The sequence below is a fragment of the Streptomyces sp. NPDC039465 genome, from assembly GCF_055639315.1.
The window spans coordinates 284991-513148 of record NZ_JBVKAP010000003.1 but is presented as its reverse complement, the minus strand read 5'-3'; the positions used below and the strand labels follow the sequence as shown (position 1 = coordinate 513148).

Below are 228158 nucleotides of genomic sequence, written 5' to 3'. Positions count from 1 at the left end.
AGCACACAGCAAAGGCAAACCCGTACGACAGTCAGTTCCGGCTCCACGAGTCCTTGGACGGGGTAAGCCCGCCGGAAGGCGAGCTGCCGGATGGCCTGTTGAACGCTTTGCTGCACGGGAGCAGCGCGGACGAACGGGCCCGCATCGGACGGGTCCTGCGAGAGAGTGGAGATCTGGGCCGGGCCGCGGAGTTCGATCGATCGGCATCCACGACCCGGGCTCCAACAGATTCGTCCTCCCTGGACGACGCCGTCGTGCTCGTTACGACCAATGGAGTGCGGGGAAGCGGCGTGCTGGTGGCGAGGGGGGTGCTGACCGCCCTGCGCCTGGTGAGCGACGCGCGTCAGATCACCGTAACCCTGAGGGGCAGGGATTACGCGGCCGAGGTCCACTCCTCACAAAGGGATGTCGCCCTGCTGAAGATCCTGGATCCGAACTGGCTGGATGGGACGGCCGGAGCGATGGACAGGTCCTCACAGAAGATCCGTGCCGGGCAATGGGTTCAGGTACAGGGCTTCACGGGTAACGGGGGCAGACTCCAGCTGCGATGCAAGGTGGCGAATCTGGCCGGGTCGCGTATGGCACCACTGATCCTTGATCCTGTGACGGATGCCCTGAGAGCGCTCACCGGCCTTCTGGGGCTGAACGGCGCCCCGATCATGGATGAGGAGGGGCAGCTGATCGGCCTGGTGACAGACATGACCGAAGCAGCGATGCAGCCCGGCGCACCGCTGGTCGGGATCCACGTATCGTCCCTCGACCGGCTTCTCGGCACCACCGGGAAGTCTGCTTCCAAGCGCCATCCTCACCTGCCGAGTCTGCGCGGATCCCGGGCAGTGCTGGTGGCCTCAGAGAGTGCGTCATCGCCGGGCCTTCCCGCAATCCCTTCCGTCGTCCCTGGAGCGGAGCGCCTTCACACCCTGCTCACGCAAGAGGGCCCTACCCCCGTCTTCGCCCCTCAGAACGTGACAACCCTGCTCGAGCCAGCCACGCCGTCGGACGTCCTGGATCCGTTGCGCGAAGCCGCTTCCGAGACCCGTGACGTCCTCCTCTTCTACTTTGCAGGTCACTCCATTCTTGACAGCAAGGGCGAGCTCCATCTCGTCTGCTCCTCCTCCGACCAGCAAGATCCGGCCGGAACGGCCATCAGTACCCAGACGATCACCGACATTCTGTTGTCCAGCCCCGCGCGGCGGCGCCTTGTGATCGCGGACTGTGACTACAGCGGGCGCTGGCCATCGAGCGGCGGTGTTTGGATGCTGGGAGCGACGGACGACCAGACTCCCGCCCGCGCTCCGTTCGATAGCCGATACACCACGTTCACAGGTGCTCTCACCGAGGTGCTCCACGACGGAACCCCTCACAGCACGTCACCAGTGCTAGACCTACAACTGATCTACGATGAGCTCGTCCTCGCACTACATACGCAGGGCGGCCTGCCTGCTCCGTTGTTCAGGAGAACGCAGCCCACAGAGCTGGCTCTTGGCTTGAACCGTGCACTAACAAAACCGGTCAGGCAGCGGGGTACCGTAAAGTGGTTCAACACCGAGAAGGGATACGGCTTCATCGCGGTCGACGACGGTCCGGACGTCTTCGTCCACTACTCACAGCTCCAGATGCCGGGCTTCCGAACTCTCGAGGAAGGGCAGCGGGTGGTCTTCCGCATGGCCCAAGGTGCGCAGGGGCCTCAAGCGTCGGACGTCCATGTGCTCGCGACGCAGTAGCCTGCCGTCTCTCACCATGACCCCTGGAGAGATTCTCGGCATGATGCCGAAGTAAGGGCTCGTGTCTTGCCTGGCCTACGGCTTACCTGAGCTGCACCCCCGTGCCAGGAAGCATCTGAGGCCCTTCGATGCGCTGCTGGAGTTCGGCGATCTGGCCGGTGATGCAGCGGGCATAGGCAGCGGGCATAGCTGGAGAGCAAGACCGGAACGCTGTTGCCGGCCCATTCGGCGACCTGGGCGGGCGGGATGCCGTTGTTGAGCCAGGTCGTCAGGTGTGCCGGAGGTCGTACACGCGCTTCCCGACAGGCGACTTGACCTCGTGGTCAGGCAGGACGGCCTTGCGGGCCTTGCCCCAGATCCGCCGGTAGACCGAGCCCGACAGGAAGCCACCCTTCTCTCCGGGGAAGAGTAGGTCGCCCGGCTTGAGCTGATCGCGCGCGATCAGGCCCCGAAGGCTCCCGACCAGGTCGGGGTGTACGGGGACGGTGCGGGAGTCGCCGGATGCCCGGCCCTTGAGGTCGCGGGTCTCGTGGACTTCGCCGTCGTCGGTCCAGTGGCTGCCGACCTCGGGTTCTGCCGTGTGGACACGGAGCTCGCCCCAGCCGGTCGCTGGGAGGACGGCGTCCTCGACTCGCAGGGCGACCGCTTCCTCCGGGCGCAGGCCGGCGTAGTACAGGGTCGCGAAGAACACGGTGAGCCGATGGCCGGTGCGAGGCCGGGCGGCGATCCAGGTAAGCAGGGCGGCCACCTGGTGGGGGTTGAGGAGGGATAGCTTGTCGACGGCGCCGGAGGTCTTCGGGGCACCGTTCTCCTCCTTTCCTTTGGGCATGGGGTTGGCCCGGAGGATGTTCTGGCGGACGGCATAGCGCAGGGCCACGTTGAGGATGCGGCGGTAGCGCTTGGCGGAGCTGGCGGCAGCCGGCGTGCCATCGAGGACGGTGTCGAGCGCGTGAAGGACGGCGTCGACGTACTTGGTGTCCTCCCAGGCGCTCATGGGCAGCGAGTTGCGCCGGATCCACGCCAGGATCGCGCGGTACTCGGACGGGGCCTCGTCCCGGCGGTTCTTGTTGAAGGCGTACTCGCGCAGCGCCTTGCGGACGTCGACTCCCTCGTACTGGACGGGTTCGGCCTGGAGGAGGGCGAGCGTGGCCTTGGTCAGGGCCTTGGCGGTGCTGATGCGGTTGTTCGCCGAGATCCGGGGCCACTTCATGTCGACATACTGGAGGGCGAAGTCGTACCAGGTGATCGCGGCGGACGACGCGGCGTGGGAGACAGGCCGGCCGGTGTCCTGGTCGAAGGGCTCGCCGTTGTTGGCGGGGACGAGCAGGGTGGCGCGGAAGGATTCGGCGAGTGCGCTCTTCTTGAACGTCTCGCCGTGCCGCCGACCGTTGACCGACCAGCGGACGGTGTAGGTGATGCCGCGCTTCCCCTCGTAGACCTCCGTCTTGTAGAAGCGGACCTTGTAGGACCGGTTGGTCACGCGGCCGCCTCACAGTCGGAGAGCCAGTTCTCCAGGTCGCTGCGGCGGATGCGCAGGCTGCCGTTCGGCAGTTTCACGCACCGGGGTGCGCGCCCTTTCTGGCGCCAGTCGTAGAAGGTGGACCGGGAAATTCGGAGCTCTCCGCAGAGCTCATCGACGGTGAGCTTTTATTCGGAGCGGCGTGTGACGGGTATCGGGGATCGGGGATCGGCGCAAGATTTCTCTCTCGGGAAATGGACATACCTCTGGCAGGAACCGGGACGGCTAGGCGTTCCGGGACCACAATGATCCGGAGAATCCCCGGTTTGGCTAACCGGCGATCGTCGGCTATGTTGCGCCCGCTCCGATCGGCTCCAGTCGCGTGCGAGGGTCGGCGAGGAGTACGTGGGGCGGGGTTCCGAGGGCGGCGGCGATGGCGACGAGGTCGTCGATGTCGCAGCGTCGGACGGTGCGTTCGATGCGGGAGAGCGCGGTGAAGGTCATGGGCCGGCCGAGGGCGGTGACGCGGGCGGCGAGCTGGCGCTGGGAGTAGCCGCGGGCGGTGCGGGTGCGTTCGATGGCGTGAGCGGTGGCCCGTCCGGCGGGTCCGATTTCGAGGGGGCGTGGCGGCATTGGTGTGTTGTAGCTTGCGTACCGGCCGCTTGGGAACACTTTCCTGTCTGCCGTGAGCAATGCCCCGACCACCGGCATATTTCCGGGGTTGATTTCGCCAACTGCGTTTTCCGGTCTACAGTCACCGGACCGCCGAAGCGAGTTGTGGCGGATTCCAGAACCAAGTCTGGACTTTCACGCACCGGGTGTGGCTGTGTTGTCCACGCACCCCGGCCTCGCCGGTTTCCCTGCCCTCGTTTTCGAAAGGTGGTCGATCGGCATCGCCCGTATCCGCACGATCAAGCCCGAGGCGTTCGCGTCCGAGTCCCTCGCGGCCGTGTCCCTCTCTGCCGCTACGAGGGCGACGACGACAAGCGGTACCTGCACATCGTCTCCTTCGCCAAGCACCAGAAGATCAACCGTCCCAGCGGCGTCCGGAACCCCGCCTGCCCGCACCACGACCTCGGTGTCACGCGTGAGCCCTCACCGCCGATGCACGGAGCATTCACGGAGCCCTCCGTGAAGGGGCAGGGAGGAAGCACGGAGGCTGCCGTGAATGGCGAATCCGCAGGTCAGGTGCGATTCAGCGAGCCCTCACCGCAGGTGCGTGGAGGACTCACGGAGCCTGCGGTGAGCCCTCACGGTCCGGATCTAGGACCTAGGAACAGGGATCTAGGAACTACCCCGTTGGGGGGCGTGAGCGCCCCCGCACCCCAGACCGTCTCGGCGAAGGACCTCATCGGCGAGTACGCCGCCGCGTGCGCCCACCGACCGCCCCGAGACGTCCTCAGCCATCTCGGCGGGCAGGTGCGCAAGCTCCTCGACGAGGGCATCGACCCCGCCCACGTCCGGGCAGGTCTCGCACGGCACCGGACCAAGGGCCTGCACCCGAGCACCCTGCCCAGCCTCGTCCACGAGGCCATGAACGCCTCCGCGCCCGCGTCCGCCGCCGCCCACCGGCCGTGGACCAACCCCGCCGACGTCGCCGCAGCCTACGGAGGTGACCTGTGACCGCCACCCTCACCCGGGAGCCGCACCAGGTCGGCCGGATCGCCGACCGCCTCGGCGCCATCCTGACCCAGCGAGGAATCGGCTCCGAGGCCATCGCGCACGAGCCTCCGCCGGAGCGCGTCACCGCGCTGGAGCTGGCCGACGCCCGCATCCCGGCCCGCTACCGGCACGCCCTGACCGACCACCCCCAAGTCACAGCCTGGGTGGACGAGATCGCCCGCGCCAGCCGCCCCGGACCGGCAGGCGCACCGGGCATCTCGGAGGGCTCGTCCCTGCTGATCGCCGGCCCCACCGGCACCGGCAAGACCCACCAGGCGTACGGCGCCATCCGCGCCCTACTCGCCGCCGGAGTCCGCCTGCGCTGGGAGGCCGTCACCGCCGCCGACCTGTACGCCCGCCTGCGTCCCCGCTCCGGCTTCGACAGCGAGCGCGAGCTGCAGGTCCTCGCCAAGTGCCCGCTGCTGCTCCTGGACGACCTCGGAGCGGCCAAGACCAGCGAGTGGACCGAAGAACTCACCTACCGGCTGATCAACCACCAGTACGAACACCTGCGCCCCACCCTGATCACCACGAACCTCCCCACCGCCGACCTACGCACCGCCCTCGGAGACCGCGTCGCCTCCCGCCTCGCCGAGATGACCGAGCGCGTCATCCTCGACGGCCCCGACCGCCGCCGCACTCGCCCCTCCGCCTGACGGGTCCCCGCACTCCTGCCGTTGCCTCATCCCCTGGGAGAGGCCAGTGCCGCACCCGGCAGCCGGCGATCGAGTGGAACTGCAGCTGGGGAACCTGTCGTTGAAGACCAGGCCAGGTGCGGAACCAGCCGAACCGGGCCATCCGAGTCGGCTTGCGAGTCCCCCGAGGACCACGACCGGCGGACCGGGGACCGGTCCCTCAACCGTCGGGGACTGAGTGGGGACCGTCCGGGGACCGGGGACCACCGAGCTGCAAGACCCGGGGACCGCAAGGCGCTTGGGGACGGGGGACCGGGGACCGGGGACCGGGGACCGGCTCCAGCATCTCGACCGTCGCAGGGGACCGTGCAAAGGGGACGTCGACTGTCGACGTCCCGTCCCGTCCCGGCAACCCGAATCCGCCCCCGGCCGGCAAACGGCCAGGTCACACCGGATATCGCAGTAGCCACCCATCCAGATTCCAACCATGGGACCGGGGACCGGTCCCTAAGCGATCGGGAAGCCAAGCAGGTACCGACTCGGGACCGCGACCCATCAAGCACAGCGCCTCGGGACCGAAGGACGCCCACGGGGACCGGGACCTGTCCCCACCGGATCGGCGCAGATCAGGCTGTCACGGTCCCCTCCACCATCAATCTCAGGAGACACCTCCCATGCACGACACGCACCCCACCCACAGCAGGCGATCGCCGCCGTCCCAGCCCCGGGCGGAGCAAGGTATGACGTTGGACCGTCCAAGGGCCGGTCCAACGCGGAAGCCTCCGCCCCGGGGGTGGCGGAGGCAAGGCCCCGGCGCGAGGGCGCACCGGGAGCTGGGATTGTCGTGCGTGCCGCCGACGAGGCCGCGCTGCACCGCGTCGCCCGCCGCCGCGCCCGCCAGGACGTACAGCGCAAGGAGCGCGTCGACGTCCGCTACAGCGTCGACGAGAAGACCGACATCCTCGCCGAGGCCCGTCGGCTCGGCCTGGCCGGCGCCCACCTCGTCGGTGCCATCGTCATGTCCCACCTGAACGGCGACCTCGCCCTGCCCGAGCAGCGCACCACGACCGATGACCTGATCGACGAGTTGGCGGCCTTGCGCACGCAGGTCGCCAGGATCGGCACGAACGTGAACCAGATCGCTCACCGCCTCAACGCCGGGGGCGATCCACGCCCTGGGGACACGGCCCTGTTGGCCGAGGCCGGACGGACAGTGGCCCTGGTCAGGGAGGCGGTCGCCGTGATCGACAGCACCGCCGATGTGGCCGCCACGAACCGCCGGGCGGCCTGATTGATCGCGCACATCGTCAAGCCCGGCCACAAGACCAGGGGCGTCCTCAACTACCTGTACGAGCCTGGCCGGGCCAACGAGCACACCGACCCGCACCTCGTCGCCTCGTGGGACGGCTTCGCCCCAGACCCCGGCCGCGACCCCGACGCCTGCCGCTGGGTCGCCGTCCGCCACGCCGACGACCACATCCACATCGTCGCCACCAAGGTCCGAGGCGACCTCCGCCCACCCCGCAACTGGAACGACTACCTGCGCGCCGACAACGAACTCGTCGCCATCGAGAAGGATTACGGCCTGCGCCAGGTTCCTCGCGGCGACCGGACCGCCGCCAAGCGGCCCACCCGCGCCGAACAGGAGAAGGCCCACCGCACCGGAAACGCCCGGACCGCTCGCGAGCGCCTGCGCACAGTGGTCCGAACCGCCGTCTTGGCTGCCACCGGCACGGAGGAGTTCTTCCGCGTCCTCGAAGGTGCCGGGGTCCTCGTGGACATCCAGCGCTTCCCCTCCGGCGACATCGGCGGATACAAGGTCGCCCTCGACGGCGACACCAACTCCCAGGGCCAGCCCGTGTGGTTCTCCGGCTCCACCCTCGCCCCCGACCCTTCCTACCCCAAGGTCAAGGAACGCCTCACCACCACCAGCAACACCAGCCCGGCGGCACCGCCCGAGTCCACTGCCTGGCGTCGGCTCACCCAGGCAGTCGACCAGCTCCCCGATCACCTCGCCCACGGCGAGGACGCAGCCGGGCAAGCCCACATCGGCGCCCTCGCCGAGGCCCTCGACGCCCTGCCCATCGTCGCGCCGACCGACTTCCGGCCCCAGCTCGTCCAGGTAGCCGCCGCGTTCGAGCGAGCCAGCCGCTCCCGCGTCCGCGCCCGCCACCAGCAGGCCCAGGCTACGCGGCGGGCAGTGAAGGCGATCCTGCGTGAACCCGCCCCCAAGGACGGAGCCCTCTTCGCGATGCTCCTCGACGCCGTCCTGCTGGCGGTCGTCGCTGCCCAGCACTGGCACGGCACCCGTGACCACAGCCAGCAGGCCGAGGCCGCCCGACAGGCGGCCGAGCACCTACGAACCGCCTACCACGTCGCAGCAGCCGAGCCGCTGGCCGTGCTCCACCAGCGCGGAACCCGGCTGCCCGAGTCGCTGCGCCGCCACCAGGCCAGCACCCTGCGTCAAGCGCTCCCGGATCTGGCCGAGCAGATCCTCGCGGAGCCCGGCTGGCCCGCACTCGCAGCCACCCTCGTCGCAGCGCCATCAGCCGGGCACAACCCCGGCACCCTTCTCGCCGACGCCGCCACGCAGCGAGAACTCGATACCGCCACCAGCCTCAGCGAAGTCCTCACCTGGCGCATGGCCCGCCTCAACGATCTTGCCTTGGACCCCCCCAGCCGTACCAACTCGACGGGCGGCGCAGCGTCTGCTGCCGCTATGGCTGCGCCGAGAAGCTCTCGGACCAAGTCCCGGCGAAGGGGGTTGTGAGGCGAAGACATTGCAGAGCGACGCCGCCTGGCATGTTCACGGAGTGAACAGCAGGAACGTTCACCCGGTGACCGATCGAACTGTCCACTGAATGGACAGGGGCGGGCTGTGCGACCGGCCGGCGGTCGTGCCCCAGGGGGCAGGCTCTCCAATTGGGGAGTCCGCCCGGGGTCCACGTCCGAGGCGTCACGCGCCCCTGCGCACTTGCGTGCGCCGAGCTCCCTCTTCGTACGGTCCGGCGGATGGTCAATCGCTCGCGCAAGCCACGAGGGGGAACTCTGTGAAGCCGACCGAGGAAGTGCTCGAGTACCTGACCCACTCGTCGAACGTCGCCGTCCACTCCGGCGACGCACTCGTCGGCAAGGTGGAAGCCGCCGTCGCGGCGGACGACAAGAAGAGAAAGGAGAACGACGACGAGCCCCTCCGCCGTAAGCCTCGCCTCGTCCCCATCCCGCGGGCAGAGCTGCCCCGGCAGTTCGCAGTGACCGTCTGGGACGTGCTGCACACGCTCGGCCGAGCCACTGCCCTGTCGTGGCGAGGCGCGGGCCGGGGTCTGGCAGAGCACTGGGGCGCTCTGAAGTACACGCAGGCCCTGGCGGGCGGCGGGGACTCGTTCCTCGGTCTCACCGACGAGGGCCGCCACATCGCGGACCACTACAAGTCGCTGCAGTCCGGCGAGCTCGGCATCGGCTTCGCGCTCACGCTCGCCGAGCATCTGCTGAGCCGCCGGTTCCCCGAACATTCGGTCGCGATCGTTCCCGCCGACACGGCGTTACGCGCGGGCTGGGCTCTGACCAGCAGGGACAAGGGCGAGAAGGTGCGGTACCGCTACCGCCCCCAATACTTCGCGGAGGTCTGGCGGCCGGGCGAGCCGTCGCTCGTCATCCCCATCGCCTGCAAGGGCAACCACAGCAACGCCGCCACGTCCGCCGACCAGCTGGCCTCCGCTTCCGCCCATGCCGAAGCGGTCCACATCGGAGCGTGGAACGAGACCCCCAGCCTGCTGTTCAGCACGGAGCTGCCGACGGACGGCACGGTGACCGTGCACGCCCTTCAGGCGCCGGGCCGGGGAGGACGGCTATCCGCGGCGCGAGTCCGGAAGGCGAACCTCGATGCGAAGCCGGCGGAGGAGAACGTCATGCCGGGCATCCAGCCGCCGGTCGAGGGTGTCGTGGCTCCGGAGCCCGTGCCCGGCTGCCACGTAACGCCCACGTACTACCCATGGTTCCAGGAGACCCTCGCACACACGACGGCAGCCGGACTCATGGCATTCACGGGCTCCGGCAAGGCAACGGCCCGTCACCTGACCGAGCGGCAGGGAAACAAGCGCTTCACCGGCTTCGAACACGCGGCCAGCACGAGCGTGCAGGACATCAGCCACGAGCTGCTCGGGACCGAGTTCGCCGGCACGGACCACGTCTTCCGGCTGAACGGCCCCCGTGTCGAAGCGTTCTCTGGTGTGGACAAAAGACTCTTCCGTCTCCTTGCCGAGGGGCACGTCGAGGAGTACCGCGCCACCGTCCACGCGGCCCGTCACACTCGCCCCCAGTTAACGTTCGACGAGGACTGGGGCGGCCCCGTCTCGGTGCACGCCGACGGTTCGGTCTTCGCCCTCCGGCTGCTGCCTGGCCAGGACAAGGCGTCTTGACAGTGCTCCGGTCCGTGACGGTCTGACGTTCCCCTGATCGACGGTCCGTCCGGACAGCTCCGGGCGGATCGTCTCCCGCTGACCGGGCGACGTCGATAGGGCTGCAGCGCCGTGGACCGCCGCGCTCACTGCACTCCGCCCGTTCCCCAAGGGAACAATGATCCTGTTCCGTTGGGGAGCACCCGCGTTGTTCCCCAAGGGAACACTCTGGACAGGTCGCCGCGTGGGCGTGCGGGCCGCAGCGGGCCGCGCCGTGACGAAGACGCCGATCACCTTCCAGCGGAGCGGGGGATCTTACCGTCGAGCAGTTCCAGCGCCTCCTCCCACCGGAAGCGGTCCGCTCCTCCGCCCGCCTTCGGCCGGTGCGGCTCGTACGACCCGACCAGCACGCCCATGTCCCGAAGTTGGTCCAAACTCCGGCCGTAGGCCGGGTGTGCGGCCATGGCGGCGTTCACGTACGGCAGTACGGCGGTCGGGATGCCCATCCCGTACGACTCGCAGAGGATGCCCAGGGCGAGGGTGTCGGCGATGCCGGCCGCCCACTTGTTGACCGTGTTGAACGTGGCAGGGGCGACGGCGATGGCGTCGGCGGGCGGGAGCGGGCGCGGGGCGCCGGGGCTGCGCCAGGCCGAGCGGATCGGGTAGCCGGTCTGGGCCTCGATCGCGTCGGTGTCGAGGAAGCCGAGCCCTTGGGGTGTGGCTATGACGCCGACGCCCCAGCCCTGCTCCTGCGCGGCGCTGATCAGCTTGTGGGCATCGCCCGCGATGCCGGCTGCGCAGACGACGACGTACAAGAACGGCTGTGCAGTCACGCGGGAACTCCCAGTCGGCGGCTGAAGTGGTGGAGCTCGGGCAGCGTACGTCGCCGGTCGCGGGCGGCCATTTCGGCGACCAGGTCGCGGACGGCGGGTCGGCGTACGTCCTGAGCGGCGCAGGTCTCAGCGATGCGAAGGGCCTGGTAGCCCTCGGCGAGGCGGCCCTGCTGGTTGTAGGCGCGGGCTGCTTCGACCCACAGGGCCGCTCGGCGTTCGGGGACGGGGATGTGGCGGCGCATGAGGGGTGCGGCGGTGTTGAGGGCGATGCCGGCGTCACCGAAGGCGACCGCGGCGCTCACCGCATGTAGGGCGACGTTGGTCGGGCTGAAGTTCGCCCAGGCGTCCGGCCGGTCGAGTGCGACGTAGCGGGCGACGTCCCGGGCTTCGTCGAGGAATTCGCGGGTGGCGGCGCGGTCGCCGGCGGTGCTGGCGGCCGTCATGCCCCGCAGGGGGAGCAGGCCCACGGCGGCGAGATAGCGCGGGGAACGCTGGTCGTAGGAACCGGCGAGCTGTCCCGCCGTGTGGCGGACGAGAGTGACGGCTTGGGTGGTGTGCTTCTCGCGGGTCAGGACGTGGGCGTGGACGCGGACGCTGGAAGCGAGGACGACGGGGTCGCCGGAGCGCTCGGCTTCGGCCAGGGCGCGGCCCACCGCGAGCCAGGCGTTGCCGTGGTCCCCTTGCTTGAGCAGCAGGCTGGTCGAGGTCTGGTACGCGGTGGCCAGGAGTCCGGCCATCTCGGCCTCGTTGCGGTGGTCGCCTGCGGCTTCCCGCAAGTCGGCCAGGAGGTCAGGCAGGGTGGCCTCCAGCTCCGCGTAGTCGCAGGTGCAGAACAGACGCCGGGCTGAGGCCACGCGGGATTCCAGGGAGCCCGTATCTGCGGCGCCTCCCCGGCCGGAGACCGTCCGCGGACTGGGGAGGAGAGCGCGGACGAGGTCGTCGTGGGCAGCCGTGGCAGGCGCGGTGGGAGCCGTGAGGGAGGCGATGCTCGCGGCGAGGAAGGTGCGGCGGCGCATGTCTTCTGTCTCGGGATCGTCGGTCGTTTCTACGGACGGGCCGGGGTCGCTCAGGCCGAGGATGCGGAGCGGGATGCCGAGTTCGGCAGCGACAGCACGTAAGACACGGGTGTCCTCCGTGCCCCGTCCGCTCTCCAGACGGCTGAGCTTCGACTGGTGGTAGCCCAGCGCGGTGGCAACCTCCGCCTGCGAGCGGCCGGTGCGCTGGCGGGCGTGCTTGATCGTCTCGCCGATCTCCTCGGCCTCGGTCTTCACGTCTGCCATCCATGCCCTTCCGTCCGCGTCGAGCATGCCCCTGCGAAGGAGCGTAGGCGAGCGATACAGGGGCGTCATGCAGCTTCTGCATAGACGATGCGGTACGGGCACAGGGCGTCGCGAACAGAGCGTCCAGGGCGGTTCCTTGGGGTGGTCGATCCGACTCCTGGAGGCCGCTCGTGGAAGCGCACCAGCTCACCTTCACTCTCCCGCCAACACCGGTCGCCGTGCCCACGGCACGACACCAGGTGCGGAAGGCCATAGCCGCCTGGCCGACGGTGACAGCAGCGTCGGAAGCCATCCAGACGGCCGAGCTGGTCGTCAGCGAACTCGTCACGAACGCAGTCCGATACGCCGGCCACCAGCCGATCAGCGTCGCCGTCCAACTCTGCGCCGCGACCCTGCGCGTGGAGGTCAGCAACGCGATCCGCACCCTGCCCAAGCCGGCGCTGCCGGACGAGGACAGCGAGGGCGGACGGGTCTCTTCCTCGTCGGCGTCCTCGCAGACCGCTCCGGCACGGCGCCGACGGACTCCGGCAAGTGCTGCTGGGCCGAGATCGACATGGCTGTCCCGACTCCGGCCGGGGCTGCTGCCCCCTTGTCCCTTCCTACGCAGAGGAGTTGTACGTGAGTACCCGCGTCCCCGCCGTCACGTCTCAGGTCATCGCGATCCGGCCCAGCCGACCCCGCGCCGGTGCCGTGACGGTCGACGGCTCGAAGAACGCCGCGCTCCCGCTCGTAGCCGCAGCGGCAGCCCTCCTTCGCCCCGTCCGACTCGACAACGTGCCCGCCAGCTCGGACGTCCAGACCCTGCTGGACCTGCTGCGCCAGGCGGGCTGGAACACCGCCCCTCCGGTCGGCCACGACCACACCGTCCTCGTCCTTCCCCGCGAGGCGGCCCCGACGCCCGACGGCATGGGCGAGGCCGCGTCCAGCATCCGGGCCCCGTACTACCTCGTCCCGGCTCTGATCGCTCTGTGCGGCCGTGCCCGTCTCCCCTGGCCGGGCGGATGCCGGATCGGCGACCGCGGGATGGAGCAGCACTTCAAGGTGTACGAAGCCTTCGGCGACCGCGTCCGCGTGGACGACCGCGGGTACGTGGTCGAAGTCGGCAAGGCGGTACGTGGCACGGTGTCGCTGGTCCTGCCGTTCCGGTCGCGCGGGGCGACGATCGCCGCAGTCTTGCGCGCCGTGGTCGCAGGTACGCCGCTTCGGCTTGGACAGCCGAACCTCTCACCGGAGGTCCTCGGCGTCCTGAGCGCGCTGACGGCCGTGGGTTACAAGTGCCGTGCCGGCGAGCGCGTCCTCACCCTCGTGCCGCCGTCTTCCCTCTCGGAAGAAGACGTACCCGCCTGGAAGGTGCCGGGAGACAAGATCGAGGCCGGAACCCTGGCATGTGCCGTGGCCGCAACCGGCGGCACCGCGCGGATCAAGGGCGTCCGCAGCCCGATGTCGCGCCTCTGGTCACCGCCCTCCACCGGATGGGCATCCCCACGACCAACAAACCGGAGACCCTGGTCGTCCACGGACGGGACACCCAGCCGACCGGCCGCCCCCTGCGGGCCATGGCCACACTGGCCCCAGGCGGCCTCGACGCCGACTTCGAGCCGCCGCTCCTCGGCCTGGCCCTGGGCTTCCCCGGCACCCACCTGTTCTCGGACCCGATCAACCCCGGCCGCCACAGCAACCTCATCCCACAGCTCGTCCGCATGGGCGGCGAGATCACCGAACTGTCCTCCACCGAATGCCGGTTCACCGGTCCCCAGCGACTGACCGGTGCCGGAGTAGAGGCAACCGACATCCGCACGGGTTCGGCGCTGATGGTCACCGGCCTCACCGCCCGCGGCGTCACGACACTCGGCGGGGTCGACCAGATCCGCCGCGGCCACGCCGACCTGCCCGGAAAGCTCCTCGCCCTCGGAGCCGACATCTGCGAGGTCACCCCATGACCGCAGCCAGGCACTTCCAACGGATCACCGCCACCACTGACTTCCACTCGGCCTTCGACGACGCCGTACCGATGCTCGCGCACCTGCACGCCGCGAGGCACGACAGCTTCGTCGTCGACTGCGGGGACTTCTTCAAGGGCACGGGCTACTACCGGCTCGGTCAGGGCCGGATCGAACAGGACGCCCTCGTCCGTCTCTACGACGCTGTCGCCCCGGGCAATCACGGCTGGGACCACCACTTCGAACCCGACCTGTACGACATCACCGTGGCCGCGAACGCCATCGACGACGAGACCTGTGAGTTGCTCTTCCACCCAGTCCGCCTGGTGCGCGTCGGCACCCGGCGTGTCACCGTCACAGGCATCATGGGCCCGCAGGCGTTCAACGCCATCCCAGCCCACCAGCGCGCCGGCCACCGTGTCATCGAGCCCGTACGTGCACTGCGCGAGCTGATGCTGGCCCATCACCACCAGGCCGACTCCTGGGTGGTGCTGAGCCACTCCGGGTTCGACGAGGACCTCAAGCTGGCCGAGTCCTGCCCGTTCCTGGACGTCGTCTTCGCCGGGCACTGCCACAGCGACCGACCGGAGCCGGTGCGCGCCGGCGACACACTCATCGTCAAGGGGCGCGAGCTGGCGGCGGGATACGCGCTAGCACAGCCTCTGGGCTCCGGCTGGACCGCTCAGGTGGCCGCCTTCCCACCAGCGGCCGAACTCCCTGGCGAGCTCACGTCAGTACGAGAGGCCATCGACGCCATCCGCGATCAGCTGCGTACACCGCTCGGGCCGGTCCGGCCCCTGTACCGGAACGGCCCACTTGATCGAGCGCTTCTCCGCCGACCCGACGGCCCTCCTCACTCACCTCGCCGAGCAAGCCGGCCCGATCGTGTCGGCGCCCGATCCCCTGCCCGACCGCCTGCCGACCGTGCTGACCACCGGCTATCTCGCCGACACCTACCTCGGAGGCCGTACCCGGCAGGCCGGCATCCGTCTCAGTCAGGCCGTGCAGCACACGCTCATCGATGGAGACTCCCGATGATCCTCACCGGTCCCGAGATCACCCAGGCGGCGGCCGACGGCCGCATCCGCATCTCCCCGTTCGAGCCGACGCAGGTCAACCCGAACAGCTACAACGTCCGGCTCGGCGGGACCATGCTCACGTATGCAGCCGACACGCTGGACGCCCACCGGCCGAACTCCACCGTGCCGATCGAGATCGGACCGGACGGCTTCGAGCTCCGGCCGGCCAGCTCTACCTCGGGCACACCATCGAGGAGGTCGGCTCCGACACGTTCGTGCCGCTGCTCTTCGGCCGCTCCTCGGTCGGCCGCCTCGGCCTGTTCGTCGAGATCACCGCGCCCATCGGAGACATCGGCTTCCACGGCCAGTGGACTCTCATGCTCTCCCCAATCCGGCCGCTGCGCGTCTACGCGGGCATGCGCATCGGCCAGATCATGTTCTTCGTGTCCGTCGGCCCGGTGGCGCTCTACGCGGGCAAGTACCAATCCTCCGCCGGCCCCCAGCCCTCCGCGTACTGGCGGGACCTCCCCGCCCTCGGGGCGGTGGCCTCATGATCCTCACCGGCCCCGCCATCGCCGCCGCCAGGGCCGCCGGCGAGATCACCATCGAACCGTACGAGCCGCGGAGGATCTCCCCCAACGCCTACGACTGGCGTCTCGGCGACACCCTGCGCTTCCACGACGGCTCCCTGGACGCGGCGAGGCCGACCGAGTTCCAGGAGGCGCCGATCCCCGCCACCGGGTACGTGCTGAGGCCCGAGGTCCTCTACCTGGGGACGACGTACGAGCGGACCGGCTCGGAGGCTTACGCGCAGTTCCTCAACGGCGACCGGACGATCGGCGCGCTCGGCATCTGGGTCCACGTGTCCGCTCCCCTCGGGCACCAGGGCCACGCAATCCGCTGGACGCTGGAGATCCGCGCCAACCAGCCGGTTCGGGTCTATCCGCGCATGACCTTCGGGAAGCTGGTCTTCCTCCAGGCCCTCGGCGCCACGGCCAGCTACCAGAACCACGGCCTGAAGTACCGGGCCAGCCAGGGCATCGAGACCTCCCGCCTCTACGAGGAGAACCCGGGAGGCCCCGCATGAACCCCACCGTCGTCACCGCCCTCGACCTGCCGTTCCCGAGCCCCGGCGGAAGCGTCGAACTCTTCCTCGACCTGTACACCGGCCGCAGCCCCCTCCTGCCCGCACGGGCCTTCATGCTCGCCCCAGAGCACAGGGGCCTGCGGCCGACCGCACCAGCGGGACTGACCTAGTGCAGGCGCCGGGGAAGTGCCTGACCGGATACGCGTTCCGCCGTTACGTCGCCACACTCCAGCGAGCCCTCGTAGACGCCGTCGACCCAGACGAGGTCGGGGTTCGCCACCTGCAGCACCTCGCCTTCTGCGCCACACCGGCCCTGCTCCGCGCCTTCCCGAAACGCCCCCGGATCGCCCTCGTCCATGGCACCGACCTCCTCTTCGCGGAAGCACACCCCGAACAGCTCGCCACCCTGCGCGGGGCAGCCTGGGCGGCAGACGTCGTCGTGGTACCGACCGGCGCGATGGCCGACCGCCTGCTTCTGCTCGCCCCCGACACCCGCCGTCGCAAGGTGGAGAAGATCCCCTGGGGCATCCAGGACCGCCTCCTCGCCAGCCCTCCACCACGACGCCAGAACCAGCCCTCCAGCCACCTGCGGATCCTGTACGCCGGCCGCCTCACCCCCGAGAAGGGCTTCGACACCCTGCTGGCAGCTCTTCCCCTCACCCGTCCGTGGAGCTGTCCATCGCCGCACCCCGAGCTGAATTCCACGCCCTCCGCCCCCGCCTCCACCAACGCGGAGTACACGTGCACTACCTCGGCTGGCTACGCCGCCCACAGCTCTGGAGGACGTTCGCCGACCACGACGTCCTCGTCATGCCCTCCACGACACTGGAGGCCATGGGCCTCGTCGCGCTCGAAGCCCAGGCATGCGGCCTCCCCGTCCTCTACCAACCCGTTCCCGGCCTCACCGAGTCCCTGGGCGGCACCGGCCTCGCCACCGACTTCGCCGACCCGCACGCCGTCGCCCGCGAACTCGACCGCCTCCGCACCAGCCCCGGCCTCCTGCCGGCGCTCCGCGCCGCCGGCGTCACCAACGCGGCCCGCTTCCCCCTGAGCACCACCGCCACGGCCCTCGCCGAGCTCGGCAGGCGACTCGACTGATCACCCGTGGCGCGCCCGCACCAGGGCCGGCCGTCTCACTACGATCGGAGCACCATGACGCTCGACATCCCGCGCATTGAGCAGCTCCTCCAGGACGGCGTCCGCGACCGGGTGTACCCGGGAGCCGTCTGGGCCGTCGGCGACGCCGAGGGCACGACGGCGAGCGGAGCCGTCGGCCTCCTCGACCCGACCCGTCCCGACGAGCCGATGCGGCTCGACACGGTCTTCGACATCGCCAGCCTGACGGAGATCGTGGCCGTGTGGGCGGTCGTCGGCACCCTCGTCGAGGAGGGAAAGCTCCAGCTCCACACCCCGCTCGGCACCTTCTGGCCCGAGGTCACCGGCCACCCGCACGCCCAGGTCACCACTCACGAGCTTCTGACCCACACGGCCGGCCTGCCTCTCCGCGCCAACCTCAGGAACCTCTACGGCACCGACCCCCAGGACATCCGCGACGGCGTCCTCCACTAAGCTCTCCACCGCGCCCCCAGCGAAGCCGTCGAGTACACCGACCGCGCCGCCCTCATCCTCGGCTACCTGGCCGAGTACCTCGCCGGCCAGCCCCTCGACCTCCTCGCCACAAGCCGGATCTGGGAGCCCCTCGGCATGACCGAGACCCGCTTCGATCCCCTGCCCGCGGACACGATCGTGCGCTGCGCCCCCACCGAACTCGACGAGGAGACCGGAACGCACCTCAAAGGCACCGCCCACGGCTTCTCCGCCCGCCTGCGGCATCGCCGGCACCTTCTCCACCCTCACCGACCTCAGCCGCTTCCTCCAGCACATGCTCCACCCGGCGCAGGCCGCCTTCGGCCCGGCCTGGATCGCCGACTCCCTCCGCATCCGCACCGGCGAACTCACCCCCACCCGCGGCCTCTTCTGGCACCCCGCCCCCGGCACCGATCAACGCGAGGACGTGTGGGTCCACTACGGCTTCACCGGCACCGGCATGTGGATCAACCCGAAGCAGCAGCGCTGGGCCGCCCTCCTCACCAACAAGCTCTACTTCACCCGCAGCCGCGAACGTCTCACCGTGCTTCGTAACTCCTTTTGCAGGGCTGCGTTTTCGGACAGTCACCAAGCTTGAAGCGCTATGCGAGGTGCCCGTCGTCCGTGAATGATGGGCGCATCGCGTGCCAGTTCGGCACGCCGCTCGTTGTGCAAGTCATCGAAGCGCACGTTGCGCACGTAAGGTGCCGCTCGCCGCTTGGGTCTGCCGCACGATCGGGTGACATGTAAGTGGCTTGCCCTGTCGGGCAGGTGGGAAGGATGTCGCTGTGCCCAAGCCCCATCCGGAAGAGTTCCGCCAGGACGTCGTGCGGGTCGCGAGAAACCGCCCCAGGCTTCTGGCCAGGCAGACACCCTCACTCTCTTCTGAGACTGGTCATCCCCAGGCGGTCGCGTCGTACACGGCGCCGTATTGAGTGGCATCGCTGTCGGGGATACACATGGCCTCAGGGCATGCCGGTGTGTCGCCCTCAAGCGACCCACCCACCTCACCGCGTAGGACACGGTCATAGCCCAAGGCCGACGCTGGTAGGCAGGGCTGTCCGCATGTTCGTCGAAGTTGGTCGGAACCAGATCCGTCAGCCACTCGCAGCGATTCACGCAAGACAGCCTCTGCGAGGATCAGCCGTCGATGTGATCACACTGACGGCGTGCAAAGAATGGGACAGCCTCTCTGCCCTGCTGCGCAGCATCCGGGCCGACCTGGGTCGGCCCGGACGTATGGTGTTTTCGGGGTTGGGGTTGGAGCTGGCACGCGATAGGTGGACGGCACCCCTCCTCTGGTCAGTCCTTCACAGCCGCCCAGAAGCCTTGGATCTGCGGGATGTCGGAGTCCTCATCGAGGATGTTGGCGGCGCCGAACTGCAACCTCAGTTTGATCTTCCTAGAGCCCTTCGCAGAGAACTTCTCGCGTCGGGCGAGGCTGGCGTGGGTCAGCCTGTCCACGAAGGGCTTCCACTCGCCTGGGTACTCCTGAGTCCACCTCAGCCGGTTGTCGTCTGGTTGATGGTTGTCCTTGAGGATCAGTGTCGAGGAGGCGTACTCGACAAGGTTCTTCAAGTAGTGGCGAGCAGCTTCCACAGGTACCGGTACGACTGTGCCGGACGTCTCTGGTGCATCGGTGATCCCTACGCCCCGCCTGTTCAGCGCCTCGAGAATGTCCGGACGGCGGTAGAAGAAGAGGCTGGGCCGGAATAGAAGTTCCATCAGGTCCCCGTGCCGTACGCCCCGCAGTCCTGAAAGGTCCGCCTGATCCGCGCCCGCCGTGATCTTCTTGACCCTCGTCTGGTCGAGCTGGATCTTCCATCCGGTACCAGCAGGAAGGGTCAATGACTCCAGCTGGCAGTTGACCAGGGAGGCATTACCCACCTTGGTGTGAGTGAGATCGAGCGGGCCGGCAAACGCGGCATCGACAATTGGCCGGTCAGGCATCTCGGCAGTCTTGCGGAGGAGCTCGGCCCACATGGCACCCAGATTGGTGGCGGTTGTGTCACGGGAAGCGGCGCTGGACTGAACGGCGGGCAGCCGTACGCCTGCCAGGGCGCCCACGAGCAGCTCAGCATCCACTGCTGCTACCACGCCACTCACCGTGCCCGTGCGCCATTCCGATCTGCCCAACAGCCGTTGGAAGGCGGAGAAGCGGCCCGCACGAAGATGCCGTCCGACAATGCCGGCCAAGAAGTTGTCGAAGAACACCTCGTGCTGGAATCTAAACCTGCTGGGCCCGCGCGTCGCCGCATCTGTGGCAAGACCGCACAACACCTGGAGGCGCTCCCGAAGGCCCTCTCGGTCGTCCAGGTCATCGATGTCCAAGGCCGTGGCAGCAGCGAACTCCAGGTCGGTGGAGTCAATCTCCCTTTCACGACCGTCCACCATGATCTCGGCTACGTGCTCGAAGGTGCGTCGCAGTTCGTCTCGGTTCATGAGCCCCGACGCGCCATTCGCCTGATAGGACAGCTTCCGTTCCTCCCGCACCAGGTAGTGGTTCAAGAGCTTCTCGGTGAACGAAGGGCCTTCCGTGTCCGATTTTTCATAGTCGCCCGACAGGCACATCTCGGCGAAGGCCCGCGCGAAGAAAGGGAGCCCCAGTAGCTCTTGGTCTCGGGACGGCAAGCCCTCGAAGCGGGCGGCAGATACACCGTAGTCGTCCAGGAACGACACGATCTCCGCCGGAGTCCACCGCAGCACCTCGGCGATACTGTGGCGCACCGAGGCACTTATCGCCCTACTTGCCCGTTGCACGCTCGATCGATACTGATTCATGTAGTAGGAAGAGCGGGCTGAGACGACGAGCACCCCCCGCCCGCCCAAAGCGTTAAGCCAGTCCTGCAGCGAGTCGATCGCGTCGCTGTATGCTGCTCCGCCCAGGAGTTCATCGAAGCCGTCGATGAGAAGTGCAATGAGTCCTTTTCCACAGAGGACCTTGACACGTTCCGCGGTGAGGTTCTGTGTGAGCGCAACTGCATGGTTGACAGCCGCGTCCAAGTCGTCAAGAACACGCCCTGTTGACTTGACGTAGAGGAACAGCGGCTTGTCTTCCTGACGCTGCTCTACTTCCCGCGACCGATCCAGAGCAGCCTTGACCATTGCCCGGGTCTTACCGATGCCGGCTTCTCCATTGACAAAGAAGACCTGGGTCTGGCCTGTCTCGACCCCGAGATCCGCGTCGACGTCGTCGATCAGTTGAGAGAACGTCTTCTTCTGCGGGTTACCCCCGTCGTATTCCGTAACCTCGACATGGGCCTCCCGGTGGCTACCCACGTCCGGTTTCCAGCCGAGCTGCTCGGCTTCCTCCCGGGCAAGTTGCCGCTCTACCTCCTCCAGCTTGTATCGCAGACGGCTAGCCACGATGGGCCAGTTGGACAGTTTGCGCAGGTACACCCGATACGGCACCCAGTCATGCTCGTCCCGCCACTCGTATCCATCAGGACCGACGCGAAAGTAGTCCCTGCGCAGCTGGGTGCCCTCGCTGACGGACTTACCCCACTCGTAGCCGAAGCCCTGGAGGTGATCGAAGTACTGGGGAGGTGTGCCGACAACATCCGCGAAAGCCTTGAGATCGTCCGCCACCTCGGCCCGGAAAATCTCAGGGAGATCGTCCGGCTTCCTCTTCGGTTTCAACAGCAAGTCCAAAGAGGCGACAAGTTCCTTATTTCTGGGGCGAGAGCGGTAGTTCGCCGCTCCGAAGGCAAGGTAATCAGGCTGATTTCCGGTGTACCGGGCATACACGTACCAGCTGCCATCTGGCCTCGCGTACATGAACGGCCACAGAGAAACACTGGCGCCTTCCCAGGCCACCACGGGTCGCAGCTCCTGGCTCCCGTCGTCCGCGAGAGTGAGCGCGGCTTCGGACAGGCACTCCGCAATGACGTCGGAGATCGCTCGCACGAGGGCGTCCACGACGGGGGACAGCCCCTCCGGGATGGCACCACCATGACTGAGGTGGTCACGGAGGTTCTTTGTCGCCCGGAGCTCCGGAGGAGCCTCGGGGATTCCCTCGTCGTACAGGGCCAGCGCCTCGGTGATTGCCTGGACGACGCGCTGTCCCGGGGAGCCGGGATCGGTGCCACGCAGACGAGCCCGCAGATCCCGGAGTAGCGAGGTCCACTCTCCGAGCCCGGGTGACCTGCCGATATTGACGTGGGGGAGTCCGGACGCCCGCACTGTTGAAAGAGCCAAGAGGGCTAGGAAGCGTGCTTCGAAGTCGAGAGCAGAGAGGCTCTCCTGCACGCTCCGGGACACCTCTGGCGATCTCGGTGCGTATGCGCCTTCCATCCGACGGAAAGCTTCGACAGCCGTGCGATTCACCGATCACCTCGAAACTGGGAAGTAGCAGCGTCGTGCTCCCACGGGAGTTGTGCAGGCAAACTAGCACCAACTGGTCCCATGAACGGGCCTTGTGCTTTGCGGAACGGGCTTCGAGGAGCCCTTTGCCGTTCCGGGCCGAGCCTGTCGCGCCGGCACCCGATCGGCGTCGTCGCTCTCGACGTGCCACCGGAGGTGGACCTCGCGAAGGTCCAGCGGATCCTCGATCACGGCGTGGCGCAGAAGTGGTGGGACACGAAGAGGGCTGTATCACCGATGCCTGGCAGGCAGCGCGGCTGAAATGAAGGGCGTGCGCGCCCGTTACCCACCGACGGCTTCGCTCCAGCTCCCGTCCGGGCCGAGGTGGAGACTCCTGCGTTGCATCCGCCGGCCTGCTTCTTCGAGTGCTGCCCGTTTGTGGGCTCGCCGGGACGTATCCGGGTCCGTGAGGTCGAAACCGAGCAGCGGGACCTCGTCCGGGTCAACGTCCTCGGGCAAGGGCCGGCCTTCCAGGAGGAAGCCGAAGAGGGCTCGAAGGGCTTCGTTGCCCAGTTCCAGAGGGTGGAACGGCAGCGCGTAAGACTCTTCATCCCACTCCGGGTCAGACTCCACGGGCCGGTCACCGGCCCAGTAGGGCATCTCGAAGGGGAATGGTCGCCGATGTTCTCCACGATGCCGCCGTCTGGCGAGAGGCTCAGCGAGCGGCGGAGGCGGCCCTCCTCCCAGACCGCGAAGGCAAGCCAATCCGAGACGCTGTGCAGCGAGTGCAAGATCACGCGACGGCCCGCCGCGGCCTCCAGGAGGTGCGCCGGGAGCTCCGACGGGCGGTCGAACATCAGACGCCGATCGCAGACCAGGTCCACGCCCGGGAAGCTTGCTGCGTACGTGAGTCCCTCCGGCGGGTACGTCGATTCCCCCAGGACCTCTCCCTCCGACGACTCCATCCCCCAGCCCGGGAAGACCTTGGCGATCAACGCCGCCGTTCTCTCAGCCGCCGGCTCGCCAGCCTCCCGCAGCGCGGAGGCCACGTCTCCGTCCGCGTACGCCAGTAGTGCCGTCTTCGCTCCCATGCGACGCACGCTAGCCCCCACCACTGACAGCCCCGCCATCCCGAAAACGCCCGAAGTTCTCGGGAGCGGCCAGCAACTGAGTACGTTCGCACAGGCCAGAGCAAACCCACTCCCCCATCCACCAAGTGCCTTCTAAGCACTGGCCCGGCGCGCTTCCTCGTCCACGACATGGACGTTGACGATCCTCGGCCGGACGGGCCACGGAACGCACGCCAGGGCGAGCCGCATTGCGGTGGACTTGACCGACGACATCGCCCGGGACGGCACGTGGTGCGACGCAGCCGAAGAGGGAGCGCTGGGTGCGCGTCGCCATCCCAGCCAGCTGGCCCTTTCATACGATGCGTAGCCGCCGCACCGGGCCTGGAATCGCTCTCAGCCAGGGGCGATGCCTCTCCGGAAGCGGCGCGCGCCAGCACCACTGCTCCCACCTCCCTTACCGCCTCATCCGCCCGTACAGCGGGTCCGTCTGGCGTCGATGGTGCACAGCTCCACCGCGCCCGATGCCGTGTGCAGCACGGGATCAGCCCGAATGTGGTACGCAGCGGCGCAGCAGAACTCCGCTGGAGATGGACGACGCTCTGTGCTATCGAGTACCGCCCGTGAAGGCTCACCTACCGTGTCGGTGGTGTAGGCCATCGCGGCTGGGTGGAGAGGCTTGCTCAGCGCTGCGTGCCGCTGAAGCTGGCTGGATCTCACCGGACGGTCGGCTCACGACCATGTTGAGCCTTCCTACCATCGACCATTCACTGTATGTGACAACCACCAGGTGGATAGGGTGCGGCACAGCAGCGGGCAGGCGACCAGACCGGACGGATCGGGGGACGGTAGGTGGGATGGCGCGAGGAGATCGCCTCGGCACTCGGCGAGTGGATCGCCATCGAGGGAGGCGCGGGCAAGGAGCCACGCTGGCAACTCGTCGGACGCGCGGCCCGGAGCGGTGATCCGGGCCGGTATGTGGTCGATCTACGGGGCTCCGACATCGGACCGGAACAGCTGGACTCCCTGAGGCTGGCCGGACCGGACAATGACGGCATCGAGACCAAGGGCTTCGCTGTCTCCGAAGCGGTACAGAACGGCTCCCTGCTCACACTGCTGGTACCGGAGTTCGCCGAGATCGCCGACCCTCACCTGTGGATGCTCAAGCAGCCGCCCACCTTCCTGATCGAGGCCCTGCGTGACGGCATCGCGGGGCTGGGTGAACATCCCCTCGCCACTGCTCTCGCGACCGCGACGATCGGCGGCTCCTCGGTGGACGCCGTCGACCCGCCGGGCTTCCATCCTGCCCAGGCGGACGCCTACCGAGCGTGCCTCGGCGAAGGCGTCCACCTGGTGTGGGGGCCGCCGGGCACAGGGAAGACCACCGTCCTCAAGCGGGCCATCGGCGACCTGATCGCCCAGGGTCAGCGTGTGCTGCTGGTGTCGGCGACGAACATCGCCGTGGACAACGCCCTGCTGGGGGTGGTGCGGGAGAAGCGCCACGAGTTCGGTGACATCGTCCGGGTGGGGCCGCCACACCTGCGCGAGGTGGCCGAGGACCCTTCCGTGTCCCTGCCTCTGATGGTCCGGGCCCGCCTGACGGAGGCAGCTGCCCGGCGTGCGGAACTCGAGGCCGAACTCGTCGCCTTCAGGGACCGGGCCCAGCAGTTGACGGTGTTGGAAAGCAACCTTGCAGGATTCGACGCCCCGTCGTACTTCGCGGCGCTGAAGCTCATACGGACGCCCGGACAGGACGTGGCGGCGACGCAAGCCCGGGTGATCGAGGTGGAAGGGCGGCTCAGTCAAGCGGTCCAACGCCTGCACCACCTCGGGGAGGCCATCGGGACAGCACAAGCACGTCAGAGGGCCGCCGAGGCAGTGAAGGACCGCTGGCGCGAAGTCGACGACCTCTCGGAGGAGATCACCCGCGTGCGGGAAGCGGCGGGGAACAGCGAGGCCGACGCCCTGCTCGCGGACGACTACCGCCGCTCCCTGGAGCTGAGGCTGAAGGAACTTGAGGCGAAGGGCGCCGTCGGCAGATGGCGACAGCGCGACACGATCACAGGTCTTCAGGGCGAGCTGGCGAACGCCCGGCGGGCAGCCACCGACGCCCGTGTAGCAGCACAGGAGGCCCGCGCCACCGCGACCGCGCACATCGCCCGTATCGGTGCTCGAGTCAACGCACTAGTCGAGACGATCCCGCTCACCCGGGACCAGATCTCCCGGCTCGAAGCCGACGTCATGTCGCTCGTGGCCGAAAGCAAGCAGGCTGAGCAGCAGGCGCTCGCCCTCGAGCAAGAGGCGATCCGGGCCTCCGAGACCGCCGCCCGCGCCCAACAGGCCCATGATCTGGCCGAACAGGCTGCCAAACGAGGCTGGCCAGCCCAGCATGATCGGGCCGAACGGCTGCGTCCCACCGTGGCCGCCGACCGCACCCGCCGCCCGGAGCTGGAGAAGCAGTACCAGCTGGCTCAGGAAGGATACGAGCGACTCGCCCGCAACGCCCAGGGCGAGATCATCAAGTCCGCCAAGCTGGTCGCCACGACCCTGGCCCGGTTTCGCACCAACCGGACGGTCCTCGAGGGGCCGTACGACGTAGTCCTCGTCGACGAGGCGGGTGCCGCAACCCTCCCCGAGGTCCTGCTCGCCACTGGCAAAGCAGACCGGGCGGCCGTCCTGCTCGGGGACTTCATGCAGCTCGGGCCGGTGATCCCGCCGGCCCTCGGCAACAGCGACCGTCCCGACATCAAGCGGTGGTTGCATCCAGACGTCTTCCAGCACTGCGGCATCCACGAACCGTCGGACGCCGAGGCGCACCCGTCGTGCGTCACGCTCACCGAACAGCACCGTTTCGGCCCCGCCGTCATGCGCCTGGCCAACGATCTCGCGTACGGCGGTGTCCTCATGGGCCGCCCCCAGGTGCTGCGGGAAAGACCGGACAACGACCCCGAGATCGTCCTCATCGACACCGACGGCCTGGACGGGCTGGCTCGCGCCCACCTGACCGGCAGCCGCAAAGGATGGTGGCCCGCCGGGTCGCTCATCGCTCGGGCTCTGGTGGAACTCCATCGCGAGCAGGGCGAGGAGGCCGGCATCGTCACGCCGTACGGCATCCAGGCCGAGGCGACCCTGGAGGCATTGCGCGACGTCGAAGACGCGGGGCGCCCGCTCGCGGAGGTCGGTACAGCCCACCGGTTCCAGGGCCGGGAATTCGACGTCGTCGTCTTCGACACGGTGGAAGGCAGCGGCGACAGCCGCGAGCTGTGGATGGCCCTCGCTCACCGGCAGCCGGGGGCCGACGCCTGGCACCGCAACGGCATCCGCCTGTTCAATGTGGCAGTGACCCGGACGAAGACCCGGCTGTACGTCCTCGCCGGCGGAGCCCGCGTCAGGAACGCCAAGCCCGGAACGGCCCTGGCCCGGCTCGCCGCACTGATCGGGTCCCCGGGCGTTCGCGTCCTGAAGGCCAAGCACCTCATCGCTCCGCCGACGGCCCCGGTCCCGCTCCGCGGCGAGTTCGGCACAGCTCTGGCGGAAGTGCTGGGTCGGCACGTGGAGGTGACCGACGTCCACGACGAGACGACCTTCTACGACACCTTCACCGAGGAGATCAACCGAGCAGAGCGCTCTCTGTGGCTCTGGGCGCCGTGGGTCGCAAAACGGCTCCGCTCCCTGTTGCCCGCCCTCGCGGCCGCCGCCGACCGGGGCGTACGGATCACCGTCTTCATCCGCGACGACACAGACCAGTTGCAGCGCAAGTCTGCGAACCAGGCACTGATCACGGATCTCCGCGCCGTGGCCCACACAGTGATCCCGATGAACGTCATGCACCAGAAGATCGCGGTCTTCGACGAGCAGACTGTACTGCTCGGCAGCCTGAACGCTCTGTCCCAGAGCTGGACGCGGGAGGTGATGGTCGCGATGCGCGGCGCGTACTTCGCCCGCAAGCTGCTCGCGCACGAGCACGCAGAGACCTTCGCCCGCCCACCGAAGTGCGGCCGGTGCCAGGGCACAGAGATCGAGATCCGGCGACGGAAGAACGGCAAATGGTTCTGGCGCTGCTACGCCACCGCGTGCAAGACGACCCCTTCCGGGCGTTTCAATGCCTGGACTCAGGACATACGCCTACGGGGCAGCCGCTAAAGCTCCTCCGGCGGTCGTCCTCCGGGACGGCCGAGAATCGCAACGACGCCGGCGGCGAGTGAGTCGTGCCGGCCTTTCGCGGTGTGCGTCAGTCTGTAAGTCATCTTCAAGAAGCGCGACTGGCTCTAGCAGGCCCGCTCCCGGGCGGTGGTGAGCATCAGCGGCACAGGGCGGTGTCCACGGCGCGTTCGAGAGTCATCCGGGCCGCCTTGTCGGTGAGCTGTATGGTGACCGCGAGATTGGTGGCGCGACCGTCGTCGGTGGCGCCGCCCCGGGTCTCGTACCCCGGGAAGCTGCCGCCGTGGCCCCAGGAGAGGCCGCCGCACGGCAGCGGCCTGCTGACGAGGCCGAGTCCGTAGCGGGCGCCGGGGCCGAAGGTCGCTTCGGCCGGGACGGTGGAGCGCATCTCGGCGAGCTGGGGCGCGGGAAGGAGGCGGCCGGCCAGGAGCGCGGTGAAGAAGCGGTTGAGGTCGGAGCTGGTGGAGACCATCTGGCCTGCCGCCCAGCTCCAGGAGGGTCGATCTCCGTGATGTCGCGCAGCGGCGCGTCCGCCGATTCCCGGTGGTAGCCATGGGGGTGGGGCTCCCGGATGCGCGCGTCACCGGGGCGGGGAAATAGGTGTGGCGCAGCCCAGCACGTCGGACGACGCGCCGGTCTATCTGCTCGGCCAGGGGGCGGCCGGTGACCTTCTGGATGATCAAGCCGACGAGTACGTAGTTGGTGTTGCTGTACTTCCAACTCGTCCCGGGGGCGAAGTCCGCCGGGTGCCGGAGGGCTGTGGCGAGCAGTTCGCGGGGGGTAGTACCGAACGTCGTCCCCGAGGTGGTTGCTGTAGTTGGGAAGTCCACTGGTCTGCTGGAGGAGTTGGCGGACGGTGATGCGCCGTCCGTCGATCCGCTCGCCGCGGACGAGGCCGGGCAGGTAGGTGTCGACGGTGGCGTCCAGGTCCATCATGCGCTCGGCGACGAGCTGGAGGACGACGACCGCGACGAAGGTCTTGGTGTTGCTGCCGATCCGCACCTGCCCGTCGACGGGTACCGGTGCGCCGGCGGCCAGGTCGCCGAGCCCCGCGGTGTACGTCCGCGTGCGGCCGTTCCGGTCCTGGACGCTCGCCAGCGCGGCGGGCATCCCGTCGTCGCGCACCAGCGTGTTCAGGGCCCGCTGAACGGCGTCCGGCCTGGCGGCGGAGGCCTGGGGGCGGCGCCGACAGGACGCCCGGTGTCATGACGCCGCTGGTCAGCGCGGCCGCGGCCGACAGGGCCCGTCGCAGCTGAGGTCCTCGCCGTGTCGGTCCACGCATGAGTCAACTCCTGGGGAATCGTAGGGGCTTCGTTCAGGCCGCCCGGGCCCCGCGAGCCGGGACCGGGCGGGGTGGCGTGCCTCAGCTACACAAAGCCCTGTCCACGGCGTCCTTCACATGCCGCGTGGCCGCCTCGTCCGTCGGGATGCTGGTGACCGCGACGTTGGCGGCGCGGCCGTCGTCGGTGGCGCCGCCGCGGGTCTCGTACCCCGGAATGTCGCCGCCGTGGCCCCAGTAGACGCCGCCGCACGACAGCGGCCTGCTCGTGAGCCCCAGCCCGTAGCGGAGGCCGGAGGTCCCGGCGGGGACCGTCGTGCGCATCTCGGCGAGCTGGGCCGCCGGGAGGAGGCGGCCGCCGAGGAGCGCGCCGAAGAACCGGTTGAGGTCGGAGTTGGTGGAGATCATCTGGCCTGCGGCCCATCCCCACGAGGGGTCCATCTCCGTGTACTCGCGCAGCGGGCTGTCCGTCGGGTTGCGGTGGTAGCCCTTGGGGTGCGGCTCCCGGATGGTCATGTCACCGGGGGCGGGGAAGTACGTGTGGCGCAGCCCGACCGGTTGGATGATGCGCCGGTCGATCTCCTCGGCGAGGGGGCGGCCCGTGACCTTCTGGACGATCAGGCCGGCCAGGATGTAGTTCGTGTTGCTGTACCCCCAGGTCTTCCCGGGAGCCGCGTCGGCCGGGTACCTGAGGGCGATGTCGAGCAGGTCGCGGGGCTCGACGTACCGGTACCTGAACTCGTCGTCGTCGATGTGGCTGCCGTACTCGGGGAGTCCGCTGGTGTGCTGGAGGAGCTGGCGGACGGTGATGCGCCGTCCGTCGATCCCTTCCCCGCGGACGAGGCCGGGCAGGTAGGTGTCGACGGTGGCGTCGAGGCCGATCTTCCCTTCGCCGACCAGCTGCAGGACCACGACCGCCGTGAACGCCTTGGTGTTGCTGCCGATCCGTACCTGGCCGTCCCTGGGCACCTTCGAGCCGGCGGTCACGTCGCCGACTCCTGCGGTGTACGTGCGGGTGCGGCCGTTCCGGTCCTGGACGCTGGCCAGGGCGGCGGGCATGCCGTCGTCGCGCACCAGCGTGTTCAGGGCCCGCTGAACGGCGTCCGGCCTGGCGGCAGCAGAGGGGGCGGAATCGGAGACAGAGGCGGCGGGCGGGGCGAGGACGCCCAGCGTCATGACGCCGATGGCCACCGCAACCGCGGCCGACACGGCTCGTCGCCGCCTGCCGCCCTGCTTCCGGTTCGAGGAAGGAAGGCCCTGCTGGGTGTGAGTACGCATGAGTCAACTCCTGGGAATCGTTTGGTCGGGGCACGATCCTGGTTTCCAGGGCCCTGTGACCGCATCGCGGGAAGGCGGGAGAAATCGCTCCCCCGATCGAGGGAGGCTGCCTGCGGGCTGCCCGGCGATACTGGCGACCATGATCAGGGGAATTCGGCCGCTGCTGCGCGGCTCCACGTATTCCGGTGTGCTGTTCGCCTACGGCGGCGCGCTGGCGAGCCTTCCGCTGCTGCCTCTCGCCCTGTTGCCGGCGCTGTCGTGGCGATCCGCACCTGAGAGCGTGCAGATCGCCCTGGTCCTGCTGGTCTGGGCGGTACTGGTCGGCGTGGTCGGACTGGCGGGCCCCGTACGGCGGGCGCTGGTCGTGTCCGCCCGCCGGATGCTGTGGGTGGCGCTGCCGGATCCGGTGGCCGGTCGCCGGACCTCCGGCTCCCTCGGCCTCGACCGCTGGCGGACCCCGCTCTGGCTGGTGCTCCACATGGCCGTCGGGTGGACCGGGGCGCTGGCGAGCGGGGTGCTGTTCATCATGGGCCTGTCCCTGCCGGGGAACTGGCTCGGCGGCGAGGCGCGGGCGAGTCTGTTCGGCACGTCGGTCCGGGTGTCGGGCGGGTGGAGCTGGGTGATGGCCGCCGTGTGCATCCTGCTGGCGGTGGCCGTGTGCGTACTGGTGACGATGGCCCTGCGGTGGTCGGCGCCGCGGCTGCTGGGGCCGTCGGCGGCCGAACGGCTCGCGCGAGCTGCCGAGCGGGAACTGCTGCTGGCCGAACGCAACCGGATCGCCCACGAGTTGCACGACTCGATCGGGCACACACTGACGGCGGCCACCATCCAGGCGGCGGTGGCGGGCGAGATGCTCTCCGCCGACCCGGCGGCGGCGCGGGCCGCCATGCGCAGCATCGAGGAGTCGACCCGGGCCGCACTGGAGGACCTGGATTACGTACTGGGCGTGCTGCGCGAGGAGCAGTCGGGAACGGCTCCGACCCGGACCCTGGCCGACCTCCCCGAGCTGCTGGACCGCCTGCGGCACGCGGGGGCGGTGGTGGAACCGGAGCTGTCGGGCGAGCTGGCGCAGGTGCAGGGGACGTTCTCCCGGGCGGCGTACCGGATCCTCCAGGAGGGGCTGACGAACGCACTGCGCCACGGGGCGGGCGGCCCGATCGAGGTCCGGGTGGCGGCGGGGCCGGACGGACTGGATCTCACGGTGGTCAACCGGACCGGGGCACGGACGGGTCCGGGCCCGGGCCCGGGGGTCTTCCCGACCTCCGGCCACGGTCTGCCCGGACTGGCCGAGCGCGTCCGGCTGCTGCACGGTGAGTTCCAGGCCGGCCCGCACGGGACGCAGCACTGGCGGCTGGCCGTGCGGCTGCCGGTACGGGCGGCGGCGTGAGTCGATCCGACGGAGGCGAAGGCATGGCTCTCCCCTCCGTCACCAACCTCGACCTCACCAGCCCCGCCGTCACCCTCCTGATCGCGGACGACGACGAGGTGACCCGCAGCGGCCTGCGCATGCTGCTCGCCGCACAGCCGGGGATCACGGTGGTCGGCGAAGCCGTTGACGGCGTCGAGGCGGTCGAACGGGCGCGGAGCCTGCGGCCGGACGTGGTCCTGATGGACGTCCGGATGCCGCGTCGCAACGGGATCGAGGCCACCCGCCAACTGTTGGCCGAAGCGGCCGACCCGCCGAAGGTGGTGGTGATCACCACCTTCGAGAACGACGGCTACGTCACCGCCGCCCTCAGCGCGGGCGCCAGCGGCTTCGTCCTCAAGCGCCTCCCCGTCCGTCAGATCGCCGAGGCGGTCCGGGTGGTGGCGGCGGGCGAAGCGGTCCTCTTCCCGGCCGCGCTGGGCCGCATGGTCGCGCCCCGCCCGCTGGGCTCCGCGGAGGCCCTGCCGCGAGCCGCCCTCACCGGCCGGGAGGAGGAGGTGCTGCGCCTGATGGCCACCGGGCTCTCCAATCCGGAGATCGCGGAGTCCCTCACGGTGAGCCTGGAGACGGTCAAGACCCACGTCGGAAACGTGCTGACCAAGCTCGGCGCCCAGAACCGGACTCATGCGGTGGTGATCGCGTATGAGTCCGGCCTGGTGGTCCCGGGCTTCGCCGGCTGACCGGCTTCCGTTACGGCGTGAACCTGCCCGTCCCGGGGATGTCGCGCCGCCGTGCTGACGTCTCAGCTGTTGGCGGTGACCGAGGCTCCGGTCACCGGCCGCTTCGGGCCGGCAGTTGGCCGCAGTCGCCGCCGGCGCACTTGCTCAGCCAGTCGGCGAAGTCGGCGTCGTACTTGGTGCCGATGGTGTCGCGGAGCAGCTTGTGGGCCGCGTCGTACTCGCCTGCGCGGTAGTGGCCGAGCAGGGTGGTCACGTCCTCGGGGTGCGACTGGAGCATGTAACGGACGCCCAGGTAGCCCCACTGGTAGATACGGGTGGTGTCGGCGTTGTCGTAGGTGGTGCCGAAGAGCTGGCTGAGCTTGTAGGTCTTCTTGCCCGCCTCCTCGATCGCCCTGTCGTAGGTGACGCCGCGGTACGAGTAGGAGACGTACTCGGCGAAACCTTCGATCCACATCACGGTCGGGGTGGTCTGCCCGGCGGCGAAGTCGCCGTACATGTTGAAGCGGCCGTCGAGGTAGTGGGTGTACTCGTGGTTGAGGTTCCAGATCTGGAAGGCGCCGTCCTGGGCCGGCTGCTCGTAGGCGATGAAGCGCGGCTGGTTGCCCTCGGCGGCCGGGTCGCCCTCCAGGTACATGCCGCCGTTGTTGGTGTCGATCCCGAAGACGACACCGGCGTAGGTCTTGTAGTCGGTGCTGGAGTTGAAGGCGACGATCTCGATGTTGGTGTTGTTGTCGTCCTTGACCGGGCCGTTGTCCTTGACGATGCCGTGGAAGACCGGGTCCTGCTTGAGGACGCTGTCGCACGTGGCCGAGAGTTCGGACGCGGTCAGCTCCTGCGCGAGGATCTTCGCGCTCGGACCGCATGTGTGCTCGACCGTCAGAACGGCGTCGCGCACGCGCTTCTGCAGGTCACAGGTCTCGTACTCGGCGCAGTTCTCCTTGTCGAACTCGTCCGTCATCTCGGCGAGGCCGACCCAGAGCGGGGCGGTGCGCCCCGTGATCTCGCTACGGCCGAGCAGCTCCTTGACCAACGGCTTGACGGTGTCCTTGAGCTCGGCGTGCCGCAGGAACCGGCCGAGTTCGCGTCCGGCGTTGCTGGCCAGGTAGGACTTGTCGGTGCCGAGCAGATCGTCGTGGGCGACGGCGAAGTCGCGCATTCCGGTGAGGACGCTGGGGTCCGCCTTCACGGCTTCCACGAACTCGGGCAGCTGGTGGCCGCGGAAGAGCACGGTGTAGGTGTTGTTGACGGCCGCGACCATCCCGTAGAACGGGTCGTACGACGCGTTGTAGTCCTTCTGCAGACGCTTGACCACCCCGAGATAGCGGGCGTTCTCCTCGGAGCTGTCGATCAGGGTGACCGTCTCGGCCAGGGTCTCGCCGTTGGCCTCGGTGACGTCGAAGGCGTGGGACGAACCGAAGAAGCCGTCCAGGGCGCCCTGAATGGCGCTCTTCAGCGTCGGGCCGTATTCGCCGACGTTGTCCGGCTGGTTGTACTGGATGTAGTAGCCGGCGCGCAGGTACAGCACCACCTGGGATGCGGAAGTGCTGTTGTTCCCCGGGTAGTTGGTCGCGACGTCCTTGAGTGCGTTCGCCACCGTGACCATCTGTTCCTCGCGGAAGAGGGCCCTGGAGTCGTTACCGGTCACGCTGAACAGCGTGTTGATGCAGGTGGTTTCCGACTGCTTGATCTGCTCGACCAGGGCAGCGCCGGTCTTCGAGGTGAAGTCGCTGACGTTGCACTCCGCCGCGGCCTTCGCCGCGGAGCGGGCCTGCTTGCGCTCCGCGGCGTTCTGGGCTGCGGGGAGCGGAGGGCGTTGCGCGGAGTGCGACGTCTTCGCGGCCGATCGCGCGGGGTCGGCGGCGTGTCCGGGTGCGAGATCGGCGGCAAGCACGGTGGCGGAGGCGGGCTGCGGGGCGGTGGCCGACCTCGGTACGGGCTTGGGCGCCCCAGCGTCGGCCGGGGTCGCCGCGCCATTGGGAGCGAGCATGGTGAGCCCCAGGCCGGCGGCGGCCGCGGTGGATATCAGCAGTTGGGCGAGTTTCCAGCGGGTGGGGGGTTTGCGCATAACGATGGCCTCCAGGCCGGTCGGCAGCCGTGCGTGGGGGCACGGCGGTGGGGGGTGCGGACCGTGATGGCAACGGAAGTTGAGCTCTCCGCAGCTGTCATGCCCACGGAAAGTGTGACCGTACAATTTCACACTTCACATGGCAGCGAAAGAGGGCCACGGGCAAAAAGAAGAGGCCTCCACGGGTGGTTCCACCCGTGGAGGTCGGCGCCGTGAGGCTCTGATTCGATATGTGTCAACATAGACAGGAATCGATATTCTGACCCCGGCGTGTCAACATAGACGCATGTCGAATACCGAGGTTCTGCCGCTTCTGGAGCCCGAGGCCGTCGCGCCCTGCTGCCCGCCGCTGGCCGAGCGCCCGATGTCCGCCGACGAGGCCGTGGTCGCGGCGAAGATGTTCAAGGCCCTCGGGGACCCCGTTCGCCTGCGCCTGTTCTCCGCCGTCGCCTCCCACGAGGGCGGCGAGGCGTGCGTGTGCGACATCTCCGACGTGGGCGTGTCCCAGCCGACCGTCTCCCACCACCTGAAGAAGCTGAAGGACGCCGGGCTGCTCTCCTCGGAGCGGCGGGGCACGTGGGTGTACTACCGGGTCGAGCCCGCCGTGCTCGCCGCGATGGGCGCGCTGCTGGCCGGCGCCGCGGAAGCGGCGTGAGCGCGGTGCGGACGGGACCGCGGATCGAACCGCGGATCGAGCCGCTGCTGCCCGAGCACGCCGATCAGGTCCTGGCGATCTACCAGGCCGGGATCTACGAGGGCGACGCCACCTTCGAGACCCGGGCGCCCGAGTGGGCGGTCTTCGACAAGGGAAGGCTTGCCGAGCACCGTTTCGTCGCGCTGGACGAGCCCGGGGCCGTGCTGGGCTGGGTGGCGGCGAGCCTGGTCTCGGAGCGGTGCGCGTACGCGGGCGTAGTCGAGCACTCCGTGTACGTTCACCCGGGCGCGCGCGGCCGGGGGGTCGCCCGCGCTCTGCTGGACGCGCTGATCGCCTCCACCGAAGCGGCCGGGATCTGGACGATCCAGTCCGGGATCTTCCCCGAGAACACCGCCAGCCTCGCTCTGCACGCGCGCGCGGGCTTCCGGGTCGTCGGCACACGCGAGCGCATCGGCCGGCATCAGGGGGTATGGCGGGACGTGGTCCTGCTGGAGCGCAGGAGCACGCTGATCACCTGACGGCGCTCCCTTCGTCCGCGTCCACAACGCCGGCCGCTCCCAGATGGCCGCCGGATTCCTGCGCGCCGTAATAGAGCGTCGCGCTCGGGTCCTTGGCATGACGCGCGGGATACTGGATACACGCAGTTCAGCGGCGGAGGACGGGACCACCATGCTCTCCCCCTGTCCCGCCCTCCGCCCACCCAGGCGATCAGGGGCACATCGGTGGTTCAGATGCGATGGCAGGCTTTTCTCGACGCGGTCCGCGAGCGCGGTGAATACCCCTCGGACCATGAGGCCGAACGCGCGGCCCGCACCGTCCTCGCCCTGCTGGGCGCACATCTGGTGGGTGAGGAGCGGGCGGAGCTGGCCGGTCGGCTTCCCGACACCTTCGCGTTGATCCTGCTCAATCCGCTCCAGGCCGCGGAACCGCTCGATCCGGACCGGTTCGTGCGGGCGACGGCGGCCTGGATCGAGGGGGCCAGCGAGGAGACCGCGAAGTGGGACGTGAGCGCGGTCCTGAGTGTGGTGGCCGACGCTGCGGGCGAGGATCTCATGAGTCGCGTACTGCTCCAGCTGCCGCCCGGCTACGAGCTGCTCTTCGGCCGACCCCGGCCCACCTGACCAAGCCCCGGCCGGCCTGAGCAGGCCCCGGCCTGGCTGTCACCGGGCACGACTGTCGACCGTGGGTGTACACCCCAGGTCCGACGACGGCCGATGATCACATCGTTACGATCATCGACATGCAGGCGACGCCCCTTCTTCCTCCGCTCACGCGCGTATCGGCCGGCGCGTGGACGGCGGCGGCCTGGGCCGCGGGTGTCGCGTTCACCTTTCTCATCCGGGTACGGCTGCCGGGCGAGACGGGTCCGACGGTCCTGCCCGGGGTCATCTTCTTCCGCTGGGAGGGCGTGACGGCGCTGGTGGTGTCGACCGCCATGGCTCTGTACGCCGCCCGGCTCCTCGACCGGCGGCCGCTGGGCGCCCTGCCTCTGCTGCTGGCCGCGTCCGCGGTCGCGACGGTTCCGCTGGGGGTGGGCGGCATCCCGTTGGCGCAGTTCCTCGCGGTCGATGTCACGCTGTACTTCGTCGCCGCCGCCCGTGCGCGCCGGAGCGCGCTCGCCGCCCTCGCGACGGCGCTCGGCACGCTGGTCGGCTACCTCGCCATCCGCGTGCTGATGGGCTGGAACGTCGACACCGCGGCGCAGCTGACGGTGGCTCTGATCGCCGTGATCGCCTGGCTGTTGGGCAGGTCGGCGCACCAGGCCCGGGTCCACGCCGAACAGGCGCGCGCCCAGGCGGCCGCGCGGGCGGTCACCGCCGAACGGCTGCGGATAGCACGCGAGTTGCACGACATGGTCGCGCACAGCATCGGCATCATCGCCCTGCAGGCGGGTGCGGCGCGCCGAGTCGTGGAGGCCCGGCCGGCGGCGGCCGAGGAGGCTCTGGCGGCGATCGAGACCGCCGGACGCGAGACGCTGTCGGGGCTGCGCGGGATGCTCGGGGCGCTGCGCCAGGCCGAGCCGGGCGGGGAGGCGGGCGAGGAGGCCGGGCCGGCGCCGCTGGAACCGGCCCAGGGCCTGGCCGACCTGGAGCGCCTGGCGGAGGCGACGACGGGCGCCGGGGTCCGGGTCGAGGTGGAGTGGCGGGGCGAGCGGGGCGAGCTGCCCCCGGAGATCGACCTGTCCGCGTACCGGATCGTGCAGGAGGCGGTCACCAATGTCGTACGGCACGCGGGCGCGGACTCGTGCCGGGTGATCGTCGACCGGCGCGAGGGCGAGCTGTCGCTGGAGATCCTCGACCGGGGCCACGGCCACGGTCTCGGCCGTACGACGGGCTCCGGGCAGGACTGCGGCTGGGGGCTGGCCGGCATGCGTGAGCGGGTCGCCCTGCTGCACGGCGAGTTCTCCGCCGCACCCCGTCCCGACGGCGGCTTCCGGGTGACCGCCCGGCTGCCCGTACCCGCACCGACCACCGAAGCGCCGCCCACCACAGGACCGACCACCACAGGAGTGTCATGACCGTCCGTGTACTGCTCGCCGACGACCAGGAGCTGATACGCGCCGCCCTGCGGATGGTCATCACGGAGGCCGAGGATCTGGAGGTCGTCGGGGAGGCGGCGAACGGCGCCGAGGCGGTCCGGCTCACCGAGGAGCTGCGCCCGGACGTCGTCGTGATGGACATCCGGATGCCGGGGATGGACGGGATCGAGGCGACCCGGCGGATCACCGCGGGGCCGGCCGACGCGCATGTGATCGTCCTGACGACCTTCGACGACGACGAGTACGTCTACGGCTCCCTGCGTTCCGGGGCGTCCGGGTTCCTCGTCAAGGACATGGCGCTGGACGACATCCTGGCGGCCATCCGGGTGGTGGCCGCGGGGGACGGTCTCATCGCGCCGAGCGTCACCCGCCGCCTGATCAGGGAGTTCGCCGGCCGCGCCGAGTCCGTACGGCCGCACCGCGAGGTCGAGGGGGTCACCGAGCGGGAGCGTGAGGTGCTGACGCTGGTCGGCGGTGGGCTGTCCAACACGGAGATCGCGGAGCGGCTGTTCATCAGCGTCGCGACCGCCAAGACGTATGTGACCCGGCTGCTGGCAAAGCTCGGCGCCCGGGACCGGGTGCAGCTGGTCATCATCGCCTACGAGGCGGGGCTGGTCTCCCCGACCCGGTGACGGCGGATCGCGCCCTCGGCCGGGCCGCGAGGACGCACGGTCACACCCACGCCGTCCCGAGCTTGTCCCGGTGCCCGGCCAGCCAGGTCGCGAAGGACTGCAGGGCCGGGTTCAGGGCGCGTACGGCGTCCAGGTCGCGGGCGCCGATGAACCGGGCCTCGCAGTCGGCGTAGAACTGGAACATGTTGCCGGCCTCTTCGGCGCCCGGGAAGCCCTGGGCCCGGAACGCGTCCGGCTCCAGGGGCTGGTAGACGACCGGCAGATCGGTCGACTCCGCGATGGCGTGGGCCATCTCGGTGACGGTCAGATGCTCACCGGCGATACTGACCGTGCTGCCGATCAGGTCGGTGCCGCGCTTCAAGATTCCCAGGGCGGTCCGGCCGACGTCGTCGACGGCGAGCCCGGAGAGCCGCTTGTCCCCCATGGGGAAGGAGATCCGGTAGGTGCCATCGTCGGCGCGCTGGGGAGCGAACATCCTGAGCAGGTTCTCCCAGAAGAACGTGAGCCGCAGACAGGTGGTCGGCACGCCGCCTTCGGTGAAGAAGGCGTCGGCCTCCGCCTTGGCGTCGAAGTGGGGGACGTTGTAGTGGCCCTGGAGGACGGGCATGCGCGGATCGTCGAGCGGGATGCACTCACGGGTGTCCTCCAGGGTGGACCAGACGGCGTGCTGTACGCCCACATGGGCACAGGCCTGGGCCATCGCCGCGGCCTGGGCCTTCTCCCGTTCCCCGGACATGTGTTCCCAGAAGTTGGTCATCAGGAAGGCGCCGTACGAGCCCTCGATGGCGGGTGCGAGGGTCGGCTCGTCGTCGGAGTCGGCCTGGACCACCTCGACGCCGAGCCGGTCCAGCTCACGGGCGGCGTCCGACTCGGGGTGCCGGGTGACGGCCCGTACGGCGAACTCTCCGTCGTCGAGAATGGCGCGGGCGAGTCCGCCGCCCTGCGCGCCGGTCGCGCCGAACACCGTGATGATCTTCTTCTCCGGCATGAGATCTCCATCGTTACGCTCCGTACGCTCCGTGTCCGGACGGACCTCCGCTTTTGGCACGATATGCCGGAGAATATGACCGCACAGCGCACACACCTCCGCATGGGTGCGGGGGGCGTCCCGAAGGGGTGTACGTCATGGGTGCAACCGAGCCTTTCGAAGGCCGCGCAGAAGACGACGTCGAAGGCCGCGTCGAGGGCCGCGTCAAGACAGTCGATCTGACGCCGGAGATCTACGGCTATCTGGTGGCGCAGGCCGAACCGGCCACCGAGGTCCAGCGCGAGCTGGCCGCCCGTACGGAACGGCTCGGCCGGTTGGCCCGGATGCGGGTCCCGCACGAACAGGCCGTGTTCCTGACCCTGCTCGTACGGCTGCTCGGCGCCCGCCGGATCGTGGAGGTGGGAACCTTCACCGGCTACTCGACGCTCGCGCTCGCCCAGGGCCTAGCCCCCGGCGGCACGGTCCTGACCTGCGACCTGTCGAAGGAATGGACCCAGATCGCCGAGGAGGCCTGGCACCAGGCGGGCGTCGCCGACCGCATCGAGCTGCGGCTCGGACCGGCCGCCGAGACCCTCCGGGCCCTGCCCACCGAGGCGGAGGTCGATCTGGTCTTCCTGGACGCCGACAAGGCCGGCTACATCGACTACTGGGAGCAGCTCGTGCCGCGGGTACGGTCCGGCGGACTGCTGCTCGCGGACAACGCCCTCTTCGGCGGTGCGGCGGCGGACCCGCAGGCCGGCGGTGACGCGGCCGCGATCCGGGCGTTCAACGCACACGTGCGCGCCGACGCCCGGGTCGAGTCGGTGCTGCTGCCGGTGGCCGACGGCCTGACGTTCGCCCGGCGCCTGTGAATCTCCGGCCCGCCGGGCCCCTCGGGCCTGTGCCCACGTCTGATGGGCCGTCACATGAGTGGCGCAAAGTGCACCTGGACGCCCCTACTGGCCAGTCCTACTCTCAAGTCACTTTGCACCTCCTCGCACCCCCACCTTCAACCGCCGTTCGAGGAGTCCCCCATGGCCCTACGTCCCATACCCACGCGCGCCCTGCTGGCGTCGGCCGCCGGTCTCGCGACCACAGCGGCGCTCACGCTCGGTGGCGCGGCCGTCGCCAACGCCCTTGAGGCGCAGGCCGGTTCGACCACGGTCTCGCCCGCCGGGCATTCCTTCGCCGCGAAGCTCACCGGCAAGGCGACCTTCACCGCCGGTTCGACGACGATGACCTGTACGGTCTCGTCCTCGCTGCCCACGACCGGCGCCAACAACAAGATCCCGGCCGCCCCCGGGAACCACAACGCCGCCGGACCGGTCGGCGCGACCATCAACCCGCCCACGTTCAGCGGCTGTACGACCAGCATCGGCGGTGTGAGCGTCACCGTCACCAGCAACGCCACCAACGGCCCCTGGTCGCTGACCGCGCAGCACGGCACCCCCATCGGCGCCGGTCTGACCATGCCCAAGGGCGGTGTCGTCCTGAAGACCAGCGGCCTCGCGAACTGCACCATCACCGCCTCGCCCACCGGCCCGACCACCGCCTCCGGGACCTGGACCAACGGCGCCCCCTCGTCGCTGGCCATCTCCAACGCCCCGGTCCCGGCCACGGTCACCGGCGGGTTCCTCTGCCCGACGGGCAACCAGTCGGCGACCTTCACGGCGACGTACCAGGTCACCGACACGACCGACCCGGCGCAGCAGATCACCGTCACCAGCTGACCGGGGCACCGCATCTCAGGGGCGGGCGCGGCGCCGCCGCGGCCCGCCCCACTGCTTGAGCCCGTACACCGCGCCTCCGGCGAGCAGCCCCCAGAACGCGCCGCTGATGCCGAAGAACCCGACCCCGGAGACGGTCACCACCAGGGTGACGACCGCCGCTTCCCGGTCGTCGGGGCCGGCGACCGCGCCCATCAGCGCGCTGCCGAGGGCGCCGAGCAGGGCGAGCCCGGCGACCGCCTGGATCAGAGTGGGCGGTGCGGCGCCGACGAAGGCGACCGCGGCGCCCGCGCCCAGGCCGAGCAGGATGTACGCGACCCCCGAGACGGCAGCGGCGCGGTACCGCTTGCGGGGGTCGGGGCCCGCGCCCTCGTCGGCGCAGAGCGCCGCGGTGATCGCGGCCAGGTTGACGGCGTGGCCGCCGAAGGGCGCCGCGAGCATGCTGAAGGCGCCGGACCCGCTGAACAGCGGGCCCGGGCGCGGCTCGTAGCCGTTGACGTTCAGGACGGCGATGCCGGGGATGTTCTGCGAGGCCATCGTCACGACGTACAGCGGCAGGGCGATGCCGACCAGGGCGGCGGCCGGGAACTGCGGTGTCACGAAGACGGGTCCGGCCCACAGCGGCCCCAGGTCGGCGGCGGAGATGTCGGTGGTGGTGGCGATGAGGACGGCGGTGACGAGGACGGCCGCCGGGACGGCGTACAGCTTCTTCACCACGCCGACCAGCGCCCAGGTGAGCACGATCGCGAGGCCGAGGGCCGGCTCCGCCTTGACCGCCTTGGCGGGGGCGAGGCACAGCGGCAGCAGAATGCCCGCGAGCATCGCGTTGGCCAGCGGCTTGGGGATCGCGGAGACCCAGCGGCCGAGCGGTTGCCACAGTCCGGTGACCACGATCAGGGCACCGGTGACAAGGAACGCCCCGACGGCGGCGGCGAATCCGCCGTCGGGTGCGGCGGACGCGGCGAGCAGGGCCGCGCCGGGTGTCGACCAGGCGATGCTGACCGGCATGCGGGTGCGCAGGCTGAGGAAGACCGCGCAGGCGCCCATCGCGACGCAGAGCGCCATCAGTCCGGACGCGGCTTGCGCGCGGGTCGCACCGACCTTGTGCAGGCCTTCGAGGACGACGGCGAAGGAGCTGGAGAAGCCGACGAACGCGGCTATCAGACCGGCGGTGACGGCCCGTACGAGCTCGGGGCCGCCGCCCTCGCGGGTCGCGGCGCCGCTGCCGGGCGCCTGGGTGGTGGTCAAGGGGACTCCTCACTTTCCGGCCGCCTCGCGCGGGCCGGTCCGGCGGACTTCAGTGTGATCAAAAGGCGTCGGCGGCGGACGGGGTGTCCGGTATCCGGTCGGAAGGGGCCCGATCCAGCCGCCCCCGGCCGAAGCCTCCTCACGCTCAGACGTTGATCGATTACGCTGTGCCGCGCATATGGCGGGTCATCGACGCACAGGGAGATCTCCACGTGGAGCGAAGCCGTACCGACCTCAGGAGTCCTGCCGACCTCGGGAGCCGTACCGACCTCAGGATCCGTGCCGTTCTCGCCGCTCTCGGCGTCACGGCCGTGATGGCGGCCGCACCGGCGGCGCACGCCGCCGAGCCGGCCGGGCGGCAGGCCCCGGCCGCCGCCGTCGCGGCCCGGCCGGTCCCGCCCGAGCCGTGCACCGGCGAGTTCAAGGGCGACAAGCGGCTCGGCCCCAAGTGGCTGCCGAAGAAGTGGGACCGGCCGGTGGGGCCACTGCTCAACGGCTACCACCGCACCGGCTCGCTCTCCCCGCAGGACTTCCTGAAGAAGTACTGGGAGGGCCCGGCCGACACCGGCGGCTGGAAGTACCCGCCGAACGACGGCTTCGCCGAGGTCAACGGCCAGGTCGACAAGCACCCGGAGGTGCTGGAGCCGGGTGAGCGGCTCGACCGGTTCGGCTCCGAGTACGGCGCCTATCTCGCGCCGGCCGGTGACCCGTACGCGGCCCGCGCGCTGCCGCCGCAGAACCTCGGTACACGGGACGCCGCCCACCCCTGCGACTACCGCGTCTACCGGGTCCTGAAGGCGTTCACCGTCTGGGAGGGCTCCATCGCCCCGTGGTTCGAGCAGCCGGGCGGCGGGCAGCAGATCAAGCTGGACCCGGTGTTCCTCGACCCCGGCCAGGGCGCGCGGCTCAATGTGAAGTGGCTTCTGGACCATGGCTATCTCCAGTCCGTTGCCCCCTGATCCGTTGGACCGGAGGGCACTGGCCCGGGCACTGCGGGAGGCCGCGGTGCCCGGGGAGTACTACTGGATCGAGGGCGCCCATGAACCAGCGCCCACTCCCCCGGACTTCCTGTATCTGCGCCGCGCGCCGGACGGAGGCTGGGAGACCGGGGCGTACGAGCGTGGTGCGTACGAACCGATCGCGGTGCACCCGACGGAGGCGGCGGCCTGCGCGCACCTCCTCGCGCTGCTGACCTGACCGCCCGGCCTCGCGCCCGCCCGGTTCCTCAGAACTCGTCGTTGATGTGCGGGAGTTGGTCGGTGCGCAGTGCCGCGTCCAGGGCGGCGGCCGCGCCGGGGGTGTGTTCGTCGATCAGGCCCGCGCGGACGAGGCGTACCGCTTCGGTGCCGCCGAGGTAGCAGGCGGCGAGTTCCCGTACGTCGAGGGTGAGGTCCGCCGGGTCCGTTGCGGGGGCGCAGCGGGCCGTGCCGGAGGTGACGGTCAGCCGCAGCCGTCCGGCGTTGGACGGGAGCCGGTCGTCCCGCAGGTCCAGGACGAGGTCGGTGTCCGCGGCCCAGAAGCGGGCGGTGAGCGCGGCGGTGACGTCCACGAGGCGCAGCCAAAGGGCGGGGAACTGGCCGGTGACCCTGACCTGGTCGCGGTCGACGGCGAAGAGCAGCAGCGGATCGTCGAGGGGGCGGCCCCAGGCGCGGACGGTGCCGGTGAGGTCGATGGAGGCGAGGTACCTCCACAGGGCGGCCGCGGCCCGCGGGGTGTCGGCCTCCAGTTCGTCGAGGCGGACGAGGCCGGGGGTGTGGGTGTCGTCGTTCTCGGGGCGGGTGCGGTAGACGGCGTATCCGGCGAGCGGGTTGCCGAGGGCGACAATCCGCGGCGGGGAGAGCTCGTCGTCCTCCTCGTCCTTGTCGACGAGCCATTCGCCGTGCCAGCGGGCCGCGTCGCGGGCGAGCCGGCCGGGGCGCCGGGCGCGGGTCGCGTCGTAGTACGGGCCGAGGAGTGCGGGCGCGTCGGCCGGGTCGATCAGCCGCAGGGGGCGTTCGTCGGGGGTGATGCGCAGGGCGAGCGGCCGGCGGGAGTCGATTTCGACGGTGAGTCCTTCGGTGGCGGCGCCGAAGCCGAAGCGGCCGTAGATGGCGTCCTCGGAGGCCCACAGTGCGGCGAGCGGCCATCCCTCGGCGGCGCAGCGGCGGTGGACCTCGCCGATCATGGCGGAGAGCACGCCGCGGCGCCGGTGGGTGGGGGCGACGCAGACGTAGGTGAGGCCGGGGCAGGGCAGTTCGCCGCCGGGGACGGAGAGGGTGAAGCGGTGGAGCGCGACGAAGCCGACCAAGGTGTCCCCGTCGTAGGCGCCGATGCGCTCGCACTCCCGCATCAGCTCCTGCTGGTGCTTGTGGAGCTCGTCCTCCGGACGCTCGTGGAAGACGAGGTACGCGAGCGCGAGCGCACGGTCGATGTGGGCCTCGGGTACGTCGCGGATGTCCATGCTTCGGACCCTAACGCGAGGGTTTCGGACCGGCATCCGTGTTTCCGGGCGCGCCGGGCCGGACCGTCGTGATCAGGCCAGTCGCACCGGCAGGGTGGCCCAGCCGTGGGCGATGAAGGACTCGCTCTGCCGGGCCGGTCCGGCCTCCTCGTCCGCGCGGAGCTTGGGGAAGCGGGCGAAGAGCGCGGGCAGGGCGATGGCGGCCTCCAGGCGGGCGAGCGGGGCGCCGACGCAGTAGTGCACGCCGTGGCCGAAGGCGAGGTGTTCCTTGTCGACACGGGTCAGGTCGAAGGCGCCGGCGGTGGGGCCGTGGCGGAGCGGGTCGCGTCCGGCGGCGGCGTACGCGGCGAGGATCGCGTCGCCGCGGGCGATGACCGTGCCGTCGGGCAGGTCGATGTCCTCGACGGCGTAGCGCAGCGGGAGGTTGGCGATGGAGGGGGCCCAGCGCAGGGTCTCCTCGATGACGTCGTTCCAGGGGATCTCGCCGTCCAGGACGCGGGCGAGCTGGTCCGGGTGGGCGAGCAGGGCGTGGACGGCGTTACCGATGAGGTTGACGGTGGTCTCGTGGCCGGCGCCGACGACCAGGAGGAGGGTGGAGATCAGCTCCTCCTCGGTGAGGCTGGAGCCCTCCTCGTCGCGGGCGGCGATCAGGGCGCTGGTCATGTCGTCGCCCGGCATGGCGCGCTTGTCGGCGACGAGTCCGGCGAGCAGCGCGAGGATCTCCTGGAGGGTGGCGGTGGCCTGGGCGGGCGTCGCGGTGGTGTCGAAGATCTCCTCGACCAGGCGGGCGGTGTCCGCCCTGCGGTCCTCGGGGAGGCCGAAGAGTTCACAGATGACCTGCATGGGCAGCGGATGGGCGAAGGCGGTGCGCAGTTCGGCCCGGCCGTCGGGGGCTTCGGCCATCGCGTCGAGGAGGGTGGTGGTGATCTCCTCGATGCGCGGGGCGAGGGCGTCGGTGCGGCGCTTGGTGAAGGCTGGGGAGACGAGCTTGCGCAGCCGCCGGTGGTTGGCTCCGTAGGCGGTGAACATGTTTGTCACGCCGACCCAGGTGTTGACCCAGCTCTCGCGGTACCGGCCGTCGATCCACTCCGGCCAGTGGAGGTTGGGGTCCTTCGACACCCGCTCGTCGGCGAGGAGTTGTTTGAGCAGGGCGTGTCCGGTCGGCGCCCAGGCCCTGATGCCACCGGGGAGTTCGACGAGCGCGGCCGAGCCGCGCTCGCGCAGCCGCTCGGCCTCCGCGTGGATGTCGGCGCCCGCGGGGTCGAGGGCGATGGGCTGCTGGCCCATGGGTACTCCTGCCTGTGGGGGACACGTCAGCCAACCGATCCTAGAAGACGGGGCGTTGACGCACAGGTCGGAATACGGTCGGTGATCGCGCCGCCAACCCATGTCGGCCCAGCGGGAGTTCAGCCGGACGTGAGTGCCGGGCGGGCGAGGCGTACGAGTTCGAGGGCCTGGGCGGGGAACCACTGGCCGGCCGGCGGGTCGACGGCCGCGGCGGGCGTAGGGAGCAGCAGGGCGGCCAGGGCGAGGGCGAGGAAGGTCAGTGGAGCCGGTCTTCTGGGCATGGGCAGCAGGCTCGCCGACCGTGCGTCGTTGATCAAGATCTTCCGTACGGCGCGCCCGGCGACGAGAATACGAACCGGGCCGGATTCGAACGGGGCGGCCCAGCCGAACGGGAGGGTGTCACATGCTGCGCGTCAAGGACTTCGACCACCTGGTGCTCAATGTGCAGGACGTCGAGAAGTCGCTGGAGTTCTACACCGGGCCGCTGGGTCTGGAAGCGGTGCGGGTGGAGGAGTGGCGCGAGGGGAAGGTGCCGTTCCCCTCGGTGCGGATAAACGAGCACACGATCATCGATCTGTTCAGCCGTCCGCGCGCCGAGTCCAATGTCGACCACATCTGTCTGGTCGTCGATCCGCTGGACTGGCAGGAAGTGATCGACTCGGGGACCTTCACCGTCCTGGAGGGGCCGGTCCCCCGCTTCGGCGCGCGGGGTTCGGCCCAGTCGATCTACGTCCAGGACCCGGACGGCAACACCGTCGAGCTGCGCTGGTACCCGCAGGACGCCGCCTAGGCCGGAGTGCGCGGGCGCCCGACGAGCTGTCAGGCCACGGACCCTATCCGGCCGTTCGGTGCGTGGCCGCCCTCGTGGTGGATCGGGGTGTGGGCGCCGGTGAGGGAGATTCCGCTGCCGCCGCGCCGGTTGGCGACGATCTCGGCGCCGATCGACAGCGCGGTCTCCTCCGGCGTCCGCGCGCCGAGGTCGAGTCCGATCGGCGAGCGCAGCCGGGCCAGCTCGAGCTCGGTGACGCCGACCTCGCGCAGCCGCTTGTTGCGGTCCTCGTGGGTGCGGCGGGAGCCCATCGCGCCGATGTAGGCGACGGGAAGCTTCAGGGCCAGTTCGAGCAGCGGGACGTCGAACTTGGCGTCATGGGTGAGCACGCACAGGACGGTTCGGCCGTCCACCTCGGTGCGCTCGAGGTAGGTGTGGGGCCACTCGACGACGATCTCGTCGGCGTCGGGGAAGCGCGCCGGGGTCGCGAAGACGGGCCGGGCGTCGCACACGGTCACGTGGTACCCGAGGAACTTGCCGACCCGTACGAGCGCCGAGGCGAAGTCGATGGCGCCGAAGACGATCATCCGGGGCGGCGGCACGCTGGACTCGACGAGCAGTGTCAGGGGCTGTCCGCAGCGCGAGCCGTCCTCACCGATGACGACGGTGCCGGTGCGGCCGGCGTCCAGCATGGCGCCCGCCTCGCCGGCGGCCGTGCGGTCCAGGACGGGATGCCCGCCAAGGCCTCCTTCGTACGAGCCGTCGGGGCGCACCACCAGGGCGCGGCCCTTCAGCTCGGCGGGGCCCTCGGTGATCCGCGCGACCGCCGCCGCCTCCCCACGGGCGGCGGCGGACAGCGCGGCCGCGAACACTTCCCTGGCGGGAGAGTCCGCGCGGACCGGTGTGACGAGGATGTCGATGATGCCGCCGCATGTGAGACCGACCGCGAATGCGTCCTCGTCGCTGTACCCGAACTGTTCGAGCACGGTCTCGCCGTCGTCGAGTGCCTGCCGGCAGAGCTCGTAGACGGCGCCCTCCACACATCCACCGGAGACGGAACCGATCGCCGTGCCGTCGCTGTCGACGGCGAGTGCGGCGCCCGGCTGCCGGGGGGCGCTGCCGCCGACCGCCACCACGGTGGCGACGGCGAAGTCACGTCCCTGCTCGACCCACCGGTGCAACTCGTCGGCGATGTCCAGCATGTCGGCCTCCTTGAAAGCTCTGAGGATGTGTGGAGGGCAGGGCGTCAGCCGACGCCGAGCCAGCTCTCGATGGGGTGGATCGCGAAGTACACCACGAAGATCGCGCTGAGGCCCCACATGAAGCCGCCCACCTCGCGGGCCTTGCCCTGCGCCACCTTGATGACGGCGTAGGAGAGGACACCGGCCGCGACACCCGTGGTGATGGTGTACGTGAACGGCATCAGGACCACCGTGAGGAACACCGGGATCGCCACGGAGCGGTCGCTCCAGTCGACGTGCTTGGCGTTCTGCATCATCATCGCGCCGATGACGACCAGGGCCGCTGCGGCGACCTCCTGCGGCACGATCGCGGTGAGGGGGGTGAAGAAGAGGCACAGCGCGAAGAATCCACCGGTGACCACGGAGGCGAGGCCCGTGCGGGCGCCCTCGCCGACGCCGGTCGCGGACTCGACGAAGACGGTCTGGCCGGAGCCGCCGACGCCGCCGCCGATGACACCACCGGCACCGTCGATGAACAGCGCCTTGGACAGGCCCGGCATGCGGCCCTTGTCGTCGGCGAGCTTGGCCTCGGTGCCGACACCGAGGATGGTGGCCATGGCGTCGAAGAAGCCGGCCAGCACCAGGGTGAAGACGATCATGGTGATCGTGATGTAGCCGACGTCGCCCCAGCCGGTGAAGGACACGTCGCCGATGAGCGAGAAGTCCGGTGCTGAGACCGCGCTGCCGTTCAGCTCCGGCGCGCCGGAGAACCAGGCCTTGGCCGGGATGTCGGCGATCGCGTTGACGATCGCGGCGATGACGGTGCCGGCGACGATTCCGATCAGGATGGCGCCGGGGACGTTGCGGGCCTGCAGGGCGAAGATCAGCAGCAGGGTGACCGCGAAGATCAGGACGGGCCAGCCGGCGAGTTCACCGGCCGGGCCGAGGGTGACGGGGCCGCCGCCGGGGGCGGGGTTCTCGTGGACGAAGCCGGCCTTCACGAAACCGATGATCGCGATGAAGAGACCGATGCCGATGGTGATGGCGTGCTTCAGGGCGAGCGGGATCGCGTTCATGATCATCTCGCGGAGGCCGGTGACCACCAGGAGACAGATGACGGCGCCGTACGCGACACACATGCCCATCGCCTGCGGCCAGGTCATCACCGGGACGACCTGGGAGGCCAGGACACCGGAGACGGACAGACCGGCCGCGAGGGCGAGCGGGACCTTGCCCCAGAAGCCCATGAGCAGGGTGGTCGCGGCGGCGGCGAGCGCAGTCGCAGTGATGAGCGCGGGCTGGCTGAGGACGTTGCCGTCCACATCCTTGCCGCCGAGGATCAGGGGGTTGAGCAGAAGGATGTACGCCATCGCCATGAAGGTGGTGACGCCGCCACGCACCTCGGTCGCGACGGTTGATCCTCTTTCGGAGATGTGAAAGTAACGGTCGAGCCAAGACCGGCCCGCGGGGACGTTCGAGCCGGAGCCCGCGTCCTCTGCGGCGGTCTTCGGCTCCACTGACGACTGGGTCATGGTGCCTACTCCCAAGGTTCAAAGGGGCACCCGCATAAGACTTGGAGATGTCAGACAAGCTGCGGGATTTGGGATACTGCGTGGGCTGCACGACCCGGGGGACGGCCCGAGACGAACGGTTCGCCGAAACGTCGGATGACGCCGGTGAGACGGGGTGATGCTGTTCCTGCTGTTCTTGCTGTTCTTGCTGTGTACCGCGTTGCTGCGGCTTGTCTCCGGACGGTGCGGGCGAAGGGACTTGTGACGTTCCAGGGAGGCGCGCACCGTCCGGAGAGTTCTGGGACTCCAGCCGTGGCTAGAGGGTGCCGGTGAGGTGCTCGGGGCGCACCGGCGTCTTGTTCAGCTCCAGGCCCGTCGCGTTCCGGATCGCCGCGAGGACGGCCGGGGTGGACGACAGGGTCGGGGCCTCGCCGAGACCGCGCAGGCCGTACGGCGCGTTCGGGTCGGCGAGCTCCAGGACGTCGACCGGGATGGTCGGGGTGTCGAGGATGGTGGGGATCAGGTAGTCCGTGAAGGAGGGGTTGCGCACCTTCGCGGTCTTCGGGTCGACGATGATCTCTTCCATCACGGCGACGCCGAGGCCCTGGGTGGTACCACCCTGGATCTGGCCGACGACGGAGAGCATGTTCAGTGCCTTGCCGACGTCCTGAGCGGTGGCCAGCTCGACGACCTTGACGAGGCCGAGCTCGGTGTCGACCTCGACCACGGCGCGGTGCGCGGCGAAGGTGTACTGGACGTGACCGTCGCCCTGACCGGTGACCAGGTCGAACGCCTGGGTCGGGCGGTGGCGGAACTCCAGCTCGAGGTCGATGGACTCGTCCTCGAGCAGCTCGCCGAGGTCCGCGAGGACCTCGCCGCCGTCGGTGACGACCTTGCCGCCTTCGAGCAGCAGCTCGGCGGTGGCCCAGGCCGGGTGGTACGAACCGTACTTGCGGCGGCCGATCTCCAGGACCTTCTCGCGGACGGCCTCGCAGGTGTTCTTCACCGCGCCGCCGGTCATGTACGTCTGCCGGGAGGCGGACGTCGAACCGGCGGAGCCGACCTGGGTGTCGGCCGGGTGGATGGTCACCTGCGTGACACCCAGCTCCGTGCGGGCGATCTGGGCGTGGACGGTGACACCGCCCTGGCCGACCTCGGCCATGGCCGTGTGGACCATCGCGACCGGCTCGCCGTTGATGACCTCCAGGCGCACCCGGGCGGTGGAGTAGTCGTCGAAGCCCTCGGAGAAGCCGACGTTCTTGATGCCGACGGCGTAGCCGACACCGCGCACGACGCCCTCGCCGTGGGTGGTGTTGGACAGACCACCGGGCAGCGCGCGGACGTCCGCGCCCTCGCCGGCGCTCTCCCACTGGCGCTCCGGCGGCATCGGGCGGGCCTTGACCCGGCGCAGCAGCTCGGCGACCGGGGCCGGCGAGTCCACGACCTGGCCAGTCGGCATGATCGTGCCCTGCTCCATGGCGTTGAGCTGGCGGAATTCGACCGGGTCCATGCCCAGCTTCGCCGCGAGCTTGTCCATCTGGGCCTCGTACGCGAAGCAGGCCTGGACGGCGCCGAAGCCGCGCATCGCGCCGCAGGGCGGGTTGTTCGTGTAGAGGGCGATCGCCTCGATGTCGACGTTGTCGATGACGTACGGGCCGACGGAGAGGGACGAGGCGTTGCCGACGACGGCCGGGGAGGCCGAGGCGTAGGCACCGCCGTCGAGCACGATCCGGCACTTCATGTGCGTGATCTTGCCGTCCTTGGTGGCGCCGTGCTCGTACCAGAGCTTCGCCGGGTGGCGGTGCACGTGGCCGAAGAAGGACTCGAAGCGGTTGTAGACCATCTTGACCGGCTTGCCGGTGCGCAGCGCCAGCAGGCAGGCGTGGATCTGCATCGAGATGTCCTCGCGGCCGCCGAAGGCGCCGCCGACGCCGGAGAGCGTCATACGGACCTTCTCCTCGGGCAGGCCGAGGACGGGGGCGATCTGCTTGAGGTCCGAGTGCAGCCACTGGGTGGCGACGTACAGGTCCACACCGCCGTCCTCGGACGGCACGGCGAGGCCGGACTCCGGGCCGAGGAAGGCCTGGTCCTGCATGCCGAAGACGTACTCGCCGGTGACGATGACGTCGGCCTGCTTGGCGGCCTCGGCCGCGTCGCCGCGGATGATCGGCTGGCGGTGGACGATGTTGGGGTGCGGGACGTGACCGGAGTGGTGGTCGTCGCGGCCCGGGTGGAGCAGCGGGGCGTCCTCGGCGAGGGCGGAGGCCTCGTCCGTGACGACCGGCAGTTCCCTGTAGTCGATCTTGATCTTGGCGGCCGCGCGGCGGGCGGTCTCCGGGTGGTCGGCGGCGATCAGGGCCACCGGCTCGCCGTGGTGGCGTACCCGGCCGTGGGCGAGGGTCGGCGTGTCCTGGATCTCCAGGCCGTAGTTCTTCACCTTCGCCGGCAGGTCGTCGTAGGTCAGCACGGCGTAGACGCCGGACGTCGCCAGCGCCTCGGAGATGTCGATGCTCGCGATCTCGGCGTGGGCGACCGTGGAGCGCAGCGTGTGGCCCCAGAGCATGTCCTCGTGCCACATGTCCGAGGAGTACGCGAACTCACCGGTGACCTTGAGGGTGCCGTCCGGGCGGAGCGTGGACTCGCCGATGCCGCCCTTGGCGTGCTTCTGGGTGACGTTGGTGGGCGTACCGGCAGGAGTGGTGCGGGTGTTCTGAGCCATGGTCAGACCGTCTCTCCCTGACGGGCGGCCGCCAGGCGGACCGCGTCCAGGATCTTCTCGTAGCCCGTGCAGCGGCAGAGGTTGCCGGACAGGGCCTCGCGGATGTCCTGGTCGGACGGGTCGGCGTTGCGCTCGAGGAGCTCGTCGGCGGCGACAAGGAGACCCGGGGTACAGAAGCCGCACTGGACGGCGCCGGCGTCGATGAACGCCTTCTGGATCGGGGAGAGCTCCACGCCCTCGCCGGTCTGCGAGTCGGCCGGCTTGGCCTCCCACTGCTTCGCCTGGTCCAGGCTGGTGCCACAGGCACCGGTGGCGCAGCCGCCACCCTGGTGGCCTTCGGCGCGCTGCTGCGCGTACTCCGCCAGGCCCTCGACGGTGACGACCTCGCGGCCCTCGACCTGACCGGCGGCGACGAGGCAGGAGCAGACCGGCACGCCGTCGAGGCGGACCGTGCACGAGCCGCACTCGCCCTGCTCACAGGCGTTCTTGGAGCCGGGCAGGCCCATCCGCTCGCGCAGGACGTAGAGGAGGGACTCGCCCTCCCAGACGTCGTCGGCTTCCTGGGGACGGCCGTTGACCGTGAAATTCACGCGCATGCTTATGCAGCTCCTTCAAGCGTGGCGCCGGTGGAGCGGTACTGCTCCCAGGTCCAGCCGAGCGTGCGGCGGGCCATGATGCCCACCGCGTGACGGCGGTACTTGGCCGTGCCTCGAACGTCGTCGATCGGGTTGCAGGCGGCGGACGCGAGGTCCGCGAACTGCTTGGCGATCGAAGGGGTGATGATCTTGCCGTTGTCCCAGAAGCCGCCCTCCTCGAGCGCCGCGTTCAGGAACTCCTCGGCCTCCTTGGCGCGCACCGGGGTGGGCGCGGCGGAGCCGATGCCGGTCCGGACCGTACGGGTCTCGGGGTGCAGGGCCAGGCCGAAGGCGCACACCGCGATGACCATCGCGTTGCGGGTGCCGACCTTGGAGTACTGCTGGGGGCCGTCCGCCTTCTTGATGTGGACGGTCTTGATGAGCTCGTCGGGCTGGAGCGCGTTGCGCTTGACGCCCGTGTAGAACTCGTCGATCGGGATGAAGCGGCTGCCGCGGACCGACTCGACCTCGACCTCGGCGCCCGCCGCGAGCAGCGCGGGGTGGGCGTCACCGGCCGGGGACGCGGTGCCGAGGTTGCCGCCGACGCCGCCGCGGTTACGGATCTGCGGGGACGCGACCGTGTGCGAGGCGAGCGCCAGGCCGGGCAGCTCGGTGCGGAGCTGCTCCATGATCTGGGTGTACGGAACGGAGGCGCCGAGCCGGACGTTCTCTTCGCCGACCTCCCACTCCCGCAGCAGCTCGATGCGGTTCAGGTCCAGCAAGTACTCCGGCCGCCGGTGGTCGAAATTGATCTCGACCATGACATCGGTGCCACCCGCAATGGGCACAGCCGTGGGGTGCTCGGCCTTGGCGGCGAGCGCCTCCTCCCAGCTGGCGGGGCGAAGGAAGTCCATGAGTGGCTCTCTTCTACGTGGATCGGGGTAGTTCGCTCGGGCCCGGGGGGGACGGCCGGCCGGCCCTCGACTTCTTATTCATGTGCTGTTAACGCGGTGTGTGGCCCAGTACACAAGCCGGGCTCCCCCGAGTGCAGTCACCGAAACCATGAAGGAGTTGGCTGGTGACCATCATCGTCTTGTAGATTCGAACGAAAGGCGGGGCTCATTCACCTCGCCGTTTCCCCCCGGAAACGGTGGCCACAGGTCACCGGCAACAACGAGACAGATCGGCGGCAACGAGATGCGGCTGCGCGCACTGCTGGAAACCGACGCGCTGGGGCTGCGCCTGCTCGGTGGTGAGGACGAGCTGGATCGCACGGTCCGTGGCGTGATGACCACCGACCTCAGGGACCCGAGCCGCTATCTGTCCGGCGGCGAGCTGGTCCTCACCGGGCTCGCGTGGTGGCGTGACGCCTCCGACGCCGAGCCGTTCGTCCGGATCCTGGCGTCGGCCGGGGTGGCGGGCCTGGCGGCGGGCGAAGCGGAACTCGGGGACATTCCCGATGATCTGGTCGAGGCGTGTTTGCGCCACCGGCTGCCTTTGTTCGCAGTGAACGAGTCCGTTGCGTTCGCAACGATTACCGAGCATGTCGTTCGACAGGTGTCCGGCGAACGGGCCGGAGACCTGGCGGCTGTTGTGGACCGCCACAGGAGGCTGATGACCTCTGGTCCGGCCGGCGGCGGACCGGAGGTCGTCCTCGATCTCCTCGGCTCCGATCTCGACCTCCGGGCCTGGGTGCTCTCGCCCACCGGTCGGCAGATCGCGGGGGCGGGCGAGCCCCTGGAGCCGGCACTGAGCGCCCAGCTCGCCGGGGAGCACCTGGCGGCGACCCGGACCGGCCGGCGTGGTCCGCACCGCCTCGCCGTCGGCGGTACGACGTACTCCCTCTTCCCGATCCGTAACACCGGGCGCGGCGCGGCCCCCGCCTCGCGCGACGTCCGCGAGACGGTGCTGTCGGACTGGCTGCTCGCCGTCGAGGCCGACGCGAGCGACTGGCCGGCCGCGCGCCTGGACCTGTTGCAGGGCGTCACGCAGCTGATCGCCGTCGAGCGCGATCGGCGCGAGGCGGCGCGTACGGTACGGCGCCGGCTGGCCCAGGAAGTCCTGGAACTGGTCCAGACCGGGGCCGCGCCGGCCGAGATCGCGGCGCGTCTGCGGGTCGCGGCGCCGGTGCTGCTGCCGGGCCTCGGCACGGCGCCGCACTGGCAGGTCGTGGTCGCCCGGGTCGAGTGGGACCAGGAGGGCGCGGCGGGCCCGGCCGTGGACAGCGGGCCGGTCGCGCAGGCGCTCCTTGAGGAGATCCTCGTCGACCCGGCGACCGTGGGCTCCGAGTCGGCGGACCGGATCGCGGTGGCGCACAACGGCGAGGAGGCGATCGCGCTGGTGCCGCTGCCGTCGGTGACGCCGACGGAGACGCAGGAGGGCGAGACGATAGCGCTCGGGCTGCACGCGGACGTGCTGCTGGCGGCGGTCCGTGAGCCGCTGTCGGCGGGCCTCGACGGCGATGGCCGGCTCACGCTCGGCGTCTCGGCGGCCGTGCACTCCGCGGAGGGCCTGCGGGGCGCCCTGGAGGAGGCCCGCCACGCCCGCCGCGTGGCCGCCGCCCGCCCCGGCCGCGTCTGCGCCGCGGGCCACCACGAGCTGGCCTCCCACGTCCTGCTGCTCCCCTTCGTCCCGGACGACGTCCGCCGCGCCTTCACGGCCCGCCTCCTGGACCCCCTGCGCGACTACGACCGCCGCCACCGCGCGGAACTCATCCCCACGCTGGAGGCCTTCCTCGACTGCGACGGCTCCTGGACCCGCTGCGCGACACGTCTTCACCTGCACGTGAACACCCTGCGCTACCGGGTGGGCCGAATCGAGCAACTGACGGGGCGCGACCTGTCGCGCCTGGAGGACAAGCTGGACTTCTTCCTGGCGCTGCGGATGAGCTGAGGGGTGCCCCTGGGCGGCCGAGGGGCGGCCCAGGGTCTCCCGTCGGCCATGGGCCTGGGGACGCGCTCAGCCGGACGGCGTGGCCAGCCCCATTTCGTAGGCGGTGATCACCAGCTGGACCCGGTCCCGGGCGCCCAGTTTGGTGAGCAGCCGTGACACGTGCGACTTGGCGGTGGCCACCGAGATGAAGAGGTCCTGCGCGATCTCGGTGTTCGACCGACCGCGCCCGATCAGGGTCAGCACTTCCCGTTCCCGCTCGGTGATGCCGTCGGCGGCCCGTGGGGAGCGCTCCGGGGCGGCCACGGGGCGCTCCACGAAGTCCGCGATCAGGCGGCGCGTGACACCCGGCGCGATCAGTGCGTCGCCGGCGGCGACCACGCGGATCGCCGCCAGGATGTCGTCCAGCGCCATGTCCTTGACGACGAAGCCGCTCGCGCCGGCCCGGAGTGCGCCGTAGACGTGGTCGTCCTCGTCGAAGGTGGTGAGGATCAGCACGCGGGCCGGCACCGGACCGGCGGTGATCCGGCGGGTGGCCTCGATCCCGTCCATGCCGGGCATCCGGATGTCCATCACCACGACGTCGGGGACGATGTCCCCGACCATCCGGACCGCCGCGGCGCCGGTGGCGGCCTCGCCCACGACCTCCAGGTCGGGGTGGTCGGCCATGATCACGCGCAGACCGGAGCGCACCAGCGGCTGGTCGTCGGCGACCAGGACACGTACGGGACCGTCGGTCATCGGGCCTCCACCGAAATGCCGGCGGGGACGGGCAGCGGCAGCCGCGCCGCCACCCGGAAGCCGCCCTCGGGCCGCGGACCGGCGCTGAGGTGGCCGTGCAGAAGGCCCACCCGCTCCCGCATACCGACGAGGCCGAAGCCGTGGTCCGAGCCGTCCCCGCTCGCGCCGCGCCCGTCGTCGACGACCTCCACGCACAGCTCCTCGTCCCCGTGGTCGATGGCCACCCGGCACCGCTCGGTGTCCGCGTGGCGGACCACGTTGGTCAAAGCCTCCTGCACGATGCGGTAGGCGGCCAGGTCGATCTCGGCCGGCAGAGGGCGCTGCTCCCCACTGCGACGCAGATCGACACGTACACCTGCCTCCGCGGTGGCCGCGGCCAGCCGTTCGATCTCCGCCAGGCCCGGCGAGGGCGTGAGCGGTGCCTGCTCCCAGGCCCCGGCGACCCGGTCTGTCTGACGGAGCGCCATCAGCGTGCGCCGCAGGCCCGAGAGGGTCTCTCTGCTGGTGACCTCGATGGCGCGCAGGGCCTCGCGGGCCTCCGCGGGCTGCGTCTGGATGACGCGGCTTCCCATCCCGGCCTGGATCGCGATGATGCCGATGCTGTGCGCGACCATGTCGTGCAACTCCCTTGCGATCCTCAGCCGTTCGGCGGTCACGGCCTCGGCCACCTCTTGCGCGCGCAGCGCCACGGCGTGTTCCCGGCGCTCGCGAGTCAGCAGACCGACCGTGCAGGAGGCGGCCATGGCCAGGAGCGCGATCACGCCGTTGACGGTCAGGTTCTCCCCGTGCGCGAAGCCACCGATCACGACGAGCTGTACGGCGAAGGACACGGCGACGGCGACGATCGAGGCTCGCCGCGTGCAGGTGGCGACGGTGAAGCCCAGGACGAGATCCACCGCCAGAAACGACAGGAACTGGCCCTGGTACGACACCGCCAGGCCCGCGTGGATGGAGTCGGGCGTGCCCACCACGACGGCGGTGGATCCGCACAGCGTCATGGCCAGCGCCAGCAGCGGCCTCCGTCGCAGCACGCCGACGAGCAGGGTGACGGCGAGCAGCGACCCGACGGCGTGGACCGTGCCCGGCGCCCGCGTCGCGAGACCCACGAGCAGCCCCAGCATGAAGAGGTACCCCACACCCCCCGCCCAGGCCATGACCTTCGTTCTCGCCGTCGGCGGTGTGCCCTTGCGGGGCCGGTCGCGCTGAGCGACCCGCGCAGGGACCAGGGGGGTCGGTGTGGCGTGCATCCCGCGACCCTAACCACCGGCCGCCGACGCGGCATCGGCCCGGGGACGTACGCCCACGGGCGAACCCGACCTGCGATCGAAGTCGACAACCTCACCAAGCGCTACGGCGACAAGACCGCCGTCCAGCACCTGTCCTTCTCCGTACGGCCGGGCCGGGTCACCGGATTCCTCGGCCTGGACGCGGCGCCGCAGGTCGGAGCCGCCCGCTCAGCGGGTCACCACCCGGGTGAACGCGCCGCCCCGGGCCAGCAAGGTCTCCCACGTGCCCTCCTCCACGACCCGGCCCGCCTCCAGGACCGCGATGCGGTCCGCGCGGCGGATCGTGGAGGGGCGGTGGGCGATCAGGAGGGTGGTGCGGGAGCGGGAGGCCGCGGCGAGGGCGGTCGAGAGGGTCGCGTCGCCCGCCGTGTCGAGGTTCGCGGTCGTCTCGTCGAGGACGAGGATCCTGGGGTCCGTCAGCAGGGCCCGGGCGAGGGCCACGCGGGCCCGCTGGCCGCCCGACAGTGTCGTGCCGCGCTCCCCGACCGGTGTGTCGTAGCCGTCCGGCAGCCCCGCCGCGATCGCGTCCACCCCGCACAGACGGGCCACCGCGGTGAAGTCCGCGGTCGGTTCGGCCAGTCGCAGGTTCTCCGCGAGGGTGCCGTGGAACAGCGGCGCGTCCTGGCCCACCACGGAGACCGTGCGCCGCATGTCCGCCTCGGACACCTGCCGCAGATCGACCGCGTCGCCCTCCTCGGGCAGGAGTTCCACCGTCCCGTCCGACGGGTCCCAGAAGCGGGCCACCAGGTGCGCGCAGGTCGACTTCCCGGCCCCGGACACCCCGACCAGCGCCACCGTCTCGCCCGGTCGCACGGTCAGGTCGAGGCCGTTCAGCACCTCCGTGCCGCCGTAGTCGAAGCGCACCCCGCGCAGCCGCAGGCCGAGCGGCCCGGCCGGCACGGCGCGGGGCGCGGCCGGTGGCGGCGCGCCCGCCGGGGCGCGGACCGCCGTGCCGACCCGGGCGGCGGCCGCTCGCAGCCCGCCCGCCTGTCCGAGGGCGGCGGCGGAGTCGGCGACCGGCGCGAGGCAGCCCAGCGCGAGCGCCATCGCGGCCGGGGCCCATGCCCCCTCCAGCGTCCGCGACGCCACCCAGACGACTCCGACGACGGCCACCACGACGAGCAGTTCGCGTGTCGAGGCCGCCCACGCCTCCCAGGAGTGCTCGGCCCGCTGGGCGTCGCCGAGCCGCCGCCCGTACGCCCGCAGCCGCTCGCGGCGCCGCTCCAGCGCCCCGAAGGTGAGCAGTTCGCGCAGCCCGTCGACGCTTTCGACGGCCTCGGCGGAGAGATCGGCCGCGGCGGCCCGGGTCCGGGCGCCGCGTACCGCCCGTCCCCGCCCGTCGAGCAGCGGCGCGAGGACGAGCAGCCCGGCGGTGGGCAGGACCGCGGCGAGCAGCCAGGGGTCGACGACCGCGAGGGCGACGGCCCCGGCGCCGAACACCGTGCCGGACGCGATGAGTTGGGCGACGGCGTGCGCGTAGAAGAATTCGAGCGCCTCGACGTCGCCGAGGGCGGCCGAGGCGAGGTCGCCGCTGCGCCGCCCGGCGATCCGGGCGGGCGCGCTGCGGGCGAGCCCGTCGAAGACGCGGACGCGCAGCTCGGCGAGAACGCGGTAGGCGAGGTCGTGGGAGAGGTCCATCTCGCGCCAGGTCGCGAGGGCCCGTACGAGGACGAGGGCGACGAGCACGGCGACCGTACCGGCCGAGGGGGCGGCGGAGTCGATGACGGCGGTGCCGACGGTGTGCGCGGCGAGGGTGACCAGGGCGACCAGTGCGGCCTGGTCGACGAGGGCGGCGCCCAGCGTCCGTACCGTCATCGCGCGGTGCGTGCCCAGCACGGGCAGCAGCGCCCGCAGAGCTCCCCTGTCGGGGCGGACGGCGCCCGGGGCGTCCGGGCGTATGGCGTCGGTGGTCACGCGGCTTCTCCTTCGGCGATCAGGTGGGCGTACAGCCCGCCGCGGCCCAGCAGCGCCGCGTGGTCGCCGACAGCGTCGACCCGGCCCCGGTCGAGGACGACGATCCGGTCGGCGTGGCGTACGGAGGCGAGCCGGTGGGCGACGACCAGGCAGGTGCGGCCCCGGGCCGCGGTGAGCAGTTCGCGCCCGATGCGGGCCTCGCGCCGTTCGTCGACGGCGCTGGTCGCCTCGTCGAGGACGAGGACGGGCGCGTCGGCGAGGAGGGCCCGGGCGAGGGCGAGGCGCTGGCGCTGGCCGCCGGAGAGGGTGGCGCCGCGTTCGCCGATGACGGTGTCGTAGCCGTCCGGCAGCGCCTCGATCTCGTCGTGGACGCCGGCCGCGTGGGTCGCGGCGCGCAGTTCGGCGTCGGTGGCGCCCGGCCGGGCCAGGCGCAGGTTGTCGGCGACGGAGGCGTGGAAGAGGTACGTCTCCTGGGAGACGACCGCGATGCCGCGGCGCAGCGAGTCGAGGGTGTACGCGGCCCGGTCCCGGCCGTCGACGGTGATCCGGCCGCCGTCGGGGTCCCACTGACGCAGCAGCAGCCCGAGGAGGGTGGACTTGCCCGCGCCGGAGGGGCCGACGACGGCGGTGGTGCGGCCGGCTTCGGCGGTGAAGGTGATCCCGTCGACGGCGGGTGTGCTTGCCCCCTCGTGCTGGAAGCGGACGTCCTCGAAGCGGATTTCGGGTGCGCGGGTCCAGGTGGCGACGGTGGTGCCGGTGTCGGGGACGCCGCCGGTGGCGGTGCGCAGTTCGGCGATGCCGTCGGCGGCGGAGACGCCGAGGTAGCCGGAGTGCCATTCGCGGGAGAGGTCGCGGATGGGGCGGAAGCACTCGGAGGCCAGCATCAGGACGAGGTAGGTGCCGGTGGCGGTGGTCCGGCCGGAGGCGGCGGACGCGCAGGCGACCAGGGCGGCGGCGACGGTTCCGCCCTGGACCGCGAGGTCGGTGATGCCGGTGTCGACGAGGGAGACGCGGAGTTTGGCGACGGTGGCGCGGTGCAGGGCGGCGGACCGCTCTTCGAGGCGGGCGCGGGTGCGGGCGACCGCGCCGCTCGCCCGGAGGGCCGCCATGCCCTGGAGGGCCTCCAGATAGTCGGCGGAGAGCGCCTCGTACGCGCCCCAGTGCTCCTCTCCGCGCCGCGCGAGGAGCCGGTCCCACCAGCGCGGGGCGAAGAGGGCGAGGATCAGGGCGGGGGCGAGGGCGAGCAGCGCGTATGGCTCGACGAGGGCGACGGCGAGCAGGAGCAGCGGCGGTACGGCGCAGGTGAGGAGGGCTTGGGGGAGGTAGCGGGAGACGTACGCGTCGACGCCTTCGACGCCGTCGACGAGGGTGGCGCGGACGGCTCCCGCGCGGTCGTCGGCGCGGCGCGGCGGGCCGAGGGTGCCGAGCCGAGCGAGGAGGGTGTCGCGCAGTTCGGTGCGGACGCTCGCGCCGGCCCGGACCGCGACGCCCCGCTGCCACCGTACGAGCCCGGCGCGCAGGGCGACGGCGGCCAGGACTCCGCCGAGCGGCGCGGTGAGCCCTTCCGTGTCGCCGCGGGCGATCCGCGCGAGGGCGAGGGCGAGGAGGACGGCCTGCGCGAGATGGGTGAGCGTGACGGCGGCGAGGAGCCCGGTCGCCGCGAGCAGCGGGCGGTGGGCGGCACGGGCGGCGCGCATCAGCTCCGGGTGGAGCATCATGGGCGGTCTTCTCCTTCGGTACGGGGCTGGTGGCGCCCGAGGGCGAGCCCGTGGACGACGGGCGCGCGGCCGGGGGCGCCGCCGAGCGCGGCTCCGAGGTCGGCGCGCTGCCAGGCTCCGACCGGCCGGGAGGCGAGGCCCAGTTCCCCGGCGAGGGCCTGGGTGATCCCGACGGCGTAGCCGGCGCCGAGGTGGGCGCGCCGGATGTCGGATGCGGGGGCGTCGTCCGGGCATCCGTAGGCGAGCAGGACGGCCCCCGCGGTGGCGAGCCAGCCCTGCCCGGCGGCCCAGCGGGCGAGCGCGGGCCGCGCGTCGCCGGTGGCGAGGACGGTGAGGGGGGCGCGCGGCGGCCGCGGCTCGCGCCGTGCGGTGGCCGTGGTCGCGGGCAGTGCGGGCCCGCGCGGAGCGGTGTCGCCCTTGGCCAGGGCGAGGACGGCGGGTGTGGTGCCGCCGACGGCAACGCACCAGGGGACCTCGTCGGGTCCGGTGGCCCGGGCCGTGGCGAGCAGCCGCGCGAGGGTGGCGTACGGAGGGGTGCCGGTGAACCCGGGGGGTGCGCTGCGGCGTGATGTCACCGTGTACGTCACCTCTCCGGTGGCGCACGGCGACCAGCCGCCGGGGCCGGCGCCGCCTTCGGTGAGCCGGTCCAGGAGCGCCCAGGTGTCCGCGAGGACGGCCGGGACGCCGTGGTGTTCCGGTACGGGGGGTGTGCCGGGCCCGTACGCCGCCCAGCGCGACAGCGCGTCCGCCGGGGAGGGCGTCAACTGCACGGCGGCCAGGGCGTGTTCGGGCTCGCCGTCGGGGGTGAGCCCGGCCGCGGCGGCCAGCAGCCCGCCGTCCGCGTCCAGGTGCAGGGCGGTCGCGCCCGCGAGGGCCAGTGCCGCGGCGGCGTGGCCGGTGTCCAGCAGGACGAGGGGCCAGGCCCGGTGGCCGTAGTGGGAGACGGTTCGGCGGGCGGTGGCGGTGAGGACGGCGAGCGCTCCGGGCGGGGCGTCCGCCGGGACGCGTCCGCGCGGGCGGACCTGGTGGGCGACCGGGTCGTAGGCGTAGCGGCCGGGGGGCAGCGTGCCGCCGGGTCCGAGCAGCAGGTGCGTGTTGACGGGGTGCAGGGCCCCGGCCGACGCGGCCGGCCGCAGCCGGCCGCCCGCGAGGGAGTCGCGCAGCAGCCGGTCCAGCTCGGGCGGTACGGGCAGGGGCGCGCCGGGCCAGCGGGTGACCGCCCGCCCGGCGGGGATGTCCGGCCCGGGCACTTCGGCGGACCGGGCGCGGGTCAGTGCGTCGCGTACGTGCGATGTCATGCCACGCCCTCGGGGATGTGCGATGTCATGCCACGGCCTCATGGTTGTGCGATGTCATGCCACGGCCTCACATGTGCGGCGGCGGCGCGAGGGTGTAGTCGCCGGGTCCGGCCGGTGCGGTCTCCCGCCAGCCGCGGGTGCGGGCCGCGTCGGCGAAGCGGGGGCAGCCGAAGTAGCCGAAGGCGGCGGGGGCGTTGGGGACGAGGCCGGAGACGAGGACCCGGGCGACCCTGAGCGGCGTCTCGGCGACGTCCTCGGTCGTCAGGTCGAGGGTGATGACGCGGTGCCCGCCCGCGGCGAGCCGGGCGTCCAGGGCGGCACGGCTTCCGGGGGCGATCTCGCCGACGGGCACGGTGCCGAGGGCGGGGTCGGTGAAGCGCCGCGCGTACGGCGTCATGCGCGGGTCCAGCCACACCTGCACATGGGCGCCCAGGTCCCGGACGGCGGCGAAGTCCTCGCCGCAGTCGTCGAGGTAGCGGCGGTCGTGGCGATGGTCGAGGTAGAGGCCGCGGGCGAGCATCCCGGCGTCGATGGCCCGGAAGACCCAGCCGTCGGCGTCGACCGCGCCCTGGGTGAACACCCAGGTGTGGACGGCTTCCAGGACGGCCTTGCGGGCGGCTTCGGCGGGGTCGTACCGACAGGCGAATCCGGCGGCGTGGATGCCGCGCACGGGGTCGTGGACGAGCGCGGCCACGCAGGGTGCGAACTCGGAGGGCATCTCGACGATGTGCACGTCGAGCCCGCAGCCTTCGAGGTCGCGGTCGAGGCCGGGGACGGAGTGCGGGTCGATGCCGCGGGTGGGCCCGTCGAGGTGCCACCACAGTTCGAGGGCGTCGCGTTCGACGATTTCGAGGAGGCCGCGCTCGACGGCGTCGTCGAGGCCCTGCCCGGTGGCGATCCCGGCGTAGTTGAGGTGGTGGGTGCGGGGCAGCTCACGCAGGTCGCCCTGGCGCCAGTTGAGGTGGCTGAGGGCGACCGGCACCCAGCATTCCCGGCCGTCCTCGGTGGCGCGGGCCCACAGAGCGGGGGTGTCCGCCGTCAGCCGCCGGTAGGGGAAGCGCGGCCGCTCGTACTGCCAGTCGGCGTACGAGGGCAGGTCCCCGGGGCCGTACAACCGCGCTCCCTCGGCGAGGAGTTCGGCGGCGGTCGCGCGGCGCGGGGCGTCGGGGTGGCCGGGCGGGGGGAGCCGGTTGCCGCAGTACCGTTCGACGGCCTCGGCGATCGCGGCAATCCGGGCGCCCTCGGGGTCGCCGAAGGTGGTGCCGAGGGAGACGCGGTCGGCGGGCCAGGCGCCCAGCCGGCGGGCGTCGGAGACGTCGGCGGTCATGGCGGTGTAGCGCGGCGGGGCGCCGGTGGGGTGCGGGACGGGCTCGACGCCCCGTATCAGCCCGCAGACGGGGTCCACGAGCGCGTCGAGGGGCAGGACGCTGGTCAACTGAGGGTCTCCTGTACGGGATCGACGGACGGGACGCGGTGGACGACGGGGAGCAGCAGCGCGCTGCCGGCCGTCCGTACGGCCCGGCGCGAGGTGATCAGCCGGGTGGCGGCCACCGGGTCCTCGCCGGTGTGCGGGTTGCGGGCGTGCGCGGGGAAGTGGTGTCCGGCGACTTCGAGGCGCAGTCGGACCCCGGCGGTCAGCCGCCGCGCGAGGGTGCCGAGGGGGACGGTGAAGGGTCCGCCGTCGGCGGCCGTGCGGCGGACGACGCCCAGGGCGAGCGGCTCGGCCCGGCCGTCGGGGGTGAGGGCGACGAGCCGGGCGGCCCAGTCGGCGGACGGGGTGTCCGCGGTGGCGTCGAGGCGGAGTTCGGCGGGGCCGAGCAGGTCGAGCGGCCGGGGCAGGGGCGGGGTGACGAGCAGGCAGCGGTCCGGTTCGCCGTCCTCGGGCACGTCCAGCCGGTCGGAGCGTACGGGCCGCGCGGGGTCGGCGGTGAACTGGGCGCCGCGCACCAGCCGCAGCCCGGCACGGTCGCCGAACCGGTGGACGGTGGGCCGGTGGTGCCGCTCCTCCCCCACCGCGCACCAGTGGGCGCTGCCGCCGAGGGCGATCGCGGCCCGGGCGCCGGTGAGGGTGCCGGCGAGGGCGGCGCGCGCCCAGCGGGCGTACAGGTCACCCAGGTTGAGGTGGTGGGCGGGGTGGGCCTCGGGGGCGGGGGCCGCGGTGAGGGCGTGGCCCCAGGGGCCGAGGAGGAGACGGGCGGGGGCGGGCCAGTGCCGCCAGAGGGCGATGGTCTCCTCGCGGAACGGGTCGCGGCTGCCGCCGACCGCGAGCAGTGGGACGCGGGCCGCCGCGGTGGAGCGCAGCAGGCTGTCGGTGCGGGGCGCGGTCCAGAGGTCGGGCCAGGAGGGGAGGTCCAGGAGGTGGGCGACGGGGAGGCGTTCGTAGAGCCGCGGGTCCTCGGCGAGGGCCTTGGCGAGCGCGGTGCCGTCGGAGTCGGGCCGGTCGCCGTGGGTGGTCCACCAGCCGACGCGGGCGAGGAGCCGTTCGGGGCCGGTGGCCTCGCGGGCGGTCTCGGCGAGTCCGAGCGCGGGTACGGCGGCGATGACGGCGTCGGGGCCCGCGCCGCGGGTGCCGTCGGTGCTGTCGGTGTCGTCGGTGTCGTCGAGCGCGGTGACGAGTGCGCAGTACGCCGCGTACGAGGAGCCTACGGCGACGACACGTCCGTCGCTCCACTCCTGTGCGCGCACCCAGTGCAATGTGACCGTACCGTCGGCGGTTTCACCGTGGTACGGCTGCCAGGTCCCCTCGGAGCCGTGGCGTCCGCGGACGTCCTGGGCGAGGGCGGCGAAGCCGCGGGCGGCCCAGCCGCGCAGCTCGGAGCGGTGGTGACGGCGGTCGTACGGGGTGCGGATCACCACGGCCGGGTGCGGCCCGGGTCCGGCGGGCAGGCAGAGGTCGGTGGCGAGGCCGTCGATCCGTACGGTGCCGACCGCGTTCACCGGCGGGCCTGCGGCAGTGGTGCGACGCGGGGGACGGGCAGCACGGAGTGCACGGTGACGATGAGGTCGCGCAGGTCGATCCGGCGCAGCCGGCGCCGTACGGCGAGGTCGTCACCGGCGGCCCAGGCGAGGAGGTCCCCGGTCAGCAGGGCGGCGGTGAGCGCGGCGGACGCCGTGGTGTGGGCGGGGCCGGAGTCGGGGGTGCGGTGGCCGTCCCAGTAGGCGGCGAGTTCGCGGTGGGCGGGGGTGGCGGCGAGGCGGCGCAGCCGGACGTGGGCGGAGGTGACGTCGCCCGGCGCCAGAGACAGCGGTTCCAGCCAGGCGTGGCCGCCTTCGCGGTGGCAGCGCAGCCAGGCGGTGCCCTGGGCGGGCAGCCGGTCGGCGTCGTCCCAGAGCCCGTCCGGTACGGGCCCGTCGAGGCACCAGACCACCGCTGCCGGGGTTTCGGCGTCGTGGGTCGGCCACCCGGTCCGTACGTCGGCGCCGGCGTCGGCGGCGCACCGGGCGAGCGGCTCGGTGAGCACGGCGTCGCCGAGCAGGTGCACGGTCCGGCCGGCCAGGGGCGGTGCCGGTGTGTCCCGTACGGCGTATCCGGCGTCCTCGAACGCCCTGGCGAGTACGTCCAGTTCGGGGTCGGAGCCGGGGGGCGTGCCGCCGGTCAGCCGCGCGGCCAAGGCGTCCTCGGCCACGGCGCCGGTGTCCACCCGGAGGAACTCGCCCTCGGGCGTGCGGACGGCGCATCCCCCGCCGGGGACGGTGACGAGGGCGACGCCGGGGGCAAGACGGACGGTGGCCACGGGGCTCTCCTGAGGCGGTCGGGGCGGGGGAAGGGCTGGGGTGGGGGCTCGGGGGGAAGACGCAGCGGGCCCGCCCGGGAAGGCGATCCGGGCGGGCCCTCGGTCCGGTGGTGTCACCGGACCGGCTGGCGCCGGGGCTTACTTGGCGGCGTCGGCCTCGGGGGCCTCGACCGCGTCGTCGAAGGGGTTCTCGACGAGGGCGTTGGAGTGCGTCGCCGACAGGTGGGCGAGCTGGCCCTGCTCGGCGATCGGGCTGAACACCTTGTGCTGCTCCATGAGTTGCTCCATTCGTTTCGATGGATCGCGCCACCCGGCGGGCGGTGCACCACAGACATTAATGAATATGATTTTCATTTCGCAAGCCCTCGCCCACCCCCAGGGGGTGATCTGGGTAACACACCGGCCAGCCGCCCACCGGATCACGCCCCACCCGCCCCGCCACGCCGAGGACTTCGGCGAGCAGCGCGGGAGTGACCACCTCGACCGGCGGGCCGTCGGCGGCGATCTCACCGGCGCGCAGGGCGACGATGCGGTCGGCGAAGCGGGCGGCGTGACCGAGGTCGTGCAGGACCATCACGACGGTCAGACCGCGTTCCTCGCGCAGCCGCACCACGGTCTGCATCACTTCCAGCTGGTGTCGCAGGTCGAGATAGGTGGTCGGCTCGTCGAGCAGCAGGACGCGGGTGTCCTGGGCGAGCGCCATCGCGAGCCGTACCCGCTGGCGTTCACCGCCCGACAGCGCGTCCACCGGTCGGTCGACCCACTCCCCGACCCCCACGTCGGCCATGGCCCGCGCGCACACCCCGTCCTCGCCGTCCCGGGCCAGCCCGAGCATGCCGAGCGGGCCACGGGCCGCGTACCTTCCCTGCCGGACCAGTTGACGGACCGTCATGCCGGGCACGGCGGGCGCGGACTGGTGGAGGAGGGCCACTTTGCGGGCCGCGGCCCGGCGCGAGAGGCGCCCGAGGTCGTCGCCGTCGAGCAGGACCCGCCCGGCGGCCGGTTCGAGCAGCCCCGCGCAGAGCCGCAGCAAGGTGCTCTTGCCGCAGCCGTTGAGCCCGACGAGGGCGACCAGCTCCCCCGCCCCGATGCTCAGATCGATGCCCGTGAGAACGTCACGGCCCGGGTAGCCGAACCTGAGCCCTTCGGTACGGATCGTCCCCGCGGCGCGCTCCGCACCGGCGCCGGTACCCGCGCCGGTGTCCGTGTCCGTGTCCGTCTCCGTGCCGGCGCTGGTGTCCGCGTCCGCGCCGGTCGCCTCGCCCGTCCCGTCCGTCCCATCCGTCTCGGCTGTCTCGGCCGTCCTGCCCGACGCCACTGTCGTCTCCTTCATCGCTCTCGTCGCTCCCTCGAACTCGCCGCCTCTGTCGGCCTCATCGGTCGTCCGTCCTGCGCCGGGCCACGATCAGCAGCAGCGCCGCGCCCACGCAGGTGGTCAGCGCGCCGACCGGCACGCTCAGCCGGTCCATGTCCAGCGCCTCGGCCAGGACGCGCGAGGCCCACTGGGCCCCCGCGTCCGCCCCGCCGACCACGACCGCGCCGAGCAGGGCCGCGCCGGGCAGCGCCCCGCGCAGGTCCGCGCCGAACAGCGCGAGCGCCAGGTGCGGGACGAGCAGCCCGACGAAGCCGAGGGCGCCGACGGCCGACACGGCGCCGGCGGTGAGCGCCACCGCGCACACGAGCGCGGCCAGCCGGGCCCGCGTGGTGTGCAGTCCGGCCGCGGCGGCCTGTTCGTCGCCGCAGCGCAGCAGGGTCAGCGGCGCGGCCAGCAGGCAGGAGGCGACGGACCACACCGCCGCCCAGGGCCAGAGCAGATGCCAGTGCTCCCAGACCCGGCCCTCGGTGGAGCCGACGAGCCACTGCACGACACTGCCGAGTTCGCCGGGGGCGACGAGCAGCACCATCGCGGTGAGCCCGGAGAGCACCGCCGAGACGAGGACGCCGTGTACGGCGACATGTGACGGGTCACCCTGCTGCCGGCCGGTGAGCAGCCAGAGCAGTCCGGCCCCGGCGAAGCCGCCGAGGCAGGCGGCGGTCACCACGGCGGCCGGGGACTCCCAGCCCGCGAGCCCCAGTCCGGTCGCGGTCACCGCGCCGAGGACGGCGCCGGGGGTGACTCCGGTGACCTCGGGTCCGGCGAGCGGGTTGCGCAGCGCGGACTGCAGGACGGCACCGGCCAGGCCCAGACAGGCACCCGCCACGAGGGCCACCAGCGTGCGGGGCAGCCGGAGTTGGAGGACCACATGTCGAGCGGTCGCGTCGCCGCCACCGCGCAGGACCTCCCAGACGTCCGCCGCGTCCAGCGCGCGCCCGGCGACCAGCCCGGCGCACGCGATGAGCGGCACGGCCACCACGAGGAGGGCGAAGGCACCGCGTCGTACGGTCGCGTTCATCGCCTGGCCCCCGTCCGCAGCAGCGCCACTCCGGCCGGTACACCGAGCAGCGCCGTCCAGGCGCCGACCGGGGTCTCGACCGGGGCGAGGGCGAGTCTGGCCGGCAGATCGGCGAGGAGGACGATCAGCGCGCCCCACGCGGCCGACCAGGGCAGCCAGCCCACGGCGTCGGAGCCGGGCCGCAGCTTGCGCGCCAGGTGCGGGGCGAGGAAGCCGACCCAGGCGACCGGCCCGCAGACGGCGACGACCGGGGCGATGAGGACGACGGCGAGCGCCAGCGCGGCGAGCCGGGCGCGGTGCACCCGTACCCCCAGGGCCCGCGCGTCGTCGTCGCCGAGCCGCAGGACGCCGAGCACCGGCGCGCACAGCACCAGCGCCGGCAGCGCCGCCACCAGCCAGGGCCACAGTCCGGTGACGTCGTCCCACGTACGGGCGGAGAGACTGCCCAGGAGGTAGCGGTAGATGAGCTGGAGGTCGAGCTGGTCGGCGAGGACCATCAGGACGAGCAGCGCGGCCTGCAGGGCGGCGGCGACGGCGGCGCCGGTGAGCAGGACGGCGGAGGGGCTGCGGCCGAATCCGGCGGCGAGCAGCGTGAGGAGGCCGCCGAGCGCCGCTCCGGCCAGGGCGAGCAGCGGCTGCAGGGCGGCCGGCAGGGAGAGCGCGAGGACCAGCGGGGCCGCGACACCGAGCGCGGCCCCGCTGGAGACGCCGAGCATCTCGGGTACGGCGAGCGGATTGCGCAGCGCCTCCTGGAGGACCAGGCCCGCGGCGCCCAGACAGGCACCGGCGATGAGCGCCAACACCAGCCTGGGCAACCGCAGTTCGGTGACGATCACTCCGGCGAGGGCGTCGTCGGCCGGTCCGTGCAGCGGCAGGTACAGCGCACCCAGCGCGCCGGCCACCAGCATCGCACCGAACGCGCAGAGCTGTCGCGTCACTTGAGTGCGGCCGTGGCCTCGTCGAGGACGATGCCGAGCGACCTCGTACCGCGTCCCTTGGCCCAGACCTCGGCGTCCACCTCGTGGACCTTGCCGTTCTTGACGGCCGGGATCTTGCCCCACAGGGGGTTCTTGGCGAGCTTGTCGGAGAGCTTGCCGGAGGGCGGGCCGAAGGAGATCGTCTCGACGAAGAGCACGTCGACGTCGCGCGCGAGGATCTCCTCCATGCTGTAACTGCCTTCGACGCCGCGGCTCTTCCACGGGTAGTCGGCGATCTTCGGGAAGAGCCCGGCGGTGACGTCGGTGCCGGGGGTGGCGACGCCGAAGTTCTCGTCGCTGCCGAAGATGATCAGCGCGGTCTTGTCGCTGCGGTTGGTCTCGGCCTTGGCGAGCTTGGTACGGAAGGTCTTCTCGGCGGCCTCGCCCTGCTGGGTGCGGCCGGTGAGCGCGGCGAGGCCGCGCAGGTAGGCCACGCTGTCCTGCCAGTCGGCGGGCTGCAGCGGCCAGAAGACGGTGGCGCCCTTGAGGGCGGGGGCGAGCTTGCCGTGGGTGTCGCCGAGGCCGATGACGAGGTCGGGCCGGTGGGACAGGATCGCCTCGGCCTCCGGGCTGAGGAAGCCGCCCGGCACGACGGGGATCTTGGCGGCCTTCTCCTTGCCGAGGAACTTCTCGTGCGCCAGAAGCTTGGAGTTGGTGGCCACCGGCGTCATGCCCAGCTCGGCGAGCATGTCGTCGCAGAGGGCGACCAGGCAGACCACCCGCTGCGGCGGGGCCTTGGTGGTGACGGTGACGCCCTTGGCGTCGGTGATCGTACGGGCGGCCTTGATCGGCTTGACCGTCACGTCGGTTCTGGCGGCGGCCTTGTCTCCGGCTGCCTCCGTACCGGCGGTGGTGCCGCAGCCGACGAGCAGCGTCCCCATGACGGCGGCCGCGGCCCAGCGGCGCGCGGTCCTCAGCATCCTGCGCGACATATGTCTCTCTTTTTCCTTTGCATCCCCGAGGCGCGGACAGGCGTACGGAGGGCGCCCCGGGCCGGTCCCCACCGCACAGAATTGCCACATGATAATCATTATCAACAGACCTGCCCGACCGCCACCCTCTCGGAGGAAAGTCCATGCCCTCGCCGTCACCACTGCCTCCCCGACTGCTCGTCGCCGACCAAGTGGCCGGATGTATCCGGGTGTTGGACCTCCCCGACGGCCGGATGGCGGGCGTGCTCGAAGGCCGCCATCTCGCCGAGCACGCCGGTTTCCTCGCGCTGCCCGGAGGCCTCAGCGCCTTCGTCGACGACCTCGCGGGCGAGCTGGTCGTGCTCGATCCGTACGGCCCGGACGCCGGCCGGCCGCTCGTGGCTCTGACCGTCCCGGTGGCGATCCCGGCCGAGCACCTCGCCGCCGACCCGAGCGGCCGGTACGTCGCCGTCACCACCGGACTCGGCCGCAACTGGGAGGCCTGGAGCGACCTTCTGACCACCGTCGACCTGGCCGCCCCGGGCGGCCCGCGCTCGGTACGGGTACGGACCCGGCCCGGCGAGCCGGGCGTCACCGTCCTCGGCCCGGCGCACCCGCGCGGCGGCCGTGACGGTGAGGCCGGGCCCGACGACTTCCGGGAGGGCGACGGGCGGGACAGCGACGGGCCGCTCGTCGTGCTGCGTCACCGCGAGCCCGGCGCGTTCACCGCCCACCGCGCCGCCGACCTGCTCACCGCCGCACCCTCCTGCCCGCCCGCCGAGCCGCACCACACGCTCGCGCTCCCCGACGACGACGGCCACGGCGACGCCTACGACCCGTATACCGGGCGCCTGTTCGCGGCGGCCTCCTCCGGCGTGCACCGCGCCCGGCGCGAGGGCGACCGCCTCGTCGCCGAGGAGCCGCTCGGTTGGGCCGGACCCGGCCGTGGCTACTACCTGCGGACCGACCCCGTACGCCGGCTGCTCTGGTCCTGCGTCCGCGGCGGCCCCACCGACCCCGGCCGGTGGCCGGAGTGGACCAACGACGCCTGGTACCACCACCTCGACACCGGCCGCACCGCACGCCTCCCGCTCGGCCCCGGGCTGGTCTTCCGCCTCGCGGTGGCCGCCGGACACGTCGCGTACGCGCGGGTCCATCCGGACGGCGACGAGCTGATCCTGATCACCCCCGGACACCCCGTCAGGCGCCTGCCGCTGCCCCCGATGGACGGCGCGCCGCGGCGCGGTTCGACTCCCTGGGACGGCGTCCAGCGTCGCGCGATCGCGGCATCACCCGCCGCCGCGTTGACCGCCGTCACCCGTGGCGGTCATGGCGAGATCCATCTCTTCGACGGAGACCGCCCGATGGGCACGCTGACCGTGCCCACGCCCCTCGACGACGGCGGCCACCTGGCACTCGTCGCTCCCGGCGACGGCGCCGAGGCCGATCCGGTAGGGCGTTGACCCGGTTCTTGATCACGATCGCGCACCGATAAACGCAAGACGATTGTGAAATCATTCACCTGAACCCTTGGCCCGGCGTGCCCATCCATGCTGAGATTCGACCGGACTCAACAGCTCAATGTCGCGCTCGGGGAGGGCAATGTGGCGGATACCGCCATGTCTGGTTCCGGTTCCGAAACAACGGATGGCGACGATCCGTCCCCTGCCTACGGCAGGGAGACCCCCATGGAGACGGCCATATGGCGTCTTCGCTCCCGCGGCTGCTGGACCGACGCGGCCGCGCTGCTCACCCCCCACGCGGGCGAACCGGCCGCGGCCCTGGAGCGGGCCGCGCTGCTGGTCGAGCGGTGCCTGTACACCGAGGCGGGCTGGGCCGAGGCCGAGGAGGCGCTGCGCGCGGCCGAGGCGGTGGCGCAGAGCGACGACGAACGCGGGGCCGCCGCCTGCGAGCGGGGGTATCTCGCGTACGCCTCGACGCTGTTGGGCGTACGCGACCGGGCCGACGAGGCGCGGGCCGCGCTGGGCCGGGCGGCGGCGCTCATCGCGCCGGAGGGCGCGGGGCGGCCGCTGCTCGACTTCCGGCGCGGTCTGATCGCCCAGAATCTCGGTGACTCTCCGCAGGCCGCCCGCGCCGCGTTCCTGCGCGCCCACACCGCCGCCGCGGCCCAGGGGGACAGCCTGCTGCTCTCCTCCACCTGGCGCCATCTGGCCGGAATCGCCTTACGCGAAGGGGAGTTGGCGGAGGCGCGGCACGGCTTCGCCGAGTCCCTGCGGATCCGGGAGGAGCTGGGCTACCTGGTGGGTACGGCTCCGGCGCTGGCCTCGCTCGCGGACACCGAGAGCGAGCCGGAGGCCGGGCGGCTGCGTGCGGAGGCGGCCCGGCTGTTCCGTCTGCTCGGCGGAGTGCCGACCTGGCTCGCGGGCCGGCTGACCCCGCGGGCGGCGGTCTGACGGCCGCCGCCCGGCCCGTCACCGAGGGCCGCCCCGGCGCCTGCCCTCGGTGACTCCGGGGCGGCCGCCGGGGACTCCGGTACGTTCGCGCTCAGTACGTTCCGGCGGCGAGGTTCTCGAAGAGCTCGTGCCACTCGCTGCGGCGGTTCTCGAAGGGCAGCGGGTCGCGGGCGCGGATGTCCTCGACGATCCGGCGCACATCGGCGTCCCGTGACTCCTCGGCGGCGTCCGCGCGGTCCTCCGCGTCGACCTGGCTCTGGACGTACGCGGCCAGTGAGGCGACGGTCCGGGCGAAGGACGACAGGTCCGCGTGGATCGCGAGTGCGGTCATGGGGCCCTCGGTGAACTGGTGGACCGTTCCGGTCCTGGGGTCCACGGCGACCATGTTGACCGGGAAGTTGCCGAGCCGGACCCAGCCGTCGACCTCTTCGCCGACCTTCCAGCCCGATTCCTTGAGCTCCGCGGAGGAGCAGAAGCGGTCCGGGTCGAATTCGGGGCCTATGCCGAAGAAGAGCTCGAGTTCCTCATCCCCCGGAATTCCGATCTCGGTGAGGAATTCCGCGGTCGCCCCGTCGAATCCATAAGCCTGGGCGACATCGCCGGAAAGGCGGTGGACATTGTCCTCGCCCACGGTCCTGACCAGCTCAGCGTGATCAACCGAGAACAGCATGAAGGCGTGCCACCTACCTTTTCTTTACTTCCATGGCCGGCCGTCGGATTCGGGTCATCATACCGCGACCAAGATCGCTCTCCTTGCGCCAATTGCCCGGTATCCCGGCCGGAATGGACGCCGGCATCCGCCGAATCGCGCGGGCCGGATCAGTGCGCGGGCGTGAGGCGGAGGAGGGCTTCGTCCATACCGATGACCACGGCGCCGTCCGCCGTCACGGCCACGGCGCGGACCGGTGGTCCCGGCCGGAAGCCGAGGGGTGCGCCCCCGTCGGGGCCGTACAGCTCGACGAGTCCGTCGCCCCAGGCGACCGCGAGCCGCACCCCTTCGGGTGTGTGCGCGGCATCCAACGCGACCACGGGGCAGGGGCGTTCGGCCGCGGGGACGGCCAGCGGGGCACGGCCCGGCGCCCAGGCCCGTACGGTTCCGTCGGCGCCGCCGCTGTGGACCAGGGGCGCCGGTGTCCCGACGACGCCGACCGCCGTGACCCGACCGCTGTGCAGCGCCGCCTGATGCACGTCCATCAGACCGAAGGCGTGGACGGATCCCATCCGGTCGCCGACGAGGACGATGTCCCCGGCGGCCGCCAGGGCGGTGCCCGGGTGCCGGGCGAGGGTCGCCGCGACGGCCTCGGCCAGCCGCCGGGTCTCGCTCGGGCCCCGCGTCCCGTGCTCGGCGTGCAGGCGCCCGCGCTCGTCCAGGAACAGCACGGTGCCGTCGGGAAGGGCGGCCAGGGCCCTGGCGCGCCGGGCGGGCGGGGCCGGGACGAGTCCGGCGGGGGTGGCGTCCTCGGCGTTCAGCAGCCGCACGGTGCCGAGTTGGTCGGCGGCGAGCAGCCGGCTCGCCGACGGGCCGGTGCCCACGGCGAGCGCGACGACCGGTCCCGGCCAGGGCGGGGTGAGGTCGCCGCGGACCCTGGCCCAGTCGACCCGCCAGGGCGCGGGCGCGGCCAGCTCCGCCAGGGCCGGGCGCAGCCGGGGATCCGCGCCGTCGCCCAGCGCGGCGAGCAGCACCAGCGCGCGGCCGGCGGGGGTCTGGTCACGGCACAGCGACTGCCCGGCGCGCAGCCAGGCCTGCCGCAGCCCGCCGTGGTCGTCGCCGTCGTGGCCGGGGCCGTAGGCGGCGGTGACCGTGAGCGGGTCGGCCGCGCAGATGGCGGCCGGGTCGTCGAGGTCGGGCAACTCGTGGGTGGACAGCGGTGGTTCGGGGTGTCGGCGCTCGGGGTCGAGGTCGAGCATGGTGGGACGCAGGGCGGCGAGCCGGTCGTGGACGTCGGTGCCCGTGGGAGCCTCGACGACGAGCCGGAGGTGGCCCAGTTCGGCGAGGGCGGCGACGAGTTCGGTGAGCGCGCCGGGTTCGGCGGCCCGGTGCAGTCCGGGCAGGACGACGACGGTACGGCGGGGGTCGGTGGCCAGGACCCGGACCAGCTCCCCCGGCTCGCGGGCCACGACGCCGAGCCGGTCGGCGAGGGTCCAGGCCGCACCGAGGGCGCTCTGTCCTTCCAGGGGCACGCGCGCGTGGAGAGCCCGCTCGCGGGCGGCGCCGCCGCGGTCGCCCTGGCACGCGAGCCAGTCGAGCAACCGCGCCGCGCTCCGGCGGCGCCCACCGCCGCCGACGAGGCAGAGGCGGGGCGCGGCAGGGTCGGCCAGCCAGTCGAGCAGGGCGCCGGCAGCGGCTTCCAGCCCGGCGGGAAGCCGCCTGCGCCGCGTGGCCCGGGTCACGCCCGCCACCCCCGCCGCGAGGCACCCGGCACGGAAGGCACAGCGCGGGGAACGGACAGGGCGCGTACCTCCTCCAGCACCACGGCAACGCGCGGCGAGGTCCGGTGCTCCTCCGGCGGCACGGCAGCGCCCGGCGAGGCCCGGTGTACGTACGGGAGTTCGCCGCCCCCGGCCGGGTGCCGGACCACCGGCACGGAAGTCGCGGACGACATGGGGCACCTCGCGCACGGACCAGAAGCGTCTGACGGTACGACCTTAGTACCCGCGGCCTCCGGTCCGGTCAGCCGTCGGCCCCGGTGAAGTGCTCCCGTACGAGTGACTGGACCACGGTCAGGTCCTGGGCGGCGAGCGCGTCGAGGAGGGCGGTGTGTTCGGCGGCGTCGGCGACGAGATCGGCGTGGCGGCTCACGGGGGCGGCCATCAGCGGCCACTGGGAGCGGCGGTGCAGGTCGTCGGCGACGGCGACGAGCTGGTCGTTGCCGGCCAGAGAGAGGACCGCACGGTGGAAGGCGCGGTCGGTCTCCGCGTAGTGCGCGCGGTCGCCGCGGGCCGCCGCGGCGGCGGTCGCCTCGGCGAGGGGGCGCAGATCGCGCCAGCGCTCGGCGGGGACCGTGCGGGCCAGCCGCAGCATGACGGGGATCTCGATGAGGGCGCGGACCTCGGCCAGCTCGGCGAGTTCGCGCGGTGTGCGCCGGATGACCCGGAAGCCGCGGTTGGGGACGACCTCGACGGCGCCTTCGAGGGCGAGCTGCTGCATGGCCTCGCGTACGGGCGTGGCGGAGACCCCGAAGCGCTCGCCGAGGGCGGGGGCGGAGTAGACCTCGCCGGGGACGAGCTCGCCGCCGACGAGAGCGGTGCGCAGGGCCTGGAGGATCTGGCCCCGTACGGAGTGGCGCTGGACCGGGCGGGGGGTCCGGTCGGGGGCGGGGGGCTCGCTGTGGGTGTGCTCGCCGCGGGCCTGCTCGGGGATCCGGTGGCCCGCGGGGGCGCAGGGTTGCTCGGGGGCGCGTACCGAAACGGCAGGCGCAGAGGGCGCGTGCGGGCGCTCCGCCGCCCTGTCGCGCGCTGTGCTCTGCTCCACCCGGGTCCTCCTGGGGCCTCGTCCCGGACCCTGCTCGCGGTGCAAGGGCCTCATGTGCACCATAGGCGGACACAGCGGCAGTTCAAACATCGATCGCATCGGGTAAGGTAAGGCTTACCTGCTAACGATCGCGATTCGGTGGTCCCGCATGTCACTGCCCGCACTGCTGCCCGACCTCACGTCGCCTGTCACGGCGGCGTACACGCGCCTCACGGAGGTCTTCCCCGGCCTGGGCGTCCGGGAGCTGGCGGTGGGCGAGCAGGCCCCTCGCGGTGGGGGTTGGGTCGGCGCGGCCGAGCTGGCGGCCGGGGGCGCCGCCCTCGACGCCTTTCTCGCCTGGGACGACGAGCAGGTGCTGCGGGACTACGGGCAGCACGCCCGGCCCGACGTGGTGGCCGGCTTCGGGCTGCACCGGTACGCCTGGCCCGCCTGCCTGCTGGTGACGGTGCCGTGGTTCCTGGACCGGCGGGTGCCCAGGATCCCGGTCGAAGGGGTCGCCTTCCAGCGGGACCTCGGCCGGATGACGGTACGGATCGAGGAGTTCGCCTGCCTGCCCGGCGATCCGGCGGCCGCGCTGCCCGGCGCCCGGATCGTGGCGGACGAGGAGGCGCTGCGCGCCGAGGTGCGCGACTCCGTCGCCGAGCACTTCGGCCGGCTCCTGGAGGGGTTCGGCCCGCGGATGCGGCGCGGGCGGCGGGCGCTGTGGGGCATGGCGACGGACGAGATCGTCGAGGGCCTGTGGTACATCGCACATCTGCTCGGCGAGGAGAGCCGGGCGATGGCGGAGCTGGAGCTGCTGCTCCCGGGCACCGAGAAGCCGTACGTGGGCACGGCCGGGTTCCGGGAGCTGACCGGGCCGGGCGGGGCGTCGCTGCCGACCCGGGACCGGGCGAGCTGCTGCCTCTTCTACACCTTGCGCCCCGAGGACACCTGCGTCACCTGCCCGCGGACCTGTGACGCGGAGCGGATCCGCCGACTGAGCGCGACCGCCTGAGGTTCATGCCACCCGTTCGGGTGGCATGAATCGAACTCAACTCGGCTTCCACGTGCGGAAGTTCGATCAGATCGCACCTATTTGTATGCCTCGTCGCCTCAATGGCGTTCTCTTGCCCGGAAACCCCGTGGGCGCCAGTGGGCTTCGGCCAGTATGGGCCGCCGAAACGCCCCACTGCGATGCAAGGGACACCGCATGAGACTGACCGACATATCGCTGGACTGGCTGCTTCCGGGTGGCGTGATGCTCGCCGGAGTCCTGACGGCGGTGGCGGTGCTCGCGCGCGGCAAGCGCGCCGGTGACCAGACCTCGGCCGACGACACCTGGGAACGCAGCGAGGAGCGTAGACGGCGCAAGGAGGCCGTCTACGGCACCGCCTCGTATCTGCTGCTCTTCTGCTGTGCCGCGGTCGCCGCCGCACTCTCCTTCCACGGTCTGGTCGGCTTCGGCCGCCAGAACCTCAATCTCACCGGAGGCTGGGAGTATCTGGTCCCCTTCGGACTCGACGGCGCGGCGATGTTCTGCTCGGTCCTCGCGGTCCGCGAGGCCAGCCACGGCGACGCGGCCCTCGGCTCCCGGCTGCTCGTCTGGACCTTCGCCGGGGCCGCCGCCTGGTTCAACTGGGTGCACGCCCCGCGCGGCCTGGGGCACGCGGGCGCGCCGCAGTTCTTCGCCGGGATGTCCCTGTCGGCGGCGGTCCTCTTCGACCGGGCCCTCAAGCAGACCCGCAGGGCCGCCCTGCGCGAGCAGGGTCTGGTGCCGCGTCCACTGCCGCAGATCCGGGTCGTACGGTGGCTCCGGGCGCCCCGGGAGACCTTCGGCGCCTGGTCGCTGATGCTGCTGGAAGGCGTACGGACGCTGGACGAGGCCGTCGAGGAGGTCCGCGAGGACCGGCGGGAGAAGCAGCGCAACCGCCACCACCGGCGGGAGAAGGAGAAGCTGGACCGGGCCCGCTACCGCGCGATCAGCCGGCAGCACCGCGCCTGGGGCATCGGCCGGGGCGGCGGCCGTCAGGTCGAGGTCCAGGCCCTCGGCTCCGCGGCGGGCTCCGCGCCGACGGCCGTGGGGTCGTCGGTCGCGGAGCCGGCCATATCCGACCCGGGACAACTGCCGCTTCGACCCCGGCCCTCCCTCCAGGCCGTGAAGGGCGCTGAACCCCGGACGGTGGACCTCACCGCCGAGGACGACACCCAGACCCTGCCGCGACTCGACTCGCTGGAGCGCAAGCTCAAGGACCTCGAGCAGCAATTCGGCTAGCGCCGCCCACGGCGCTCCCCCGCGCCTACGACACGGGCGGGTCCACCCCTTGGACGGGCGGACCCGCCCGTCGCCGTGTCAGGCCGCCGCCTTGCCGTTCAGCTCGAACCAGACCACCTTGCCCGCGCCCTCGGGGCGCACCCCCCAGGAATCCGCGAGCGCCTGGACCAGCACCAGTCCCCTGCCGTGCGTACCGTCGTCGGCGTACGCTGCGTGCGGGGGTTCGGGCAGGCCGGCGACGTGGTCGCGCACCTCCACGCGCAGGGCGTCGGGGGCCACGGTGGCCGTGACCTCCGCGCCGTGGTCGGTGTGTATCAGCGCGTTGGTCACCAGCTCGGTGGCGAGCAGCTCGGCCACGTCACAGGCGCCCTCTTCGCCCCAGTGCCGCAGCATGTCGCGCAGGGCACCTCTCACCTCCCGTACGGCAGAGAGGTCCGCGCGTCCCACTCTCCGGCGCCACCTGGTCGACTGCCCGCTCATAGCCCCCACCCGCACGACGTCACGACCTCTCCGCTCGAACACGCTCACGGGATGCATGCCCCACCCCGTAGCGCCCATTCATGTCGAATCGTCAATCACCGGATGCATCGGGGTAAGTCATCACTCAGCCGTATGCGCCGTACGCGCCGTACGCAGGAAGCCGTGCGAGAGACATCGAGAGACATCGAGAGACATCGAGAAACGTCCGAGAGGCGTCCAAGGATCAGAGGTGCCGCGATGCATGACGACCGTCCGCAGGTGGAGGCGCGCCTGGAACGCGCGCTCCGCCGCTTCGTCCGCCCCGCGCAGTACGGCGAGCGGGTCCCGCTCACGCTCTCGGTCTGGCACGCCCCCGGCGAGCCGGTGCCGGTCGCCGAGGCGCTGCGGGCCTCGTACGAACCGTTCGCCCTGGGCACGCCCTGGGGTCCGCCCTGGTCGACGAGTTGGTTCCGGCTGCGCGGCACGGTGCCCCGTGCGTGGGCCGGGCGCCGGGTGGAGGCGGTCGTCGACCCCGGCTTCACCGGCGACGGGCCGGGCTTCCAGGCGGAGGGCCTGATCCACGACGCCGAGGGGGTCCCGCTCAAGGGCATCCATCCGCGTAACCGCCACGTCCCCGTCGCCGCGCCCGCCCGGGGCGGGGAGAGCGTCGACCTGCTCCTGGAGGCGGCGGCCAACCCCGCGGTACTGCGGGACTTCGAGCCGACCCCGCTGGGCGACGTCCTGACTGCCGGGGACCGGCCGCTCTACCGTTTCGCCGCCGCCGATCTCGCCGTTCTGAACGAAGAGGTGTGGCATCTGATCCTGGGCGTCGAGGTGCTCTCCGAGCTGATGCGGGAGCTGCCCGAGGACCGCTCGCGGCGCCACGAGATCCTGCGCGCGCTGGAGGACATGCTCGACGCGCTCGATCTGCACGACGTGCCGGGCACGGCCCTCGCGGCGCGGGGACGGCTCGCGGACGTACTGGCGCGCCCGGCGGCGCCGAGCGCGCACCGGGTCTCGGCCGCCGGGCACGCCCATATCGACTCGGCGTGGCTGTGGCCGCTGCGCGAGACCGTACGGAAGGCCTCGCGCACCTTCGCCAATGTCACGGCGCTCGCGGAGGACTACCCGGAGCTGGTGTTCGCCTGCTCCCAGGCGCAGCAGTACGCCTGGGTGAAGGAGCACCAGCCGCACATCTGGCGGCGTATCCGGGCGGCCGTGCGGGCGGGCACATGGGCGCCGGTGGGGTCGATGTGGGTGGAGTCGGACGCCAACATGCCGGGCGGCGAGGCGCTGGCCCGGCAGCTCGTCCACGGCAAGCGCTTCTTCGCGGAGGAACTGGACGTCGAGACACGGGAGATCTGGCTGCCCGACTCCTTCGGCTACACGGCCGCGTTCCCGCAGCTGGCCCGGCTGGCGGGGGTGCGCTGGTTCCTCAGCCAGAAGCTGTCGTGGAACCAGTCCAACCGGATGCCGCACCACACGTTCTGGTGGGAGGGCATCGACGGCACCCGGGTGTTCACCCACTTCCCGCCGGTCGACACCTACAACGCGCAGTTCCACGGACGTGAACTGGCGCACGCGGAACGCAACTTCGCCGACAAGGGGCGGGCCTCCCGCTCGCTGGTGCCGTTCGGCTGGGGCGACGGCGGAGGCGGCCCGACCCGGGAGATGCTGGAGAAGGCCCGCAGGCTGCGCGACCTGGAGGGTTCTCCGCGGGTGGCGATCGAGCCGCCGTCGGCGTTCTTCGCGGCGGCCGAGGAGGAGTACGGCGCCCAGGCGCCGGTCTGGTCGGGCGAGCTGTACCTGGAGCTGCACCGGGCCACCTACACCACCCAGGCCAAGACCAAGCAGGGCAACCGCAGGTCCGAACACCTGCTGCGGGAGGCGGAGTTGTGGGCGACGGCCGCGGCGCTGGAGTCCGCCTCGTACGCCTACCCGTACGAGGAGCTGGACCGGATCTGGAAGACGGTCCTGCTCCATCAGTTCCACGACATCCTGCCCGGCTCCTCGATCGCCTGGGTGCACCGGGAGGCGCGGGAGACGTACGCGCGCGTGCGGGAGGAGCTGGCGGGGATCACCGCCACGGCGCTGGCCGCGCTGGGCGGCGGCACGGCGCAGGGCGTCGTGAACACCTCACCGTACGAGCGGGTGGAGGTCGTCGACGCCGAGGGGGACGTACCGGTCCTGGTGCGGGTGCCCGCGCTGGGCGCGGCCCCGCTGCGGCAGGACGCCATGACGGCCGGTGGGGAGCCGGCCGGTGCGACCGGCGCCCATGTCGAGCACGAGGGGATCGTGCTCGACAACGGGCTGCTGAGGGTGGTCGTCGACCAGGACGGGCTGCTCGCGTCCGTACGGGACCTGCGGGCCGGCCGGGAGGTCCTCGCTCCTGGCGGGCGGGGCAATCTGCTGCAACTGCACCCCGACCACCCCAACCACTGGGACGCCTGGGACATCGACCGGCATTACCTGCGCAGCCGCACCGATCTGACCGCAGCCGACTCCGTCGAACTCGTCGAGGAGGGGCCTGTGCGCACGGTGGTGCGGGTGGTGCGGAGCTTCGGGGCGTCGCGGATCACCCAGGAGATCGTGCTGCGGTGCGCGAGCGCCCGGCTCGATGTCGTCACCGAGGTCGACTGGCAGGAGTCGGAGAAGGTACTCAAGGCCGCCTTCCCGCTCGATGTGCACGCCGAACGATCCACCGCCGAGATCCAGTTCGGGCATGTGCACCGCCCCACGCACACCAACACCGGCTGGGAAGCGGCCCGGTTCGAGATCTGCGCCCACCGCTGGATGCGGGTCGCCGAGCCCGGCTACGGCGTGGCGCTGCTCAACGACTCCACGTACGGCCATGACGTGAGCCGCGCGCCGCACGCCGACGGGCTCGGTACAACCGTGCGGCTCACCCTGCTGCGGGCGCCGCACAGCCCGGACCCCGAGATGGATCTGGGCCGACACCGCTTCACCTACGCGCTGCTGCCGGGAAGTTCGGTGACCGATGCCGTACAGGAGGGACTGGCGCTCAATCTGCCGCTGCGCGTCGCCCCCGGGGTGCCGGCGCGCGGGCCGCTGGTCGAGGCCGGGCATCCGGCGGTGACGGTGGAGTCGGTGAAGCTCGCCGACGACCGCGGCGGCGATGTGGTCGTACGGCTCTACGAGTCGGCCGGGTCGCGCGCCACGACCACGCTGCGTACCGCCTTCCCGCTGGGCCAGGCCCAGGTCACGGATCTGCTGGAGCGGCCGCTGCACCCCGCCGAGCGGGACGGTGAGGGGGTGGTGCTGCGGCTGCGGCCGTTCCAGATCCTCACGCTGCGGCTGACCCCGGCGTGACCGGCTGATCCCTGACCGTGGGGGCGCTCAGAGGCGGGGTACGTTGCGCAGGTTGGAGCGGGCCATCTGGAGCATCCGGCCCACTCCGCCGTCCAGGACGATCTTGCTGGCGGAGAGCGCGAAGCCGGTCACCATCTCGGCCTTGATCTTGGGTGGGATGGACAGGGCGTTCGGGTCGGTGACCACGTCGACGAGCGCGGGGCCCTTGTGCTTGAAGGCGTCCTTGAGGGCTCCGGCGAGCTGCTTGGGCTTCTCGACCCGCACGCCGTAGGCGCCGGCCGCGCGGGCGAGGGCGGCGAAGTCGGGGTTGTGGTTGGTCGTTCCGTACGAGGGCATGCCGGCGACCAGCATCTCCAGCTCCACCATCCCCAGCGAGGAGTTGTTGAACAGCACGATCTTCACCGGGAGGTCGTACTGCACGAGGGTGAGGAAGTCGCCCATCAGCATGGCGAATCCGCCGTCGCCGGAGAGCGAGACGACCTGCCGGTCGCGGTCGGTGAACTGGGCGCCGATGGCCTGCGGCAGGGCGTTGGCCATGGAGCCGTGGCTGAACGATCCGATGATCCGGCGACGCCCGTTGGGGGTGAGGTAGCGGGCGGCCCACACATTGCACATACCGGTGTCGACGGTGAACACGGCGTCGTCGTCGGCGAGTTCGTCGAGGACGGAGGCGACGTACTCGGGGTGGATCGGACGGTGCTTCTCGACCTTGCGGGTGTAGGCCTTGACGACGCCTTCGAGCGCGTCGGCGTGCTTCTTCAGCATCTTGTCGAGGAACCGCCGGTCGGCCTTGGCCCGCACCCGGGGGATCACACAGCGCAGCGTCTCGCGGACATCGCCCCAGACGGCCAGGTCGAGGGTGGAACGCCGGCCGAGGTGTTCGGGACGTACGTCGACCTGGGCGATCTTGACGTCGTCGGGGAGGAAGGCGTTGTACGGGAAGTCGGTGCCGAGCAGGATGAGCAGATCGCACTCGTGGGTGGCTTCGTAGGCGGCGCCGTAGCCGAGCAGTCCGCTCATGCCGACGTCGTACGGGTTGTCGTACTGGATGAACTCCTTGCCGCGCAGGGCGTGGCCGACCGGCGACTTGAGGCGCTCGGCGAACTGCATGACCTCGGCGTGGGCGCCGGCCGTGCCGCTGCCGCAGAACAATGTCACCTTGTCCGCCTCGTCGATGAGCCGGACCAGTGCGTCGATCTCGGCGTCGCCGGGGCGGACGCTGGGGCGCGAGGTCACCAGGGCGTGTTCGATGCTCTTCTCGGGGGCGGCCTGGGAGGCGATGTCACCGGGCAGGGTCACCACGCTGACACCGCCGCGGCCGACCGCGTGCTGCACGGCGGTCTGCAGCAGCCGTGGCATCTGCTGCGAGTTGGAGATCATCTCGCAGTAGTGGCTGCACTCGCGGAACAGATGGTCGGGGTGGGTCTCCTGGAAGTAGCTGAGTCCGATCTCGCCGGAGGGGATGTGTGAGGCGAGGGCCAGGACGGGGGCCATCGAGCGGTGGGCGTCGTACAGGCCGTTGATGAGGTGGAGGTTGCCCGGTCCGCAGGATCCGGCGCAGGCCGCCAGCCTGCCGGTGATCTGCGCCTCGGCGCCGGCGGCGAAGGCGGCGGCCTCCTCGTGGCGGACCTGGATCCAGTCGATGCCGGACGTGCGCCGGATGGCGTCGACGACGGGGTTCAGGCTGTCGCCGACGACTCCGTACAGCCTCCGCACGCCCGCGCGGACCAGGATGTCGACGAATTGTTCTGCAACATTCTGTCGGGCCATGGGTCCATCAACACATGACCGGTGACATTACGCCTCCCAGACCGCCACGGCCGTACGGTCGTCGGCGTACCCCTTCACCCGGATCTGGGTGTCGGCGAGGAAGGCCGCGAGACCGGGCGGCGCGGCCGCGCCCCAGCGTGCGGCGAGTTCGTCGGCGAGCGCGCGCTCGCTCCGGACCGGTTCGGCGAAGCCCTGGCCGGCGAGGAGCAGTGTGTCCCCCGGCCGGGCGACCGAGGCCCGGAAGCGGAACGGTTCGGCCGGTGGGGGCAGTGGTCCCTCGACGGAGGGCGGCGCGGCCTGGGTGACGCCGAGGGCCATGGTCAGCCGGTCTCCCTCTGGGCCCGGTTCGCCGGCGCGGGGGTCCTGGGGCGGCGAGCCGAAGCCGACGACCGGCTCGCCGGTGACGGCCCCGGGCTCGGGCAGCGGCGGCTCGAGGTCCTGCCAGGCACCGCCGCGCAGCCGGAAGAGCCCGCCCGGGCCGACGCCGAAGAAGACCCGGGTGCGGCAGTCGGGGTCCGCGGAGAGCAGCAGGCAGCGCAGGCCGGCGGTGTACTCCTGCGGGTCGACGCCGAGCTCGGTGGCGCGGGCGCGGAGTCTGCCGTACGTGCGGTCGGTGAGCCGGTGCAGCCCGGACTTGAGGTCGCCGCGGCGGCCGGCCCGGATGTCCTCGGCGAGCCGGGCGTGGCTGCGGCCGACAGCCTCGCCGATCCAGCGGCAGGCGTCGGCGGCGGCCAGATGGGCGGCCCCGGCGGCGCGGGCGCCCGTGGCGACGGCGACGAGGACGAGGGCGCCGCGGCCTTCGCCGAAGCGGGCGGTGATGAGCGCGTCGCGGCGGGTTTCGCCGCGGTAGCGCGCGGAGTCGCCGCGCACGGAGACGGCGCGCAGGGTGTATGTGCCGTACCGGGCGCCGTCGAGGACGGTGTCGGCGACCAGTTCGGCCAGCTCGTCGGGTTCCGCGGCGGGCAGGGCGGTGGGCTCGGGGTCGTAGGTGGGTGGTCCGTCGCCGACGTAGCCGCTACGGGGGTCGGCCGCGGGGGCGGTGGTGGGCGGCGGCGGGGTGCCGGGGGCCGGCGGGAAGGTCCGCGGTCCTTCGGCGGGCGCGGCTGCGGACGGTGGCTCCCAGGGGGCCCGCTGCCGCGGCGGGGCGAGTGGGACCGGCGGGGCCGTGGGTGGGGGCGGCGGTGGAGCGGCCGTGGGCCGTTCGGGTGACGGTGCGTCATCGTCGCGCCCTGCCGCGGGGCGTCCGTCGTCGGGTGTCCCGGCGCCTGCGGCCGTGTCCGGCGCGGCCTCGTCGTAGAGCTTGTCCCACCAGTCGTCCGGGCCGGCGGTCCGCCTATCCCCCTGCTGAGTCATGCCCTTATTGTCCACCGCGGGGGGCGTACGAAAACGGCGCATTCAGAAAAAGCGGAAAAGGAGTCCGCCGGGCGACCCCACCCCCCACGGGAAGGACGCCCGGCGGACCGGCGTGATCAGCGCACGTCGTCGGCGCGGACCACGGTCTGGGTGACGGAGTCGCCCCGGGCGTCCGTCAGTTCGGCCCTGAGGGTGGCGGGCTTTTTCGGCCTGGGTCCAGGTCGCGCCGGAGTGGTAGGAGTACGCGAGGCCGCCCTCCGGCAGGTCGTGCCGGGGGCAGAGCACCGGGATGCCTTGAGAGTAGAGCTTCTCGTCGGCCGGGAGGCGAGTTTCCCGGCAGTGGTGGCAGCGGCGGCCGCCAGTCCGCATATCTCCGGGCCCGTTGGTGCTGCGGTGGCACCACATTGGCAGAGGGATGGGTGGTGCAGGGATGATGGGCGAGGCGGGAATGCGCCGTGGCCGATTCCCGCCACAGCGACAGCGGAACGAGCGGGTCCGGCGGGCGGAGCGCCGGGTCGGGCAAGGGGTGGGGCAGCGATGCTGGGAGCGATCGGTCTCGACGAACGGCAGGAGTCGGCCTATCGCGCGCTGGTCGCGCTGGGCGCGGCGGAGGTCGCCGATCTGGCCCACCGGCTGGCGCTGCCGGAAAGCGAGACCGAACGGGCGCTGCGCCGGCTGGAGGCGCAGGGGCTCGCGGCGCAGTCCTCGGCTCGTACGGGACGGTGGGTGGCGGCGCCGCCCGCGGTGGCGCTGGGCGCGCTGCTGACCCAGCAGCGCCATGAGCTGGAGCAGGCGGAGCTGGCGGCGGTGCTGCTGGCGGAGGAGTACCGCGCCGAGGCCGCCGAGCCGGCCGTGCACGATCTGGTGGAGGTGGTGACCGGCGCGAGCGCCGTGGCCCACCGCTTCCTCCAGCTCCAGCTCGGCGCGGCCGAGGAGGTGTGCGCGCTGGTCACCGGCCGCCCGGTCGCGGTCACCGGCATGGACAACGAGGCGGAGGAGCGGGCCTCCGAGCGGGGCGTGGTCTACCGGGTCGTGCTCGAACGCGAGGTGCTGACGCTGCCCACCGGGCTTGTCGAGCTGTCGGCGGCGCTCGGCCGCGACGAGCAGGTGCGTGTGGTGGAGAAGGTGCCGACGAAGCTGGTGGTGGCCGACCGGACGCTGGCGATGGTGCCGTTGACCGGTCGCGGCGCGGAACCGGCGGCGCTCGTCGTGCACGCGAGCGGGCTGCTGGAGTCGTTGATGGGCCTGTTCGAGGCGGTGTGGAAGGACGCGCTGCCGCTGCGGCTCGGGTCGGGCGGGCAGGTCATGGAGGACCGGCTGCCGGGGCCGGACGCCACCGACCTGGAGATCCTGTCCCTGCTGCTGGTGGGGATGACCGACGCGAGTGTCGCGAAGCAGCTGGAGCTGGGGCTGCGGACCGTGCAGCGGCGGGTGAAGGGGCTGATGGAGCTGACCGGGGTGACGACCCGGCTCCAGCTGGGCTGGCACGCGTACGAGAAGGGGTGGGTGGCCCGGGACCCGCGGAGCACCCGGTCCTGACGGGGCTGGCGCAGGCGGCCGGGAAGCGTGCCGGTGGCCGGTCCGGCACGCTTGACAGATGGGTGTGTGGCAGCTCCTTCTGATCGGTGTGGTGATGCTGCTCGGCCTGGTCGGGGTGCTCGTTCCCGTCGTGCCGGGGCCGTGGTTCGTGTGGGCCGCGATGCTCTGGTGGGCGCTGCACATGCAGACCGCCCTCGCCTGGGGTCTGCTTGTCGGTTCGACGGCGTTGCTGCTGGTCACCCAGGCGGTCGTGTGGCACCTGCCGCCGCGCCGGATCCGGGGGGTCGGGGTCACCCGCCGGATGGCGGCGTTCGCCGGTTTGGGCGCGCTGTTCGGTTTCTTTCTGCTGCCGGTGGTCGGCGGTGTCCTCGGCTACCTCGGCGGCATCTACACCTGCGAGCGGATCCGGCTCGGCGGCCACGGCCAGGCGGTGGCCTCGACCCGCACGGTGATGCGGGCCGTGGGGACGAGCGTGCTGGTGGAGCTGATGGCCTGCCTGCTGATCGTGGGGGCGTGGACGGGCGCGGCGATCTGGGGCGGCCCGCCCACCCCGGCCCCCGGCCAGTGACGGCGGCAGGATCCAGGCGGGCCGTGGGCCAGGTCTAGGGCGTGGGCAGCTCGATCTGGTAGCGGATGAAGCCGCGGTTGTCGGCGACCTGGTCGTACAGCCGCCGGGCGGTGGTGTTGGTCTCGTGCGTCATCCAGTACAGCCGGCAGCAGCCCTGCTCCTCGGCCCACACCCGGACGGCTTCGATCAGCGCGCGGGCCACGCCCTTGCCGCGGGCCTCGGGGGCGGTGAAGAGGTCCTGGAGGTAGCAGAGGTCCGGGCCGGAGGTGCTGGGGTGGATGAAGAAGTGGGTGAGGCCGACGAGCCGGCCGTCGAGCCGGGCGCCGAGCGCGTGCAGCCGGGTGTCCCCCTGGAACGCGGCCCAGGAGCGCTCGTACATCGCGTCGGGTTCGGTGCGCCCGTAGAACTCGATGTAGCCGCGGAAGAGCTGCTCCCAGGTGTCCCGGTCGGACGGTGCGAGCCTGTCGATGGTGATCATTGGTCCACGGTAGGGCACGCCGAACGCGACTCGCTCAGCCGTACGACTCGGCGCTCGGGTCCGGCGAGGCCGGAGACGGGTCCAGATACCGCTGGGCGTAGGAGCGCCAGGGCCGCCACTCCTCCTGGTCGGCGCGCGGGTCCACCGCCACGTCCGGGTCGCCGAGCGCCCGCATCCGCACCAGCGCCGCGGTCTCGGCCGTGACGTGGGGGACGGCGAGCAGGGCGCGCTCCGCCTCGTCGCGCTCGGCCCCCGGATCAAGCCGTACGGTCCGGTCGGCGAGGGCGGCCGCGAGTGGGCCCACGACCGGGTGGCCGGTGAGCGCGGCGGGTTCGGGGAAGAGGCGGGTGAGCCCGCCGCAGGGGCGCTCCAGCGGGGTGCCGTACGCCTCGGCCAGCCGCGCGGACTCCTGCTGTCCGGCGACCGCACGCACGGCGAACTCCTCGGGCTCGGCGGCGCCGGGCGAGCGCAGGCCCGGGCGGGCGGCGACGAGCGGGCCGAGGAGGGGGTCGGGGCCGAGGCGTTCGGCCACCGCGTACGGGTCGGCGTCCAGGTCGAACAGCCGGCGCAGCCGCTGCACGGCGGTGGTGAGGTCGCGCAGATCGGTGAGGTGGATCCGGGCCTGGAGCCAGCGACCCGGCGACTTCTCGTCGACGGCGGCGATCCCGGACCCGTACGGCAGGCGAAGGGTGCGCCGGTAGGTACGGGCGCCGGGGGCGCCGGTGACCTCCTCGATGTGGGGCAGGGCCTCGGCGGCGAGCAGGTCGAAGACCTCCCGGGCGGCGTACGGACCGCGGTGGGCCAGCCGCAGCGGGACGCCGGCGCTCTGGGCGGTACGGGGTCCCGCGCCGGTGCCGGATTCGGCGCGCAGGGCGCTCGGGGTACGGGCGTAGATGCCGCGGATGGTGTCGTTGAACTGCCGGACACTGGCGAAGCCGGACGCGAACGCGATCTCGGTGATCGGCAGGCCGGTGGTCTGGAGCAGCAGCCGTGCGGTGTGGGCGCGCTGGGCCCGGGCGAGTGCGACGGGTCCGGCGCCGAGCTCGCCGGTGAGCTGGCGCTGGACCTGGCGGGCGCTGTAGCCGAGGCGTCCGGCGAGGCCGGGGACGCCTTCGCGGTCCACGACTCCGTCGCCGATCAGGCGCATGGCGCGGCCGACGACGTCGGCGCGGACGTTCCATTCCGCGGAGCCGGGCACGGCGTCCGGCCTGCACCGGCGGCAGGCGCGGAAGCCGTGGCCCTGGGCGGCGGCCGCGGACGGGAAGAACGTGACGTTCTTGCGCTTGGGGGTGACGGCGGGGCAGCTGGGTCGGCAGTAGATGCCGGTGGTGCGGACGGCGAAGAAGAATTCGCCGTCGAACCGCGCGTCCCGGCTGCTGACCGCCTCGTACCTGGTCTCTTCGTCCATCACGAGATCCAGTGTGCGTCACCCCCGGCGCCCTCTCTGGCGGTTTTCGGACGTGACGCTCCGCGTCCCGCCGGGGGCCCGGGCTACCGCTCCCGGCCCTTGACCTTGGCCGCGCGGCGCCCGTCGGCGATCTTGCGCTTCCAGTCCTTGAGCATCTCCGTACGCAGCCGGGCGTCGGTCTTGGCGACGATCCGCCGATTCTCCCGCAGCAGCTTGCGGTAGCTGTCGAGGCGCCGCTCGGGCAGCGTGCCGTCCGCCAGCGCGGCGAGCACCGCGCAGCCGGGCTCGGTCTCGTGCGCGCAGTCGTGGAAACGGCAGTCCTCGGCCAGCTCCTCGATCTCCGAGAAGACCTGCTCGACCCCGCTGCCGGCGTCGAAGAGGCCTACGCCGCGCAGACCGGGCGTGTCGATGAGCACGCCGCCGCCGGGCAGGAGGAGCAGGTTACGGGTGGTGGTGGTATGCCGGCCCTTGCCGTCGACGTCGCGGGTGGCCTGGACGGCCATGACGTCCTCGCCGAGGAGCGCGTTGGCGAGGGTGGACTTGCCCGCGCCGGAGGCGCCGAGGAGCACGCTGGTGCCGTCGCCGACGACCGCGGCGAGCACTTCCACGCCCTCCCCGGTGGCGGAGCTGACGGCGAGGACCTGCACGCCGGGCGCGGCGGCCTCGACGTCCTGGACGAGATACGACAGCCCGATCGGGTCCGGCACGAGGTCGGCCTTGGTGAGGACGACGAGCGGCTGCGCGCCCGACTCCCAGGCCAGCGCGAGGAACCGCTCGATCCGGCCGAGGTCGAGCTCGACTGCGAGCGACACCGCGATGATCGCGTGGTCGACGTTGGCGGCGAGGATCTGCCCCTCGGACCGCTGGGACGACGTGGACCGTACGAAGGCGGTACGGCGCGGCAGATACTCCCGTACGTAACGGGGGTTGCCGTCGGTGTCGACCGCCGCCCAGTCACCGGTGCAGATGACCCGCAGCGGATCGTGCGGGGTGACGAAGGCGGTGTCGGCGCGGACGAGCCCCTCCGGGGTGACGATGTCGCACTGCCCGCGGTCGACCCGTACGACCCGGCCGGGGACGAGGCCCCGCTCGGAGTGGGGAGCGAACTCGGCCGCCCAGCCCTCGTCCCAGCCGTACGGGACGAGAGCGTGCGAAGTCGGCTCCTGAAGAGAAGCCTGAGGAGAAGCCTGGCGAGAAGAGAGAGACAAGGGGTGACCCTTCACAAGGGTGGCCCCGGCGCGCGCACATGGGCGCGCAGATGAGAGGGAACGTCAGCCGGGGACCACGGAGGTGGAGTTGATGAACTTCTGAATGAGGGCAGCGCCCGTCGACACGACAGCCATCACTCACACCTCCTGGATCACCGAGACCGAATACGCGTGGACAGCCCCATGGCGTGTCCGCGAGAACGAGCACACCATAGCCCCGCCCCGGCGGCCCGCGCGAAGCATTTTCTCCTCAAGCCCCGTGCTCCCCCTGGCCGCCGGCGGGCTACAGGTGTTTCAGCTGGGCCCGCCAGGGGCCGTCGGCCATTTCCAGGTGCACGATGAGCGGGCCCTCGGGCAGCGGAAGGGTCTCCCGTCGCTTGCCGATCTCGTTGACGACGTTCTCGTACGAGGGCAGGGCCGTGGGGTCCTCGTGCCCCGCCAGGTCGTAGAGGTGGACGATGAGGTTGTCGTCGCCGAGGTAGTGGATGGTGAGGTCGGCCGTGCCCGCCGTGTGCAGCAGGACGTCGGGGCCGCCGCACTCCAGCGGTTGCTCCGTCAGCCGCCGGGCCGCCGCCAGCGGCAGTACCCGTACCTGCCACGGCCCTTCCGCCTGCAGCCGCAGGCGCAGGGGTCCCTTACCGGGGACCTCGGCGAGCATCCGGCCGCGGAAGTCCGGCTCGGTGCTGTTGACGAGGTTGTCCTTCTCCTTGTTGCGCCGGTCCAGGAGCCACAGGCCCGTGTATCCGTCGCCTTCGACGGCGAGTTCGACGACGACCGGCCCCGGCGGGAGGCCGTCCACGGTGATCACGTCGTTGTCCCGGCCGGTCCGGGTGTACGGCTCGAAGACGGCGCCGTAGGACCACGGGGCCGGCACGGACGGCGTCGGTGGGGCGAACGGGACCAGCGGCGGGACCGGGACCGGGGCCGGGATCGCGGCCGGCGGTGCGAAGTGCGGGACCGGGGGCGGGACCGGGACCGGGGCCGGGATCGCGGCCGGCGGTGCGAAGTGCGGGACCGGGGCGGGAGCCGGGGCCGGGGCGGCGTCCGCCACGTTCACGCCGTGGTCCACCGCCAGGCCGGTCAGGCCGTTCAAATAGCCCTGGCCCACCGCGCGGAACTTCCAGCCGCCCGCCCGCCGGTAGAGCTCCGCCAGCACCATCGCCGTCTCGCTGCCGCCGTCGGTCACGTCGTAGCGCGCGACCGACGTACCGTCCGGTGCGAACGCCTCCACTGAGGGCCCGTCCACGTCCCGTATCGCGCCGCCGTGCGTCGAGCCGACGACGAGAACGCGCACGATCTCCGCCTCGATCCGGGTGAGGTCAGCCTCCACCCAGGCCGTGCCGTTCGCACCGCCGGTGAGCCGTACGGCGTGCGTCGGATGGACCGGCGCGCCGTGGAAGACGACGTCCTCGTCCCCCCGGACGGCGCCCCGCTCCGTCAGCAGCAACGCCATGGCTTCCAGTCCGCCCCGTACCGCGAGCCGCAGCGGCACCGTCGGCACGAAAGCGTTGGCCCCCTTGATCATTCCCCCCATGGAGCACCCACCCGTCCGTTCGTTTCCCCTCCACCATTCATCACGGGGGAATCTTCCGTCCGTCCAAGCCCACGGGACAAGGCCCGGCCGTCGCGCGGCACCGGCAGACCGCGTCAGCTCGTGGCCAGTTCCTTCCCGACCAGGTCCCGGAGGGCGATGTTGAGCTGGAGCACATTGACGCAGGGCTCGCCGATGAAGCCGGCGATCCGGCCGTCGGTGTGGTCCGCGACGAGCTTCTCGACCGTGGCGACGTCGAGCTTGTTCTTCTCGGCGACGCGGTGGACCTGGAGCTCGGCGTACTCGGGCGAGATGTGCGGGTCGAGGCCGGAGCCGGAGGAGGTGACGGCGTCGGCCGGCACGTCCTCGGGCCGTACGGGGTGTCCGGCGGTGGAGTTGTCCTTGACGACGGCCGCCTTGGCCTCCTTCACCCAGGCGATCAGCTCCGCGTTGTCACCGGAGCGGTTGGTGGCACCGGAGAGGATCAGCTTGTACCGGGTGTTGACGCTGTTGCCGCCCAGGCCGTTGGAGGGGCGCGGCTGGAACCACCTCAGGTCCGGCGCCGCGGTCTCCTCGCCTTCCTTCGGCGGCACGTCGTAGCGCTGTCCGATGAGTTCGGAGCCGACGACCTTCCCGCTCGCGTCCTTGATCTCGGAGCCGTTCGCCTTGCCGGGGAACAGGGCCTGGGCGGCGCCGGTGACGGCCAGCGGGTAGAGCACGCCGGTGATCACGGTCAGGACGAGCAGGGCGCGCAGCCCCGCCCAGAGCAGACGCCCCGCGTTTCCTACGAAGTTGTTCATCGTGGATCAGCACGCTTTCTGGATTAACGCAGCCCGGGGATGAGGGAGATGAGCAGGTCGATGATCTTGATTCCGATGAACGGGGCGATCAGACCGCCGAGTCCGTAGAGGCCGAGGTTGCGCCGGAGCATCTTGTCGGCGCTGGTCGGCCGGTAGCGCACGCCCTTCAGCGCGAGCGGCACCAGGGCCACGATGATCAGTGCGTTGAAGATGACCGCGGAGAGGATCGCGGACTCGGGCGAGGACAGGCCCATGATGTTGAGCTTGTCCAGGCCCGGGTAGGCCACCGCGAACATCGCCGGGATGATGGCGAAGTACTTGGCCACGTCGTTGGCGATCGAGAACGTGGTCAGGGCGCCTCGGGTGATGAGGAGTTGCTTGCCGATCTCGACGATCTCGATGAGCTTGGTCGGGTTGGAGTCGAGGTCGACCATGTTCCCGGCCTCCTTGGCGGCGGAGGTGCCGGTGTTCATCGCGACACCCACGTCGGCCTGGGCCAGCGCCGGGGCGTCGTTGGTGCCGTCGCCGGTCATCGCGACCAGCTTGCCGCCCGCCTGCTCCCGCTTGATCAGGGCCATCTTGTCCTCGGGCGTGGCCTCGGCGAGGAAGTCGTCGACGCCCGCCTCCTCGGCGATGGCCTTCGCGGTGAGCGGGTTGTCGCCCGTGATCATGACCGTCTTGATGCCCATCCGGCGCAGCTCCTCGAAGCGTTCGCGCATGCCCTCCTTGACGACGTCCTTGAGGTGGATGACACCGAGGATCCGGGCGCCCTTGCCGTCCTCGACCGCGACGAGGAGCGGCGTACCGCCCGCCTCGGAGATACGGTTCGCGATCTGGTCGGCGTCCTCGGCGATCTGGCCGCCGCGCTCCTTCACCCATGCCACGACCGAACCGGCCGCGCCCTTACGGACCTTGCGCCCCTCCACGTCCACGCCGGACATACGGGTCTGGGCGGTGAAGGCGATCCACTCGGCGTGGGCCAGCTCGCCCTGGTGGCGCTCGCGCAGCCCGTACTTCTCCTTCGCGAGGACGACGATCGAGCGGCCCTCGGGGGTCTCGTCGGCGAGCGAGGAGAGCTGGGCCGCGTCGGCGACCTCGGCCTCCGTGGTGCCGTGTACCGGCACGAACTCGGCGGCCTGGCGGTTGCCGAGGGTGATGGTGCCGGTCTTGTCCAGCAGCAGGGTCGACACGTCACCGGCCGCCTCGACCGCCCGCCCCGACATGGCGAGGACGTTGCGCTGGACGAGCCGGTCCATGCCCGCGATGCCGATCGCGGAGAGCAGCGCGCCGATCGTGGTCGGGATCAGGCAGACCAGCAGCGCGGCGAGGACGATCAGCGACGTCTGCTCGTCGGCGCCCGCATAGATGGCGAACGGCTTCAGAGTGACGACCGCGAGCAGGAAGACGATCGTCAGCGAGGCGAGCAGGATGTTGAGCGCGATCTCGTTGGGCGTCTTCTGCCGGGCGGCGCCCTCGACCAGGTTGATCATCCGGTCGATGAAGGTCTCCCCCGGCTTCGTCGTGATCTTGACGACGATCCGGTCGGAGAGGACCTTCGTACCGCCGGTGACGGCCGAACGGTCGCCGCCGGACTCACGGATGACGGGGGCCGACTCCCCCGTGATGGCCGACTCGTCGACAGAGGCCACCCCTTCGACGACGTCTCCGTCGCCGGGGATGATGTCGCCGGCCTCGCAGACCACCAGGTCACCGATCCGCAGCTCGGTGCCGGGCACCCGCTCCTCAACGCCGTCCACCAGCCGCCGTGCGACGGTGTCGGTCTTGGCCTTGCGCAGCGTGTCGGCCTGGGCCTTGCCGCGGCCCTCGGCCACCGCCTCCGCCAGGTTGGCGAAAATCGTGGTGAGCCAGAGCCAGGCGGTGATCGCCCAGCCGAACCAGTCCCCCGGGTCCTGACAAGCCAGCACGGTGGTGACCACCGACCCGACCAGGACCACGAACATGACCGGGGACTTGACCATCACCCGCGGGTCGAGCTTGCGCAGCGCGTCCGGGAAGGACCTGACCAGCTGCTTGGGGTCGAAGAGCCCTCCGCCGACCCGTCCGGCCGGGGGCTGGTGCGCGGTCGGGAGGTCTTCGTGCGGGGCACGGGTGGGGGTGATGGTGCTCATGAGGCGAGCCCTTCAGCGAGCGGCCCCAGGGCGAGGGCAGGGAAGTAGGTCAGACCGGTGATGATCATGATCGTGCCGACGAGGAGGCCGGTGAACAGCGGCTTCTCGGTCCGCAGGGTGCCCGTGGTCTCGGGGACGGGCGTCTGCTCGGCGAGTGAGCCGGCGAGCGCCAGGACGAACACCATGGGGACGAACCGGCCGAGCAGCATCGCGATGCCGATGGTCGAGTTGAACCACTGGGTGTCGGCATTGAGGCCGGCGAATGCGGAGCCGTTGTTGTTGGCGCCGGAGGTGTACGCGTAGAGGATCTCGGAGAAGCCGTGCGCGCCACTGTTCGTCATCGAGTTCGCCGGGGTGTCCAGCGCCATGGCCGCGGCGGTGAAGCCGAGCACCAGCGCCGGGGTGACGAGGATGTAGCAGGCCGCGAAGGTGATCTCGCGCGTACCGATCTTCTTGCCGAGGTACTCGGGCGTCCGGCCGACCATCAGGCCGGCGATGAACACCGCGAGGACCGCCATGATCAGCATGCCGTAGAGGCCGGAGCCGACACCTCCGGGAGCGATCTCGCCGAGCTGCATGCCCAGCAGGGTGATGCCGCCGCCGAAGCCGGTGAAAGAGGAGTGGAAGGCGTTGACCGCACCGGTCGAGGTGAGGGTGGTCGCCACGGCGAAGATCGACGAGCCGCCGACGCCGAAGCGGGTCTCCTTGCCCTCCATCGCGCCGCCGGCGAGGTCGAACGCCGGGCCGCCGTGGTGGAACTCGGTCCACATCATCAGGGCGGTGAAGCCGATCCAGATGGCCGCCATCGTGGCCACGATCGCGTAGCCCTGCTTGAGGGAGCCGACCATCCGGCCGAAGGTCCGGGTCAGGGCGAACGGGATGACGAGGATCAGGAAGATCTCGAAGAGGTTGGAGAGCCCGTTGGGGTTCTCGAAGGGGTGGGCGGAGTTGGCGTTGAAGTAGCCGCCACCGTTGGTGCCCAGCTCCTTGATGACCTCCTGGGAGGCGACCGCGCCGCCGTTCCACTGTTGCGAGCCGCCCGTGAACTGGCCGACCTCGTGGATGCCGGCGAAGTTCTGGATCGCGCCGCAGGCCACCAGCACGAGCGCGCTGATCACCGAGATCGGCAGCAGGATGCGGACGACGCCCCGGACCAGGTCGGCCCAGAAGTTGCCGAGCTCACCGGTACGGGACCGGGCGAAGCCGCGGACCAGCGCCACCGCGACCGCGATGCCGACGGCGGCGGAGACGAAGTTCTGCACCGCGAGGCCGCCGGTCTGGACGACATGGCCCATGGCCTGTTCGCCGGCGTACGACTGCCAGTTCGTGTTGGCCACGAAGGACGCGGCGGTGTTGAACGCCTGGTCCGGGTCGATCGAGGCGAAGCCGAGCGAGCCGGGCAGCGAGCCCTGGACCCGCTGGAGCAGGTAGAGGAAGAGGACGCCCACGGCGGAGAAGGCGAGCACGCCACGCAGGTAGGCGGGCCAGCGCATCCGCGTGTCCGGGTCGGCGCCGATGGTCTTGTAGATCCACTTCTCGACGCGCAGGTGCGTGCCGGAGGAGTACACCCGGGCCATGTGGTCCCCGAGGGGGCGGTACGCCAGTGCGAGCGCCGCGGTCAGGGCGAGGAACTGAAGCACCGCGGCAAGGATGGGGCTCATGTCCCCCGGAGCGGCAGCGACTGATGTCACCGTCAGAACCTCTCCGGCTTGAGCAGGGCGAGGACGAGATAGCCCAGCAGGGCGGCGGCCACGATCAGGCCGACGATGTTCTCGGCGGTCACAGCTTCGCCACCCCCTTGGCGATGAAGGCCACCAGCGCGAAGACCGCGATCGTGGTGACGACGAAGGCCATGTCGGCCATCGTGAGCTCCTGGGTGAAGAACGGATTCTCGGACCAGATGAGGAAATCGCCTTTCAGCCAGGTTCCGGCCGCCGTTAACGCCTCCCATATGGCCCGGCGCGCCCTCTTGACGGTTCCTCTACGGGGGCGCCGCGCGTCCGCCATCGCAGTGGATTCGCAGCACGACCAGCGCAATCACCGGTGTCACCGCCGGGAGCGCCGGATCCTTCGGCCGACGCTGGCGGCAGTCCGCCGCGCCCGAGGACCCGGGAGGAAGAACCCGCCATGAGGGTCAGGCCCGTCACTCGTACCCGCACGCTCCTGCTGCTGGCCGGAGCGCTGCTCCTGGCCGCCCCGGCCGGAGGGCTGACCGCCCGCACGGCCGCCGCCGACGGTGTCGGTTCCCGGGTGCTCGGGCTGACCGTGACCGTCAACAACCGCCCTGGCCAGGAGGCGGAACGCCGGGGAGTGCGGGTGGGTCACCCGGTTGTCAAGAAGTACCGGATCGTCAACCGCTCGGGCGCCGATCTGCACCGGGTCACGCTGACCGACCCGGCCGTGCCCGGCGGCGTCGTGCGCTGTCCGGGCGGGCGGTCGTTCTTCCTGCGCGGACTGACCGGGCTCGTCTGTACGGCGCGGTTCACCGCCACGGCCGGCCGGCACACCACGACCGCGCACGCCCAGGGCGAGATCCCCACCCTCGGCATGCGGCCACGGGCCTCGGCCACCGCCGGGTACCAGGGCGTCGGCGGGAACCTGCGGCTGTGGGTGTCGGTGACCTCCGTCCAGGGGTCGCGGGCGGTGGTGCGCTACACCGTCGGGAACTCCGGCAACCGCCCGGTGTACGGAGCCCGGCTCACCGAACTGGACCTGCGGCCGCCCCGGATCACTTGCGCGGGGCACCGCACGCCGGTGCTGCTCGTACCCCCCGGGCGGACCGTGGTGTGCGAGGCCCGGCTGACCGGGCTGCGACCGGGCGCGTACCGGAGCGCGGCCGTGGTCCGGGGTGGTGACCGGCTGTCCACGCTCGACACGAAGGGCTACGCCAAGGCCCCGCCGGTGCTTATGGCGCGGGCGACGGACCACTTCACCGTACGGGGCGCGGCGCGCGCCGCGCGGCCCACCAGCCCGGCGGCGGCCACGCCGTCCCGGCGGGCGGTGGCGCCGAGCCCCTCGGCGGCGACGAGGACTCCGACGGCCGCGGCCACGCCGGCCGCTCCCGCCCCGCCGGCGGCTCCCACGGCCGCGGCCACACCGGGCGCGGCGGCCCCGGCGGCCGGGGCGCCCGGTGCGGCCGCGGGAGCGGCCTCGGCAGCCGCCCCCGCAGCGCCTGCCGCACCTGGCGCACCACCCGCACCCGCAGCGCCCGCACCCGCAGCGCCCGCTGCACCCGGCGCCCCCGCCCCGGCGCCGGCACCCGCACCCGCGCCCCTCACCGGACCGGCCGCCCCGGGCGCCGTCGTCCCCCCGCTCGCTGCCCTCGCGGTCGGCGGGGAAGCCCAAGCCGCTGACGCCGCGGCAGCCGCCGCCGCTTCGGACGCCGCTGCCGCTTCGGACGCCGCCGCGGCGGCAGCTCCGGGCGCCCCCGCGGCACCCAGTTTCGCGGTGGCCGCCGGGATCGCCGCGCCCGCGCTCGGCCCGCTCGCCGCCACGACCCCCGCACCCGACCCTGCCGACCCGGCGGACCCGGCGGACCGGACCGGGGAGACGGACCGGACGGAGCAGACCGAGCAAACGGACCAGACGGATCAAGCAGAACAGACCGAGCAGACCGAGCAGACGGATCAGGCCAACCAGAACGGTCCCGTCCGGGCGGCCGGCGGCGCGCCCCGGCGCGAGGAGGGGCTGTCCGTCACCACGTCGCTGCTCCTGCTGCTGATTCCGGCGGCGCTCGTCGCCGTGCTGGCCAGCCGTCGGCTGTGACCGTACGACCGTCGCCCCGCCGCCCGTCCGAGGGAGCGCCATGAACCACGTCGTCGAGATGGTCACCCTGGCGTTGCTCGCCGCGATGATCGCCGCCGTCGGCGTCGTGGTCTGGCGCCGCTTCCACCCGGCCGAGGAGGAGGAAGGGGACGGCGAGGAGGCGGCCGAGTACATGTCGATGATGATCGCCCCTGCTGTACGCGCTGCTGCTCGGTCTCGCGCTGGTCACCGTCTGGGAGCTGCAGGACAGCGCCGAGGCGCACACCGCCACGCACCCCCTGAATCAGCCCCCGACACGCCTGAATGCGCCCCGGCGTGCCCGGCACCGGTCCTTCAGCGCCTTCTGGCGCGAGGCCCCCGGTCGGGCCGGTCATACAATCCTCAGTCAAGCCTCACTGCTCAAGAACCAGAAGGATCCGCGATGAACACCCCGTTCTTCAGCACCGCCCCGGCATCGGCCCCCGATGTGTCGGTGATCATCGCGGTCTACAACGCCATGCCTTATCTGACGGAATGCCTGGATTCGGTCGTCGGCCAGTCCATAGGCCTCGACCGCATCGAGGTGATAGCCGTCGACGACGGCTCCACCGACGGCAGCGGAGCCGAACTCGACCGGTACGCCCGCGCGTACCCCCAGTTCCAGGTGGTCCACCAGCCCAACACGGGCGGCCCGAGCCGGCCCCGTAACCGCGCCCTCGACCTGGCCCGCGGCCGGTTCACCTTCGTCGTGGACGCCGACGACTACCTGGGCCGCGAGACGCTCCAGCGACTGGTCGCCATGGCCGACGCGCAGGACAGCGACGTCGTCCTGCCCAAGCTCGTCGGCCTCGGCCGGGCCGTCGCGGACAAGGCGCACAAGCACGCCGAGCGGGCCGACCTCTACCGCTCCGAGGTCTACCGCTCGCTGCACAGCGCCAAGTTGATGCGCCGGGAGATGCTGGAGACCCACCGCATCCGCTACCCCGAGGACCTCTGGTTCGGCGAGGACCAGCTCTTCGTCACCGAGGCCTATCTCGCGGCCCGGACCATCTCCGTCGTCGGGGACTACGACGGCTACTTCCTGCGCCGCCGCGAGGACGGCGGCAACATCACCGCGCGCAGCCGGACCGCCGCCGAGACCGTGCAGCACATCGAGCGGGTCATGCAGCTGGTCTCCGACCGGGTCACCGACCCGGTGGGCCGCCGCCGGATGCTCGGCCGGCACATCCGCAACCTCCTCGGCAAGGCGATCCTCCCGGCCGTCCGGGCCCGGGCCGCCGACCCCGCGTACGCCTGGGAGGTGCTCGACCGCAGCCGCGCCCTGTGCGCCACGTACTTCACCGACGACATGGCCAAGGAGCTGTCCCAGCTCGCCTGGATCCAGCTGTACGCGTTCCTGCACGGCAACGACCTCGCCCTCGACGCGCTGGCCCACCACACCCCGAGCGGGCCCGCCCCGATCGTCAACGACAACGGGCGGCTCTACCGCGCGCACCCGCTCTTCCGCGATCCCCGCGCGGGACTGCCGGACGAGCTGTACGACGTCACCGACTCGGTGCGTACGCCTCAGCGGCTCCAGAAGCTGGAGTGGCACGAGGGGAAGCTGCGGATGTCCGGCTACGCGTACATCGACGTCCTGCCGACCACCGGCATGACCACTGAGTTCGTACTGCGCCGCCGCCAGACGCAGACCGAGGTGAGCGTGCCGGTGACGGTACGGGCCACCCCCGCCCTCGCCGCCAAGGCGGGTTCGGACGCGGCGGACCACTCCATGGCCGGATTCGACCTCGACCTCGACCTCAACACCGCCGAGCGCGGCGGGCCGCTGACCCATGGCACATGGGACTGCTTCCTGCGGCTGCGGGCGGAGGGCGTCGAGCGCACGGTCCGCTTCGGGCGGGCCCTCGGCAAGACCGTCGACCGCACGGCCCGCCGGCCGGTGGTGTTCGGGTCGATCGAGGGTACGGACCTGGAGCGCACCGCCGTGGTGTATTTCACGGACAAATGGAACAACATCAGTCTGGAAGTACAGGAACGCCGCATTTTCTCGGCTCCGCCGACTCCCCTGCCGGCGGCCCGTGTCGAGGTGCGGGTGCCCGAGCAGATGGGCGTCCAGGCGCCGGTCTTCCCGTCCGAATCGGGCGGCCAGGCACCGGTGTTCCCCTCCGGTCCGGGGGGTGTTCAGGCCCCGGCCTTCCCGCAGCAGCCGGGCGTACAGGCCCCTGTGTTCCCGCAGTCCACGCCTGTCTGGCCGCAGGAGTCCACCGGGCACTGGGACCGCTGAGCCTGCTGTACATTCCCCGTGTCCGCCGGGGAAGCCGGTGCGCGCGGGGCTGATGAGCCCGCCGTGCCGCCGCTGCGCCCCGGGTTCTCATCAGCGAGGGGTGGGGCCGCATGCAGCGGCGTCGTGTGTGGGGCACGGCCATGGCCGTGGCCGCCGGTCTGGCCGGCGTACTGGTCTTCGAAGGGGTCACCGGCCTGCCGGACGCGGGGTCCGACGACCGGGGTGGGCACGGGCCCGTCCAGGTCGACACCAGGACGGTCGCGCTGAGCACCGGCGACGGCGGGCGCTCCGCGTCGCTCGGCCGGCGGGACACCGAGCCGTTCAGCATGCTCGGGGTGACCTGGGCCGATCCGAAGGCTCGGGTGACCGGCACGATCGAGGCCCGGACCCGGGCCGTGAAGACGGGCGCGTGGTCGAAGTGGCTGCGGCTCGACGGCGACAGCGGCCAGGGCGAGGCGTCGGCCCGGCGCGGCGGCACCGAGCCCGCCTGGGTGGGGCCGTCCGACGGGGTGGAGATACGGGTCGTCGCCGACGGCAAGACCTCCTCGGTCCTGCCCGAAGGCATACGCCTCGACATGATCGACCCCGGCAAGGGGCCGGGCGACGCCCGAGGGCTCGCCATGGCGCCGGCCGCGTTCGCGGCCGAGACGGAGGGCCCCGACACCACCACGTCCACGTCCCCGGCCGAGCCTTCACCGAGCGCGACGACCGCGCCGCCCGAGCCCGTACCGTCGGACTCCCCGACCACCACGGAGCCTTCGGCCACCGCCACCGGCCCGGTCCAGAGCCCGTCCCCCACGGCGACGGCCACCACTCCCCCGGCGTCGTCCCCGGCCCCGGCCTCCCCGACGCCCACGCCGTCGGCGACCGGCGGCCCGTCGTCCACGGCGCCGCGTCCCGCCATCACTCCCCGGTCCGGCTGGGGGGCAGATGAAACGATCAGCCCGGAGGCTCCGGGCTATCTCCCCGGCGGGAAGATCAAGGCCGTGGTGGTGCACCACACCGCCGAGTCCAACTCCTACACCTGCGCCGAGGCCCCGGCCGTCGTCCGCGGCATCTACGCCTACCACGTCAAGCAGTTGACGTGGAAGGACATCGGCTACAACTTCCTCGTCGACAAGTGCGGCACCGTCTACGAGGGCCGCAAGGGCGGTGTCGACCGGCCCGTCCAGGGCGCGCACGCCTACGGTTTCAACGCCGAGACGACCGGCATCTCCGTGCTCGGCACCTACACCGACGCCGCGCCGTCGCAGGCCGCGATGGTGTCGGTCGCCCGGATCGCCGCCTGGAAGCTCGGCCAGTACGGCGTGAACCCGACCGGCACCGCGACGCTGACCGCCGGTGACGCGGGCACCAACTACTTCCGCAAGTCCTGGGCGAAGGGCGCGCAGCTCGCGTTCCCGGTGATCCACGGCCACCGCGACGGCTACAACACCCAGTGCCCGGGCGGGGCGTTCTACGGCAAGCTGTCCTCGATCCGCTCCTGGGCGGCCGGTCCCGTGACCGGGCTGACCGTCTCCTCGGTCACCGGCGCGACGGCCTCCAGCGGCACGTACCACACGCGCGGCCCGATCACCGTCAACTGGTCCTCGACCACCCCGGCCGCCTTCGTCACCCGCCACGAAGTGCTGGTCGACGGTGTTCCGGTGGCCACCGCGGCCGGTTCGGCGACCTCCGCGCAGGTGAGCGTCCCGACCGGCAGCCACAGTGTCCAGGTCCGCGCCGTGCACCAGACGGGCAAGGCCGCGACCAGCGCGGCCGTGACCGTCGTCGGTGACGTCACGGCGCCGGTGTTCACGACGAAGCCGACGCTCTCGCTCCGTACGGGTCTGGTGAACGCCTCGGCGGTCCCGCTCACGCTGGCGTGGAAGGCGACCGACGCGGTCGGCCTGCGCGACGTACGGCTGACCGCCCCGCTCGCCGCCACCTACGGCCCGACGGTTCTCTCCGCCCCGCAGAACGGCACGTCCGGCAAGGCGACGACCTGGTCGCTGTCGGCGTACGACCGGGCCGGGAACCGCGGCGCCGCCTCGGTCACCACCACGCCGGTGGTGCTCCAGGAGACCTCGGCGGTACGTACGGGCACATGGGCCACCAAGACCGCCAGCGCCTACTTCGGCGGCCGCTCCTACAGCAGCGCCACCAAGAACTCCTCCCTGGCCTGGACGTTCACCGGTCACTCGGCGGCGCTCGTGGTCTCCCGGGCGGCCACGTCGGGCCAGGTGTACGTGTACGTGGACGGTGTGAAGGTGGCCACCGTCGACCTGAAGTCGTCCACGGCGAAGTACCGCGACGCGATCTGGACCAAGAGCTGGCCGGCCTCCGCCCAGCACACGGTCAAGATCGTGGTGGTCGGCACGGCGGGCCGTCCGACGGTCACGACGGACGGGCTCTTCTACCTCAAGTAGCCGTCGGCGACGGCGGGAACGGCACGGCCGCGCGGGTGCTCCGCGCGGCCGTGCCGCGTTTTCCGGGCCCGGCCCGGGGCGGGGGCAGGTCCGATTCGTACAAGACCGGGGCGGGGCCGCGTTCCTACGGTCAAGGCATGACTACTCCACGATGCGATGTGATCGGCCTGGTCGTCTCGGACATGGCCGCCTCCCTCGCCTTCTACCGGCGCCTCGGCCTGGACATCCCCGCCGACGCCGACTCCGCCCCGCATGTCGAGGCGCCGCTGCCGGGCGGGCTGCGGATCGCCTGGGACACCGAGGAGGTGATCCGGTCGTTCGACCCGGCCTGGACCCGGCCCACGGGCGGTGAGCGCATCGGGCTGGCGTTCGTGTGCGCGAGCCCGGCCGAGGTGGACGCGGTGTACGCGTCGCTGACCGAGGCCGGGTATCGGGGGCATCTGAAGCCCTGGGACGCGGTGTGGGGGCAGCGTTACGCGGTGGTGCTCGACCCGGACGGCTTGGGCGTCTCGCTCTTCGCCAACGCCTCGTAGGCGCTCAGGGTCGTGCCGGCCAGGGTCCGCATCTCCCGGGCCAGATGCGCCTGGTCGGCGCAGCCCGCGCCGGTCGCCGCCGCCGCGTACGGCACACCGGCCCGGACGAGCGTGAGCGCCCGCTGCAGGCGCAGGACGCGGGCGAGGGTCTTGGGGCCGTAGCCGAACGCGTCCAGGGCCCGCCGGTGCAGCTGGCGGGCGCCGAGGCCGACGGCGTCGGCCGTGGCGGCGACACCCGCGCCGGCGTTCAGCCGGGCGACGACGGCCCGCAGCAGCGGATCGGGCGCGGCGGTGTCCGCCGCGACGCTCAGCGCCAGTGCCTCCAGGGCGGCGGCGGGGTCCGGGGCGGCCGCGACGCGCCCCGCCAGGCGCCGCACGCGCGCGGCGGGCCACAGCTCCGCGAGCTCCACACGCCGGTCGCGGAGCTCGTGGGCGGGCACTCCGAGCAGCGCGGGCGCGTCCCCGGGCGCGAAGCGGACCCCGGTCCAGCCGGCGCCGGTGCCGGGGGTCTGGGGCACGTGGGCGCGGGTGTCGGGCCCGGCGACGAGCAGCCGGCCGTCGTGCCACAGCAGGTCCATGCATCCGTCGGGCAGGACGGGGTAGGGCCTCGGCCCCCGCAGGGGCGTACGGGTCCAGACGACCGCGCCCGTGAGCAGTGACGGGCGTTCCTCGTACACGGCTTCGAGGTTAGCCGGGCGGGGGTGGCGGGAGCGAGCGGGTTGACTCGGGGCCGGGGGCCGGGGGTCAGCCCGGCGGCTCAGCCCTGGTGCCTGTCCTTGTCCCGGTCCCTGTCCTTGTCCCGGTCCTTGGGCTGTTTCTCCTTCTCCCGGACCGTGTGCAGCCGGGACTTGACGTCGTCCGGCGGCAGGAACTTCGACCAGCGCTCGGGGAACTCCGAGGGCATGTCCGGATCGTCGTCGTCCAGTTCCTCCACGGCCGCCTTGGCCCGGGCCACCAGCTCCGCGGCCTGCTGCGTACGGACCCGCTCGGTGGCCTCGCGGGCGGCCGCGGTGGCGACGGAGGGCCAGACCCGGTCGATGGCGGCGTTGACCGCGGCCCCCACCAGGACCGCGAAGGCGGAGATGCCGATCCACAGGAGCACGGCGATCGGGGCGGCCAGCGAGCCGTAGATCGTCGGGCCCTCGACCTGGCTGGTCAGGTAGATCCGCAGCAGGAAGCTGCCGAGCACCCACATCGCGAGGGCCACCAGGGACCCGGGGATGTCCTCGATCCAGGGCGAGCGGACCGGCACGGACACGTGGTACAGGGTGGTGAGGAACGCGATGGAGAGCAGGATGACCACCGGCCAGTACAGGACGGCGACCACTTCCGTGCCCCAGGGGATCAGCTCCACCACCCGGTCCGGGCCGACCACGGCGAGCGGCAGCACCACGGCGCCGATGAGCAGGGCCACGATGTAGAGCAGGAAGGCGAGCAGCCGGGTGGCGACGATGCCGCGGTGCCCGTCGAGGCCGTACATGACGGTGATCGTGTCGATGAAGACGTTCACGGCCCGCGAGCCGGACCACAGGGCGATGGCGAAACCGATGGAGATGATGTCGGGCCGGCCGCCGGCGGTGACGTCCTCGAGCAGCGGCTTGGCGATGTCGTTGACGCCCCGGTCGGACAGGACCGTCCCGGCGGCGCCCAGGATGTTCTCCTGGATGGAGGCGACGGTGGTGGTGTTGGTCCAGTTGTCGACGTAGCCGAGGAGTCCGAGCAGACTCAGCATCAGGGGCGGCAGCGACAGGATGGTGAAGAACGCCGCCTCGGCGGCGAGACCGAGGATGCGGTACTCGATGCACGAGTTGACCGTGTCCTTCAGCAGCAGCCAGACCATCTTCCGCTTCGAGACGTTGCGGTAGAGGACTCGGGCCCGGTGGAGCCTGCCCGGTGACCGCTCGGGTGTTTCATTTGCTGCCTGCACCTCCTTACCGTATCGGCATGGCAGCCACCACCCACACAGTGACCAATCAGGCTCCACCCCTGGTGGGGTACGACGTCTTCGCGGCCGATCGTGCCCTGACCGAGGCCGTGGAACGGCATCTCGCGCCCGAACTCCTTCCGCGGGCCCAGGAGGAGCTGACCGAGCTGGGGCGCGCGGCGGGCTCGGCGCAGGCCCAGGAATGGGGGGTCCTCGCCAACGAGAACCCGCCGAAGCTGCGCACCCATGACCGGTACGGCCACCGGATCGACGAGGTCGACTTCCATCCGGCCTGGCACCGGCTGCTCGGGCGGGCCGTCTCCGCCGGGCTCACCGGTGCCTGGGGGCGCCCGGGCGGGCATGTGCGACGCGCCGCGGGATTCCTCGTCTGGACGCAGGTGGAGGCCGGACACGGTTGTCCCCTGTCGATGACGCACGCCGCGGTGCCCGCGCTGCGGGCCGATCCGGAGCTCGCCGCCGAGTGGGAGCCCCGGCTCACCTCCCCGGTGTACGAGGAGGGACTGCGGCCCGCCGCGGAGAAGGGCGGGGTGCTCTTCGGGATGGGCATGACGGAGAAGCAGGGCGGCAGCGACGTCCGGGCCAACACGACGGTGGCGAAGCCGCTGGACGCGGCGGGCGAGTACGTGCTCACCGGACACAAGTGGTTCTGCTCGGCTCCGATGAGCGACGGCTTCCTCGTGCTGGCGCAGGCTCCCGGGGGGCTGACGTGCTTCCTGGTGCCCCGGGTGCTGGCGGACGGGACGCGCAACGTCTTCGCGATCCAGCGGCTCAAGGACAAGCTGGGCAACCGCTCCAACGCGTCGAGCGAGGTCGAGTTCGCGGGGACGTGGGCGCGCCGGGTCGGTGAGGAGGGGCGCGGGGTGCGCACGATCATCGAGATGGTGGCGGCGACCCGGCTGGACTGTGTGATCGGCTCGGCGGCGCTGATGCGCCAGGCGGTGGCCCAGGCGGCGCACCACTCCGCGTACCGCAGCGCCTTCGGCGGCCTGCTGATCGACAAGCCGCTGATGCGTAACGTCCTGGCCGATCTGGCGCTGGAGTCGGAGGCGGCGACGGTGCTGGCGATGCGGCTGGCGGCGGCGTACGACGCGGTGGAGGAGTCGGGCTCGGAGCAGGAGCGGGCGTTCCTGCGGCTGGCGGTGCCGACCGCGAAGTACTGGGTGACCAAGCGGTGCACGCCGGTGACGGCGGAGGCGCTGGAGTGCCTGGGCGGCAACGGCTACGTGGAGGAGTCGGGCATGCCGCGGCTGCTGCGCGAGTCGCCGCTCAACTCGATCTGGGAGGGCTCCGGCAATGTCCAGGCGCTGGACGTGCTGCGGGCGTTGCAGCGGGAGCCGCGGGCGCTGGACGCCTTCCTGCGGGAGGTGGGCCAGGCGCGCGGCGCGGACCACCGGCTGGACGGGGCGATCAAGGCGCTGCTGACCGAACTGGCCGATCTGGACGGCGTCGAGGCGCGGGCGCGGCGGCTGGTGGAGCGGATGGCGCTGGTGCTGCAGGGCTCGCTGCTGGTGCGCTGGGCGCCGCCGGAGGTCGCGGACGCGTTCTGCGCGTCGCGGCTGGGCGGTGACTGGGGGGCCGCGTTCGGGACGCTGCCGCACACGCTCGACCTGGCGTCGGTGGTGGAGCGGGCCCGCGCGGTGGTCTGAGCCGGGGGCACAGCTGAGGGTGGTGCTGCGCCGACACGGCACCACCCCCGCTTGATGCAACTTTCAGGTACGGGGCGACGGGTTGCCAGAGTTGCAAACCGTTGCAGGTTTGAGCGAACCGGCCCTCCTGAGGGGCAGACGGGCGGCACGATGGGGACGAACACGCCAGAATGCCGTTCTGCGCCGGGACGCCAGGCGACGCCTGGCCCAGCAGAACCGATACAGCACAGCCCGGTGGCTGGGGGACCGATGAACAACAACTCGCTCGACCTGACCCGTCTCGCCGCCATGGACGCCGCTCAGGCCGCTCGGCTGCTGCATCAGGTACGGGACGAGACGCTGGCCGGCCGGCGGCCTCCGATCGCCCCCCGGCCGGTGATCGACGCGTCGTGGCGGCGGATGTTCCGGCTCGGCCTCGACCCCGACCAGTCCACCAGCAGCGTGCTGCTGGAGCGCGACGAGCTGGAGCACCGGCGGCGGACGACGGCGCTCGGCGAGCTGATGCGGACCCTGAGCGCCGGCCTGTCCGGGATCGCCGACGCCTCGATGCAGATCATGGTCGTGACCGACGACCAGGGCCGGGTGCTGTGGCGGGAGGGCAACCTCGGCGTGATGCGGCAGGCCAACGGCATCTGTCTGGAGGAGGGCGCGGCCTGGACCGAGGCGACGACGGGCACCAACGCGGTCGGCACGGCGCTGGCCGCGCGCCGACCCGTCCAGGTGCACTCGGCCGAGCACTTCGTGCAGACGCTGCACAACTGGACGTGTGCGGCGGCCCCCGTGCACGATCCGCGCGACCAGCGGCTGCTGGGGATCGTGGATGTGAGCGGCCCGGCGTCCACGTTCCATCCGGCGACGCTGGCGCTGGTCGGATCGGTGGCGCAGCTCGCCGAGGCGGAGCTGCGGGACCGCCATCTGCGGTCGATCGAGCGGCTGCGCTCGGTGGCCGCGCCGATCCTGTGCGCGGTGGGCGGCCGGGCCGTCGCGGTGGACACCCACGGCTGGACGGCGGCGGTGACCGGGATGCCGCCCATGGACCGGCTGCCGCTGCCCAAGTCCTTCCGGGCCGGGCGGACCTGGCTGCCGTCGCTGGGAATGTGCGCGGTGGAGCCGCTGCCGGGCGGCTGGCTGCTGCGGCTGGACGACGACGGGGCCGGGGCGGCGCGGCCCACGGCGGAGACGGTGAGCCGGGTGGTCCTGGACGTCAGCCGCCCGCGCCGCTGGACCCTGGAGGTGTCGGGCGCGGTGGGCAGCTGGCGCCAGGAGCTGAGCCCCCGTCACGCCGAGCTGCTGTACGTGCTGGCGCTGTACCGGGACGGGCGCAGCGCGGCCCAGCTGGCGGACGACGTCTTCGGCGACCGGACGCGTACGGTGACCGTACGCGCCGAAATGTCACGGGTACGGCGGCATCTGGCGGGGGTGCTCGCGCACCGGCCGTACCGCTTCAGCGAGGAGGTCGAGGTGGAGCTGATCGGCCCGGACCGCCCGGCCGACCTGCTGCCCCACTCCACGGCCCCGGCGGTGCGCGCGGCCCGCGAGGGACTGCCCCGCGCCTGAGCCGCCCGGGGGTGGCCGGCCGCCTCAGTAGCCGAGGGCGTCGTCCAGGCTGTTCAGCCAGTACGTGACCTTCGCGTCGTCCGTCTTGTACGTGCCGGCCGGGAGCTTCAGGGACACCGAGCGGCCGGTGGAGCCCGATCCGTCGCCGGCCGCGAAGAGGACGGCGAGTTGTGTCACGTCACGCCCGCCGGCCTCGCTTCCGCCCCGCTCGCCCACCATCACGACGGAGGCGTACGCGGACTGGCCCGGGGCGAGCCGGATCACGCTCTGCGGGCGGGTGGAGTCGTCGGCGGCGGTGGGGGCCTGGTCCTGGTCGAAGCGGAGGAAGGGCGCGCCGTAGAGGTCGCAGGGGACGGAGCCCTTGTTCGTGGCGGTGAGCAGGAGGTGGTTGATGGGGCGGGCGGGCCGGTTGGCGTCAACCCTGGTGTTGTAGCCGGTGCAGGTGACGACCTTGGCCGTGCCGTCCGCCTCCTTGGTGCCGCCGGTGGCGGCGGGCTTCTGGCCGCCGCCGCTTCCCGGCCGTCCGGACTCGCCCTTGCCGGCGGTGTCCTTGCCCACGGTGTCGGTTCCGGCCGTGTCCGTCTGACCGGTCGGGGATCCGGCGGTCGGCGTCACGCTGGTCGCTCCCTTGCCCGAGGCGGCGGGCGAGGGGTCCTTGGTGATGTCCTGGGGTCCGCAGGCGGTGGCCGAGAGCGCGGCCGCCAGGACGGCGGCGGCGACGGCGGTGCGGCGGATGCTGAAGGTGCGCATGGTGGTGTGTCCCCCGTTGTACGAGCGAGCGGTGACGGTCGATCAAGGCGGGCACCCAAATCAGCCGGTGCCGCATCCACCGTGCGTGCCGCCTCGGTGTTCCAGCCAGCCGACGAGGACAATGGGGGAAGCTGGAACGCTCGCACCAGTCCCGACCTGCGGAAACGCAAGTCCCCTGGGACGCGTTCCTGGAACGCGGGCGGAAGGGAACATCGGGGTGGGGTTGCGGAGCGAGGGCCTGGCGGGCCTCCTGCGGGAGTTGAAGGAGCGGTCCGGGCGGAGTTACGGCGCGCTCGCCCAGCAGTTGCACATGAGCACGTCGACACTGCACCGGTACTGCAACGGTGACGCCGTTCCTACGGAGTTCGCCCCCGTGGAGAGGCTGGCGCGGCTGTGCGGGGCGGACCGGGAGGAGCTGCTGCGGCTGCACCGGGCCTGGATCGTCGCTGACGAAGCCCGCAGCCGGGGCAAGACGGGCGGGGCCGCACCGGCCGAGCCGACGGAACCGACCGCGCCAAGTGAGCCCAAGCCACCCGTCGTACGGGAGCCGGAGCCCCAGCCGGAGCCGGCGGCATCGAGCCAGGCGCGCGAGGGCGCCGAGCTCGACGAGCCGCCGCAGGCCCCGGAACCCCTCGCCCGCCCGGCGGGCGCCGCGCGGCGTCGTCTGCGGCCCCTGGCCGTCCTGGCGGGGGTGGTTCTCCTCGCGGCGAGCGGTGCCGCCGTCGCCCTGTCCGGTGAGCCCAGCCCGTCCAGCGCGGGCCCCGCCGGGAGCTCCGCCCCGCCCCGAACGACCGGGAAGTCCGCCGCCCCGTTCACGGCGGACGTCGACCCGTACGTCTGGAGCGATCCGTGCAGCCAGACGTACGTGGTGGACCGGCCGCCCGGCCAGGTCCCGCCGCCGCCCGCCGAGCAGGACGCGCGGGGCTGGGTCACGCCCCTGGGGGGCGTGCCGGGCGGGGAGATGGTGATCGAGGTGTCGCTCCAGGGAACCGGCGAGGAGACCGTCCTCCTCAAGGCACTGCATGTACGGACGGTCGGCACGTCCGAGCCGTTGGCGGGCCACGCCTATGTGATGGGCGTGGGTTGTGGGGGCGATGCGCGGCTCCAGAGCCTGGACATCAACCTGGACGCGGCCCGGCCGCGGCCTGTGCCGGTTGCCGGGTACCAGGGCGACCGGATGACTCCCGCGTCGGACTTCCCGTACAAGGTGTCCGCGGACGACCCGCAGGTGCTGCGGATGACCGCGCACACCAGGGCTCGGAGCGTGCGCTGGTACCTGGAGCTGGAGTGGAGCAGCGGCGACCGGAGCGGCACACTCCGCCTCGACGACAAGGGACGGCCGTTCACCACCAGCGCCACCACGGGGCTGCCGAAGCACCAGTTCCCCCCGGGGGCGAGCGCCTGGGAGCCGTACCAGGCAGGATGACGGGCGCTGGCCTTCTACTCTGGTAAGCCGACGGAGGCGGAGGTAGCGGCGCATGCAACACCCCGATATCCACAATGTCGTGGACGCCGGACAGATGACGGGCCCGGTCGTCCAGGCCGGCCGGATCGGTCAGGTGATCGGTCAAGTGGTCGTCCACCAGGGGCAGTCGGGGCCGACGCCGATGACGTCCGAGGACACGTGGGTGAGCCGGGTACGTGACTCGTCCGTGTGGGAGCACGTGCCGGGCAGCCGGTCGGGCGACGCGGCCAGGGAGCAGGTGGCGGCCGTCGCGGTGGCGCTCGCGGCGCTGCGTGACGAGGCCGAGCAGGAGCTGGCGGACGATCCCTGGCAGGACCCCGGGTGCGCGCTGCGATTCCTGGAGCGGATCGAGTGGCTGCTCGGCGAGCCGGGCCAGGGCCCGGCGCTCGACCTCTATCCCGCCGAGGCCGCGCTGTTCGTCCTGACCCCGCTGCTCGCCCGGGTGCACGATCTGCGGGCGGCGGTGGAGCAGCTGGCGGTGGCGCCCTGGCGGCTCGGCCCGTGGGACGAGTCCGCTGAACGCCCGCTGGAGCGCGGCGCGTTCGAGGCGTTCACGGACGGCCACAGCCTGCTGGTGCAGCGCGCGCTGCTGCGTCCGGCGGCGCAGGCGCCGATCGGCTGGTGGCTGTTCCACCGCTGGCTGGTGCAGCGCGAGGCGTACGCCGGTACGGACGCGGTGGCCGGGCTGCTCGAAGCGGTCGGCGCCCCGGCCGAGGCGCTCGGCGACGCCCTGGGCCCGCTGCGGGTGAGCAGGCTGCTGCACGGCCTGCGGCGCGGTCCGGACGTCTGCAATCCGGAGTACCTGGAAGCGCTGCCCGCCGACGACCGGCTGCGCGGCCCGGGCCACCAGCGGATCCGCGACCGCCGTCTGGCGCTGCTGACGGCGCTCGCCTGGGCGGCGACGGCCGAGATGACGGCGCTGCCCGACATCGTCGTCGAGCACCTGGGCATCCCGCACCCGGTCGACCTGGCCGCCCTGCGGCGGACCCTGGAGGAGTCGTCCTGGGGAGGCTCCCCCGATCTGCCGGTGCTGCGGGCCGAATGCGCGCACGAGGCGGTGGTGGAGGGGCTGCGGGTGTGCTGTGCCCGCATGGACGAGCTGCTGCACGGCGTGCACCGGACGGTACGGGACCGGATCACCGTCCCCATGCCCGTGCTGCCGGGCCGGCTCTCGGCGGACGGTGTGCTCCCGGCGGACGGGGCGTTCACGGGCTGGGCGAGCTTCCGGCTGGACGAGCGGCGGGTCCGGGGACTGCTGATGGGCATCCAGCTCTACAAGGACCGCGATCTGGCGGTCCGCGAGCTGTACCAGAACGCGCTGGACGCCTGCCGCTACCGGCGCGCCCGCACCGCGTACCTGGACCGTACGCACGCGGCGGCCACGTACACGTACGAGGGTCTGATCCGGTTCGCGCAGGACGGCGACGACGACGGCCGGGAGTATCTCGAATGCTGGGACAACGGTATCGGGATGGGAGAGGCGGAGCTGCGGGGCGTCTTCTCCAACGCGGGAGCGCGCTTCGCCGAGCAGCCCGACTTCAAGGAGGAGCGGGCGGCCTGGGCACGGCTGGACCCGCCGGTGCCGTTCTTCCCGAACAGCCGGTTCGGCATCGGGGTGCTCAGCTATTTCATGCTGGCCGACGAGATCCGCGTGACCACCTGCCGGATGGGCCCGTCGGGCGAGCCGGGCCCCGTACTCCAGGTGTCCGTCTTCGGGCCGGGGCATCTCTTCCGGATCGTGAAGGTGGCGGACCGCGGCGCGGAGCCCGGGACGACGGTCCGGCTCTATCTGCGGGAGGCGGGCGAGGACGGGGAGGAACGGGCGGGGTGGTCGTCGCCGGATGTGCTCGCGCGGGTGCTGGGGATCGCCGAGTTCACGACGGTGGCGGCGCACGGGGAGCGTACGGAGGTCTGGGAGCCGGGAGTGCTGCACACCCGCGAGGCTCCCTCGGGCGAGCAGTTCGGGCTCGACGCGCACGGCGACCTGCTGTCGTGGACCGACGCGCCCGACGGCGCCCAGGTGATCTGGTGCGACCAGGGCGGCGGGCTGCTCGTGGACGGCCTGGTCGTCCATCCGGCGGTCCGGGGCGATGTGCTCTCGGCCCAGCCGCCGGGTCTGGTCGGCGCGGTCGTGAACCTGTCGGGACCGTACGCGCCGGAGCGGATGTCGGCCGACCGGGCGCAGGTCCTGGACGATCTGCGGGGGGTGGTGCGGGGGCTGCTGACGGGCGCGGTGGGCGAGCTGGTGGCGGACGCTGATTCGCTGCTCACCTTCGACTGGCTGTGCGGGGTGGCCCACGGCAGCATGCCGGCAGCGGATCTCATCGCCGAGTCGTGTATCGCGGCCGGCCGTGGCCTGCGCAACGGCAGCAACATCCTGGACAGCGCGCGGACAGGGTGCCTGCCGTCCGACATCTCCCTCGTACCGAACGTCATGCGCTTCTACAAGCACTCCACGCCCGTGACAGACGCCCACTACATGTTCGTGCCCGATCACATCCGGCTGTGGCGGATGCTGGCCCATCGCTCGGACCGGATGCTCGGCGAGTTGATCAACCTGTGTCCGGAGCTGGCCGAGGTGGGCCCGGTCCTGCCGGCCCTGCCGTCCGACCATGAGCTGCTGACGCTCCGTCTCCACTCGCCCACCACCAAGGAAGACGAGGTGACGCTGCTGGTGAACACCGCGGTGGCGCAGGCGAGATCACCCCGCGAGGTGGCATCACGCGCGGCCCGGCTGGGGCTGCACACCATTCCCCCCGACCTCTTCCCCGACATCGTGGTCCATCCCTTGGGCGTGGCGGAGACCACCACGGCCGTACGGGTCACGGTGGCCGCCCGGAGCGAGCCCGTCACCGTGGCTTGGCTCCTGCGGGTGGCCGAGGGTGCGCGGATGCCGGTCGAGGAGGCGGCGGATCGTTGGGGTCCGGACCGGGTGCCCGAGGCGGTACGGCGGGCCGCGGTGGCCGCCCAGGGCGACCCCGTGCTCCGGACCGTGCTGAGCGAGGAGGGCGCGGAGTGGTTCGAGACGGGAGCCGAAGTACACCCCGGGCACCTGGCCGCCGCCGCCCAAGCCGCGGGTGTCGACGTGCCCGACCTGTGCTGGCGGCTGACCGCATGCGGTCTGACGGCGGACGGACGCGGCCTGACCTCGCCACCCGCGGTTCTGGCCAAGTTGCTGAGCGAACACCTGACCGGGGAGGGCCCCTGGCTTTCGCGCGCCGAGCCTGTGCCGCCCTTGCACGTGCTGCTGGCCGCGGACCGGCTCAAGATCACGCCGGGCGAGGCGCGCGACTGGTACGCGCGGCTCGGCTTCACCCCGCCCTCGCCCTTCCCTGAGGTGATCGCGCGGAACGACAGCCGCCTGCTGGAGGACTACTCCGACGACGACGGCTTCTACCACCCTCCGCTCCGGCCGGGCGCCCCTATCCCCTTCACCCAGCTGCTGGCCAACGCGGCTCACCTGGGTCTGGGGCTTCCGGGGCTGACGCGGCGGCTTCGTGACTTCGGTGTAGACGTTGAGCCCATGGGGGGCCGGTTCACCGAGCTCGACGAGGAGCTGTTCACGGAGGTCGGCCCGCTGCCCTGGTACGGGGTGCGCTCGAACGAGGTCATACCGTACGCGCATGTGATGGCTGCCGCCCGGACCCTGCTCGTCCCTCCTCGGGACATCGCGGTCCGGCTCGTCACGCACGGCCTCTCGGTCTCATGCCTGGACCTCCCGGAGGGGCTCACGCACGCGACCGCGCTCGTGCTGCTCGAGTCGGACGACGACGCGCTGCTCGACTGCGGCGACACGGTCGACCTCGAGGACCTGCTCGACCGCGCCCGCCGTATGCACGAGCCCCTCACCCGCGTCCGCGACTGGCTCGTCCAGCTCGGTATCGAGGTCGTCGACCCCGTCGAAGCCGTGCGCGCCGCCATCCCGCTCATCCCACTCCGTGATCAGCCTTGAGATGGCCTTGGCCATGGGGCGACCCTCCGTGATTCCCTGGCGGGTATGAGCATCACTCTCACCACCTGGTCCCTCCAGCAGACCTCCCCCGACGATCTGCGGCCCGCAGCCGCCCCCGACGGCGACGTACGGATCGTCCGGGCCGAGGTGCCGTCCGCCGAGTTCAGCCGGTTCCTCTACACCGCCGTCGGCGGGGACATCCGCTGGACCGACCGGCTCGGACTCTCCTACGCCGAGTGGCAGAAGATCGTGGAGCGGCCCGGGGCGGAGATCTGGGTGGCGTACGACCGGGGGACGCCGGCCGGGTACGTCGAGCTGGACCCGCAGGACGACGGGGTCGTCGAGATCGTCTACTTCGGCCTGATCCCGGCCTTCCGGGGGCGCCGCATCGGCGGGCATCTCCTCTCGTACGGGGTGCAGCGGGCCTGGGACCTGGCCGAGCGGTGGCCGGATCGTGAGCCCACCAAGCGCGTCTGGCTGCACACCTGCTCGCTCGACGGGCCGCACGCGATGGACAACTACCTCCGCCGGGGCTTCCGGCTCTTCGACACCAAGGTGGAGGAGGCGGAGGAGACCAAGGCCCCCGGACCCTGGCCCGGCGCCTTCTGAGCCACCCCCGCTCCTTGACCCTTCGCACGTGACCCACAGCACACTGTCCCACTATTCGGGACAGTGGTGTCCACATTATGGATAATGCTGGACTGGGTCCAAAGTCCCGTGACAGGCTTCCGTCATGTCTGGAACTGGAATTGCCTTGGTGAGTCGGCGGCACGTCGACCTCGGCCGCATGTCCAGCGCCATCTGTCCGGCGAGCTGACAGAACCAGCACCGCCGACATCCCCCATTGCCCAACCCCTTCTGCGCACCGCTGCGCCACCCCTTGCTCTGAGCGCGAGTGTGCAGGTCAGAGCCGCCCTCCTGCAGTCCCGAAGGACACGACGCCATGGCCGCCACCCCGGAATCCCCCGCTCCCGCCACGACCCGCCGCAAGGCCGGCCGCCACCGCGGCGAGGGCCAGTGGGCCGTGGGGCACTTCACCCCGCTGAACGGCAATGAGCAGTTCAAGAAGGACGACGACGGTCTCAATGTGCGGACACGCATTGAGACGATCTACTCCAAGCGCGGATTCGACTCGATCGACCCCAACGACCTGCGTGGCCGCATGCGCTGGTGGGGGCTGTACACCCAGCGCCGCGAGGGGCTCGACGGCACCAAGACCGGTGTGCTGGAGCCGGAGGAGCTGGACGCCGAGTACTTCATGCTCCGTGTCCGGATCGACGGCGGCCGGCTGACCACCGAGCAGCTGCGGGTCATCGGCGAGATCTCCCAGGAGTTCGCGCGCGGCACCGCCGACATCACCGACCGGCAGAACGTGCAGTACCACTGGATCCGGATCGAGGACGTGCCCGAGATCTGGAACCGCCTGGAGGCGGTGGGCCTGTCCACCACCGAGGCGTGCGGTGACACCCCGCGCGTCATCCTCGGCTCGCCGGTCGCCGGTATCGCCGAGGACGAGATCATCGACGGCACCCCCGCCATCGACGAGATCTACCGCCGCATCGTGGGCAACAAGGACTTCTCCAACCTGCCCCGCAAGTTCAAGTCCGCGATCTCCGGCTCGCCGCTGCTCGACGTGGCGCACGAGATCAACGACATCGCCTTCGTCGGCGTGAACCACCCCGAGCACGGGCCCGGCTTCGACCTCTGGGTCGGCGGCGGTCTGTCCACCAACCCCAAGCTGGGTGTGCGGCTGGGCACCTGGGTCTCGCTCGACGAGGTCCCGGACGTGTACGAGGGCGTCATCTCGATCTTCCGCGACTACGGCTACCGCCGGCTGCGCACCCGCGCCCGGCTGAAGTTCCTCGTCGCCGACTGGGGCGCGGAGAAGTTCCGCCAGGTCCTGGAGGACGAGTACCTGAAGCGCAAGCTGACCGACGGCCCCGCCCCCGAGCAGCCGGCCGGCCAGTGGCGTGACCACGTCGGCGTCCACCGGCAGAAGGACGGCCGCTTCTACGTCGGCTTCGCGCCGCGCGTCGGCCGGGTCGACGGCGCCACCCTGACGAAGATCGCGGAGATCGCCGAGGCGCACGGCTCGGGCCGGCTGCGCACCACCGCCGAGCAGAAGATGCTGGTCCTCGACATCGAGGAGGCGCAGGTCGAGTCGATCGTCGCCGCCCTGGAGGCGCTGGACCTGCGCGTCACCCCCTCGCCGTTCCGGCGCGGCACGATGGCCTGCACCGGTATCGAGTTCTGCAAGCTCGCCATCGTCGAGACCAAGGCCCGCGGCGCCTCGCTCATCGACGAGCTGGAGCGCCGGATCCCGGAGTTCGACGAGCCGATCACCATCAACATCAACGGCTGCCCCAACGCCTGTGCCCGTATCCAGGTGGCGGACATCGGTCTCAAGGGCCAGCTGGTCCTGGACGACGACGGCAACCGCGTCGAGGGCTACCAGGTCCACCTGGGCGGCGCCCTCGGCCTGGAGGCGGGCTTCGGCCGTAAGGTCCGGGGCCTCAAGGTGACCTCCGCCGAGCTGCCCGACTACGTCGAGCGGGTCCTCAAGCGCTTCCAGGAGGAGCGCGAGAACGGCGAGCGCTTCGCCACCTGGGCGGCGCGTGCGTCGGAAGAGGCCCTGTCATGAGCGAGCGTGCGGCCCCCTTCTACTGCCCGTACTGCGGCGACGAGGACCTGCGGCCGGGCGAGCAGGGACACGGCGCCTGGGAATGCAGGGCGTGCAGTCGAGCCTTCCAGCTGAAGTTCCTGGGGCTCCTCGCCCCGGGCGCTTCGAGCAACTCCCATGGAGGGGAAGAGATATGACGACCACCCAGGCAACCGCCACCGAGCTCAAGGCCCTCGCCGAGCAGGCCGGCCGCGAGCTGGAGGACGCCTCGCCGCTGGAGATCCTGACGTGGGCGGCCGACACCTTCGGCAAGGGCTTCTGCGTCACCTCCTCCATGGAGGACGCGGTCGTGGCCCACCTCGCCTCCCGCGCCATGCCCGGCGTCGACGTCGTCTTCCTCGACACCGGCTACCACTTCCCCGAGACGATCGGCACCCGGGACGCGGTCGACGCGGTGATGGACGTCAACGTCATCACGCTGACCCCGCGGCAGACCGTGGCCGAGCAGGACGCCACGTACGGGCCGAGGCTGCACGAGCGCGACCCCGACCTGTGCTGCGCCCTGCGCAAGGTCAAGCCGCTGGAGGAGGGCCTGACCGCGTACAGCGCGTGGGCGACCGGCCTGCGCCGCGACGAGTCCCCGACCCGGGCCAACACTCCGGTCGTCGGCTGGGACGAGAAGCGGCAGAAGGTGAAGATCTCCCCCATCGCGCGCTGGACGCAGGACGACGTCGACGCCTACGTGGCCGAGCACGGGGTCCTCACCAACCCGCTCCTCATGGACGGTTACGCGTCCGTGGGCTGCGCACCGTGCACCCGCCAGGTGCTGGAGGGCGAGGACGCGCGGGCCGGCCGCTGGGCGGGCCGGGCCAAGACCGAATGCGGGCTGCACGGATGACGCGTACGACTCGGATGACGGACACTCAGGAACCTCAGGAGACGCATGTGACCGGCGCCACCATCTGGCTCACCGGACTGCCGAGCGCCGGCAAGACGACCATCGCCTACGAACTGGCGGGGCGGCTGCGCGGCGACGGGCACAAGGTCGAGATCCTCGACGGCGACGAGATCCGGGAGTTCCTCTCGGCGGGGCTCGGCTTCAGCCGTGAGGACCGGCACACCAACGTGCAGCGGATCGGTTTCGTCTCCGAGCTGCTCGCATCGAACGGCGTGAAGGTCCTCGTGCCGGTGATCGCGCCGTACGAGGACAGCCGCGAGGCGGTGCGCGAGCGCCACCGGACGCAGGGCACCCCGTACGTCGAGGTGCATGTGGCCACGCCGCTGGACGTCTGCTCCGTACGCGATGTGAAGGGGCTGTACGCCAAGCAGGCGGCGGGCGAGATCTCCGGTCTGACCGGCGTCGACGACCCGTACGAGGAGCCGAAGAACCCGGATCTGCGGATCGAGTCCCAGAACCAGACCGTGCAGGAGTCGGCGGCGGCGCTGCACGCGCTGCTCGAAGAGAGGGGCCTCTCATGACCACGGCCGTTACCGTGCACGAGCCGACGGACAGCCCGTTCGCGCTGACCCACCTCGACTCCCTGGAGTCCGAGGCGGTGCACATCTTCCGCGAGGTCGCGGGCGAGTTCGAGCGGCCGGTGATCCTCTTCTCCGGCGGCAAGGACTCCATCGTCATGCTGCATCTCGCGCTCAAGGCGTTCGCGCCGGCCGCGATCCCCTTCTCGCTGCTGCACGTCGACACGGGGCACAACTTCCCCGAGGTCATCGAGTACAGAGACCGCACGGTCGAGAAGTACGGGCTGCGCCTCCATGTCGCCTCGGTGCAGGAGTACATCGACGCGGGGAAGCTGCGGGAGCGGCCGGACGGTACGCGTAATCCGCTGCAGACCGTGCCGCTGACGGAGGCGATCCAGGAGCACCGCTTCGACGCCGTCTTCGGTGGCGGGCGTCGGGACGAGGAGAAGGCGCGGGCCAAGGAGCGGGTGTTCTCGCTGCGGGACGAGTTCTCGCAGTGGGATCCGCGCCGGCAGCGGCCGGAGCTGTGGCAGCTCTACAACGGCCGTCACGCGCCCGGTGAGCATGTGCGGGTCTTCCCGCTGTCCAACTGGACCGAGCTGGACGTGTGGCAGTACATCGCCCGTGAGGGCATCGAGCTGCCGGAGATCTACTTCGCGCACAAGCGTGAGGTGTTCGCCCGTAACGGCATGTGGCTGACGGCCGGCGAGTGGGGCGGTCCGAAGGAGAACGAGCCGGTGCAGACCCGGCTGATCCGCTACCGCACCGTCGGCGACATGTCCTGCACCGGCGCCGTCGACTCCGACGCCACCACGCTCGACCAGGTCATCACCGAGATCGCGGCGTCCCGGCTCACCGAGCGGGGCGCCACCCGCGCCGACGACAAGATGTCCGAGGCCGCGATGGAAGACCGCAAGCGCGAAGGGTACTTCTAATGAGCAGCACCAGCACCGAGCAGCTGTCCGAGCAGCTCGCGGCCACCACCCTGCTGCGTTTCGCCACCGCGGGCTCCGTCGACGACGGCAAGTCCACCCTGGTGGGCCGGCTGCTGCACGACTCCAAGTCGGTCCTCACCGACCAGCTGGAGGCCGTGGAGCACGCCTCGCGCTCCCGCGGCCAGGAGGCCCCCGACCTGGCGCTGCTCACCGACGGCCTGCGGGCCGAGCGTGAGCAGGGCATCACGATCGACGTCGCCTACCGCTACTTCGCCACGCCGCGCCGCCGGTTCATCCTCGCGGACACGCCGGGGCATGTGCAGTACACCCGGAACATGGTCACCGGCGCCTCCACCGCCGAGCTGGCCGTGGTCCTGGTCGACGCCCGCAACGGAGTCGTCGAGCAGACCCGCCGGCACGCCGCGGTGGCCGCGCTGCTGCGCGTCCCGCACGTGGTCCTCGCCGTGAACAAGATGGACCTCGTCGACTACGCGGAGCCCGTCTTCGCGGCGATCGCCGAGGAGTTCACGACGTACGCCTCCGAGCTGGGCGTCCCGGAGATCACCGCGATCCCGATCTCGGCGCTCGCCGGTGACAATGTGGTCGAGCCGTCCGCGCACATGGACTGGTACGGCGGCCCGACGGTCCTGGAGCACCTGGAGACCGTGCCGGTCAGCCACGACCTGACGGCCTGCCACGCGCGCTTCCCGGTGCAGTACGTGATCCGTCCGCAGACCGCCGAGCACCCCGACTACCGCGGCTACGCGGGCCAGATCGCGGCCGGCGCGTTCCGGGTCGGCGAGCAGGTGGCCGTACTGCCCTCGGGGCGTACGACCACGATCACCGCCATCGACGCGCTCGGCGAGTCCGTGGACATCGCCTGGGCCCCGCAGTCGGTGACGATCCGGCTCGCCGACGACATCGACATCTCGCGCGGTGACCTGATCGCCCCGGCCGCCGACGCCCCGGCGACCACGCAGGACGTCGAGGCGACGGTCTGCCATGTGGCCGACCAGCCGCTCACCGTGGGCCAGCGGGTGCTGCTCAAGCACACCACCCGTACGGTCAAGGCGATCGTCAAGGAGATCCCGTCCCGGCTCACCCTGGACGACCTCTCCCAGCACCCGGCGCCCGGGCAGCTCGTCGCCAACGACATCGGACGGGTGAAGGTGCGTACGGCCGAGCCGCTGGCGCTGGACGCGTACGCGGACTCCCGCCGCACCGGCTCGTTCCTGCTGATCGACCCCGCCGACGGCACCACGCTCGCGGCCGGTATGGCCGGCGAGTCCTTCGCCACCGCCAAGGCCGTGGCCGAGGTCGCCGACGACGACGGCTGGGACTTCTGATGAACGTCGACGTCTACGGAACCTTCGCGAAGGAGGGCGGCCGCGTCGGCAGCGGCACGCTCGGCGCGGGCACGGGAGGTGTCGCGCGATGTGCCCGATGACCTCCGCGTACCCGATGTGCGCCCGCATCGCGCTCCACCCGCTCCACGCACGACACAGACGAAGACTCATGCAACCCTGACCGAGGGGAAGACCTCCGTGCCTGCCACCCGTACCACCCTGCGCCGCTCCCTCGCCGCCGCCGCGGCGCTGCCGCTGCTGATCGGCGCACTCGCCTCCTGCGGCTACGGCTCCCAGGCCAAGAACGACGAGAAGAAGGTGGCGGCCCAGGGCGCGAAGCTCTCCGCCCCGCAGGTGCGGCTCGGGTACTTCCCGAACCTGACGCACGGCACCGCCCTGGTCGGTGACCAGGAGGGCATCTTCCAGAAGGAGCTGGGCGGTACGGAGCTGAAGGTGTCGACCTTCAACGCCGGCCCGTCCGCGATCGAGGCGCTCAACGCCGGCTCGATCGACATCGGTTTCATCGGCCCCTCCCCGGCCATCAACGGCTACGCCAAGTCCAAGGGCCAGAACCTGCGGATCATCGGGGGCTCCGCCTCCGGCGGGGTGAAGCTGGTCGTCAACCCGGCGAAGATCAAGACGGTGGACGACCTCAAGGGCAAGAGGATCGCCACCCCTCAGCACGGAAACACCCAGGACGTGGCGTTCCTGCACTGGATCGCCGAGAAGGGCTGGAAGGTCGACGCCCAGAGCGGCAAGGGCGACGTCTCTGTGGTCCGCACCGACAACAAGATCGCTCCGGACGCCTACAAGTCCGGCTCCTTCGACGGCGCGTGGGTGCCGGAGCCGACCGCGTCGAAGCTGGTCAGCGAGGGTGCGAAGGTGCTGCTCGACGAGGCGTCGCTGTGGCCCGGCAAGAAGTTCGTGATCACGAACATCATCGTGTCGCAGACGTTCCTCAAGGAGCACCCGGACGTGGTGGAGGCGGTGCTCCGCGGTTCGGTGAAGACCAATGAGTGGATCAACGCCAACCCGGCCAAGGCGAAGGAGTCGGCCAACGCCAAGCTGAAGGCGCTCTCCGGGAAGCCGCTCGGCCCGAAGGTCATCGACCCGGCGTGGCCGTCGATCCAGTTCACCGACGACCCGCTGGCGTCGACGCTCCAGGCGCAGGCGGACCACGCGGTCAGCGCCGGCCTGCTGAAGAAGCCCGACCTGACCGGCATCTACGACCTGCGGCCGCTCAACAAGGTCCTGAAGGCCGCGGGCAAGCCCGAGGTCGCCGACGCCGGTCTCGGCGCCAAGTAACCGCGTAGCCAGCCCAGTTCCCAGGAGGTGACGACCATGGCCACGACATTCGCCAAGGCCGAGGACCGGATCGCGGTGACTCATGCGGCCCGTATCGAGCATGTCTCGAAGTCGTTCGGCGGACCCGCCGGGCGGCAGCTCGTGCTCGACGACATCTCGCTCGATGTCGCCCCGGGCGAGTTCGTCACCCTCCTTGGGGCTTCCGGGTGCGGGAAGTCCACCCTGCTCAATCTGGTCGCCGGGCTCGACCGGCCGTCCGCGGGGTCCATCGAGACCCCGGGCGGGCGGCCGGCCCTGATGTTCCAGGAGCACGCGCTCTTCCCGTGGCTGACCGCGGGCAAGAACATCGAACTCGCGCTGCGGCTGCGCGGCGTGCCGAAGGCGGAGCGGCGGCCGGAGGCCGAGCGGCTCCTGGAGCTGGTGCGCCTGGGCGGTTCGTACCGCAAGCGGGTGCACGAGCTGTCCGGCGGTATGCGCCAGCGGGTGGCGCTGGCCCGGGCGCTCGCCCAGGACAGCGATCTGCTGCTGATGGACGAGCCGTTCGCGGCGCTGGACGCCATCACCCGCGATGTCCTGCACGACGAGCTGACCCGTATCTGGCGGGAGACGAAGCTGTCCGTGCTGTTCGTGACCCACAACGTGCGCGAGGCCGTGCGGCTGGCCGAGCGTGTGGTGCTGCTGTCGTCCCGGCCGGGGCGGATCGCCCGCGAGTGGACGATCGACATCCCGCAGCCGCGCCGTATCGAGGACGCCGCCGTGGCGGAGCTGTCCGTCGAGATCACCGAAGAACTGCGTGGGGAGATCCGCCGTCATGGCCAGCACTGAGACGACCGCCAAGGCGGATGCCCACGATCTGGCGGGCCTTGAGGCGGGCCTGGACGCCCTGGACGCGGTGCAGGTGCGCCGTACGCCGGTGCGGGAGGTGCTGCTGAAGAAGGTGCTTCCGCCGGTGCTGGCGGTCGCGCTGGTGCTGGTGGTGTGGCAGCTGCTGGTGACGGCGAAGGTCACCGACGAGTTCAAGCTGCCGGCGCCGGCCGCTGTGTGGGACAGCCTGTCCACGATGTGGCTGGAGGGCACGCTCTTCGACGTCCTGTGGACCAGTGTCTCGCGGGCCCTGCTCGGCTTCCTGATGGCGCTGGCCATCGGTACGCCGCTGGGACTGCTGGTCGCCCGGGTGAAGTTCGTCCGGGCGGCGATTGGTCCGATCCTCTCGGGTCTCCAGTCGCTGCCGTCGGTGGCGTGGGTGGCGCCGGCGGTGCTGTGGATCGGTCTGAACGACTCGATGATGTACGCGGTGATCCTGCTGGGCGCCGTGCCGTCGATCGCCAACGGTCTCGTCGCCGGTGTCGACCAGGTCCCGCCGCTGTTCCTGCGGGCGGGCCGGACGCTCGGCGCGAGCGGCCTCAAGGGCGCCTGGCACATCGTGATGCCGGCCGCGCTGCCGGGCTACCTCGCAGGGCTCAAGCAGGGCTGGGCGTTCTCCTGGCGCTCCCTGATGGCCGCCGAGATCATCGCGTCCTCTCCGGAACTGGGGCTTGGCCTCGGCCAGTTGCTGGAGAACGGCCGTAACAACATCGACATGCCGGGGATCTTCCTCGCCATCATCCTGATCCTGATCGTCGGTATCGCCATCGACCTGCTGATCTTCAGCCCGCTGGAGCGTGCGGTGCTGCGCGGCCGCGGTCTGCTGGTGAAGAGCTGAGCTGAGTACGGTGAACCGGCCCGTTCTTCTCGTCGTCGCCCACGGCAGCCGCGACCCGCGGCACGCCGCGACCGTCCACGCGCTGGTGCGCCGGGCGCGGTCGCTGCGGCCGGGGCTGCGCGTGGAGACGTCCTTCCTGGACTTCAACGTGCCCTCGGTACCGGCGGTGCTGGAGCGGCTGGCCCAGGAGGGCGTCCGGGACGTGGTGGCGCTGCCGCTGCTGCTGACCCGCGCCTTCCACGCGAAGGCCGACATCCCCGCTGTACTGCGCCAGGCCCCGCCGTCCCTGCGCATCCGCCAGGCGGCGGTGCTGGGCCCGTCACCGCTGCTCGTCTCGGCGGTGGAACGGCGGCTGTACGAGGCCGGGCTCGCGCCCGGCGACAAGAGCGCGACCGGGGTCGTCCTGGCCTCGGCGGGCTCCACGGACCCGGAGGCGATCGCAGTGATCGCTCACATGGCGCGGGAGCTGCGGCACACCGGTTGGTGCGCCGTGCGGCCTGCGTTCGCCTCCGCATCTCTGCCCCGGACCGAGGACGCCGTACGCGCGCTGCGCGCCGACGGCGTCCGGCGGGTGGCGGTGGCCCCGTATGTGATCGCGCCGGGCCGGCTGCCGGACCGGATTGTGGCCGGGGCCCGGGAGGCGGACGTGCTGGCCGATGTGCTGGGCCCGGCGCCCGAGCTGGCGCGGCTGCTGCTGACCCGGTACGACGAGGCGCGCGCCGTGAAGCGCGCGCTCGCCGCCTGATCCGTGTCCCTCGGCGGGCTCAGCTGAAGTCGAGGCCGTCGGTGCGGGTGCGCTTCAGCTCGAAGAAGTCGGGGTGGCCGGCGAGGACACGGAAGCTGTCGAAGATCCGAGCCGCCTCCTCCCCGCGCGGAATCTTGCGCAGGACCGGGCCGAACCAGACGGTGCCGTCCACATGGATCGTGGGCGTGCCGACGTACGCCTCGGCGGCCGGGTCCTTTCCGGCGTCGTGGCTGCGGCGGACCTCGTCGTCGTAGGCGGGGTCGTGCGCGGCGGCGGCGAGCTCGGGCGGCAGCCCCAGCTCGGCGAGGGCTTCGGTGACGACGGCGTCGAAGTCCTCGGTCTTCTTCTCGTGGATACGGGTGCCGTACGCGGTGTAGAGGTCGCGCAGGATCTCCGGGCCGTGCTGTGCGGCGGCCGCGGCGGCGACCCGGACCGGGCCTATCGACTTGTCGACGAGGGTGCGGTACCAGTCGGGCAGTTCGTTGCCGAGGTTGTGGAAGTACAGGCTCATCACATGGAAACGCAGCTCGATGTCGCGCTGCTGCTCGACCTCCAGCATCCAGCGTGAGGTGATCCAGGCGAAGGGGCAGGCGGGGTCGAACCAGAAGTCGACTGCGGTCTTCTTCGTCTCAGTGGTCATGAGATGAGCCTAGCCAGCGAGGTGGCCTGGTTTCGCGGTCCGATCCAAAGACTGTCAGTCATCGGCGGTCATCTCCACGAGCTTGGCGACGGTGTTCCAGTTACGGGTGGTGGCGACGAGGCCCTTGACCCGGGCGGGACGGGCCAGGGCCTCCGCGAGCTTGGAGCGGCCGAGACCGTTCGGCGCGTACAGGTAGAGGGCGCGGTCGCCGAGGCGGAACTCCTCGGGGAGGAAGGCCTCCTGGTCGAGCGCGGCGAAACGGTCGGGCTCGACGGGTGCGGAGTAGTACGTCACATGGAGCTGCTTGCCCTCCAGTTCCGCGGCGGGGAAGGGGCAGGCGTCGGCGACGGCGCGCAGATAGGCGCCGCTGCGGACCAGGCAGTCGACCCGGAAGCCGAAGCGCCGCTCGATGGCGTCCTCGAGGGCGGCGGCGAGCGCGTTCTCGGCGGCCGCGTCGGCGGTGGCCTCGGTGGTGAAGACGGCGTTGCCGCTCTGCAGATGGGTGCGGACGTCGCGGTGTCCCAGCTCCTGCAGGACGGCGCGGAGTTCGGGCATGGGGACGCGCCGGTGCCCGCTGACGTTGATTCCGCGGAGCAGTGCGGCGTAGGTGATCGGCATGATCACACGATAGGACGGCCGCCGCGCCCCGTGGGGGAGGGCGCGGCGGCCGCCGTTCAGGGGGTGCCCGCTACTCGACGATCTTCAGCAGCTTGTTGGCCGTGCCCTCGCTCGGGTTGGAGATGGCGCCGTCGGTGGAGCCGTCGACCAGCGCCTTGGCGACCTGCTCCGGGGTGGCGTCCTGGTGGGCCGCCAGGTAGAGCGCGGCCGCGCCGACGACGTGCGGGGTCGCCATGGACGTACCGGAGATGGTCTTGGTGGCGTCGTCGCCGCCGATCCAGGCCGAGGTGATGTCCGAACCCGGTGCGTAGAGGTCCACGACCGAGCCGAAGTTGGAGAAGCTGGACTGCTCGTCCTCCTTGGTGGAGGAGGCCACGGTGATGGCTTCCTCGACCCGCGAGGGGGAGCCCTCGCCGGCGTCGGAGGACTCGTTGCCGGCGGCGACACCGAAGGTGACACCGGAGGCGATGGCCTTGCGGACGGCCTCGTCGAGGGCGGGGTCGGCGCCGCCGCCGAGGCTCATGTTGGCGACGGAGGGGCCCTGGTGGTTCTTGGTGACCCAGTCGATGCCGGCGACGACCTGCTCGGTGGTGCCGGAGCCGCTGTCGTCGAGGACCCGGACGGCGACGATCTTCGCCTTCTTGGCGACGCCGTGGGCGGTGCCCGCGATGGTGCCGGCGACATGGGTGCCGTGGCCGTTGCCGTCGCTGGCATCGTTGTCGTTGTCGATGGCGTCGAAGCCGGAGGTGGCCCGGTCGCCGAAGTCCTTGTGCTTGGTGTTGACTCCGGTGTCGATGACGTACGCGGTGACGCCCTCGCCGCCGCCGTCGGGGTACGTGTACTTCTTGTCCCCGGCGGTCTCGGCCTGGTCGACCCGGTCCAGACCCCACGACGGCGGGTTGTCCTGGACCTCGTTGATGTGGAACTTCTTGTTCTGGACCACCTTGGCCACGGCCGGGTCGGCGGCCAGGCGCTTGGCCTCGGTCTCCGAAAGGCCGGTGGCGGAGAAGCCGTTGACGGCGGAGTTGTAGCTGCGGCTGAGCGTGCCGCCGTACTCCTTGGCCAGCTTCGTCTTGTCGGCGTTCTCGTCGAGCAGCACGATGTAGCTGCCCGCGATGGCGGTCGCGGCGTCGGCGCCGTAGATGGTGCCCTCCGCGGGTGCGGGGGCGGCTCCGGCGAAGGACGTTCCCAGGACGGTCAGTCCGCCGGCGGCGGCCACGGCGGTGATCGCCGCGACGAGCCGGGTGGTCCTGCGCGCACGCTTGTGAATGGCCATGAAGAGGGGTCTCCTCGGCATTTTGTTGTGTGGGGGGTTCGGTCACGGAGGCAGTGCTTCCGTGACCGCTTCGAAACCATTGCCGATTGACGAGCTCAGATCAAGACCTTCATACAGCTGTGACTTAGTCAACAAGGTTTCGTAATAACAAATCCGGCCTGGAGGGGCCAGGCCGGACTTCTCCCCCAACTCCCCCTACCACTCAGCCTTTCGTGACATGAGGGAGCTCCGCCTCGATGAGGTCGGCGGCGCGCCGGGTGCCGCCCTCGGCCGCCATCCGCTCCCGGATGCCGTCGAGCCGCCGGGCCACCTCCGGATCGTCCACGAGCTCCAGTACGGCCGTGCGCAGCGCCTCGGCGGTGGCCTCGACAAGCGGCAGTTGGCGGGCGACGCCGAGGGCCTGGAGCATGTCGGCGTTGCCGAACTGGTCGGTGGCGAGCGGCACGGCGACCATGGGGGTGGCGGTGGCCAGCCCCTCCTGGCTGCCGCCCGCCCCGGCGTGGGTGATGAAGGCGTCGGCCTTCCGGAGGACGGCGAGCTGCGGCACCCAGGAGTGCACTTCGACATTGGCCGGAATCTCGCCGAGTTCGGCCGGATCGACGAACTTGCCGATCTGCAGCACCACATGCCAGCCGGGCAGATCACCGAACGCCTTGAGGCACTCCCGGTAGAACTCGGGCTGCTTGGTCATGGCCGAGCCGAGCGAGACGAGCAGCACCCTCTCGGCATCGACGGGCCGCTGCCAGTCCCCCTGTTCGGCGCGCTCGCCCTGGCAGGCGCCGACGAAGCTGTAGACGGATTCGTCGACCCGGTCGGCGTGCGGCTGGAGGGCCTTGGGGATGAGGACGACGGCCCGGCGGGGGCGGGCGACGAATCGGTCGGGGTGGATGTCGAGGCCGTTGCCGGAGAGCCAGTTCTCGAAGCGGGCGTAGTACGCCTTGCCGCGCTCGGAGGCCTTGAGGCCGGCGAGCATCGGCTCGGCGACCTCTTGCTCGTACCCCTCCCAGGGCACCAGGTTGGGCCACAGGGAGACGGCGGGTACGCCCCAGCGGTGGGCGAGGACGGGCGCCGGGTAGGCGGTGATGTCATGGAGGACGAGGTCAGGCTCGTCCCCGGCGAAGGCGTCGGCCAGCTGCGGCAGCGCCTGGACGGCGTCGTTCAGGAACGGCTCGATGTAGTCGATCGGTTCGGTGCCCCAGGCCTCGGGATCGTCGTCGGTCGGCAGCGTGGAGTTGTATACGACCGGTTCGGCGCCGGTGGCGGCGACCTTTTCGGCGAAGGAGGCGGGGATGGCGTAGCTGACGCGGTGCCCACGGGCGACGAGTTCCCGGATGACTTCGAGGCTCGGGTTCACGTGCCCGTGGGCGGCGATGGAGAACATGGCGACATGGGCGCGGTGACGACTGGTCATGCGCCCACTTTATTCGAGACGAGACGTCTCGTCCAGTTTAATGTCGCTGGTACCTGGCGAGGACTCGGTTGCCGTCGTCCACCAGACGCTCCCGCAGCTCGGCGAGGTCGATCGCGCCGCTGTAGTACTCCTGGAAGGCCGGGGTGGCCACCTTGTCCTTCCACTCCGGATAGCCGCGTACGGACTGTGCGGGCGCGGGCCGCAGATGCCGGGCGAGCGCGGCGCCGGTCGCCCAGCCGTCCTTCTCGGTGTGCAGCGCGGGGTCGCGCAGCGCCGCCGTCCCGGTCGGCAGCATCCAGTCCCCCTGCGCCAGACGCACCATGTTCCGCGGCTGGAGCAGGAAGTCGATGAACCGCGCGGCCTCCTTCTTGTACGGGCTGTCCTCGGCGATGGAGAGGGTCTGCGGGGAGACGCCCTGCGCGAGCCCGCCGGCGCCGGCCGGGGCGGGCAGGACCATCCACTCGAAGCCCTCGGGTGCCTGCTGCGCGATCTGCTGCCGGTAGGAGAACCCGAGCGGCACCATCGCGTACGTACCGCCGAACAGTCCGGGCAGGGTGTCGGAGCCGCCGCTGCCCAGCGTGGTGCGCGAGGCGCTGGCGTCGGTGTTGATCTGGTCGCGGACGGTGCCGGGGACGACGGCGTCGGCTTCGGTGAAGCGGATCGTCACCTTCCCGTCCTCGCCCCGGTGGAAGAGCCGCCCGCCCGCGGAGAGGCCGAGGTTGAGGGAGACCGAGACGGGCTCCTTGAGAGGCCAGGCGACGGCGTGCTTCCCCTTGCCCATCGCGGCCGTCAGGTCCTTTCCGACCTGGCGGAACTCCTCCCACGTCCAGGGCTTGGCGGGGGTCGGGATACGAACGCCGGAGGCCTCCAGGATCTTCCGGTTGGCGATGATCACCCGCGGCTCCTGGAGGAACGGCACGCCGTACACCCCCTCGCCGAAGGTGGTGGTCTGCCAGCTCTGTTCGGGGATGTCCGCGCGCAGCCGCTCGGGCAGCAGCCCGCGCAGATCCGCGAGGTAGCCGCCGTAGGCGAAGTCGGCGAGGTCGTCGGAGGCGTCATGGATGATGTCGGGTGCCTCGCCGCCCTCGAAGGAGGTGAGCAGCTGGTCGTGGACGCTGTCCCAGCTGCCCTGGACGTACTGCACCTGGATGTCGGGGTGGGCGGCGTTCCACTCCCGCACGAGCTCCTTGTTGGCGTCGATGGACTCCTTCTGCCAGGCGAGGGACTGGAAACGGAGTCTGATCGTCCCGTCGGAGGGGCGCTCGTCGCCACCGCACCCGGTGAGCAGCAGGGCGAGCGCGGCGATCGCGGCGGTCAGCGTCCGTACGCGCATCAGGACTTCACCGCCCCGGCCAGCATGCCGCCGGTGATCCGCTTCTGGATGACCGCGAAGACGACGAGCGAAGGAAGGGTGGCGAGGAACGCGGCCGCGGCAAGCGGGCCGAGGTCGGCGACGCCCTCCGCGCCGAGGAAGTGCGTCAGGACGACCGGCAAGGTCTGCTTCTCCGGGGTCTTGAGCAGGACGAGCGCGAAGAAGAACTCGTTCCATGCGGTGATGAAGGCGAACAGCGCGGTGGCGACGATGCCGGGGGCGAGGAGCGGCGCGGTGACCGAGACGAGCGTACGGAGCCGGCCGGCGCCGTCGACGGCGGCGGCCTCCTCCAGCTCGGCCGGCACGGCCCGTACGTAGCCGACCAGCATCCACAGCGCGAACGGCAGCGACCAGACCACGTAGACCAGGACCAGGCCGATGACGCTGTTGATGAGGTGGAGGTTCTTGAGGATCAGGAACAGCGGAATGATCACCAGCACGAAGGGGAACGCCTGGCTGACCACAACCCAGCCGGTGGCGGCGGTGGAGAGTCTGCCCCGGTGCCGTGCGATCACATACGCCATGGGGGTCGCGAGGACGACACAGATCAGCGCCGCGCCGAGGGCGGCGAGCAGGCTGTTCCCGGCGGCCTGGAGGAGCGGTTGTTCGTCGAAGGCCTGCCGGAAGTTGCCGAGGGTGGGGTTCTCGGGGATCCAGGTGGGGTGCAGGGAGGCGAGTTCGCGTGCGGGCTTGAAGGCGGTGGAGATCAGCCAGGCGAAGGGGAAGGCGAGGAAGACGAGATAGGCGAGGAGCGCGAGGTACTGTCCGGCTCGCGCGGGCCGGCTGGTGCGCAGCGCGCTCATCGGTCCTCTCCCTTCAGGCGGCCCACCAGATACACGGCGAGCAGTACGGAGATGACGGCGACCATCACACAGCCCATGGCGGCGGCGTAGCCGAACTGGCCGTAACGGAAGGCCTCTTCGTAGGCGAAGAGCATGGGCAGCCGCGTCCGGCCGCCGGGGCCGCCGCTGGTGAGGACGTAGACCAGGGCGAAGGAATTGAAGTTCCAGATGAAGTTCAGGGCGGTGATGGCGAGGGCGACCGGCCGCAGGGCGGGCCAGGTCACGGTGCGAAAGCGCCGCCAGGCGCCCGCGCCGTCGAGCGCGGCGGCCTCGTGGAGTTCGTGCGGGGTGTTCTGGAGCCCGGCGAGCAGGGCGACGGTGGTCTGCGGCATACCGGCCCAAACACCGACGAGGATCACCGCGGGCAGCGCGGTGGCCAGGCCCGTCAGCCAGTCCCGGCCGTCGCCGAGGCCGAGGGTGCTCAGGGTCTCGTTGAGGATGCCCGCGTCGGGGTTGTAGACGAGCCGCCACATGATGCCGACCACGACCTCCGGCATCGCCCACGGAACGATCGCGAGGGCCCGCGCCAGCCAGCGCAGCCGCAGATTCTGGTTGAGCAGCAGGGCGAGGCCGAGGGCGAGCAGGAACTGCGGGACGGTGACGCCGACCGCCCAGAGCAGGCCGATCCGGAACGAGTCCCAGAAGAGGGTGTCGTGCAGCAGGTCCTGGAAGTTGAGGGTGCCGATCCACCCGGTGGCCTGGGTGCGGCCGGACTGGGCGTCGGTGAAGGCCAGCGCGATGCCGTAGAGCAGCGGGCCGACGCTCAGGACCAGGATCGGGATCAGCGCGGGCAGGACCAGGAACCAGGCGCTGTGATCCCGGGGGCGTTCCGGTCGTGTACCGGCGGTGGCGCCGGACCGCTTCGTTGCGGTCGCCAAAGTCACAGAATTGACCCCTTATATGCCCTTTTATTAAGTTCAACCGGCCCCCGTCATGGTCCTGACAGGCCGTCGGTTCGTCAACCCGTCGTGCGTGGATGCGAAAATTTGACGCATTCGCACACGCAGAGGGAGAGAAGATGGACGAGTCCCGCGCCCGGGAGATCCTGGCCGCCGCGGCGCTGCCCGCGGACGGGACCCTGCTGGCCCTCGGCGAGAACGCCGTCTTCGCCGCCGGCGATCTGGTGATGAAGGTCGGCCGCGGCGCCGAGCTTCTCCCCCGCGCCGAACGGGAGCTGGCCGTGGCCGCCTGGCTCGCCGAGGCGGACGTCCCCGCCGTGCGGCCGGCCGAGGCCGCGCCCCGGCTGGTGGACGGCCACCCCGTCACCCTCTGGCACCGGCTGCCCGACGCGGTGCGCCCCACCGAGCCCCGGGACCTCGCGCCGCTGCTGCGCCGGGTGCACGCCCTGCCCGCCCCGGCGTTCGAGCTGCCCCGCCGGGAGCTGCTCGACGGTGTCGAGCGCTGGCTGCGCCTGGCGGGCGACGCCGTCGACGCGGCCGACGCCGACTATCTGCGGGAGCGCCGCGACGGATTCGCCGACGCGGCCGCCGCGCTCACCCCGCATCTGACGCCCGGCCCGATCCACGGCGACGCCCTGCCGCGCAACGTGCATGTCGGCCCCGACGGTCCGGTCCTGGTGGACCTGGAGACCTTCTCGGCCGATCTGCGCGAACACGATCTGGTGGTCCTCGCCCTCGCCCGGGACCGCTACGGCCTCGACCCGGCCGCCTACGACGCCTTCACCGCCGCCTACGGCTGGGACGTACGGGAGTGGTCCGGCTGCGCCGTCCTGCGCGGCGCCCGGGAGACCGCGAGCTGCGCGTGGGTGGCCCAGCACGCCCCGGCCAACCCCAAGGCGCTGGCGGAGTTCCGGCGGCGGGTGGCGTCGCTGCGCGACGGCGACCCGGAGGTCCGCTGGTACCCGTTCTGACATCATGAAGGAGTCCACTTCGGCCATGATCCGGACATAACTCCCTTGCGTGATCGGAGTGTTGTGACGCGTATCGAACTGACCGACGTGACGCTGGACATCCAGGACAGCGGCTCGGGTCCGGCCGTCCTGCTGGTGCACGGCTTCCCCGACACCCATGAGCTCTGGCGCCACCAGGTGCCCGCGCTGAACGCGGCCGGCTACCGCACCGTCGCCCCCACGCTGCGCGGCTTCGGCGCCTCCGGCCGGCCCGCGGGCACGGAGGCGTACGCCCCGGCCCGGTCCGTGGCCGACCTGATGGAGCTGCTCGACCGGCTGGAGATCGAGACCGCCCATCTGGTCGGCCACGACTGGGGCTCGGGCATGGTCCAGCAGCTCGCCATGGCCGCGCCGGCGCGGGTGGCCAGCTTGAGCATCCTGTCGGTGGGCCATCTGGGCGGCCTGCGGGACGCGGGCTGGGAACAGCTCCAGCAGTCCTGGTACATGCTGCTGTTCCAGATCGAGGACCTCGCCGAGGAGTGGCTCGCGCGGGACGACTTCGCCCGCTTCCGCGAGATGCCCGGCGCCCACCCCGACAAGGAGGAGATCGTCGGCCGGATGCGGGAGCCGGGCGCGCTGACGGCGGCCCTGTCGGTGTACCGGGCGGGTATGCCCCCGGAGGTGCTGTTCGGCCCGCCTCAGCCGCTGCCCTCGCTGCCCGGGCCCGTCCTGGGCATCTGGTCGAGCGGCGACCGCTACCTCACCGAGCGGTCGATGACCGGCACCGACAAGTACGTGGACGGCACCTTCCGCTACGAGCGGGTCGAGGACGCCGGCCACTGGCTCCAGCTGGACGCCCCGGAGCGGGTCAACACCCTGCTCCTGGACTTCCTCGCGGAGCACCCGGCCAACTGAGCCGCCCGGCCCCGGCCGTGCCGCCTCAGCGCACGGCCGCGGTCAGCTCCCGCAGCGGCCAGGACGGGTCGATCACGGCGTCGGCGTTCCCCTTGCCGCGCAGGAACCGCTGGAAGTCCTCGGCCCACTCGGCGTACCAGACGATCTGGCGTTCATGCAGCTGGCGCGGGCTCAGCGCGGCCACCGACGGATGCCGCTCGGCTATCGCCCGGGCCACCCGCACCGCCGCCAGCGCGTCCGCCGCCGCTTCATGGGCGCCGTCGAGGACCACGCCGTACTCCCCGCAGACCGCTTCGAGGGTCCGCTTGCCGCGGCGGTAGCGGTCGACGGCCCGGTCGATGGTGTACGGATCGATGACCGGGCCGATGCCCGCCCCGCCGAGCCGCTCGCTGAGCGAGGGCAGTCCGTGGCGCCGCAGCTCGGCCGAGAGCAGGGTCAGATCGAAGGCCGCGTTGTACGCCACGACCGGGACGCCCTGCGTCCAGTAGCCCGTCAGGCTGTCCGCGATCTCGTCGGCCACCTCAGCCACCGGCCGGCCCTCGGCCGTCGCCCGCTCCGTACTGATCCCGTGGATCGCCGAGGCCTGGGCCGGGATCCGTATCCCCGGGTCGGCCAGCCAGTCCCGCTGCCGCGCCGGCAGCCCGTCGTGCACACCGATCACCGAGGCGGTCACGATCCGCGCCTCAAGCGGATCGGTGCCGGTCGTCTCCAGGTCGAAGCCGGCCAGCGGCAGCCCATGCCAAGCCATCGGGTCCTCCTTACGTGGTGCTCCCCCGTTGAATCCACACCCTCGCACGCGCCACTGACAACGCCGCCGGGAGCCCGCGCCGGCTGTGGCTCACGACACCGGACGGGAATCCAGCCACACCGACTCGAACTCCTCCCGGTAGGTCTCGAAGAGTCCGCTCTCGCCGTCCTGGCCGCTCTGCCCGGAGCGGACCACCGTGCGCCCGCCGCCGCGGAGCACGAGCACCGGCGCCTCCATGCCGCGGGCCCGGCGCAGATAGGTCTGGACGACGGCGACCCCGTCCGGCCCGTCCCCGTCGACGAGGTACGCGGTGAAGCGGGGGGTCTCGTCGAAGACATGGATCTGGAACGCGCCCGGGTCGCGCAGCTTGGAGCGGACCCTGCGCATATGGAGGATGTTCATCTCCACCGAGCGGCTCAGCTCGCCTTTCTTCAGGCCGAGTTCGCGCTCTCGCCGTTTGACGGCGCTGCTGGCCGGGTTGAGGAACAGCAGCCGTATCCGGCAGCCCGACTCGGCCAGGCGCACCAGCCGCCGGCCGGAGAAGTTCTGCACGAGGAGGTTCAGGCCTATGCCGGTGGCGTCGAGGCGGCGCGCGCCGCCGAAGAGGTCCTCGGCGGGCAGCTGGCGCTGGAGGCGCACCCGGTCGGGGTGGACGGAGACCACGTCCGCGTACCGGTCGCCGACGAGGTCCTCGACCGCGTCGACCGGCAGCCGGTCGGCCGACGGCACGCCCGCGCCGCTGCCGAGGATCTCCAGGAGCCGGGCGGAGGCCCGCTCGGACTGGGCGAGCACGGTCAGGGAGAGGGCCCGGTTGCGGGAGACGACGTTGCGGGTGACCTCCAGCTCGTCCAGGGCCAGTTCGACCTCCCGCCGGTCGTCGAAGTACGGCTCGAAGCAGGGCCAGTGCTGCACCATCAGCTCGCGCAGCTGCGGCAGCGTGAGGAAGCTGAGGACGTTGTCGTCGGCCGGGTCGAGGAGATAGCCCTTGCGGCGCGAGACCTCGCGGACGGCGACCGCCCGCTGCACCCACTCCTGGCCGGCCGGGCCGGCCGCGGCCACCACCCAGTCGTCGCCGTGGACCGGTTCGTAGACCGGGCGGAGCACGGCGGCCACGACGGCGCGCAGCCGCTGTTCGACCAGATTCAGCCAGATGTAGGCGCGGCCGGCCCGCTGGGCGCGGGTGCGTACCTCGCTCCAGGCCTCCGCGCCCCACTCCAGCTCCGCCCCGATCTCCATCGGACGTGCGAGGGAGACCGCTCCTGGCGGGACTTCTGCGGGGTCATCGGAGTCCCCCTCGTGACCAGGGTCACCTGGAGGAAGCTCCAGCCCTCCCGAGCTCACCCGCGCACCGCCTTCTGCTCCTGGACACCCCGTCTGGCAACGATCAAGGAAGGGTACTCCGGGAGCAGTGGGCGGTGCAGCCCGATGCGCAGGCTGCTTCGTCAACGGGGTTGAGCCGGCTGGCCGTTCTGGTCGGCGAGGGCGGGCGGAGTGAGCGGATTCATAGCGGTCACGTCCCTGGGGGCGAGCTGGAAGCCCTGCCAGTGCACCGGCATGGGCTGCTGGTCCTCGTCCCGGGCGATGTGGTGGAACCCGATGTTGACCCAGGCGATGGGGTTGACGAGGGGTTCGCCGTTGACCCACTTGTCGACGCTGTCGGGGGCGCCGCGCCCGCAGTCGCGGATGTTGTTCGAGGCGAACTGCTCGCAGGCGCGCGCCTGGGTGAAGTAGACGTCGTGCCGGGTGAAGCCGCGGCCGTCGTGCGTGGCCGAGGGGCCGGGCACGATCTCGTAACTGCGGGCGTGGCCGTCCTTGTTCTTGCCGTTCTGGCTCACCACCCGCCACCAGCGCATGGTCTTGGCGTCCCCGGCGAGCTCCTTGGTGACCGGGGTGCGGACCGTCTTCACCTTGGGGCCGCCGTTGCCGGTGGGGCGGGTGACCGTGGAGTCGACCTGCTCGACCCGGTCCTTGGGTGAGCCGTCGAGGCCGAAGTGGAGCCGCCAGAAGACGTTGTGGGCGTGGCTGGTGGCGTAGGAGCGGGCGCCCGCTCCGATCGGCCAGCCGCGTCCGTCGGTGGCGTTGTAGTCCATCGGCGAAAGGCTGCCGGTGGCGCCGACGTTGGCCGCGATGGTGCCGTCGGAGGAGAAGCGCCACTCGGTGATGTACTCGTACCAGGCCACCTTGTTGACGGTGTAGACGAGCAAGTCCTTGCCCTGGGACTGCCAGACCTTGGTCATCTGGTCGTTGGCCATGCGGTAGGCGTGGCCACGCGCGCGCGTGGTGGTGCACAGGCCCTTGACGGTGCCGAGGTCGGCGACACGGACGGGCGTGATGGTGCCGCCGGGGCATTCGGCCGGCTTGAGGTTCTGCAGACCCATGCCGAATCCGGCGCCGGTCAGGTCGTCGAACTCGTGCCTCCCGTCGTCGTACGGGACGTGGATCTGGGCCAGTTTGGCGCTGGTGAGGACGCGGATCGGGGTGGCGGCGCTCTTGGGCTGGTAGGAGACCTTGTCCAGGACAAGTCCGGCGTCGGTGTCGTAGCGCCAGCACATGCGCCAGGTGGTGCCGCCGTCGAGGGTCTGCTCGATGCGGTGGGCGGCGCTGCAGTCGGGGCGGGCGGGGGCGGGCGCGGCGACCAGCTCGGCCGCGGCCGGGGAGACCGGGCCCGCGGCGGCGGTGGCGGTGGCGAGGAGGGCGGCGGCGGCCAGCACGGCGCCGGTCCCGCGCAGCCGCGAGGCTGCTCTGAGGTGGGTGGAGAAGCGCATGGAAGAACGAGCTCCCTCGTACGGACGTGCCCGCGGGGCGTGCTGCGACGCGCGGGTGGAAGAAGTGACGGAAGGGATGAACGGAAGGGATGAGGAGGAGGCGGCGGCGCAGGCGGCGCGGCTCAGCCGACGTCGGTGACGGTGCGGGTGCTCAGGTTCACCACGAGGTCGCGGGTGTCGATCCACGAGCCGTTGAGGACCTTGGAGGCCAGCCGTACGCAGCGGTGCTCGCCGCACTTCGTCAGCGCCGGCGGCACGTTCTCCTCGCGGTAGGTGCGGTAGACGTCGCCGTTGAACCAGAGCTGATCGGGTGAGGTGAGCTCCTTGCCGGTGGCGTCCTTGTAGTCGTCTTTCAGCCCCTTGCCGAGCGGGCTCTTCAAGATCAGCTCGATCGCCTCGCGGAGCTCGGCCCGGTGCGGTGAGGGCTGTACGCCGCGCTGGGTGCCGGTCTTCTCGACCTTCCCCGCGTCGAGGTTGACGGTGCTGGTGATGAGGGTGTTGTGCCGGTAGTCGTAGGAGCGCACCTCGGCGCGGCGTGGCGCGGTGGCCTCCGGCTCGCCGGGGACGGGGTCGGCGAGGTTGGTGGCGAGGTGCTGCGGCCCCCGGGCGCCCTCGACGTCGCTGAAGTCCGCCGCGGCCTGGGGCAGGGCCAGCTGCCGGGCCCGTTTCAGCTCGGTCTCGGTGAGCGGGTCGCTGCCCACGCCGCGCTCCCCCTCGGCCGGCGCGGCGGCCACGACGGCCGGTCCGGGAGGCGGGCCGGCGCCGTCCTGGTCCTCCCCGCCGCCCTGCCCAGCGCCGTCGGTGGCTGCGTCGGCCGCTCCGGCCGTCCGCCCGCCGGTGTCGTCCGCCCCCGCGGTCCCCGGCAGGGTGATGCCGACCATGACGGCCGTCCCCGTGACCGCCAGGGCCGTACCCGCCACCACTTTCCCCAGATGGCGGCGCACTAGATTGCGCACATTTCCCCCCTCTTGTGTCGGTCACCCGGTAGGACGGACCGAAGTCCTAGGAGGTTGCCCCTCTTTCGGGCAGGATCTGGCCGAAGTACACCCCAACACCCGGATCAGAAGTGGAAGAGTCTTATCTATGCAGGTCTGGCCGGGACAGGCGTATCCCCTCGGTGCCACGTACGACGGCGCCGGTACCAACTTCGCGGTCTTCTCGGAGGCCGCCGACCGGATCGAGCTGTGTCTGCTCCATGACGACGGCTCGGAGACGGCGGTGGAGCTTCGCGAGACGGACGCCTTCGTACGACATGCGTATCTGCCGGGCGTGATGCCGGGCCAGCGCTACGGCTTCCGGGTCCACGGCCCGTACGCGCCGGAGCGCGGGCTGCGGTGCAACTCGGCGAAGCTGCTCCTCGATCCGTACGCGCGTGCGATCGCCGGGGCCGTGGAGTGGGGCGAGGCGGTGTACGGCTACCACTTCGGGCGGCCGGACTCCCGCAACGACCTCGACTCGGCGCCGCACACGATGACGTCCGTGGTCGTCAATCCGTACTTCGACTGGGGCGACGACCGTCCGCCGCGCACCGACTACCACCGCACAGTGATCTACGAGGCCCATGTGAAGGGGCTGACGATGCTCCATCCGGGGCTGCCGGACGAGCTGCGCGGTACGTACGCGGGTCTCGCACATCCGTCGGTCATCGGGCATCTGCGGGAACTGGGCGTCACGGCACTGGAGTTGATGCCGGTCCATCAGTTCGTCAACGACCACCGGCTCTCCGACGCGGGGCTCAGCAACTACTGGGGTTACAACACCATCGGTTTCTTCGCCCCGCACAACGCCTACGCCTCCTGGGGCGACCGGGGCCAGCAGGTGCTGGAGTTCAAGTCGGCCGTGCGGGCCCTGCACCAGGCGGGCATCGAGGTGATCCTCGACGTGGTGTACAACCACACCGCCGAGGGCAACCACCTGGGCCCCACGCTCTCCTTCCGGGGCCTGGACAACCCGTCCTACTACCGACTCTCCGCCGACCGGCGCTACTACACCGACACCACCGGCACCGGGAACTCCCTGCTCATGCGGTCCCCGCACGTGCTCCAGCTGATCATGGATTCGCTGCGGTACTGGGTGACCGAGATGCACGTCGACGGCTTCCGCTTCGATCTGGCGGCGACGCTGGCGCGGCAGTTCCACGAGGTGGACCGGCTGTCGTCCTTCTTCGACCTGGTGCAGCAGGATCCGGTGGTCAGTCAGGTCAAGCTGATCGCCGAGCCCTGGGACGTGGGCGAGGGCGGCTACCAGGTGGGGAACTTCCCGCCGCTGTGGACCGAGTGGAACGGAAAGTACCGTGACACCGTACGGGACCTGTGGCGCGGCGAGCCGCGGACGCTCGCGGAGTTCGCGTCCCGGCTGACCGGCTCGTCGGACCTGTACCAGGACGACGGGCGGCGCCCGCTGGCCTCGGTGAACTTCGTGACGTGCCATGACGGTTTCACCTTGCACGACCTGGTGGCCTACAACGGCAAGCACAACGAAGCCAACGGCGAGGGCAACCGCGACGGTGAGAGCCACAACCGCTCCTGGAACTGCGGCGCCGAGGGCGAGACGGACGATCCGGCCGTGCGGGAGCTGCGCGCCCGCCAGATGCGCAACTTCATCGCCACGCTGATGCTCTCGCAGGGTGTGCCGATGCTCAGCCACGGCGACGAGTTCGCCCGCACCCAGGGCGGCAACAACAACGCCTACTGCCAGGACAACGAAGTCTCCTGGGTGCGCTGGCCCGAGCCGGGCACGGAGACGGACGGGACGCTGCTCGCCTTCACGCGCGCGATGGTGGGGCTGCGCCGCGACCATCCGGTCTTCCGGCGGCGCCGCTTCTTCCACGGCCGGCCGGTGGAGGGCACCCATGACGAGCTCACCGACATCGCCTGGTTCACCCCGGAGGGGGTGGAGATGACGGCCCGGGACTGGCAGGCGGCGCAGGCCCGGGCGCTGACGGTGTTCCTCAACGGCGACGCGATCTCCGAGCCGGGACCTCGCGGGGAGCGCATCGGCGACGACTCGTTCCTGCTGATGGTCAACGCCAGCGCGGAGCCCCGGGAATTCATGGTGCCGGTCGACCACGGGGACAACTGGCAAGTGCTGGTGGACACCGCGAAGGCGGAGGTCGCCGCGGAGTACGAGGCGCCGAAGATCTCCGCCGGGGAGCGGCTGCCGCTCCTTGGCCGCAGCCTGGCGGTGCTGCGCCGGCCCGCCTGAGGACGCCCGCGGGCCGGGCGCCGTCAGGGCACCCGGCCCGCGGGCGACCGGCGCTGCCGCTTCGGCCAGTCGGGTGGTGGGGGGCGGCCTTCTCGGTGAGGCCGGAGACGGTGATCAGATGGGGCGCGTAGGCGGCGCCGAGGACGATCACCGCGGCGTACAGGGCAATCGGTCGAACGTCGCCCCGGCCGGTGGAACGGACGCATGGGCCGATGACACAGAAGCCGCTCAAGCGGGTACGTACGTTCGCATGACGCCCATCGCCACCTATCGGCTTCAGCTCCGGCCCGACTTCACCTTTCCGGCGGCCGCCCGGGCGGTGCCGTATCTCGCCTCGCTCGGGGTCTCCCATCTCCATCTGTCACCGGTGCTTGAGGCCATCCCCGGTTCGACGCACGGGTACGACGTGACCGATCACAGCCGGATCCGGGAGGAGCTGGGGGGCGAGGAGGGCCTGCGGGAGCTCGCGGCGACCGCGCTCGCGCACGGCCTGGGCCTGGTGGTGGATCTGGTGCCCAATCACATGTCATCGGTGCCACGGCACAACCACGCGCTGTGGGAGGTGCTGCGGGAGGGCCCGGCCTCGCCATACGCGCGCTGGTTCGACATCGAGTGGGACGCGGGCGGCGGAAGGATCCTGCTGCCCGTGCTCGCCGACCGGATCGGGGACGTACGGGACCGGCTGCGGGTCGAGCCCGGTCAGGGTCCGGGGAGCGGTGTGCTGCGCTACGAGGACCAGGTCTTCCCGCTGCGCGACGGCACGGCGTCGCTGCCGTTCGCGGAGCTGCTCGACGCGCAGTGGTACCGGCTCGGCTGGTGGCGGCTGGCCCGTACGGAGCTCAACTACCGGCGTTTCTTCACCATTTCGGATCTGATCGGGGTCCGGGTGGAGGATCCGGAGGTGTTCGCGGCCACCCACGGGAAGGTGCTGGAGCTGGTGCGCGACGGGGTGATCGAGGGCCTGCGGATCGACCATCCCGACGGGCTCGCGGACCCGGAGGTGTATCTGGAGCGGCTGCACGCGGCGACCGGGGGACGCTGCTGGACGGTGGTGGAGAAGATCCTCACCGGCGAGGAGCGGCTGCCCGCACGCTGGCCGGTCGACGGCACCACCGGCTACGACGCGCTGCGGTACGTCGACGGTCTCTTCGTCGACGGTCCGGGGGCGGCGCGGCTGACCGAGGTCTACCGGGCGTTCGCCGGTCCTGCCCCGGACCGGGGCGGGGTCTGGGAGCCGACCGTACGCCGGGCGATGGACCGGGTCGTCACCCATGAGCTGGCCGCCGAGATCGGCCTGCTGACTCGTACCGCCGGACGGATCTGCGCGGCCGACCCGGTACTGCGCGACCATGCCCCATGGGCGCTGCGCACCGCCATGACCGAGCTGATGGTGCGGTTGCCCGTCTACCGCCCCTACCGCATCGGGGGGCAGGAGGTGCTCACCGAGGAGGCGGCGCGGGCGGCGAAGGAGGCGTTCGCGGTGCCGGAGGAGGCGGTCGCGGTCGATGTGATCCGTGACCTCGCACTGGGCCGGCTCGGCGAGGGCCCGGACCACACGGCGTTCCGGGCCAGGTTCGCCCAGACGGCGTCCGCGCTGCGCGCCAAGTCCGTGGAGGACACCGCCTTCTACCGCTACACCCCGCTGCTGTCGGCGAACGAGGTCGGCGGGGATCCGGGCAGGCCGGCGGTGTCGCCGCGGGAGTTCCATGGGTACGCCGCCCGGCTGGCCAGGGACTGGCCGGCCACCGGCACGGTCCTGTCCACTCATGACACCAAGCGCGGCGGGGACGTCCGGGCGGCGATCGCGGTGCTCTCCCAGTGCCCGGAGCGCTGGGCCGGGCTCCTCGACGAGCTGACCGCCGCCTCGCCCGTACCGGCGCCCGATCCGCATCTGGCGTGGAGCGCCTGGCAGACGGCCTTCGGCCTGGGTCCGGACCTGGGCGCGGTGCCGGGCAGGCCCGGGGACGCGCTGCTGAAGGCGGTACGGGAGGCGGGCCTGCGCACGACGTGGACCGAGCCGGATCCGGGGTACGAGCAGGCCGTCGCCGACTTCGTCGCGGCCTGGCCCCCGGGCGGTCCGCCCGCGCTGGCGGCGGCCGTGCGGGAGCTCGCCCCGCACACCCGGGCCAACGCGCTGGGCGCCGCGCTGGTGCAGCTGACGATGCCGGGGGTGCCGGAGCTGTACCAGGGCACCGAGCGGGTGTGCCGCACACTCGTCGATCCGGACAACCGCCGTCCCTTCGCGGCCGGGGAGCCGGACGAGCGGACGGCGCTGACCCGGGCGGCGCTGCGACTGCGCCGCCGCTGTCCGGAGATCTTCGGGGATTCGGGGCGGTACGCGCCGCTGACGGCGACCGGCCCGGCCGCGGACCACTGTCTGGCCTTCGTCCGCTCGGGCGCGGTGGTCACGGCCGTCACCCGGCTCTCGCTGCGGCTCGCGGAGTCGGGCGGCTGGGCGGACACCGTGCTCGAACTGCCGGAGGGGTCGTGGTTCGACCTCCTGGCCGGGCAGCGGCGGGTCGAAGGCGGTGCGGTGGCGCTCGCGGAGCTGTTCGCGGACCGGCCGGTGGCGCTCCTCAGCCGGCTGGCCGTACCAGAAGAGCCCTCGGCGCGCGGGTGATCACGCCGGTGTGGGCGGGGCGGAACCCGTCCACCCAGCGCAGCCGCGGCATGGCGTCGAGCAGCGCCCGCAGGCCGAAGTCGGCCTCCAGGGCGGCGAGGACGACGGCCGGGCAGAAGCCGGGGCCGAAGGTGAGCTGACCGGGGTCGTCGCGGAGCAGGTCGAACCGGTCGGGTGCGGTGAAGCGTTCCGGGTCGCGGCCCGCGGCGCCGATGAGCAGGGCCACGGACGCGCCGGCCGGGATGGTGCCGCCGCTGACCTCGACCTCCTCGGTGGTGCGGCGTACGGCGATCTGGACGGGCGGGTCGCGGCGCAGCGACTCGGCCCAGGCCCGGCGTAGCAGTTCGGGCGGCCCGGTCCGTACGGCGGCCAGCTGGTCGGGGTCGTCGAGGATGTTGGCGAGGAAGGACGCGAGCGCCTTCTGCCGTAGCGTGATCAGGCTGGTGCACTGCCCGGCGGGCGATCCGGCCGCCGCCCGGCCGCGTACCAGCCGCATCATGTCCCGGTAGGGCACCCCGATGGCCGCGGCGGCCGTCCCGGCGGGCAGCCGGCGGCAGAACTCCTCGACGAGGTCGACCTGGTGGCGCCCGGCGAGCCGGCGGGCCAGGACGTAGGCGGTGCGTTCGGTGACATGGCGCAGGCCGACGGTGGCGGCGCCCTGGTGGGCGGGGGCGCAGGGCGGGTCGCCGGGCCGGTGGCCGCGGGTGAACCGGGGGTCGGTGAGGGCGGCGGCCACATCGGCGTACCGGCTGAGCAGCCAGGCCCTCAGGTCCGGGTCGTAGGTGAGGGGGAACTCCTCGCGCAGGATCCGGTAGAGGGGGTACGGGTCCTTGCCGACGCCCATGCCGAGGGGGCTGGGGGCGACGGTCCGGGATCCGGGGCGGGGCGGGGCCGCCGGGGTCTTCGGGGGCGCCGGGGTCGCCGGGCGGGCGGGCCAGGTGCCCGCGCCGCGCAGGCCCACGCGTCGTATGCCCACGGGCGGGTCGTCTCCCATCGCGCTCCCCGTTTCGGTGTCGGCGCCGCTGTCGGCTTCGGTGTCGGCCGCACCCCGGGGTCGGCGGCGGGCGTCCTTCCACCTCAGCACCGCCCCCGCCGGGGCGCAGGTGGCGTACACCCGTACGAGTGAAGAAGAGGTGTCCGAGACCCGGTGTACGAGGCGCCTTCCGGGCCCGGGCATCACCTTTCACCCTGCCCCCAGTGGACTTCCACGCCGGGGCACACCACGGCGTAGGCGCGGTCGAAGATCGGCCAGCCGCTGGAAGGCTCCTCGCCCCACCCGCACCGAGTAATTCGTTTCAGCAGGCCCTCCACGCATGTCCGAAAACAAGCACATTTTCAGTCTGTATCACGACTCCCGCTGCTTATGGAAGCGCTTTTGACACCCGGTGCCCGAATGAATGAAGCGAGGAATCGCGCGTTTGTGGGTCACCGTTCCGGACGATGAAAGTACCCATGACCGAGCGCGGTGCGGAAATGAACCTCCGCATTCAGAAAGGGAGATGGGCCGAGAGAAAGCAGAAGGGCAACCGCGCCTCCACTCGGATCACCAGTGAACAGCCGGTGACCTTCGGGTTTATAAGAAAGGATTCAGCCAATGGCCGACAAGCCCAGCACCACGGATACCGTCAAGGATTTCCTCAGCGAGGTCGCGGACAGCGCGAACAAGGCGTATAACGAACTTCTCGACCCGCCCCGCAAGGACAAGTCGAAGAATTCCGCGTTCGGTGACCTGCTGCCTTTTGGCCACCCACTTCAAGCCGTCGCCGGACTCCCCACCGAGACACTGCGTGCCGTGGGCGCGCTGGCCGCGCTCGGCGGCTCGGCCAACCCCCTGGCGGCGCTGACCGCCGCCGCCAATCCGCTGGGGGCACTGGCCCAGCCGGCGGCCGCGGTGGCGGGGGCGGCGGGCAATCCGCTGGCCGCGCTCGCCGGGGCGATCCCCGGGGCGATCCCCGGGCAGCTGGCCGCGCTCGCCGGCGGCGCCCCGGCCAATCCGCTCGCCGCCCTCTCCGGGGCGGGCGAGGCGGTCGGCGGGCTCGCCGAACTCCCCCAGCAGATCGCCCGGCTGACCGAGCTCGTGGCGACCCTGCTCACCGCGCTGGAGGCGGTCCAGGGCATCGCCGGAGCGGTCGGAGGCGCCGTGCGCACCCCCTCGCCCCGCAAGAGCGCCTCCTCCTGACCCTCGCCCCACCGGTCGTCCGCCGGTCCTCACCGCGGCCGGCCGTACCCCTGCTGAAGGAGAGATGACCTCATGGCGGCCATGGTCGGCGACCGTCTGCGTCTGGTCGTGAAGGTGCTCGGCGGTCTCGCCGCCGACGAGGTCGGCCGGGCGGCGCGCGACCGCCGCCGCCCCGGGAACCGCACGCCGTACCCGGAGGACGAGCTCTCCTCCGGGCACGAGCAGCGGCGTGCCCGGGCGTTACGCCGGGCCCTGGAAAGCCTGGGGCCCTTCTACGTGAAACTCGGTCAGATCCTGTCGACCCGGCCGGACATGGTGTCCGCGACGGTGATCACAGAACTCCAGAACCTCCACGACCAGGTCGACATCCAGCCTTTCACGGTGTTCGAGCCCGTGCTCGCCCGCGACCTCGGGCCGGACTGGAAGCTCCGCTTCGACGACGTCGAGACGACCGAGCCGCTGGGTGCCGCGTCACTCGCCCAGGTGTACCGCGTGACGCTGGCCGACGGCCGGCCGGCCGTCGTGAAGATCCAGCGGCCCGGCATCCGCGAGACGGTCCTCGCCGACATGGCCCTGATGCGCAAGGCGGCCCGGGTGCTGGCCCGTACCGCGCCGCGCTTCAACGAGGTCATCGACGGGGAGGCGATGCTCGGCTCCATCTTCGACGCGATGGAACCCGAACTGGACTTCACCGGCGAGGCCCGCAACATGGAGGAGGCCGCCGAGAACATCCGCCCGTACCCCACACTCGCCGTCCCCGACGTCCTCCTCGCCACCCCACGGGTCCTCGTCCAGTCGCTCGCCCCGGGCAGGTCCGTACGCCACGTCGACCGCGCCCGCTTCAGCGACCAGGAGCGCGACGCCATCGGCAAGGACCTGCTGCGGTTCATGTACCGCGGCTACTTCGTGGACCGGATGTTCCACGCCGACCCGCACGCCGGGAACGTGTTCGCCCAGCCGGGCGGGCCCGTGACGCTGATCGACTGGGGCATGGTGGGCCGGCTCGACCGGCGTACGAGTCTGCACCTGCTGCCGCTGCTGATGGCGGTGGCGCAGAACGACGGGCACGGCCTGGCGCGGGCCTGGGCGGAGATGGGGCGGCTGACCCCGTGGTCCAACCTGCCCGCGTTCGCCTCCGACATGGCGGCGCTGGTCCCCAAGATCGCCGGTGCTTCGCTTGACGAGCTCGACTTCGGGGTGTCGCTGACGAAGGTGCTGGAGCGGGCCTCCAAACGGGGTATCGGCTCGGCGCCCTCCATCTCCCTGCTGGGCAAGTCCTTCGCGAATCTGGAGGGGTCGGTGCGCTGTCTGGCACCCGAGATCGCGCTCGCCCCGGTGTTCAAGAAGGAAGTGCGCTCCATTCTGACCTCCCTGGCGGGAGAGTTCTTCGCGCCGGAGCAACTGGCCCGCGCGGCCATGGACTTCATGGTCACCGCCTCCACCGGCCCGGAGCAGCTACGCGGCCTCCTCAGCGACGCCGCGAGCCGGCAGCTCGGCCTTCAGGTCCATCAGCCCCGCACCCCGGCGGGCCTCGGCGGCCGGCACCCCGCACAGCCGTCGTGGCCGCTGCTGGCCCTGGGCGCCGCTGCGGTCTTCCTGGACCACCGCCGCCGGTCGCGCTGACCCGGCCTCCGTACGCCTTCCGTAGGCCTTCCGTCTTCGGGTGCCTTCCGATCCCTTACGAGTGAAAGAGGAACGAACCACGATGTCCGACAACCAGGACGCCGAGACCCCCTCGGGCCCGCTCGCGGGTGTGTCGCAGACGGCCCTGTGGACCGCGCGCATGCGCGCCCAGGAAGCCTTCAAAGACGCTCCGTGCGTCGAGGATCCCTGGGCCGCGCGGTTCCTCACCGCGGCCGGGGAGACCACCCGGCCGCCCGGGTCCGGGCTGCTGCAGGACGTGCTCCCCGACTGGATCGCGGTCCGTACGCGCTTCTTCGACGACTTCCTGCTCGCGGCGACCGGCGCCGGATGCCGCCAGGTGGTGATCCTCGGCGCCGGACTCGACGCCCGGGCCCACCGGCTCGACTGGCCGGAGCGGGTACGGGTCTTCGAGGTCGACCTCGCTCCCGTGCACGCCTTCAAGGACGCGGCGTTGGACGGGGCGCGGCCGGAGCGGGCCGAGCGGGTCGCCGTACCGGCCGATCTGCTGGGGCCCTGGGACCTCGCGCTCAAGGACGCCGGGCACGACCCGGCCGCGCCCACGGCCTGGCTGTGCGAGGGGCTGCTGTTCTATCTGGAGCCGGAGCAGGTCGCCAGGGTCGTCGAGACGGTCGGCGGGCTCTCCGCCCCGGGCAGCTGGATCGGGGCCGAGTGCCTGAACGCCGCCGCGGCCGACTCGGCCTTCATGGGCCCCTGGCTGGAGGCGCTGTCCGCCTCCGGCACGCCGTGGCGGTGGCAGCTGCCCGCCGACTGGGAGAGCTGGTGGGCGCGGTACGGCTGGGCGGCCCAGGCGGCCGACCTGTTCGACCTGCCGTACGCGGTGGAGCGGTTCTCCCCCTACCGGCAGTTCCTGGAAGGCAGCGACAACGAATCCATGCGCCTGATCACCGGGATCCGCTCATGACGCCGCTGCCGCGCCGCCCGGCGGCCCCGGACCGGAGGTGACGCGTGGACGCACACAACCTCTGCCAGACGCCCACCACCTACCGGCTGCTGAGGCTGGAGTACGTCGTCGGGCTGCTGGTGGCCGCCGGGTTCTTCCTGGCCCACCTCGGCGAGGTGCGCTGGTGGGTGGCCCTGCTCCTGTTCGCCCACATCGACCTCATCGGCTATCTGCCCGGGGCGCTCGCCCACCGCCGCAGTCCGGACGGCCGGATCCCGCGCGTGTACTACGTGCTGTACAACGTGATGCACAGCCTGATCACCCAGGCCCTGGTCGTCGGGGCGTGGCTGTGGCTGGTCGGTCCGGAGTGGGCGCTGCTGGTCGTGCCGATCCATCTCTTCGGCGACCGGGGGCTGTTCGGCAACTTCGTCAAACCGTTCACAGTGGCCTTCGAGCCCCGGCCGCACCCGGCGGTGCAGTCGGCGCTGGCCGACTTCGCGACCGTACCCTGGCACGCCTGGCCACCGGCGCGACCGGCGCCACCGGGCGAACCCGGCCGGGACGGGCAGCGCGTGGCGGCCGGCCGCGGCCCCGAGCACGGACTCGTCCCATGACGGCCCCGGGGACCGAACGGGCCCAGGAGGCCCAACAGGCCCAGCAAGCCGAGCACGTGTTTCGGATGCTGAGCCGCCACGGGAATCACAGCAGCGCCTTCCTGACCATGGGCAGCGGGTTACGTCATCTCTCCGTCCCGGACGCCGACGGCTTCGTCGCCCACCGCACCGCCGGCCGCCATCTGTTCGAGCTGTGCGGCCCGGTCTGTGCCGACGCCGACCGGGAGCGGCTGCTCACCGCGCTGCTCGACCGGGCCGCCCGGGAGCGCCGCAAGGTCGTCGGGGTACAGCTCTCGCGCCGCGACGCCGAGCTGCACGCCGCCCACGGCTTCACCGCCGACCAGCTCGGCGCCTCGTTCGGCATCGCGCTCGACGGGTACTCCCTGGGCGGCCGGCGCATGGTGAAGGTGCGCAACATGGTCAACAGGGCGCGCAAGGAGGGTGTCACCGCCGACGAGGCATCCCCCGCGGACCGGGACGGCCCGGAGCTGGCCGCCGCGCTCGACGGCGTGGACGCCGCCTGGCTGCGCGCCAAGGGCCGCCACGTCAAGGAGCTCGACTTCATGATCGGCGAGCGCGGCGGGCCGGGCGCCCCGCACCGCCGCCTGTTCACCGCCGTCCACCAGGGCCGGATCGTCGCGTACGTGTCGTACTCACCGGTCTTCGGCGAGCGGCCGGGTTGGCTGTACGACCTGACCCGGCGTACGCCCGAGGCGCCACCGGGCACAATCGATCTGGTCTTCGCCACCGCGCTCCGGCGCTTCCAGGACGAGGGCAACGCGTGGCTGCACCTCGGCTTCACCCCGTTCGTGCAGCTCGAGCCCCTGGAGCGGTCGCCCGGCCGTCCCGGGCGCGGGCTGCGGCCCTGCCTGGAGCTGGTGCGCCGCCGGGGCGCCGCGCTCTATCCGGCCGCCGCGCAGGAGTCCTTCAAGCTCAAGTGGCGCCCCCAGCTGATCGAGCCGGAGTACCTGGTCTTCCAGGGCGGGCCGAGTCTCGGCGCCGTCTGGAACCTGCTGCGGCTGACCCGCACCGTCTGAGCCTCCCTCCTGCCCAAACCCCCATTCTCCGACGGAAGGAAATGATCATGAACAGTTCCGCGCTGCCGGTGCCGCCCGAAGCGGACCGGATGCTCGCCCCCGATCTGCTGGAGGGCGCCCAGACCATCGAGCTGACGCCGGAGGAGTGCGACATCGCGTACTGGCTGCGCGCCGTGCCGCAGGGCACGCTCCGCGGCGATCCGATGGGCCGTACCGCCGGGGTGAGCGTGCCGGCGCACATGAAGGAGGACGGGCCGCTGCGCCAGGCGGTGATGCAGGAGCTCGCGTTCCGTTCGATGGCCGAGGAGAAGGCGGCCCGCGCCCTCACCCGGCTCGTCGCCTACGCCCCCGATCTCACCGGGATGGACTTCTTCACCACCCAGCTGATGGACGAGGCCCGGCACGCCTACGCCTTCCGCGGTCATCTCCTGGAACTGGGCGTCCCAGAGGGCGAGTTGCTGGACACGATGGAGGAGCTGGCCGGGGCCGACCGGGAGGCCGTGCTGAATCCGCTGGAGGAGTTCGGGCTCGACGTCATGGAGAGCGGCCGGGACTACATCGGCGGGGTGGTCACGCTCACCGTCCTGGTCGAGGGGGTCCTCGCGCCCACGGCCGAGCTGAGCGAGCGCAAGTGGCGGCCCTTCGACCCGGCCGCGGCCGAGATCGAACGCGCCGCCGGAATCGACGAGATCCGGCACCTGTCCGTGGGCAGCACCATCGTCAGGCGCCATCTGCGGGCCCACCCCGAGGAGGCCGGACGCCTCGCCGAACTCCTGGAGCGCGGCACCCGGCTGTGGGAGCGCCTGCCCGTCGCCGAGCTGACCCACCGCCGGGAGCTGCTCTACCAGCAGGGCATGGAGCAGTACGGCGACCTGGTCGGCGACTACGAACTGTGGCCCGGCCGGCGGCTGCTCGACACCACCGCGGAGGAGCGGATGGCGACCGCCGCCGAGTGGGCGCAGCGCACCCAACGCTCCCGGCTCGCCTACATGGGTCTGGTCGGGTGAGCCGATGGCCGTGATCCCCCCGCACTCTGACCCCGGAGGACCCATGGACGCCTCGATGACCCACGACCCCGCGGCGATGGACGCGGACTTCCGTGAACTGACCCGGCGCGTCCAGGCCGCCGGGCTGATGGACCGCCGCCCGCTGCGCTACGCGGGCCGGGTCGCGCTGATCTGGCTGATGAACGCGCTCGGCTGGGCCGCGCTGGCGCTCGGCGAGCGGAGCTGGTGGCAGATCCTGCTCGCGGCCGGCTGGCTGGCGGTCTGGTCCTGCCAGCTCGCGTTCATCGTGCACGACGCGGGGCACCGGCAGATCTCCCGCTCGCGGCGGGTCACCCGGGCTCTTGGCCTGCTCCACGGAAACCTGCTGCTGGGGGTCTCCTTCGGCTGGTGGGTGCAGCACCACACCCGCCACCACAACCACCCCAACCATCTGGAGCTCGATCCCGACATCCTGCGCCGGGTCGCGATCTTCGCCCCCGAACAGGCCGAGCAGCGCACCGGTTTCGCCCGCTTCCTCGCCCGCAACCAGCGCCACCTCTTCTTCCCGCTGCTGGGCCTGGAGGCCGTTGTGCTGCGGATCGCGGGCCTGATCGCCCTGCACCGGCGCGCCCTCCGCCACCCCCTCCTCGAAGGCGGGCTCCTCGCCGCGCACGCGCTGCTGTATCTGACGGCGGTGTTCACCCTGCTGCCGGCGGCGGAGGCGCTGCTCTTCCTCGCCGTCCACCAGGTCCTGCTGGGCTACCTCCTCGGGCTCGGCTTCGCCGTGAACCACAAGGGCCTGCCCACCCGCACCGGTGACGAGTGGAGCTGGCTGGAGCGGCAGGTCCTCACCGCGCGGACCATCCCGACCAGCCGGGTCGGCGACTTCTTCTACGGCGGCCTGAACTACCAGATCGAGCACCATCTCTTCCCCGGAATGCCGAGGGCGGCCCTGCGTCACGCGTACCCGCTGGTCCGCGACTTCTGCCGGGAGCGCTCGATCACGTACTGCGTCTCGGGGATCCGGGAGTCGTACGGCGACCTGGCCGAGCACCTCGACTCCACCGGCCGGCTCCTGCGGGACCGGCAGTCCACGGCCGCCTGAACGCCCTTACTCAGACAGGACACATCACCATGAGATTCCTCGAACGTGAGCGCGCCACCCTGGAGAAGCTGCTGCCGGGCCTGGACGACGCCCTGCGGGCCGTACCCCTCATCGCGCTGGAGAGCCCGGGCACCCCCGGCATCCGGCTCTTCCGCGAGGCCGGCGGCGCCGGGCTGCTCGTACCGGCCGCCTCGCAGGGGCGCGGCGCCACCGCGCTGGAGGCGCTGCGGGTGCAGCGCGCCCTGGGCAGCCGGTCGCCGTCCCTGGCCGTGGCGACCACCATGCACCACTTCTCGATGGCGACGCTGGTGGGCCTCGGCTCCGGCGGCGACGGCCTGGAGTGGATGCTCATCGAGGGCGTGGCCACCGGCAATCTGCTGATGGCGTCCGGTTTCGCGGAGGGCAGGCGTGGCTCGGGCATCCTCTCGCCGAGCATGTCCGCCCGGGTCACGGCGGAGGGCGTACGGATCAGCGGCGTCAAGCGCCCGTGCAGCCTGGCCCGTTCCATGGACCTGCTGACCGCGAGTGTGACCGTGCCCCGCCAGGACGGGCCGGGCGACGAACTGGCCGTGGCGCTGATCCCGGCCGACAGCGAAGGGCTGACCGTCAGTGACTTCTGGTCGAGCAGCTTCCTGGCCGGCGCGGAGAGCGACCAGGTCACTCTGGACGAGGTGCTCGTCCCGGAGGAGCTGCTCGTGCGGACCGCGTCCCCGTCCGGGCAGCGGATGGACGCCGTGCAGACGGCCGGGTTCGTCTGGTTCGAGCTGCTGATGACGGGCAGCTATCTGGGCGCCGCGAGCGGGCTGGTGGAGCGGGTGCTGCTCAACGACCGCGTACCGGAACACGAGCGCGTCGGGCTGCTGATCGAGCTGGAGGGCGCGATGGCCGCGGCGGAGGGCATCGCCCGCCGGGTGGACGCCGAAGGGCCCGACGAGACGACGCTCGCCGACTCGCTGTACGTGCGCTACTGCACCCAGGACGCCATCGCGCGGGTGGTGCCGCGCGCGGTGGAGCTGTCGGGCGGGCTGAACTTCATGGCCTCGGACGAGGTCGGCCGCCTGGCCGCCAGCGCCGGCGGGCTGAGCCTGCACCCCCCGGCACGCCCCCGGATGGCGGGCCCGCTCGCGGCCCATCTGGCGGGCGGCCCGCTGACGATCGCCTGAAGCGCCGACCGCGGCCGGCGTCGGCCTGGGCGGCGTCGGCCTGGGCGCCGCGAACCGCCCGCCGTCCGTGTCGGCCCCGTCGGCGGCCGCCGAACCATCTTGTCCGTGACCCGCGAGGGAGGAACCCCCATGACCCCATCCCCGTCGTCCCCGCCCCCGTCCCCACTCCCCTACCGACCGCCCGTGTTACCTCTCTCCGCCGCCCTGGCCGGGCGCCGGCCGACGCTGCTGCTCACCGGCGGTGCCGGGGTACTGGGCCGGGCGCTGATCGACGAGCTGGCGGCGGAGTACCGCATCGTCTGCCTCCGCCATCGCACCCCGCTCCAGGACGCAAGGGTCCAGGAGGTGAGCGCCGATCTGCTCGCCCCGCGTCTCGGGCTGCCGCCCGCCGTGTGGCGCCGGCTCGCAGCGGAGACCGACGTGGTGGTCCACTCCGCGGCGGCCACCAACTGGCGGGCCGATCCCGGCGAGATCCGGCGCACCAACCTCGACGGCACGCGCGCGATGCTGGAGCTCGCCGAGGCCGCCGGAGCACCGCTCTTCTACATGAGCACCGCTTTCGTCGCCAACCCGCCCTCCTCCGAGAACTCCGAACGGTTCCCCGGCGCCGCCGCCTACCTCGTCTCCAAGGCGGAGTGCGAGGAGGTGGTACGTGACAGTGCCGTCCCGGCGGTGATCCTGCGGCCCTCCGTGGTGATGGGCGACTCCGCCACCGGACACATCGCCGGGGCGCAGGGGCTCACCCGGGCGCTCGGCGCCATCGTCAAGGGGCAGGTGCCGGTGCTTCCCGGGGCGCCCGAGGCCCGGATCGACACCGTCCCGCAGGACGTCGTCGCGCGCGCCACGGGCGATCTCATCCGGCGCGGGGTGACCGGCGGCGCGTACTGGCTGACCGCCGGGGAGCACGCGCTGTTCCAGCACGAAGTGGTCGCCATCTGCCTGGAGTTCGCCGAGCGCTACGGGCCGCGGCCGCACAAGCCGCGGATGATCCCGCTGGAGGCGGTGAACCGGCTGCTGCTGCCGCTGATCGACGGCGCCGAGTTCCCGGCGTCGCTGCGGCGACGGCTGCGGGACTACGCGGAGCTGCTCCTCGTCTTCCAGCGGGACCTGCCGCTGGGTACCTCCCTCGGCAGCTCGCTCGGCTCTGCCCAGGAGCCCCCGCCCGGTGCCGTGCTCGGCGGCGAGGCAGTCTCCCGGGACTTCCTGCGCCAGGCCCTGGTGCGCAACCTGGAGTACTGGGCGGAGCGTCCGGGCGGTATGCGGACCCGGCGCGGGGCCGAGCCCCGGCCGGCCGCCCCGGTTACGCGGGAGCTGGCGTCATGAGCACCGCATTGCCCGCGCCGCGCACCCACGGCGCGGAGACCGTGGAGCTGTACCGCAGACACCTCGGCTCCGGCCGGGCGGTCCTCGGCGCCGTCCTCGGCGGGATGGTCGAGGTGGACTCCGAAGGGCCGTGGGTCCACACCCACGACGGCCGCCGCTTCCTGGACTTCGGCGGGTACGGGGTGTTCATCCTGGGCCACCGCCACCCCTCGGTGGTCGCCGCCGTCCATGAGCAGCTGCACCGCCATCCGCTGGCCACCCGGGTGTTCCTGGAGCCGGTCGCGGCCCGCGCGGCCCAGGTCCTGGCGGCCCGTACGCCCCCCGGGCTCGATCTGGTCCACTTCGTCAACTCCGGGGCCGAGGCGACCGAGGCGGCCCTGAAGCTCGCCCGGGCGCACGGGCGGAACGCCCTGATCAGCATGGAGAGCGGCTATCACGGCAAGACGCTGGGCGCGCTCAGTGTCACCGCCAACAAGCTCTACCAGGATCCGTTCGCCCCGCTGCTGCCGGACACGGCGCAGGTGCCGTACGGGGACGCCGGGGCGCTCGCGACGGCGCTCAAGGAGCGCCGCGGCCGGGCCTGCGTGATCCTGGAGCCGGTCCAGGGAGAGGGCGGGGTGCGCATCCCGCCGCCCGGCTATCTCGCCGAGGTGTCCCGGCTGTGCCGCCGGTACGGCGCGCTGCTCGTCGCGGACGAGGTGCAGACCGGTCTCGGCCGCCTGGGCACCTGGTGGGGTGTGGACACCGAGCGTGTGGTGCCGGACATGCTGCTCGTCGGCAAGGGCCTGAGCGGCGGGGTGGTGCCGGTCGCCGCGATGGTGGCGACGAAGGAGGTCTACCAGCCCTTCTCCCGCGACCCCTATCTGCACACCTCCACCTTCGCCGCCTCGCCGCTGGCGTGCGCCGCCGCCGTGGCAGCCGTCGAGGCGCTGGACGGCGAGGACCATGTGACACGTGCCGCCGCACTGGGCGAGACGCTACTCACCGGCGTCCGGGCCGTCTGCGCGCCGTACCTGAACGGCGGGCCGGTGCGGGAGGTCAGGGGCAGAGGGCTGCTCATCGGTGTCGAGTGTGCCCAGGAACAGGCGGTGGGTGAAATGGTCCTGGAGCTGATCGGCCGGGGTGTCCTGGTGAACCACTCGCTCAACGCCGGCCGGGTGCTGCGGCTCACCCCGCCCGCCGTCATCTGCGAGGCCGAGGTCCAGCTCTTCCTCGCTGCCTTCGCCCAGGCGCTGCGCACCGTCTCCGCGCGGCTGCGCTGACGCCCGTACCCCCTTCTCTCATCGACGCCGCCCATCCACGCGACCTTTACGCCGACCAGCCCCCGGAGGGCCGATGCGCCATGTGACCGTGACTGTGACCGCCCCCGACCTCACCCCCGCCGCCGCCTACCGCCGGATCTGCGACTTCGGCCGGTATCCCGAACTCACCGACACCGTACGGAACGTGGTGGTGCACCCGCCCCGGGCGGACGGCTCCACCGTGTCGGAGTGGACCGTCTCCTTCCGTGACGGTCTGATGCGCTGGACGGAACGGGACGTCTTCCGTGAGCAGGAGCTGACGCTCGCCTTCGAGCAGCTCTCCGGCGACTTCGAGACCTTCGAGGGGTCGTGGCGGTGCGAGGCGGCCGGTGGCGGCACGCTCGTGACCTTCGAGGCCGCCTTCGACCTGGGGATGCCGACGCTCGCCGCGATCCTCGATCCGGTCGCGGAGTCGACCTTGCGGAGCAATGTCGAATGGATCCTGCGAGGACTGCTCGGCACGGTCACCGCGGAGCTCGCGGGCGCCGCGCATGACTGACCTCGTCACCACTTCGCCTGCCGAACAGCTCCTGGCGGAGCCGGGGCCGGACACCGCCCGCTGCCTGGGGCTGTACGCACAGCTGGTCGCCGGTGTCTCGGTGGTCACCGCGCGGGGCCCAGCCGGTCCCACCGGGATGACGGTGTCGGCCCTGACATCCCTGTCGGCCCGGCCGCCGCTCCTGCTGGCCTGTCTGCGCAGCGGTTCGCGCACCCTTGAGGTGATCCGGACCCAGGGCGCGTTCGCGGTCCATCTGCTGCGGCAGGAACAGCGCGAGCGGGCGGCCCGGTTCGCCGATCCGGCGGCCTCGTCCGCCGAGCGCTTCGCGGGCACGCCGGTCCGCGCGGTGCTCGGCGTGCCGGTCTTCGACGACGCGCTGGCCTGGTCGGTGTGTCTGGTGGAGGACATACGCCGGTACGGCGACCACCACACGGTGGTGGGCCGGGTCGCGGCCGTCCACGTGGGCACCGGCGCCCCGCTGCTCTGGCACAACAGGCGCTTCGGTGCGGTGGCGGCGGCAGCTCGGGAGCCGGCGGCGTGAGAAGCCGAAAGGGGCGCGCGGTGTGAGGTGTCACACTGCGCGCCCCTCGGCCGTACGTCCGTTACGTCCGGACCTCTGCCCGCGACCGGACCCCCGCCGGGCCGGCCGGGTTGACCCCGCGTACCTCGGTCGCTTCGGGACGCAGCGGCCACCAGCAGCGCTCCCCGAGGAGAGCCATCGCGGAGGGCAGGATGAGCGCCCGCAGCACGATCGCGTCGAAGAGGACCGCCACGGTCAGTCCGACCGCGAGCTGCTTCATCTCGACACGGTCGATGAAGAGGAAGCTGACGAAGACCGAGACCATGATCACGGCCGCGCTGGTGACGACGCTCGCCGAGCCCGCGATCCCCTCGACGACCGCCTGCCGGGTCGGCGTCCCGCGCCGCACCGCCTCCCGGATCCGGCTCACCACGAAGATCTGGTAGTCCGTGGAGAGTCCGACGAGGATGGCGAAGACCAGCAGCGGCGTACGGGAGCCGACGAAGCCCGGCGACTCGAAGCCCAGCAGCCCTTCGGCCCAGGTGTGCTGGAAGACGAGGGTGAGGACGCCCCACGCCACCATCACCGCGGCCAGGTTGAGGAGCGCGCCGATCGCCGCCATGACGGCCGAGCGGAACGCCGCGTACATGATGGCGAGGGTGGCCAGGGAGACGAGCACGACGACCCAGGGCAGTCGGCGTTCCTGGTGGGCGGCGTAGTCGGCGCCGTATGCGATCTCGCCGGAGACGGCCCATTCGACGCCCGCCGCGCCCGCGGTGGCGGGCAGCAGGATGGTGCGCAGCCGCTCCAGGGAGTCGGCGGCCTGAGGGGAGTTCTGCGCGTACGGAACGGGCAGGGCGAGCAGGGCCGTACGGCCGTCGGCGGAGATCCGCGGGATCGGCGTGCGGTCCTGGGCGAAGAGGGAGTCGCCCCGGGTGCGGGCGGCCAGCTCCCGCAGCGGCGCGGCCGGATCGGCGCCCCGGACCAGGACGAGATGCGCGGGGCCCTCGGAGGGGTAGGCCCGGACCGTACGGTCGTAGGCGGCGACCGCGGGGATGGTGTCGGGGAAGGTCTCCTTGCCCTCGGTGCCGAGCTTCATGCCGAGCGTGGGCAGGGCGAGCGCGGCGGTGGCGGCGAGGCCGGCGAGCAGGGTGACAAGGGGGCGGCGCATCACCGGGCGGAGCAGGGCGGTCCACAGCCGGCTCTGCCGGGCGGCGCCGGGTCCGCGGTGCGTGCGGCGCCGGGCGGCGCGCCCGTCCATGCGGTGGCCGAGCTTGGTGAGCAGCGCGGGCAGGACGGTGAGGGAGCCGGCCACGGCGACGAGCGTGACGAGGATGCCGCCGGTGGCGATGGACGAGAAGATCACGTCGTCCATCACGTAGAGCCCGGCGAGCGCCAGGGCGACGGCGAGACCGGAGTCGATGACGGCCCGTCCGGAGGTGGCGGCGGCGAGCTCGACGGCCTGCGCGTGGCTGAGGGTGCCGCCGGAGCGGTCGCGTTCCTCGCGGGCACGCTTGAGGTAGAAGAGCGAGTAGTCGACGCCGACGGCCATGCCGAGCATGAAGATGGCGCTGAGCGCGGCGCCGCCCGCGTCGGGGAACACCCAGGAGGCGAGTCCGTAGAGACCGACGGCGCCGGCGAAGGCGGAGAGGGCGAGAAGGATGGGGATGCCCGCGGCGAGGACGGCTCCGAAGACGACGAAGAGGATGACGAAGGTGACCGGGAGGCTGATCATCTCGGTCCGCTGGAGTTCCTGGCCCTGCCGGTCGTTGACCGCGTTGGAGATCGAGGCGCTGCCGGTCTGCTCGATCCGCAGGTCGCGGTGGGCGCCCTGGACGGCGGCGGTCTCCTTCAGGAGGGCGTCGACGTCCTTCTTCGCGGTCTCCTTGTCACCGCGCAAGGTGACACTCACCAGCAGCGCGGAGCCGTCCTTGGACCGTACGGGGTCGGCGACGGACACCACGACCGGCGCGAGGCTCTTCATCCGGCGCTGGATGTCGCGGGCCGCGGACTCCTTGTCCCCGGCCTTGCCGCTCTGTGCCTCAATGAGGATCTGCTCGACGGGCGGCGGGGTGAGGCCGCTGTCGGCGGCCATGGCCTCGGCCCGGCCCGCCTCCCCCACCCAGAAGTCCTCGAACTTCCCCTTGTTGGTGCCCACCGCGGCCCCCGCGCCGATGCACAGGGCGACGAAGAACACCCAGCCGACGACGGCCCGCCACGGGTGGGTGGCACACCAGCGTGCCGTACGGACGGTGATCGGCGTTCTGCCCGGCATGCGGGCACCTCCCCTGGAAGCGTTGATCTCTCTCGGGGATCAGCCTTCCGGGCGGGGGCCTTCCGAACATTGGTGGCCGTCGGCCTCTGCGGCCGGGGGTTAACCCCACCCAGGGGGTGGGGACTTGGGGTCAGCCGCGCCTTTGGGCGGCGGGCCCGGAGAGACGGAAGCTCATCCGCCCGAACGCGACCTGGTCACCGGGGCGTACGACGACGGCGCCGGTCACCCGCTGCCCGTTGACCGTGGTGCCGTTGGTCGAACCCAGGTCGCGCAGGATCCACATCCCGCCTTGGAGGCTCAGTTCGGCATGCATACGTGAGACGGTCTCATGGCTCAGCCGCAGGCCGTTGACCGGATCGCGGCCGATGCGCAGCGGATGCGGGCCGGGCAGCGGCAGCAGCAGTTTCGGCAGCCGTTCCGCCTGCCAGGCGCGACCCAGCCGTACGGTGAAGGCCGACATCCGCTCCACCGCGCCGAACAGCCGCCGGGACCAGCGGCCTTCGGTGACCAGGTCGGCGGTGAGCGCCGCCAGTTCGTCCGGGCGGCGGGCCTGCAGGGCCGCCTCCATCCGGTGCAGGAAGGTGTCGTGCGAGAGCTTGCCCTGCGCCGCCCCTTCCCTGAGCATCCACAGCGCCTTGTCCCGCTCGGCATCCGAGAGCCGCGCGGGGTATGTGTGGAATTCGAAGGAGGACGTCACAGGCTGATTGTCGGTCCGACCGGCCCGGGGTGTCCAGAAGAGGGGCGCGGCCGTTGCCGTACGGGGACACTGGGCCCTCCCCCGCTGACCAGCCCGGAAGCCCAAATCCCCACCGACGCGCGCAAGATCGTCTGTTACGGTCTGCCGGACTCGACACCCCTGGGGGACCTTCTCTTGACCACGTCTTCGACGACTTCCGCGACGGCTTCCGCCGCCGTGACGCTGCGCCCGCTCGCCGGTCCGCACGAGCTCGACCTCTTCTGCCGGCTCTCCTACGTCCTCGACCACGAACTGGCCGACGACCTCGCGACCGGGCGGCGCGTGCCCGAGTGGATGTGGCTGGCCCTGCGCGGCGACGAGGTCCTGGCCCGTATCGCCTGGTGGACGAACGCGGCCGGCGGCGCCCCGCTGGCGCTGGACTTCTTCGACATCGACCCCGCCTTGCCGGCCGAGGAGGCCGCCGAGGTGGGGCTGCGCCTCCTGGAGACCGCGGCGCGTCAGGTCGTACCGGCGGGTGCCACGCCCCCGGAGTACGGCAGATTCGTTCCTGCCCAGTGGCGTGAGGACGAGGCCACCCGCAGGGCCGTGGAGACGGTGACCGGTGTGGTCGAGCGGGCCGGTGCGCGGCTGCTCGTGGAGCGGCTGCGGCTGGAGTGGAGTCCGGGCACGCCCGTGCCGGAGCCGTCGGGGCGTCTGGACTTCCGTCCGGTCAAGAACCGCGAGGACCTGGTCGCGCTGATGGCGCTGGCGGTCGAGGGCACGCTGGACGCGCACGGTCAGGGGGACCTGGCGTCCGGTCTGTCGCCGCGGGAGGCGGCGGAGAAGCACTACGACGAGGAGTTCGCGGCCTACACCTCCCCGCGGGAGTGGTGGCAGGTGGCCCAACTGCCGGGGTCCGGCGAGCCGGTGGGGTTCGTCGTCCCGGCCCGTAACAACTACCACCACACGATCGCCTACATAGGTGTGGTCCCGGCACACCGCGGCCAGGGGTACATCGACGACATCCTCGCCGAGGGCACCCGGATCCTCGCCGCCCAGGACGTGCCCCGTATCCGGGCCGCGACGGACCTGGGGAACGTCCCCATGGCGAAGTCGTTCGCGCGCCTGGGGTACGTCAACTTCGAGCGGGCGATCAACTACGTGTGGGACGCGTCCTGAGCCGGTCCCGGTGACCAAGGGCGCGGAAGGTGCCTTCGTCGTGGCCGGCCTCGCGCGTCCGCCTGGTGTGCGGCCCCGCGGCCTTGCAGGATGGGTCGTGGGGCCGTGACTTTCGACGACGAGGGGATGCGCCGGTGCAGTTCGAGGTGTGGGCGCCGCACGCCCAGGACCGGGTGGTGCTGCGGCTCGAGGGAGCCGATCACGCCCTGGAGCGCGATCCGGCCCGCGACGGCTGGTGGATCTCCCACGCACGGGAGGCCCCCGACGCCACCGACGGCGCGCGGTACGGCTTCGCGCTGGACGGCGGCCCCGTGCTGCCGGACCCGCGCTCGCGGCGCCAGCCGGACGGCCCGGACGGGCTGAGCGCCGTCGTCGACCACGACGCGTACGCCTGGCGCCATCCGTCCGCGGCGGGCGGCGGCGCCGGGCTCCAGGACGCCGTCCTGTACGAGCTGCACATCGGCACGTACACCCGCGAGGGCACCCTCGACGCGGCCGCCGCGCACCTCGGTGAGCTGGCCGAGCTGGGCGTCACCCACGTGGAGCTCATGCCGTTGTGCCCCTTCCCCGGGACGCACGGCTGGGGGTACGAGGGCGTGTCGCTGTGGGCGGTCCACGAACCCTACGGCGGGCCGGAGGCGCTCAAGCGCTTCGTCGACGCGGCGCACGGCCTGGGTCTCGGGGTGGTCCTGGACGTGGTCCACAACCACCTGGGCCCCTCCGGGAACCATCTTCCGGCCTTCGGCCCGTACTTCACCGACACCCACCACACCCCCTGGGGCGCGGCGGTGAACCTGGACGCGCCCGGTTCCGACGAGGTCCGCGCGTATCTGCTGCAGAGCGCGCTGGCCTGGCTGCGGGACTACCGGATCGACGGGCTGCGCCTTGACGCCGTCCACGCGCTCGCCGACGACCGGGCGCTGACCTTCCTCGAAGAGCTGTCCGCCGCCGTGGACGCGCTCGCCGCCGAGCAGGGCCGCGGGCTGTTCCTGATCGCCGAGTCCGACCGGTGCGACCCGCGCACGACCACCCCGCGCGAGGCGGGCGGCCTCGGCCTGCACGCCCAGTGGAACGACGACTTCCACCACGCCCTGCACGCCGCCCTCACCGGCGAGTCCCAGGGCTACTACGCCGACTTCGCGCGCGCCCCGCTCGCCGCCGTGGCCAAGACCCTCGGCCAGGTGTTCTTTCACGACGGGACGTACTCGACCTTCCGGGGCCGTACGCACGGACGCCCCGTGAACCGTACGGCCACGCCCGCCCACCGCTTCCTCGGCTACGCCCAGACCCACGACCAGATCGGCAACCGCGCCCTGGGCGACCGGCTCTCGGCGAGCCTCTCGCCCGGGCTGCTGGCCTGCGCGGCGACGCTGGTGCTGACCGGACCGTTCACGCCCATGCTGTTCATGGGCGAGGAGTGGGGGGCGACCACACCCTGGCAGTTCTTCACCGACCACACCGATCCGGAACTGGCGCGGGCCGTACGGGAGGGCAGGCGGCGGGAGTTCGCGGCGCACGGCTGGGCGGCCGAGGACGTGCCGGACCCGCAGGATCCGGCCACCCGGGAGCGGTCCTGCCTCGACCGCGCCGAGCAGGGGCGAGCGCCGCACGCCCGGCTCCTGGCCTGGCACCGCGAACTGATCGCGCTCCGCCACGCCCACCCCGACCTGCGGGACCCGGATCTGGCGGCGGTGCGCGTGGCGTACGACGAGTCCGCCAGGCGGCTCGCGTACCGGCGCGGTGACCTGCGGATCGCGGTGAACCTCGGCGAGGAGCCGGCGCGGATGGCGCTGGGCCGGGGCGGGCGGGTGCTCGCCGCCTGGGAGCCGGTCGAAGCGCCGGACGAGGACGGGGCGCTGGTGCTGCCGCCCGAGTCGGCGGTGGTGCTCGCGGTCGGCTGAGAACGTGGCCGATTCCCGCCGCCCTTGCCTTGAAACGCGCTCCACGGCCTAGCGTGCTGCCCATGGAACAGCGACATCTGGGCAGGACGGGTCTGAAGGTCAGCGAACTGTGCCTGGGAGCCATGCTCTTCGGCACGGAGAACGAGGCGGAGGCGCACCGCGTCCTCGACACCTTCACCGAGGCCGGCGGCACGTTCGTCGACACCGCCGACATGTACGGCCGGGGTGAGTCGGAGGAGGTGCTCGGCCGCTGGCTGAAGGGGCGCGACCGGGACGGTCTGGTCATCGCCACGAAGGTGTGGGCGCGGATGAGCGACGCCCCGAACGACGCGGGTCTGAGCCGCAAGCACATCGTGTCGGCGGTGGAGGGGAGCCTGCGCCGGCTCGGCACCGACTACATCGATCTCTATCAGACGCATGCGTGGGATGCGGCCACACCGATCGAGGAGACCCTCTCCACGCTGGACACACTGGTGAAGGCCGGCAAGGTCCGCTATGTGGGCGCGAGCAATGTGGCGCCCGGCCAGCTCCAGAAGGCGCTGAGTGTGTCGCGCGCGGAGGGCTGGGAGCCGTACATGAGCCTCCAGCCGCTCTACAACCTGCTGCGCCGGGAGGTGGAGTGGGAGCTCGCGCCGCTCTGCGTGGCCGAGGGCGTCGGGATCATCCCGTACAGCCCGCTGCACCACGGCTGGCTGACGGGCCGCTACCGGCGCGGGATGACGGCCGCGCCGGAAGGCTCCCGGGAGGCGGGCCGCGAGGGCTGGCGCGCGCTGGACACCGAGGAGACCTGGCGGGTCGTCGACGCGCTGCTCGAGGTCGCGCGGGAGACCGGGCGGGAGCCCGCGCAGGTCGCCCTGCGCTGGCTGCTGCACCAGCCGGGGGTGACGGCTCCGATCGTCGGGGCGCGGACGGTCGAGCACATCACCGGCACGCTGGGGGCGGTCGGCTGGACGCTGACGGCGGAGCAGCTGACGAGGCTCGACGAGGCGAGCGCCCGCCCGCTGCCGTACCCGTACGACCTGCTGGCGCAGATCCGCTGACCCCTGTGCGAGCTACTCGACGAGGGCCATCTCGCGGGGCGTGTTGTTGAAGCGGTGGCCGCCGGTGTCGGTGACGGTGACGATGTCCTCGATACGGACGCCGAAGCGGCCGGGCAGATAGATGCCGGGCTCGACGGAGAAGCACATGCCGGGGACGAGCGGCTGCTCCTCGCCCTCGATCATGTAGGGCGGCTCGTGGGTGGTGACGCCGATGCCGTGGCCGGTGCGGTGGATGAAGTACTCGCCGTACCCGGCCTCGGTGATCACCGCACGGGCCGCCCGGTCCACGTCCTGGCAGGCGGCCCCCGGCCGCACCGCCTCGAATCCGGCCTGCTGGGCCTCGCGGACGATGTCGTGGACGGCACGTTCCTCGGCGGTGGGCTCGCCCACATGGACGGTACGGGTGGTATCGGAGCCGTAGCCGTGCTTGAGGCCGCCGAAGTCGAGCACCACCATGTCACCGTGTTCGATGACACGGTCGCTCGCCTCGTGGTGCGGGTTCGCTCCGTTGGGACCGGAGCCGACGACGGTGAAGTCCACCTGGGAGTGCCCGAACTGCCGTAGGAGCGCGGCGAGATCGGCGGCGATGTCGCTCTCCCGGCGCCCGGCGAACCGCACCTTCAGGATCTCCCGGTACGCGGCGTCGGCGGCGGCGCCCGCGGCCTCGAGCCGCGCGAGCTCCCGCGCGTCCTTGACGGCCCGGAGCATGGGCAGCGCCTCGGTGAGGGAGACGTACCGGGTCGCGGGCAGGGCCTTCTGGAGCCCCAGCAGATGCATGGCCCAGGTGTTGTCACTGACCGCGAACCGCCCCTGGGCACCACCCAGCAACGACGCGGTGACCCCGTACGGATCCTTCCCGTCCACCCACTCCCGCACCCCGAACGCCCCCGCCCCGGCCGCCTTCCCGGCATCCGCCGCCTCCAACGCGGGCACCACGAGCACGGGCTCCCGCCCGGCGGCGAGCACGAGAACGGTGAGCCGCTCGGTGACGGCGGTGGGCTGATACCCCGTGAGATGCACCAGATCGGGCCCGGGCGCCACGAGCACCCCGGCAAGCCCGGCCTCGACGGCGGCACGGGCGGCACGTTCCATCCGGGCGCGGTAGTCGTCGGCGGTAAAGGGGGCGGGCGAGCTGGGCATGGGGTCTCCTCCTCGGCGTACGTACAGATCTTGCCGGTGCGGGCTCAGTCCCACCAGATGAGGACGGTGTCGTAGAGGGCGAGGGGGGAGCCTGGGCCGGCGGTGTGTGTGACGCGGGGGAAGGTGCCGCGGACGGCGTCGAGGAGTTCCGAGCGGGGCGCGTTCATGGGACCGAGGAGGCCGCAGCGTGGCGTCGTGGCATGACGCCGTACGGTGCGGCAGCCACGGGCGTCGGTCCGCTCAACCTGAAGCCGACGCCGACCCCCGCCTGGGCGGCGTAGACGTGGGGCCCTGGTACGGGGCTCGACTGGCGCGGTGGGCCCCGTTCCATTCGCCCCATCAGCGTGCAGTACGAGAGAACGCCGCTCCAAGACGTTCGCGGAGGCACTGACCGCGGTCGAGGAGTACTTGGAGATGCCCTACCGCTACGCAGGCGCCCGAACTCGGCGGAAGCGCGACGCGAGCTGACTGACGAGGTCAGCGCCATCCTGGCCCGCATGGCTTTCGACGACGCGGGGCTCCTGATCGAGGCGCCGTCCGTAGCCGGGCCGTCCGCCACGCTCGTGGCCACGGTCCGCGCGGAAGCGGGCGTGCAGATGAGTGAGGCTTGGCAACAGCCGCCCATCACGTCAGACAGCGGTATGAATGGGCGCTGCCTACTCTCGCGACCGATCTACTGCGGCGAGAGCAGCCTGCATACGGGCCATGCGCCAGCATCTCTGACACACAGTCGTGCCGCGTTCAGACAGGTATCACTCCGTGCGCTTCTTCGTCCTGGCGGCGGTATGCGCCCGACACGACCTGCGCGCTACCGTCTGCCCCGCTACTTGCTCGCTGTTGCCATGAGCTGGCCCATCGTCTGCCCCGTCCCTACCTCCCGGGTTTTCATGCCGTACGGCTCCTGTTGTGAATCGGAGAGCAACTGTTCGGCCTCAGGATCTCTGGAGATGCTTACTGTCATGTAAGGATCCGTATCGCCCTTCGCCCAAGGGTCGCCGTCGCGCCACTTCGGGAGGACCCACCATGCGCTTGCATAATCAGAGGCTCTCGTCATCTCCAGAAGTTGGCTGCTTCGATAGATTCGCGACGCATAGCGGAAGAACTCGTCGCCCGGCGCGCCAACCCACTCAGGGGGATCCCAGGTGTGCTGCTTTTCTTTTGATTCCGCATCCCAGGAGTACTGGAACGAATTTTTGTAGTCATTTCCCAGTTTGCACCTGTCGGCGCGAATGTATGAAAGAAGTGAAACCACTTCCACTCGCTCGATGCCCAAATCGGTCGGAATCTTGACGGTGACATCCCTGGAAAAGTCATCTCCTGGGTCAAGCCAAGCTCCCCCATTTACGATTTCTCCGGCCGCGAGCAGGCGAGATGGAGTCAGATTGTCATGGCGGAGAATTGGGCGACCAGCCCACATGTCATCCTTCCAGGCCTCGAATCCTGTGCCCTGTTTTGTGGATACGCCCGGCACCCCCTTAACCTTCCATAGAGTTCCAACGACATGGATGCGCACTGAGCCAGTGTTGCGGAGGACAAGACGTGCAGGTACGTGAAGAATTCTGTTTTTCGAATCCAGAGTTGGCTTGCCGAATGAGGCGGAGAATGGGATGACAGCGGGAGTGGAGTACGGCACATACATCTGGGAGTACGCCAAACTGGCGGCACCTACTGCCGTGGAGGCGGTAACGCCAATAGCGAATCGCTTGGGGTGGGGGAGTCTGCTCCAGATCTTCTCACCATTCAGTGTCCATAGCGCCCACATGGACCAAGCAAGTAGACCGATCCAGAGCCAAACCCAGCGAGTGTAATCGCCGCCTTCGACCTGCACGATCAAGCACATGAGGTTTGAGATTGTCACAGCCAGGACGCCTAGGAGAACAGCCTCTCCGGAATACCGAAGGGCTCTCTTTCCCCAATAGTCAATAAGGGCCAGTACCCCTAGGGCCTCAACTAGCGCTGCAGCCATGAAGATGACTCCGACGATGCGTCCGCCCCAAGTCAGAGCCCGGAATGCGTCTTCTGATCCAATCTTGAAGAACGCAATGACCGATACAAGGAATCCGAGCGCCATGAAGACAGCGTTAGCGCGCCTTCGCCAGGGGTGGCCAGGCCAATTCGTCTTGTCGGCCACCCAGTGAACGCGCGCTCCATCGTTGAGATCGATGTCCGCAGGCAGGCCCGCTCGGCGCAGAATCCTGCGCAGATGCCGTAGGGACCAGGCCTTGCCGATGGGTTGGCCTCGGAAAGTCACCCTACGCAGACCGCGCTCGTCCGGGGCCTCCACGATCACTGGTCGGTCTCTCATGACGCCAGCATCACAACCCTTCTGCAATTTCGCATCCCGGGCTGGTTGTTGGTGGACACCGGGCGTTCGAGCCTGGATGGTCTTGGACTGCCCGTCCTCGCTGCCGGCCCGGAGCAAGTGGGTGGTGAGGTGGCGCAAGGGGTAGCCGTGGTCGGTGGTGGCGAGGGACGGGGTGGCGGCGAGGCCGGGGAGGTCGGGCAGACCGCCGAACGCGGTCAGGTAGTGGGCGGCGGTGGGCCAGGGCCGTCGCGTCCGCGAGGTCGGCGGCGAGGACCCGCAGCCGGTCCTCCTCGACGGCGTCCGGGTTCAGCTCCCCGCCGAAGAACTCCCTTGCGCTCGCGTGGTACAGCTCGTACGTGCGCGAGCGTTCAGCGCCCGTCGTCAGGAACGGCCGCAGCCGCTGGTCCCATCGGTCCTCGCGCTGTCGGCGCGCGAGTTCGGCGGCGTAGTAGGCGTCGAGGCCGCTCGGCAGGGTCTCCAGGTCGTCGACGGCGCGCTCGCCGTGGGCGATCTGGAGCAGGACATAGCGGGAGGTAGACCCAGACGCCGCCGGAGCGCTCCAGGAGGGCCGCGGCCACGCCGTCTGGGTCGGCTCCGGCGCTGGTGACGGCGGCCGCGAGGTCCGGTGCGCGCAGGGGCCGGTCGAGGTAGGCGCGGACGTCGCCGAGGTTGCGGGCGTCGAGGCGGTCGATGCGCAGGACGGCGGAGTCGTCGGGCAGGGTGTGGGGGCTGCCGGTGCGGTACATGCCGACGATGTGCACGCCGTCGGGCAGGAGGCGGGGCAGGCCCCAGGCGGGGAGCATGCCGCCGGGGGCGAACTCGTGGAGTTCGTACGCGCGGATGAGCGGGCCGGCGATGTTCTGGAACGCGACGCACGCCGATGTGCCCTGTGTGTGGCGGGAGAAGTGGGAGAACCATCCCCGCTCGCGGACCAGCCAGGCGGCGAGGGTGGCCTTGCCGAAGCCGCCTCCGACTCGATCCAGAGGTAGCCGGAGCGGCGGCGGGCGAGCCTGGCGTCGATCTCGTGCCACGAGCCACTCGCGGCCGGTGAAGGTGTCGAGCCCGACCGCGGTATAGAGGGTGTCCGGGCTTCACGGCGACCGCGAGCGGGGTCATCGGCGTCATGAAGACGAGGTTGGTCATGACGAGGCCATGGGCGTCGCCGCCGATGCCACCGCCGCCTGACTGGTGGCGTGGATCACGGGGTGTCCACCGCGCCGCCCGTGGCGCCACTCGGGCCGGTGACGGGGCCGCCGCCCGGGCTGGTGATCGGAGGGGGCGGGCTGTCGCCGGTGGTGATGTCACCGTGGGCGTCGCCGCCGACCGCGACCGAGCCGGCGCCGGAGGCCACGACCCCTCCCCCGGCGGGCGGTTCGGGCGCCGGAGCGGGGGCCGGGGTTCCGGCCGGGGGCGGGGTGACCCGAGTGGTGATCCTGCCGCGGGCGTCGCCCCCCACGGCGACCGAACCGGCCCCCGTCGACCGGGCGTTCGGCGGCGCCGGCGGAGTGGGGGCGGGCGGCGGCGGCTCGGCGGGGAGCATCAGGGCCAGGGCGATCGCCGTGACGACCAGCGCGCCGAGTGCGATCCCCCACGGCCAGGACGGGCTGTCGGTCACCACGTTGGTGACGACGCCGCTCGCCGCCGAGACCACGATCGAGGCGGCCACGACCACGCCGCGCTTGACTGAGGTGTTCATCCCCTCACCCTCCCTGCTGCTTCGGACGTCCGAGCCTAGACCGCCCGGCTCAGTCGCCGGACCAACTCCCCGGCCGCGCCCGCCGGTTCCCCGGCGGTCACGATTTCGGTGCGGTGGACGAGGCGGGATCCGGCGAGGGGGACGGCGACGGCGCCCGGCGTGGCGGCCGCGGCGGTGGCGGGCAGGAGGGTCAGGCCGTGGCCGGCGGCGGCGAGGGCGGCGAGGGTCCGTACGTCCGTACCGTCGTAGCGCAGGGCGGGCCGGAAGCCGTACGAGCCGTGGGCGGCGCGCAGGCGCTCCAGCGGGAAGCCGGCGGCGGGGGCGTCGATCCAGCGGGCGTCGACGAGGTCGTCGAGGCGAAGGCCGGTGCGGGCGCGGCGGGCGAGGGGGTGGCCGGCGGCGAGCAGCACCGCGAGCGCGTCCTGGGCGACAGCGAGGGCGGTCCCGAGTGCCGAGGCGGTGAGGCGGGCCATGTCGGGCAGCGGCAGGGGGTCGTTGGGGGCGGCGAGGCCGTCCGCGACACCGAGGTCGGCGGCTCCGGTGGCGACGGCGGCGGGGACGTCGTCGCGGGGGATGACGTGCAAGGTGACACCGGTGGGCGGGAGCGCGGCGAGGACCCCGGGGTGGGCGGCGGCGAGCGGGGAGGCGGCGAGGGTCACGGTGCCTCCGGTCGGTTCGGCGGCGAGCCGGGCGAGGTCGGCGCGGGCCGCATCGAGCCGCAGCAGCAGGGATCCGGCATGTTCCAGGAGGCGTTCACCGGCGCGAGTGGGGGCGACGGGGCGGCGCGAGAGCAGCGGCATGCCGAGGTCGTTCTCCAGGGCGGCGATGTGCTGGGAGACCGCCGACTGGGTGTAGCCGAGCTCGCGGGCGGCGGCCGAGAAGGACGCGAGGCGGGTGACCGTGACGAAGGTGCGGAGCAGGTGCGGATCCATGCTCATAAGCATTGCTGATGTGGCCAGCAGTGATCATCGTTGGACGTGATGCCGTGGACGCCGTGACGATGGCACACATGACACAGCACACCGCACGCATCGCCCTCGTCGGCGACCGCTCACCCCATGTGACCTCGCACGTCCGCGTTCCCCGGCTGCTCGAGGCGCTCGCGGAGCGCGACGGACTCGTCCTCGATCCCTACTGGTTCCCGACGCCGGACACCCTCGAGCCCGGCGCGGTCGCCGGCTTCGACGCGGTGTGGGTCCTGCCGGGCAGCCCCTACCTCAGCGAGGCGGGCGTGCTGTCCGCGATCCGTACCGCTCGGGAGGAGGGCATCCCGTTCCTGGGCACCTGCGGCGGGTTCCAGCACGCGCTGCTGGAGTACGCGCGCAACGTCTGCGGTCTGACCCGCGCCGCCCACGCGGAGAACGATCCCGCGGCCGCCGGGGACGATCTGGTGATCGCGCCGCTCGCCTGTTCCCTGGTGGGCCACGAGGGGACGGTGCGGGTGACGCCGGGGACGCTGGCCGAGTCGGTGCTCGGGGCGGACGGCACGCTGGAGCGGTACCACTGCTCGTACGGCCCGGACAGCCGCCACCTGGAGACCTTGCGGGCCCACGGGCTGGCCTTCACCGGCGCGGACGAGGAAGGGCAGGTACGGATCGCGGAGCTGCCGGGGCATCCGTTCTTCCTGGCGACGCTCTTCCAGCCGGAGTTGGCCGGGGACGGCACCCGCCCGCATCCGGTGGTACGGGCTCTGGCGGCGGCGGCCGTGGAGCACGCGGGTGCGCGGGTGGGGGCGGTCTAGCTCATCGGGACGACGAGGTGGGCGCGGTCCCGGCCGGGCGCCACGAGGCGGGCGTTGGCCTCGTCGGAGTCCCTGACCCAGCGCTCGGCGTGCGGGCGTTCCTTGCCGAAGCGCACATGACGCTCCACCAGCCGCCGCACGCGCGAGTGTTCGTCGAGTTCCAGGAACCACGCCTCGTCGAGGAGGCCGCGGACCGGGGCCCAGGCGCCGTCGTCGTGGAGGAGGTAGTTGCCCTCGGTGATGACGAGCGGTACGCCGGGTGGGACCGGGATGCTTCCGGCGACCGGTTCCTCCAGGGCCCGGTCGAAGGCCGGTGCGTACACAGTGACATCGCACTGTGGCGTACGCAGCCGGTGGAGCAGGGCGACGTACCCGGCGGCGTCGAAGGTGTCGGGTGCGCCCTTGCGCCCGTCGCGGCCGAGCCGGACGAGTTCGTCCTGTGCGAGGTGGAAGCCGTCCATGGGTACGAGGACGGCGAGGCCGTCGAGCCGTTCGACGAGCCGCGCGGCGAGCGTGGACTTCCCGGCGCCGGGCGCCCCGGCGAGGCCGAGGATGCGGCGGTGTCCCGGTACGGCGAGACGCCGGGCCCGGTCGGTGAGCTCGGCGAGCAGCTGCGCGTCCATGCGGGGCATTGTCCCACCGGGCCCCGGCCCAGGCCCGGGGCGGGCAGCGGGCTCGGCCCGGGCGCAGGCCGCGGCCCCGGCTCGGGCGCAAGCGGCCAGGAGCGGCCCCGGCTCGCGCGCAAGCGGCCAGGACCGGCCCAGGCTCGGGCGTAGGCGGCCAGGACCGGCCCCGCCCTGGCCGCCTACGCTGAGCCCATGTCCTTCATCGCCCTGGTCAGCCTCGTCGTCCGCGACTACGACGAGGCCATCGCCTTCTACACCGACTCCCTCGGCTTCACCCTGGTCGAGGACACGGACCGCGGGGACGGCTCCCGCTGGGTCGTGGTCCGCCCGCCCGGTGCCACCGGCGGTACGGGCCTGCTGCTGGCCCGTGCGAAGGACGACCGCCAGGCCGCCGCGGTCGGCGCCCAGACCGGCGGCCGGGTCGGCTTCTTCCTCTACACCGAGGACTTCGCGGCCGACCACGCCCGGATGCTCACGGCGGGCGTCCGCTTCCTGGAGGAGCCGCGCCACGAACCGTACGGCTCGGTCGCGGTCTTCGAGGACCTGTACGGCAACCGCTGGGACCTGCTCCAGCCCGCGTGAACGGGGCCTCACACAGAGGGCCTCCCGCGGCCGCGGGTCAGGCTGTAGCCCCAGATGCCGGCGAGTGCGGCGAGGACCGCGCCGGCGGCCGTCCAGAGCCAGCGGGTGGACCACCAGCCGGACGACCAGCCGCCGTCGGGTTCGACCGCGCGGCCGGCTGACGGGACGAGCGGGGTGGCGAGGGAGCCGTCGACGGCGGACGCGGCGCCCGCGTCGGCGGTGGTGATTTCGAGGGCGGCGTCGACGGGCTGACCGAGGTCGGCGGCCGGGGCCCCGACCACCGTGAGGCGGACGTAGTAGACGCCGGGCAGCGGGTCGTTGGCCCAGGGGTCGGCCAGGGCGCGGACCGTTCGAAGGGTGCAGCTGAGTTCGACCGAGCGGGCGTCCGCGGCGAGGGACTTGATGGTGCTGCCGTAGCGGCATGCCTGGTGGCGGCGCAGGCCGTCGTAGACGTCGAGTTGCCAGGTGTGCGCGCCGCTGCGGGCGGCCGCCTTCTCGGGCAGGGTGACGGTGGCCCGTACGGTGGCGCGATCACCGGCGTCCGCCGGGAACTGCCAGTACAGGTAGTCGCCGGTGGAGGCGTTGGCGGTCGCGCGCTGGCCGGGGCGTACGACCGTGGCGGTACGGAAGGACGTACCGGCTTCGGTGGGGGCGGCCTCGGCGCTCGCGCTCGGCGACGGGGATTCGGCGTGGGCCGTGCCCGGGAGGGCGAGGAGCGCTGCTCCCCCGAGGAGCAGGCTCGCGAGGGTACGTACGGTTCGCATCAGTTGGTCCTCCACACGGTGACGCGCCAGCGGGACAGCCAGCCCCACAGCACACCGGCCGCGAAGCCGATGACGATGAGCGCGGCGAGGAACCACCAGCCGCGGCCGAGGCCGAAGAAGGCGGTGTCGGCGGCTTCGTCGGGGCCGTCGACGACGTCGATGGTCAGCTCGACGGGCAGGCCGGGGGCGGTCTTCACTCCGGCGGGTGCGGAGAAGGAGTTGCTGACGCGCAGGCAGACGGTTTCGCCGACGGGCTTGCCGTCCCCGGTGTCGGAGGCGTCCGCGTCGTCCGTGTCGGGCTTGGGGTAGCGCAGGCCGGTCGAGATGACGTCGGTACGGCCGTCGCCGGCGGCCTCGCCGCGGACCATTTCGCGGCCGTGGACGGTGGAGGCGCGCAGCAGGACGCCGTAGTCGCGGTTGACGGGGCGGTCGGCGGCGACGCTGACGGAGGCGCGCAGTTCCTGGCCGGGCAGCAGGTCGACCTTGTACCAGCGGTGCTGGCCGAAGGTTTCGCGGTCGGAGTAGAGGCCGGTCTTCAGCTGGGGTGCGGTCGCGCAGCTGTCGGCGCCCTGGGTGGGGGCGGGGGTGGCGACGGGGTCGGCGGCCCGGTCCACCAACTGGCCTACCCGGTCGGACAGTTCGTCCTTGTGCCGGATGGAGGTGTACGTACCGCCGGTGGCTTCGGCGATGCACATGAGCTGGGCCCGCATCTTGGCGTTGGGCACGAGGCCGAGGGTGTCGATGGTGAGGCCGATGCCCTTGGCCGCGATCTCGCGGGCCACCTCGCACGGGTCGAGGGGGGCGCAGGTGTCCTCGCCGTCGGTGATGAGGACGATCCGGCGGGTGGCGTTGCCGCCCTCCAGGTCCTTGGCGGCGCCGAGCAGGGCGGGGCCGATGGGGGTCCAGCCGGTGGGCGCGAGGGTCGCGACGGCGGTCTTGGCCTCGGTGCGGTCGAGTGTGCCGACGGGGTAGAGCTGGCGGGTGTCCTTGCAGCCGGTCTCGCGGTCCTTGCCGGGGTAGTCGGCGCCGAGGGTGCGGATGCCGAGCTGCACCTCCTCGGGGACGGCGTCCAGCACTTCGTTGAAGGCCTGCTTGGCGGCGGACATCCGGGTCTGGCCGTCGATGTCCCTGGCCCGCATGGAGCCGCTGACGTCGAGGACCAGCTCGACCTTGGGTGGTTCCTTCGCCGGGGCCGGTTCGGCGTCGGCGACGGCCGGGGCCGGAGCGAGGCCGCCGGTCAGGGTGACCAGCAGCCCGCACACGGCGGCCGCGAGTCGCTTTCGTGTGATCATCGCCGGATCATATTGATCATGCGGCGCGCCGGTCACACCGAGCCCTGCCCGCGGGCAGCGCCTGCACGGGGGCGTACGGCACCGTCACACCTACGCCCCTGACCGCGACCGCCTGGGGGACGGCAGTCCCCCCGGCAGGCTCAGCTCTCGTTCTCGTCCGGGGTGAGCCGCAGCGAGATCGAGTTGATGCAGTAGCGCTGGTCCGTCGGGGTGCCGTAGCCCTCGCCCTCGAAGACATGGCCGAGGTGGGAGCCGCAGCGGGCGCAGCGGACCTCGGTGCGGATCATGCCGTGGGAGGTGTCCGCGAGGAGTTCGACCGCGTCGGAGTCCTTCGGGTCGTAGAAGGACGGCCAGCCGCAGTGGGAGTCGAACTTGGTCTCGGAGCGGAACAGCTCCGCCCCGCAGGCGCGGCAGGAGTAGACGCCGGCCGTCTTGGTGTCCGTGTACTCACCGCGGAAGGCGGGCTCGGTGCCGGCCAGGCGCAGGACCTGGTACTCCGACGGCGTGAGTTCCGCCTGCCACTGCTCGTCGGGCTTTTCCACTTCGTACGCCATCACATGCTCCTCAGCTCGACAGGCGGGCGAGGATCTTCGGACCGAGGTCCGTGACGTCGCCCGCGCCCATGGTGAGAACCAGGTCACCGGGGATCGCCATTCCCGCGATCACGTCCGGGACGGTCTCCTTGTCGTGGACCGGGGTGACGTCGGCGCCCGCCGCGCGGGCCGCGTCGATGATCAGCGCGCTGGTGATGCCGGGGATCGGGTCCTCGCGGGCGGGGTAGATGTCGAGGACCACGGACGCGTCGGCGAGTGCCAGGGCGTCGCCCATCTCCTTGCCGAGCTCCTGGGTGCGGGAGAACAGGTGGGGCTGGAAGACAACGAGGAGGCGGGAGCCTCCGGCGGCGCCGCGCATGGCCTCCAGGTCGGCGGTCATCTCGGTGGGGTGGTGCGCGTACGAGTCGATGACCTGCACGCCCGCCGCCTCGCCCTTGAGCTGGAGGCGGCGGCCGACTCCGGTGTACGCGGTGAGGGCCTGGGCCAGGGCGGCGGGGTCGACGCCCGCGCGGGAGCCGGCGGCGAGGGCGGCGGCGGCGTTGTGGGCGTAGTGGCGGCCGGGGACGGAGACGGTGAAGGTGTGCTCGGCGCCGTCGAGGGCGACGGTGACCTCGCTGGTCATGCCCTTGGGGGTGATGGCGAGGATGCGGGCGTCGGAGCCCTCCGACTCGCCGACGGTGATCACGTTCAGGTCGGCGCGGCCGCGGACCCGGGCGGCGAGCTCGCGGGCGCCGGAGTGCTCGCCGACGACCAGGGTGCCACCGGGGCGGATCTTGGCGACGAACGCCTCGAACGACTCGTAGATCTCGTCCATCGAGGCGTAGTTCGCGTGGTGGTCGAGCTCGACGTTGAGGACGATCGCGACCTCGGGGTCGTACTTCTGGAAGCTGCGGTCGCTCTCGTCCGCCTCCGCGACGAAGATCGCGCCGTCGCCGTGCAGGGCGTTGGTGCCGGGGCCGGCGAGGTCGCCGCCGATGGCGTACGAGGGGTCGAGGCCGAGCTCGGTGAGGGCGACGGCCAGCATCGAGGTGGTCGTGGTCTTGCCGTGCGTACCGGCGACGGCGATCGCGCGCAGGCCGTCCATCAGGCAGGCGAGCGCGTCGGAGCGGTGCACCACGGGGATGGCGAGCTCGGCGGCGCGGGCCAGCTCGGGGTTGTCGGCGCGGATGGCGCTGGAGACGACGACGCAGGTGGCGTCGGAGGCGAGGTGGTCGGCGGCGTGTCCGATGTGGACCGTGGCCCCCAGCGCGCGCAGCGCGTCGGCGGTGGGGGACTCCTTGGCGTCGCTGCCGGCGACCTTGGCGCCGCGCTGGGCGAGGATCTTCGCGATGCCCGACATTCCGGCACCACCGATGCCGATGAAGTGCGGCCGTTCCATGGCTACAGGGACGGCGGCGGCAGGGATGGCGGAGGCCATGCGTGTGTCTCCCCGGGGTGCGGCGTTCATGAGGCCCCCAGCCTAGTTCCTCGCCGCGCCCGGGCCGCCCGGCGCGCGGCCGGGCGGCGGCGCGGGGTGCGCTCAGGCGGATTCCGGCTCGGCGTGCGCGAAGAGCTTGAGGACCGGTACGCCGACCTTGTGGCGGGCCCGGGAGGCCCAGTCTCTGTGGAAGAACTCCTCCACGTAGTGCGGCGCCGTCAGGACGATCACCTCGTCGGCGTCGGACTCGTCCACGACGGCCTTGAGCTTGTCCAGGGGGTGGTCCTCGACGATCTGGCCCACGGCTTCGCAGCCCGCGTCGCGCAGGGCCTGGAGGGAGTGTTCGAGGGCCGCCGTGGCGGGGAGGCGGGCGTCCTTGCCCGCGGGCTCCTCGCCTTCGCGCGCGGCTTCCTTCAGCTCGCCCATGGCCACGTCGTCGATGGCGCGCAGCAGGACGTCCGCCTGGTCGCCGCGGGGCTGCATCAACACGATGAAGGAGACGCCCTCGTCGCCGTGCAGGGTGGTGACGAATTCCACGTCGACGGACGTCAGGGGCTTCTCGATCATCAAAACGCTTGTGAACACTGCGTGAGCCCTTCTGCGGAAACCATCCTTCCCCGTGCCCGCACGGGGTCTGCAGAGTAAGTGTGCCCATCGGGAGCTAACCGGAACGACAAATTCCGCTGATTGTCAGATCCGGCGGTAGCGGGTGAAAAGGAACCCGGACTCCTCCAGCAGCGACGCCAGCGCGAACCGCTCCGGCACCGCCACCGACGGCCCTCCGGCGATCCGCTGCGCACCCCCCGCCGTCATCGTCGGCGAGACCGTCAGGCACAGCTCGTCCAGCACCCCGGCCGCCACCAGCTGGCCCAGCAGCCGCGGCCCGCCCTCGGTGAGCTGGCGGCGCAGCCCGCGCCCGGCCAGCGCCCGCACGGCGCGCTCCGGCTCCACGCCTGGCCCGTCCCCGGCGACGATCACCACCGCGCCCGCCGCCTCGGCGGCGCGGACCCGGTCGGGCGGCGCGGCCGCTCCGGTGAGGATCAGGGTCGGCACGAGCGGCTCGGTGAACAGCGGCAGGCCGAAGTCGAGGTTGAGGGAGGCGCTGACGACGGCGATCGCGGGCGCCGGGCCCTGTCCGGCGGCCTCGCGCCGCTTGGCGAAGGCCTCACGCGCGCGTGCCGGGCGGTAGCCCTCCAGCCGGACCGTTTCCGCGCCGACCACGACCACGTCGGCGAGGGCCCGCAGCGTGCCGAAGATCCGCATGTCCGTATCGCTGGAGATCGGCTGCGAGCGGCCCTCGTGCTGGGCCGCCCCGTCCAGGGAGGAGACCATGTTGGCCCGCAGCCAGGCCCCGGGCCCATGGGCCCCCGCGCCGCCCCCCGCGTCGGCTGAGCCGTCCCCGGAGCCGTCCCCCGCCTCCCCCGTGTCCCCGGAGCGCACAGCGCCCAGGGCGTCCTTCGGGTACGCGTAGGCGTCGGCCAGCTCGTCGAGGGACCACTCCCGGTCCCCGGCGGTGTCGTCGGCTGCTGTCAGGTCGGTCACAGGGAACAGGCGTCGCATCCTCGCAGTCTGACACGGCGCTTACAGTGGGGAACTGTGTCGACCCGTGCCATAACCGAAGCGGCCCCGCTCTCCCTCAGCGCCCGAGAGCCGCATGTCCCCGCCGACCGACTCGTCGCGGAGATGGTGCCGCCGCCGCGCTTCGACGCGGTCCGCTTCGACACGTACATCCCGGACCCGAACCAGCCCAGCCAGACCGAGGCCGTGCGGGTGCTCTCCGCCTTCGCCGGCGGTCTGGGCGGGGCCCACGCCACGGGCGCCGGAAAGCGCCGCTGGTTCGCCCGCAAGCCCGCCGAGCCCACCGGCCCGCGCGGTGTCTACCTGGACGGCGGCTACGGCGTCGGCAAGACCCACCTGCTCGCCTCCCTCTGGCACGCCACGCCCGCCGAGCCCGCCCTGAAGGCCTTCGGCACCTTCGTGGAGCTGACCAACCTGGTCGGCGCCCTCGGCTTCCAGCAGACGGTCAAGACCCTCAGCGGGCACCGTCTGCTGTGCATCGACGAATTCGAGCTGGACGACCCGGGCGACACCGTCCTCGTCTCCTCGCTGCTCGGAAAGCTGGTCGAGGAGGGCGTCGCGCTCGCCGCCACCTCCAACACCCTGCCCGGCAAGCTCGGCGAGGGCCGGTTCGCCGCCGTCGACTTCCTCCGCGAGATCCAGGGCCTGTCCGCCCACTTCCGCCCGCTGCGGATCGACGGCGAGGACTACCGCCACCGCGGCCTGCCCGAGGCGCCCGCGCCATTCTCGGACGAGCAGGTCGCCAAGGCCGCGTACGCCACCGCCGGGTCCTCCCTCGACGACTTCCCGCATCTGCTGGAGCACCTCGCGCGCGTGCACCCGAGCCGGTACGGCGCGCTGACCGACGGCGTCACCGCCGTCTGCCTCACCGACGTCCAGCCCGTCCCGGACCAGTCCACGGCGCTGCGCCTGGTCGTCCTCGCCGACCGGCTGTACGACCGGGAGGTGCCGGTGCTCGCCTCCGGGCTCCCCTTCGACCGGCTCTTCAGTGAAGAAATGCTGAAGGGCGGGTACCGCAAGAAGTACTTCCGGGCGATCTCCCGGCTCACCGCGCTGGCGCGGGACGCAAAGAGGCTTGTGGACCAGTAGGTTGGGGGCCATACCCGATCGAAAGGGATTCACCATGGCCGCTACCCGTTCCGCCCATGCCGTCTGGGAGGGTGACCTCCTCAAGGGCTCGGGCGTCGTCTCCCTCGACTCCTCCGGCATCGGCTCGTACCCGGTCTCCTGGCCGGCGCGCACCGAGGAGCCCGGCGGCAAGACCAGCCCCGAGGAGCTGATCGCGGCCGCGCACTCCTCCTGCTTCAACATGGCGTTCTCCAACATCCTGGCCAAGGCCGGCAACCCGCCGGCCCGTCTGGAGACCAAGGCCGACGTCACCTTCGTGCCGGGTCAGGGCATCACGGGCAGCCACCTCACCGTCCGCGGCGAGGTGCCCGGCCTGGACGCGGAGGAGTTCCAGTCCCTGGCCGAGGACGCCAAGAAGAACTGCCCGGTCAGCCAGGCCCTCACCGGTACGACGATCACCCTCACCGCCGAACTGGCCTGACGCGTAACGCCGGAGACGTCGTACGCCTCATGAGGCGACGTGGTCCGCATGGTGCACGTGAACCACTTCGAGTGGTACACACATGCGGACCACAGTCACATCACCTGTCCGCCAGCAGGGAGTTACCTCATGACCTCCACACCTCCATCCGCATCGGTGCACGCGACACGACGTCAGATCCTCGCCCGCACCGGCGCTTCCGCCGCCTCGATCGCCTTCGCCGGGGCCCTGACCGAACTCTTCACCGGGACCGCCGCCGCCCGCGGCCACGCCGGATACGGCCCGCTCGTCCCCGATCCGGCCGGGCTCCTCGACCTCCCCAAGGGCTTCCGCTACAAGGTGCTGTCCCGGGAGGGTGAACCGCTGCGCTCCGGCGAGGGGCCGGTGCCGAGCAACCACGACGGGATGACCGCCCTCCCCGGCCGCCGCGGCCGGATCCACCTGGTCCGCAACCACGAGAACCGGGCCAACGCCCGCCTCGGCGTCCCCACCGTCGCCGGCCTCACCTACGACCCGGCCGCCAAGGGCGGCTGCACCGCGCTCGAACTCGACGGGCGCGGCAACGTCCTGGCCGAGCGCGTCGCCATCGCCGGGACGGCGGTCAACTGCGCGGGCGGGCCCACTCCCTGGAACACCTGGCTGACCTGCGAGGAGACCGAGGACAAGGCCGGCACCAACGGCTACACCAAGGACCACGGCTTCATCTTCGAGGTCGACCCGGCCGACCCGCACCGCACCGGAGCCGTCCCGCTCACCGCCATGGGCCGCTTCCAGCACGAGGCGATCGCCGTCGATCCGTACAGCGGCATCGTGTACGAGACCGAGGACGCCTTCCAGCGCCCCTTCGGCCTCTTCTACCGCTTCCTGCCCGAGAAGCCGCTCGGCGGCACCGGCTCCCTGCGCGCGGGCGGCGCCCTGGAGGCGATGCGGGTGCCGGGCGTGCCCGACCTCTCCGCGATCCAGGAGACCGGGGCGAGCTTCGACGGCGTGACCTGGGTCCCCGTACCGGACCCGCAGGCGACCACGACCCCCATCCGGCTCCAGGACTTCGGCCCCCAGGGCATAACCCACGCCCAGAAGCTGGAGGGCTGCTACTGGAGCGGTCGGTCCGTCTACTTCGTGTCCAGCTTCGCCCGCGCCCGGGAGGGCTCGGCGGCCGACCACTACGGGCAGGTGTGGCGGTACGAGCCGCACCGCCGCCGGCTCACGCTCGTCGTCGTCTTCGGTCCGGACACGGACCTCCAGCTGCCCGGCGAGTCCCCGGACAACATCTGCCTGGCACCCGGCGGCGGACTGATGGTCAGCGAGGACGGGGACGGGGCGCAGCATGTGTTCGGGGTGACCAAGCGCGGCGAGGTGTACGCGATGGCCCGCAACGCCCAGAACATGGGCACCGCCGACGCACCCGAGTGGGGCGAGTTCGCGGGCGTCACCTTCTCCCCGGACGGGAACACGCTGTACGTCAACTGCTACACGCCGGGCACGACCTTCGCGGTGACCGGCCCCTGGTGCTGACGGGCTGAGCAGGTCGTAGGGGAGCGGCCGCGTGCCGTACGCGTCAAGCGGCCGCCCCACCGCGCTCGCGGGCCGCCCCGATCCGTCGCAGGATCGAGTCGCGGGACGGAATCACGGGATCGAGGGAGCGCGCGACGGGAGGGCCCCATGGCCAGGAAGAAGGACAGCGGCCAGACCGAGCCTCGGCACCCCGAGCGCCTCGGGGACCTGCTGCGCGTACCGGCGGGCGAGCGCCCCGACCTGGCCGCGTATCCGGCGGACGCCGTCCCGGCCGGGCCCACGGACAAGACGGCGGGTCTCGCCGCGACGGACGCGCTCGGCCGGCGCCTCGCCGGGCTCCAGGAGCGGCTGTACGCGGCGAGCACGGCGGGCGACCGCCGCCGCCTGCTGCTGATCCTCCAGGGCATGGACACCAGCGGGAAGGGCGGCACGGTCAAGCACGTCATCGGCCACTTCAACCCCTCGGGCTGCCGGATCAAGGCGTTCAAGGCCCCCACCGACGAGGAGCTGAGCCATCCGTTCCTCTGGCGGATCATGCGGGAGCTGCCGCGCCCGGGCGAGATCGGCATCTTCGACCGCTCGCAGTACGAGGACGTGCTGATCGCCCGGGTCCGTGAGCTGGTCCCGCGCGCCCAGATCGACCGCCGCTACGAGCAGATCAACCGCTTCGAGCAGTCCCTGGCCGAGGACGGGGTGACCGTCGTCAAGGTCTTCCTGCACATCTCCTACGAGGAGCAGCGCCGCCGCCTCCTGGCCCGGCTCGACAACCCGGACAAGCACTGGAAGTTCAGCCCGGGCGACATCGACGAGCGGGCGCTGTGGCCCGCGTACCAGAAGGCGTACACGCTGGCGCTGGAGCACTGCTCGACGGAGGCGGCGCCGTGGTACGTCGTCCCGGCGGACCGCAAGTGGTACCGCAACTGGGCGGTCAGCACGCTGCTCCTGGAGCATCTCGAGGCGCTGGATCCGCGGTATCCGCCGGCCGGTTTCGACGTCGAGGAGTGCAAGCGGCGCCTGCTCGCCCAGGACAGCTAGGGCCGACCCCGAGGAGGGCGAGTGTGGCGGTCCGTAGCCATCGTGCCGCCTCCTCCACCGACATACGCTCCGCCCCGACTTCGTCGCCTGCCGCGTGGCCGAGAGCGGTGACCGCGGCCACCAGCCAGGTGGCCGGCGGTGCCGGGTCGAACTCGCCGGACGCCTGGCCCTTCTCGATCAGCCGGGTGAGCCGGGCGGCGACGGGCTCATGCCGAGCCTGGTCGGCGCCGGCGCCGACGCGGGCGCCTCCGAGCTGGAGGAGCACCGGGTTGCGTGCGAACAGCCGCCAGCCGATGTCCTGGAGCCGCAGCAGCGCGTCCAGGGCAAGGCCGCCGCCCTCTTCCGCCTCGTCCATCGCGGCCATGGCCTGGTCCGTGATCCGGTCGGCGACAGCGTCCAGCAGCGCGTCACGGGTGCCGAAGTGCGCGTACACCGTCTGACGGGTCACGCCGGCCGCGGCAGCGATGGCCGCCATTCCGGCGTCGGGCCGCTCGGCCAGCAGCCGGACCGCGGCGTCCAGCACCGCGACCCTGCTGCGCTCGGCGTCGGCGCGCCGGTGAGGCCGCGCCCTCGACGAGTCGCCCGGGGCCTGGAAAGCAGTCAAGTCTTACATCCTTGTCAAAAATAGAAGCCTCGCCATATCTTACAGATGTGTAAGACATCGATACGGGCTGCCCCACGCATGGCAGGAGCATGGTGAATCCTCTCCACACGAAACCTCCCGAGCAGTTCATCGGCGACTTCTTCACGTCCTTCACCGAAGCCGTGGTCCATGGCGCGGAAGACGCCTCCGACCTGATGTCCCGGTACTACACCCGTGACGTCCTTCACGTCGCCGACGGCGTACGACTGGACTGGGACCGCCTCCTCGCCCATCTCCGCCCCGTACGGAAGAACCTGCGAGAGTTCCGGTTCGAGGTGCACGAGGCGATCGCGGGCGGCGACCGGATCGCGACCCGCTTCACGATCCACGCCCGCATGCGCAAGGGCGGGCCGGTTTCCACCCGGGTCCACATGTTCGCCGAGTTCACCCCCGACGGCCGGCTGCGACGGGCCGAGCAACTCACACGACCCGTCACCGCCACCGGACAGGAGGCGGGCGAGTGATCCGCATGCGCGTCCGGCTCGTCCAGGGCCTCGCCCTGCTGTCCACCGGCGCCCTCGCCGGCGCCTTCGGCTACGGAGCGGCCAACCTCGTCCCCACGTTCAACGCCGTACCCCTCGACATGAGACTGTCCTTCCACGCAAAGTTGATGCAGATGAACGGCATCACCATGCAAGGCGCCATGGGCATGTCGGCGCTCAGCGCCTTCGCGCTCGCCGCCATGACGCGGGGCGCCTCACGGCGGCTGGCCGCGGGAGCCGGGCTCCTCGCCGTCGCGTCGTTCCTGATCACCCGGCTCGGCAACGTCCCCATCAACGGCCGCATCAAGGAGTGGGCGGCCACTTCGGCACCCGCCGATCACGCCGAGATCCTGGCCCGCTGGGAGGCGTTCAACTACGCGCGCACGGGCGCCGCGTTCGCCGCCTTCGCGCTGCTGATCTTCCTCTCCCTGCGCCAGGAAGGTGACGGAGCGGGCGGCGGCCGGGGTGTGCCCGCACAGGAAAGATGATGATCGGATACTTTCCGTGAGTGACCCATTCTGTACGTAAGCTCTCCGGCCTGCTGGCCGTGCTGGCTGCCGGCCTCCTCGCCGGCTGCGGCGGGAAGGCGCCCGACACCGCCACGACCCCCGCGCCCGCCCAGCCGTCGGCCTCCGCCTCGGCCTCGGCGCCGACCTCGACCGGGGAGCGGCGGCCGCCCACCATGGCCCCTGGCCCCGCCGGGCTGACGCCCGTCTTCGAACGGGGCCCGCAGGGCACGGACAAGCGGGTCGCGCTCACCTTCGACGCCGACATGACCGCCGACCAGGGCCCGCGCGCGGCGGCCGGTGAGCGCTTCGACAATCCGGCGCTCATCGAGACCCTGCGCCGGCTCAAGGTGCCCTCGACGGTGTTCATGACCGGCCGCTGGGCGGAGGAGTACCCCGACCAGGCGAAGGCCATCGGCAACGACCCGGTCTTCGAGATCGCCAACCACTCCTACAGCCACTACTCCTTCAAGCCGGACTGCTACGGCCTGCCGGTCCTGCCGCAGAAGGAGATGGCCGCCGACGTCGAGCGCGCCTTCGCCGCCTTCCGCAAGGCGGGCGCGCGCAATGTGGTGCCGTACTTCCGCTTCCCGGGCGGCTGCTACGACGACCGGGCCCTGCGGTCGCTGGCTCCGGCGAAGGTGACGGCCGTGCAGTGGGACGTGGTCAGCGGTGACGCCTTCGCCAAGGACGGCGACGCGGTCGCCGAGCAGGTCCTGGCCGGTGTGAAGCCCGGATCGCTGGTGGTCATGCACTGCACCCGCAGCGCGGCCCCGGTCACGGAGCAGGCGATCCGCAGGATCGTGCCTGAGCTGCGCGCGCGGGGCTACCGCTTCGTGAAGGTCTCCGAGCTGATGGCGGAACGGGGCTGAGCTCCGAGGTCGACGTGTGCCGAGGTCAGCCTGAGCAGGCCGTGCGCTCGGCCTCCCGCCATTCGCAGACCGGGCAGAGTGTGATGCCCTTCGTCGACTCGGGGTACTCGGTCGGCTCGCGGCACAGAACGCACTCCGCCCAGGGCGGCCCGGCGTCCGGCTGAGGGGCGCTTTCGGCGGCCGTGGGAGCAGGCGCGCAATACGGGTCTTCGCGCGTGTGGTCCATGTATTCGAGCGTACTCGCCGCCGCACGCGCCGCCGGAGTCACTCGCGCCACGCCGTGAGCCGACAGGCCAGCGCGACGGCGGCGGCCGCGAGGGCGCCCGCGCCGAGGAGGGCGAGCCAGGGGATGTGTACGGTGCCGTCGCGCGAGCCGGTCACCAGGGCCGCCACGGCGTACTGCGCGGGCGAGCCGGTGGTCACGAGCACCAGCAGGGAGCCGAGCAGGGTCGCCGCGGTCGACCAGCCGCGGCCGCGGATGAGCGGCCTGGAGCACAGCGCTCCGAGGGCCGTGCCGGTCAGCACCGCGACCCCCGCCGCGACCGCCCCCGCGAGCCCGGCGGGCAGCGGTGCCACGTACGCCGAGTAGTCCGCGCTCGTGGGCCGGCTGACGTAGGTGACCAGGGGGGTGACGAGGAGGGCGAGGAGTCCTGTGGTGGCGGTGGCGGTCAGTACGGCCGCCAGGTGGCCCCGCTGACGGCCGGCCACGGCGGCGACGACGTGCCGGGCGGCGGGCGGCTCCTGGTCGAGGCAGATCCGTACGAGCCAGGCGGTGACGGGCACGAGCGCGGCGGTGGCCCAGCCGAGGGCGCCGAGCACGGGCTCGCCGACGCGGACACCGATCCCCAGGAAGATCACGTACAGCAGGACCGGGGGCAGCCAGCGCTGCGAGCGCAGGAGGAGGCCCGACTGGTAGCGGAGGAGTGCGGTCATCGGGGGCGCCCGGTGGTCGTGGGGGCGCCGACGGCGCCCACCTGGTGGATGTGCCAGGGCGGCCGCGCGGTCAGCAGCGCCCGGAGCAGGGCGTCGGAGTCACCCGCGGCGACGGTGAACACGACCGTGCCGTCCGGGCCGGGGGTGTACGAGGGTGCGCCCGGCAGCTCGTGGGGCAGCAGCGGGCCGGAGGCGACGATCCGTACGCGCGGGACGGGTACGGGGTCGGGTTCGGTCGCCGCTGCCAGACGGCCGTGCTCGACGGCGTACACCGCGTCCGGTGCACCGGCGAGGCGCCGCGGGTCGTGGTCGACGAAGACGGCCGTGCCGCCGGCGGCGACCCGTTCGGTGACCGCCCGGTCCAGCTCGGCGCGGGCCGCCGTGTCGAGGCCGGTCCAGGCCTCGTCGAGGACGAGCAGCCCGGGGTCGGCGAGCAGGGCCTGGGCGACGGCGACCTTCTGGCTGGTGCCCTTGGAGAGTTCGGCGAGCGGGGTGTGGGCGTGGGCGCCGGCGCCGAGCCGCTCCAGCCAGTGGGTGGCGCGGGCGGCCGCGGCCGCCCGCCCGAGTCCCTGGATGCGGCCGAGGTGGATGAGATAGCCGTGCGCGGTGAAGGGCAGGGCGGCGGGGAAGCGCTCGGGGACGTACGCCGTGCGAGGCGGGCGGCCCGTGATCCGGCCTTCGGTGGGGGCGTCGATCCCGGCGATCAGCCGCAGCAGCGTGGACTTTCCGGTGCCGTTGGTGCCCTGGATCCGGATCAGCTGGTGCGGGGGCAGCTCGAGTCCTACGCCGCGCAGCACCCACGGCCCCCGCGGACCGTAGCGGCGCCCGACGTCGTCGAGTTTCAGTTCGCCGACGCCTTCTGCGGGGTGAGCTCGCTCGGCCGGACGATCACGAAGCCATCGCCCTCCAGCTTGAGCTGGACGGCTTCGCCCGATCCGCCCCGGAGCATCGAGCCGAGGGACTGGGAGCGGTGCAGTGAGGTGTGCAACTGCGCGCTCCAGCCGACGACGGCGTCGGTGTCGACGAAGACCGGTGCCTGCGGGCTCACAGGGATCACGAGCGGGGTGCCTTCGCAGATGACGGCGAGCTTGCCGTACCCGGTGAAGAGGCTGTTGAAGAGCCCGCCGCCGGTCATGCCGGCGCCCTTCACGGTCTTGATCTCGTAGGAGAGGGTGGCGTCGAAGCAGAGGACGTTGCGGCCGTTGACGGTGAGGGCGTCGCCCTGGTCGATCTCGACGATGAAGCAGTTCTGTGCCTCGTGGGCGAACCACGCCTCGCCCTGGCCGCGGACGGCCATCAGCGGCAGTCCCTCGCCGGTGACGGCGCGCTTGAGCATGCCGCCTATGCCCTGGCCCTTGCGCTCGAACTGGAGGTCGCCGCGGAAGGCGATCATCGATCCCTGCCGTGCGTGCATCTCGCCGTTGACGGCGTACTTGACCGACTTGGTGTTCTGCAGGGTCATGCCGGGGGTGGTGGCCTGCTGTGCGAGGTTCTCGGTGGAGAAAAGATCGCTCTTCATGCGGGGCATCGTCACCCGGAATGATCCGTTCCGCCAAGAACGGCCCCTGCTCGCCCGGAAATCGGCGGATGGCAGACTGACCGGGTGAGCAGCGACGACACCTCCACCACCCCGAACACCCACGCAAGCCAGGACGTGGCGGCCCGATCCCGCGACGAGGCCCCGCAGTTCGTCCTCCCGCTGGTCGTCCGGATCGAGAAGGACGCCCCGCCGGCCCGTACGGACGCGATGGAGACCGCGGCCCGCGCGGTGCTTGAGATCCTCGCCGACGAGCGCTCCCACGGCGAGGGCGAGTGGGCCAGGGCGATGCGGGACTGGCAGGACGCCCGGATCCGCAAGGTCGTGCGCCGGGCGCGCGGCGCGGAGTGGCGCAAGGCGTCGGCGCTGCCCGGTATCACGGTCACCGGTGACACCGCGGAGGTCCGCGTCTTCCCGCCGGTCCCCCTGGACGGCTGGCCGAAGGAACTGGCCAAACTCCAGGTCTCCGGCACGGACTTGGACGACCCGACGGAACCGTCGCCCCCGGACTCCGACAAGGCGGCCCTGCTCTGGCTGAACCCCACCCTCGACATGTCCGCGGGCAAGGCGATGGCCCAGGTAGGCCACGGCGCGCAGCTGCTGTGGTGGGAGATGACGGACGCCGACCGCGCCTCCTGGCAGGCGGCCAGCTTCCCGCTCCACGTCCGCACCGCGACGCCGGACCGCTGGTCCGCGCTGACCACGAGCGGCCTGCCCGTCGTCCGTGACGCCGGTTTCACGGAGATCGCACCAGGCAGCTGCACGGTGGTGGGCGACTTCCCGGCGGGAGGGGACGGTTTCGTCGTAGCCAGTCACTCCGCGAGCCCACAGTGATCAGTGATCCCAACGCGCGATCAAGACGCTTTCAGGTGACGGACCATGACCGCGAAGTTCGGTGAGTCGGGGAACGGCTGCCGATTTCCGACCTTCCGATATCCCCACTCCTCGTACAGCGCCTGAACCTTCGGGTGGTCAGGGTCGACGAGGAGTACAGCCAGGGCCTCAGGCCGCGTCTCGACCAGCGCTCGGTGTAGCCGCTCGCCGGTGCCGGTCTTGCGCCACCGGGGCCGGACCATCAGCTCGGAGACAGAGAACGTGGAGTCATCCGTTGGCGGTTCGCTCACGTGCTCGCGCCACCACTCGCGGCCCGGGGCCGCCGGGGCCCCGTACGCGAACCCGACCGGCTCGCCCTGGTCGTAGCCGATGACGCACGCGAATCCCTCGTTGCCGCCCCAGTGGTCGACGAACCAGGGAAACCGCTGCGTGAACTCGTCATCCATCTTGTCCGCGTAGGCGTGCGCGTGCACGTCCAACAGGGTCTGCCGGATCTTCGGTAGATCGTCGTGGCCGAAGTGTCGTAGTTCGATGGTTGCCGTGCTCACGGGGTGCTCCATTCGGTCCGGTAGCGGTCCATCCACTCGTGTGCGATGTGGGCGGAGGGCGCCAAGGTGATCAGGTCGCGTTGGAAGTCGCCGAGCATCTGCCGCGTCCGGCCGGGTAGCGGCGCCCCGGCCATGATCGTGAAGACTTCGCCGCTGGTGGCGCACGCCTGTTCGACCTCCCCCTGGTGCAGCTGTGCGAGCGCCAGGCGCGCGGTGGTGTGCGCTCGGTTGCGGCGATAGGAGGCGGGGAGAACGGCTAGCGCCCGGTACGCAGCCGCCTCTGCTTCTGCGGGATTGCCGACCACGTCGCGCACGATCGCCGTCAGGGAGTACAGCTCAGCCGGTCCGTAGAACGTGATCCAGGACCGTCGCGGCGCCTCCGCGTCAGCCTTGCTCAAAGCCTCCTCGGCGCGCCCCAGGGACCGCAGGGCGGCACGCTGGTCCCCCTGATAGGCGAGCCCGACAGCGGTCCGGGCGTGCGCGAGTGACGCGTGCAGAGGGCTGCGCCGTGCGGCGGCGGTAGCCTGCGCGGCCTGTGCGGCGGCCACCGCTTCCGCGTAGCCCTTGCTCTGCCGGGCGAGCATCGCTCGTAGATTCCAGACTTGCATGGTCGTCTCGGGGTCCTGAGCCATGCCCGCGAGGGTCAGAGCGCGGTCAAGATGTCTGCCGGCACTGTCGAGCCGTCCGGCGTCGATCAGTGACCAGGCGGCAGTCGCGGTGAAGTCCGAGGCCAAGGCGAACAGCCGTTGCCGTACGCGCTGCGTCGTGGATCGCTTCTGGAGGCCGAGGGCTTCTGAGGCTCCGGCGAGGGCGGCTCGTTCGAGGTCGCCGTGTCCCCCGCGTTCGGCGTCGACTGCGACGAGGGTCTCGACATGGTCACGGAGCCGGATCACATCGGCGGTACCGACTGGACTGGGGCGGGAGGGGGTGACTGCGAGGGGTACGGCGACTGCGACGGCGGTGCCGGCGGCCGCGCCGACGAACCGGCGGCGGTGCACTGAGGGGTCCTCCTCCGGTGGGGCTGTCTTTCGATTCCCCCGAGGCACGAACCCTAGGCCGGTGGCGGTGCGGCCGGTCACCGTCTCCAAGGCTCGGCGCTGGCGTTCCTGAGGCCACTGGTTCTCACCGGACAGCCACCGGAACACGGTCCTCTCCGATGTGCTGCCGGTCTTGCCGGTGAGGTCCCGGATGGCGTCGTTGACGGCGTCGGCCAGCTCTGCGGCTGAAATCTGTTGATCGTCCATCCAGGCGGCCAGGGCCTCGTTCTTGGTCTCCGCCATGCGATCACGGTAGAGCGCGCGCGCCGTCACGAAAAGTAAAGAGAGAGTCAATTCGTCAGACTTGCCGCGACCGTCTCGCCCAACTTCGTCATGGCCGACGGGCGGTGACAGCGAGTTAGGTGGTGTGTACGACCCCGGCTGCACCCGTCTCCCGTCAGAGGGCAGCCGGGGTCCCCGACCCCACCACGAGCAACGAGGTCGCGACAATGACGATGACCGCCGCACGACCCGCGGCACCCCGGACGGACCCCGGCGTCACGGGACACCCCGGATACACCGTGGGCCTGTCGTGCCTGCCGCCGAGTGTGGCCCTGGCACGGATGGCCGCGCGGACGACCGTGCAGTGCTGGGGCGTACCCGAGGAGCTGGCCGCGGACGTCGCACTGATCGCGAGTGAGCTGGTGACCAACGCCGTCCAGCACGCGGCCAGTGGCGACCCGGAGTTCCCGGCCCGCTGCCGCCTCACCTTCGAGCGCCCCGCCCCGGACACTGTCCGGGTAGAGGTCTTGGACAGCTACGAAGACCGCACCGTCAAGCGCCGCGCGGGCGACAGCGACGAGTCCGGACGGGGCCTGTTCCTGGTCGAAGCGTTCGCCGTCTCCTGGGGCGTCACCCGCCGAAAGGACGGCAAGACCGTGTGGGCCGTACTCAAGGCGGGCACATGAGCGGCGCTCACGCACGGCTCGCTCCTCAGCCGCCCCTGCCGCGCCGTGCTCCTCCGCGAGTGCGGGCTGCGCACCGGCCCTCACGAAGTCCGGCTGCCGCACCGGCGCAGCACTGAACACCCCGTACTTGACATCCCCTACGCACACTCCTGCCGTTGAAGGAGGCCCACGTGACCACGCGTCACTCAGTCCGTCTCCTGGACAAGCGGACCCTCGAACGCCTCGCGGTCTCCACCTGGGTCGACGCCGCGCCGATACCGCGGAGCCGCATGCTCATCACTTTCGACCCCTTCCGGCCAGGAGGGGCGCCCGACCGCATGCTCCCGGCGCTGCTCGCCCTGGCGCACGGCCTGGACCTCACTCCGGCGAGGGAGGCCTCCAGGTACGAGGAGCGGCGCGTCCGCATGACCACGCTGGTCGTTGCCCTCGACTACGGCCACACCGACCACTTCATGGCCATCCCGTGGCCGGGCCCGGACTGGCAGGCCATCGCCCGTGCCTCCCGGCGGGTCCACATCTCGCTAGGTCTCGATCCGCTGCCTGGTGGCCCCTCCCGGGAGGAGAGGGATTCCTACCTCGCCCGTACGTCGGCGATCGGCCGACTGTGGACCGGTACCTGCCTCGTGTACTGACTGATCGGAAAGGAGACTTCCCATGGCCGCACTCAAGGGCCGGTGCGAGACGTGCCACGACACCTACGCGACGCTGGTAGCCGCGACACCAGACCGCGACATCTACGCCTGCGCGCAGCACCGCCACGCCCTGGCCGCGCCTGCAAGCGACGTACTGACTCAACTGGCCCAGCTCCAGCGGCAGGCCGGCGTACACAGGACGCGGTGACCGAGCTCCCGTCCGCCGGCGGCGCCGATCGTCAGCGGACGGGTACGCACGGCCCCGGCCGGTCTTGGGAGCGTCCGGCCGGGGTTCGTCCACCCACCAGACCGGGAGCACAACATGACCACGCAAGCCGTCCGCCCCGCGCGGACGCTCCTCACCGACGCACAGTTCAACGACGTCCGCATGACCATCCTCGGCAACAACCCCGGCATGGATCCCGCCATTGCCGACCGCATCCTCGTCGACTCACTCGGTTTCGTCGCGACCGCGGCGTCCAGCCCCGGCACCGGTCTGGCCCCGAGCCGGGTCGTCGACGAGAAGCCGAACTAGGAGGAGCCCGTGCCCACGGAGTGGATCGACCCGCGGTACAAGACCGTCGTCGAGGCGGTGCGGCGCGAGCAGCGCCCTGAAGGAGATCTGGACCGCACGGGCCCCCGTCCGGCTCGGGGGTTCGTCGTTACGGAGAACCCCGAAGCCTGACCCAGACGGCCCCGGTCGGCCCGTCCCCCAATGCAACGGCCGGGGCCCAAACCTTCCGTTGGTGGACGAAGTGCCCCCGATCCGGAGGGCGTTGAACGCCAGCGTACGAGAATCCGTACCTCCCTGTACCGCGAAGTAGGTTGTACGCCCACCGCGGCAGCGGTTGCGTGCACACTGCGGTGTCACACTTCGGATCGGGAGGCAGACTTGTTGCGGCGCATCAACGGGACGGCACTCATCATCGCGGCGCTCGTCGCCACAGTGGGCGCACTCGCCTTCCCTGTCTGGTCCTACGCCGACCGCTCCGGCACCGGCCAGGCCAATCTCAACGCCTCGACGGTCGCCACGCAGTGGGGGCCGCTCTCGGCGACCGATCGGGACTTCCTTGTGAAGGTACGGCTCGCGGGGCTGTGGGAGCTGCCCGCCGGGCAGCAGGCCATCGAGCGGGCGCCCAGTCAGGCGATCAAGGACGCCGGTGACCATCTGGTCGTCGGGCACGCCGACCTCGACCGGCGGGCCCGGGACGTGGCGGCGAAGCTGGGGGTGGAGCTGCCCAACCAGCCCACCGAACAGCAGCAGGGTTGGCTGCGCGAGCTGTCGGCCGCCCGGGGGCAGGAGTACGAGCGGAAGTTCGCCAATCTGCTGCGCAACGCGCACGGCAAGGTGTTCGCGCTGGTCGCGCAGGTCCGGCACACCACACGTAACACGCTGATACGGCAGCTGGCGTCCGACGCCAACCAGACGGTGCTCGACCACATCACCATGCTGGAGGCGACCGGGATGGTCGACTTCGACGCCATCGCGAACGAGGCGGCGGGCGGCGCGACCGCGAGCCCGACCGGCCCGCCGCCGCCCAATGGCAACCTTCCGCCCGCGCCGTCCCCGGCCGTGCCGACCGGTGAGGACCAGTCCTTCACGTCCCGGCCCTCCACCGGCCCCGGCGCGCCGACGGCGATCAATACCAACCGGCCGGCGATGGAGCACTGACGCGCCGACTTCGCCCCGGAACCTCAAATGAACCTCTGAACGTCCCCCTGTTCGGATTCACGGCCGCCCGGCGGGGCCATTACCCCTGCACCGCCGCACAACGGGGCGCAGAGGAGGGGACATGACGGGGACCATGGAGCTCGGTATCGGCATCGGCTGGCGTCCGGAGATCGCGGACGCGGTGGAGGCGCTGCCCGGTGTCGACTGGGTGGAGGTGGTCGCGGAGAACATCTGCGCCGGCCACCTCCCCGACTCCCTCGCGCGGCTGCGCGCCCGCGGCACGAAAGTGATCCCGCACGGAGTCTCGCTCGGCCTGGGCGGCGCCGACCGCCCGGACCCCGGACGGCTCGCCGAGCTCGCCGAGAAGGCCACGGCGCTCGGCGCGCCGCTGGTCACCGAGCACATCGCCTTCGTACGGGCCGGAGGCGCGCTCACCGCGACACCGGCCCTGGAGGCGGGCCATCTGCTCCCCGTCCCGCGCACCTGGGACGCGCTCGACGTGCTCTGCGAGAACGTCCGTATCGCCCAGGACGCGCTGCCGGTGCCCCTGGCGCTGGAGAACATCGCCGCGCTGATCTCCTGGCCCGGCGAGGAGCTGACGGAAGGACAGTTCCTGTCGGAGCTCGTGGCGCGGACCGGCGTACGGCTCCTGATCGACGTGGCCAACCTCCACACCAACCACGTCAACCGCGGCGAGGACCCGGCCAAGGCGCTCGCCGAGCTGCCCGCAGAGGCCATCGCGTACGTCCATGTGGCGGGCGGCGTCGAGCGCGACGGCGTCTGGCACGACACCCACGCCCACCCCGTCCCCCGGCCAGTCCTGGACATCCTCCACGAGCTGCGCACGCGCGTGTCGCCGCCGGGCGTCCTGCTGGAGCGGGACGACGACTTCCCTCCGGCGCAGGAGCTGGCCTCGGAGCTGACGGCGATCCGCGAGACGCTGGCGCGAGCCGCCGGCGAGGCGAAGCCGGACACCCCCTCCCCCGCCGCCGTCCCGGACTCCACCCAGGCGACCGCCACCGACGCCGCGCGCGGCCGGCTCGGTGTCGCCCAGGCCGCGTTGCTGTCGGCCCTCGTCGCCGGGACGCCAGCGCCCGAGGGGTTCGACAGGGGGCGGCTGCGGGTGCAGAGCCGGGCGCTCGCCGCCAAGCGGGCGGACGTGGTGGCCAAGGTGGCGCCGGAGCTGCCGGAGATCCTCGGGGGCGGCTACCGGCCGGCCTTCCTCGCGTACGCCAGGACCCGGCCGATGCGCGGCGGCTACCGCCGCGACGCGCTGGACTTCGCCGAGCATCTGCTGGTCGCCGGGGAGCCCGCGGACGCCGCCGCGCGGCGGCTGCTCACCCGCTGGTGGCAGGAGCGCGCCGGGGCGCGCCCGCCCGGCCGGGCGACCCGGATGGTGCGGGCGGCCCGCGCGGCGCTGGTGCGGGGGTGACGGGACCATGGACGCTCTGCCCGCTCTGATCTTCTTCGCCGTCGTCATCAGCTCCGTCGTCCTGATCGTCCAGGTGCGGTCGGTGCGCCGCGGGTCCGGCGGTTCGGTCCACGACCTGTCCGAGGTCGCCTTCCTCAACGGCGGCCCGGCCCGCGTCGTGGACACGGCGCTCGCCGCCATGCAGGCGGACGGCCGGATCGCGGTCGGCGGCCCCGGCATCCTGACCGTCGTACGCCCCACCGCGTACCACCCCGTCGAGCGCGCCGTGCTCCAGGAGCACGCGACCGCTCCGACCGGCGCCCTGCACACCCTGCGCCTGGCCGTCATGCGCCACCCGGCGGTGCAGGAGATCGGCGACGGGCTGGCCGCCCGGGGGCTGCTGGTCCCGCCGGACGCGCGGCGCCGGGGCGTGCGCTGGGCGGCCTGGCAGGGGTTCGGCTGTCTCGCGCTGCTGCTGGTGTCGTTCGTCCTCACATTCGCGCCGGGGGCGACGGCCGGGGGCGTCCCGTTCGTCGTGATGGTCCTTCCCTCGCTGCTGCCCGGCGGCCTTGTCGCGCTGGTCTGCGCGGGGTATGCCTCCGGCCGGATCACCGCGGCCGGGCGGCGCGCCGCCCTCCAGTACTACCGGGACAACGTCTACCTCGCCGACGCCGGACACCTCGTGGCCCTGCGCGGGCTGCGGGCGCTGCCGGACCCGGTGATGCGGGAGCAGCTGACGGCGGCGGCCCGCCACTACGTGCCGTCCGGCGGTGGTTCGTCGTCGTCCGACGCGGCGTTCCCGGTGGTGGTGTGGTGCGCCGCGAGCTCCGGCGGCTCCTCCTGCGGCGCATTCGGCGGCGGAGGCGGGGGTGGGGGTTCGTCCTGCGGGGTCGGCTCGGGCGGCGGCGGTGGCTCCAGCTGCTCCGGTTCCAGCGGCGGCTCCAGCTGTTCCAGCTCCAGCGGCGGTTCGAGCTGTTCGAGCTCCAGCGGCGGTTCGAGCTGCTCGAGTTCGAGTTCCAGCTCCTGAACCCGCCTCGGGGACAGCCCCAACTCCCCTCTCCTCATTGTCCGGATCGTGGAATATCGGTGGCGCCCGGGCCTCCTCGTCCCGTAGAAACTCCGCCATGCTCCTCTGGGTCCCGCTCCTGCTGGTGGCATGCGCCATCGCCGCTCTCAGCTGTGCCCGGCTGTGCCTGGCCGCCGTGGAGGCCGCGCGTCCCACCCCGCCGCCGCCGGACCCGGAGCGGGCCCGCGCGCTGAGCCTCGCCGAGGCCGCGTATCTGTCCGGCGGGCCCCTGCGGGTCGCCGACCTGACCCTGCTGTCCATGCACCGCCACCGCCGCCTCCTGCTCGCGCACACCGGCTGGGTCACCGTCGTCGACCCGCGCGGACGCGACCCCCTGGAGCGGGCGGTGCTCGGGGCGATAGGCCCCGAGGAGCAGTGCCGTACCGCCCCGATACGGCCCCTGGTGGCCGCCGCCGATCCCGTACGCGTCCTCGCGGACCGGCTGGTCGCGAACGGGCTGGCCGTGCCGGACGGCGGGCGGCGCAGTGTGGCGGGCGGGGTCCGGGCCGTACGGGGCGCGCTGGCGCTGGCCCTCCTGCTGGGCGTGGCAGCGCTGCTGACAGCCCCTCAGGGGGACATGGCCTCGGTGCTCAGCTGGTTCACGATGCCGGTGGTGCTCACGGGGGGCTGTCTGCTCGTCGCCCGCATGGAGGTGTATCCGTACACCCGCTGGGCCTCCCCCGCCGGGCAGGCGCTGCTCGGGGCGCTGACCTCCGACGATCCGCTGGCGGTCGTCGCCACGCGTGGCGTCCAGGCCCTGGACGACCCGGAGTTGCTGGCGGCGCTCACGGCGGGCCGGGGGGCGCGGCCCGGTCACTGAGCGCGGCGCGCACGGCCCGGCCAGGGGCGCATCGGGGGCATTGGCCCCGACACCGTCCGTAGATCCTTTACTCGCGGGGCCGCGCTGCCGACGATCCCTGTGTCCGCGGTGCCGCCAGGCGGTGCCGTACCGCACGAAGGGAGCGCGATGCGAGCCGTCGCCCTGTACGGAGTCATCGGATCGCTGGTGCTGTCCGCACTCGCCGCCACCCCCGCCGGGGGGCTCGACACCGGCTCGGCCGAGGCGGCCGGTACGACGGTCGCCGCCGCGCGCGCCGCGAAGGCCGGTATCACCTTCGGCCGCTGCCCGGCGGTGGAGAAGCTGCCGTCGTCCGTGCGATGCGGCACGGTCGAGGTCCCGCTCGACTACGCCCGCCCCGACGGCCGCCGTATCTCCCTGACCGTCAGCCGGATCGCGGCGCGCGGCAAGGCGGCCGAGCGGCAGGGCGCGCTGGTGTTCAACCCGGGCGGTCCCGGCGCCTCCTCGATGTACTTCCCGATGGCCGCCGCCCTGCCCGAGTGGAAGCGGATCGCCGGGGCGTACGACTTCGTGGGGTACGCGCCGCGCGGGGTGGACCGGTCGGCGCCGCTGTCCTGCCAGGATCCGAAGGAGTTCGTGAAGGCGCCGACGCAGGCGCCGACCCTGCCGTCGGAGTCCTTCAAGCGGGCGCGGATCGCGGACGCGAAGGCGTACGCGCGGGGCTGTGCGCGCCGCACCGGGGACGCGCTGCGCCACTACACCTCGCTCAACAACGCCCGGGACCTGGAGGTGCTGCGGGCGGCGCTGGGCGAGAAGCAGCTCACGTACATGGGGGCGTCGTACGGCACGTACTTCGGCGCGCTGTACGCGACGCTCTTCCCGGGGCATGTGCGGCGGATGGTGTTCGACTCGGCGGTGAATCCGGCCACGGAGCAGATCTGGTACCGCAACAACCTCGACCAGTCACCGGCGTTCGAGCGGCGCTGGGCGGACTTCCGGACCTGGGTCGCCAAGCACCACCGGACGTACGCCCTGGGCGCCACGCCCGAGACGGTGCTGAGGAGCTACGAGAAGGTGGCCGCCCGGCTCGCCACGGCGCCGGCGGGCGGGAAGGTCGGTCCTGGGGAGCTTCAGGCCGCGTTCCTGACGGCCGGCTATTACGACGAGAGCTGGCCGGCGCTGGCGCGGGCGCTGTCGCGGTATCTGAAGGGTGACCCGAAGCCGCTGATCGACCAGGCGGCGCCGGACGAGGCGGGCGCCCAGGAGGCGGAGAACGGCAACGCGGTCTACACGGCGGTCGAGTGCAACGACGCGCCATGGCCGACGGACTGGGAGGTCTGGGACCGCGACAACACCGAACTGGCGAAGATCGCGCCGTTCGAGACGTGGGACAACGCGTTCCTGAATCTGCCGTGTGCCTACTGGCCGGCGCCGCGGCAACGGCCGCTGGAGGTCCGTACGGCGCCGGGTGCGCTGCCGCCCGTACTGATCCTCGCCGCTGAGCGGGACGCGGCCACGCCGTACGAGGGGGCCGTGGAGCTTCAGCGGCGGCTGTGGGGCTCGGCCTTGGTGACCGAGGAGGACGCGGGGACGCACGGCATCGCCGGGGGTGCCAACAAGTGCGTCAACGACCATGTGGAGAACTACCTGCTGAACGGCGAGACGCCGGTGCGGCGCGCGTCATGCGCGCCGCACCCGGAGCCGGACCCGGTGTCGCTGGAACGGCGAGGGGCGCGTGAGCCGGGCATGGCTCTGCCCGGGCGTCCGCCCGCCGTCTGATCTTCCGGGTCAGGAGGTGACGCGGCCCCACCTCCGCGTGGGGCCCGCCACCAGGTCTCGCTGAGCGAGGTCTCGATGGGCCAGCTCTCGCCGGGCCAGGTCTGGCTAGGCCAGACCCGCCACGAGGTCCGCGACCGACTTGCGGCGGCCCGTGTAGAACGGGACCTCCTCGCGGACGTGCATACGGGCCTCGGAGGCGCGCAGGTGGCGCATCAGGTCGACGATGCGGTACAGCTCGTCGGCCTCGAAGGCGAGGATCCACTCGTAGTCGCCCAGCGAGAACGAGGCGACCGTGTTGGCGCGGACGTCGGGGTAGCCGCGGGCCATCTTGCCGTGGTCGGCGAGCATCCGGCGGCGGTCCTCGTCCGGCAGCAGGTACCAGTCGTAGGAGCGCACGAAGGGGTAGACGCTGACGTAGTCGCGCGGCGTCTCGTCGGCCAGGAAGGCCGGGATGTGCGACTTGTTGAACTCGGCGGGGCGGTGCAGCGCCATGTTCGACCAGACCGGCTCCAGAGCGCGGCCCAGCTTGGTGCGGCGGAAGAGGTTGTACGCCTCCTGGAGCTCGTCCGAGGTCTCCGCGTGCCACCAGATCATGACGTCGGCGTCGGCGCGCAGGCCGGAGACGTCGTACGTGCCACGGATCGTGATGTCCTTGGCGGCGAGCTGGTCGAACAGCTCCTGGACCTCGTCGGCGTAGCCGCTCCGGTCCTCGGGCAGAACGTCGCGCAGCTTGAAGACGGACCACAGGGTGTAGCGGATGACCTCGTTGAGGTCCTTCGCCTTCTTACCGGCGTTCGGGATCTTTTCGGGCGCACTCATACAGCTATTCTCGCCTGTCGCTCCGCGTGCCCCGCGCCAGGGTCGGCGTGGCGATGATCTCGTCCGCGGCGCGGTGGGCGCTCGCGATGCACGCGGGGATGCCGACGCCGTCGTAGACCGCGCCGCACACGCGCAGTCCGGGCAGGGCGGCGACGGCCTCGCGGATCCGGGCGACCCGGGTGAGATGGCCGACGGGGTACTGCGGCAGGCCGCCGATCCAGCGGGTGACCTCGGTGGCGACGGGCCGGGCGGTGAGGCCGGTGGCGGCGGCGAGGTCCTTGAGGGAGGCGGCGACGAGGTCGGCGTCGTCGCGGTGCAGCTGCTCCTCCTCGCCGTGGCGGCCGACGGAGGTGCGCAGCACGAACAGGTCCGGGGAGCGGTCGGTGACCCACTGCCACTTCTGGCTGGAGAACGTGGAGGCCTTGATCGTGCGGCCGTCGACGGGCGGTACGAGGAAGCCGGAGCCGGGCAGGCCCTCGATGTCGGCGCGCCGGAAGGCGAAGGTGACCAGCGCCATCGACGCGTACTCGACGGCGCCGAGCTCGGCGGAGGCGGTGGGTGAGACGTCGGCGAGCAGCGCGGCGGCCGACCAGGCGGGGGTGGCGAGGACGACGGCGTCGGCGTGGAGGGTCCGTCCGGCGGCGGTGATCTCCCAGCGGCCGCGCGCCGGGGAGCCGTCGGCCGGGGCCGTGGCCCGGCGCAGGGCCGTCACCGGCGCTTCGGTGACGATCTCGCCGCCCGCGGCGCGTACGGCGGCGGCGACCGCGCCCGGAAGGAGACCGATGCCGCCGTCGATGCCCATGAACGCGGCGGCGGGCTGGGCCGCGCCGGATCCGGCGACGTCGGCGGGCTGGGCGCCGGCCCGCTGCACGGCCCGTACGGCATCGCCGAGGGTGCGGTGGGTGCGGGCCTCGTCGAAGAGTTTCGGCACCGCCGCCCGCATGGAGATCTTGTACGCGTCGCCGGCGTAGACCCCGCCGAGCAGCGGCTCCACGAGCCGGTCCACGATCTCGTGCCCCATCCGGGCGGCGACGTACGCGCCGATGGCGATGTCGTCGCCGATCTCGGCGGGCGGCAGGTCGCGGTCCCGCTCCACCCGGCGCAGGCCATCGTCGGTGAGCAGGTCACCGAGGGCCCTGGCGTCGGCGGGGACGCCCATCACATGGCCCTTGGGCATCGGGCGCAGCGCGTCACGGGTCCAGACGGCGGCGGAGGTGGTGGCGGGTGCCTGGAGGCGGTCGCCGAGGCCGACGGCGCGGGCGAGGGCGACGGCCTCCGGGCGCCGGGCGAGCATCGACTCGGCGCCCAGGTCGACGGGGGCGCCGGCGATCTCACCGGCCTGGAGCTTGCCGCCGAGCTCATGGGTGGCCTCCAGCAGGGTCACCGGGACTCCGGCGGTGGCGAGCCGGTGGGCGGCGGCGAGACCGGCGATGCCGCCCCCGATGACGACGACATGACCCGTGCGTGTGTGCATGAGCCCACTCTCTCAAACCCGAAACGACTCCTGACCGTGACCGCTTCGGGACCGCCGGAGGGCAACCCGAGGGTGTGCCCTGTACGTCGAACCGGCAACACCCACATCCACCCCAGGGGGAGCACAGATGCGTGGACCGGGAATCGCCGCCGCGGCGGTGCTGGCGGCGGTGCTGGCACTGGCCGGCTGCGGAGCGTCGGACGACACGGGCGGCGATGCGAAAAGGGACCTGAGCGCGGCGGCGCCCGAGCGTGCCGGGCAGGGCGCGGGCGCCGACGAGGGGTACGCGTCGTCGGGCGAGCGGGGCGGGAAGGGGGCGCCGGCCCCGTCCGCGCCGAAGAAGCCCGCGCTGCCGCAGCAGCACATGATCCGCACGGCCGAGCTGTCGGTGGAGGTCGAGAACGCCGCCAAGGCGCTGGCGAGGGCCCGTACGGCCACCGAGAACGCCGGCGGCCATGTGGCGAGCGAGACGACCGAGCGGGTCGACGGCACGCATGTGACCTCGCGGGTGGTGCTGCGGGTCCCGCAGGCCGGCTACGACTCCGTCCTCAAGGAGCTGGCCGGCACGGGCACGCTGCTGTCCCGCAAGGCGGACGCGAAGGACGTCACCGATCAGGTGGTGGACGTGCAGAGCCGGATCGCCACGCAGCGGGCCAGCGTGGAGCGGGTCCGCAAGCTGATGGACCAGGCCACACAGCTCAGTGACGTGGTGACGCTGGAGAGCGAGTTGAGCCGCCGTCAGGCCGACCTGGAGTCGCTGCTCGCCCAGCAGGCCTCGCTCAAGGACCGTACGACGCTGGCGACAATCACGCTGGAGCTGTCCGAGCGGGGGAAGGCCGCGCCGGAGCCGAAGGACGAGGGCCCCGGGTTCCTGGACGCGCTGAGCGGCGGCTGGAACGCGCTGGTGACGGTGGCGACGTGGATCGGGATCGCGCTGGCGGCGGTGGCTCCTTGGGCCGCGGCGCTGCTGGTCCTGTTCGCGGTGTGGCGGTGGCTGGTACGGCCCCGGCTGCCGAGGCGCCGTACCGCCGCGGGCCCCGTCCCGGCGCCCGTACCGGCACCCGCCCCAGCCCCCGACCTGACACACAAGGAGGACTGAACGCCCGCCTCGTCGTAGCGTGTTCGCATGAGCGAGCGACTGGTGGTCATCGGCGGCGACGCGACGGGCATGTCCGCCGCGTCGCAGGCCCGTCGGCACAAGAGCCCGGAACAGCTGGAGATCGTCGCCTTCGAACGGGGTCACTTCTCGTCGTACTCGGCCTGCGGGATTCCGTACTGGGTCGGGGGGGACGTCGAGGACCGCGACGAGCTGATCGCGCGGAGCCCCGAGGAGCACCGCGAGCGGGCCATCGATCTGCGGATGCGGACCGAGGTGACCGAGCTGGACGTGGCCGGGTCCCGGGTGCGCACCCGGGATCTGGAGTCGGGCGCGGAGTCGTGGACGGGCTACGACCAGCTGGTGATCGCGACCGGGGCGCGGCCGGTGCGGCCGCCGCTGCCGGGGATCGACGCGCCGGGCGTGCACGGGGTGCAGACCCTGGACGACGGTCAGGCGCTGCTCGACTCGCTCTCCACGCTGGAGCGCACGGACGGCCGCCGGGCGGTCGTGGTCGGCGCCGGGTACATCGGTGTGGAGATGGCCGAGGCGCTGCTGAACCGCGGCTACGAGGTCACCGTGCTGAACCGCGGCGAGCAGCCGATGGCGACGCTCGACCCGGACATGGGCCGGCTCGTGCACCGGGCGATGGACGGCATGGGCATCACCACGGTCGGCTCGTCGGCGGTCACCAAGATCCTCACCGGGGACGACGGCCGGGTCCGCGCGGTGGCGACGGACGACGCCGAGTACGCGGCGGACATCGTCGTCCTCGGCATGGGGGTGGAGCCGGAGACACGCCTCGCGCGGGCGGCCGGGCTGCCGCTCGGGACGTACGGCGGGCTGCTCACCGATCTCGCCATGCGAGTGCGCGGTCACGAGAACATCTGGGCGGGCGGCGACTGCGTCGAGGTCCTCGACCTCGTCTCGGGCCGCGAACGCCACATCGCGCTCGGTACGCACGCCAACAAGCACGGCCAGATCATCGGGGCGAACGTGGGCGGCGGCTACGCCACGTTCCCGGGTGTGGTCGGCACGGCGGTGTCGAAGGTGTGCGACCTGGAGATCGCACGCACGGGCCTGCGGGAGAAGGACGCCCGCGACGTCGGGCTGAGGTACGTGACGGCGACGGTGGAGTCGACCAGCCGCGCCGGCTACTACCCGGGCGCCGCCCCGATGACGGTGAAGATGATCGCCGAGCGGCGTACGGGACGGCTGCTCGGGGTGCAGATCGTGGGCCGGGAGGGCGCGGCGAAGCGGGTGGACATCGCGGCCGTGGCGCTGACGGCGGGGATGACGGTGGAGCAGATGACGGCGCTGGACCTGGGATACGCGCCGCCGTTCTCGCCGGTGTGGGACCCGGTCCTGGTCGCGGCGCGCAAGGCCGTGGCGGCGGTCCGGGCGGCCGGGGTCTGAGCCGGAGGCCGGAGCCCGGGGCCGGGGCCCTGGGGATCGCCCCCGGACCCCGGATCCGGCTCCGGGTCAGCGCGCGGTCTTGGTGTGGACGTAGTCGACCAGGCGCGTCAGGGCGTCCGGGTCGGTGGTCGGCAGCACACCGTGGCCGAGGTTGAAGACATGGCCCGGGAGGTCCTTCGCGGCGGCGAGGACCTCGTCGGTCTTCGCCTCGACGGCCTCGGTGGTGGAGAAGAGGACGGCCGGGTCGAGGTTGCCCTGGAACGCCTTGCCGGGGCCGACGCGGCGGGCGGCCTCGTCGAGCGGCACACGCCAGTCGACGCCGACGACGTCCGCGCCGGCCTCGCCCATGAGTCCGAGCAGCTCGCCGGTGCCGACGCCGAAGTGGATGCGCGGGACGCCGTACGACTCGACGGCCTGGAAGACCTTCGTCGAGGAGGGCATCACGGAGCGGCGGTAGTCGGCGGGGGCGAGCGCGCCGACCCAGGAGTCGAAGAGCTGGACGGCGGAGGCGCCGGCCTCGATCTGGACCTTGAGGAAGGCGGCGGTGATGTCGGCGAGCCGGTCGAGCAGGTCGGCCCACAGCTGCGGGTCGCCGTACATGAGCGCCTTGGTGTGCTCGTGGTTGCGGGAGGGGCCGCCCTCGACGAGATAGCTGGCGAGGGTGAAGGGCGCGCCCGCGAAGCCGATGAGCGGGGTGGTGCCGAGCTCGCCGGTGAGCATGCCGATCGCCTCGGTGACGTAGTGCACGTCCTCGGGGGTCAGGTCGCGCAGCCGGGCGAGGTCGGCGCGGCTGCGGATGGGCTCGGCGACGACGGGGCCGACGCCGGGCTTGATGTCGAGGTCGATACCGATGGCCTTCAGCGGGACGACGATGTCGCTGAAGTAGATCGCCGCGTCCACCTTGTGGCGCCGCACGGGCTGCAGGGTGATCTCGGTGACAAGCTCGGGCATCATGCACGAGTCGAGCATCGGGATGCCCTCGCGCACCTTCAGGTACTCGGGGAGCGAACGTCCCGCCTGCCGCATGAACCAGACCGGCGTGTGCGGTACGGGCTCGCGCCGGCACGCCTTCATGAACGGGGAGTCGTAGGTCTGCGTCTGCTGGCCCGACGGCCTTTCGTTGGCACTCACGCCCAGAATCTTCGCATGTGCACGCAAGCGGCTCGGCCGGGCCGGGTGTCCCTCCCTGCGCGCGGCCCGCGTTCCGCCTACTCTTCCCCGCATGGCTGCGGCTCAGGGACAGTTTTCCGATCATTCCGACGGCGTCGAGGGCACGGAGAGTACGGAGCGGGACTCCGTCCCGCCGGTCTTCCGGCTGGCGGTGGACGCGCTGCGTACGGCGCGGCTGCGGCCGGAGATCGAGGTCGACCCGACCCGTCCGCCGCAGCGCCTCGCCCCGTACGCGTACGCGCTGGAGGCGGCGGTCGTCGACGGCGAGGAGGATCTGGCGGACGGACGGCTGGTGCTGCTGCACGACCCGGACGGTCATGAGAGCTGGCGGGGCACGTTCCGGCTGGTGACGCTGGTCCGGGCGGAGCTGGAGCCGGAGATGGCGGCGGACCCGCTGCTGCCGGAGGTCTGCTGGTCCTGGCTGACCGGGGCGCTGGAGGCGCGGGGCCTGGCGTACGGGGAGGCGAGCGGGACCGTCACTCGGGCCGGGTCTCACTATTTCGGTGGACTCGCCGAGCGGCTGCCGGCCACCCAGATCGAGATCCGGGCGTCGTGGACGCCGCGCGAGGGCCGGGGCGGGGCGCCGGACACGGCGGCGCATCTGTCGGCCTGGTGCGATCTGCTGTGCCAGGTGGCGGGGCTGCCGCCGTCGGGCACGGGGGGCGGGGAGCCGGCCGGGGGGCCGGGGGCGGGTGTGGTGTCGCTGCCGCAGCGCCGGGGGCCGCACCAGCCGTAACCGCATGTCCGGGCGACCGGCTCGACCGGCCTACGATGCCGCCGCGGGGCCCTGGCGGGCCTTCCCCCGGCGGCATTCTGCTGCCCGGATCCCCCGCGGACGGCGAGGCTCACTCGTAGGATGATCGATCGCGCGTCCGAATTGCCCCAATTGTTACTCACTAAATCGTGATCTTTCTCTAAAGGCGGACGAGGTACCTGCCGAAGAGGTCAATGACCCCTTCACAGCACGGGTTCGCCCCCCGGCTTCTTCCCCGAGCCGGCTCCGTCCCGCATCCTTCCCAGGAGGCCTGGTGTCCGTTCTCCTCGAGCAGCCCGCAAGCCTGGTCGCCTACCGCCCGAACAAGCCGACGGCCATGGTCGTCGTGGCCGACCCGCGCGTCCGTTCCACCGTCACCCGCCACCTGTGGGCCCTTGGAGTACGTGACGTCATCGAAGCGTCGTCCATCGCGGAGGCCCGTCCCCGCGTCGGCAACCCGCGTGACATCTGCGTGGCCGACGTCCACCTGCCCGACGGTTCCGGGCTGACCCTCCTGTCCGAGACCCGCGCCGCGGGCTGGCCCAACGGTCTGGCCCTCTCGGCCGCCGACGACATCGGCGCCGTGCGCAACGCGCTCGCCGGCGGCGTCAAGGGTTACGTCGTCACCGGCACCCGCACCAACATCGGCCACCCCGGCCGCCCCGGCGCCGCCCCCATCGGCGCGGCCGCCGCCCGGATGCACCGCCGTCCCCCCGGCGCCCCGAGCCATCCGGGCGGCTACCGCGAGCTCTCCGGCCGTGAGGTCGAGGTGCTCCGGCTCGTCGCCGAAGGCCAGTCCAACAAGGCGATCGGCGTCTCCATGGGCCTGTCCGCACTGACGGTCAAGAGCCACCTCGCCCGCATCGCCCGCAAGCTGGGCACCGGCGACCGGGCCGGGATGGTCGCCGTGGCCCTGCGGACGGGGATCATCCACTGAAAGGTTGACGCAACACCGGCGCCTGTCGACGGAACGTTCCGTCGACAGGCGCTTGCCGTTCACAGATACCCTTGACAGGTGACCGACGCCCAAGAGACCGCAGCAGAGTCAGCACTGCGAACCGCCGGGGGCGCTCCCCCGGACGACGGCGTCGCAGGCGTCATCGTCGGGGAGGCGCCCATTCCCCTGCTCGAGCCCCGCGAGGGCATCCCGCCCGTCGTGGCGAGCGGGGACGTCCTCGCCGAGGTGATCGCCGCGTTCGCGGCCGGATCCGGTCCGGTCGCCGTCGACGCCGAGCGCGCCTCCGGCTACCGCTACGGACAGCGGGCCTATCTCGTCCAGCTCCGCCGCGAAGGCGCCGGCAGCGCGCTGATCGACCCCGTCGGCTGCCCCGACCTCTCGGCCCTCGGCGAGGCGCTCGACGGCACCGAATGGATCCTGCACGCGGCCACCCAGGACCTGCCGTGCCTGCGCGAAATAGGCATGGTCCCCACCCGGCTCTTCGACACCGAGCTGGCCGGCCGGCTGGCGGGCTTCCCGCGGGTCGGGCTCGGCGCGATGGTGGAGAGCGTGCTCGGGTACGCGCTGGAGAAGGGCCACTCCGCGGTGGACTGGTCCACCCGCCCGCTGCCCGAGCCCTGGCTCCGGTACGCCGCGCTGGACGTCGAGCTCCTCGTCGACCTGCGTGACGCACTGGAGGAGGAGCTCGACCGGCAGGGCAAGCTGGAGTGGGCGCTCCAGGAGTTCGACGCGATCGCCTCGGCGCCGCCCGCCCCGCCGCGCAAGGACCCCTGGCGTCGGACGTCCGGGATGCACAAGGTCCGCCGCCGCCGGCAGATGGCGGTGGTACGGGAGCTGTGGACGGCCCGGGACGCGGTGGCGCAGCGGCGTGACGTCTCTCCCGGGAAGGTGTTGAGCGACGCGGCGATCGTCGAGGCGGCGCTCGCGCTGCCGGCGAACGTGCACGCCCTGACGGCACTGCCCGGCTTCGGCCACCGCATGGGCCGGCGCCAGCTGGAGCAGTGGCAGGCGGCGGTGGACCGGGCGAGGGCCCTGCCCGACGGCGAGCTGCCCCAACCCGGCCAGCCGGTGACGGGTCCGCCGCCGCCGCGTGCGTGGGCGGACAAGGACCCGGCCGCGGCGGCCCGGCTGTCGGCGGCCCGTGGGGCGGTGTCGGCGCTGGCGGAGAAGCTGAACCTCCCCCAGGAGAATCTGATCACCCCGGACACGGTCCGCAGGATCTGCTGGGAGCCGCCGGTGCTGGCGACGGGCGAGTCGGTCGCCGCGGCGCTGACCGCGTGCGGGGCCCGGCCCTGGCAGGTGGAGCTGGTGACCCCGCTGCTGGTGACGGCGCTGAGCTCGACGGCGTAGCGGTTCCGGCGGCGTTTCGAGGCCGCCGCCGACGGTCATAGGGAAGGGGGCCGGGGGGAAGCCCCCGGCCCCCTTCCGCGTCCGCTCGGGTGTGACCTTCACCGCTCCCGCCGCAGGGACTGGGCAGCATGGTTACCCGCAAGTAGCATGGGGGCAGCAAGCGCACGCTTAGCCGTGCGCCCGCAGCAGTGCCACCCCGCACCCTGGAGGAGAGCCATCGTGCCTCGTACCGTCAGGGACGTCGTCTTCGTCGACGGCGTCCGCACCCCGTTCGGCAAGGCGGGCCCGAAGGGCATCTACCACGAGACCCGCGCCGACGATCTCGTCGTGAAGGCGATCCGGGAGCTGCTGCGCCGCAACCCGGACCTCGACCCCAAGAAGATCGACGAGGTCGCCATCGCCGCCACCACGCAGATCGGCGACCAGGGTCTGACCCTCGGCCGCACCGCGGGCATCCTCGCGGGTCTGCCGCAGTCCGTGCCGGGCTACTCCATCGACCGGATGTGCGCCGGCGCGCTGACCGCCGTCACCTCCGTCGCGGGCAGCGTGGCCTTCGGTGCGTACGACATCGCCATCGCGGGCGGTGTCGAGCACATGGGCCGCCACCCCATGGGTGAGGGCGTCGACCCGAACCCGCGGTTCGTCTCCGAGAAGCTGGTCGACGAGTCCGCCCTCTTCATGGGTATGACGGCGGAGAACCTGCACGACCGCTACCCGACCATCACCAAGCAGCGCACCGACGAGTACGCCGTGCGCTCGCAGGAGAAGGCCGCCAAGGCGTACGCCGACGGCAAGATCCAGCAGGACCTGGTCCCGATCTCGGTGCGTCGCACCAACGCCGAGGCCGGTGAGACCGGCTGGGGCCTGGTCACCGCCGACGAGCCGATGCGTCCGGGCACCACCCTGGAGAACCTGTCCGGCCTGAAGACGCCGTTCCGGGTGCACGGCCGCGTCACCGCGGGCAACGCCGCCGGTCTCAACGACGGCGCCACCGCCTCGCTGATCGCCTCCGAGGACTTCGCCCGGGAGAACAACCTCCCGGTCAAGATGCGCCTGGTCTCCTACTCCTTCGCCGGCGTGGAGCCCGAGGTCATGGGCTACGGCCCGATCCCGGCGACCGAGAAGGCCCTGGCCCAGGCCGGCCTGTCGATCTCCGACATCGGCCTGTTCGAGATCAACGAGGCCTTCGCCGTCCAGGTGCTCGCCTTCCTCGAGCACTACGGCATCGCCGACGACGACGCCCGCGTCAACCAGTACGGCGGCGCCATCGCGTTCGGCCACCCGCTGGCCTCCTCGGGTGTCCGTCTGATGACGCAGCTCGCCCGCCAGTTCGAGGACCAGCCCGAGGTCCGCTACGGCCTGACCACCATGTGCGTCGGCTTCGGCATGGGCGCCACGGTCATCTGGGAGAACCCGCACCACAAGGACGCCGGAGGCAACAAGTGAGCACCACCGCTGAGCTCCTGAAGGGCGCGGCCGAGCTGTTCCCGGACGAGGTCGTCACCAGCGCCCACGTACGTCACTTCGAGCTGCCCGCAGGCGCGGGCCGGTTCGCGCTGATCACGCTGGACAACGGCTTCGACCACACCAAGCCGACCACCTTCGGCCCCCAGTCGCTGGCGAACCTGAACGCCGCCATCGACCAGGTCGAGAAGGAGGCCGCCGAGGGCGCGATCGTCGGTGTCGGTATCACCGGCAAGCCGTTCATCTTCGCGGTCGGCGCCGACCTCAAGGGTGTCGAGCTGCTGAAGCAGCACTCCGACGCGCTGGCCATCGGCAAGGGCGGCCACGACGTCTTCAAGCGGCTGTCGTCGCTCGCCGTGCCGACCTTCGCGTACTACAACGGCGCGGCGATGGGCGGCGGTGTCGAGGTCGGTCTGCACTGCACCTACCGCACCGTCTCCAAGGCGCTGCCGGCGTTCTCGCTGCCCGAGGTCTTCCTCGGTCTGGTCCCCGGCTGGGGCGGCTGCACGATCCTGCCGAACCTGATCGGTGCCGACAAGGCCGTCTCGGTCATCATCGAGAACTCGCTCAACCAGAACCGCCAGCTCAAGGGCGCGCAGGTCTTCGAGCTCGGCATCGCCGACGCGATCTTCGAGGGCGCGGACTTCCTGGAGCAGTCGCTCATCTGGACGGCGTCGGTCCTCAACGGCTCGGTGACCGTCGAGCGTCCCGAGATCGACCGCGGTGAGGGCTGGGACCAGGCCGTTGCCAAGGGCCGGTTCATCGCCGACTCCAAGGTGCACGGCGCGGCTCCGGCCGCGTACCGCGCCCTGGACATCATCGAGGCGGCCAAGGACGGCGACCTGCAGAAGGGCTTCGACGCCGAGGACACCGCGCTGGCCGACCTGATCATGGGCGGCGAGCTGCGCTCCGGCATCTACGCCTTCAACCTGGTCCAGAAGCGCGCCAAGCGCCCGGCCGGTGCGCCGGACAAGTCGCTGGCCCGCCCGGTCTCCAAGGTCGGTGTCGTCGGCGCCGGTCTGATGGCCTCGCAGCTCGCGCTGCTGTTCCTGCGCCGCCTGGAGGTGCCGGTCGTGCTGACCGACATCGACCAGGAGCGGGTCGACAAGGGTGTGGGCTACGTCCACGGCGAGATCGACAAGCTGCTCGGCAAGGGCCGGATCAACCAGGACAAGGCCAACCGCCTCAAGGCCCTGGTCACCGGTGTCCTGGACAAGGCCGAGGGCTTCGCGGACGCGGACTTCATCATCGAGGCCGTGTTCGAGGAGATGACGGTCAAGCAGAAGGTGTTCGCGGAGGTCGAGGCGGTCGCTCCGGCGCACGCCATCCTCGCCACCAACACCTCCTCGCTCTCCGTCAGCGAGATGGCCTCCAAGCTCCAGCACCCGGAGCGTGTGGTCGGCTTCCACTTCTTCAACCCGGTCGCCGTCCTCCCGCTGCTGGAGATCGTCCGCGGTGAGAAGACCGACGACGCCGCCCTCGCCACCGCGTTCGGCGTGGCGAAGAAGCTGAAGAAGACCGCGGTGCTCACGAAGGACGCCCCGGCGTTCGTGGTGAACCGCATCCTGACCCGCTTCATGGGCGAGATCCAGAACGTCATCGACGAGGGCACCTCGGTCGCGACGGCCGAGAAGGCCGTCGAGCCGCTGGGCCTGCCGATGTCGCCGCTGGTCCTGCTGGAGCTGGTCGGCCCGGCGATCGGTCTGCACGTCTCCGAGACGCTCAACCGCGCCTTCCCGGACCGCTTCACGGTCTCCCCGAACCTGAAGGCGGTCGTCGAGGCCGGCAAGCGCGGCTTCTACGTCTACGACTCCGGCAAGCCGGAGCTGGACCCGGAGGTCGCCGCTCTCCTCAAGCAGGGCGACAGCGTCCTGACCGAGGAGCAGGTCCGCGACCGCGTCCTGGACGCGGTGGCGCAGGAGATCGGCCTGATGCTGGAGGAGGGTGTCGTCGCCGAGGCGCAGGACATCGACCTCTGCCTGATCACGGGCGCGGGCTGGCCCTTCCACCTGGGCGGCATCACGCCGTACCTGGACCGTGAGGGTGTCTCCGAGCGCGTCAACGGCAAGCGGTTCCTCCCGCAGGGCGTGGCGAGCGTCCCCGCGTAGTACGTACCGCGCCGGTGCCCGCCTCCACCTCGTGGGGGCGGGCACCCGCTTTTCCGGCCGCCGACGGCCGGATGGCAGAATGGCGGATCTTGTCCTCTTCAGCGGGCCTCTGCCCGCCCCCACAGAACGGCGGCTCCACACCGGCCATGGCGAACCCAGCACCTCGTTTCAGCCGCAGGACCCTCCTTGTCACCGGTGGGGCCGCGGCCGCCGCCCTGGGTCTGGGCGGCGCGGCGGGCCTGGCGCTGTGGGCGGACGAGGAGACCACCGGCCCGCGCGGCGGCGACGAGCACGGAGGCGACCGCAGGGACCCGGAGATGGCCGGCGTCTTCGACATCTCCACCGGTACGCAGGTGTGGCCGCCGACGCCACTGAACGACGTCACCGGCCCGCAGTCGCTCGCCTTCGACGACGTGAACCGACATGTGTACGTGGCGCAGCTCGCCCAGGGCGGTCTTCAGCTGCGCGACGAGGACGAGAAGCTGGACGCCCAGGCGCGCAAGCGGGCCGGGGACATGTGCGTGACCAAGTTCTCCCGCTCCGGTGAGCAGCTGGGGAGGATGTACCTGCGCGGCTTCGGGCACGGCATCTCGATCGGCGTGGAGCCCGACGGGACGAAGGCCCGGCTGTGGGTGGAGTCGCAGGCCAGTGCGCGGACGGGGTACGGCCGGTCGGTGGCCCGCGTCCGGTTCCGTGACGGGGCCGTCCTGGACAGCTCCGCGGAGGCGGTCGAGCATCACAGCCCGGCGCCCGAGGGGGCGACCAAGGTGCATCCGGCGGTGGACATGGCCACCCGCCGGGTCCTGGTCAGTTTCTGGGTGGGCGACGAGCACCGCTATTCGGTGCACCGGATGAAGGATTTCCTCGACGGGAATTACGAGCCGCTGCACACGGTCGGGAATTCGGCCATTCTGGAGGGCGAGACCTTTCAGGGCTGCGCATTGCACGGTGATTTCATCTACCAGCTCACCGGAAATCCGTACAGCAAGCCGGGCGGGCGGAATCCGCGTTCTTCCGGGGGAAATACCTTCGTCTCCGCGATCGATCTGCGGACCGGAAATGCGGCGGGTCGCGAACATGTCACGGTCGATCCCACACTCCGCTTCCGGGAGCCGGAGGGCATTGCCGTCCGTACGTCCCCGGAGCCCTTGCTCTGCATAGGATTCTCGGTCAAATCGCCCGGCCGCCGGAACATCGCGCTCTACGGCTTCGCCCCATGACCAGACACGTGCCGTGACCGGCCGGTGACCCTCGGCCACAATTCCGCAGTCCGGAAGGTCACGTCGTAGACATCTATCGACAACAGTTCCGCAACCATCCGGGGTGCGTTTACGGTATAACCTTTCGCAGTTCACCCCGGGTCTTCCGAATGCATATACTGCGGCGGGCACTTCACAAGTTCCACACGATCCCGCTGTCACGCCCCACCGTGGCGCGCTATGGCGTGACGTGACGTGCATCACGAATTCCCACCCAGCAGGCAGCACAGTCACGCACGGCACGTAGCAGCGTCGAAGGAGGGCCTCACCGGCCATGGGCAAGCAACACCGTCAGGCCTTCCTGGGGATCGTCATCTCCAGTGCACTGGTGCTGAGCTTCGTGGGCATGATGGCCGCGGTGGTCATGGCCTCTCTGAAGATCTTCGCCGTGTCGGCGGCGGTCAGCTATCTCGCGGACCTGATGCTGCACTCCACCCAGTCCGCGACGCTGGACCGGCTGCGGGACTCGCGCTTCGGTCTGACCATCCGCTTCCTCATACGCCAGTTCCTGCTGCTCGCCCTGTGCGGGTCCATAGCGGACATCGACTCGTTCGTGGTGCAGATCACCTCGGTCGGCCTGCTGCTGCTGTTCGTGCTCCAACTCGCCTACGGGGCCGTGCTGAAGCACGTGCGCAAGAAGCGCCAGGACCTGCCCTACACCACCCGGGCCCTGGACCTGGAGTCGCTGGGCATCCGGCGTATGCCGCACCCGTTCCTGATGAACAAGCACGTCCGCAAGACGCTCCACCTGGACGTGCCGCTGGTGGCGGGCGCGATCGGCACGATGGCCACGGACAACTGGCGCTATGTCACCTTCGGCGGCATCATCGCCGTCTCGGTGGCCTATCTGGCACTGCTGATCCTGCTGCCCGGCGCCCGTAACGCCCTGATCCTGCCCACCGCCGACGAGGCGATCGACGAGCTCAACGAGCAGCTGGCCGACTACCGCCCGCAGGTCGCGCTGTACTTCACCTTCGCCGCCGTCTCCCGGGACTTCATGTACCAGGTGAACATGTGGCTGGAGTCGCTGGAGGCGCTGGATCTGCGGCCCATCATCGTGCTGCGCGAGCGGGCGACGCTGCGCTATCTGGACGCCACCGGTGTGCCGGTGATCTGTGTCCCCAAGGCCGAGTACCTGGCCAGGGTCGAGATGCCCGAGCTGCGCGTCACCCTCTACCCCGGCAACGCCGGCAAGAACGTCCACATGCTCCAGCGCGCCGAGGTGAAGCACGTCTTCATCGGCCACGGCGACAGCGACAAGCTCGCCTCCAGCAACCGCGTCAGCAAGGTCTTCGACGAGATCTGGGTGGCCGGCCGGGCCGGCCGCGACCGCTACGAGCGCATCAAGCACGCCGTCAGCCACAACCAGATCGTCGAGGTCGGCCGCCCCCAGCTGATGTCGCTGCACCGCTGGACAGGCTCCGTCGCCCAGCCGATCCCCACCATCATCTACGCGCCGACCTGGGAGGGGTGGACCGACGACGCCTGCTACACCTCGGTCATCCCGGCCGGCGAGAAGCTGATCCAGACGCTGCTCTCGCACGAGCGGCAGCTGCGCATCATCTACAAGCCGCACCCGCTGACCGGCACCCGCTCCCCCGCGGCGGCCGCCGCGCACCGGCGCATCATCACCCTCCTCCAGGAGGACAACGCCCGCCGGTTCGGCCGCAAGGTGACGGACTCCAAGAGCGCCGCCCGCAAGCTGGCCCGGATCGACAAGCGCATCGCCGACCTCTCCGAGCGCGGTGTCCGCTCGCCGTACCCGGACCTCACCGAAGGCGAGCGCACCGCCCGTATCCGCCGCAGCCGCAACCAGGCCGGCGCGCTGTACTGGAGCGCCATCCCGGACGAGGCGCACCATGTGATCCTCGACCGGATCCCCTCGCTCAACGACTGCTTCAACCACTCGGACCTGCTCATCGGAGACATGTCCAGCGTGGTCTCCGACTTCGTGGCGACCCGGAAGCCGTACGCGATCTTCAACCTGGAAGGTCTGCCGGACAACGAGTTCCGCAACGAGCAGCGCACCGCGTACGCGTCGTACCTCCTGGACTCCGAGTGCAACGGACTGAGCGAGGCCATCGACGCGATGCTCTTCCCCGAGCAGGACGTGATGGCGCCTTACCGCGAGCAGTTGAAGGAATACCTGCTGGGCCCGGACTATCCGCCGTCGGTCGTCCGGTTCAACGCGGCGGCGAACGACCTCTACGCGCGCGGCCTGCGGGACTTCCCGATCGAGTATCCGGACACGTCGGAATACCCGCAGACGCCACGCATAAACGCGTAAGCCCTTTCGATTCTTCTCCTTTACGCTCTACACCCTCATCCAGGAGGCCGGACATCTTGACCAGCCGTGCATCGCGACGCCGTACCTGTGCCGTCGTCCTCGCCGGTGGCACCGGGCAGCGGGTCGGGCTCGCGATTCCCAAGCAGCTGCTGAAGATCGCAGGCAAGTCCATACTCGAGCACACGCTGTGCGTCTTCGAGAACGCCCCCGACGTCGACGAGATCATCGTGCTGATGACCGCCGACTACACGGCCGAGGCGGAGAAGATCGTCGCGAAGGCCGGGCTGACGAAGGTCACCAAGGTGCTGGCGGGCGGTGCGACCCGCAGCGAGACCACCAGCATCGCCATCCGCGCGGTCTCCGAGTCGCTGGCCGCGGGCGAGGACTGCAACGTCCTGTTCCATGACGCCGTACGCCCGCTGCTCTCGCAGCGCGTGGTGAGCGAGTGCGTCGAGGCGCTGGAGCGCCACCAGGCCGTGGACGTGGCCATCCCGTCCTCGGACACCATCATCGTGACCCGGACGCACGGCGACGACGGCGAGTTCATCACCGAGGTGCCGGACCGCTCCCGGCTGCGCCGCGGCCAGACCCCGCAGGGCTTCTGGCTCTCCACCATCCGCCGGGCCTACGAGCTGGCCCTGGCCGACCCGGCCTTCGAGGCGACCGACGACTGCTCGGTGGTCATCCGGTACCTGCCCGACGTGCCGGTCCATGTGGTCCTGGGCGACGAGTACAACATGAAGGTCACCCAGCCGGTCGACGTCTTCATCGCCGACAAGCTCTTCCAGCTCGCCTCGCACACCGCCCCGGCCCAGGCCGGCGAGAGCGCCTATCGCGAGGCGCTCGAAGGCCGCACGCTGCTGGTGTTCGGCGGCTCGTCCGGCATCGGCGTGGACATCTGCCGGCTCGCCGAGAGCTACGGCGCCCGGGTGTTCGCCCTCGACGCCGCCACCGGCACCCGGGTGGAGAACCCGGCCGACGTCGAGGACGCCCTCGCCAACGCCTACACGGAGACCGGCCGGATCGACTACGTGGTCAACACCGCGGAGATCCTGAGCACCGGCCGCCTGGCCCTGACCGGCAACGACACCATCCGGGAGGCGACCGCGGTCAACTACCTCGCCCCGGTGAACATCGCCCGCGCCTCCTACAAGTACCTCGCCGAGAGCGGCGGTCAGCTGCTGCTGTTCACCTCCAGCAGCTACACCCGCGGCCGGGCCGAGTACAGCCTCTACTCGTCGGCCAAGGCGGCCGTGGTCAACCTGACCCAGGCGCTCGCCGAGGAATGGGCCGAGGACGGCGTCCGGGTGAACTGCGTGAACCCCGACCGCAGCGCGACCCCGGTGCGTACCCCGTCCTTCGGGCAGGAGCCGGAAGGGCCCCAGCTCTGCTCGGAGTCGGTGGCCCGCAGCTCGCTGGACGTGCTGCTCGCCCCGATGACCGGCCATGTCGTCGACGTACGCCAGCAGGACCCCGCCGACCGGTCCGCCGAGCTCTCGGGCTTCGAGCAGGCGATCGCGTCGGTGCTCAGCCGACCGGAAATACAGGAGCTCTAGGCCCCGCCGCGGGCCCGGCAGTCGAGAGAGAAACATGACTTACCCACACGAGCACTCCGGCCACCGGACCAGGATCTTCCTGTCCGGCGGCTCGGGCACGGTCACCCGCCCGGTCAGTCATCTTCCGATGATGGGCTGGGGGCAGGCCCTCGACCTGTTTCTCACCGACGACGTGGAAGTCGTCAACTGCTCCCGGGGCCGGGCCAGCACGAAGAGCTTCCGGGAGCGCGGACGGCTCCAGTGGATCCTCGACAACATGGCCCCCGGCGACTACCTGATCATGGCCTTCGGCCAGATCGACTGGAAGCCGGACCCGGGCATCCACACCGAGCCGTTCGACGACTTCATGGAGCACCTGCGGGCGTACGTCACGGGTGCCCGGGAGGCCCAGTGCCACCCGATCCTGATGATGCCGTTCGAGCGGCGGCGGATCGACCGGCACGGCAACGTCAGCCGCTTCCTCGGCGACTACCCGCTGGCCATGCGGCAGTTGGCGCAGGAGGAGCACGTACCCCTCGTCGACGTGTACGGGCAGAGCCTGCAGTGGTGGGAGGAGCTCGGCGCGGAGGACACCAAGCACGTCTTCACGTATCTGCGGCCCGGTGAGCCCCTGATGCCGGTCGTGCAGGACGCGGACAATGTGCATCTGCGCGCGGAGGGCGCCATCGAGGTGGCCCGGTTCGTGGCCCGCGCGCTGGCCACCCAGCAGATCATCCCCGCCCACTGGGTCAAGGACCTGGACCGGCGGACCTTCTCGTACGACGAGATGGGCTGGCTCGACGACGCCACCTTCCAGCACCGGACGAAGTCCCGTGTCTCTCCCGTCCGCGACCAGAAGGCCGGAGCATGAACTACGTGATGTGCCGCGGCAGGGCCGTCGGTACCGAGGAGAACTCCCCCGGGGTCGTCCACGCGGCGCTCTACAGCTCCGTCGCCCCCTTCAGCGGGGTCGCCCCGGGCGACATCGTGCAGCTGGGTCTCTCCGTCGCCGTCGAGGGCGCCCCCTTCGGCTACGCGTACCTGCAGGAGAAGTACTTCGCCGACACGGCCGAGATCGTCTCCATCCAGCAGCTGGAGTACTTCCCCCGGCAGCGCTGGTTCCGGGTCCGGGCGGAGCCCGGTGAGGCCGGCACCGGTGTGATGGTGATCCGGGTGAAGCAGCCGAAGAAGGAGCCGCGGCTGCGGCCGCAGATCTCGGTGGCCGTGCCCGAGCGGGAGACCGGCAAGCTGGTGCGCACCGGCAGCCTGCGGGACCGGGCGCTGATGATCCGTACGGCGTTCGCGCCGGGGCTGCGGATCGTCACCGGGCCCGGCGCGCAGGGCTCGGTCAACGTGCTGGCCGCCGTGGAGCCGGGCAGCACGCCGGTCTCGGTGACCCAGCCCCGTTTCGGCAGCGCGCAGCTCGCCCACGACGGCTGGCTGGCCTATCTGCCCCACCACGGCTTCACCGGCTACGACCGGTTCGAGTACACGGTGGCCACCCCGGACGGCAAGAAGATCACCGCGCCCGTGAACGTGCACGTCGGCGGCTTGGACGGCCGGGCGGGTGCGTTCCCCGAGCAGCAGCTCACCACCGAATTCCAGCAGTGGCAGTGGTCCAACCTCACCGGCGAGATGCCGTGGCCCCGGACCCCCGTGAACCCGCAGAACGGATAGGCCCCGCCCATGTACCAGTCCGCACCTGTGCACCCGGGCGACATCCGTGACGTCACCGTCGTCCTGCATGTCCGCAACCACGCCCGCACCCTGCCGGCCTGCCTCGACTCGCTGCTCCAGCAGTCGATCGGCACCGACCGCATGGAGGTCATCGCGGTCGACGACGGCTCGACGGACGACAGCGGCTCCGTGCTCGCCGAGGCCCAGCAGCGGTTCGCCGGCCTGCTGCGCGCCGGGCGGCTGCCGCAGGGGCTGTCCACGGCCGAGGCCCGTAACTGGGGCATGAGCCAGGCCACCGCCCGGTACGTCATCTTCCTGACCGGCGCCGACCGGCTCACGCCGAAGGCGCTGGAGCTGATGGTGGCCTCGGCGGACGCCAACGAGTCCGACGTGGTGCTCGGCAAGCTGGAGAGCTCGGGCCGCCACGCGGTGGCGACGTCGATGTTCCGCAAGACGCAGGCGTCGGCGGATCTGTACACCACGCGGGTGTACTGGTCGCTCACCCCCGACAAGCTGTTCCGCACGAGCATGCTGCGCCGGCGCGGTCTGGAGTTCCCCTCCGACATGCCGACCGGCGAGGACCAGGCGTTCACCGCCGCCGCCTACGTCGGCGCCGACAACATCTCGGTCGTCGCCGACGAGCCGTGCGTGGTCAAGGGCCCGTCCTCGTCCGGTCCCGCGCAGCTGTCGCAGCGGGTCGCCCTGGCGTCCCGGATGATGACGCTGGTCGCCTCGCTGGTGCCGCCGGGACCCAAGCAGGACCTGCTGTTCTCGCGCCATCTGGAGGCCGAACTCGGCAAGGCCACGGGCCCGTTGCTGCTGGCCTCTGACAACCACGCCGAGCGGGAGCGGACGCTGTGGGCCGCCTCCGAGGTGCTGCGCGGCCAGGTCACCCCCGGCGCCCTGGCGCTGCTGCCGCGCCCGCTGGCCGTACGGCTCGCGCTGATCGCGGCGGGACGTTACGCCGAGGCCCAGCAGATGGTGGCGTACGAGGCGGACAAGGCTAGCCCGGTGCCGAAGAAGACCGTGGAGAACGGCCGCGTCTACACGATGCTGCCGTTCTTCCGCGACCCGGCCGTCGGGCTGCCGGACGAGATCTTCGACATCACCGACAAGATGACGGTCAATCAGCAGCTGACGAGCCTGCGCTGGAACGGGCCGCTGCTGCTGCTGGACGGCCATGCCTTCTTCGAGCAGCTCACCACTCGGGAGCGGGCCACCAAGGTGGTGCTGCGGCACCGGCAGAGCGGTGCGGAGGAGCGTTTCTCCGTCACGGCGCGGCGGGACGAGAAGCTGGTCAACTCCAAGGGCAAGCCGCGGGCCATGGGCCGTTTCTCGACCCGGATCAACCTGCGCCAGATGTCCAACGGCTGGCCGCTGCCGACCGGTGTCTGGGACGTCCTGCTGGCGGTGAGCTTCGAGGGCGTCACCCAGGAGGTGCCGCTCGGCCGCAAGCGGGCGCCGGAGGTCGACGTGGTAAGCCGGCCGCCGGTGGTCTTCGCGCCGTCGGCGACCACGGCCGGACACGTACTGGCCGCGACGCCGTTCTACACGCCGGACGGCGACCTGTGTCTGGAGATATCCGAGCGGCTACCGCTGCCAGGGGCCCACTGAGCCGGCGTCGGCGCCGCTGTGCCGGGTCCACCCGCCGAAGGCGAGGCCGTCCTGTGTGAGGTCCTGGCGGGCCACCAGCAGGGCGCCCTCCCTGTCGAGGACGGCGACCACGATCCGGCCGGCGCCGTCCACCGCGACCTGCGGGGCGGAGGCGCCCGGTCCGGTCTCGCCGAGCGACGCCCACCAGGCGCCGTAGCCCTCGTTCTCGGTGACGTACGCGCTGACCTCCACGGCGCCGTTGCCGCCTCGCTGCGCGAGGACGGTGCAGTCGTAGCCGCCGATGGTGGTCCGGGCGGCGCCGGGCCGGCCGCTGCCGCCCGCGCCGCCGAGGGCCATCAGCCCGCCCCGGGCGGTACGACTCTGGGCGCGCCAGGCGACCAGGGAGTCGTCGCCGGGGTAGCGCCAGAAGTACGTGGTGCGCTTCGGGCCGGTCTCGACGGCGGTCTGGGTGCCGTCGGCTATCGGGGTGGTGAAACGATCCCTCAGCTCGAAGCGGCCGCCGCCCGCACTCACCCAGCGGTCCACCCCGGCCCGTCCGACGGCCAGCACCTCCAGCGACCCGTCGGCCGGCATGGCCGCCGCGAACTCGCCGGAGTACGTCTCGGTGGTGAGGTTCTTCCAACGGCCCCAGCGGCCCTCGCCACTGCGGATGCGCCGTACGATCCCGCCGGCGCGCAGCGAGACCAGCACATGCACGCCGCCGGTGACCTGGTTGACCACGACGACGGGCCCGGCGACGACCGTGTCCTCGCCCTCGAAGCCGGGGGCGGCGGGCACACCGAGGTCGTACCAGTCCATCAGCCCGCGGCCGCTCTGGAACTGGGCGCTGACGACGACATGGGCGGGGCCGCCGTCCACCGGCCAGCGAAGACCGGCGAAATGGACATATCCCTCGCCGCTGCGGGCCAGGGTGAGCGGCCCGGCCCAGCGGGGCACCTCGATCGACTCGGGGCCGGTGAAGGCCCCCGACGGGGTCTCGGTCCAGCGGATCAGCCCCTCGGGGCCGGTCGCGTACGCCGTGACGAGACCGTCGCTGCCGGCGAACAGCCAGCGGCCGGAGGGGATCCGGGGCAGCCCGTCAGCCGCGGCGTCCCGGTGTGTGGCCGCGCCGAAGTCCGCACCGCGGCCTCTGTTCCTCCCACGGATCACGACCACATTCCGCCTCTCCGTCTTCCCCCGTCTTCCCGTAGGGTCCGAAGTTTGTCACACGCTTCACCGCGTGTTCACAGGGAAGCAGCCACCCCCAAGGCCCCTCGCGCTATGCGATCTGCATATTATTCACAGCGTCCTGAAGCTGACAGGTGGGCCGGTCCTCTACACCGCCCGTTCCTCTCGCACGCCACGCACAGCGTCCCGACGGAAGGGGCTCGACCAGCCATGACCGACCAGAACACCGCGGTGAAACCGTCCGGTTCGCGCGGCGCGCCGTCCCGGCGCGCTCAGCGCCGCAGCGGCAGGAAGCGCCGCCCGCTGCGCATCGTGCTGCTGGTCCTGCTGGTCCTGGTCCTCGCCGCCGGCGGTGGCGCGTGGTGGATGTACAGCAGCCTGGACAGCAACATCAAGGGTGTCGATCTGGACAAGGCGCTCGGCGACGACCGTCCGCAGAAGCTGCCCACGGCCGGCCAGAACCTCCTGGTCCTCGGCTCCGACTCGCGCGCGGGTGAGAGCGGCGACCTCGGCGGCGGCAAGGGCAAGGTCAGCGGCGCCCGTTCGGACACCGCGCTGGTGGTGCACATACCCGAGGGCCGGACCCGGGCCACCGCGGTGAGCATCCCCCGCGACACCCTGGTCACCCGGCCCGAGTGCACCCAGCGCGACGGCGGCACCTCGCCGTCCAAGGACCGCGTGATGTTCAACTCGGTCTACGCGCAGCACGGCCCCGCCTGTGTCGTGAAGACCGTCGAGAAGATGTCCGGCGTGCGGATCGACCACTACCTGGAGATCGACTTCGCCGGTTTCAAGGACCTGGTGGACGCCATAGGCGGTGTCACGATCGACATCGACGAGCCGATCAAGGGCGGCGCGGGCGGTCTCAACCTGGAGGCCGGGACGCAGAAGCTCGACGGCACCCAGTCCCTCCAGTACGTCCGCACCCGCCATGGTGTCGGCGACGGCAGCGACCTCGGCCGGATCGGGCTCCAGCAGAAGTTCCTGATGGCCCTGCTGACCGAGGTCAAGAGGCAGGACCTGCTCGGCAGCCCCGCCAAGTCGTACAAGATCGCCAACTCCGCGACCAAGGCGCTCACCACCGACTCCTCGCTCGCCTCGCTCAGCGCGCTCAGCGAGTTCGGCCGCAGCATGAACGGCGTCGACCCGCAGAACATGGAGACGATCATGCTGCCGGTCGCGTACGACAAGAAGGACCCCAACCGCGTGGTGGCCGCCGAGCCGCAGGCCACCCAGCTGTGGAAGGCGATCCGCAACGACGAGCGGATCCCCACATCGGCGAAGAAGTCCCCCGCCACGGGCGGCTGATCACCGGCGACCCACGGCGAACGCCCCGGAACTCCGTTGGAGTTCCGGGGCGTTCGCCGTGGTGTGGGCGAGCCTCGCTCAGGCGCGGGTCCAGGTGTCCAGCGCGAGGCCCGACTCGTCCTTCTGCCGCGTGACGCGGAGCGTGCCGTCCGTACCGATCGCCGCGAGGACCACCCGGCCCCGGGCGTCGATCGCCAGGGCGGGCACGCCGACGCAGACGTCGCCGGTGAGCGACCAGTCGACGCCGGTCTCCTCACGCTCGGCCGGGTAGGCGGTCAACGCCGGACGGCCGGTGGCGTCGCGCTGGGCAAGGAGCACGCAGTCGACCCCGTCGACCGGGGTGCGCAGCAGTGAGACGGGGCCGGTGCCGCTCGCGCCGCCCAGCGTGCGCGGTGCGGTGCCGGGCCGCCAGGTCCGTACCTCGCCGGTGTCGGCGTCGCGCCAGAAGCGGGTGACGCTCTCCTTGCCCGTACGTACGGCGGTGAAGGTGCCGTCGGCGACCTCCGCGGCCAGGTCCTCGCCACGGGCGAACTCGGCGCCGGGCTTCGGCTGGCTCCAGCGCAGGACGGTGGTGCCGGTGGGGCCGTAGAGGTCGACGTTGCCTTCCTCGTTGACCGTGGCGGCGACCGTGCCGGTGACGTTCGAGCCCTTGAGGTCGGCCCACTTCGACAGCCAGCGGCCGGTCGGCGCCTGGCTGCGGGCGCACAGACCGCCGCCCGCGTTACGGATCGCGATGTGCAGCGCGCCCACCGAGTCCAGGGCCGAGACGGGCAGGCCGATGTTGGCGGCGTGGTGGCGGTTGCGCGGGGTCGTGTACGGGGTGCCGAGCGCGTGCCAGTCCCGCATGGGGCGGCCGCTCTGGTACTGCACGCCGTAGACGATGTCGACGCTGAGCTGGCCGTCGGCGCCGGGGCGGCGGCGCAGACCGGTCAGATACACATAGCCCTCGGGGCTCTGGGTGATCGACAGGTAGGGCACGAGCCCGTGCGCCGGCAGGAACGTGGCGGTCCATTCGGGGCCGCCTGGCGTGGTCTCCGTCCACCGCAGGACGCCGCCTTCGACGGGGGCGTAGGCGGTGAGCCGGCCGTCCTTGCCGCGCAGCAGCCAGTTGGTGGTGGCGGGCAGCGGGGTGTCCATCGGGACACCGGCCTCCGGCCGGCCGGAGCGGGAGGACGGCGGCGGTTCGGACTTCCGACCCTGTGATTTACGTGCGGACCACACGGCCATGGTCTGTCGGCCACCTTCCCTGACACCCTTGAATCCTGGCGACAATAGCATTGGGAGGCTTCCCGTCATCGGTCGGGAGGACCCCCGACCCGAGGGCAGGACGCATGGCTGAGCGGACCGGACCGGTCCTGATCGTCGACGGCGCCAATGTCGTGGGGTCGGTGCCCGACGGCTGGTGGCGCGACCGCAGGGGCGCCGCCGAGCGGCTGCGCGACCGGCTCGTCTCGGTCGCGCGGACGGGGGTGGAGGGGCTGCCGGGGCCGGTGGAGGTGGTCCTCGTGGTCGAGGGCCAGGCGCGCGGTGTCGCGCCGGTTCCGGAGGTACGGGTCGAGCCGGCGCCCGGCAGCGGGGACGACCGGATCGTGGAGCTGGCCCGGGAAGCGGCCGGCCGGCCGTGCGTGGTGATCACGGCCGACCGGGAGCTGCGGAGGCGGGTCGAGGAGCAGGGGGCGCGGTGCGCGGGGCCGGGCGCGGTGCGCCGGGCCTGAGGCGGCCCTGGGGCGGTTAGAACACGGCGTCCTTGCCGAGCTTGCCGAGACGGCTGTGCCGGCGCCCGTACAGGAAGTACACGACGATGCCGGCGGCCATCCAGACGGCGAACCGGAACCACGTCTCGCCGGGCAGGTTGAGCATCAGCCAGACGGACGCGGCGATGGAGGCGATCGGCAGCACCGGCACCCACGGGGTGCGGAACGCGCGGTGCAGGTCCGGGCGGGTGCGGCGCAGGACCATCACGCCGACGGCGACCATCACGAACGCGAAGAGCGTGCCGATGTTCACCAGGGTGGCGAGCTCGTTGATGCTGGTGAAGCCGGCCACGATGGCGATGACCACGCCGAGCAGGATGGTGGGGCGGTAGGGCGTCCTGAACTTGGGGTGCGTGATGGAGAAGAACCGGGGCAGCAGTCCGTCCCGGCTCATCGCGAAGAACACGCGGGTCTGGCCGAGCAGCAGGATGAGGCAGACGGTGGTGAGACCGACGGCGGCGCCGAAGCTGATCACCCCCGCGTAGAAGGGGTGGCCGACGGACTTGAAGGCGTCGGCGAGCGGGGCGCTGACGGACAGTTCCGTGTAGTGCTGCATACCGGTCACGACGAGGGCGACGGCGACGTACAGCACGGTGCAGATGAAGAGGGAGCCCAGGATGCCGCGGGGCATGTCGCGCTGCGGGAGCTTGGTCTCCTCGGCGGCGGTGGCGACCACGTCGAAGCCGATGAAGGCGAAGAAGACGACGGACGCGGCGGTGAAGATGCCCATGACGCCGAAGTTGGTGGGCTCGTAGCCGAAGATCAGCTGGATCAGGGGGGCGTCCCAGCCGGAGCCGCCCTCGGGGGTGACCGCGTCGGGGATGAACGGCGAGTAGTTGTCGCCGACGACGAAGAACAGCCCCGCGATGATCACGATCATGACGACGGTGACCTTGATGGCGACGACCAGGGCCGTGATCCGGGCGGACAGCTTCATGCCGATGACGAGGATCACCGTGAGGACCAGGACCAGCAGGAAGGCCAGCAGGTCGAAGACGCCGTCGGGCGTGTCCGGACCTTGGATCGCCGCGGGTAGATGCCAGTCGACGTTGTCCATCAAGGACCGTACGTAGCCGGACCAGCCGACGGCGACGACGGCCGTGCCGAGCGCGAACTCCAGGACGAGGTCCCAGCCGATGATCCAGGCCGGCAGCTCACCGATGGAGGCGTACGCAAAGGTGTAGGCCGATCCGGCGACCGGCACGGTGGAGGCGAATTCGGCGTAGCACAGCGCCGCCAGCGCGCAGACGATGCCGGCGGCGACGAAGGCCAGCGCGGTCGCCGGTCCGGCGTTCTCCTTGGCCACCTTGCCGGTGAGCACGAAGATGCCGGTGCCGATGATGACACCGACGCCGAAGACGGTCAGATCCCAGGCGGACAGGGATTTCTTGAGTGCGTGCTCCGGTTCCTCCGTGTCCCGGATCGACTGTTCCACCGTCTTGGTCCGGAACATCGAAGAAGTGCCGTTCGACTGCTGGTCCGTGCTCACCGGCGTACCTCCGTACCCATGGCCGTAAAGCCCATGATCGAGAGGGTTACGGGACCGCGCCCGCCAAGAGAGTCCGTTTCACACGAAAGGGCCGGGCGGACCCCCGAAGGGTGGTCCGTCCGGCCCAATGCGCGGGGCGCCGCGGCGGCGGGTGTCAGTCGCGGGCGGGCTCGACGATGCCGGCGTCCTCGGCACCGCTGTCGGCGAACCGGCCGTCGATCCGGGAGACGAGGCCGGTGACCTGGCGGGCGATGTCCGGCGCGGTCAGCCCGATCTCGGCGAGGACCTCGGCGCGCGAGGCGTGGTCGAGGAAGCGCGGCGGGATGCCGAAGTCACGCAGCGGGACGTCGACGCCCGCGTCGCGCAGGGCCTGCGCGACGGCGGAGCCGACACCGCCGACGCGGCTGTTGTCCTCGACGGTGACGACGACGCGGTGGCGGTCGGCGAGCGGGGCGAGGGCCTCGTCGACCGGCTTGACCCAGCGGGGGTCGACGACGGTGGTGGAGATGCCCTGCTGGTCGAGGAGGCCGGCGATCTCCAGGCACATCGGGGCGAGCGCGCCGACCGAGACCAGCAGGACGTCCGGACGCTTGGTGCCGGGCTCGCGCAGGACGTCCATGCCGCCGATACGGCCCACGGCGGGGACGGCGGGGCCCACGGCGCCCTTGGAGAAGCGGACCACGGTGGGGGCGTCGTCGACCTCGACGGCCTCGCGGAGCTGGGCGCGTACCTGGTCGGCGTCGCGCGGCGCGGCGAGCCGCAGGCCGGGCACGACCTGGAGGATCGACATGTCCCACATGCCGTTGTGGGAGGCGCCGTCGGTGCCGGTGATGCCGGCCCGGTCGAGGACGAAGGTGACACCGCACTTGTGCAGGGCCACGTCCATCAGGACCTGGTCGAAGGCGCGGTTGAGGAAGGTGGCGTAGACGGCGAAGACGGGGTGGACGCCGCCGGTGGCGAGGCCGGCCGCGGAGACCGCGCCGTGCTGCTCGGCGATGCCGACGTCGTAGACCCGCTCGGGGAAGGCCTTGGCGAACTTGTCGAGGCCGACCGGCTGGAGCATGGCGGCGGTGATCGCCACGATGTCCTCGCGCTCCTCGCCCAGCTTGACCATCTCGTCGGCGAAGACGCCGGTCCAGTCGGCCCCGGAGGAGGCGATGGGCAGGCCCGTGTCGGGGTGGATCTTGCCGACGGCGTGGAAGCGGTCGGCCTCGTCCTGGAGGGCGGGCTGGTAGCCGCGGCCCTTCTCGGTGAGGCAGTGCACGATGACCGGCCCGCCGAAGCGCTTGGCGCGGGTCAGCGCGGACTCCAGGGCCTCGATGTCGTGTCCGTCGATGGGGCCGACGTACTTGAGGCCGAGGTCTTCGAACATGCCCTGCGGGGCGATGAAGTCCTTCAGGCCCTTCTTGGCGCCGTGCAGCGTCTCGTAGAGCGGCTTTCCGACGACGGGGGTGCGCTCCAGGATGTCCTTGCCGCGGGCGAGGAAACGCTCGTAGCCGTCCGTGGTGCGCAGGGTGGCGAGGTGGTTGGCGAGGCCGCCGATGGTGGGCGCGTAGGAGCGCTCGTTGTCGTTGACGACGATGACGAGCGGGCGGTCCTTGGCGTCGGCGATGTTGTTCAGCGCCTCCCAGGCCATGCCGCCGGTGAGCGCGCCGTCACCGATGACCGCGACGACGTGGTCGTCCTTCTTCAGCACCTCGTTGGCCTTGGCGAGGCCGTCGGCCCAGCCCAGCACGGTGGAGGCGTGCGAGTTCTCGATGATGTCGTGCTCGGACTCGGCCCGGGCGGGGTAGCCGGAGAGGCCGCCCTTCATCTTGAGCCGGGAGAAGTCCTGCCGTCCGGTGAGCAGCTTGTGCACATAGGACTGGTGGCCGGTGTCCCAGAGGACCTTGTCCTTCGGGGAGTGGAAGACGCGGTGCAGCGCGATCGTCAGCTCGACCACACCGAGGTTCGGGCCCAGGTGGCCGCCGGTCTTGGAGACGGCGTCCACGAGAAATGTCCGGATCTCGGCGGCCAGCTGGTCCAGCTGTTCCGGGGAGAGCCGGTCCAGATCGCGCGGTCCCCTGATACGGGTCAGCAGAGCCACCCGTGCCTCCTTGCCTTTGAGCTGGTCGAGCTTGTCGATTTTGCCGAGTCTAATGTTCCGCTCCGGACGATGGTCATCGGGCGGGGCGTTCTGCGTCACTCCGGCGGCCGAATCGATGGTGACGAACCGGTGACGGGGATGGAGACGCGAACGTGCCCGGCGCCGGTTCTCGGCGCCGGGCACGGAGTGGCCGGGCTAGGCGCGACCAGCGGTCTTCTGCGTGCGGCGGGAGACCGAGTCGATCACGACGGCGGCCAGCAGGACCGCGCCGGTGATCATGTACTGGATGGCGTTCGCCATACCGATCATGTTGAGGCCCTGCTGGATCGACTGAATCACGATCATTCCCAGGAGCGCCGACCAGACCTTGCCTCGGCCGCCGAAGAGGCTCGTGCCGCCGATCACGGCCGCGGCGATCACCAGCATCAGCGTGTTGCCGCCGCCGACGCTCTTGGTCGCGCCGCCGGACAGGCTGGCGATGAACAGTCCGCCGAAGGCGCCGAGCAGGCCGGAGAGGGCGAAGACGGTGATACGGACCCGGTCGACGTTGATACCGGCGCGACGGGCGGCCTCGGGGTTGCCGCCGACCGCGAAGACCTGCCGGCCGAAGGTGGTGCGGCGGGCCACGAAGTCGGCGACCACGAGGACGGCCAGGAACAGCACCAGGGCCAGCGGCAGGCCACGGGCGCCCGCGGGCTCGTTCAGGACGTAGGCGACGACGAAGCAGAGCACCGCGACGACCGTCGTGCGCAGCACGATTTCGCTGGTGGGACGGGCGGGCAGGGCGGCGGCCCGGCGGCGCTTGGCGTCCATGAGCAGCGAGGTGGCGTAGGCGAGGACGGCGACCAGGGCGAGGCCGTACGCGGCGGCCTTGTCCTCGAAGAAGTAGTTGGTCAGGTTCTCGACGACGCTGCCGGAGGGGGTGTTGATGGAGCCTTCCCCGCCCATGAGCCAGTCCTGCAGACCGCTCCAGCCGAGGAAGCCGGCGAGGGTGACCACGAAGGCCGGGACGCCGATCTTGGCGAAGAAGAAGCCGTGCAGGATGCCCAGCGCCATACCGGCGAGGACGGCGATGCCGATGGCCAGCCAGTCGTTCATGCCCTGGTTGACGTTGAGCACGGCCCACACGGCCGCTCCGACGCCCGCGACGGAGCCGACCGAGAGGTCGATCTCGCCGAGGATCAGTACGAAGACGATGCCGACGGCCATGATGCCGAGGCCGGAGCTGTAGACCGCGATGTTGGCGACGGAGCTCGCGGAGAGGAAGTTGCTGTTCTGGAGCTGGAAGACGATCGCGATGACGATCAGGCCCAGGACGACCGGCAGGGAGCCGAGCTCTCCGCCGCGGACCTTGCGGGTGAACTCGGTCCAGTAGCCCTTGATGCCCTCCTCGCGGATGAGCAGGCGCGGGTCGACGGCCGGGATGGGCGCGGCGGAGGCCTCGGGGGCCGGCGCGGTGCCGGGAGCCTCGGGGGTCTCGGGGGTCTTCTTGGCGAGGTCGCTCACTTCGCGTCCTCCTTCGTGGCCGTGCGCGCCTGCCGACGGGTCACGGCGTTGTCCGTGGCTCCGGTGATGGCCGCGATGATCTCTTCGTGGCTGGTGGTCTTCACGTCGAAGACGCCGTTGTTACGGCCCAGGCGCAGCACCGCGACCCGGTCGGCGACCGCGCGGACGTCGGCCATGTTGTGGCTGATGAGGATGACGCCGTGGCCGCGCTCGCGCAGCCGCTCCACCAGGTCGAGCACCTGTGCGGTCTGCTCGACGCCGAGGGCGGCGGTGGGCTCGTCGAGGATGACGACCTTCGGGTCGCCGATCAGCGCGCGGGCGATGGCGACGACCTGCCGCTGACCGCCGGAGAGCGCCGCGACGGGGATACGGACGCTGGGGATGCGGATGGACAGGGTGTCCAGAAGCTCCTTGGCGCGCTTCTCCATCGCGATCTCGTCCAGGATGGCGGCGCTGCGCAGCTCGCTGCCGAGGAAGAGGTTGGCGACGACGTCCAGGTTGTCGCAGAGCGCCAGGTCCTGGTAGACGGTGGCGACCCCGAGGGCCTGGGAGTCCTGCGGACGGTGGATGGGCACGGGGGTGCCGTTCCACTCGATGGTGCCTTCGTCGATCGGGTGGACACCCGAAATGGTCTTGACGAGGGTCGACTTGCCGGCGCCGTTGTCGCCGACCAGGGCGACCACCTCACCGGCGTGG

General features: G+C 71.7%; 194 protein-coding genes and 10 pseudogenes (2 of these 204 cut by a window edge). 108 read left to right on the top strand and 96 right to left on the bottom strand.

What is annotated here, in order from left to right; genetic code table 11:
- A protein-coding gene (locus ACZ7LT_RS12780) for a caspase, EACC1-associated type (RefSeq protein WP_471236027.1) crosses the window boundary here: on the top strand, positions 1-1724 show its final stretch. Its footprint begins 2323 nt before the window's first position; 1724 of the gene's 4047 nt are visible here — the last part of the coding sequence; its start codon lies beyond the left edge, outside the window; the stop codon is at positions 1722-1724.
- Between the two features lie 268 nt (positions 1725-1992).
- Here ACZ7LT_RS12780 and ACZ7LT_RS12775 read toward each other — a convergent pair whose 3' ends face one another.
- From ACZ7LT_RS12775 to ACZ7LT_RS12765, 3 genes and pseudogenes are all read right to left on the bottom strand, one after another.
- On the bottom strand, positions 1993-3204 hold the full coding sequence (locus ACZ7LT_RS12775) for a tyrosine-type recombinase/integrase (RefSeq protein WP_471236026.1): 1212 nt from the start codon (positions 3202-3204) through the stop codon (positions 1993-1995).
- Positions 3201-3356: pseudogene (locus tag ACZ7LT_RS12770) on the bottom strand (helix-turn-helix transcriptional regulator); the annotation flags it as partial. The pseudogene ACZ7LT_RS12770 and the gene ACZ7LT_RS12775, both read right to left, overlap by 4 nt.
- Before the next feature lie 175 nt (positions 3357-3531).
- On the bottom strand, positions 3532-3816 hold the full coding sequence (locus ACZ7LT_RS12765) for a helix-turn-helix domain-containing protein (protein WP_471236025.1): 285 nt from the start codon (positions 3814-3816) through the stop codon (positions 3532-3534).
- Between the two features lie 675 nt (positions 3817-4491).
- Here ACZ7LT_RS12765 and ACZ7LT_RS12760 point away from each other — a divergent pair.
- The 5 genes from ACZ7LT_RS12760 (at position 4492) to ACZ7LT_RS12740 (ending at position 9898) form a co-directional block, all read left to right on the top strand.
- Complete coding sequence (locus tag ACZ7LT_RS12760) at positions 4492-4806, top strand: hypothetical protein (protein WP_471236024.1); 315 nt, start codon at positions 4492-4494, stop codon at positions 4804-4806.
- On the top strand, positions 4803-5501 hold the full coding sequence (locus tag ACZ7LT_RS12755) for an ATP-binding protein (protein ID WP_471236023.1): 699 nt from the start codon (positions 4803-4805) through the stop codon (positions 5499-5501). The genes ACZ7LT_RS12760 and ACZ7LT_RS12755 overlap by 4 nt, the downstream gene beginning before the upstream one ends.
- A gap of 823 nt (positions 5502-6324) precedes the next feature.
- Positions 6325-6771, top strand: a complete 447-nt coding sequence (mobC, locus tag ACZ7LT_RS12750; protein WP_471236022.1) for a plasmid mobilization relaxosome protein MobC — start codon at positions 6325-6327, stop codon at positions 6769-6771.
- On the top strand, positions 6772-8250 hold the full coding sequence (locus ACZ7LT_RS12745; protein ID WP_471236021.1) for a relaxase family protein: 1479 nt from the start codon (positions 6772-6774) through the stop codon (positions 8248-8250).
- Between the two features lie 280 nt (positions 8251-8530).
- On the top strand, positions 8531-9898 hold the full coding sequence (locus ACZ7LT_RS12740; protein ID WP_471236020.1) for a hypothetical protein: 1368 nt from the start codon (positions 8531-8533) through the stop codon (positions 9896-9898).
- Positions 9899-10167: 269 nt separating this feature from the next.
- Here the strand turns inward: ACZ7LT_RS12740 and ACZ7LT_RS12735 are convergent, their stop codons facing one another.
- On the bottom strand, positions 10168-10710 hold the full coding sequence (locus ACZ7LT_RS12735; protein ID WP_471236019.1) for a flavoprotein: 543 nt from the start codon (positions 10708-10710) through the stop codon (positions 10168-10170).
- Entirely contained in the window at positions 10707-11990 is a 1284-nt protein-coding gene (locus tag ACZ7LT_RS12730) for a helix-turn-helix domain-containing protein (RefSeq protein WP_471236018.1), read from the bottom strand. Before ACZ7LT_RS12730 ends, ACZ7LT_RS12735 begins: the two co-directional genes overlap by 4 nt.
- Positions 11991-12160: 170 nt before the next feature.
- On the opposite strand from ACZ7LT_RS12730, the pseudogene ACZ7LT_RS12725 reads away from it, so the two are divergent.
- The 7 genes and pseudogenes from ACZ7LT_RS12725 to ACZ7LT_RS12695 form a co-directional block, all read left to right on the top strand.
- A pseudogene (locus tag ACZ7LT_RS12725) lies at positions 12161-12361 on the top strand (ATP-binding protein); the annotation flags it as partial.
- Between the two features lie 247 nt (positions 12362-12608).
- A pseudogene (locus ACZ7LT_RS12720) lies at positions 12609-13930 on the top strand (UDP-N-acetylglucosamine 1-carboxyvinyltransferase).
- Positions 13931-14746: 816 nt separating this feature from the next.
- Complete coding sequence (locus ACZ7LT_RS12715) at positions 14747-14968, top strand: hypothetical protein (RefSeq protein ID WP_471236017.1); 222 nt, start codon at positions 14747-14749, stop codon at positions 14966-14968.
- Positions 14965-15503 (top strand): annotated as a pseudogene (gene dcd, locus ACZ7LT_RS12710) (dCTP deaminase). The gene ACZ7LT_RS12715 and the pseudogene dcd overlap by 4 nt, the downstream one beginning before the upstream one ends.
- The gene (locus ACZ7LT_RS12705; protein WP_471236016.1) at positions 15500-16036 is read left to right on the top strand and encodes a dCTP deaminase; all 537 of its coding nucleotides are present in this window, start codon (positions 15500-15502) and stop codon (positions 16034-16036) included. Before dcd ends, ACZ7LT_RS12705 begins: the two are co-directional and overlap by 4 nt.
- Positions 16033-17134: pseudogene (locus ACZ7LT_RS12700) on the top strand (glycosyltransferase family 4 protein). Before ACZ7LT_RS12705 ends, ACZ7LT_RS12700 begins: the two are co-directional and overlap by 4 nt.
- A gap of 54 nt (positions 17135-17188) precedes the next feature.
- Positions 17189-18221, top strand: a pseudogene (locus tag ACZ7LT_RS12695) (serine hydrolase domain-containing protein).
- Between the two features lie 704 nt (positions 18222-18925).
- Here ACZ7LT_RS12695 and ACZ7LT_RS12690 read toward each other — a convergent pair.
- On the bottom strand, positions 18926-21871 hold the full coding sequence (locus ACZ7LT_RS12690) for an NACHT domain-containing protein (RefSeq protein WP_471236015.1): 2946 nt from the start codon (positions 21869-21871) through the stop codon (positions 18926-18928).
- A gap of 396 nt (positions 21872-22267) precedes the next feature.
- Positions 22268-23016, bottom strand: a pseudogene (locus tag ACZ7LT_RS12685) (DUF6928 family protein).
- A gap of 828 nt (positions 23017-23844) precedes the next feature.
- Between ACZ7LT_RS12685 and ACZ7LT_RS12680 the strand changes: the two are divergent.
- Complete coding sequence (locus ACZ7LT_RS12680) at positions 23845-27135, top strand: DEAD/DEAH box helicase (protein ID WP_471236014.1); 3291 nt, start codon at positions 23845-23847, stop codon at positions 27133-27135.
- 157 nt (positions 27136-27292) lie between these two features.
- Here ACZ7LT_RS12680 and ACZ7LT_RS12675 read toward each other — a convergent pair whose 3' ends face one another.
- The 4 genes and pseudogenes from ACZ7LT_RS12675 to ACZ7LT_RS12660 all read right to left on the bottom strand — a co-directional run bounded on the left by ACZ7LT_RS12675 (position 27293) and on the right by ACZ7LT_RS12660 (position 29710).
- Positions 27293-27691, bottom strand: a complete 399-nt coding sequence (locus tag ACZ7LT_RS12675; RefSeq protein WP_471236344.1) for a serine hydrolase — start codon at positions 27689-27691, stop codon at positions 27293-27295.
- A 100-nt stretch (positions 27692-27791) separates the two neighbouring features.
- Positions 27792-27983, bottom strand: a pseudogene (locus ACZ7LT_RS12670) (serine hydrolase); the annotation flags it as partial.
- Between the two features lie 22 nt (positions 27984-28005).
- Positions 28006-28263 (bottom strand): annotated as a pseudogene (locus tag ACZ7LT_RS12665) (serine hydrolase); the annotation flags it as partial.
- Between the two features lie 253 nt (positions 28264-28516).
- Positions 28517-29710, bottom strand: coding sequence for a serine hydrolase domain-containing protein (locus tag ACZ7LT_RS12660; RefSeq protein WP_471236013.1), 1194 nt, complete (start codon positions 29708-29710; stop codon positions 28517-28519).
- 139 nt (positions 29711-29849) lie between these two features.
- Here ACZ7LT_RS12660 and ACZ7LT_RS12655 point away from each other — a divergent pair, with 139 nt between their 5' ends.
- Both ACZ7LT_RS12655 and ACZ7LT_RS12650 read left to right on the top strand, forming a co-directional pair.
- On the top strand, positions 29850-31097 hold the full coding sequence (locus tag ACZ7LT_RS12655) for a sensor histidine kinase (RefSeq protein ID WP_471236012.1): 1248 nt from the start codon (positions 29850-29852) through the stop codon (positions 31095-31097).
- 23 nt (positions 31098-31120) lie between these two features.
- The gene (locus ACZ7LT_RS12650; protein WP_471236011.1) at positions 31121-31816 is read left to right on the top strand and encodes a response regulator transcription factor; all 696 of its coding nucleotides are present in this window, start codon (positions 31121-31123) and stop codon (positions 31814-31816) included.
- Between the two features lie 91 nt (positions 31817-31907).
- Here ACZ7LT_RS12650 and ACZ7LT_RS12645 read toward each other — a convergent pair whose 3' ends face one another.
- Entirely contained in the window at positions 31908-33881 is a 1974-nt protein-coding gene (locus ACZ7LT_RS12645; RefSeq protein ID WP_471236010.1) for a collagenase, read from the bottom strand.
- A gap of 286 nt (positions 33882-34167) precedes the next feature.
- Between ACZ7LT_RS12645 and ACZ7LT_RS12640 the strand changes: the two genes are divergently transcribed.
- The 5 genes from ACZ7LT_RS12640 (at position 34168) to ACZ7LT_RS12620 (ending at position 37707) form a co-directional block, all read left to right on the top strand.
- Positions 34168-34536, top strand: a complete 369-nt coding sequence (locus ACZ7LT_RS12640) for an ArsR/SmtB family transcription factor (RefSeq protein ID WP_471236009.1) — start codon at positions 34168-34170, stop codon at positions 34534-34536.
- Positions 34533-35054, top strand: a complete 522-nt coding sequence (locus ACZ7LT_RS12635) for a GNAT family N-acetyltransferase (protein ID WP_471236008.1) — start codon at positions 34533-34535, stop codon at positions 35052-35054. Before ACZ7LT_RS12640 ends, ACZ7LT_RS12635 begins: the two co-directional genes overlap by 4 nt.
- Before the next feature lie 213 nt (positions 35055-35267).
- The gene (locus ACZ7LT_RS12630) at positions 35268-35657 is read left to right on the top strand and encodes a DUF2267 domain-containing protein (RefSeq protein WP_471236343.1); all 390 of its coding nucleotides are present in this window, start codon (positions 35268-35270) and stop codon (positions 35655-35657) included.
- Positions 35658-35776: 119 nt separating this feature from the next.
- Positions 35777-37054: a sensor histidine kinase gene (locus ACZ7LT_RS12625; protein WP_471236007.1), complete on the top strand. Its 1278-nt coding sequence runs from the start codon at positions 35777-35779 to the stop codon at positions 37052-37054.
- Complete coding sequence (locus tag ACZ7LT_RS12620; protein ID WP_471236006.1) at positions 37051-37707, top strand: response regulator; 657 nt, start codon at positions 37051-37053, stop codon at positions 37705-37707. The genes ACZ7LT_RS12625 and ACZ7LT_RS12620 overlap by 4 nt, the downstream gene beginning before the upstream one ends.
- Before the next feature lie 40 nt (positions 37708-37747).
- Here ACZ7LT_RS12620 and ACZ7LT_RS12615 read toward each other — a convergent pair whose 3' ends face one another.
- A complete protein-coding gene (locus tag ACZ7LT_RS12615) occupies positions 37748-38695 on the bottom strand; it encodes an NmrA/HSCARG family protein (protein WP_471236005.1) in 948 nt (315 codons plus the stop codon).
- Positions 38696-38832: 137 nt separating this feature from the next.
- On the opposite strand from ACZ7LT_RS12615, the gene ACZ7LT_RS12610 reads away from it, so the two are divergent.
- Together ACZ7LT_RS12610 and ACZ7LT_RS12605 are read left to right on the top strand one after the other, a co-directional pair.
- Complete coding sequence (locus ACZ7LT_RS12610; protein ID WP_471236004.1) at positions 38833-39546, top strand: O-methyltransferase; 714 nt, start codon at positions 38833-38835, stop codon at positions 39544-39546.
- A 162-nt stretch (positions 39547-39708) separates the two neighbouring features.
- Entirely contained in the window at positions 39709-40404 is a 696-nt protein-coding gene (locus ACZ7LT_RS12605) for a hypothetical protein (RefSeq protein ID WP_471236003.1), read from the top strand.
- Between the two features lie 15 nt (positions 40405-40419).
- On the opposite strand, the gene ACZ7LT_RS12600 is transcribed toward ACZ7LT_RS12605, so the two are convergent.
- Positions 40420-41649, bottom strand: coding sequence for a benzoate/H(+) symporter BenE family transporter (locus ACZ7LT_RS12600; RefSeq protein WP_471236002.1), 1230 nt, complete (start codon positions 41647-41649; stop codon positions 40420-40422).
- 314 nt (positions 41650-41963) lie between these two features.
- Between ACZ7LT_RS12600 and ACZ7LT_RS12595 the strand changes: the two genes are divergently transcribed.
- Both ACZ7LT_RS12595 and ACZ7LT_RS12590 read left to right on the top strand, forming a co-directional pair.
- Positions 41964-42608 carry a TNT domain-containing protein gene (locus ACZ7LT_RS12595; protein ID WP_471236342.1) on the top strand — a complete coding sequence of 215 codons (645 nt, stop codon included), beginning with the start codon at positions 41964-41966 and terminating at the stop codon, positions 42606-42608.
- Positions 42609-42612: 4 nt separating this feature from the next.
- Entirely contained in the window at positions 42613-42846 is a 234-nt protein-coding gene (locus ACZ7LT_RS12590; protein ID WP_471236001.1) for a hypothetical protein, read from the top strand.
- A 28-nt stretch (positions 42847-42874) separates the two neighbouring features.
- On the opposite strand, the gene ACZ7LT_RS12585 is transcribed toward ACZ7LT_RS12590, so the two are convergent.
- The 3 genes from ACZ7LT_RS12585 to ACZ7LT_RS12575 all read right to left on the bottom strand — a co-directional run bounded on the left by ACZ7LT_RS12585 (position 42875) and on the right by ACZ7LT_RS12575 (position 45657).
- Positions 42875-44089, bottom strand: coding sequence for a GNAT family N-acetyltransferase (locus tag ACZ7LT_RS12585; RefSeq protein ID WP_471236000.1), 1215 nt, complete (start codon positions 44087-44089; stop codon positions 42875-42877).
- Between the two features lie 72 nt (positions 44090-44161).
- Positions 44162-45376: a cytochrome P450 family protein gene (locus ACZ7LT_RS12580; protein ID WP_471235999.1), complete on the bottom strand. Its 1215-nt coding sequence runs from the start codon at positions 45374-45376 to the stop codon at positions 44162-44164.
- Positions 45377-45495: 119 nt separating this feature from the next.
- On the bottom strand, positions 45496-45657 hold the full coding sequence (locus ACZ7LT_RS12575) for a hypothetical protein (protein WP_471235998.1): 162 nt from the start codon (positions 45655-45657) through the stop codon (positions 45496-45498).
- A 122-nt stretch (positions 45658-45779) separates the two neighbouring features.
- Between ACZ7LT_RS12575 and ACZ7LT_RS12570 the strand changes: the two genes are divergently transcribed.
- On the top strand, positions 45780-46166 hold the full coding sequence (locus ACZ7LT_RS12570; RefSeq protein ID WP_471235997.1) for a VOC family protein: 387 nt from the start codon (positions 45780-45782) through the stop codon (positions 46164-46166).
- A gap of 29 nt (positions 46167-46195) precedes the next feature.
- Here the strand turns inward: ACZ7LT_RS12570 and ACZ7LT_RS12565 are convergent, their stop codons facing one another.
- The 5 genes from ACZ7LT_RS12565 to ACZ7LT_RS12545 form a co-directional block, all read right to left on the bottom strand.
- Positions 46196-47347, bottom strand: a complete 1152-nt coding sequence (locus ACZ7LT_RS12565) for an XdhC family protein (RefSeq protein WP_471235996.1) — start codon at positions 47345-47347, stop codon at positions 46196-46198.
- A 44-nt stretch (positions 47348-47391) separates the two neighbouring features.
- Positions 47392-48858: an NCS2 family permease gene (locus ACZ7LT_RS12560; protein ID WP_471235995.1), complete on the bottom strand. Its 1467-nt coding sequence runs from the start codon at positions 48856-48858 to the stop codon at positions 47392-47394.
- Between the two features lie 295 nt (positions 48859-49153).
- The gene (gene pucD, locus ACZ7LT_RS12555; RefSeq protein ID WP_471235994.1) at positions 49154-51556 is read right to left on the bottom strand and encodes a xanthine dehydrogenase subunit D; all 2403 of its coding nucleotides are present in this window, start codon (positions 51554-51556) and stop codon (positions 49154-49156) included.
- 2 nt (positions 51557-51558) lie between these two features.
- Positions 51559-52152, bottom strand: coding sequence for a (2Fe-2S)-binding protein (locus tag ACZ7LT_RS12550; RefSeq protein ID WP_471235993.1), 594 nt, complete (start codon positions 52150-52152; stop codon positions 51559-51561).
- 2 nt (positions 52153-52154) lie between these two features.
- Complete coding sequence (locus ACZ7LT_RS12545) at positions 52155-53045, bottom strand: FAD binding domain-containing protein (RefSeq protein ID WP_471235992.1); 891 nt, start codon at positions 53043-53045, stop codon at positions 52155-52157.
- A 283-nt stretch (positions 53046-53328) separates the two neighbouring features.
- On the opposite strand from ACZ7LT_RS12545, the gene ACZ7LT_RS12540 reads away from it, so the two are divergent.
- Complete coding sequence (locus tag ACZ7LT_RS12540; protein ID WP_471235991.1) at positions 53329-55023, top strand: PucR family transcriptional regulator; 1695 nt, start codon at positions 53329-53331, stop codon at positions 55021-55023.
- A 66-nt stretch (positions 55024-55089) separates the two neighbouring features.
- On the opposite strand, the gene ACZ7LT_RS12535 is transcribed toward ACZ7LT_RS12540, so the two are convergent.
- From ACZ7LT_RS12535 to ACZ7LT_RS12475, 13 genes are all read right to left on the bottom strand, one after another.
- Entirely contained in the window at positions 55090-55761 is a 672-nt protein-coding gene (locus ACZ7LT_RS12535; RefSeq protein ID WP_471235990.1) for a response regulator, read from the bottom strand.
- Complete coding sequence (locus tag ACZ7LT_RS12530; protein WP_471235989.1) at positions 55758-57008, bottom strand: ATP-binding protein; 1251 nt, start codon at positions 57006-57008, stop codon at positions 55758-55760. Before ACZ7LT_RS12530 ends, ACZ7LT_RS12535 begins: the two co-directional genes overlap by 4 nt.
- 207 nt (positions 57009-57215) lie before the next feature.
- Entirely contained in the window at positions 57216-58862 is a 1647-nt protein-coding gene (locus ACZ7LT_RS12525; RefSeq protein ID WP_471236341.1) for an ABC transporter ATP-binding protein, read from the bottom strand.
- 95 nt (positions 58863-58957) lie between these two features.
- Positions 58958-60679: an ABC transporter ATP-binding protein/permease gene (locus tag ACZ7LT_RS12520; protein ID WP_471235988.1), complete on the bottom strand. Its 1722-nt coding sequence runs from the start codon at positions 60677-60679 to the stop codon at positions 58958-58960.
- Positions 60676-61977: a hypothetical protein gene (locus ACZ7LT_RS12515; protein WP_471235987.1), complete on the bottom strand. Its 1302-nt coding sequence runs from the start codon at positions 61975-61977 to the stop codon at positions 60676-60678. The genes ACZ7LT_RS12520 and ACZ7LT_RS12515 overlap by 4 nt, the downstream gene beginning before the upstream one ends.
- A gap of 67 nt (positions 61978-62044) precedes the next feature.
- The gene (locus ACZ7LT_RS12510) at positions 62045-63412 is read right to left on the bottom strand and encodes a YcaO-like family protein (RefSeq protein WP_471235986.1); all 1368 of its coding nucleotides are present in this window, start codon (positions 63410-63412) and stop codon (positions 62045-62047) included.
- Positions 63409-64914 carry a CocE/NonD family hydrolase gene (locus ACZ7LT_RS12505; protein ID WP_471235985.1) on the bottom strand — a complete coding sequence of 502 codons (1506 nt, stop codon included), beginning with the start codon at positions 64912-64914 and terminating at the stop codon, positions 63409-63411. The genes ACZ7LT_RS12510 and ACZ7LT_RS12505 overlap by 4 nt, the downstream gene beginning before the upstream one ends.
- Positions 64911-65711 (bottom strand): hypothetical protein, encoded by an 801-nt coding sequence (locus tag ACZ7LT_RS12500; protein WP_471235984.1) that lies wholly within the window; start codon positions 65709-65711, stop codon positions 64911-64913. The genes ACZ7LT_RS12505 and ACZ7LT_RS12500 overlap by 4 nt, the downstream gene beginning before the upstream one ends.
- Before the next feature lie 138 nt (positions 65712-65849).
- Complete coding sequence (amiA, locus tag ACZ7LT_RS12495) at positions 65850-65987, bottom strand: streptamidine family RiPP (RefSeq protein WP_471235983.1); 138 nt, start codon at positions 65985-65987, stop codon at positions 65850-65852.
- A gap of 58 nt (positions 65988-66045) precedes the next feature.
- Positions 66046-67044, bottom strand: coding sequence for an ABC transporter ATP-binding protein (locus ACZ7LT_RS12490; protein WP_471235982.1), 999 nt, complete (start codon positions 67042-67044; stop codon positions 66046-66048).
- Between the two features lie 40 nt (positions 67045-67084).
- On the bottom strand, positions 67085-68104 hold the full coding sequence (locus ACZ7LT_RS12485) for a FecCD family ABC transporter permease (RefSeq protein WP_471235981.1): 1020 nt from the start codon (positions 68102-68104) through the stop codon (positions 67085-67087).
- Positions 68101-69012: a FecCD family ABC transporter permease gene (locus ACZ7LT_RS12480; RefSeq protein ID WP_471236340.1), complete on the bottom strand. Its 912-nt coding sequence runs from the start codon at positions 69010-69012 to the stop codon at positions 68101-68103. Before ACZ7LT_RS12480 ends, ACZ7LT_RS12485 begins: the two co-directional genes overlap by 4 nt.
- 26 nt (positions 69013-69038) lie before the next feature.
- Complete coding sequence (locus ACZ7LT_RS12475) at positions 69039-70013, bottom strand: ABC transporter substrate-binding protein (RefSeq protein WP_471235980.1); 975 nt, start codon at positions 70011-70013, stop codon at positions 69039-69041.
- Between the two features lie 143 nt (positions 70014-70156).
- Here ACZ7LT_RS12475 and ACZ7LT_RS12470 point away from each other — a divergent pair, with 143 nt between their 5' ends.
- Both ACZ7LT_RS12470 and ACZ7LT_RS12465 read left to right on the top strand, forming a co-directional pair.
- Positions 70157-71455 (top strand): hypothetical protein, encoded by a 1299-nt coding sequence (locus tag ACZ7LT_RS12470; RefSeq protein ID WP_471235979.1) that lies wholly within the window; start codon positions 70157-70159, stop codon positions 71453-71455.
- A 141-nt stretch (positions 71456-71596) separates the two neighbouring features.
- Positions 71597-72406, top strand: coding sequence for a hypothetical protein (locus tag ACZ7LT_RS12465; protein ID WP_471236339.1), 810 nt, complete (start codon positions 71597-71599; stop codon positions 72404-72406).
- A gap of 91 nt (positions 72407-72497) precedes the next feature.
- Here the strand turns inward: ACZ7LT_RS12465 and ACZ7LT_RS12460 are convergent, their stop codons facing one another.
- From ACZ7LT_RS12460 to ACZ7LT_RS12450, 3 genes are all read right to left on the bottom strand, one after another.
- Positions 72498-73076: an SUKH-4 family immunity protein gene (locus ACZ7LT_RS12460; protein ID WP_471235978.1), complete on the bottom strand. Its 579-nt coding sequence runs from the start codon at positions 73074-73076 to the stop codon at positions 72498-72500.
- Positions 73077-73225: 149 nt separating this feature from the next.
- A complete protein-coding gene (locus ACZ7LT_RS12455) occupies positions 73226-74797 on the bottom strand; it encodes a WD40 repeat domain-containing protein (protein ID WP_471235977.1) in 1572 nt (523 codons plus the stop codon).
- Between the two features lie 280 nt (positions 74798-75077).
- Entirely contained in the window at positions 75078-75878 is an 801-nt protein-coding gene (locus ACZ7LT_RS12450; protein WP_471235976.1) for a GntR family transcriptional regulator, read from the bottom strand.
- 148 nt (positions 75879-76026) lie between these two features.
- Here ACZ7LT_RS12450 and ACZ7LT_RS12445 point away from each other — a divergent pair, with 148 nt between their 5' ends.
- Both ACZ7LT_RS12445 and ACZ7LT_RS12440 read left to right on the top strand, forming a co-directional pair.
- Positions 76027-76872, top strand: coding sequence for a (2Fe-2S)-binding protein (locus ACZ7LT_RS12445; protein ID WP_471235975.1), 846 nt, complete (start codon positions 76027-76029; stop codon positions 76870-76872).
- A gap of 195 nt (positions 76873-77067) precedes the next feature.
- Entirely contained in the window at positions 77068-78129 is a 1062-nt protein-coding gene (locus ACZ7LT_RS12440) for a DUF2637 domain-containing protein (RefSeq protein WP_471235974.1), read from the top strand.
- A gap of 78 nt (positions 78130-78207) precedes the next feature.
- Here the strand turns inward: ACZ7LT_RS12440 and ACZ7LT_RS12435 are convergent, their stop codons facing one another.
- Positions 78208-78609, bottom strand: a complete 402-nt coding sequence (locus ACZ7LT_RS12435) for an ATP-binding protein (RefSeq protein ID WP_471235973.1) — start codon at positions 78607-78609, stop codon at positions 78208-78210.
- A gap of 237 nt (positions 78610-78846) precedes the next feature.
- On the opposite strand from ACZ7LT_RS12435, the gene ACZ7LT_RS12430 reads away from it, so the two are divergent.
- Positions 78847-81918 (top strand): alpha-mannosidase, encoded by a 3072-nt coding sequence (locus tag ACZ7LT_RS12430; protein WP_471235972.1) that lies wholly within the window; start codon positions 78847-78849, stop codon positions 81916-81918.
- Positions 81919-81945: 27 nt separating this feature from the next.
- On the opposite strand, the gene ACZ7LT_RS12425 is transcribed toward ACZ7LT_RS12430, so the two are convergent.
- A complete protein-coding gene (locus ACZ7LT_RS12425) occupies positions 81946-83688 on the bottom strand; it encodes a pyruvate dehydrogenase (RefSeq protein WP_471235971.1) in 1743 nt (580 codons plus the stop codon).
- 27 nt (positions 83689-83715) lie between these two features.
- Positions 83716-85041: a protein phosphatase 2C domain-containing protein gene (locus tag ACZ7LT_RS12420; protein WP_471235970.1), complete on the bottom strand. Its 1326-nt coding sequence runs from the start codon at positions 85039-85041 to the stop codon at positions 83716-83718.
- Positions 85042-85578: 537 nt separating this feature from the next.
- On the opposite strand from ACZ7LT_RS12420, the gene ACZ7LT_RS12415 reads away from it, so the two are divergent.
- Both ACZ7LT_RS12415 and ACZ7LT_RS12410 read left to right on the top strand, forming a co-directional pair.
- Positions 85579-86580 (top strand): helix-turn-helix domain-containing protein, encoded by a 1002-nt coding sequence (locus ACZ7LT_RS12415; RefSeq protein WP_471235969.1) that lies wholly within the window; start codon positions 85579-85581, stop codon positions 86578-86580.
- Between the two features lie 58 nt (positions 86581-86638).
- Complete coding sequence (locus ACZ7LT_RS12410) at positions 86639-87148, top strand: DUF456 domain-containing protein (protein ID WP_471235968.1); 510 nt, start codon at positions 86639-86641, stop codon at positions 87146-87148.
- A gap of 34 nt (positions 87149-87182) precedes the next feature.
- Here ACZ7LT_RS12410 and ACZ7LT_RS12405 read toward each other — a convergent pair whose 3' ends face one another.
- The 9 genes from ACZ7LT_RS12405 to ACZ7LT_RS12365 form a co-directional block, all read right to left on the bottom strand.
- Positions 87183-87626: a GNAT family N-acetyltransferase gene (locus tag ACZ7LT_RS12405; RefSeq protein ID WP_471235967.1), complete on the bottom strand. Its 444-nt coding sequence runs from the start codon at positions 87624-87626 to the stop codon at positions 87183-87185.
- Positions 87627-87660: 34 nt separating this feature from the next.
- Positions 87661-89034 (bottom strand): DNA-3-methyladenine glycosylase 2 family protein, encoded by a 1374-nt coding sequence (locus tag ACZ7LT_RS12400; RefSeq protein WP_471236338.1) that lies wholly within the window; start codon positions 89032-89034, stop codon positions 87661-87663.
- A gap of 83 nt (positions 89035-89117) precedes the next feature.
- Positions 89118-90242 carry a ribosome small subunit-dependent GTPase A gene (rsgA, locus tag ACZ7LT_RS12395; protein WP_471235966.1) on the bottom strand — a complete coding sequence of 375 codons (1125 nt, stop codon included), beginning with the start codon at positions 90240-90242 and terminating at the stop codon, positions 89118-89120.
- A gap of 283 nt (positions 90243-90525) precedes the next feature.
- Positions 90526-91776, bottom strand: a complete 1251-nt coding sequence (locus ACZ7LT_RS12390) for a TerD family protein (protein WP_471235965.1) — start codon at positions 91774-91776, stop codon at positions 90526-90528.
- Positions 91777-91889: 113 nt separating this feature from the next.
- Positions 91890-92573, bottom strand: coding sequence for a potassium-transporting ATPase subunit C (locus ACZ7LT_RS12385; protein ID WP_471235964.1), 684 nt, complete (start codon positions 92571-92573; stop codon positions 91890-91892).
- 23 nt (positions 92574-92596) lie between these two features.
- Positions 92597-94702, bottom strand: a complete 2106-nt coding sequence (kdpB, locus tag ACZ7LT_RS12380; RefSeq protein ID WP_471235963.1) for a potassium-transporting ATPase subunit KdpB — start codon at positions 94700-94702, stop codon at positions 92597-92599.
- Positions 94699-96363, bottom strand: coding sequence for a potassium-transporting ATPase subunit KdpA (gene kdpA, locus ACZ7LT_RS12375; RefSeq protein ID WP_471235962.1), 1665 nt, complete (start codon positions 96361-96363; stop codon positions 94699-94701). The genes kdpB and kdpA overlap by 4 nt, the downstream gene beginning before the upstream one ends.
- Positions 96364-96395: 32 nt before the next feature.
- Positions 96396-96485 (bottom strand): K(+)-transporting ATPase subunit F, encoded by a 90-nt coding sequence (gene kdpF / locus ACZ7LT_RS12370; RefSeq protein WP_019890282.1) that lies wholly within the window; start codon positions 96483-96485, stop codon positions 96396-96398.
- A complete protein-coding gene (locus ACZ7LT_RS12365) occupies positions 96482-96709 on the bottom strand; it encodes a hypothetical protein (protein WP_471235961.1) in 228 nt (75 codons plus the stop codon). Before ACZ7LT_RS12365 ends, kdpF begins: the two co-directional genes overlap by 4 nt.
- Positions 96710-96829: 120 nt before the next feature.
- On the opposite strand from ACZ7LT_RS12365, the gene ACZ7LT_RS12360 reads away from it, so the two are divergent.
- The 4 genes from ACZ7LT_RS12360 to ACZ7LT_RS12345 all read left to right on the top strand — a co-directional run bounded on the left by ACZ7LT_RS12360 (position 96830) and on the right by ACZ7LT_RS12345 (position 103671).
- Positions 96830-98467, top strand: coding sequence for a hypothetical protein (locus tag ACZ7LT_RS12360; protein ID WP_471235960.1), 1638 nt, complete (start codon positions 96830-96832; stop codon positions 98465-98467).
- A 421-nt stretch (positions 98468-98888) separates the two neighbouring features.
- Positions 98889-100730: a glycosyltransferase family 2 protein gene (locus ACZ7LT_RS12355; RefSeq protein WP_471235959.1), complete on the top strand. Its 1842-nt coding sequence runs from the start codon at positions 98889-98891 to the stop codon at positions 100728-100730.
- 110 nt (positions 100731-100840) lie between these two features.
- Complete coding sequence (locus ACZ7LT_RS12350) at positions 100841-103138, top strand: peptidoglycan recognition protein family protein (RefSeq protein ID WP_471235958.1); 2298 nt, start codon at positions 100841-100843, stop codon at positions 103136-103138.
- Positions 103139-103275: 137 nt separating this feature from the next.
- Positions 103276-103671 carry a VOC family protein gene (locus tag ACZ7LT_RS12345; protein WP_471235957.1) on the top strand — a complete coding sequence of 132 codons (396 nt, stop codon included), beginning with the start codon at positions 103276-103278 and terminating at the stop codon, positions 103669-103671.
- Here ACZ7LT_RS12345 and ACZ7LT_RS12340 read toward each other — a convergent pair.
- Both ACZ7LT_RS12340 and ACZ7LT_RS12335 read right to left on the bottom strand, forming a co-directional pair.
- Positions 103611-104348 (bottom strand): DUF6597 domain-containing transcriptional factor, encoded by a 738-nt coding sequence (locus ACZ7LT_RS12340; RefSeq protein WP_471235956.1) that lies wholly within the window; start codon positions 104346-104348, stop codon positions 103611-103613. The two genes, ACZ7LT_RS12345 and ACZ7LT_RS12340, sit on opposite strands and share 61 nt — an antisense overlap.
- Before the next feature lie 80 nt (positions 104349-104428).
- Entirely contained in the window at positions 104429-105598 is a 1170-nt protein-coding gene (locus tag ACZ7LT_RS12335; RefSeq protein ID WP_471235955.1) for a YihY/virulence factor BrkB family protein, read from the bottom strand.
- A 17-nt stretch (positions 105599-105615) separates the two neighbouring features.
- On the opposite strand from ACZ7LT_RS12335, the gene ACZ7LT_RS12330 reads away from it, so the two are divergent.
- Positions 105616-107262 (top strand): acyl-CoA dehydrogenase family protein, encoded by a 1647-nt coding sequence (locus ACZ7LT_RS12330; protein ID WP_471235954.1) that lies wholly within the window; start codon positions 105616-105618, stop codon positions 107260-107262.
- A 249-nt stretch (positions 107263-107511) separates the two neighbouring features.
- Complete coding sequence (locus ACZ7LT_RS12325) at positions 107512-108819, top strand: GAF domain-containing protein (protein WP_471235953.1); 1308 nt, start codon at positions 107512-107514, stop codon at positions 108817-108819.
- A gap of 24 nt (positions 108820-108843) precedes the next feature.
- Here the strand turns inward: ACZ7LT_RS12325 and ACZ7LT_RS12320 are convergent, their stop codons facing one another.
- A complete protein-coding gene (locus ACZ7LT_RS12320; protein ID WP_471235952.1) occupies positions 108844-109569 on the bottom strand; it encodes a DUF4232 domain-containing protein in 726 nt (241 codons plus the stop codon).
- Positions 109570-109786: 217 nt separating this feature from the next.
- Between ACZ7LT_RS12320 and ACZ7LT_RS12315 the strand changes: the two genes are divergently transcribed.
- The 14 genes from ACZ7LT_RS12315 (at position 109787) to ACZ7LT_RS12250 (ending at position 125115) form a co-directional block, all read left to right on the top strand.
- A complete protein-coding gene (locus ACZ7LT_RS12315) occupies positions 109787-110995 on the top strand; it encodes a helix-turn-helix domain-containing protein (RefSeq protein WP_471235951.1) in 1209 nt (402 codons plus the stop codon).
- A gap of 52 nt (positions 110996-111047) precedes the next feature.
- On the top strand, positions 111048-114986 hold the full coding sequence (locus tag ACZ7LT_RS12310; protein ID WP_471235950.1) for a wHTH domain-containing protein: 3939 nt from the start codon (positions 111048-111050) through the stop codon (positions 114984-114986).
- 45 nt (positions 114987-115031) lie between these two features.
- Complete coding sequence (locus ACZ7LT_RS12305; protein ID WP_471235949.1) at positions 115032-115595, top strand: GNAT family N-acetyltransferase; 564 nt, start codon at positions 115032-115034, stop codon at positions 115593-115595.
- A 124-nt stretch (positions 115596-115719) separates the two neighbouring features.
- Positions 115720-115803: a putative leader peptide gene (locus ACZ7LT_RS12300; RefSeq protein WP_309486338.1), complete on the top strand. Its 84-nt coding sequence runs from the start codon at positions 115720-115722 to the stop codon at positions 115801-115803.
- A gap of 126 nt (positions 115804-115929) precedes the next feature.
- Positions 115930-117627, top strand: a complete 1698-nt coding sequence (locus ACZ7LT_RS12295; RefSeq protein WP_471235948.1) for a nitrite/sulfite reductase — start codon at positions 115930-115932, stop codon at positions 117625-117627.
- A complete protein-coding gene (locus tag ACZ7LT_RS12290) occupies positions 117624-117803 on the top strand; it encodes a hypothetical protein (RefSeq protein ID WP_471235947.1) in 180 nt (59 codons plus the stop codon). Before ACZ7LT_RS12295 ends, ACZ7LT_RS12290 begins: the two co-directional genes overlap by 4 nt.
- Positions 117800-118504 (top strand): phosphoadenylyl-sulfate reductase, encoded by a 705-nt coding sequence (locus ACZ7LT_RS12285; RefSeq protein ID WP_471235946.1) that lies wholly within the window; start codon positions 117800-117802, stop codon positions 118502-118504. The genes ACZ7LT_RS12290 and ACZ7LT_RS12285 overlap by 4 nt, the downstream gene beginning before the upstream one ends.
- Positions 118505-118518: 14 nt before the next feature.
- On the top strand, positions 118519-119085 hold the full coding sequence (gene cysC / locus ACZ7LT_RS12280) for an adenylyl-sulfate kinase (protein ID WP_471235945.1): 567 nt from the start codon (positions 118519-118521) through the stop codon (positions 119083-119085).
- Positions 119082-120017, top strand: a complete 936-nt coding sequence (gene cysD, locus ACZ7LT_RS12275; protein ID WP_471235944.1) for a sulfate adenylyltransferase subunit CysD — start codon at positions 119082-119084, stop codon at positions 120015-120017. The genes cysC and cysD overlap by 4 nt, the downstream gene beginning before the upstream one ends.
- On the top strand, positions 120017-121363 hold the full coding sequence (locus ACZ7LT_RS12270) for a sulfate adenylyltransferase subunit 1 (protein WP_471235943.1): 1347 nt from the start codon (positions 120017-120019) through the stop codon (positions 121361-121363). The genes cysD and ACZ7LT_RS12270 overlap by 1 nt, the downstream gene beginning before the upstream one ends.
- A 198-nt stretch (positions 121364-121561) precedes the next feature.
- Positions 121562-122668: an aliphatic sulfonate ABC transporter substrate-binding protein gene (locus tag ACZ7LT_RS12265; protein WP_471235942.1), complete on the top strand. Its 1107-nt coding sequence runs from the start codon at positions 121562-121564 to the stop codon at positions 122666-122668.
- A gap of 36 nt (positions 122669-122704) precedes the next feature.
- Positions 122705-123493 carry an ABC transporter ATP-binding protein gene (locus tag ACZ7LT_RS12260; RefSeq protein WP_471235941.1) on the top strand — a complete coding sequence of 263 codons (789 nt, stop codon included), beginning with the start codon at positions 122705-122707 and terminating at the stop codon, positions 123491-123493.
- Positions 123480-124370 (top strand): ABC transporter permease, encoded by an 891-nt coding sequence (locus tag ACZ7LT_RS12255; protein WP_471235940.1) that lies wholly within the window; start codon positions 123480-123482, stop codon positions 124368-124370. Before ACZ7LT_RS12260 ends, ACZ7LT_RS12255 begins: the two co-directional genes overlap by 14 nt.
- 10 nt (positions 124371-124380) lie before the next feature.
- Positions 124381-125115 carry a sirohydrochlorin chelatase gene (locus tag ACZ7LT_RS12250; protein WP_471235939.1) on the top strand — a complete coding sequence of 245 codons (735 nt, stop codon included), beginning with the start codon at positions 124381-124383 and terminating at the stop codon, positions 125113-125115.
- A gap of 19 nt (positions 125116-125134) precedes the next feature.
- On the opposite strand, the gene ACZ7LT_RS12245 is transcribed toward ACZ7LT_RS12250, so the two are convergent.
- From ACZ7LT_RS12245 to ACZ7LT_RS12215, 7 genes are all read right to left on the bottom strand, one after another.
- Positions 125135-125755, bottom strand: a complete 621-nt coding sequence (locus ACZ7LT_RS12245; protein ID WP_471235938.1) for a mycothiol-dependent nitroreductase Rv2466c family protein — start codon at positions 125753-125755, stop codon at positions 125135-125137.
- A gap of 54 nt (positions 125756-125809) precedes the next feature.
- The gene (locus tag ACZ7LT_RS12240) at positions 125810-126373 is read right to left on the bottom strand and encodes a DUF1697 domain-containing protein (RefSeq protein ID WP_471235937.1); all 564 of its coding nucleotides are present in this window, start codon (positions 126371-126373) and stop codon (positions 125810-125812) included.
- Between the two features lie 70 nt (positions 126374-126443).
- Positions 126444-127649, bottom strand: coding sequence for a S8 family peptidase (locus tag ACZ7LT_RS12235; protein WP_471235936.1), 1206 nt, complete (start codon positions 127647-127649; stop codon positions 126444-126446).
- A gap of 202 nt (positions 127650-127851) precedes the next feature.
- Positions 127852-129060, bottom strand: coding sequence for a macrolide-inactivating glycosyltransferase (mgt, locus tag ACZ7LT_RS12230; protein ID WP_471235935.1), 1209 nt, complete (start codon positions 129058-129060; stop codon positions 127852-127854).
- Positions 129061-129097: 37 nt separating this feature from the next.
- Complete coding sequence (locus ACZ7LT_RS12225) at positions 129098-130393, bottom strand: ABC transporter substrate-binding protein (RefSeq protein ID WP_471235934.1); 1296 nt, start codon at positions 130391-130393, stop codon at positions 129098-129100.
- Positions 130393-131235 (bottom strand): carbohydrate ABC transporter permease, encoded by an 843-nt coding sequence (locus ACZ7LT_RS12220; RefSeq protein WP_471235933.1) that lies wholly within the window; start codon positions 131233-131235, stop codon positions 130393-130395. Before ACZ7LT_RS12220 ends, ACZ7LT_RS12225 begins: the two co-directional genes overlap by 1 nt.
- Positions 131232-132158 (bottom strand): carbohydrate ABC transporter permease, encoded by a 927-nt coding sequence (locus tag ACZ7LT_RS12215; protein ID WP_471235932.1) that lies wholly within the window; start codon positions 132156-132158, stop codon positions 131232-131234. The genes ACZ7LT_RS12220 and ACZ7LT_RS12215 overlap by 4 nt, the downstream gene beginning before the upstream one ends.
- 134 nt (positions 132159-132292) lie before the next feature.
- Here ACZ7LT_RS12215 and ACZ7LT_RS12210 point away from each other — a divergent pair, with 134 nt between their 5' ends.
- Positions 132293-133144: a phosphotransferase enzyme family protein gene (locus ACZ7LT_RS12210; protein ID WP_471235931.1), complete on the top strand. Its 852-nt coding sequence runs from the start codon at positions 132293-132295 to the stop codon at positions 133142-133144.
- A 63-nt stretch (positions 133145-133207) separates the two neighbouring features.
- The gene (locus tag ACZ7LT_RS12205) at positions 133208-134038 is read left to right on the top strand and encodes an alpha/beta fold hydrolase (RefSeq protein WP_471235930.1); all 831 of its coding nucleotides are present in this window, start codon (positions 133208-133210) and stop codon (positions 134036-134038) included.
- A 25-nt stretch (positions 134039-134063) separates the two neighbouring features.
- Here the strand turns inward: ACZ7LT_RS12205 and ACZ7LT_RS12200 are convergent, their stop codons facing one another.
- The 4 genes from ACZ7LT_RS12200 to ACZ7LT_RS12185 form a co-directional block, all read right to left on the bottom strand.
- Positions 134064-134786: an exonuclease domain-containing protein gene (locus ACZ7LT_RS12200; RefSeq protein WP_471235929.1), complete on the bottom strand. Its 723-nt coding sequence runs from the start codon at positions 134784-134786 to the stop codon at positions 134064-134066.
- Between the two features lie 90 nt (positions 134787-134876).
- On the bottom strand, positions 134877-136127 hold the full coding sequence (locus ACZ7LT_RS12195) for an SAV2148 family HEPN domain-containing protein (protein WP_471235928.1): 1251 nt from the start codon (positions 136125-136127) through the stop codon (positions 134877-134879).
- Positions 136128-136228: 101 nt separating this feature from the next.
- A complete protein-coding gene (locus ACZ7LT_RS12190) occupies positions 136229-137551 on the bottom strand; it encodes a copper amine oxidase (protein ID WP_471235927.1) in 1323 nt (440 codons plus the stop codon).
- Between the two features lie 122 nt (positions 137552-137673).
- Positions 137674-138507 (bottom strand): Tat pathway signal sequence domain protein, encoded by an 834-nt coding sequence (locus ACZ7LT_RS12185; RefSeq protein ID WP_471235926.1) that lies wholly within the window; start codon positions 138505-138507, stop codon positions 137674-137676.
- Positions 138508-138634: 127 nt separating this feature from the next.
- On the opposite strand from ACZ7LT_RS12185, the gene glgX reads away from it, so the two are divergent.
- Positions 138635-140755 carry a glycogen debranching protein GlgX gene (glgX, locus tag ACZ7LT_RS12180; protein ID WP_471235925.1) on the top strand — a complete coding sequence of 707 codons (2121 nt, stop codon included), beginning with the start codon at positions 138635-138637 and terminating at the stop codon, positions 140753-140755.
- A 250-nt stretch (positions 140756-141005) separates the two neighbouring features.
- A complete protein-coding gene (treY, locus tag ACZ7LT_RS12175) occupies positions 141006-143375 on the top strand; it encodes a malto-oligosyltrehalose synthase (protein ID WP_471235924.1) in 2370 nt (789 codons plus the stop codon).
- Here the strand turns inward: treY and ACZ7LT_RS12170 are convergent.
- Positions 143332-144369 carry a cytochrome P450 gene (locus tag ACZ7LT_RS12170; protein WP_471236336.1) on the bottom strand — a complete coding sequence of 346 codons (1038 nt, stop codon included), beginning with the start codon at positions 144367-144369 and terminating at the stop codon, positions 143332-143334. The two genes, treY and ACZ7LT_RS12170, sit on opposite strands and share 44 nt — an antisense overlap.
- A 600-nt stretch (positions 144370-144969) precedes the next feature.
- Between ACZ7LT_RS12170 and ACZ7LT_RS12165 the strand changes: the two genes are divergently transcribed.
- From ACZ7LT_RS12165 to ACZ7LT_RS12110, 12 genes are all read left to right on the top strand, one after another.
- On the top strand, positions 144970-145554 hold the full coding sequence (locus ACZ7LT_RS12165) for a hypothetical protein (protein ID WP_471235923.1): 585 nt from the start codon (positions 144970-144972) through the stop codon (positions 145552-145554).
- A 72-nt stretch (positions 145555-145626) separates the two neighbouring features.
- Entirely contained in the window at positions 145627-147177 is a 1551-nt protein-coding gene (locus ACZ7LT_RS12160; protein WP_471235922.1) for an ABC1 kinase family protein, read from the top strand.
- An 82-nt stretch (positions 147178-147259) separates the two neighbouring features.
- Entirely contained in the window at positions 147260-148120 is an 861-nt protein-coding gene (locus tag ACZ7LT_RS12155) for an SAM-dependent methyltransferase (RefSeq protein ID WP_471235921.1), read from the top strand.
- A gap of 44 nt (positions 148121-148164) precedes the next feature.
- Positions 148165-148713 (top strand): hypothetical protein, encoded by a 549-nt coding sequence (locus ACZ7LT_RS12150; protein WP_471235920.1) that lies wholly within the window; start codon positions 148165-148167, stop codon positions 148711-148713.
- Entirely contained in the window at positions 148710-149750 is a 1041-nt protein-coding gene (locus tag ACZ7LT_RS12145; RefSeq protein ID WP_471235919.1) for a phosphatidylglycerol lysyltransferase domain-containing protein, read from the top strand. The genes ACZ7LT_RS12150 and ACZ7LT_RS12145 overlap by 4 nt, the downstream gene beginning before the upstream one ends.
- Before the next feature lie 47 nt (positions 149751-149797).
- The gene (locus ACZ7LT_RS12140) at positions 149798-150757 is read left to right on the top strand and encodes a ferritin family protein (protein WP_471235918.1); all 960 of its coding nucleotides are present in this window, start codon (positions 149798-149800) and stop codon (positions 150755-150757) included.
- Positions 150758-150800: 43 nt separating this feature from the next.
- The gene (locus ACZ7LT_RS12135) at positions 150801-151841 is read left to right on the top strand and encodes a fatty acid desaturase family protein (protein ID WP_471235917.1); all 1041 of its coding nucleotides are present in this window, start codon (positions 150801-150803) and stop codon (positions 151839-151841) included.
- A gap of 29 nt (positions 151842-151870) precedes the next feature.
- Complete coding sequence (locus ACZ7LT_RS12130; protein ID WP_471235916.1) at positions 151871-153004, top strand: acyl-CoA dehydrogenase; 1134 nt, start codon at positions 151871-151873, stop codon at positions 153002-153004.
- Between the two features lie 183 nt (positions 153005-153187).
- Positions 153188-154327, top strand: coding sequence for an SDR family oxidoreductase (locus ACZ7LT_RS12125; protein ID WP_471235915.1), 1140 nt, complete (start codon positions 153188-153190; stop codon positions 154325-154327).
- Positions 154324-155589 carry an aspartate aminotransferase family protein gene (locus tag ACZ7LT_RS12120; RefSeq protein ID WP_471235914.1) on the top strand — a complete coding sequence of 422 codons (1266 nt, stop codon included), beginning with the start codon at positions 154324-154326 and terminating at the stop codon, positions 155587-155589. The genes ACZ7LT_RS12125 and ACZ7LT_RS12120 overlap by 4 nt, the downstream gene beginning before the upstream one ends.
- 73 nt (positions 155590-155662) lie before the next feature.
- On the top strand, positions 155663-156127 hold the full coding sequence (locus ACZ7LT_RS12115; RefSeq protein ID WP_471235913.1) for a type II toxin-antitoxin system RatA family toxin: 465 nt from the start codon (positions 155663-155665) through the stop codon (positions 156125-156127).
- Positions 156120-156668 carry a flavin reductase family protein gene (locus ACZ7LT_RS12110; RefSeq protein WP_471235912.1) on the top strand — a complete coding sequence of 183 codons (549 nt, stop codon included), beginning with the start codon at positions 156120-156122 and terminating at the stop codon, positions 156666-156668. Before ACZ7LT_RS12115 ends, ACZ7LT_RS12110 begins: the two co-directional genes overlap by 8 nt.
- Positions 156669-156729: 61 nt before the next feature.
- On the opposite strand, the gene ACZ7LT_RS12105 is transcribed toward ACZ7LT_RS12110, so the two are convergent.
- Both ACZ7LT_RS12105 and ACZ7LT_RS12100 read right to left on the bottom strand, forming a co-directional pair.
- Entirely contained in the window at positions 156730-158922 is a 2193-nt protein-coding gene (locus ACZ7LT_RS12105; RefSeq protein ID WP_471235911.1) for an MMPL family transporter, read from the bottom strand.
- Between the two features lie 130 nt (positions 158923-159052).
- Positions 159053-159619 (bottom strand): FHA domain-containing protein, encoded by a 567-nt coding sequence (locus ACZ7LT_RS12100; protein WP_471235910.1) that lies wholly within the window; start codon positions 159617-159619, stop codon positions 159053-159055.
- Positions 159620-159793: 174 nt separating this feature from the next.
- Between ACZ7LT_RS12100 and ACZ7LT_RS12095 the strand changes: the two genes are divergently transcribed.
- From ACZ7LT_RS12095 to ACZ7LT_RS12085, 3 genes are all read left to right on the top strand, one after another.
- On the top strand, positions 159794-160777 hold the full coding sequence (locus ACZ7LT_RS12095; protein WP_471235909.1) for a GNAT family N-acetyltransferase: 984 nt from the start codon (positions 159794-159796) through the stop codon (positions 160775-160777).
- Between the two features lie 134 nt (positions 160778-160911).
- Positions 160912-162678 (top strand): malto-oligosyltrehalose trehalohydrolase, encoded by a 1767-nt coding sequence (gene treZ, locus ACZ7LT_RS12090; protein ID WP_471235908.1) that lies wholly within the window; start codon positions 160912-160914, stop codon positions 162676-162678.
- Between the two features lie 62 nt (positions 162679-162740).
- A complete protein-coding gene (locus tag ACZ7LT_RS12085) occupies positions 162741-163718 on the top strand; it encodes an aldo/keto reductase (RefSeq protein ID WP_471235907.1) in 978 nt (325 codons plus the stop codon).
- Positions 163719-163730: 12 nt separating this feature from the next.
- Here ACZ7LT_RS12085 and ACZ7LT_RS12080 read toward each other — a convergent pair whose 3' ends face one another.
- The 6 genes from ACZ7LT_RS12080 to ACZ7LT_RS12055 form a co-directional block, all read right to left on the bottom strand.
- Positions 163731-164858, bottom strand: a complete 1128-nt coding sequence (locus tag ACZ7LT_RS12080; RefSeq protein WP_471235906.1) for a M24 family metallopeptidase — start codon at positions 164856-164858, stop codon at positions 163731-163733.
- A gap of 44 nt (positions 164859-164902) precedes the next feature.
- A complete protein-coding gene (locus ACZ7LT_RS12075; RefSeq protein WP_471235905.1) occupies positions 164903-165025 on the bottom strand; it encodes a hypothetical protein in 123 nt (40 codons plus the stop codon).
- A gap of 656 nt (positions 165026-165681) precedes the next feature.
- Positions 165682-166929 carry a hypothetical protein gene (locus ACZ7LT_RS12070; protein WP_471235904.1) on the bottom strand — a complete coding sequence of 416 codons (1248 nt, stop codon included), beginning with the start codon at positions 166927-166929 and terminating at the stop codon, positions 165682-165684.
- Between the two features lie 602 nt (positions 166930-167531).
- Positions 167532-168194, bottom strand: a complete 663-nt coding sequence (locus ACZ7LT_RS12065) for a hypothetical protein (protein ID WP_471235903.1) — start codon at positions 168192-168194, stop codon at positions 167532-167534.
- A gap of 167 nt (positions 168195-168361) precedes the next feature.
- Positions 168362-168859, bottom strand: coding sequence for a hypothetical protein (locus ACZ7LT_RS12060; protein WP_471235902.1), 498 nt, complete (start codon positions 168857-168859; stop codon positions 168362-168364).
- A 35-nt stretch (positions 168860-168894) separates the two neighbouring features.
- Positions 168895-169791: a LysR family transcriptional regulator gene (locus ACZ7LT_RS12055; RefSeq protein WP_471235901.1), complete on the bottom strand. Its 897-nt coding sequence runs from the start codon at positions 169789-169791 to the stop codon at positions 168895-168897.
- 77 nt (positions 169792-169868) lie between these two features.
- Between ACZ7LT_RS12055 and ACZ7LT_RS12050 the strand changes: the two genes are divergently transcribed.
- Positions 169869-170600, top strand: coding sequence for a CTP synthase C-terminal region-related (seleno)protein (locus ACZ7LT_RS12050; RefSeq protein ID WP_471235900.1), 732 nt, complete (start codon positions 169869-169871; stop codon positions 170598-170600).
- On the opposite strand, the gene ACZ7LT_RS12045 is transcribed toward ACZ7LT_RS12050, so the two are convergent.
- Positions 170597-171232, bottom strand: coding sequence for a nucleoside/nucleotide kinase family protein (locus ACZ7LT_RS12045; protein WP_471235899.1), 636 nt, complete (start codon positions 171230-171232; stop codon positions 170597-170599). The genes ACZ7LT_RS12050 and ACZ7LT_RS12045 overlap by 4 nt on opposite strands.
- 186 nt (positions 171233-171418) lie before the next feature.
- On the opposite strand from ACZ7LT_RS12045, the gene ACZ7LT_RS12040 reads away from it, so the two are divergent.
- Positions 171419-171808 carry a VOC family protein gene (locus tag ACZ7LT_RS12040; RefSeq protein ID WP_471235898.1) on the top strand — a complete coding sequence of 130 codons (390 nt, stop codon included), beginning with the start codon at positions 171419-171421 and terminating at the stop codon, positions 171806-171808.
- A gap of 8 nt (positions 171809-171816) precedes the next feature.
- Here ACZ7LT_RS12040 and ACZ7LT_RS12035 read toward each other — a convergent pair whose 3' ends face one another.
- From ACZ7LT_RS12035 to ACZ7LT_RS12010, 6 genes are all read right to left on the bottom strand, one after another.
- Complete coding sequence (locus ACZ7LT_RS12035) at positions 171817-172572, bottom strand: hypothetical protein (RefSeq protein ID WP_471235897.1); 756 nt, start codon at positions 172570-172572, stop codon at positions 171817-171819.
- Positions 172572-173864: a VWA domain-containing protein gene (locus tag ACZ7LT_RS12030; protein ID WP_471235896.1), complete on the bottom strand. Its 1293-nt coding sequence runs from the start codon at positions 173862-173864 to the stop codon at positions 172572-172574. The genes ACZ7LT_RS12035 and ACZ7LT_RS12030 overlap by 1 nt, the downstream gene beginning before the upstream one ends.
- A gap of 140 nt (positions 173865-174004) precedes the next feature.
- Positions 174005-174418, bottom strand: a complete 414-nt coding sequence (gene msrB / locus ACZ7LT_RS12025) for a peptide-methionine (R)-S-oxide reductase MsrB (protein ID WP_019890202.1) — start codon at positions 174416-174418, stop codon at positions 174005-174007.
- 10 nt (positions 174419-174428) lie between these two features.
- Positions 174429-175835 (bottom strand): UDP-N-acetylmuramate--L-alanine ligase, encoded by a 1407-nt coding sequence (gene murC, locus ACZ7LT_RS12020; protein ID WP_471235895.1) that lies wholly within the window; start codon positions 175833-175835, stop codon positions 174429-174431.
- Positions 175836-175937: 102 nt separating this feature from the next.
- On the bottom strand, positions 175938-176420 hold the full coding sequence (locus ACZ7LT_RS12015; protein WP_471235894.1) for an indole-3-glycerol phosphate synthase: 483 nt from the start codon (positions 176418-176420) through the stop codon (positions 175938-175940).
- 105 nt (positions 176421-176525) lie between these two features.
- Entirely contained in the window at positions 176526-177395 is an 870-nt protein-coding gene (locus ACZ7LT_RS12010) for a pyrimidine reductase family protein (RefSeq protein ID WP_471235893.1), read from the bottom strand.
- A 36-nt stretch (positions 177396-177431) separates the two neighbouring features.
- Here ACZ7LT_RS12010 and zapE point away from each other — a divergent pair, with 36 nt between their 5' ends.
- The 4 genes from zapE (at position 177432) to ACZ7LT_RS11990 (ending at position 181512) form a co-directional block, all read left to right on the top strand.
- Positions 177432-178502 carry a cell division protein ZapE gene (gene zapE, locus ACZ7LT_RS12005; RefSeq protein ID WP_471235892.1) on the top strand — a complete coding sequence of 357 codons (1071 nt, stop codon included), beginning with the start codon at positions 177432-177434 and terminating at the stop codon, positions 178500-178502.
- Positions 178503-178536: 34 nt separating this feature from the next.
- Positions 178537-178962: an OsmC family protein gene (locus ACZ7LT_RS12000; protein ID WP_471235891.1), complete on the top strand. Its 426-nt coding sequence runs from the start codon at positions 178537-178539 to the stop codon at positions 178960-178962.
- Between the two features lie 129 nt (positions 178963-179091).
- Positions 179092-180477, top strand: a complete 1386-nt coding sequence (locus ACZ7LT_RS11995; protein WP_471235890.1) for an alkaline phosphatase PhoX — start codon at positions 179092-179094, stop codon at positions 180475-180477.
- A 147-nt stretch (positions 180478-180624) separates the two neighbouring features.
- Positions 180625-181512, top strand: a complete 888-nt coding sequence (locus ACZ7LT_RS11990; protein WP_471235889.1) for a polyphosphate kinase 2 family protein — start codon at positions 180625-180627, stop codon at positions 181510-181512.
- Here ACZ7LT_RS11990 and ACZ7LT_RS11985 read toward each other — a convergent pair.
- A complete protein-coding gene (locus ACZ7LT_RS11985; protein WP_471235888.1) occupies positions 181406-182116 on the bottom strand; it encodes a TetR/AcrR family transcriptional regulator in 711 nt (236 codons plus the stop codon). The two genes, ACZ7LT_RS11990 and ACZ7LT_RS11985, sit on opposite strands and share 107 nt — an antisense overlap.
- An 89-nt stretch (positions 182117-182205) precedes the next feature.
- On the opposite strand from ACZ7LT_RS11985, the gene ACZ7LT_RS11980 reads away from it, so the two are divergent.
- From ACZ7LT_RS11980 to ACZ7LT_RS11970, 3 genes are read left to right on the top strand one after another with little or no spacing between them, the layout of a single operon-like run.
- Positions 182206-182619, top strand: a complete 414-nt coding sequence (locus tag ACZ7LT_RS11980; RefSeq protein WP_471235887.1) for a nuclear transport factor 2 family protein — start codon at positions 182206-182208, stop codon at positions 182617-182619.
- A 5-nt stretch (positions 182620-182624) separates the two neighbouring features.
- Positions 182625-183125, top strand: coding sequence for an anthrone oxygenase family protein (locus ACZ7LT_RS11975; RefSeq protein ID WP_471236335.1), 501 nt, complete (start codon positions 182625-182627; stop codon positions 183123-183125).
- Between the two features lie 20 nt (positions 183126-183145).
- A complete protein-coding gene (locus ACZ7LT_RS11970; protein WP_471235885.1) occupies positions 183146-184015 on the top strand; it encodes a polysaccharide deacetylase family protein in 870 nt (289 codons plus the stop codon).
- 25 nt (positions 184016-184040) lie between these two features.
- On the opposite strand, the gene ACZ7LT_RS11965 is transcribed toward ACZ7LT_RS11970, so the two are convergent.
- Genes ACZ7LT_RS11965 through ACZ7LT_RS11950 form a run of 4 tightly spaced genes read right to left on the bottom strand, consistent with a single transcriptional unit; the run spans position 184041 to position 186467 of the window.
- Positions 184041-184241: a hypothetical protein gene (locus tag ACZ7LT_RS11965; protein ID WP_471235884.1), complete on the bottom strand. Its 201-nt coding sequence runs from the start codon at positions 184239-184241 to the stop codon at positions 184041-184043.
- A 38-nt stretch (positions 184242-184279) separates the two neighbouring features.
- On the bottom strand, positions 184280-184948 hold the full coding sequence (locus ACZ7LT_RS11960) for an ABC transporter (protein WP_471235883.1): 669 nt from the start codon (positions 184946-184948) through the stop codon (positions 184280-184282).
- Positions 184945-185745 (bottom strand): ABC transporter ATP-binding protein, encoded by an 801-nt coding sequence (locus ACZ7LT_RS11955; protein WP_471235882.1) that lies wholly within the window; start codon positions 185743-185745, stop codon positions 184945-184947. The genes ACZ7LT_RS11960 and ACZ7LT_RS11955 overlap by 4 nt, the downstream gene beginning before the upstream one ends.
- A 44-nt stretch (positions 185746-185789) precedes the next feature.
- Complete coding sequence (locus ACZ7LT_RS11950; RefSeq protein WP_471235881.1) at positions 185790-186467, bottom strand: AIM24 family protein; 678 nt, start codon at positions 186465-186467, stop codon at positions 185790-185792.
- 135 nt (positions 186468-186602) lie between these two features.
- Here ACZ7LT_RS11950 and ACZ7LT_RS11945 point away from each other — a divergent pair, with 135 nt between their 5' ends.
- Entirely contained in the window at positions 186603-187319 is a 717-nt protein-coding gene (locus ACZ7LT_RS11945; RefSeq protein ID WP_471236334.1) for a peptidyl-tRNA hydrolase, read from the top strand.
- Positions 187320-187339: 20 nt separating this feature from the next.
- Here ACZ7LT_RS11945 and ACZ7LT_RS11940 read toward each other — a convergent pair whose 3' ends face one another.
- Positions 187340-187879 carry a GNAT family N-acetyltransferase gene (locus tag ACZ7LT_RS11940; protein ID WP_471235880.1) on the bottom strand — a complete coding sequence of 180 codons (540 nt, stop codon included), beginning with the start codon at positions 187877-187879 and terminating at the stop codon, positions 187340-187342.
- Entirely contained in the window at positions 187864-189177 is a 1314-nt protein-coding gene (locus tag ACZ7LT_RS11935; RefSeq protein ID WP_471235879.1) for an XRE family transcriptional regulator, read from the bottom strand. The genes ACZ7LT_RS11940 and ACZ7LT_RS11935 overlap by 16 nt, the downstream gene beginning before the upstream one ends.
- A 182-nt stretch (positions 189178-189359) precedes the next feature.
- On the opposite strand from ACZ7LT_RS11935, the gene ACZ7LT_RS11930 reads away from it, so the two are divergent.
- The 10 genes from ACZ7LT_RS11930 to ACZ7LT_RS11885 all read left to right on the top strand — a co-directional run bounded on the left by ACZ7LT_RS11930 (position 189360) and on the right by ACZ7LT_RS11885 (position 197171).
- Positions 189360-189812, top strand: a complete 453-nt coding sequence (locus tag ACZ7LT_RS11930) for an ATP-binding protein (RefSeq protein ID WP_471235878.1) — start codon at positions 189360-189362, stop codon at positions 189810-189812.
- Positions 189813-189982: 170 nt separating this feature from the next.
- On the top strand, positions 189983-190444 hold the full coding sequence (locus ACZ7LT_RS11925) for a hypothetical protein (RefSeq protein WP_471235877.1): 462 nt from the start codon (positions 189983-189985) through the stop codon (positions 190442-190444).
- 22 nt (positions 190445-190466) lie between these two features.
- Entirely contained in the window at positions 190467-190652 is a 186-nt protein-coding gene (locus ACZ7LT_RS11920; RefSeq protein WP_471235876.1) for a hypothetical protein, read from the top strand.
- A 114-nt stretch (positions 190653-190766) separates the two neighbouring features.
- The gene (locus ACZ7LT_RS11915; RefSeq protein ID WP_471235875.1) at positions 190767-190979 is read left to right on the top strand and encodes a hypothetical protein; all 213 of its coding nucleotides are present in this window, start codon (positions 190767-190769) and stop codon (positions 190977-190979) included.
- A gap of 9 nt (positions 190980-190988) precedes the next feature.
- The gene (locus ACZ7LT_RS11910; RefSeq protein WP_471235874.1) at positions 190989-191129 is read left to right on the top strand and encodes a hypothetical protein; all 141 of its coding nucleotides are present in this window, start codon (positions 190989-190991) and stop codon (positions 191127-191129) included.
- Between the two features lie 210 nt (positions 191130-191339).
- A complete protein-coding gene (locus ACZ7LT_RS11905) occupies positions 191340-192116 on the top strand; it encodes a DUF4142 domain-containing protein (RefSeq protein WP_471236333.1) in 777 nt (258 codons plus the stop codon).
- 133 nt (positions 192117-192249) lie between these two features.
- Positions 192250-193548: an MbnB/TglH/ChrH family RiPP precursor modification enzyme gene (locus ACZ7LT_RS11900; RefSeq protein ID WP_471236332.1), complete on the top strand. Its 1299-nt coding sequence runs from the start codon at positions 192250-192252 to the stop codon at positions 193546-193548.
- Between the two features lie 7 nt (positions 193549-193555).
- Positions 193556-194554: a TIGR04222 domain-containing membrane protein gene (locus ACZ7LT_RS11895; protein WP_471235873.1), complete on the top strand. Its 999-nt coding sequence runs from the start codon at positions 193556-193558 to the stop codon at positions 194552-194554.
- Between the two features lie 97 nt (positions 194555-194651).
- Entirely contained in the window at positions 194652-195413 is a 762-nt protein-coding gene (locus tag ACZ7LT_RS11890) for a TIGR04222 domain-containing membrane protein (RefSeq protein WP_471235872.1), read from the top strand.
- 147 nt (positions 195414-195560) lie between these two features.
- Positions 195561-197171: an alpha/beta hydrolase gene (locus ACZ7LT_RS11885; protein WP_471235871.1), complete on the top strand. Its 1611-nt coding sequence runs from the start codon at positions 195561-195563 to the stop codon at positions 197169-197171.
- Positions 197172-197276: 105 nt separating this feature from the next.
- Here the strand turns inward: ACZ7LT_RS11885 and hemQ are convergent, their stop codons facing one another.
- Both hemQ and hemG read right to left on the bottom strand, forming a co-directional pair.
- Positions 197277-197990: a hydrogen peroxide-dependent heme synthase gene (gene hemQ / locus ACZ7LT_RS11880; protein WP_471235870.1), complete on the bottom strand. Its 714-nt coding sequence runs from the start codon at positions 197988-197990 to the stop codon at positions 197277-197279.
- A gap of 4 nt (positions 197991-197994) precedes the next feature.
- Complete coding sequence (gene hemG / locus ACZ7LT_RS11875; protein ID WP_471235869.1) at positions 197995-199464, bottom strand: protoporphyrinogen oxidase; 1470 nt, start codon at positions 199462-199464, stop codon at positions 197995-197997.
- 127 nt (positions 199465-199591) lie between these two features.
- Between hemG and ACZ7LT_RS11870 the strand changes: the two genes are divergently transcribed.
- Together ACZ7LT_RS11870 and ACZ7LT_RS11865 are read left to right on the top strand one after the other, a co-directional pair.
- On the top strand, positions 199592-200563 hold the full coding sequence (locus ACZ7LT_RS11870) for a DUF4349 domain-containing protein (RefSeq protein WP_471235868.1): 972 nt from the start codon (positions 199592-199594) through the stop codon (positions 200561-200563).
- Positions 200564-200590: 27 nt separating this feature from the next.
- Positions 200591-201976, top strand: a complete 1386-nt coding sequence (locus tag ACZ7LT_RS11865; protein ID WP_471235867.1) for an FAD-dependent oxidoreductase — start codon at positions 200591-200593, stop codon at positions 201974-201976.
- Between the two features lie 66 nt (positions 201977-202042).
- On the opposite strand, the gene hemE is transcribed toward ACZ7LT_RS11865, so the two are convergent.
- Positions 202043-203107 (bottom strand): uroporphyrinogen decarboxylase, encoded by a 1065-nt coding sequence (gene hemE / locus ACZ7LT_RS11860; RefSeq protein ID WP_471235866.1) that lies wholly within the window; start codon positions 203105-203107, stop codon positions 202043-202045.
- A gap of 91 nt (positions 203108-203198) precedes the next feature.
- On the opposite strand from hemE, the gene ACZ7LT_RS11855 reads away from it, so the two are divergent.
- From ACZ7LT_RS11855 to ACZ7LT_RS11805, 11 genes and pseudogenes are all read left to right on the top strand, one after another.
- Positions 203199-203882 carry a DUF3000 domain-containing protein gene (locus tag ACZ7LT_RS11855; RefSeq protein ID WP_471235865.1) on the top strand — a complete coding sequence of 228 codons (684 nt, stop codon included), beginning with the start codon at positions 203199-203201 and terminating at the stop codon, positions 203880-203882.
- Between the two features lie 292 nt (positions 203883-204174).
- Positions 204175-204837 carry a helix-turn-helix transcriptional regulator gene (locus ACZ7LT_RS11850; RefSeq protein WP_114039865.1) on the top strand — a complete coding sequence of 221 codons (663 nt, stop codon included), beginning with the start codon at positions 204175-204177 and terminating at the stop codon, positions 204835-204837.
- A 78-nt stretch (positions 204838-204915) separates the two neighbouring features.
- A complete protein-coding gene (locus ACZ7LT_RS11845) occupies positions 204916-206208 on the top strand; it encodes a ribonuclease D (protein ID WP_471235864.1) in 1293 nt (430 codons plus the stop codon).
- Positions 206209-206427: 219 nt separating this feature from the next.
- Positions 206428-207654: a thiolase family protein gene (locus tag ACZ7LT_RS11840; RefSeq protein ID WP_471235863.1), complete on the top strand. Its 1227-nt coding sequence runs from the start codon at positions 206428-206430 to the stop codon at positions 207652-207654.
- Positions 207651-209780 (top strand): 3-hydroxyacyl-CoA dehydrogenase NAD-binding domain-containing protein, encoded by a 2130-nt coding sequence (locus tag ACZ7LT_RS11835; protein ID WP_471235862.1) that lies wholly within the window; start codon positions 207651-207653, stop codon positions 209778-209780. Before ACZ7LT_RS11840 ends, ACZ7LT_RS11835 begins: the two co-directional genes overlap by 4 nt.
- A gap of 71 nt (positions 209781-209851) precedes the next feature.
- Positions 209852-210760, top strand: a pseudogene (locus ACZ7LT_RS11830) (phage baseplate protein); the annotation flags it as partial.
- 553 nt (positions 210761-211313) lie between these two features.
- Entirely contained in the window at positions 211314-213326 is a 2013-nt protein-coding gene (locus tag ACZ7LT_RS11825; RefSeq protein ID WP_471235861.1) for a hypothetical protein, read from the top strand.
- 56 nt (positions 213327-213382) lie between these two features.
- Positions 213383-214882, top strand: coding sequence for an SDR family NAD(P)-dependent oxidoreductase (locus ACZ7LT_RS11820; RefSeq protein WP_471235860.1), 1500 nt, complete (start codon positions 213383-213385; stop codon positions 214880-214882).
- A gap of 34 nt (positions 214883-214916) precedes the next feature.
- A complete protein-coding gene (locus ACZ7LT_RS11815) occupies positions 214917-215732 on the top strand; it encodes a rhamnogalacturonan acetylesterase (protein ID WP_471235859.1) in 816 nt (271 codons plus the stop codon).
- Entirely contained in the window at positions 215729-216538 is an 810-nt protein-coding gene (locus tag ACZ7LT_RS11810) for an Ig-like domain-containing protein (RefSeq protein WP_471235858.1), read from the top strand. The genes ACZ7LT_RS11815 and ACZ7LT_RS11810 overlap by 4 nt, the downstream gene beginning before the upstream one ends.
- A gap of 9 nt (positions 216539-216547) precedes the next feature.
- Positions 216548-218152 (top strand): glycosyltransferase family 2 protein, encoded by a 1605-nt coding sequence (locus ACZ7LT_RS11805; protein ID WP_471235857.1) that lies wholly within the window; start codon positions 216548-216550, stop codon positions 218150-218152.
- Here the strand turns inward: ACZ7LT_RS11805 and ACZ7LT_RS11800 are convergent.
- Positions 218129-219301, bottom strand: coding sequence for a hypothetical protein (locus ACZ7LT_RS11800; protein WP_471235856.1), 1173 nt, complete (start codon positions 219299-219301; stop codon positions 218129-218131). The genes ACZ7LT_RS11805 and ACZ7LT_RS11800 overlap by 24 nt on opposite strands.
- 228 nt (positions 219302-219529) lie before the next feature.
- Here ACZ7LT_RS11800 and ACZ7LT_RS11795 point away from each other — a divergent pair, with 228 nt between their 5' ends.
- Positions 219530-220627, top strand: a complete 1098-nt coding sequence (locus ACZ7LT_RS11795) for an LCP family protein (RefSeq protein WP_471235855.1) — start codon at positions 219530-219532, stop codon at positions 220625-220627.
- 78 nt (positions 220628-220705) lie between these two features.
- Here ACZ7LT_RS11795 and ACZ7LT_RS11790 read toward each other — a convergent pair whose 3' ends face one another.
- Positions 220706-221764: a PLL family lectin gene (locus ACZ7LT_RS11790; protein WP_471235854.1), complete on the bottom strand. Its 1059-nt coding sequence runs from the start codon at positions 221762-221764 to the stop codon at positions 220706-220708.
- A gap of 194 nt (positions 221765-221958) precedes the next feature.
- Here ACZ7LT_RS11790 and ACZ7LT_RS11785 point away from each other — a divergent pair, with 194 nt between their 5' ends.
- Entirely contained in the window at positions 221959-222342 is a 384-nt protein-coding gene (locus tag ACZ7LT_RS11785) for an NTP pyrophosphohydrolase (protein WP_471235853.1), read from the top strand.
- Positions 222343-222358: 16 nt separating this feature from the next.
- Here the strand turns inward: ACZ7LT_RS11785 and ACZ7LT_RS11780 are convergent, their stop codons facing one another.
- The 4 genes from ACZ7LT_RS11780 to ACZ7LT_RS11765 all read right to left on the bottom strand — a co-directional run.
- Entirely contained in the window at positions 222359-223834 is a 1476-nt protein-coding gene (locus tag ACZ7LT_RS11780; protein ID WP_471236331.1) for an amino acid permease, read from the bottom strand.
- Positions 223835-224024: 190 nt separating this feature from the next.
- Positions 224025-225956, bottom strand: a complete 1932-nt coding sequence (gene dxs, locus ACZ7LT_RS11775; RefSeq protein WP_471235852.1) for a 1-deoxy-D-xylulose-5-phosphate synthase — start codon at positions 225954-225956, stop codon at positions 224025-224027.
- 195 nt (positions 225957-226151) lie between these two features.
- Complete coding sequence (locus ACZ7LT_RS11770; RefSeq protein ID WP_471235851.1) at positions 226152-227462, bottom strand: sugar ABC transporter permease; 1311 nt, start codon at positions 227460-227462, stop codon at positions 226152-226154.
- On the bottom strand, positions 227459-228158 hold the 3' portion of the coding sequence (locus ACZ7LT_RS11765; protein ID WP_471235850.1) for an ATP-binding cassette domain-containing protein. It continues 95 nt past the right edge of the window; 700 of the gene's 795 nt are visible here — the last part of the coding sequence; its start codon lies beyond the right edge, outside the window — the gene reads right to left on this strand; the stop codon is at positions 227459-227461. Before ACZ7LT_RS11765 ends, ACZ7LT_RS11770 begins: the two co-directional genes overlap by 4 nt.

Bases quoted from the DNA above. Each gene is read 5' to 3' on its own strand.
- ACZ7LT_RS12310 (WP_471235950.1), top strand. From the start codon at position 111,048: ATGCAACACCCCGATATCCACAATGTCGTGGACGCCGGACAGATGACG.
- ACZ7LT_RS12545 (WP_471235992.1), bottom strand. From the start codon at position 53,045: ATGGACTTCCTTCGCCCCGCCAGCTGGGAGGAGGCGCTCGCCGCCAAG.
- ACZ7LT_RS11865 (WP_471235867.1), top strand. From the start codon at position 200,591: ATGAGCGAGCGACTGGTGGTCATCGGCGGCGACGCGACGGGCATGTCC.
- ACZ7LT_RS12235 (WP_471235936.1), bottom strand. From the start codon at position 127,649: ATGGCCATTCACAAGCGTGCGCGCAGGACCACCCGGCTCGTCGCGGCG.
- ACZ7LT_RS12165 (WP_471235923.1), top strand. From the start codon at position 144,970: ATGGCCGACAAGCCCAGCACCACGGATACCGTCAAGGATTTCCTCAGC.
- ACZ7LT_RS12030 (WP_471235896.1), bottom strand. From the start codon at position 173,864: ATGATCACACGAAAGCGACTCGCGGCCGCCGTGTGCGGGCTGCTGGTC.
- ACZ7LT_RS12705 (WP_471236016.1), top strand. From the start codon at position 15,500: ATGATCCTCACCGGCCCCGCCATCGCCGCCGCCAGGGCCGCCGGCGAG.
- ACZ7LT_RS12565 (WP_471235996.1), bottom strand. From the start codon at position 47,347: ATGCTGGACATCGCCGACGAGTTGCACCGGTGGGTCGAGCAGGGACGT.
- ACZ7LT_RS12305 (WP_471235949.1), top strand. From the start codon at position 115,032: ATGAGCATCACTCTCACCACCTGGTCCCTCCAGCAGACCTCCCCCGAC.
- ACZ7LT_RS12295 (WP_471235948.1), top strand. From the start codon at position 115,930: ATGGCCGCCACCCCGGAATCCCCCGCTCCCGCCACGACCCGCCGCAAG.
- ACZ7LT_RS12540 (WP_471235991.1), top strand. From the start codon at position 53,329: ATGCGGCTGCGCGCACTGCTGGAAACCGACGCGCTGGGGCTGCGCCTG.
- ACZ7LT_RS12425 (WP_471235971.1), bottom strand. From the start codon at position 83,688: ATGGCCCGACAGAATGTTGCAGAACAATTCGTCGACATCCTGGTCCGC.
- ACZ7LT_RS12420 (WP_471235970.1), bottom strand. From the start codon at position 85,041: ATGACTCAGCAGGGGGATAGGCGGACCGCCGGCCCGGACGACTGGTGG.
- ACZ7LT_RS11895 (WP_471235873.1), top strand. From the start codon at position 193,556: ATGGACGCTCTGCCCGCTCTGATCTTCTTCGCCGTCGTCATCAGCTCC.
- ACZ7LT_RS12530 (WP_471235989.1), bottom strand. From the start codon at position 57,008: ATGCACGCCACACCGACCCCCCTGGTCCCTGCGCGGGTCGCTCAGCGC.
- ACZ7LT_RS12470 (WP_471235979.1), top strand. From the start codon at position 70,157: ATGCCCTCGCCGTCACCACTGCCTCCCCGACTGCTCGTCGCCGACCAA.
- ACZ7LT_RS11810 (WP_471235858.1), top strand. From the start codon at position 215,729: ATGAACTACGTGATGTGCCGCGGCAGGGCCGTCGGTACCGAGGAGAAC.
- ACZ7LT_RS12135 (WP_471235917.1), top strand. From the start codon at position 150,801: ATGGACGCCTCGATGACCCACGACCCCGCGGCGATGGACGCGGACTTC.
- ACZ7LT_RS12120 (WP_471235914.1), top strand. From the start codon at position 154,324: ATGAGCACCGCATTGCCCGCGCCGCGCACCCACGGCGCGGAGACCGTG.
- ACZ7LT_RS12085 (WP_471235907.1), top strand. From the start codon at position 162,741: ATGGAACAGCGACATCTGGGCAGGACGGGTCTGAAGGTCAGCGAACTG.
- ACZ7LT_RS12200 (WP_471235929.1), bottom strand. From the start codon at position 134,786: ATGGCTTGGCATGGGCTGCCGCTGGCCGGCTTCGACCTGGAGACGACC.
- ACZ7LT_RS12080 (WP_471235906.1), bottom strand. From the start codon at position 164,858: ATGCCCAGCTCGCCCGCCCCCTTTACCGCCGACGACTACCGCGCCCGG.
- ACZ7LT_RS11915 (WP_471235875.1), top strand. From the start codon at position 190,767: ATGACCACGCAAGCCGTCCGCCCCGCGCGGACGCTCCTCACCGACGCA.
- ACZ7LT_RS12460 (WP_471235978.1), bottom strand. From the start codon at position 73,076: ATGCTGTTCTCGGTTGATCACGCTGAGCTGGTCAGGACCGTGGGCGAG.
- ACZ7LT_RS11805 (WP_471235857.1), top strand. From the start codon at position 216,548: ATGTACCAGTCCGCACCTGTGCACCCGGGCGACATCCGTGACGTCACC.
- ACZ7LT_RS11900 (WP_471236332.1), top strand. From the start codon at position 192,250: ATGGAGCTCGGTATCGGCATCGGCTGGCGTCCGGAGATCGCGGACGCG.
- ACZ7LT_RS12255 (WP_471235940.1), top strand. From the start codon at position 123,480: ATGGCCAGCACTGAGACGACCGCCAAGGCGGATGCCCACGATCTGGCG.
- ACZ7LT_RS12075 (WP_471235905.1), bottom strand. From the start codon at position 165,025: ATGAACGCGCCCCGCTCGGAACTCCTCGACGCCGTCCGCGGCACCTTC.
- ACZ7LT_RS12240 (WP_471235937.1), bottom strand. From the start codon at position 126,373: ATGCCGATCACCTACGCCGCACTGCTCCGCGGAATCAACGTCAGCGGG.
- ACZ7LT_RS11785 (WP_471235853.1), top strand. From the start codon at position 221,959: ATGGCTGAGCGGACCGGACCGGTCCTGATCGTCGACGGCGCCAATGTC.
- ACZ7LT_RS12225 (WP_471235934.1), bottom strand. From the start codon at position 130,393: ATGCGCGTACGGACGCTGACCGCCGCGATCGCCGCGCTCGCCCTGCTG.
- ACZ7LT_RS12105 (WP_471235911.1), bottom strand. From the start codon at position 158,922: ATGCCGGGCAGAACGCCGATCACCGTCCGTACGGCACGCTGGTGTGCC.
- kdpA (WP_471235962.1), bottom strand. From the start codon at position 96,363: ATGAGCCCCATCCTTGCCGCGGTGCTTCAGTTCCTCGCCCTGACCGCG.
- ACZ7LT_RS12040 (WP_471235898.1), top strand. From the start codon at position 171,419: ATGTCCTTCATCGCCCTGGTCAGCCTCGTCGTCCGCGACTACGACGAG.
- ACZ7LT_RS12260 (WP_471235941.1), top strand. From the start codon at position 122,705: ATGGCCACGACATTCGCCAAGGCCGAGGACCGGATCGCGGTGACTCAT.
- murC (WP_471235895.1), bottom strand. From the start codon at position 175,835: ATGGCCTCCGCCATCCCTGCCGCCGCCGTCCCTGTAGCCATGGAACGG.
- ACZ7LT_RS11990 (WP_471235889.1), top strand. From the start codon at position 180,625: ATGGCCAGGAAGAAGGACAGCGGCCAGACCGAGCCTCGGCACCCCGAG.
- msrB (WP_019890202.1), bottom strand. From the start codon at position 174,418: ATGGCGTACGAAGTGGAAAAGCCCGACGAGCAGTGGCAGGCGGAACTC.
- ACZ7LT_RS12480 (WP_471236340.1), bottom strand. From the start codon at position 69,012: ATGCTGGTGGCCGGCGCGCTGGGTGCGCTGTACCTGCCGCTGCACGGA.
- mgt (WP_471235935.1), bottom strand. From the start codon at position 129,060: ATGACCAGTCGTCACCGCGCCCATGTCGCCATGTTCTCCATCGCCGCC.
- ACZ7LT_RS12410 (WP_471235968.1), top strand. From the start codon at position 86,639: ATGGGTGTGTGGCAGCTCCTTCTGATCGGTGTGGTGATGCTGCTCGGC.
- ACZ7LT_RS12585 (WP_471236000.1), bottom strand. From the start codon at position 44,089: ATGGACATCCGCGACGTACCCGAGGCCCACATCGACCGTGCGCTCGCG.
- ACZ7LT_RS12525 (WP_471236341.1), bottom strand. From the start codon at position 58,862: ATGACGGTACGGACGCTGGGCGCCGCCCTCGTCGACCAGGCCGCACTG.
- ACZ7LT_RS12405 (WP_471235967.1), bottom strand. From the start codon at position 87,626: ATGATCACCATCGACAGGCTCGCACCGTCCGACCGGGACACCTGGGAG.
- ACZ7LT_RS12615 (WP_471236005.1), bottom strand. From the start codon at position 38,695: ATGCCGGAGAAGAAGATCATCACGGTGTTCGGCGCGACCGGCGCGCAG.
- hemQ (WP_471235870.1), bottom strand. From the start codon at position 197,990: ATGAGTGCGCCCGAAAAGATCCCGAACGCCGGTAAGAAGGCGAAGGAC.
- ACZ7LT_RS12765 (WP_471236025.1), bottom strand. From the start codon at position 3,816: ATGCCGCCACGCCCCCTCGAAATCGGACCCGCCGGACGGGCCACCGCT.
- ACZ7LT_RS12655 (WP_471236012.1), top strand. From the start codon at position 29,850: ATGATCAGGGGAATTCGGCCGCTGCTGCGCGGCTCCACGTATTCCGGT.
- ACZ7LT_RS12055 (WP_471235901.1), bottom strand. From the start codon at position 169,791: ATGGATCCGCACCTGCTCCGCACCTTCGTCACGGTCACCCGCCTCGCG.
- ACZ7LT_RS12325 (WP_471235953.1), top strand. From the start codon at position 107,512: ATGAACAACAACTCGCTCGACCTGACCCGTCTCGCCGCCATGGACGCC.
- ACZ7LT_RS11870 (WP_471235868.1), top strand. From the start codon at position 199,592: ATGCGTGGACCGGGAATCGCCGCCGCGGCGGTGCTGGCGGCGGTGCTG.
- ACZ7LT_RS11855 (WP_471235865.1), top strand. From the start codon at position 203,199: ATGGCTGCGGCTCAGGGACAGTTTTCCGATCATTCCGACGGCGTCGAG.
- ACZ7LT_RS12190 (WP_471235927.1), bottom strand. From the start codon at position 137,551: ATGCGCTTCTCCACCCACCTCAGAGCAGCCTCGCGGCTGCGCGGGACC.
- ACZ7LT_RS11965 (WP_471235884.1), bottom strand. From the start codon at position 184,241: ATGGACCACACGCGCGAAGACCCGTATTGCGCGCCTGCTCCCACGGCC.
- kdpB (WP_471235963.1), bottom strand. From the start codon at position 94,702: ATGAGCACCATCACCCCCACCCGTGCCCCGCACGAAGACCTCCCGACC.
- ACZ7LT_RS12535 (WP_471235990.1), bottom strand. From the start codon at position 55,761: ATGACCGACGGTCCCGTACGTGTCCTGGTCGCCGACGACCAGCCGCTG.
- ACZ7LT_RS12385 (WP_471235964.1), bottom strand. From the start codon at position 92,573: ATGAACAACTTCGTAGGAAACGCGGGGCGTCTGCTCTGGGCGGGGCTG.
- ACZ7LT_RS12220 (WP_471235933.1), bottom strand. From the start codon at position 131,235: ATGAGCGCGCTGCGCACCAGCCGGCCCGCGCGAGCCGGACAGTACCTC.
- ACZ7LT_RS12145 (WP_471235919.1), top strand. From the start codon at position 148,710: ATGACGGCCCCGGGGACCGAACGGGCCCAGGAGGCCCAACAGGCCCAG.
- ACZ7LT_RS12345 (WP_471235957.1), top strand. From the start codon at position 103,276: ATGACTACTCCACGATGCGATGTGATCGGCCTGGTCGTCTCGGACATG.
- ACZ7LT_RS11940 (WP_471235880.1), bottom strand. From the start codon at position 187,879: ATGGAGCACCCCGTGAGCACGGCAACCATCGAACTACGACACTTCGGC.
- ACZ7LT_RS12050 (WP_471235900.1), top strand. From the start codon at position 169,869: ATGACACAGCACACCGCACGCATCGCCCTCGTCGGCGACCGCTCACCC.
- ACZ7LT_RS12430 (WP_471235972.1), top strand. From the start codon at position 78,847: ATGCATGACGACCGTCCGCAGGTGGAGGCGCGCCTGGAACGCGCGCTC.
- ACZ7LT_RS12645 (WP_471236010.1), bottom strand. From the start codon at position 33,881: ATGCGCAAACCCCCCACCCGCTGGAAACTCGCCCAACTGCTGATATCC.
- ACZ7LT_RS12070 (WP_471235904.1), bottom strand. From the start codon at position 166,929: ATGGCGCTCGGATTCCTTGTATCGGTCATTGCGTTCTTCAAGATTGGA.
- ACZ7LT_RS12730 (WP_471236018.1), bottom strand. From the start codon at position 11,990: ATGGCAGACGTGAAGACCGAGGCCGAGGAGATCGGCGAGACGATCAAG.
- ACZ7LT_RS12650 (WP_471236011.1), top strand. From the start codon at position 31,121: ATGGCTCTCCCCTCCGTCACCAACCTCGACCTCACCAGCCCCGCCGTC.
- ACZ7LT_RS12285 (WP_471235946.1), top strand. From the start codon at position 117,800: ATGACGACCACCCAGGCAACCGCCACCGAGCTCAAGGCCCTCGCCGAG.
- ACZ7LT_RS11980 (WP_471235887.1), top strand. From the start codon at position 182,206: ATGGTGAATCCTCTCCACACGAAACCTCCCGAGCAGTTCATCGGCGAC.
- ACZ7LT_RS12570 (WP_471235997.1), top strand. From the start codon at position 45,780: ATGCTGCGCGTCAAGGACTTCGACCACCTGGTGCTCAATGTGCAGGAC.
- ACZ7LT_RS11890 (WP_471235872.1), top strand. From the start codon at position 194,652: ATGCTCCTCTGGGTCCCGCTCCTGCTGGTGGCATGCGCCATCGCCGCT.
- ACZ7LT_RS12360 (WP_471235960.1), top strand. From the start codon at position 96,830: ATGAGGGTCAGGCCCGTCACTCGTACCCGCACGCTCCTGCTGCTGGCC.
- ACZ7LT_RS12575 (WP_471235998.1), bottom strand. From the start codon at position 45,657: ATGCCCAGAAGACCGGCTCCACTGACCTTCCTCGCCCTCGCCCTGGCC.
- ACZ7LT_RS12390 (WP_471235965.1), bottom strand. From the start codon at position 91,776: ATGGGGGGAATGATCAAGGGGGCCAACGCTTTCGTGCCGACGGTGCCG.
- ACZ7LT_RS12350 (WP_471235958.1), top strand. From the start codon at position 100,841: ATGCAGCGGCGTCGTGTGTGGGGCACGGCCATGGCCGTGGCCGCCGGT.
- ACZ7LT_RS12550 (WP_471235993.1), bottom strand. From the start codon at position 52,152: ATGCGCGTGAATTTCACGGTCAACGGCCGTCCCCAGGAAGCCGACGAC.
- ACZ7LT_RS12115 (WP_471235913.1), top strand. From the start codon at position 155,663: ATGCGCCATGTGACCGTGACTGTGACCGCCCCCGACCTCACCCCCGCC.
- ACZ7LT_RS11995 (WP_471235890.1), top strand. From the start codon at position 179,092: ATGACCTCCACACCTCCATCCGCATCGGTGCACGCGACACGACGTCAG.
- ACZ7LT_RS12330 (WP_471235954.1), top strand. From the start codon at position 105,616: ATGGCAGCCACCACCCACACAGTGACCAATCAGGCTCCACCCCTGGTG.
- ACZ7LT_RS12045 (WP_471235899.1), bottom strand. From the start codon at position 171,232: ATGCCCCGCATGGACGCGCAGCTGCTCGCCGAGCTCACCGACCGGGCC.
- ACZ7LT_RS12435 (WP_471235973.1), bottom strand. From the start codon at position 78,609: ATGAGCGGGCAGTCGACCAGGTGGCGCCGGAGAGTGGGACGCGCGGAC.
- ACZ7LT_RS12595 (WP_471236342.1), top strand. From the start codon at position 41,964: ATGGCGGCCGCACCGGCGGCGCACGCCGCCGAGCCGGCCGGGCGGCAG.
- ACZ7LT_RS12130 (WP_471235916.1), top strand. From the start codon at position 151,871: ATGAGATTCCTCGAACGTGAGCGCGCCACCCTGGAGAAGCTGCTGCCG.
- ACZ7LT_RS11960 (WP_471235883.1), bottom strand. From the start codon at position 184,948: ATGACCGCACTCCTCCGCTACCAGTCGGGCCTCCTCCTGCGCTCGCAG.
- glgX (WP_471235925.1), top strand. From the start codon at position 138,635: ATGCAGGTCTGGCCGGGACAGGCGTATCCCCTCGGTGCCACGTACGAC.
- cysD (WP_471235944.1), top strand. From the start codon at position 119,082: ATGACCACGGCCGTTACCGTGCACGAGCCGACGGACAGCCCGTTCGCG.
- ACZ7LT_RS12170 (WP_471236336.1), bottom strand. From the start codon at position 144,369: ATGGGAGACGACCCGCCCGTGGGCATACGACGCGTGGGCCTGCGCGGC.
- ACZ7LT_RS12660 (WP_471236013.1), bottom strand. From the start codon at position 29,710: ATGCGTACTCACACCCAGCAGGGCCTTCCTTCCTCGAACCGGAAGCAG.
- ACZ7LT_RS12485 (WP_471235981.1), bottom strand. From the start codon at position 68,104: ATGAACGCGACCGTACGACGCGGTGCCTTCGCCCTCCTCGTGGTGGCC.
- ACZ7LT_RS12210 (WP_471235931.1), top strand. From the start codon at position 132,293: ATGGACGAGTCCCGCGCCCGGGAGATCCTGGCCGCCGCGGCGCTGCCC.
- ACZ7LT_RS11950 (WP_471235881.1), bottom strand. From the start codon at position 186,467: ATGAAGAGCGATCTTTTCTCCACCGAGAACCTCGCACAGCAGGCCACC.
- ACZ7LT_RS11825 (WP_471235861.1), top strand. From the start codon at position 211,314: ATGGGCAAGCAACACCGTCAGGCCTTCCTGGGGATCGTCATCTCCAGT.
- ACZ7LT_RS12140 (WP_471235918.1), top strand. From the start codon at position 149,798: ATGAACAGTTCCGCGCTGCCGGTGCCGCCCGAAGCGGACCGGATGCTC.
- ACZ7LT_RS11885 (WP_471235871.1), top strand. From the start codon at position 195,561: ATGCGAGCCGTCGCCCTGTACGGAGTCATCGGATCGCTGGTGCTGTCC.
- ACZ7LT_RS12605 (WP_471236003.1), top strand. From the start codon at position 39,709: ATGGCCCTACGTCCCATACCCACGCGCGCCCTGCTGGCGTCGGCCGCC.
- ACZ7LT_RS12245 (WP_471235938.1), bottom strand. From the start codon at position 125,755: ATGACCACTGAGACGAAGAAGACCGCAGTCGACTTCTGGTTCGACCCC.
- treY (WP_471235924.1), top strand. From the start codon at position 141,006: ATGACGCCCATCGCCACCTATCGGCTTCAGCTCCGGCCCGACTTCACC.
- ACZ7LT_RS12610 (WP_471236004.1), top strand. From the start codon at position 38,833: ATGGGTGCAACCGAGCCTTTCGAAGGCCGCGCAGAAGACGACGTCGAA.
- ACZ7LT_RS11930 (WP_471235878.1), top strand. From the start codon at position 189,360: ATGACCGCCGCACGACCCGCGGCACCCCGGACGGACCCCGGCGTCACG.
- ACZ7LT_RS12270 (WP_471235943.1), top strand. From the start codon at position 120,017: ATGAGCAGCACCAGCACCGAGCAGCTGTCCGAGCAGCTCGCGGCCACC.
- ACZ7LT_RS12035 (WP_471235897.1), bottom strand. From the start codon at position 172,572: ATGCGAACCGTACGTACCCTCGCGAGCCTGCTCCTCGGGGGAGCAGCG.
- ACZ7LT_RS12320 (WP_471235952.1), bottom strand. From the start codon at position 109,569: ATGCGCACCTTCAGCATCCGCCGCACCGCCGTCGCCGCCGCCGTCCTG.
- ACZ7LT_RS12520 (WP_471235988.1), bottom strand. From the start codon at position 60,679: ATGATGCTCCACCCGGAGCTGATGCGCGCCGCCCGTGCCGCCCACCGC.
- ACZ7LT_RS12560 (WP_471235995.1), bottom strand. From the start codon at position 48,858: ATGACCCAGTCGTCAGTGGAGCCGAAGACCGCCGCAGAGGACGCGGGC.
- ACZ7LT_RS12160 (WP_471235922.1), top strand. From the start codon at position 145,627: ATGGCGGCCATGGTCGGCGACCGTCTGCGTCTGGTCGTGAAGGTGCTC.
- ACZ7LT_RS12445 (WP_471235975.1), top strand. From the start codon at position 76,027: ATGTCACTGCCCGCACTGCTGCCCGACCTCACGTCGCCTGTCACGGCG.
- pucD (WP_471235994.1), bottom strand. From the start codon at position 51,556: ATGGCTCAGAACACCCGCACCACTCCTGCCGGTACGCCCACCAACGTC.
- ACZ7LT_RS12300 (WP_309486338.1), top strand. From the start codon at position 115,720: ATGTCTGGAACTGGAATTGCCTTGGTGAGTCGGCGGCACGTCGACCTC.
- ACZ7LT_RS12620 (WP_471236006.1), top strand. From the start codon at position 37,051: ATGACCGTCCGTGTACTGCTCGCCGACGACCAGGAGCTGATACGCGCC.
- amiA (WP_471235983.1), bottom strand. From the start codon at position 65,987: ATGGAGCAGCACAAGGTGTTCAGCCCGATCGCCGAGCAGGGCCAGCTC.
- ACZ7LT_RS12490 (WP_471235982.1), bottom strand. From the start codon at position 67,044: ATGAAGGAGACGACAGTGGCGTCGGGCAGGACGGCCGAGACAGCCGAG.
- ACZ7LT_RS12625 (WP_471236007.1), top strand. From the start codon at position 35,777: ATGCAGGCGACGCCCCTTCTTCCTCCGCTCACGCGCGTATCGGCCGGC.
- ACZ7LT_RS12155 (WP_471235921.1), top strand. From the start codon at position 147,260: ATGTCCGACAACCAGGACGCCGAGACCCCCTCGGGCCCGCTCGCGGGT.
- ACZ7LT_RS12475 (WP_471235980.1), bottom strand. From the start codon at position 70,013: ATGTCGCGCAGGATGCTGAGGACCGCGCGCCGCTGGGCCGCGGCCGCC.
- ACZ7LT_RS12640 (WP_471236009.1), top strand. From the start codon at position 34,168: ATGTCGAATACCGAGGTTCTGCCGCTTCTGGAGCCCGAGGCCGTCGCG.
- ACZ7LT_RS12355 (WP_471235959.1), top strand. From the start codon at position 98,889: ATGAACACCCCGTTCTTCAGCACCGCCCCGGCATCGGCCCCCGATGTG.
- ACZ7LT_RS12290 (WP_471235947.1), top strand. From the start codon at position 117,624: ATGAGCGAGCGTGCGGCCCCCTTCTACTGCCCGTACTGCGGCGACGAG.
- ACZ7LT_RS12365 (WP_471235961.1), bottom strand. From the start codon at position 96,709: ATGGCGGACGCGCGGCGCCCCCGTAGAGGAACCGTCAAGAGGGCGCGC.
- ACZ7LT_RS12000 (WP_471235891.1), top strand. From the start codon at position 178,537: ATGGCCGCTACCCGTTCCGCCCATGCCGTCTGGGAGGGTGACCTCCTC.
- cysC (WP_471235945.1), top strand. From the start codon at position 118,519: ATGACGGACACTCAGGAACCTCAGGAGACGCATGTGACCGGCGCCACC.
- ACZ7LT_RS12440 (WP_471235974.1), top strand. From the start codon at position 77,068: ATGAGACTGACCGACATATCGCTGGACTGGCTGCTTCCGGGTGGCGTG.
- ACZ7LT_RS12415 (WP_471235969.1), top strand. From the start codon at position 85,579: ATGCTGGGAGCGATCGGTCTCGACGAACGGCAGGAGTCGGCCTATCGC.
- ACZ7LT_RS11920 (WP_471235876.1), top strand. From the start codon at position 190,467: ATGGCCGCACTCAAGGGCCGGTGCGAGACGTGCCACGACACCTACGCG.
- ACZ7LT_RS11790 (WP_471235854.1), bottom strand. From the start codon at position 221,764: ATGGACACCCCGCTGCCCGCCACCACCAACTGGCTGCTGCGCGGCAAG.
- hemG (WP_471235869.1), bottom strand. From the start codon at position 199,464: ATGCACACACGCACGGGTCATGTCGTCGTCATCGGGGGCGGCATCGCC.
- ACZ7LT_RS12010 (WP_471235893.1), bottom strand. From the start codon at position 177,395: ATGCGACGCCTGTTCCCTGTGACCGACCTGACAGCAGCCGACGACACC.
- ACZ7LT_RS12110 (WP_471235912.1), top strand. From the start codon at position 156,120: ATGACTGACCTCGTCACCACTTCGCCTGCCGAACAGCTCCTGGCGGAG.
- ACZ7LT_RS11780 (WP_471236331.1), bottom strand. From the start codon at position 223,834: ATGTTCCGGACCAAGACGGTGGAACAGTCGATCCGGGACACGGAGGAA.
- ACZ7LT_RS12400 (WP_471236338.1), bottom strand. From the start codon at position 89,034: ATGGACGAAGAGACCAGGTACGAGGCGGTCAGCAGCCGGGACGCGCGG.
- ACZ7LT_RS12580 (WP_471235999.1), bottom strand. From the start codon at position 45,376: ATGGGCCAGCAGCCCATCGCCCTCGACCCCGCGGGCGCCGACATCCAC.
- ACZ7LT_RS12515 (WP_471235987.1), bottom strand. From the start codon at position 61,977: ATGACATCGCACGTACGCGACGCACTGACCCGCGCCCGGTCCGCCGAA.
- ACZ7LT_RS11795 (WP_471235855.1), top strand. From the start codon at position 219,530: ATGACCGACCAGAACACCGCGGTGAAACCGTCCGGTTCGCGCGGCGCG.
- ACZ7LT_RS12630 (WP_471236343.1), top strand. From the start codon at position 35,268: ATGCGATGGCAGGCTTTTCTCGACGCGGTCCGCGAGCGCGGTGAATAC.
- ACZ7LT_RS11975 (WP_471236335.1), top strand. From the start codon at position 182,625: ATGCGCGTCCGGCTCGTCCAGGGCCTCGCCCTGCTGTCCACCGGCGCC.
- ACZ7LT_RS11815 (WP_471235859.1), top strand. From the start codon at position 214,917: ATGACTTACCCACACGAGCACTCCGGCCACCGGACCAGGATCTTCCTG.
- ACZ7LT_RS12060 (WP_471235902.1), bottom strand. From the start codon at position 168,859: ATGAACACCTCAGTCAAGCGCGGCGTGGTCGTGGCCGCCTCGATCGTG.